The organism is Trinickia acidisoli (assembly GCF_017315725.1).
Lineage (GTDB): Bacteria > Pseudomonadota > Gammaproteobacteria > Burkholderiales > Burkholderiaceae > Trinickia > Trinickia acidisoli.
This window is the reverse complement of sequence record NZ_JAFLRG010000001.1, coordinates 3042133-3269655: the sequence shown is the minus strand read 5'-3', so window position 1 is coordinate 3269655 and position 227523 is coordinate 3042133. Positions and strand designations below refer to the sequence as shown.

Genomic DNA, 227523 nt, shown 5'->3' with positions numbered 1-227523 from the left:
TGTTCTTTTATACGGAAATCGCAGCGAATGTCGAAAAGACGACAAGCTTTTCAGATGCGACCTTAGACAAGAGCACGTATTCGTTCGGCGTCCTGCAGTTTGACGTCGGGAATAATTCTGCAGCTCGTACGTTTCTGGCGAGCATTGGATTCAAGGATGACGAGATCAAATTGCTGTCGAAGCAAGGGAGCATTCCTGCGTCGGTGCTCCAAGGTTACAACGACAAGTTGAAGAGCCACGAGAGCGCATTGCAGGACTTTACGGACGCTCAAATTCGCGGCTACGTTCAGAAGCTCGATTCACTGATCGACTACGTAAAGGCCAGGAATCCCGTCGCCGCGGACGCCGTCCTAAACGATCCGAATCTTCAGCTTTCGCTGGTGGACTACATGAATCAACTCCGCCTCTCGGGCATGAACGACAAGAATCCACCGGCCAATTCGATGCTTGCCTATTTGTGCGGCGAGCAAGTGAGCTTAGCTGGCGGCAAGCTTCAGATCAAAACAGCGCCAACCGTCGACGACATCCAGGCGTTCATCGACGACTCGACATTTGGACGGCGTCACGCGAAAGCCGACGACACGCGCATGAAAGCCTACAACCTGGCGATCTATCAAATCGCGACGTCTCCCACATCGGTTTTCAACACCGCGAATACGGCCGCGACTCCGGCGGTGGTTCTCGCCCAGGCTCAGCAGCAAAGCGCAAATGCGGCGCCAGCGCTGGCGCCAGCCTCGCCGTCGCGCCCGAGAATGTAGCCGTCCTATCGGGCTAGCATCCGGCGCGACGCGTCGGTGCGGCCAGACCGATCAAAGCGTCGTGCGCCGTGCAACATCGGCCAGCGCAACACGATCGGTCAACACGTCGTCGATGAGCCCGTATTCTTTCGCCGCCGCCGCCGACATGAAATTGTCGCGATCGGTATCTTTGGCGATTTGCTCGACCGGTTGGCCCGTCCGCTCGGCGAACACTTGATTGAGCCGTTCGCGCAGGAACAGCACTTCTTTGGCTTGAATTTCGATGTCGGCTGCCGTACCTTGATTGCCACCCGACGGCTGGTGGATCATGATGCGCGCGTTCGGCAGCGCAAAGCGTTTTCCTTTTGCGCCGGCAGCGAGCAAGAACGCCCCCATGCTTGCCGCGAATCCGGTGCAGAGGGTCGAGACTTGCGGTTTGACGAACTGCATCGTGTCGTAGATCGCGAGGCCGTCATACACTGAGCCGCCCGGCGAGTTGATGTAAAAGAAAATATCCTTGTCGGGGTTCTCGGATTCGAGAAACAGCATTTGCGCGACGATGAGGCTCGCCGTTTCGTCGGTGACGGGGCCTACGAGAAATACGATTCGTTCGCGCAGCAAGCGGGAATAAATATCGTAGGCGCGCTCGCCCCGGCCCGATTGTTCGATGACGGTCGGTACGAGCTGGCTGTAAGGGTAAGAAGGCATGACGCTCCTCGCATGGAGATCGACGATGACCGCCGATCGAGCATACTCCTCGCAAGCGGTCCCTGCTTTCATGACGCGCGGGTTGGTGAAGATGTGACGTCGCGACGGCGATATAACCGTGCCCCCATGTGCAGACGAAAACTTTCGGGGTGCGCGTCACATCGGTCAGTGCTCGAACGTCAATATGATGGAGGCGCGAGGCGCGCCGCAAGCTCGACTTTGGGAGCCAATTCAATGACGCAAGAAGAAAAAGACAAAACATCGGGTTTCGAGGCCGCTCGCGCGCGGCTCACGTCGATCGCCTATCGCATGCTCGGCAGCCGGGCCGAAGCCGAGGACGTCGTCCAAGACGCGTGGCTGAAGTGGCATGCCGCGGCCGAAAGTGAATTCAATACGCCGCTCGCATGGCTGACGACGGTCACGACGCGGCTCGCAATCGATCGGATTCGGCGCCTGCAATCCGAACAGGCGGCGCGGGCTAGCGAATGCTTGATTCAGCCGTGGCTCGACGAATTCGCCCCGTCGGCGGAGGACGAGGTGCTGCGTGCATCGTCGGTGTCGGAGGCCGTGGAGATGCTGTTCGATCGCCTGTCGCCCGACGAGCGCGCGGCATTCGTATTGCACGAGGCGTTCGATTTCGACTATGCGCAGATTGCCGAAGTCGTGGGCAAGACGCCGGCGCATTGCCGGCAACTCGCGCATCGCGCGCGGCAGCGTTTGGTCAGCGGGCAAGAAAGCGGGGCAAATGCAAAGCGCCGCGACGTCGCCGCGGCCGAAGCGTCTCGCGCGGGCAGCGTCGAGCACTTGCGCAAAACGCTTCACGGCGCGGATGCCGCGGGCGCGATGCAGTTGTTTGCCGATGGGGAGATGGCCGTTGCCGCCGCGGTGAGTGTCGTCGGCGGGCCTCTGCGTGTTGCTGCGCCGCTCGTTGATGATGCTTCGGCGTTCGCCGAGGGCGCCGCGCTCGATGCTTACGCGCTGCCGCCCGATTGGGGGGCAGCGCTTGCGCTCGCACGTGACTGTGAAATCGTGGGGATCCTACGCTTCGTCCCGACGCGGACATGCGCGGGCGGCCGTATCGGCCACATCGAATTCGCGACGGGCGGCGCCGAGGTGGACGAGCTCAACTGCCGCTTTGGATCGCGTGCGATTGCGCGATTGCTGGCACGGATCGCCAAGCCCCAGTCGACGGCAAGCGCCTGCACAGCCTGAGCGCCGACGTCTTCCCCTCGGATTCTTATCTTCCTTCGTCTCGTCGACGAACGTCTGCCGCCTGACGATCTGATTCGGCCGTTCCTTTTTGTCGAATTCTTCCTGGCGCGAACCGCGACACCGCGCGATGCAGTTTTTCTTCAAGCCTTCGACGCATTGCGCCTGCGCATCACCGCTTCCCGCCAATCCCCTCATCGTCGATGCGACGCAGCTTCCCAATCGATATCGACGCAAAGCACCTGCAGCCCATGCACCGTTTGCGCGGCAATCGATGCCGTCACGCACAAGTGCGCTTCGTTGAGCGAGAGATACGGCGCGGTGACGTGCACGGGCCCCGGAGCGCGAACAGCCTCGATGAAGTAAGGACGATGGGCCCAGTTCGCGCCTTCCGAATGCAGCAGCGGCCGAAAGCGTTTCGCGCGCCGCGAGACGCGCCCGCTCGGCACGACGTTGTCGCCGATCTGCCGTCCCTGCGCGTCGAGCACGAAGCAGCGCGCCGTATCGGGCAGCGCGAGCAACGCGTCGCATGCCGTCTCGACCGGCGTGCCCGCGACGAAACGCGAGCACGCCTCATCGAGCGACTTCACGTACGGCGCGAGGCGTTGAGCCTGAACGCGCTCGCGCGCTGCGATGCGCTTGCGCAAGGCCGCCGACAAAGCATCGATGAGTCCCGCCGCCGCCTGCGGCTCCGCCGGCTCGGCGCTCGGCCCGGCGAAATAGCTGCCTTGCACGAAGTCGACGTTGCACTCGAGCGCGATCAAAGCGTCGCGCTCGGTCGCGAGTCCACCCATCAGCACGAGCTGCCCCGATTCGTGCAGCAGCGAGACGAGCCCCGGTAGGACGCGTTCGAAGTGCGAGTGCTCACTCGCTTGCGCGAGGATGCCGCGATCGAGCGAGACGATGTCCGGATGCAAGTGCCAGACGCGATCGATGTTCGAATGCTTCGCACCGAAGCCGCCGAGCGCGATCAGAAACCCCGATTTGCGCAGGCCGTCGACGATTTCGGCGAAGCGGCCCGTCTCGCCGCCGGCTTGCTCGGGCACTTCGAGCACGACGCGCTGCGGCGACAGGCCCAGCGTCTTGAGGTTCGCGAGCAAGGCGTCGCCGTAGCTCGTGTCCATCAGCGCAGCCGGATGCAAGCTCAGAAAGAGCCATTCGTCGTGACCGTCGATCGCGCTGAAGTTGCCGAGATGGAGCGATTCGGCAAGCCGCCCGAGCTCGAGCAGATCGCCGCGCCGCGCGGCTTGCGCAAAAACATCGCGCGAAGGCACCTGACGCCCTTGCTCTTCATGCGCGCGCAACGAGGCGTGGTAACCGATCGCGCGGCGATGCGAGACCGAGAACACCGGCTGAAACACACTGAACACGGTGTAGCCGCCATAGGCGACGGTGCGGCGGCTGCCCGCATCGTCCGCGACGGAACGAGGCGGTTGAAAGCCGGGAGGATCGAGTTCGATCATGCTCATTGGAATCGGACGGAGATGAAAACAGGCGTCGCGATGCGACAGCACTTACTGTACAGCCGCTAACTGTACAGCATATGACAGCAAGATCCATGCGCAATGCCGAAGCGCTGTGCACCGGCCCGCAGCGCACCTGTAGCCGACTTTGCGAGACACAGGCGCACAGCGTTGGTGCCGCCGCGGCCCCATCTCGGCGCGAATGCGGCTGTCTTCGAGCGTGCCTTTGCACGCGACCATGCGTCAAGCGATCAATGCGCGCTCGCGCACGCCGGGCGTGTCGTCGATCGGTGCAAGTTGCGCCGCGCGCGCGAAGAACGCCTGAGCGCGGCGGTCTTGCGCGTAGGCCGCGTTGATGCGAATCCACGGGCTCGGTTCGCCGTGCGGACGGAAGTAACTGCCCGGCGCGATCGTCACGTCGCACGCGGTCGCGCAGTCGCTCAGCCATCGCGGATCGTCCACGTGCGGTAAGCGTGCCCAGACGAACTTGCCGCCGGCCGGCGGCGCGAACAACTGCCAACCGTGCGCGTCGAGCGTGCGCGTGGTTGCGCCGAGCGCATCGGTCATGCGACGGCGCAGCCGCTCCAAGAACTTGCGGTAGGCGCCGCGCTCGAGCATCGTCAGCGCGACCGCTTCGGCGAACAGCGATCCGCTGATGCTCGTGAGCATTTTGATGTCGCCGAGATCCTTGACGATCTTGCGGCTCGCGGCGATGAAGCCGATGCGCAACGACGAGGACAAGGTCTTCGACAGCCCGCCGATATAAACGACGCGTTCGAGCTGATCGAGCGCGGCCAGGCGATCGGTCGTCTCCGCTTGAAAGTCGGCGTAGATGTCGTCTTCCACGATCGTGAAATCGTACTCGTGTGCGAGTTGCAACAAGCGAAACGCGACGGCCGGCGCCACGACCGTCCCGGTCGGATTGTGAAAAACCGTGTTGACGAAGACGGCGCGTGGGCGATGCCGCTTCAATTCGGCCTGCAAAACCTCGATGTCGGGTCCCGAAGCCGTGCGCGGAATGCCGACGACATTGACGCCGTGCAACTTTAGGAGTCCGAACAAATTGTAGTAGCCGGGGTCTTCGACGAACATGGTGTCGCCTGCTCGCAGCAGGTAGCGCACGATGAGATCGATGGCTTGGCTCGCGCCGAACGTGATCAAGATCTGCGAGAGGTCGGCACGGATTCCGAACGGCGCGATGCGAGCCTGCAAATGTTCGCGTAGCGCGGCGTTGCCGAGCGGCGTCGCGTAGTCGATCAGCGAGCTGTGATCGGTGCGTGCGACATGGCGCACCGCCTGCGCGATGGCGTCCATGTCGCGCCACGCTTCGGGGATGAAGCCGCTGCCGAGCTTGAGCGTATCGCCAGGGTGATTGAACTGCTCCAGGATGTAGTTCGATTCCCCCTCGGCACGACGCGGGTCCGACGCGCCGCAGCGGTCGAGGGCCGCGTGAGCGCGCGCGCTCACGTAGAAGCCGGAGCCATGGCGCGATTCGATCAAGCCGAGCGAGACGAGCCGGTCGTAGGCCTCGATCACGGGAAATCGGCTGATGCAGCAATCTTGCGCAAGCTGTCGGATCGACGGCAACTTAGCGCCCGCATGCGCTTCGCGCGAGCGTATCCAACCGTCCATCGCCGCGACGATCTGTTCGGTCATCGGCACGCCGCTGTCGCGATCGATCTCGATCTTCATTGCCCGCCTCCAACTGTTCGGTATTCCAACTGAACAGTCTTGATAAAACTGTTCAGTACTGTGCATGTGATTGTAGCCGTGACCTCGCAATAATGCATGCACGAAATATTGTTGAAGGAGTAGGGCGATGCGCGAGATCCGGACGTTCGAAATGGGATACGAGGAGCCTGCGACCGCGTGGCGTGTGGACCGTCCGCTCGTCGTCGAAGTGGCGCAAGGTGCGCTCTGGCTGACGATCGAGGGCGATGCCGAAGACTATTGGCTCGATTCCGGGCAGTCGTTCTTTTTGCCCGCGGGGGCGCGTGCTTGGATCGGCTCGGGGCGCGGCGACGTGCGCGTGACGGTGATGGGTGCGACGTGTCGGGCGATGACCAGCCGCCAACCGAAGCTGGCGTATCCGCGGCTGCCGGTACTGGTGCCGCGCTGGCGCCAGATCGCGGCATAAGATGCGCGCCGCTACCTCGGGGGAGAATCAGCGCGTGATTTCGTCGGGGCCGACGTAGCGCGCACGCGGTCGAATCAGTCGGCCATCTTCGAACTGCTCCATCGCATGCGCGATCCAGCCTACCGCGCGGCCGAGCGCGAACAGCGAGAACGCCGCACCCGGTGGTAGTGCGAGTACGCGCTCGAGGGCGGACAGCGAGAAGTCGACGGTGGGCGCGAGCCCCGTGGCATCGCGCGCGGCTCGCACGATCGAGTCGATATCGGCTAGGGCCTGACGCTCGGCACGCGTGGTCGCATACAGCGGCAGCATCTCAAGCAGCAGGGCCGCGCGCGGATCGCCGTTCGGATAGAGCAGGTGGCCGAAGCCGGGCAAGATCGTGCGCTGCCGTGCGTTCGTGCGCGCGAGTCGCGCGGCGACATAGCGATCGATATCGCCGGCTTCCCTCGCTTCGCGAAAGAACGCCGTGACCAGCATGGTTTCGCCGCAGTGGCGTGGCCCGGCCAGCGCCGCGAGGCCGCCCGTGACAGCGCCGACGAGATGCATGCCCGTGGACGCGATACACCGGACCGTGAAGGTCGATGCGTTCAATTCGTGATCGGCGCAGACGACCAGCGCCGCGCGCAGCAATTCCAGATGCCGACGATTGCGGACGTTCCAGGCTCGTGCGAGTTGCCGATGCAGCGGCTCGCGCGATGGAGCCGCTGCGGCGAGCGCCGCGGCGAGTACGCGCATCAGCATGACAGCGGTGTCGAGTTGGCCTTGCTTGTTCGACGCGAACAGGCGTGGTATCTGCCCCGCGGCCACGGGGAGCATCGCCAGCGCGCGCTCGTGCGGTGCGCTCGCGCGCGTCTCTTTGATCCAGGTGCGCCACGATGCCGGGGGGATCGGCGCATCGGGGGTGTCGTCGAAGCAGCCGCTGCCGCATTCCCATAACAGCGAGGCCGCTTCCTCGAGCGTAGCCGTGCGCGCGAACTCGATCGCGTCGTGCCCGCGATAAAGCAGACGGCCATCCGCGATCAACGTGATGCGCGACTCGAGCACGGGCACACCCCAATCGAGAACCTTTTGCGCGACCTTGCCCGCGCGCTTGCCGTCGGCCTTGCGGCGCGCGAGCCGGCGCACTTCGTCGGCCGCATAGAGGCGCCGCTTGCCGATCGCGTCAGGTGCCGAACGCAGCATGCCGCGGCTCACGTACGAGTACAGCGTCGGCACGCTGACGCCGAGGGTGGCGGCCGCTTCGGCCGCAGTCAAGTAAGTGGACATGGTCGCGAGGGTCGTCGAAAAGAAACCAAACAAATCAATATATGTTGATTATCAAAATCAAGATTGATCGACATTGAGCTCGATTTTAGACTCGTCGACATCACCATTTCGTTCTTTTCAGACTATGTCACCTCTGAGCGCGCTCGAACATCTCTGGTCTTTCGCCGGCTGCGATGCCGCGGCGTTGAACGATATTCGCCTCGTCGGCGCGGACCCGGGCTTGCCTTCCGTCTATCGCGTCGGCGCGCTTGCCAGTGCCGCGATCGGCGCTGCCGCGCTCGCCGCGTCCGAATGCCACCGGCTGCGCACAGGGTGTCGTCAGCGGGTCGAGATAGAACAACGACGCGCGCTCGCCGTATTTCGCAGCGAGCGGTATCTGCGTATCGACGACGGTGCCGCTGCGGAGTTGCGCGATCCTCTGATGGGGTTTTACGAAACGCGCGATGGGCGCTGGATTCAACTGCACACGAATTTTCCGCATCATCGGCGCGGCGTCGTCAATCTGCTCGACTGTGCCGACGATCATGCGGCCGTCAGCGAAGCGATCCGCGGCTGGGATGGTGCGGCGCTCGATCAGGCGCTCGCCGACGCCGGGCTATGTGCGGCATTGATTAGGAGTCCTGAAGAGTGGATGGTGCACTCGCAGGCCACGGCCCTCGCGGCGCTGCCGCTGTTCGAGATCGAACGGATCGGCGATGCTGCGCCGATCCCGATCGGTCGAGCGGCGAACGATGCGCTCGGCGCTTGGCCGCTCGGCGGCGTGCGGGTGTTGGACTTGAGCCGCATCATCGCGGGCCCCGTGGCGGGGCGCACGCTCGCGCAACATGGCGCCGACGTATTGGTCGTCAACGGGCCGCATTTACCGAACATTGCACCGCTCGTCATCGACAACGGCCGCGGCAAACGCTCGGCGCTGCTCGATTTGCGTCGCGAAGACGAACGGGCCACCCTGCAGGCACTCGTGCAGCGAGCCGACATCTTCTTGCAGGCCTATCGCCCCGGCGCATTGGCGGCGCGCGGTTTCTCGCCCGAGACGCTGGCGCGGATCAAGCCGGGCATCGTCTACGTGTCGATCTGCGCATACGGACACACCGGCCCATGGGCGCAGCGGCGCGGCTTCGACAGTCTCGTGCAGTCGGCGAGCGGCATCGCTTGGACCGAGCGCGCGGCGGCCGGCACGACGGCGCCCAAGCATCTACCGTGTCAGGCGCTCGATCACGCGACGGGATACCTCGCCGCTTTCGGTGCGATGGTGGCGCTGATGCGCCGATCGGTCGAAGGCGGTAGCTGGCACGTGCGCCTCTCGCTTGCGCAGACGGGCCGCTGGCTGCAGTCGTTCGGCACGCTCGCCGACGGCTGGCGCGCGCCGGACGTTCGGCTGGACGACGTGCGAGACCTGATGCAAACGATGGATTCGCCGTTCGGCAAAGTGTTGGCCGCAGCGCCTGCCGAGCGCATGTCGGCGACGCCGCCGCGATTCGATCGACCGCCCGTGCCGCTCGGCACGCACGCGGCGAGTTGGGAGGCTTAGCGCCTTGACGCGTGCGGTGCGCGACGCGTGACACGCGCCGTGTGCTCGGGCTACTTGCGCAGCTCGGCGACGAAATCGTAGTAGTCGTTGCGGCAGTAGGTGTCGGTCAACTCGATCGCGCGTTGATCGCCCGTATAGCCGATGCGCGTGATGAGCAGCAGGGCGTCGTGTGGCGCAATGCCCATTTGATGCGCGATTTCCTCGCTCGCATTGACCGCCCGAAAATGTTGCAGGGCGCGCACGATCGCAAGGCCGCGTTGCTCGAGATAGGTGTAGAGCGAATCGCCGATTGCGTGCGGATCGGGTATGACCGATGCGGGCAGCGTGGAATTCTCGACGGCCATGACGATGCCGTTGGCCAGCCGCAGGCGTTTCAGACGCGTAACGGCCGCGGCGGGCGACAACCCGAGTTGAATCACTTCGTCGCGGCTCGCGGGTTGAATCTCGCGGGAGATCCATTTCGAACTCGGCGTGAAGCCACGCCGGCGCAGCATCTCGCTGAAGCTCGACAGGCGCGAGAGCGGGTCGTCGTAGCGCGGCGTAATGAAGCTGCCCGCGCCTTGCGTACGGCGGATCAGCCCTTGCTCGACCAGTAGCGCGATCGCCTTGCGGGCCGTGATGCGGGACACGCCGAGCGCATCCGACAGCACGCGTTCCGAGGGCAGCGCTTCGCCGGCGTTCCAGCGATTCTCGTGGATGGCCTGGCCGAGCTTGCGCGCGAGCTGCAGGTAAAGCGGTGTGTCGTTGTCCGGGTCTGGGCGCAAATCGCGCCAACGGTCTTCCGAGGAAGCATTGTTCATGGAATATGCGCGGCGAGGGGCAAGCCGCAATTTTAAGTCATCGCGGCGTCGTCCGGGCCGGTTATCGGTGCGATCGGCCCCGGCGCGTGTGGCCTGATACCCGTCATTCGCGAACGAAAGCGCGGGCAAGGCCGGCCACGTCTAAACTGCATCTGCATCGCATGGTCAATCCTTGAAAGGGAGGCAGAGATGACGCGCGAGGACGCCTTCATCACGTTGCCCGATGGCGAGCGCATCGCTCGCTTAGGGCAAGGCACTTGGGAAATGGGCGAGCGAGCCGAGCGGCGCGCCGCCGAGATCGACGCGCTGCGTGCCGGCATCGAACTCGGCATGACGTTGATCGACACCGCAGAAATGTACGGCGACGGAGCGACGGAAACGCTGCTCGGCCAGGCGCTCGCGGGGCTGCGCGAGCAGGTTTTTCTGGTCAGCAAGGTGTATCCGCACAATGCGAGCCGGCGTGCAATCGTCGCTTCGTGCGAAGCGAGCCTGAAGCGCTTGAAGACCGATCGGCTCGACCTGTATCTACTGCATTGGCGCGGCGGCGTGCCGCTTGCGGAAACGGTCGAAGGATTCGAGGCATTGCGGCGCGATGGAAAGATTCGGCATTGGGGCGTGAGCAATCTCGACGTCGACGATCTGGATGAACTCGTCGAAGCCGGCGGGGACGAGTGCGCCGCCAATCAGATTCTTTACAACGTCGCGCGGCGCGGACCCGAGTTCGACTTGCTGCCTTGGATGAGGGCGCGCCGGATGCCCGCGATGGCCTACAGCCCGATCGATCATATGCGCTTGCCCAAGCGTTCGGTACTCGACGAGATCGCTCGTGAACGGGCGCTGTCCCCGGTACAGATCGCGCTCGCGTGGGTGCTCGCCCAGCCCGATGTCTGCGCGATTCCGAAGGCAGGCAACGTCGAGCACGTGCGCGCGAATCGCCGCGCAGTCGAGGTCGTGCTCAGCGAGCAAGAACTTGCGGCGATCGACGGCGAGTTCAAGCCACCGCGTAGGAAGGTCTCGCTCGAAATGTTGTGAGCGGTCGCGAGTTGATGTGGCGGGCGTGGCAGATATGGAAGTGGCGCAGCGGATGGCGCACGTTGCCGCGAGAAGATCGTGCGTTCACGCGGCATCGGTGCTTCGTCGCGCTCATCTCGACGAAGCGATGCGCGTCGGTGCGTTGGCAGACGCATTGGAGAATGCGGATTCGACAACTTGGGTCGTCGGCGATGATGCATTGTTGAGACGGGGGCTTGCGATGCGGGTGAAATGCGCTGCGCGTCGAGGAAAGCGAGCGCTTGAAACGTCGCGGGAGAGAGCCGCCTAGGCTGGGCGGTCGCTCTCCCGTTGCAATTTACGCTGCGTGCATTGGCAACGCCGCCGTCTTTCGGGCATTAGTGGCCGTTGCCCGAGCCGTGGCCGTTGTTGCCGCCGGAGCTATGGCCATTGCCCGAGCCGTTGCTGTTGTTGCCGGAGCTATGGCCATTGCCCGAGCCGTGGCCGTTGTTGTTGCCGGAGCTGTGGCCGTTGCCCGAGTCGTTGCCGTTGTTGCTGCCGGAGCTGTGGCCGTTGCCCGAGCCGTTGCCGTTGTTGTTGCCCCAGCCGTGGCCGCTGCCGCCATCAGAACCGCTACCGCTTCCACCGCAACCGCAGCCGTTTCCTGTGCCACCAGAGCCAGAGCCAGAGCCACCGGAGCCACCGGAGCCACCGGAGCCACCGGAGCCACCGGAGCCACCGGAGCCACCGGAGCCAGAGCCACCGGAGCCAGAGCCACCGGAGCCAGAGCCACCGGAGCCAGAGCCACCGGAGCCAGAGCCACCGGAGCCGGAGCCACCGGAGCCGGAGCCACCGGAGCCGGAGCCACCGGAGCCGGAGCCACCGGAGCCGGAGCCACCGGAGCCGGAGCCACCGGAGCCAGAGCCACCGGAGCCACCGGAGCCACCGGAGCCACCGGAGCCACCGGAGCCACCGGAGCCACCCGAGCCACCCGAGCCACCCGAGCCACCCGAGCCACCCGAGCCACCCGAGCCACCCGAGCCACCCGAGCCACCCGAGCCACCCGAGCCACCCGAACCCGGCCCGCCAGAAGAGCCCGAGCCACCCGAAGATCCACTGCCACTGCTGCCGCTATGGCCGTTGCCGCTGTTGCCGCTGGTTCCGTTCCCGGGCGCTGTGGACGTTCCGCCATCGTTGCCGCCGCGGCCGCCGCCGAACGAACCGCCGCTCGGCGACGTGCCGTCGCTGTCGCCGCTCGCTGTCGTGCCGTCGGTCGTGCCGCCGAGCCCACTCACCGCGGGATCGGTCTCGGGATTCTGCACACAGGCCGACGAACCGGCTGCATCGCGACAAGCCGAAGAGGGCGCGGTCCCGTCATCGGTCGTTGCCGCGCTGACCTTCAACGACGACGCATCGAACGGCGCCACACTCTGCAGCTTCGTCTTGGCGGGCCCACCCGAATCGCTGGAATTGGCGGTATCCGCTTGGACGGCGGCCCCCGTCTCAGCAAACCATCTGCCCATGCCGTCGAGGAACGAACCGGCATGCGCACCGGTCGCGAGCAAAGCGAGTACCGCACAAGCCGTTGCTTTGAGGGTCCCCGAAAATATATAGGAGTCCTTATTAATCGTTCTGATCTTCATCGTCATCTCCCCGGCATGAACGACGATCGAATGTCGTCGTACTCCTGTCGCCCTAAGGCGACCGTGGCTGCCCGAGCGCGATGGATGCGCATGTCTCATGACGCATGCCGTTCGACTGTGCGAACGCGCACACCTCTGCGGTCGCGACACCGCTCCATCGACTGTCGCTGGGCGCGCGTCGGTCACGCGGCCACGTGTGCCGTCTCGTTGCGATAACCGTGCCATCGGACGCAGCGCCGCGCCGCATATGGGCGTTACATTCATCGCGCGGAGCGGCGTGCGGAAAACAGCGAAAAAACGTTTCAGCGCTGAAACGCGTCGTCATTTGGCTCATGCGCGGTCACGCACACGGGAGCATGCGACGAGAGAAAGAAGGAGACAGAACCTGGGGCGACCGCAAGCCAAATAACGAATGCCGCTCAAGCGATTTGCGTGTCGCGTTGCAGCGTTCGCAATTCGTCCACGGGGATGTGGCAGCGAATGCGGTGCCCGTCGCCCGCATCGGCGAACGGCGGATCGAGGGTTTCGCACACGTCGCCGAGCTTGCGAGGGCAACGCGTGTGAAATACGCATCCGGACGCCGGCGTCGCGGCACTGGGTGGGTCGCCGGCCAATCGTATGCGTCCCTTCGCCGAAAGGTTAGGACTCCAAAACGTCGACATGGCCGACAGCAGCGCCTCGGTATAAGGATGATGCGGTCCGTCGAATACCGCGCGCGCCGGCCCGATCTCGAGCAGCCGCCCGACGTAAAGCACTGCGATGCGATCCGCAACGTACCGCACGACGTGCAGATCGTGCGAAATGAAGATGTAGCTGACGCCACGCTCGCGCTGCAAATCGGCAAGCAGATTCAAAACGGCGGCCTGAACGGAAACATCGAGTGCCGAGGTTGGCTCGTCGCAGACGACCACGCGCGGATCGCCCGCGAACGCGCGTGCGATCGCGACGCGCTGCTTCAGGCCGCCCGACAATTGCCGCGTGCGCGCCTCGAGGTAGCGCGACGGCAAACGCACGGCCTGCGCCAGCGTGGCCAGACGAGCGCCGTGCGCGCGCCCGCGCAGTGCGCCGAGCTTCGACAGGGCGCGTCCAATGAGCCGCTTGACCGAATGCGCGCGATTTAGAGCCGAATCGGGATTCTGGAACACGATCTGCAGCGACTTGACTTGCTCGTCGTCGCGGTGCGCAACCTGCGCCGGCAGGGGCCTGCCGTCGAGTTCCAACGTACCGCCTGGGTCGGGCGCGATCAAGCCGACGAGCAGTTTCGCGAGCGTCGTTTTGCCGCTCCCCGATTCGCCGACAAGCCCGAGCGTCTCGCCCGCGGCGAGTTCGAGCGAAACGTCGTCGACGGCGCGCAGCGGCGCACCCGACGCGGCGAACGTTTTCGATAAATGCGCGGCGTTCAGCGCGAGCGGCGCGTGTACGGCCTCACTGCCGAGCGCGGCGTCATGAGGGGCGGGCTCGGCTGTCGTGCGCGGCAAGTTTGCGGCCTGCTCGTGGTAGTGACAGCGCGCCATTTGCGGTCCATGCTCGGCGTTGAACCGATGCGGCGGTGGGGGGTCGCGCCGGCAACGTTCGTCGGCTAGACGGCAGCGGGCGGCGAAAGTGCAGCCCGTCATGATGGCGCCGGGCTGCGGCAGGCTGCCTGCAATCGTGTCGAGGCGTTCGCTGTCCTTGCTGCGGCCGGGCCGCGGCAGGCAGCGCAGGAGGCCGACGGTGTACGGATGGCGCGGCGCGCCGAACACGTCCTTCACCGTGCCCTCCTCGACGAGCCGGCCCGCGTAGAGCACACCGACACGGCTGCACATTCGGCCGATCACGGCCAAGTTGTGACTGATGAACAGCACCGCGGTGCCCGATTCTTCGCGCAGCTTCGCGACGAGATCGAGTACCTCGGCTTCGACCGTGGCATCGAGGCCCGTCGTCGGTTCGTCGAGGATCAAGAGCGCCGGCTTCGACGCGAGCGCCATCGCGATGACGACGCGTTGCTGCATCCCGCCGGACAACTGGTGCGGGTAGCAATTCATCACGCGCTCGGGCGCTGCGATCCGTACGCGATGCAGCATCTCCTGTGCGTGCGAACGCGCATCGGCGCGTGCCGCGCCGTCGACTTCGAATGCTTCGGACACCTGTCGGCCGACCGTCAAAGACGGATTGAGCGCGCGCGCCGGATCTTGATAGACCATCGAAACCGTGTGCGCGCGCATCGACCGCAGCGCTTCGGGAGCGAGCGAGGCCACGTCGCGCCCCACTGCCGCGATACGTCCCGCCTTGATCCTGCCGTTGCGCGGCAGGTAGGCGAGCGCCGCGAGCGCGACCGTCGTCTTGCCGCAGCCCGACTCTCCGACTAGCCCGTACGCTTCTCCCCGCCGCACGCGAAACGTCACGTCGTGCAGCACTTCGCGATCGCGGCCACGCACGCGATAGGCGACGGTCAAGCCGAGGACCGCGAGCGCATCGTCCTCGCCGGGCGGCGCGGGTTCGAACGCGGGGAAGGCGCGGCGCGCGGCGGTGCTCATCGATCGAATACCCCTTGCACACTGTCGGCGATTAGATTGACGCCGACGACGAGCGTCGCGATGGCGGCCGCGTCGAACACGACGGTCCACCATGCACCGCCTGTCATCAAAGCATACGACTCGGACAGCGCGAGCCCCCAGTCGGCCGAAGGCGGTTGAATGCCGAACCCTAGAAACGACAGCGTGGCGACCGCGAAGATCGCATAGCCGAGCCGCACCGTGGCCTCGACGACGATCGGCGGCAGAACGTTCGGCAGGATTTCGACGAACATGATGTACGGCGCGCGCTCGCCGCGGAGCTGAGCGGCGTCGACATAGTCGAGATGCCGCTCGGCGAACACGGCGGCGCGTACTGTGCGCGCGGTGATCGGCATGAACGTGAGCCCGATGACGAGCACGACGGCAGCGTTCGATGCGCCGAGCGCGGCGAGTGCCGCGAGCGCGAGCACGACGAGCGGCAGCGCGAGCAGCGCATCGATGAGGCGCCCGATCAGATTGTCGAGCCAGCAGCCGAAGTAGCCGACGACGAGGCCGAGCGCCGTGCCGGCGAGCGTGCCCACGAGCGTGGCGAGCGGCGCGATCGTGAGAATGTCGCGCGCGCCCACGATGACGCGCGAGAACACGTCGCGGCCGAGTTGATCGGTACCGAACCAGTGCGCGTGCCCCGGCGGCAGCAGCGAATTGAGCGGATCGGAGGCATAAGGATCGTGCGGCACGATCAGCGGACCAAAAATCGCGCAGACGATCCAGCCTACGAGAATCACGGCGCCGGCGATGAAGCTCGGTGAACGAGCGAGCGCGCGCAATGCCTCGAAGCGCGGCGTCCGCAAGGGACGTTCGCTCGCCGCGCTCGCCTCGTGGGCTTCGATCGTGCCGTTCATTGCCCACCTCCGAGGCGCATGCGCGGGTCGAGCGCGACGATGAGCACGTCCGCAGCGAGATTGGCGAGCATGTAGACGACGCCGACCGTCAGCACGCCGGCTTCGAGCATCGGAAAATCTTTCGCGGTTGCGGCGTTGAAGATCAGCGAGCCGATGCCTTGATAGTGGAACAGGGTCTCGACGACGACGAGGCCGCCGACCATATATCCGAGCTGCGTTGCGGCAACCGTGATCGTCGGCATCAGCGCATTGGGCAGCACGTGACGCGCGATCACGACGCGCCGCGGTAGTCCTTTCAACACGGCCGTGCGCGTGTAGTCCGCGTCGAGCGCCTCGACCGTGCCGGCACGCGCCATCCGCGCGATATAGCCGAAGAACACGAACACGAGCGGCAGCGCGGGCAGGATCAGATGACGCAGTGCCGTCAACGCGCTAGCATCGTCGGGATAGCCGGCCTCGCTGGGCAGCCAGCGCAGCCAGATGCCGAACACGAGGATCAGCGTGATCGACGAGACGAACTCGGGCACGACGGTCGCGGACAAGCCGACGATCATGATCGTGCGATCGAGCCAGCGCCCCGCATGCAGCGCGGCCCAAACGCCGGCCGAGATCGCGAGCGGTACGACGATGAGAAACGCGAGCGCGCCGAGCTTCGCCGAATGGAGCAGCGCCTCGCCGACGAACGGTGCGACGGGCGAGCGATAGGCGTACGAGATGCCCATGTCGCCGCGCACGAAATGACCGATCCACTGCGCGTATTGGACGAGCACGGGCCGATCGACGCCGAGCTGATGATCGAGCGCCGCGACGGCGCGCGCATCGGCGAGCGGGCCGAGAATGGCTCGACCGATGTCGCCCGGCAGCCATTGACCGAGCGCGAAGACGATCATCGACAGCAGCCACAGCGTGAGGAGCGACAGCGCGAGCCTGCCGAGGAGAAAGCGAACGACGCGCGCCGCGCCGCCGCGCGCGGCGCTCAAGCGAAGCGGAAAGGCGGTATCGGACATCGTCGGATAATCATCGATCGATTAGGCGTACTGATTGATTGCCGATTCTGAACGCGCGGGCGCATGGCGGAAGCGATCATGGCGTCAATCGAGCGCGATCGAAATAGAGCTGAGAAATAGCGGTGAATCGTACGCCGGTCAGGTTCTTGCGGGTGGCGATGAGTTGGTCGAAGAAGTACGGAATGATCATCGGCGTTTGGTCGAGCAGCAGCCGCTCGATCGCGCCTGCAATGTTCTTTTGCGAGGCGACGTCGAGCGCACCGACGAATTGCCCGACGAGTTTGTCGTATTGCGCGTCGCTGAAATGGGCGGCATTCCACGGACCTTGGCTGACGAGCGGGGCGTTCAGAAAGAGGTTCGGCACGCCTCGATGGCCGTAATCGGTGATGCCGAGCGGCGCGTCGAGCCAGTCCGAACTGCCGAACGTGCCCTTACCGTAATACTGGCCTTGGCTTTCGACTTTCAACGTGAGGTTGACGCCGATCGCCTTGAGCGCATTCTGCAAGACAACGGCCAGATCGGGGATCTCCATGAATTTCTCGGTGGTCAACGTCGCGCTGAAGCCGTTGGGATGGCCTGCTTGCGCGAGCAATTTCTTCGCTTGCGCAACGTCGAGATGGCGTTGAGGCACCGACGTGTCGGTCGACGGAAAGATCGGCGCGAACGGGCTGTCGTTGCCGACAACGGCGCGGCCTTTGAAGAGCCCGCGCACGAGCACGTCGCGATCGACCGCCAGTGCCAGTGCCTCGCGCACGCGCTTGTCGTTGAAAGGCGCCGTATCGCAGCGCATATGAATCTGACGATGCGCGCTCGACTTCACGCCTTGAACGCTGAACTCGGGATTGTTGAGGATGCCGATGCCGCCTTGTACGGTCAGATCGCCCATGACGTCCGCTTGCCGCCCCTGCAAGGCGAGAATTTGCGCCTGGCTGTCGGCGTAGAAGACGAACTGCACACGTGCCGGCAGCGCTTTGTCGCCCCAATAGTTAGGATTCCGAACGAACGACGCTTTGACTTTGGGCTGGTACTGCTCGAGCTTGAACGGCCCCGTGCCGACGAAGGTTTTCTCGTAGTCGCCGCTGAAATCGGCCGGCAAGATCACGGCGTTGTAATTGTCGGACGATACGTAGTACGGAAAATTGCCGTTCGGCGCATCGAGATGAAACGCGACGGTATGCTCGTCGACGGCGCGCGCGCCGCCCTTCGAGAGCACCCCTTTGAACACCGAAAGCGCGGCCGATCCGCTCGCGGGATCGGCGAGGCGATCGAACGTGGCGGCTACGTCCTTCGCGGCAAACGGCCGGCCGTCGTGGAATTTCACGTTTGGCCGCAACTTGAAGGTCCAGACGTCGCCTTTGTCGTTTGCTGTCCACGACAGTGCCAAGGCCGGCGTGAGCGTCGACTTGTCGCCCTCGTCGTTGACGAGAAACTCGCCGGTTTGGGCGATGAGGCAAAGCCCCGCTGCATCGGCCACCGTCAGTGGATCGACGCGGCCCGCGGGCGTCAAATGCGCGACGCGAATCGTTGCATTCGCTCCGGCTTGGCTACCTTGCGCGTGCGCCTGCCGCGGTGCGACGAGCTCGCCGGCTGCGAGCACGATGCTCGAGCCGCCGAGCACGCTCGCATAGCGCAGAAGATCGCGCCGCGAAAGGCGGTGCGCAAGGTATTCGTCGATGGCGTGATTGCCGAGTTCGCCGGTATCGCGGCGAGCGGCGGCGAGAGCGAGCGCTGCGGGTATCTTCATCGATGAGTTTCCGGTTCGTGTGGAGGGGCGCTCACGCGAAGCGGCGCGGCGGCAACGAGCGGTACTGCGACGACGAATGCGCTTGCAGTTTAACGCGACTCGCGGCCCGCGCGCCTTGGTGGTGCGCACTTCATGCGATTCGGCCGCGGCGCGTTGCAGTGCGGTGTGCGACAGCCGATAAAAAAGCCTGCCGGGCGTGCAGGACTCCCGACAGGCTCGACAATTGCGGCTCCGATGCATTCACCGGAGCCGCGCTCGTGCGCTACTTCGTCTTCGAATTGATGATGCCTTCGGAGACGTTCGCCGGTGTCTCGGCGTAGTGCTTGAACTCCATCGTGTACGTGGCGCGCCCCTGCGTGAGCGAGCGCAGCGAGGTCGAATAGCCGAACATCTCGGCGAGCGGCACCTCGGCGCGAATGACCTTGCCGCCGCCGCCCGCGATGTCCTCCATCCCTTGCACGATGCCGCGCCTGCCGGAAAGATCACCCATGACGTTGCCCATGAAATCCTCAGGCGTTTCGACTTCGACGGCCATCATCGGCTCGAGCAGCACCGGCTTCGCGCGCCGCATGCCTTCCTTGAATGCCATCGAGCCGGCCATGCGGAAGGCGTTTTCGTTCGAGTCGACGTCGTGGTACGAACCGAACGTCAGCGTCACCTTCACGTCGACGACGGGATAGCCCGCAAGCACGCCGCTCTTGAGCGTTTCCACAATGCCCTTGTCGACGGCCGGAATGTACTCGCGCGGCACGACGCCGCCTTTGATCGCATCGACGAACTCGTAGCCTTTGCCCGGCGGTTGCGGCTCCACCTTGATGACGACGTGCCCGTATTGGCCGCGCCCGCCCGACTGCTTGACGAACTTGCCCTCGACGTCTTCGGCGCTCGTGCGGACCGTTTCGCGGTACGCCACTTGCGGCTTGCCGACGGTCGCCTCGACGCCGAACTCGCGCTTCATGCGGTCGACGAGAATTTCGAGGTGCAGCTCGCCCATGCCGGAGATGATCGTCTGCCCGGACTCTTCGTCCGTCTGCACGCGGAACGATGGGTCTTCCTGCGCGAGGCGATTGAGCGCGATGCCCATCTTTTCCTGGTCGGCCTTCGTCTTCGGCTCGACGGCCTGCGAGATCACGGGCTCGGGGAAGATCATCTTTTCGAGGATGATCGGGTTGGCCGGATCGCACAGCGTGTCGCCCGTCGTCGCCTCTTTCAAGCCGACGGCCGCGGCGATGTCGCCCGCGTAGACCTCTTTGATCTCCTTGCGGTCGTTCGCGTGCATCTGCAGGATCCGCCCGACGCGCTCGCGCTTGCCTTTCGTCGAATTGAGCACGGTGTCACCCGAATTGACGATGCCCGAGTACACGCGGAAGAAGATCAACTGGCCGACGAACGGGTCGGTCATGATCTTGAACGCGAGCGCCGAGAACGGTTCTTCATCGCTCGGATGACGTTCGGCTTCGTTGTCGTCCTCGTCGTGGCCCAGGATGGCGGGCACGTCGATAGGCGAGGGCAGGTAGTCGATGACGGCGTCGAGCATCGCCTGCACGCCCTTGTTCTTGAACGCGCTGCCGCACAGCATCGGCACGATCTCGTTGGCGACCGTGCGCTTGCGCAAGCCGGCCTTGATCTCGGCTTCGGTCAGCGAGGTGTGGTCGTTCAAGTACTTCTCGAGCAACGCCTCGCTTGCCTCCGCGGCCGCTTCCACCATCTTTTCGCGCCATTCCTCGGCGGTGGCGAGAAGATTCTCGGGAATGTCTTGATACTCGAACTTCACGCCTTGGCTTTCCTCGTCCCAGATGATCGCTTTCATCTTGACGAGATCGATCACGCCTTGAAAGTGTTCTTCCGCGCCGACGGGAATTTGAATCGGCACAGCTACGCCTTTCAGGCGCTCGCCGATTTGACGCTGAACGCGGAAGAAGTCGGCGCCGACGCGGTCCATCTTGTTGACGAACGCAATGCGCGGCACCTTGTACTTGTTCGCTTGACGCCAAACCGTTTCCGACTGCGGCTGCACGCCGCCGACCGAATCGTAGACCATGCACGCGCCGTCGAGCACGCGCATGGAGCGCTCGACCTCGATCGTGAAGTCGACGTGCCCCGGGGTATCGATGATGTTGATCCGGTGCTCGGGATAGTTGCCGGCCATGCCTTTCCAAAACGCGGTCGTGGCAGCCGACGTGATCGTGATGCCGCGCTCTTGCTCTTGCTCCATCCAATCCATCACGGCCGCGCCCTCGTGAACCTCGCCGATCTTATGGCTCACGCCGGTGTAGAACAGGATGCGTTCGGTAGTCGTGGTTTTGCCGGCATCGATGTGAGCGCTGATGCCGATGTTTCGGTAGCGCTCGATGGGAGTCTTGCGGGGCACGTCAATCTCCTTGGAATGTGGGCGCCGCGAACTGCCCGAGCATGAAGCCGGACCGCGCGCGGCACGTGCGGTGTTGCAGCCATAGAAGCATAGCGCCTGCCAAGGGCTTTTGCAGGGGATGTGCCCCCAGGCGCGCGGGAGTGCGGTTCGCCGCGGGCAAGCGGCTCGGATGGGAGCAGGCGGTGGTTCTGCACCGACGGGCGCCGAACCGTCCGGCGTGGTGTTACTGCGGCTGCGGCAGCCCGCTGATCTTCGTGCCGGGCTGGATGCCCTTCGCGCTGAACCAGCCCTTGCTCATCTCCAGCGCGTAGACGCCATTGTTGCGCGGGCAGTGGTTGTTGGTCGTTTCCGCCTGCATTTCGTCGATGTCGGTGATCGTGCCATCGGCGCGCATGAAGGCGATCGAGAGTGGGATTAGCGTGTTCTTCATCCAAAAGCAATGGACGGCGTTTTCATTGAAGACGAACAGCATCCCTTCGTTCGGCGCGAGCTGCGACCGGTACATCAGGCCTTGCTCGCGATCGGCGTCGTTTGCGGCGACGGCGGCGTCGATCACGAACATGCCGGCCGTGAGCTTCACGCGGGGGAAGGCCTCGGGCGGCTTGGCACCGGCAGGCATTGCCTGCGCGTAGGCCGTTGCGGGCACGAACTGTGCGGCCGCGAGCGCGGCGGGCAAAGCGACGGCGATCGCAAGGCGCGCCATCCACGAGCGAAACGAAAATCGCACGACACCACTCCTTTTCGACGACGGGAACTCGCGCATGTTACGCGAGCGAGCGCGGGCAATGCAAAGCGCCGGCGCGTAAAAAAAGAAAAAGGCAGGCGCCTTGCGGCCACCTGCCTTCCAACGCCGTAAAGAACGGCTGTACTGCTAGTTCTTGACTGCGTCGTTACAACAAACTTACTCCGAAGCGGCCGAAGCGGCTTCAGCCTTGGCAGCCTTCTTCTTAGCAACGTGCTTCTTGGCAACGTGCTTCTTGGCCTTCGTCGTCTTTGCAGCGGGAGCGGCCGAAGCGGCTTCCGGAGCCGAAGCTTGTGCGAAAGCAGCCGTTGCGAACAGGCCAGCGACCAGAGCGGCGATCAGTTTGTTCATTTGTGAATCCTCAGCTTTAGTTAATTAACCAAATGACCCGGTCAATGAGTCATGTCGGTAAACGCGCCATCCACCTTTCGGTTGACAGCCGCATCAAACAAATTTGCCGACGCGTCTGCGAGCGCTCGGGCCGCCATCCCATACTGCGAAAGCAAGACGAGTGGAGGCTTCGAAGGCTAATGCCGGATAGCTTCGGTCGGGCATCTGCGTCGAATAACGCGCGACTCGCGCGGGCGGTTGACGCGGTTTTTCGCGATTCCTCGATTTAGATCGTGCGCGGACGCGCAACGGATCGGTCGGCGATTATTTTGGAAAATAAAATCTGCGATAAATCGCTGTGAGTTCAAAGGGTTACCTATTATTCGGCGTGTTTCTGCCGGCCGCGCTGCGGCAACCCGTCCCAGGGTGCGCGCGGCGGCAGCTCACACCACTTGCCGGGCGGGAGCCCGAGCGAGTTCAGGTCGAGCTGGCCGATTCCGACGCGCACGAGGCGCAGCGTCGGAAAGCCGACGGCGGCCGTCATCCGGCGGACCTGGCGATTTTTTCCTTCGGTGATCGCAAGCTCGACCCAGCTCGTCGGGATGGCGGCCCGGTAGCGGACCGGTGGGACGCGCGGCCAGAGCGCAGCGGGCGCGTCGATGGCGCGCACCCGGCACGGACGCGTCACATAATCGCCGAGATCCACGCCCGCCGATAGCTTCGAGAGCGCGGCCTGGTCGGGTACACCTTCCACTTGCGCCCAATATCGTTTGACGAGCTTGTGCCGCGGTTCGGCGATGCGCGCCTGCAGGGCTCCGTCGTCGGTCAGCAGCAGCAGTCCTTCACTGTCGGCGTCGAGTCGACCGGCCGGATAGACGCCGGGCACCTCGACCCAATCGCCGAGCGAAGCACGCGTCTCGTGCGCCGAGAATTGGCAGATCGTACCGAACGGTTTGTTGAGAGCGATGAGGCGCATGGCGATGAGCGAGGCAGCGTGCGGACGACGAGAGGCGCCGGAGGCGAAGGAAGTCGGCCGTCGAGTGCCGACGCGGCGCGTGCCGCACCGACGCCTCTATGGCAAATGGCGGAATCTTAATGCATAATACGGAACGCTTAAGTCTTTTGTCTTATATAAGACCCAAGACTGACTGCCTCGCTTGCCGAATTTTCGGCGCTGGCCGCGAGAACGGCGTGCTCGCCGCGGCCGAGCCGATTCGCCGGCGCGCATCGCTGCCGCCGCCGATCCGACGTGGGCTAGAATAGCCATCCAGCCGCGTTCGCTCGGCAGCGAAACGAGCGCGCCGAACCGAAGATTGGGCACGTGTTGCGCGTCAGCGCTCGGGAAGAACAAGCGCCCGGCGGCGCCTTACCGCGCATCACTGCTTTCCACCCGCACAGCCAACACTGGAGTCGATCATGCCGTATCAGCACATCAAGGTTCCGACGGGCGGTGACAAGATCACCGTCAACGCGGACTTTTCGCTCAACGTTTCCGACCAGCCGATCATTCCGTACATCGAAGGCGACGGTACCGGCTTCGACATCACGCCCGTGATGATCAAGGTGGTCGACGCGGCGGTCGAGAAGGCGTACGGCGGCAAGCGCAAGATCCACTGGATGGAGATCTACGCGGGCGAGAAAGCGACGAAGGTTTACGGCCCCGACGTCTGGCTGCCCGAAGAAACGCTGCAAGTGCTCAAGGAGTACGTCGTTTCGATCAAGGGCCCGCTCACGACGCCCGTCGGCGGCGGCATCCGCTCGCTGAACGTCGCATTGCGTCAGGAACTGGACCTGTACGTCTGTTTGCGCCCCGTGCAGTACTTCAAGGGTGTGCCCTCGCCGGTGCGCGAGCCGGAGAAGACCAACATGGTGATCTTCCGCGAGAACTCGGAAGACATCTACGCCGGTATCGAATGGGCGGCCGAATCGGAGCAGGCGAAGAAGGTCATCAAGTTCTTGCGCGAGGAAATGGGCGTCAAGAAGATCCGCTTCCCGGAAACGTCGGGCATCGGCGTCAAGCCCGTGTCGCGTGAAGGCACGGAGCGCCTCGTGCGCAAGGCGATCCAGTACGCGATCGACAACGATCGTCGTTCGGTCACGCTCGTGCACAAGGGCAACATCATGAAGTTCACCGAAGGCGCGTTCCGCGACTACGGCTACGCGCTCGCGCAGAAGGAGTTCGGCGCGGAACTCGTCGACGGCGGCCCGTGGATGAAGATCAAGAACCCGAAGACGGGTAACGATATCGTCGTGAAGGACGTGATCGCCGACGCGTTCCTGCAGCAAATTTTGCTGCGTCCGGCCGAATACGACGTCATCGCCACGTTGAACTTGAACGGCGACTACGTTTCGGACGCGCTGGCCGCGCAAGTCGGCGGCATCGGCATCGCGCCGGGTGCGAACTTGTCCGATTCCGTGGCCATGTTCGAAGCCACGCACGGCACGGCGCCGAAGTACGCGGGTAAAGACTACGTGAACCCGGGTTCGGAAATTTTGTCGGCCGAGATGATGCTGCGCCATATGGGCTGGACGGAAGCGGCCGATGCGATTATCTCGTCGATGGAAAAGTCGATCCTGCAAAAGCGCGTCACGTACGACTTCGCGCGCTTGATGGAAGGCGCGACGCAAGTGTCGTGCTCGGGCTTCGGTCAAGTGTTGATCGAGAACATGTAAACACTGCGAATTCGAGCTGTTCCGGAGCAATCCGGCAAACCCCGGCGGGCGCGAGTCTCCGGGGTTTGTTTTTCGGTATCCCAACTTGCGATTTTCGATTTCATCCTGTGCGGGTTTAGCAAAATATTCAAGTCGTTGCTAATCCGTGACGTTATCTGCGTTCGGCGGCGCCGAATGAGACTGACGCGGCCGACGACAAGCGATACTAAAAAGGATAAGAAATTGAAAAAAATTTGTAATATCGGGGTTGTGAGACTGATATTGGCCGCGGCGCTGATTGGCTCGCTCGCAGCCTGCGGAGGTGGAGGCGGTTCGACGTCGGCCGCGTCGGGTTCGACGATCAACGCATCGTCTATGACCGGGACGGTAGCCGTTGGCGATGCCCTCACCGGCGCGAACGTCACGGTGATGGATTCGACCGGGAAGACGGTCACGACGAAGAGCGACAGCAACGGGGCCTACTCCGTTCAGCTCGCTGGGCTTACCTCGCCGCTGCTCATCACGGCGTCCGATAGCAGCGGCGCCAGCTCGACGCTGTACTCGGTGCTCGCGAGCGCGACGACCAGCGGCGCTACATCGATCACGGCCAACGTGACCACGCTTACGACGGCGGTGGCGGCCGAGCTGACCGATAGCGGCAATCCCGGCGACTTGGCCTCAACCTCGGCGTTGAGTTCGATCTCGCCGTCGGCGGTGGCCGCGGCCGTGACGCAACTCAATACGGCGCTCGCGCCGATTCTCGCTGCGAACAATCTTTCCCCCGCGACGTTCGACCCGATCGGCGGCGCATTCACGCCGAATCAGACGGGCGCCGATGCGGTGATCGACTCCGTCGAAATCGCACCGTCGGCAAGCGGCACAGGGCTGCAACTGTCGAGCCTGGCCGATCCCGGCACGGCGATTCAGCTCCGGCCCAACAGCGGCACCATGCCGACGCTGCAGGCGCCGCCGCAACCGGCCAACTATCTGGCCGCACTCGTGCAGTCGCTCGGGCAGTGCATCGCGAAGAACACTGCGTCGTGCGCGACCGCCATCGACGCGAATTACCTGAACGATGGCTACACCACGATGCAGACGCGTCATAGCGGCCTATTTAGCGCCGCGACGCTGATCGGCGCCAAGACGGTCGCATTCCTGCCGGCGGGCACGTTCTCGGCGATCAGCAATCCGGGCGCGCTCGTCTATTTTCTCTACGTGAGCGCGGACGGCACGCCGAATTTCGCGAGCGATTTCGTGCAGAAATTGCCGAACGGTACGTGGGACATCATTGGCGACCAGGAGCAATACGATGTCTATATCGCATCGTTCCTCGGCAAGAAGCAGTTCGCCGATGCGGCTGACGCGAACAACGGCCGCTTCGAATCGGGCATCGATATCCAGATTCCGCAAGCGGTAATGGTGAGCGGGACGTTGACGGCAGTCGGTTCGGCGCTCGTGCAAGGGGCCGGAATCAACGGCGGCAGTCTTTACATGCTCAATACGGCACAGGGTCTAGACAACTCGGCGTTTGACCTGACGATTCCGTCTACCGCGCTGACGGCAGCCTGGACCGGTTGCGGAACCTGCGCTCAGTCCAACGGTACGAGCTCGTCGTACAAGTGGGACTGGGTGTCGCTGTCGGGCGGGACAAGCTCGTTCTCACCGAACGGCGAGGCCGACTACACCCCGCAACCGATCGACGTCGCGTCGGTGCCGCAGTACTCGGTCTACACCGTGACACTGTTCGATACGACCGGCACCCGGATCGGCCAGTCGTTGCAAGTGATGAACATCGCCCCGAACGTCGCGGCCGCCGCTGCGGCCATCGTGCCCTGGCAGACGCTCGGCAGCGACGTCGTCAGCAATTTCCTGACGCTCGGCGGTTCCGAGGCCACGGCGGCGCAAGCCACCGTGCCGCTGGACTGGACGGCGCCGTCGTTGATGACGCACTTGGCCAAGCCGAATTTCGGCGTGACGATCGGCGCGGTGATTGCGGCGATCGGGGGCTCGCCGCAAGAGGCGTACTACCATAACGACTACACCACGCTTCCGATAGCGGCAGGCACCGACGCATTCGCCGAAACCTTCACCGCGGCGGCGCAGGGCGGTGAGGCCACGACGGAAGGATTGAACGCGGAAGTTTCGCGTTTCGTGAAGCTGGGCTGGCAGGCCGACGGCTTGTATTACAGCAACGTTTGGGTTTATCAGAACTGATAATCCTGAGCGCCGACGACTGCAAGCGGTTCGGTCGTCGGCGCAAGCAAACGGACCGAGCACGGTGCCCGAAATGACGCACCGCGATCGAATCGACATTCCATGTATTCGCGCCGCATTCGTATCGGCGGGCCCTTCAAAGGCTTGGAGGCCGCTCGCGCTCGCACAAGAAAAAACCCGGCCGAAGCCGGGTTTTCACAGGCGCTGCTGTCGAAGCAGTTTTAAGCTGCAGACTGAATGTTCGACGCTTGCTTGCCCTTCGGTCCTTGAACGACCTCGAAACTCACCTTCTGACCTTCCTTGAGCGTTTTGAAACCGTTCATTTGGATGGCCGAGAAGTGTGCAAACAGATCCTCACCGCCTTCGTCGGGCGTGATGAATCCGAAGCCTTTCGCGTCATTGAACCATTTGACCGTACCAGTTGCCATACCAACTTCCCCTGTAACTCATGTCCCACCACGAGCACGCTCGAAAAGCTCGACAGCCGCTTCATGCAGCCGCCCCCTCCGCACTAGCTCACCTCGGCATTTTTTTTTCGTACATCCACTTCTTGCGGCTAGCTGAAAAAAAGTGCCAGCTTGATTGTTGGATCTCTTTAAGCAGGTGTCAAGTGAATTTTGAGATGTTTCTTGGAGCGTTGCGTCGAGTGCGGGAATTCAGGGTTTCTCCCGCTTTCCTTTTGTGCGGTGGCGCAAGCGGGAGCTCTTGAAAAGTCGCATAATCGACTCAAATTAAGCTCGGCGCGACTTCTAGCTTCGTCGTGCGAACCGTCAGGCGCGGCGCCGGGAAAGTCGGCACGCTATGTGCGATACTCGAAGCGGCCGCGACGTTCGGCCGCCGCGAGGAAAGCGGCGGCGGGCGCGGCGGAGCGCGAGATGCGCACGATGCGCACGATGCGGGAAGTAGCCGGCGATCGACGCGCGTGAATGCGCGATGGGTCGTCGCTCGGCGGCGGCCCGGTCCACCAACTGGTCGGTCGGGTTTTTGCAGGATTGCGGGCCCGTCCGAGTTGTTTAGAATGGGTGTATGGCGATTATCCCGGACAAGCAGGATGGCACCGTACTGGAGCGGCAGGAAAAAGCGCTGAAACCGCCGTCCATGTATAAGGTTGTCCTACTGAATGACGATTTCACGCCAATGGAATTTGTCGTGATGATCGTGCAGGAATACTTTAATAAAGATAGAGAGACCGCTACGCAGATCATGCTGAAGGTGCATCGCGAAGGGCGGGGGGTATGTGGGGTCTATACGCGGGATATCGCGGCGACCAAGGTCGAGCAAGTTGTTACCCACGCACGGCAGGCAGGGCATCCGCTGCAATGCGTGATGGAGGAAGCATGATTGCCCAGGAACTGGAAGTCAGCTTGCACATGGCGTTCATGGAAGCACGCCAAGCGCGGCATGAGTTCATTACGGTCGAACATCTCTTGCTGGCGTTGCTGGACAATCCGACGGCTGCCGAGGTGTTGCGCGCGTGCGCGGCCAACATCGAGGATCTGCGCCAAAATCTGCGCAACTTCATTCACGACAACACGCCGACGGTGCCCGGCACCGACGACGTCGACACGCAGCCGACACTCGGCTTTCAGCGCGTGATTCAGCGCGCGATCATGCACGTGCAGTCGACCTCGAACGGTAAGAAGGAGGTCACGGGCGCGAACGTGCTCGTGGCGATCTTCGGCGAGAAGGATTCTCACGCTGTCTACTACCTGCAGCAGCAGGGTGTGACGCGTCTGGACGTCGTGAATTTCATTTCGCACGGCATCGCGAAGACGAGCAGCAGCGATGCGGCCAAGACCGGCGATACGAACGCGGAAGCGGAAGACGCCGCGTCGCAAAAGGAAACGCCGCTCGCGCAGTTCACGCAGAATCTGAATCAGATGGCGAAGGACGGCCGCATCGATCCCCTCATCGGGCGCGAGGCGGAAGTCGAGCGTGTCGTGCAAGTGCTCTGCCGCCGTCGCAAGAACAACCCGCTGCTCGTGGGCGAGGCCGGCGTTGGCAAAACCGCCATCGCCGAGGGGCTCGCGTGGCGCATCACGCGCGGCGAAGTGCCCGACATTCTCGCCGATGCCCAGGTCTACTCGCTCGACATGGGCGCGCTGCTCGCCGGCACGAAGTATCGCGGCGATTTCGAGCAGCGTCTGAAGACCGTGCTCAAGGAGCTCAAGGAGCGTCCGCACGCGATTTTGTTCATCGACGAAATTCATACCTTGATCGGCGCGGGTGCGGCATCGGGCGGTACGCTCGACGCCTCGAACCTGCTCAAGCCCGCGTTGTCCTCGGGCACGCTCAAGTGCATCGGCGCGACGACGTTCACCGAGTATCGCGGCATCTTCGAAAAGGACGCGGCGCTGTCGCGGCGCTTCCAGAAGATCGACGTGACGGAGCCGACCGTCGAGCAAACCGTCGCGATCCTGCGCGGGCTCAAGTCGCGCTTCGAAGAACATCATGGCGTCAAATATTCGTCCGGCGCGTTGTCGGCCGCCGCCGAGCTGTCGGCTCGCTTCATCACCGACCGTCATCTGCCCGATAAGGCGATCGACGTGATCGACGAAGCCGGCGCGGCGCAGCGGATTTTGCCGAAGTCGAAGCAAAAGAAGACGATCGGCAAGGGCGAGATCGAGGACATCATCTCCAAGATCGCGCGCGTGCCCGCGCAAAGCGTGTCGCAGGACGACCGCAGCAAGCTGCAGACGCTCGACCGCGATTTGAAGGCTGTCGTGTTCGGCCAAGACCCGGCCATCGACGCGCTGTCCGCGGCGATCAAGATGGCGCGCGCGGGCCTCGGCAAAACGGACAAGCCGATCGGCGCGTTCCTGTTTTCCGGCCCGACCGGTGTCGGCAAGACCGAGGTCGCGCGTCAGCTTGCGTTCACGCTCGGCATCGAGTTGATTCGCTTCGACATGTCGGAATACATGGAACGGCATGCGGTCAGCCGTTTGATCGGCGCGCCGCCGGGATATGTCGGGTTCGATCAAGGCGGGTTGTTGACCGAAGCTGTCACGAAGAAGCCGCACTGCGTGTTGCTGCTCGATGAAATCGAGAAAGCGCATCCGGACATCTTCAACGTGTTGCTGCAGGTGATGGATCACGGCACGCTGACCGACAACAATGGTCGCAAGGCCGATTTCCGCAACGTCATCATCATCATGACGACGAATGCGGGTGCGGAGTCGATGCAGAAGGGCACGATCGGCTTCACGTCGCGCCGCGAAACGGGCGACGAGATGGCCGACATCAAGCGGATGTTCACGCCCGAGTTCCGCAATCGGCTCGATTCGGTCATCAGCTTCCGCTCGCTCGATGAAGAAATCATCATGCGCGTGGTCGACAAGTTCCTCATGCAGCTCGAGGATCAACTGCACGAGAAGAAGGTCGATGCGCTCTTCACCGATGCACTGCGCAAACACCTGGCGAAGCATGGTTTCGATCCGTTGATGGGCGCGCGTCCGATGCAGCGGTTGATTCAGGACACGATCCGCCGCGCGTTGGCCGACGAGCTGCTGTTCGGCAAGCTGATGAACGGTGGCCGCGTGACCGTCGACGTCGACGAAAGCGACAAGGTGCAGTTGACGTTCGACGAGAACGCCGCGCCGCGCAATCCGAATCCGGAGACGGTCGAAGTCGAGTAGGCCAGCAGAACAGGCGGTCCTGGGTTCGCCAACGCAAAAACGGCGCTTCGTGGTTCGAAGCGCCGTTTTTGCGTTTGGTTCGCCGCGAGAGCGGTGAGCGCCATGGGCCGCCTGCTGTTCGGGCGGCTCGTGTGGGTCAGTGCTTGCCGGTACTGCCGAAGCCGCCCGCTCCGCGCTCGCTCGGCGCAAAGTCGTCGACGATGTTGAAGTGCGCTTGCACGACGGGAACGATCACGAGCTGCGCGAGGCGCTCCATCGGGTTCAGCGTGAACGTCGTCTGTCCGCGGTTCCACGTTGAAATCATCAGCTCGCCCTGGTAGTCGGAGTCGATCAAGCCGATCAGATTGCCGAGGACGATGCCGTGCTTATGACCGAGTCCCGAGCGCGGCAGGATCAGCGCAGCGAAGCCGGGATCGCCGACGTGAATCGCCAGGCCTGTCGGCACGAGCACCGTTTGTCCAGGCTCGAGCGTCATCGGCGCTTGTAGGCACGCGCGCAGATCGAGCCCGGCGCTGCCCGGCGTCGCGTAGGCGGGAAGGTAGTCGCGCATGCGCGCATCGAGAATCTTGAGGTCGAGGTTCATAGGTTTCGAGTAGGTTCGGCAGACGTGTCGGGACAGTGCGGCTCAGCCGCCAACATGTCGAGTACATGCCGGCACGTGCTCAGCCGATGATTCGCGGCATCGCGCTTCGTCATCACGAGATGAGGCTCGCATCGGGTAGGCGTCGTGCAATTTCGGCAATCAGCATGCTCGCGAGCGCGTCTTTGCCTGCGCGCGGCAAACGCGTCGTGCCCGTGGCTTCGAACAGCACGACTTCGTTCTCGTCGCGGCCGAACGTGGCTGGGCCGAGATTGCCGATGAGCAAGGGGACGTTCTTCTTGATGCGCTTTTGTGCGCCGTTCTTTTCGAGGTCGCCGCTTTCCGCCGCGAAACCGACGCAGTAGGGCGGGCTCGGCAGCCGTGCGACGGTGGCAAGGATATCGGGATTTTCGACGAACGAGAGGGACGGCACGGACTGCGCTGCCGTCTTCTTGATCTTGTGTTCGCTCGTCTGCGCCACGCGCCAATCGGCCACGGCCGCCACGGAAATGAAGACGTCGGAATCGGCCACGGATTGCATGACGGCGTCGTGCATCTGCTGCGCCGTCTCGACGTCCTCGCGCTCGACGCCCCAGGGCGTAGCGAGTGCGACGGGCCCTGCGATCAGACGGACGTCGGCACCGGCCTGCTGCGCGGCGCGCGCGAGCGCGAAGCCCATTTTGCCGCTCGAGCGGTTCGTGATGCCGCGCACCGGATCGATCGCCTCGAACGTCGGCCCGGCCGTGATGAGCACGCGCCGGCCTGCGAGCACCTTGGGCCGGAAGAACGAGACGATTGCTTCGAAGGCCGCCTCGGGCTCGATCATGCGACCTTCGCCGACTTCGCCGCAGGCTTGCGAGCCCGCGTCGGGGCCGAGGATGACGGCGCCGTCGGCACGTAGCTGCGCGACGTTGCGCTGCGTGGCGGGGTTCGCCCACATCTGCCGATTCATCGCGGGCACGACGAGCAGCGGGCACTCGCGCGCGAGACACAGAATGGAGAGCAACTCATCGGCTCGGCCATGCGCGAGCTTCGCGAGGAAATCGGCCGAAGCCGGCGCGATCACGATCGCGTGGGCCGCGCGCGAGAGGTCGATGTGCGGCATGTTGTTGTCGATGCGCGCGTCCCACTGGCTCGTGAAGACAGGGTGCCCCGACAGCGCCTGCATGGTGACGGGCGTGATGAACTGCGTTGCCGCCTCGGTCATGGCGACCTGCACGGTCGCCCCCGCCTTGGTCATCAGCCGCGTGAGTTCGGCGATCTTGTAGCAAGCGATGCCGCCCGTCATGCCGAGCAGCAGGTGCCTGCCTTCGAGTTCTGCGGTTGCCAACGTTGCCTCCGAATGCACGGGAGTGCCCCCGATGCCGGCACTTCCTTTTTACCCCTTCGACGCGCCGCCTTCCGCGGTGGCCGATTCGCCGCCGGCCCACGACGCTCGCCGTGGGTTAAGGGTAGGGACCTCAGCGCGCGCCGCGCACGCGCCGCAACTCGTCGAGCACGAGCAGCATTGCGCCGATGACGATTGCGCTGTCAGCCAGGTTGAATGCCGGCCAGTGCCAGTGGGCGACGTGAAAATCGAGAAAGTCGATCACGCGGCCGTGCACGAGACGGTCGATGACGTTGCCTAGTGCCCCGCCCATGATGAGCGCAAGCGCCGTGCAAAAGAGCCGCTGATTGCCGTGGCGCTTGAGCAGATAGACGATGAGGCAGGCCGCCGCCACGCCCAGGCCCGTGAATGCCCACCGCTGCCACCCGCTTGCGGTCGACAGGAAGCTGAACGCCGCGCCGCGATTGAAGATCAGCAGGAAATTGAAGAACGACGTCACAGCGTACGGCGTGGCATAGGCGAACACCTTCGTGACGGCGATCTTCGTGAGCTGATCGAACAGGATGACGATCAGCGAGATCCCAAGCCACGGAGCGAGCGACGCGCCGCCGCTCGCCTGTATCGAACGCGATTTCGCCATTATGCAGCGCTCCTTTTTTCGCCGTTGCCGAACAGGTTGCCGAAGCAGCGCCCGCACAGCGTCGGGTGCTCCGCATGCGCGCCGACGTCGGCCCGATAGTGCCAGCAGCGCTCGCATTTGAGGTACTTCGATGCGACGACTTCGACACCTTCCTCGGCATCGGACTCGACCTTGACGAGCGTCGCATCCGACGTGATGAGGACGAATTTGAGATCGTCACCGAGGCTCGCGAGCGCGTCGTAGGTGGCGCCCGTTGCGCGAATGCTCACTTCCGCCTGCAGCGACGAGCCGATCTGATTCGTCGAACGCGCGTCTTCGAGCGCTTTCGTCACGTTGCCGCGCGCCGCGCGCAGCAGCGACCATTTCGACAGCAGCGCCTCGGCGCCGGCGACGTCTGGATAGACGTAGTACGTTTCGGTGAAGATCGTCTCGCTGCCCGGCTGAAACACCTTCCACGCTTCTTCGGCCGTGAACGAGAGGAACGGCGCCATCACGCGCAAGAGACCCTGAGCGATGTGATACAGCGCCGTTTGCGCCGAACGCCGTGCCGGGGAGTTCGGCGCGCTCGTATAGAGGCGATCCTTGAGCACGTCGAGATAGAACCCGCCGAGGTCTTCGGAGCAGAACGTCTGCAGCTTCGCGACGACAGGGTGGAACTCGTACTTCTCGTAGTGCGCGAGGATGTCCTTTTGCAGTTCGTCGGTGAGCGCCACGGCGTATCGGTCGATCTCGAGCCATGCGTCGACGGGCACCGCGTGCTGCGCGTGATCGAAATCCGACAGGTTCGCGAGCAAAAAGCGCAGCGTGTTGCGGATGCGGCGATAGCTTTCCGTCACGCGCTTGAGGATTTCCTCGGAGATCGCGAGCTCGCCCGAGTAGTCGGTCGAGGCGATCCACAGGCGGATGATCTCGGCACCGAGCCGATTCGCGACCTCGTGCGGATCGATGCCGTTGCCGAGCGATTTGCTCATCTTGCGGCCTTCGCCGTCGACGGTGAACCCGTGCGTGAGCAGCGCACGGTACGGCGCGCGGCCATCGAGCATCGAGGCCGTGAGCAGCGACGAGTGGAACCAGCCGCGGTGCTGGTCGGAGCCTTCGAGGTAAAGATCGGCCGGGAACTGCGAGACGGCTTTGTGCGAGCCGCGCAGCACGTGCCAATGCGTCGTGCCCGAATCGAACCAGACGTCGAGCGTGTCGCGGTTCTTTTCGTAGAGGTTCGCGTCGTCGCCGAGCAATTCGCGCGGGTCGAGCGTTTGCCACGCTTCGATGCCGCCTGCTTCGACGCGTTGTGCGACGGCTTCGAGCAACTCGAGCGTGCGCGGATGCAGCGCGCCCGTTTCCTTATGGACGAAGAACGCCATCGGCACGCCCCATTGACGTTGCCGCGAGAGCGTCCAGTCGGGGCGGTTCGCGATCATGCTGTACAGACGCTGCTTGCCCCAGGACGGGTAGAACGCCGTGGCTTCGACGCCGGCGAGCGCCGTTTCGCGCAGCGTCGCGCCGCCGTCCTTCGGCGTGAGGTCCATGCCCGCGAACCATTGCGACGTGGCGCGGTAGATGATCGGCGTTTTGTGGCGCCAGCAATGCATGTAGCTGTGCCGGTATTTTTCGGTGTGCAGCAGCGTACCCGCGCCGGTGAGCGCCTCGACCACCTTCGGATTCGCTTCCCAGATCGTGAGGCCGCCGAACAGCGGCAGCGATTCGATGTAGCGGCCGTCGCCCATCACCGGGTTGATGATGTCGGAGTCGACCATGCCGTGCGATTTGCACGATTGGAAGTCTTCCACGCCGTAGGCCGGCGACGAGTGCACGACGCCCGTGCCCGAATCGATCGTGACGTACTCGCCGAGATAGACGGGCGAGGTGCGCTTGTAACCGAGGTGCGCCGACGCGAGCGGATGGTGGAAGCGCAGATTCGCGAGTTTCGCGCCCGGCGCCGTGGCGATGACGCTGCCCGCGAGGCCGAACTGCGTGAGGCTGGCCTCGACGCGTTCTTGCGCGAGCACGAGCAGGCCGCGCTCGGTATCGACGAGCGCGTAGTCGAGCTCGGGGTGCACGTTCAGCGCTTGGTTGGCGGGAATCGTCCACGGCGTCGTCGTCCAGATGACGATGCCGCCTTCGGCGCGCGGCAGCGCGGGCAGGCCGAATGCGTGCGCCGTCTTTTCAGATTCCGCGAACGGGAACATGACGCTAATCGACGGATCGACGCGGTCTTTGTATTCGACCTCGGCCTCGGCCAGCGCCGAGCCGCAGTCGAAGCACCAGTTGACGGGCTTCAAGCCGCGAAACACGTAGCCGTTCTCGAGGATCTTGGCGAGCGCGCGGATCTCGGCCGCTTCGTTCGAGAAGTTCATCGTCTTGTACGGATTGTCCCAGTCGCCGAGCACGCCGAGCCGTCTGAAGCCCGCCTTTTGCGTTTCGATCTGCTCGCCCGCGTAGGCTCGGGCCCTACGTTGCACTTCGGCCGCCGGCAGCGACTTGCCGAATTGCTTTTCGATCTGGATCTCGATCGGCATGCCGTGGCAATCCCAGCCCGGCACGTACGGTGCGTCGAAGCCGGCCATGTTGCGCGACTTGACGATGACGTCCTTCAGGATCTTGTTGACCGCGTGGCCAAGGTGGATGTCGCCGTTCGCGTACGGCGGGCCGTCGTGCAGGACGAAGCGCGGCCGGCCCGCGCTCGCCGCGCGGATCTTCTCGTAGATCCGGCTTTCCTGCCATGCCTTGACCCATTGAGGTTCGCGCTTGGGCAGATCGCCGCGCATGGGAAACGGCGTCTCGAGCAGGTTGACCGGATACTTGGCCTGGGATTTCGAATCGGCTTTCTTGTCGCTCATGGTGCTATCGCTGAAATCGGTGGGCGCCCGAGCCGTGGGCGCTTCGGTATTGAGTTTGTGGTAGTGCTTCGCACGGCCGAGCGCTCGCCGCGCCGTGGCCGTGTGCCGATACGCGGCTAGCGAATTCGGTCGGTCGCCGACGTGGAGAACCCCGTCGTGCGGCTGCCCGGCGCGGCATCGGCGTCGGATCGGGCGCCGTCGAGCGCCGCAAAGTACGCGCGCCCGTCCGCGACGTCGCGCGCGATGGCCGCCGTCAGCGTTTCGAGATCGGCGAACTTCTCCTCGTCGCGCAGCTTCTTCAGAAATTCGACGCGCACGAGTTTGCCATAGGCGTCGCCGTGCCAATCGACCAAGTGCACTTCGAGCAGGACGCGCCCGGAATCGTCGACGGTCGGACGCAGCCCGAGGCTCGCGACGCCCGGCAGCGGGGCGTCTCCGATGCCGTGGACGCGCACGATGAAAATGCCCGCCAGCGCGGGGCGCTTGTGGGCGATCGGTAGGTTCAGCGTCGGGAAACCGAGGTCGCGGCCCAGCTTGAGCCCGTGTACCACGTGCCCGCTGATCGCGTAAGGCCGCCCGAGTGCGGCGCGCGCGGCGTCCAAATCGCCGGCGACGAGCGAGGTGCGCACGCCCGAGCTCGAAATACGCGCGCCACTCGGATCGGCAACGGTCGACATTTGCTCGACCTCGAACCCGTATTGTTCTCCAGCCGCCTTGAGCGAGGCGAAATCGCCGGCACGTTTGGCACCGTAGCGGAAATCGTCGCCGATGAGCACCCAGCGCGCATGCAGCCCGTCGACGAGGATGCGTTTGACGAACGCATCGGGCGATTGGCTGGCGAACGTGTGGTTGAAATGCTCGACGACGACCCGCTCGACGCCGTTCGTGCGTAGCGCTTCGAGTTTGTCGCGCAGCATCGCAATGCGCGGCGGCGCGCCCGCCGGGTTGAAGAATTCGCGCGGATGCGGCTCGAAGGTCATGACGCACACGGGCAGGCCGCGCGCGTGCGCGGCCTCGTTCACAAGGGCGAGCAACGCCTGGTGGCCGCGGTGGACACCGTCGAAGTTACCGATCGTCAGCGCGCAGGGCGCGCGGCTTTCGGCGTTGGGAAGACCGCGGAAGACTCTCACGATAGCCGTTGGGGTGGGCGGCGCGAAGCCGCGAAGCCGATCATCGATGGGCGCGCGGCAAATGCCGCAAAGCAGAAGATTATAAACGCTCGGGGCCGGGCGCGGCGGCGCGCGGCTTTGGGCGGTCCCCCGGGTGATAAAATCGCCGGATGAAAAATATCGTGATTTTGATTTCCGGGCGCGGCAGCAACATGGAAGCCATCGTACGCGCCTGTGCGGCCGAGCGCTGGCCGGCGCGCATCGCCGCCGTCGTCTCGAACCGGCCCGACGCCGCCGGGCTGGCGTTCGCGGCGGCGCAAGGCATCGCGACGGCCGTCGTCGAACATGGCGGCTTTGCCGAGCGCGAGGCGTTCGATGCCGCACTGGCCAACGTCATCGACGGCTTTTCCCCCGACCTCGTCGTGCTGGCCGGCTTCATGCGCGTGCTAACTTCCGGCTTCGTCGAGCGTTACGCGGGCCGCATGCTGAACGTGCACCCGTCGCTGTTGCCGAGCTTTCCGGGGCTGCGCACGCACGAGCGCGCGCTTGAAGCCGGCGTTGTGCTGCACGGCGCGACCGTGCATTTCGTGACGCCCGAGCTCGATCACGGCCCGATCGTCGTGCAAGGGGCCATGCCGGTCACGGCCGGCGACGATCCGGGCTCGCTCGCCAAGCGCCTGCTCGCGGTCGAACACGTCATTTATCCGCGCGCGGTGCGCTGGTTCGTCGAAGAGCGCTTGGCGGTCGCGGGGCTGCGAGTTGCCGTGACGCCGCCGGAGCCGCAATGGTATTTCTCGGACACACAAGGGGCGGCTGCATGAAGACCATGAAGAAGAAAGACAAGGGCAGCCAGGCCGCCGGCCGCACCGGCGGCAAGCGCGATTCGATTCTGCACGGCTTTTTGGTCGGACAGACCGAAACGCTGCTCGCCGAGGTTCTCAAATTCACCGGCCCGGCCGACGCCACCACGAGCCGCTTTTTCCGCGCCCATCCGAAGCTTGGGCATGCGGAGCGCGGCGTCATCGCCGAAGCCGTTTTCGCCGTGTTGCGCCGGCGCATGGAGTTCGCGCATCTGGCCGAAAGCGGCAGCGGCAGCCCCACGCGACGCCTGGCGTTGCTCGGCCTCATGCAGACGGCCGGCCGCGCGGCGCTCGCGCGGTTCGTTTCCGAGGCGGAGGGCGCTTGGCTCGAGCACGTCTCGAAGATCGATCCGGCAAGCCTGCCGCTGCGTGTGCGGACGAACTTGCCCGGCTGGATCGTCGAGCCGCTCTCCAAGCGGTTCGATGCCGAGGAATTGGCTCAGCTCGCCGCGGCGCTCAACTACCCGGCGCCGCTCGATCTGCGCGTCAATCCTGTGAAGGCGAACCGCGAACAGGTGCTCGACGCGTTGCAGGCGGCCGGCATCGAAGCGGGCGCGACGCCGTTTGCGCCGTTCGGCGTGCGGGTCGTGGGCAAGCCGGCGTTGACCAAGCTCAAGCCGTTCGAGGACGGCTGGATCGAAGTTCAGGACGAAGGCAGCCAATTGCTCTGCGCGCTCGTGGCGCCGCGCCGCGGCGAGATGATCGTCGACTTTTGCGCCGGCGCCGGCGGCAAGACTCTCGCGCTCGGAGCGGCGATGCGCTCGACGGGGCGGCTGTACGCGTTCGACGTCTCCGACCGGCGTCTGGCCAAGCTCAAGCCGCGCCTTGCGCGCAGCGGCTTGTCGAACGTGCATCCGGTGCTGATCGATAGCGAGCACGACGCCAAGATCAAGCGCCTGGCCGGCAAGATCGATCGCGTGCTCGTCGATGCGCCGTGCAGCGGCCTCGGCACGCTGCGCCGCAACCCCGATCTGAAATGGCGCCAGGGCCCGGACGCCGTCGAGGAACTCGCGCCGAAGCAGGCGTCGATCCTGTCCAGCGCCGCGCGTCTCGTGAAGCCGGGCGGCCGCCTCGTTTATGCGACCTGCAGCGTGCTCGAAGCCGAGAACGAGGCGATCGTCGTGCAATTTCTCGCCGATCACCCCGATTTCGCGCTTGTGCCGGCCGGTCAGGTGCTCGCCGAGCAACGCATCGAACTCGAGATGGGTGACTACCTCTCGCTCTGGCCGCACCGGCACGCGACGGACGGTTTCTTCGCGGCGATCCTCGAGCGGCGCGCTTGAGATGAACGGTTCGACGCGCGCAAGGCCGAGGTCGTTCGCCGCGCGCGCGCGGGGCGGCCCCTTATCGACATGATGCAGAACCACATCCTCTCCCATATGCTGGCCGGCATCGTGCGCGATTACGGTCAGCCCGTGATGATCTGGCAGGCCGGTACGCTGCTCGGCACGCTGCTCGTCGCATGGCTGCTCGCGCGGCTCGTGCGCCACAAGCTCGATTCGCACCGTCGCGCCCGGCACGAAGCCGTGCGCTTCGGCGCCGAAAGTCTGCACAAAGCGTTGTTCCCGCTGCTGGGCGGGGTGCTCGTCTGGGTCGCGGAAACGGTGCTCGACGATTACATGTCGACGTCGCTGCTCGAACTCGCGCTCGTGCCGCTGATCGGCATTGCGCTGATCTACATCCTCTTTTTTATCGCGCGTCGCGTATTCGGGCGGACCGGGCAGGCGCACGCGTGGCTTTCGATCGCTGAAAGGATCGTCTCGGTGGCGGTCTGGATCGGCATGGTCGTGACCGTGCTCGGCATTCAGGACGAAGTGCTGCGCTGGATGGCATCGGTCCGGTTCCGTATCGGCACCGCGCACATGACGCTGCTCTCGCTCACGACGGGCTTGATGTGGGTCTGCGCTACGCTGATTTTTGCGCTGTGGCTCGGCTCGGCTTACGAGGACCGGGTAATGCGTGCGCATTCGGTCGACGCGAACCTGCGGGTCGTACTCGCGCGCGTCGGGCGCGCGCTGCTCGTGCTGGCGGCCCTGCTCATCAGCTTCTCGCTCGTCGGCATCGACATCACGGTGCTCGGCGTGTTCGGGGGCGCGCTCGGTGTTGGGCTCGGCTTCGGCCTGCAAAAAATCGCCAGCAACTACGTATCGGGTTTCATCATCTTGATCGATCGTTCCCTGCGGATCGGCGACACGATCAATGTCTCGGGCTTGCAAGGCATGGTGACCGAGATCCGCACGCGCTACACCACGGTACGCGGGCTCGACGGCATCGAGACGCTGATTCCGAACGAAAAGCTCATCACGGACGTCGTCCAGAACCACTCGTCGTATCTCACGCGCGGCTACGCGAAGGCGGCGGTGCAGATCGCCTACACGTCCGATCTCGAGCGCGCGATGGCATTGCTCGTCGAGGCGGCGCGCGGCGTCGAGCGCGTGCTCGAGGAGCCCGCGCCGGCGGCGTATCTGGTCGGCTTCGGCACCGACGGCATCAACCTCGAACTCGGCTTTTGGGTCGAGGAAGCGGCCAAAGGCACGACCGGCACGCGCTCGACCGTCAACCGCAACATTTGGCGGCTCTTCAACGAGCACGGCATCTCGATCCCCTATGCGCGGCGCGACGTCCATCTCGTCGGCAGCCTGCCCGCGATACTCGGCAGCGCCGTCGAAATCGCCCAAGATCCGGCAATCGATGCGGCGCACGGCACCGCCGCCGATTCGAGCAATTCGGGCACGGGGCTGGCTCGGGATGCATCGACGGGCGCGTGATCGTCCCTGCGGCGATAGGTCGCAGCCGGTTGGGTACGCCGTAAATCGGTAAAAAATGGTCGTCGCTGCGCTTGTGCAGCGCAAAAAACTTCATTTGTTACAAATACTTGCAGCGATTGCAGTAGAATGCCGTTCAGCTTTGAAAGACTAGCTTTCCTCTTTTCGGCATCCGCATCCAAGCGGGTCTCGCTGCAACACAGGTAGAACACCTTGCTGAATTCCCTTCTTGATTTTCTCGCGCACGGCTTCCTTCGCTGCTCGTGGTGGCAAATCGTGCTGATCGCGCTTGCCCTCACGCACGTGACGATCATCGGCGTGACCGTGTATTTGCACCGCTGTCAGGCGCATCGTGCGCTTGATCTGCACCCGGCCGCGAGCCACTTCTTCCGGCTATGGCTGTGGATGACGACCGGCATGCTCACGGGCCAGTGGGCGTCGATCCACCGCAAGCATCACGCGAAGTGCGAAACGGAAGAGGATCCGCACAGCCCGCAAACGCGCGGCATCTGGAAGGTGCTGCTCGAGGGAGCGGAGTTGTACCGCACCGAGGCCAAGAACGAAGAAACGTTGCGCCGCTTCGGCCACGGCACGCCGAACGACTGGATCGAGCGCAACGTGTACACGCGCTATCCGATCCTCGGCGTGAGCATCATGATGGTGATCGACGTTGCGCTGTTCGGCATCGTCGGGCTGTCGGTGTGGGCCGTGCAGATGATGTGGATTCCGTTTTGGGCGGCCGGGGTCGTCAACGGGCTCGCGCATTTCTGGGGTTACCGCAACTTCAACTCGGCCGACGCGAGCACGAACATCTTCCCGTGGGGCATCCTGATCGGCGGCGAAGAGCTTCACAACAATCACCATACGTTCGCGACGTCGGCCAAGCTGTCGAACAAGTGGTTCGAGTTCGACATCGGCTGGGGCTACATCCGCTTGATGTCGGTTCTCGGCCTGGCGAAAGTCAAGAAGATCGCGCCCACGCCGCGTCTGACCTCCGACAAGCTCGTGCTCGACCAAGACACGCTGCAGGCGGTGCTGACGAATCGCTACGAGGTCATGGCGCGCTACGCGAAGACGGTCAAGCGAGCCTACCGGCAGGAGCTCGCGCGCCTCAAGGAAATCGGCTCAGGCGAGAAGTACCAACTGATGCGCGGCGCGCGCACGTGGTTCCATAAGGACGAAGCGGGGCTCGACGAGCCGCAGAAGCGCCAACTGCCCGAGATCTTCGCGAATAGCCAAACGCTGAGCACGTTCATCGAATTGCGCAACGACCTGAGCGCGATCTGGGAACGCTCGAACGCCTCGCGCGAACAATTGCTGGTGCAGCTCCAAGATTGGTGTCATCGCGCCGAGCAAAGCGGCATCAAGGCATTGCAGGAGTTCGCGATGCGTTTGCGCCGGTACGCTTAAGCGCGCCGGAACACGCCAAAACGCGAAATCCATTAAAATTTCGTTACGTCACACACACCCCGCGTTGGCGGGGTGTTGCATTTTTGGGCCCTTGTGATGCGCTCGGCTCACCTCGATCGCCAGGCGAGAGGCCAACGCCGCCAGGCCGACTAGAGGAGAACAGGATGGACCCGGCCATCAAAGCCGTCGAATTCGACAAGCCGCTCGCGGGCGCCGTGTGCGGCGTCGGCCACGCGTGGGCGAAGGTGCCGCCGGCGCCGTCGCCCGAGGAGCGCGCGCAGTTGAAGGCACGCGTGCGTACGCTGCTCGAGCGGGAAAAAGCGGTGCTCGTCGCGCATTACTATGTCGACGCCGAGCTGCAGGAGCTCGCCGACGAGACGGGCGGTTGCGTGGCCGATTCGCTCGAAATGGCCCGCTTTGGCCGCGATCACGATGCGCAAACGCTCGTCGTGGCGGGCGTGCGGTTCATGGGTGAGACCGCCAAGATCTTGAGCCCCGGCAAGCGCATTCTGATGCCCGATCTCGACGCAACCTGCTCGCTCGATCTCGGCTGCCCGGCCGACGAGTTTTCGGCATTTTGCGACGCGCACCCCGATCGCACGGTTGTCGTCTATGCCAACACGAGCGCTGCGGTGAAGGCCCGCGCCGATTGGATGGTGACGTCGTCTATCGGTCTCGAGATCGTTGCGCACTTGCACGCGCGCGGCGAAAAGATTCTGTGGGCACCGGACCGCCATCTCGGCGACTACATCGCGCGGCAGACGGGCGCCGACATGCTGCTGTGGCAGGGCTCGTGTCTCGTTCACGACGAGTTCAAAGGCATCGAGCTCGATTTGCTGCGAGCCGAGCATCCGCACGCCAAGGTGCTCGTGCATCCCGAGTCGCCGGCGAGCGTGGTGGTGCAGGCCGACGTCGTCGGCTCGACGACTCAATTGATCGACGCGGCCACGCGTCTCGATGCGACGCATTTCATCGTCGCGACCGATCTCGGCATCTTGCACAAGATGCGCCTTGCGGCGCCCGGCAAAACGTTCATCGCAGCGCCGACGGCCGGCAATAGCGCGACGTGCAAGAGCTGTGCGCACTGTCCGTGGATGGCGATGAACGGGCTCGCGAATTTGGTCGACGTGCTCGAGCGCGGCCACAACGAGATCTTTGTCGATGCCGCCGTCGGCGAGCGTGCGCGCGTGCCGATCGATCGGATGCTCGCGTTCGCGGCCGCACACAAAAAGCGCGTGCAGGCGAGCGGGGATCTGGCTCGCGACACGACGCTCTTCGCCAACGTCGGCGCGGCCTGACACGCGCGCCGCATTGGCGCATTCGTCCTCGATTTGTGCGCCGCGACGGCCTGCGTAGCTGTCGGCGGCACTAACGACAACGGAGTATTGACCGTGCAACAAGCAACGCTGGGCCACGGCGCCGTATCGCCGCTTTTCGCCGAGATTCGCGAGCGGTATGGTGCGGCGTTCGACATGGCGCTCGCGCGCAACGTCGCCGATGCGCTGGCGGAAGACGTTGGCGAGGGCGATCTTACGGGGCGGCTCGTGCCGGCTGATTCGCTACGCGATGCGCGGATTCTCGTGCGCGAAGAAGCAGTGCTTTGCGGGGTGCCGTGGTTCATGGCCGTGATGCAGCGTGTCGATCCGGCGATCGAGATCGACTGGCGCTATCGCGAGGGCGATGTCATGGCGGCCGATACGCCCGTTTGCTTTCTGCGCGGGCCGGCGCGAGCGCTGCTGACGGCCGAGCGCAATGGCTTGAACTTCCTGCAGCTACTCTCGGGCGTGGCGACCGTAACGCGTCGCTACGTGGACGCGGTCGCAGGCACCCGCGCGCGTATTCTCGATACGCGCAAGACGCTGCCGGGGCTGCGCCTGGCGCAAAAGTACGCCGTGCGCGTGGGCGGTGGGGCGAATCACCGCCTCGCACTCTATGACGGCATCCTGATCAAAGAGAATCATATTGCCGCGGCCGGCGGAGTCGGTCCCGCGCTCGATGCGGCCTACGCGCTCGATGCGGGTGTGTCGATTCAGATCGAGGTCGAGACGCTCGAGCAGCTCGAATCGGCGCTCGCGCATCGTGCGGAATCGATTCTGCTCGACAATTTTTCGTTCGAGGCGATGCGAGATGCCGTCAAGCTGACGGCTGGGCGCGCGCTGCTCGAGGTGTCGGGCGGCGTCAACTTCGAGACCGTGCGTGCGATCGCCGAGACGGGTGTGGATCGCATTTCCATCGGCGCGTTGACCAAGGACGTGCGGGCGACCGACTATTCGATGCGCTTGATCTAAGGGTGGCGCCGGCCGGCGCGTGGGCGCGGCCGGCCTGTCCTTTAGAGTTTTCGGTTGCGCACGCGCTCGGGCGAGAGGACGGTCGGCAAGGCTTTGGGCAGCGCTGACGGCCAGTCGCGCGAGAAGTGGAGCCCGCGGCTTTCGCGCCGCGCGCGGGCACTTTCGACGATCAAGGAAGCGACGTCGACGAGATTGCGTAATTCGAGCAGATCGCGGCTCACCTTGAAGTTCGCGTAGTACTCCTGAATTTCATCCCGCAGCAAAGCGATGCGATGCCTCGCGCGCGCCAGGCGTTTGTCGGTGCGAACGATCCCGACGTAGTTCCACATGAGCCGACGCAGCTCGTCCCAATTATGCGCGACGACGACTTCCTCGTCGGGATCGGACACGCGGCTTTCGTCCCAATCGGGCAGCGGCGCATGGGCGGCTGCATCGAAGCCTTCGCGCTCGATCGCTTCGGCGGCCGAGCGGCCGATGACGAGGCATTCGAGCAGCGAATTGCTGGCGAGGCGGTTCGCACCGTGCAAGCCCGTGTAAGACGTTTCGCCGACCGCGTAGAGGCCGGACAAATCGGTACGCCCTGCCAAATCGGTAACGACGCCGCCGCACGTATAGTGCGCGGCCGGCACGACGGGAATCGGGTCTTTCGTGATGTCGATCCCGAATTCGAGGCAGCGCGCCAGGATCGTCGGGAAATGTTCGTGCAGGAACGCGGGACTTTGATGGCTGATGTCGAGGTAGACGCAATCGATGCCGCGTTTCTTGATCTCGAAATCGATTGCGCGCGCAACGATGTCACGCGGCGCAAGCTCGGCGCGCTCGTCGTGAGCCGGCATGAAGCGCGTGCCGTCGGGCAGGACGAGCTTGCCGCCTTCGCCGCGCACCGCCTCGCTGATCAGGAAAGATTTCGCATACGGATGGAACAGGCAGGTTGGGTGGAACTGGATGAATTCCATATTCGACACTCGGCAGCCCGCGCGCCACGCCATCGCGATGCCGTCGCCCGTGGCGGTGTCGGGGTTCGTCGTATACAAATAGACCTTGCCCGCGCCGCCCGTGGCGAGGATCGTGTGCGGTGCCTCGAGCGTGACCGTGCGGCCGCTTGCGAGATCGAGCGCGTATAGGCCGTGGCAGCGACGCCCCGGTAAGCCGAGGCGATCGGAGGTAATGAGGTCGATCGCGTAATGGTCTTCGAACAGCGAGATGTTCGGATGCGTGCGAGCGCGCTCGGACAGCGTCGCGACAACGGCGTGGCCCGTGGCGTCCGCTGCGTGGATGATGCGTCGATGGCTGTGTCCGCCTTCGCGTGTCAGATGAAAGCCGAGTTCGGCTGCATCGTCGCGCGTGAACGGCACACCTTGGGCGATCAACCATTCGATGGCCGAGCGGCCATGTTCAACGATGAAGCGCGTGGCGTCTTCGTCGCAGAGCCCTGCGCCGGCCACGAGCGTGTCCGTGACATGATTTTCGACGCTGTCGGCCGAATCGAGCACGGCGGCGATCCCGCCTTGCGCCCAGTCGCTCGCGCCTTCGGTCATCGACCGCTTCGCGATGACGGCGACCCGCCGTTTCTCGGCAAGATTCAGTGCAACGGTCAGCCCCGCGAGCCCGCTGCCTACGATTACGACATCGAAATTCATCTACGAAAGTCCCTTGTCACCAGTCCCGCTTGCGCCGCCGCGCAAAGATTGCCGCCGGATGAAAAGCGCGCGGGTAAGCCAAGGAGGATACCGCGCCGGGAGGAGCAGCGGGTACACACCAAAGAAAAGCCCCGCGCGCGGCGGGGCTTTTGGTGTCTTCGGGCTCGCAGGGAGCCGATTACTTGATCTTCGTTTCCTTGTACGCCACATGCTTGCGGACGACGGGATCGAACTTCATGATCTCCATCTTTTCCGGCATGTTGCGCTTGTTCTTCGTGGTCGTGTAGAAGTGACCCGTGCCTGCGGTCGATTCCAGCTTGATCTTGTCGCGTGCGCCTTTGGCCATGATGTACTCCTTACGCTTCGCCGCGTGCGCGCAGGTCGGCGAGCACGGAATCGATGCCGTTCTTATCGATCAGGCGCAAGCCGGCGTTCGAAACGCGCAGGCGCACCCAACGGTTTTCGCTTTCCACCCAAAAACGGCGGTATTGCAGATTCGGCAGGAAGCGCCGCTTCGTCTTGTTGTTCGCGTGGGAAACGTTGTTGCCGCTCATCGGCGCTTTCCCAGTTACTTGGCATACGCGTGCCATATGAGAGCACTCCTAAAACGCTTAAATTCGGGGTTCAAGCCTGGGTCGGGCCTAACAGGAAAGGTCGACACCGTCGCTTCTCTCGCCTTTCCTAGCTTGACCTGGACATGCGCTGGACGGCGCGTTGCCCAAAGTGCCAAGCTAAGCCGCGTGAAAGCGATGGAAGGCCGATGGCGGGCCAACGTAACAACGCGGGCACGGTAAGCCGATCAGCAATCGGTCGCGGCGACCTCCCCCAAGCTTCTGAACGGGATTGGAAACAGGCAGACGGCGATTCTAGCAGAAAAAACACCGAAAAATCAAACCGAATTTACACTCTTTCGCGACGGGCGGGGCGGCGGGGCCGTTTAGAGCCAGCCGGCATGGGCGAACGAAAAGACGTCGTGGCGGCCGACCACGAGATGGTCGACGAGCCGTACGTCGATCAGCGCGAGCGTTTCTCGTAGCACGCGCGTGAGCTGACGGTCGCTCGCACTCGGCTTGACCGCGCCCGAGGGGTGATTGTGCGCGACGATCAGGCTCGCGGCGTTCGTGTCGAGCGCGCGGCGCACGATTTCGCGCGGGTAGACGGCAAGGCGCGTGAGCGAGCCGCGCGAGCTTTCCTCTATATCTATTAGGCGATGCCGTGCGTCGAGAAAGAGGCAGACGAATACTTCGTACGGGCGCGTGCCGATCAAGAGCCGCACGTAGTCTTGGACGGCGGCAGTCGAATCGACGAGCGGCTGCTCGCGCACCCGCTCGGCCAGCGCGCGGCGCGCCATCTCGATGACGGCCAGCAGCACGGCCGTCTTTGCCGGCCCGATTCCACGCAAGCCGTGGAAATCGGCGGGCGTGGCGTCGAGCATCGCGCGCAGCGATCCGAAACGCTCGAGCAGGGAGCGCGCGACGTCGAAGACGTTATGGCCGGGCAGTCCCGAGCCGAGAAAGATTGCGACGAGTTCGGTGTCGGACAGCACGGCCGGGCCGGCGCCGAAGAGCCGCTCGCGCGGCATGTCGCGTGCCGCGCCTGCCCCGGGGCGGCGTGCCCCGGCATGGACGCGCCCGGCAAGTGCGGGTATCGAGATGAGGCTGGAACTATCTTGCATGAGCGCATCTCCTAGTAGCGGTTACTCGGGCGGCCCGGGCAGTGCGCTCATAGGGCGCGCGCCGCCCGGCGCGAGGTGGCTTACAATAGCGATTTCGCGCGAGGCGTCCATACGCTGGACGTCGGCACGCTGCGCGCACTTATGCCCGCGCGACGTCGCGCTGCCAGACCACCCTCGCGCAGCGCGCGAGTCGCGTTTGCCCAACGAGTTACTCCATGAGCATCATCGATATTTCAGAAGTGAAAGCCGGCTCGCACGTCACGCTTCACTACCGGCTCTCTCTTGCCGATGGCGCGGACATCGTGAATACGTTCGGCGATAAGCCTGCCACGCTGCTGCTTGGCGCCGGGCAACTCGCCGCGCCGTTGGAAGACATTCTCATGGGTATGAAGGCGGGTGACCATTCGACCTTCCGGCTAGAGGAGGGGAAAGGGTTCGGTCCGCGCAACCCGGAGCTCATCCAGCGCGTGTCGCTTGCTACGTTGCGCGAAAATGGCACGGTGGGCGAGGATTTCGCCCCGGGCGACCTGATCGAGTTCAACGCGCCGAGTGGCGGCCGCTACGCGGGCGTGCTCAAGGAGATCGGCGAAACGTCGGCGTTGTTCGATTTCAATCACCCGCTGGCGGGCCAGGCGCTGACGTTCGAAGTGCACATCATCGGAATTCTGTAGACATGAGCCTCACGGATACCTCTCTCGCGGCCGCCGAGTCGGAAATCCTACTCGCGCAGCCGCGCGGCTTCTGCGCTGGCGTCGATCGCGCCATCGAGATCGTCGAGCGCGCGATCAAGCTGTTCGGCGCACCGATCTACGTGCGCCACGAGATCGTTCACAACGCTTATGTGGTTCAGGATTTGCGCAAGAAGGGCGCCGTTTTCGTCGAGCAGCTCGACGAGGTCCCCTCCGGCAGCACCGTGATCTTTAGCGCGCACGGTGTCTCGAAAGCCGTGCGCGAGGAAGCCGAGATGCGCGGCCTGCGCATTTACGACGCCACCTGTCCGCTCGTCACCAAGGTCCACATCGAAGTGGCGAAGATGCGCCAGGAAGGGCTCGACATCGTCATGATCGGCCACAAGGGGCATCCCGAGGTGGAGGGGACGATGGGGCAGTGCGGCGAGCGCATGTTTCTCGTCGAGAGCATCGAAGACGTCGAGGCGCTCGAGGTGGACGACCCGGCGCAGATTGCATTCGTCACTCAGACCACACTTTCGGTCGACGACGCCGCCGACATCATTGCCGCATTGAAGGGGCGATTCCCGCTGATTCGCGAACCGAAGAAGCAAGACATCTGCTATGCGACGCAGAACCGCCAGGATGCCGTCAAATTCATGGCACCTCAGTGCGACGTCGTGATCGTCGTAGGCAGTCCCAACAGTTCGAATTCGAACCGGTTGCGCGAAGTGGCCGAAAAGCGCGGGGTGCCGGCCTATATGGTCGATTCGCCCGATCAAATCGATCCCGCCTGGGTCGAGGGCAAGCTGCGCATCGGCGTGACCGCCGGCGCTTCGGCGCCCGAGGTGCTCGCGCAAGCGGTCATCGGCCGGCTGCGCGAACTCGGCGTGCGCAACGTTCGCGCGCTCGAAGGCATCGAGGAGAGCATCGCATTCCCGCTGCCGCGCGGGCTCACGCTGCCCGATTGAGCCCGATTGACGGTCGCGACCGCGATTCGAGTATTCGGGTTTTCCTTAGGTCTTTACGCTCAAGAAAAGCGTGCCCCACGGCACGCTTTTTTATTTTCCGTTAGTAAAAGAATACGAAGGTTGCTCCCAATAAACGCACAAATGTTGCAACTAGGTTGCGACGTGCGCCAAATAAGGGTCCCAAAAAAAGGTTGCAATGCAGGAAAACCCTGGCGATTCAGCATATTGGCCGCCCGATAATTAGAGTTACAATGCGCGCGTCCTCAAGGTCCCTGGGCCTTTGGACATCGGTATTCAGTAAGGCGCGGGAGACCTAGTTAATGCAAGTCAAGTTTGCTTACGCCGCATCGAGTATGACGAGGGGCGGCGAGGCGAGCATCGGTGTCGCGGCACGGGCCGTCGCGGTGTCGACGAATGAGACGGCGGCTATCGTCATCCAGGGGCAGACCGTGCGGTTGGCGGTAGGCCCTGCGCCTTTCGGTCAGGACAACGAAAATAAAAAGCAGGCGGCGTCGCGGTCGAGCAGGCACGCGCAGCCGGCTTGCCCGCATCGACTCGTGCCCTCGCGCACGACGGCGCCGGCGGCTCTCCCCACCCGCATCGGACGCGCTCGACCGAACGCGTGCAGGTATGGCGAAACATTTTCGGCGAGTGTGTTGCCTGCAGCGCAGGCCGCGCTCGAAATCGCAGCAACAATCCTTGCGGGCGGCATGCGTGCCGGCAAGGGGATGCCGTCGGCGCTCAGTGTGCAGCGGTGGCATCGCGTCGATGCGCAGGCAGGCTCAACGCCGGCGTGCCGACACCAGGATGCAGACTTCGTGCAGCACGACGAGGCCCGCTCCCGCATGTGGGCGCCGGATGCCGCTTCGGTGGTATTCGACGCAAAGAAGAAGTGCGCCGACTCGATCGAGACGCCCATGACGCCAAAGACGATGTCCACCGCGTGCGCGAGTGCGCGGCCGACCCCCATCGCTCTGTGCGCCGACGGCGGTTCGCGAGCCGGTGCCATTACGCTTCACGACTTCAAGGACAGCGTGCGTGCGGTCCTCGACGTCGTGGAGGTGTAGTGACGGAGCATGGCAGCGCGACGGCACCGAATACCCGACGGTGCCGTTTTTGCATCCGCCTCACCGGTCTGCCGAATCACGGCTTCGAGCGGTACCGTGAGGCGGCCGACCCTTACCGGTTTTTTTATCAGTACCCGCAGTGCCGTTGCGGTTTTCGCCGACCGTCCGCGTTACAACCGGCGCGAAGCGAAGATCCAGTCGCACGGGCTAAGGAGCTTTAAATGGATATCTTCATCCAGCAGATCCTCAACGGTCTGGTGCTTGGTAGCGTCTACGCCATCATCGCGCTGGGCTACACGATGGTGTACGGCATCTTAGGCATCATCAACTTCGCGCACGGCGACGTGCTGATGGTGGGTGCGATGGTTGCCCTATCGACCATCAACATGCTGCACAATCATTTCCCAGGGCTCGGCAACATCCCGACGCTCCTCATCGGGCTCGTCGTCGCCTCCATCGTGTGTGCGATCGTCGGCTATTTGATCGAGGTGGGCGCCTATCGGCCGCTGCGCCGCGCCCCGCGCCTGGCCCCGCTGATCACCGCCATCGGCGTGTCGATCCTGCTGGAAACGCTGGCCATGATGATCTGGTCGCGCAACCCGCTGCCGTTCCCGCAACTCATCTCGACCGACCCGATCAACGTCATCAAGGCGACCGACACGACCGTGGGCGCCGTGATCTCGGCCACTGAAATCACGATCATCGTAGTGGCGTTCCTGGTGATGGCCGGCCTGCTGCTGCTCGTGCACAAGACCAAGCTCGGCCGTGCGATGCGCGCAATCGCCGAGAACCCGAACGTCGCGAGCCTGATGGGCGTGAACCCGAACTTCGTGATCTCGGCGACGTTCATGATCGGCTCGGCCTTGGCTGCCTTGGCCGGCGTGATGATCGCCTCGGAATACGGCAACGTGCACTTCTACATGGGCTTCATCCCCGGCATGAAGGCGTTCACGGCCGCGGTGCTCGGCGGGATCGGCAACCTGGGCGGCGCGATGGTCGGCGGCGTGGTGCTCGGCCTGATCGAACAATTGGGCGCCGGCTACATCGGCAATCTGACGGGCGGCGTGTTCGGCAGTAACTATCAGGACGTGTTCGCATTCATCGTGCTGATCATCGTCTTGGTCTTCCGGCCGTCGGGTCTGCTCGGCGAACGTGTTGCGGACCGCGCGTAAGGGCAAGGAGCTAGCAAAATGACATCAATTCAACCGATCGAGCCGTCCACGACGCTCATCCCCGAGAAAAACGCAGCGAAAACGCTCGTCGTCGGCGTGCTGACAGCGGTGTTCGTCATCGCGGCACCGCTGATCATCGGCGCAGCCGGCGGCAACTACTGGGTGCGCGTGCTCGACTTCGCGATGCTCTACGTGATGCTGGCCCTGGGCCTGAACGTGGTGGTGGGCTTCGCCGGCCTGCTGGACTTGGGCTACATCGCGTTCTACGCGGTGGGCGCTTACACGGCCGCGCTGTTGACGTCCCCGCACCTGTCCAACCAGTTCGGATGGATCCACGATATCTGGCCGAACGGTCCGCACCTCTCGTATTTCATCGTCGTGCCGGTCGCGATGGGGCTTGCCGCGTTGTTCGGCGTGTTGCTGGGCGCACCGACGCTGCGTCTGCGCGGCGACTACCTGGCGATCGTGACGCTCGGGTTCGGGGAAATCGTCCGGATCTTCATGAACAACCTGGACCGTCCGCTGAACATCACGAACGGGCCGCAAGGGATCACCGGTGTCGACCCGGTGCACGTGGGCGGCTTCAGCCTCGCGCAGACGCACACGCTGTTCGGTATCGACTTCCCCTCGGTCTACTCCTATTACTACCTGTTCGTGCTGTGCTCGCTGTTCGTGATCTGGGTGTGCACGCGCTTGCAGCACTCGCGTATCGGCCGCGCTTGGGCCGCGATCCGCGAAGACGAAATCGCCGCGAAGGCGATGGGTATCAACACCCGCAACGTGAAGCTGCTCGCATTTGCGATGGGCGCGTCGTTCGGCGGCCTATCGGGCGCGATGTTCGGTGGCTTCCAAGGGTTCGTCTCGCCCGAGTCGTTCACGTTCTGGGAATCGGTCGTGGTGCTCGCCTGCGTGGTGCTGGGCGGCATGGGCCACATCCCCGGCGTGATTCTGGGCGCTGTGTTGCTCGCGATTTTCCCCGAATTCCTGCGCTCGACGATGGGCCCGCTGCAGCACTGGATGTTTGGCCATCAGATCATCGACACTGAAGTGATCCGTCAGTTGCTGTACGGCCTGGCGATGGTGCTCATCATGCTCTACCGCTCGGAGGGCTTGTGGCCCGCGCCCAAGCATGAGGACAAGATCGCGAAACTGGCCAAGCGTAACGCCAAGAAGCCGGCGCGCGCTTAACGCTCGATGGCTCGGCAGGAGAACATTACATGAGCAACAAAAGCATTCGTTTGTCGGTCAGCGGCGTGAATAAGCGCTTCGGCGGTCTGCAAGCATTGTCGGACGTGGGCCTCCAAATCGAGGAAGGCACGATCTATGGCTTGATCGGCCCTAACGGCGCCGGCAAGACGACGTTCTTCAACGTGATCACGGGGCTGTACACGCCCGATTCGGGCGAGTTCAAGCTCGACGGCCAAGACTACACGCCGACGGCCGTCTACCAAGTGGCCAAGGCCGGTATCGCTCGTACGTTCCAGAACATTCGTCTGTTCGGCGGTATGACCGCGCTCGAGAACGTGATGGTGGGCCGCCACGTGCGCACCAAGCACGGCTTGATCGGCGCCGTGTTGCAAACGCCGTCCGAGCGAAGGGAAGAGCGCGAGATCAAGGAGCGCGCGCTCGAACTGCTCGAATACGTGGGCGTGCTGCAATATGCCGACTACACGGCGCGCAATCTCTCGTACGGCCACCAGCGCCGCTTGGAGATCGCCCGCGCACTCGCGACCGATCCGAAGCTGCTCGCGCTGGATGAACCGGCGGCGGGCATGAACGCGACGGAGAAGGTGGAGCTCACGCGTCTGCTGGACAAGATTCGCGCGGACGGCAAGACGATTTTGTTGATCGAACACGATGTGAAGCTGGTGATGCACCTGTGCAACCGCATGACGGTGCTCGATTACGGCAAGGTGATCGCCGAGGGTCTGCCGCACGACGTGCAGAAGAACCCGAAGGTGATCGAGGCATATCTGGGCGCGGGGGTCCACTGATGGCTACGGCAATGTTGAAAATCAAGGGCCTGCAGGTCAATTACGGCGGCATCCAGGCGGTCAAGGGTGTCGACATGGAAGTGGCGCAGGGCGAGCTGGTCACGTTGATCGGCGCGAACGGCGCGGGCAAGACGACGACGATGAAGGCCATCACGGGCCTGAAGCCGTACTCGGCGGGCGACATCGAGTACGAGGGGCAGTCGATCAAGGGGTTGCAGCCGCACGACCTGCTCAAGCGCGGCTTGGCGATGGTGCCGGAAGGCCGCGGCATTTTTGCGCGCATGTCGATTCTCGAGAACATGCAGATGGGCGCCTACTTGCGCAACGACAACGAAGGCATCCAGAAGGACGTGGATCGCATGTTCGGCTACTTTCCGCGCTTGAAGGAGCGGGCCAAGCAGTTGGCCGGCACGCTCTCGGGCGGCGAGCAGCAGATGCTGGCGATGGCGCGCGCGATCATTAGTCGTCCTAAGTTGTTGCTGCTGGACGAGCCGTCGATGGGTCTGTCGCCGATCATGGTCGAGAAGATCTTCGAAGTGGTGCGCGACATCTCGAAGGAAGGCTTGACCGTGCTGCTGGTGGAGCAGAACGCACGCCTCGCGTTGCAGGCGGCTAACCGTGGCTATGTGATGGATTCTGGTATGGTCACGATGTCGGGCGATGCGAAGCAAATGCTCGACGATCCGAAGGTGCGGGCTGCGTATCTCGGCGAGTAAGTAACACCCTCTCTCGCGCGCCCGTGTCGCCGTGCACGGGCGCCGTCAATGGGCCGAAGCACGGCCCGCATGCAGTGCCATTAAAACCCGATCCAACAAGGGAACTACAACAGTGAATAAGTCGCTTCTCACCGGCTGCGCAGCAGCGGCCGCGCTCTCTTTTGCACTTTGCAATACTGCTCAAGCCGATACGATCGTCAAGATCGGCCACGTCGCCCCGCTCACGGGCGGCTCGGCTCACCAAGGCAAGGACAACGAAAACGGTGCTCGTCTCGCGATCGAAGAGATCAACGCGAAGGGCCTCGTGATCGGCGGCCAGAAGGTGACGCTCCAGCTCGATCCGCAAGACGACGCGGGCGATCCGCGTCAAGCGACGCAAGTCGCGCAGAAGCTCGTCGACGATAAGGTCGTCGCGGTCGTCGGCCACGAAACGTCGGGTACGTCGATTCCTGCGTCGAAGATCTACAGCGATGCCGGCATCGTGCAGATCTCGCCGTCGGCAACGAGCCCGAAGTACACGGAGCAAGGCTTCAAGACGACGTACCGTGTCGTCGCGACCGATGCGCAGCAGGGTCCCGCGCTTGCGAATTATGCGGCGAAGGACATGCATGTGAAGAAGGTGGCGATCGTCGATGATTCGACCGCGTACGGCCAAGGTCTGGCGCAGCAATTCGAAACGGCCGCGAAGGCCGCGGGCCTGACCGTGGTGTCGCACGACGCGACGAATGACAAGGCCGTCGACTTCCGCGCGATTCTGACGAAGATCAAGGGCGAAAAGCCCGATGCGATCATGATCGGCGCGATGGATGCGACGGGCGGCCCGTTCGCGAAGCAAGCCAAGCAACTCGGCGTGAGCGCGAAGATCCTCGCCGGCGACGGCGTGTGCACGTCGAACATCGCCGATCTGGCCGGCAACGCAGCCGACGACATCATTTGCTCGCAAGCCGGTGTCGGCCTCGATCAAATGAAGGGCGGCGCCGCGTTCGCAGCCAAGTACAAGAAGCGTTTCGGCCAGGACGTCGTGCTGTATTCGCCGTACACCTATGATGCCGTCTACATCGTCGTCGATGCGATGAAGCGTGCGAACTCGGTCGATCCGGCAAAGATCCTCGCTGCCATGCCCACGAGCGACTACAAGGGTGTGATCGGCGAGACGACGTTCGATGCGAAGGGTGACCTGAAGCACGGCGTCATCTCGATCTACGGCTACAAGGAAGGCAAGCGGACCTTCATCAACAAGGTTTCGATGTAAGCCTGCTGTGTAAGCGCTCCTCTGCGGCCTAGGCCGCAGCAAAAAGCCGCATGCGTTTGATCGCATGCGGCTTTTTCATAGTGCGCGCGAGACGCCGGCTGGCCGTCCCGCCCATCGATCGCGTCGAACGCGTCGAACCATCAAAGCGAATCGAGCACCGTGCGCAGCATCGCCATCATCTGGTCGATTTCTTCGTTCGTCACGTTCAGCGCCGGCATGAAGCGCAGCAGATTCGGCCGCGCCGCGTTTAGCAGCAGGCCCACCGGTTGCAACTCGCGCGCTTTTTCGACGATCTGCGGCCCGATGTCCTTGCCGAGCAGCAGCGCGCGCAGCAACCCTTCGCCGCGCTCGCCCTCGAAGCCGCGTTCCGCCGACAACTCGAGCAGCTTCGCACGCAAATACTCGCCGCGTGCTCGAACCCCTTCCAGGAAGCCCGGCGCCGTCAGTGCCTCGACGACGGCGCAGCCCACCGCCGTCATCAGCGGATTGCCGTTGTAGGTGCCGCCTTGATCGCCGGCCTCGAACACCGCAACGTCGGCCTTCGAGAGCAGCGCCGCGAGCGGCACGCCGCCACCGATGCCTTTGCCGAGCGTCATGATGTCCGGCTCGATGCCGGCGAGTTCATAGGCGAAGAGGGTGCCGGCTCGGCCGCATCCGCTTTGCACCTCATCGACGATCAGCAGCAAGCCGTGACGCCGCGTCAGCTCACGCAGCTCGCGCATGAATTCGCGCGTGGCCGGGATGACGCCACCCTCGCCTTGAATCGGTTCGAGCATGACGGCGACCGTCTTCTCGCCGATCAGTTTCTCGACCGATGCGATGTCGTTCAGGTCGGCCTTCGGAAAGCCCGGCACTTGCGGCGCGTAGAGCGTATCCCAGCCGGGCTTGCCGCTCGCCGACATCGTCGCGATCGTGCGCCCGTGGAAGCCATGATCGAACGTGATGATCTCGTAGGCGCCGTTCTTGAACTTCTTGCCCCACTTGCGCGCGAGCTTGATCGCGCCTTCGTTGGCTTCGGCGCCGCTGCTGGCGAAGAAGACTTTGTCGAAGACGCTATGCTCGGTCAGCAGCGAGGCGAGGTTGGCCATCTGCTCGTTGTAGAACGCCGGCGACGGGTTCAAGAGCCGGCGCGCCTGCGTCTCGAGCGCTTCGATCATCGCGGGGTGGCAGTGCCCGAGGCTGTTGACGGCCCAGCCTTGGATGAAATCGAGGTAGCGCTTGCCTTCGCTGTCGAAAATCCAAGAGCCCTCGCCGCGCGTGAAGACGATGTCTGGCCGGTTGGTGATGTACATCAGCGACTGCGTCGGGTTCTCTGTCGATTGCATGGCACGGCTCCGCGATAAATGAAGGAAGGTGAAGGGGAAATGAAAAAAGCCACGGAAGTCCGTGGCTTTCGCGGTTTGACCGATTGCACGCCGTCGCTTGCTGCTGATTCCTTGCGAGGCGCGCGTCCGCTATGAGCCGACGGCTTCCCTTGGCGGGAGCGGGCGGCGACGTCGGAGGGCGGACAGGTTGCGGTTCATGGGCGCAAGAATACGACAGCGTGCGGCTCGATGCAACGCTTGCTGCGCATCAGGTGTCGCATTTTTGTCTCGTCAGACGGCGTTGACGAGATCGGCCTCGCTCGTGAACGAATCGGCGTAGAACTCGTCGGCCGGCAACTTGTGATGCGCCGTGAAATCGCGCAAGGCCGATTCGACCATGACGGGCGCACCGCACGCATAGACCTGATGGCTCGACAGATCGGGCAGATCCTCGATCACGGCGCGATGCACGAAACCGATACGGCCGGTCCAGTTCTCGCTCGCATCCGGCTCGGACAACACGGGTATGAACTTGAAGTTCGGATGATCGTTGGCCCAGCCCTCGGCGAGCTCGAGCATATAGAGATCTTTCTTGCGGCGCGCACCCCAGTAGAGCGTGATCGGCCGTTCGATGTTCTTGAAGAACGCATGCTCGGCAATCGCCTTGATCGGGGCGAAACCCGTGCCCGAGGCGAGCAGGACGATCGGCTTGTCGGAGTCCTCGCGCAGGAAGAACGTGCCGAGCGGCCCTTCGAAGCGCAGGATATCGCGCTCCTTCATGGTGTTGAAGACGTGATCGGTGAAGACGCCGCCGGGCATGTGCCGCACGTGCAACTCGATCGGGCCTTCCTCGTTCGGCGCGCTCGCCATCGAATAGCTGCGGCGCTTGCCGTCCTTGAGAATGAATTCGATGTACTGGCCGGCGAGATACTGCAAGCGCTCGTTCGCGGGCAATTGCAACTTCAGGACCACGACGTCGTCGGCTTTGCGCTCCAGTGCGTTGACGCGGCAAGGCAGCTTCTTGACTTGAACGTCACCGACGCCCGCGATTTCACGCACGTTGATGACGAGATCCGATTGGGCCGTTGCGCAGCAAAACAGCGCCATGCCGCGCGTTTTCTCGTCGTTCGAGAGCGCGGACGACGAGTGCGAGCGCTGCTCGATCTCGCCCGACACGACTTCGCCCTTGCATGAACCGCACGCGCCGTTCTTGCAGCCGTACGGGACGCCGACGCCTTGACGCAGCGCAGCGGCGAGCACGGGCTCGTCGGGTTCTACTTGAAACTGCCGGCCGCTTTGCCGGAGGGTCACGTTATATGCCATAGCTCGATCGAAACGAAAAAATCGAAAAACCTTCAGGTCGAAGCGCGCACCGCCCGCTGACCGCTACAATGCGCGCACATGAATGCCACACGAATCTTGCGCCGGCCCCGCGTGCTGATCGTCGGGTGCGGCGACGTCGGACTGCGCTGCGCGCAACGCTTGCTTGCGCGCGCCGCGAAGCCGCGCGTCATCGCTTTGACGACGCGCGCGGAGCGCGCCGCGCAGTTGCGCGCCGACGGCCTGCTGCCGATTGTCGGCGATCTCGATGCACCGCGCAGCCTGCGACGACTGGCAGGACTCGCGCAAACGGTGCTGCATCTCGCGCCGCCGCCGCCGCATGGGCTCGACGACCCGCGCACGCGGGCGTTGATCGCCGCGCTCGGCGCGCGCCGCCGCCGGCACGCAGCCTGCCTTACGGCACCGGCCGAAGGGCGTTTGCGCAAGGGCCGCCGCGCCGCGACATACGGACGCGCGTCGCTCGACGGCCGTATTGTAACCGAGGCCCTTTCGGCGGCTGGGCTCCCCGCGCGCGTGCGCCTCGTCTATGCGAGTACGACGGGCGTCTACGGCGATTGCGCCGGGGCGCTCATCGGCGAAACACAGCCCGTGCGGCCCGCGAACGCACGCGCGAAGCGGCGTGTGGCGGCCGAGCGGCGGTTGAGGCAAGCCGCCGTGCGCGGGGCGATCGCGACGAGCATCGTCCGCATTCCCGGCATCTACGCTCTGGAGCGATTGCCGCTCGCTCGCATCACGCAAGGCAAGCCCGCCCTCGTCGAACAGGACGACGTCTACACGAACCATATTCATGCGGACGATCTGGCCGCGATCATGCTGCGCGTGGCCGTGCGTGGACGCATCGGGCGCGTCGTCCATGCGTCGGACGATACCGTGCTGAAGATGGGAGCGTATTTCGATCGCGTGGCCGATGCGTTCGGGCTGCCGCGCGTGCCGCGCATCGCCCGCGGGACCGCCGAGCAGACGCTCGATCCCGCGGCGCTGTCGTTCATGCGCGAATCGCGGCGTCTGTCGAACGCGCGGCTCAAGCGTGAACTGGGCGCGACGCTGCGCTATCCGACCGTCGACGATTTCTTGCGCAGCATTGGCCGAGGCTAAATGAGCGCCGGCAACGTTTCGAGCAGTAGGAAGCAGAGCAGGGCGCCGATCAATGCGCCGATGAGATTCGGGTGATATTGGCGCTTCACGTGCATCGCCGCGAGCAACGCACCGATGACGATCGCACCGAGCGCGGCGAACGCAAGCGTCACGTACGAAATCTCGAACGTGCTGTTGATGACCACGATGCACCTCCCTCCAAACGCCTCTTCATCGGACCTGCTCGCTCGACGGCGGCGGTCTCGCTTCGTTCGATGAAAGAAGTATAGGTGCGGCGTGGCGCCCGCCCCATAGGGAGCGGACCCGATATCGAGCGATCGTTCGACTCGTGCGTGCGCCGGCGCACGCAGGGAGCATGCAGGGGGCACGCGCGTTGGGGACGCGTTGGGGACGAGTTAGGGACGCGTTACCCCCCGCGCAACGCCTGCAGCGCTTCGTCGTCGAGCCATTGCCATGTGCCGGGGGTAAGCGACGGCGGCAGTGCCAAGCCGCCGATGCGTTCCCTGTGCAATGCTTCGCAGCGGTTGCCCGCGGCAGCGATCATGCGCTTGACTTGATGGTATTTGCCTTCGTTGACGGTGATTTCGAGCAGCTTCTCGTCTCGCATCCGCACGGCCGCCGCGGCGATCGGCGCTTTTTCTCCATGCAGCAGGACGCCGTCGCTCAGTGCGGTGAGCTGACGCTCGTCGAGGGCGTGGCGCGTCGTGGCCCAATACGTCTTCGGTACCTTGCGCTTGGGCGACGTATAGGCGTGAACGAATTGACCATCGTCGGACAGCAGCAAGAGCCCCGTCGTATCTTCGTCGAGACGGCCGACGCACTGAACGCCACGCGCGGCCAACTGCGCCGGCAGTAGCCCGAACACGCTCAGGTGATGCTGCGGCTCACGCGAGCATTCATAGCCTGCGGGCTTGTTGAGCATCACGTAGGCGTGCTCGCGGTAGCGCCAGGCCGTGCCGTCGACGTCGAACGTCAAGTCGTCGAGCGCGAAGGCGGCATCGGCGTTCTTGCACACGCTCCCCGCGACGGCGACTCGCCCTTGCTCGATCAACGCACGACATTGGCGTCGCGAGCCGAAGCCTTGTCTGAAGAGAATGCTTTCGAGGTCCATTGCGTGCTTCGAATCGGAATGGCCGGGATTGTACGCCGCGTATACCCGCCTATCTCGTTGCGCCGAAATCCGACCGATTGTCGCAGCCGCCTTGCGTCGCGCGGGTGGCCTCGACGATAATCGATCGGTTTAGTCCTGCTTTTGCGCGCTATATGCGCCTCGTCATGCTCAATCGTCGCTTGCACAAGCTCGGTACGCTGCTCGGATTGCTCGCAATCTGGCTGACCGCGCTCGCGCCGACGATCTCTCAAACGCTCGCCGCGCACGAGCGCATGGGCGTCGAGATGGCGCTCGGCGTCGAGTGCTCGGCGCAAGATGCGGCTCCCGAGCCCGCAAGCAGCGACGGCGATCAAGCGTCTCATCATCACGATGCGCTCGGCCATTGGGATGCATGCGGATATTGCGGGTTCTTCGCGCACCTTCCCGTGATGCCGGGTTTGACGCCGGCCGTCGTTTCAGCGCTTGCGGCGGCACAGCCGCCCTATGTCGCCGCCGCAGTCGAAGCGCGGCGCGCGACCCGTTTCTTGACTGCGCAACCGCGCGCCCCGCCTGTCGTTTCCTAGTCTCTGATCGAATCGGACATCGTTTCGCGGCGCTCGGGCGCCGCGGCATTGTCGCGCGCGTATGGCGTGCCGCGGCATTCGAACATCATTTGGACTCCTAAAGGAAACACATGCTGACTCATTTCAAGCGGCGCGCTCGGTGGCGCGTGGCGCTGAGCGCGGCCGCCGGCCTCGCGGTCTGTTCACCCGCGGCGATGGCACATGCCGTTGCGGGCGATCGCGTCTTTCCCGCGACGCTCGCGATCGACGACCCAGGCGTTGGCGACGAATTCGATTTTCAGTTCGGCCACATCAAGAGCGCGACCGACGACGGCCAAGCGATGAACGTCAACACGGCCTCGTACGAGTGGGACAAGCTCATCACGTCGAACCTCGGCTTCAGCGTGGGCGGCCAGTACGTGAATCAAAACACGCCGGACGGCGGATCGGCTCGCGGTTGGGACAACACGGAGCTTGGGCTCAAGTACCTCGCCTATGTGAACGGGCCGCACGAATTCATGGCATCGGTGGGGCTCGTGGCCGAACTCGGCGGCACGGGCGCCAAATCGGTCGCGAACTCGTATTCGACCTTCACGCCGAACATTTATTTCGGCAAAGGTTTCGGCGACCTGCCGGCATCGCTCGGGTACTTGCGGCCGTTTGCGGTAACGGGGCAGCTTGGGCCGAACATGACGACTGCGTCGTCCGATGCGGGGCCCAATTCGTTCGACTGGGGCTTCACGGTGCAATACAGCATCCCTTACCTGCAATCGCAGGTGAAAGACTTGCATCTGCCTGAACCGTTCTCGAACTTGATTCCGGTCGTCGAGATACCGATGAGTACTTGTACCGCCGGCGCCTGTGCGGGACAGACGACGGGCACGATCAATCCCGGCCTCCTATGGACGAATCGCTACGGGCAGTTCGGCATTGAAGCGCAGATTCCCGTGAATCGCGCGAGCGGCACACACACGGGGGTGCTGCTCGACGCTCACCTGTATTTCGACGATCTATTTCCCGGTTCGCTCGGCAAACCGTTGTTCTAACTTCGGACTATTGCACCATGAGTTACATGAGCACCATGAAAACATCCCTGATTTCGCTTTCAGCGCGCGCTTGCGTCGCGGCGCTCGCGTTGACGTTCGCGCAATTGGCCAGTGCGCACGCCTACCCGAAGCAGCAGACGCCGGGAGCCGGCGCGACCGTCGGCACCGATACCAAGCAAGTGTCGATCGAGTTCGACGATACGTTGGAGCCCGCTTTCAGTTCGCTGAAGGTGACCGATACGGCCGGCAATGCCGTGACGAACGGCACGTCGAGCGTCGATGCGAACGACAAGAAGCACATGACGGTCGCGCTTGGTTCGCTCAAGCCCGGTGTCTATACGGTGTCGTGGGTGGCGGTGGCCGCCGACGGCCACCGCACGCAAGGCCACTACGCGTTCACCGTGAAGTGAATGCTCAGTTGGACGCCTAAGTTGGACGCCTGAATGAGCGTTGTGAACCGGAAGGCGCCCCGCTCGCGCGAGCCGGGCGCGCCTTTCCGTGGCTTGCCGCGCGATCAGCCCGTCAACGCCGAGTTGTACGTCTGACCGCCGATCGCGACGTTGCTCAGCGTGATCGCGTTCACGTTCCACGCATAGACAGGGCCCGGGTTCGTCGGGCTGGCCGTGCCGCTGCAGATCGGCGTGCCGAGGTTGCAGTTCGAGATCGTCACGCCCGTGATCGGCGAGACGGTCGGCGTCGGCGCGGGGCCGTTGTAGTCCGCGGCGACAGGGCCTTGTGCGACGATCGCTTGGAAGCACGAGCCGGTGCTGCCGCTGACGGTGACGTTGCTCGCGGTCACGTTGCTGATGTTGACGTTGCGCACGACCGGCGGGCTCAAGCGCACGGCATCGCCGCTGGGCGAGTAGTCGCAGTCGAACGTGATCAAGCCGCCCTCGGAAGCGGACGGGTTGGCCGCGCTTGTCGTTGCGACGCCGACCGGCACCGTCGTGTTGATCGGGCTTCCCGCGATCATGTTGCTCGCGCCGTAGCCCTTGCCCGTCAGCGCGATGCCGTTGGGCAGCGTGACGCCGTCGATGTACACGTTCTGTACGAAGCCGCCCCGGTTCATGTTCGTCTTGATCCGGATCGCGATCTGCAATGGATTGCTGGCCCAATTCTCGTTGAGCATGCTGAGGTTGCGCGCATAGATGTTTTCGACGCCGGCGCTCATTTCGCTGCCGAGCGTGAGCCCGCCGTGGCCGCTGTTCATCGTGCAGTTCTGGATCACGTGGTTTTGCGCGGGACCATACTCGATATCGAGCGCCTTGCCGGACTTGATCGCGATGCAGTCGTCGCCCGTATTGAACGTCAGGGTGTCGATGAGTACGTTGTTGCAGGCGTCGGGATCGAAGCCGTCGTTGTTGGGCCCGATGCTGTCGGCGAAGACGCCCTGGGCCACGACGTTGGTGCAGTCCGTCGGATGATGCTGCCAGAACGGGGTGTTCTGCGTGTGATAGTCCTGCAACAGCACGTTCGTGCAGCCGATGAATTCGACCATGCACGGGCGCAGGTAGTGGCCGTTGCCGAAAACGCGTGACGTCACGGCGACGCCCAATTCCGAGAGCGCGGGCAAATAGTTCTGATCCTGCGACCACGACGTCGCCGTCAACAACGGCAGGATCGTCGACGCATTGGATGCGGTGATCGTGGACAGGCCCGTCAACGCCGCATTGTTCGGATTCGAATACGCCTGCGACGGCGTCGACGAACTGGCGCAGCCGTAGGCCCCGTTCGTGCCTTTGAAGGTCCACCAGCACGAGCTCGGCGTCGTGCCGTTCGCCTGGATCGGCGTCATCGCCTGGCCGTTCAGGATTGAACTCGTGCCCTCGCCGGTCAGCGCGATGTTCGTCTGCTTGTAGGCGTAGACCGGCGAGCCGAAGTTCAGGCAGTCGTTGGCCTGCCAGCGCGTCCAATACAAATTGCCGTTGGCCGTCACGTACGGGCCGCTCGCCGCATAGTCGGCGGGGTTGGGGCTGAAGTAGATCGTGCAGGCTTCGCTCAGGTGGAAGTTGACGTTGCTGAGCAGCACGATCGGCCCGCCGCAATACCAGTTCCCCGCCGGCACGACCACCCGGCCGCCACCCGCCGCATTGGCCGCGACGATCGCGTTGTTGAACGCCGTGCAGGCATCGAACGCGGTGCCCGTCAAGCTCGAGGACACCATCAATTCCGCACCGGGACTTTGCGGCGATGTGGCCTGGTTCAACCACGGAATGGCAGGGCTCCACGCCGATGCGGCTACGACCTGAGACGTGATCGGTTGCGCGCCGAAGCTCGTGACGTTGAAGTCGATGGCCGGAAACATCGACTGCGTGATGTTTTTGAGCGAATTGACGATTTGGGTTCCGGCGCCGCTCGCGCCCCAGATCGGATCGGCCGCGGTGGACGTGGCCGTCGATGCGGGCGTGCCGCCGCTGCCACCGCCGCAGCCGGGCAAGCCCGCCAGCACGGTCGCGCCCGCTGTGGCGCCGGCCAACGCCATGAAGGCGCGGCGGCTGGGGGAGGGAACGTGTGAGGTACCGGCTGCGATCGGGTGCGCGCTACGTTTCTTGTCTGCCATCTCAATGTCTCCGTGAGTTGAGCTTGGGCCGCGAACGCCGTCGATGGCGCCGGGACTTGTCTGGCGATTAGCCAGGGCAGGCATTTTCGTTATGCAAATTGAAAGTTGTCAAACCTCGTAAACGATAGGTAAAGGGTGAAATGAGCGCTGAAAGGGGGCTGATTTCCCTGCTTGGCCTGTGTTTAAGCCATTTGAGTGAATCAGTTGCGACGCATGTGCCTGCTCGATCATCGGACTGAAGTCGTTATCCTGTGCGAATGTTGTTTGACAAGATGGGTAGCCCGATGTTAACGTCCGGGCTGCCAGTCATCAAAAATTCGTTTCGAGGCCCCATGAACGTGTCCCCACTTGTCGAGAGCGAATTCGCCTCGTCCGTGATGGCGGTGCCGCCCCTTGCGCGCCGTGCCGACTTGTCGATCGATGTCGACGAAAACCAGAAGCTGATCCGTCACATCGAAGCCGGCGGCGTACGCACGCTGCTGTACGGCGGCAATGCGAACTTCTATCACGTCGCGCCGAGCGAATATCGCGAGTTGCTTGACATGCTTGCCGACAGCGCGGCGCCGACCACCCGCGTGATCCCGTCGATCGGCCCTGACTACGGCAAGATGCTCGACCAGGCTCGCATCCTCGCGCAGACTTCCTACCGGACGGCGATGGTGCTGCCGTTCAATGGGTTCGCGACGCCGCAGGGCGTCGAGGCGGGATTGACGCGGATCGCGGATACCGCGGGCATTGCGCTGACGCTCTACGTGAAGAGCGAGCAGTACGTCGACGTCGATACGTTGGCTCGGCTCGTCGATCGCGGCACGCTCGCCGCGGTGAAGTACGCGATCGTGCGCGACGATCCCTCGAACGACCCGTATCTGCGCCGTTTGCTGGAAAGCGTGAATCCGGCGCGAGTGGTCTCCGGAATGGGCGAGGGCCCGGCCGTGACGCACTTGCGCGACTTCGGCCTTGCCGCATGGACGACGGGCTCCGGCTGTATCGCGCCGTATGCGGTGTGTGAGTTGATGCGCGCGATACGCGAATCGCGCGAGGCCGACACGAAACGGCTTTACGACGCATTCATGCCGCTCGAGACGCTGCGCGAGGACATCTCGTTGATCCGCGTGCTGCACGATGCGGTGACGTTCTCGGGCGTCGCGAACATGGGCACGATCTTGCCGCTGCTCAGCGAAACCCCGAAGGCGCACCATGCGCAAGTGCGCGAGGCGGCACAGGTGCTGCTTGCCTTCGAGCGCAGCCTGAGCGCTGGGCGTGGCGCTTAACGGGGCGCGGGTACCCACGGAGGCATGATGCGGATTGCAGGTGAGATGTTGTTGGGCGCGTCGTCCGTGCGCGGGACGCACGGGACGCTGCATGCGTTCGATCCCGCGCAGAACCAAGAGATCGAGCCGGCGTTCGGCGCGGGCGGTGCGGCCGATGTCGAGCGTGCGTGCGCCTTGGCCGCCGCCGCGTTCGATGCGTTCAGGTCCGCGCCGCACGAGATGCGCGCGCGCCTGCTCGAAACCATTGCCGAGAACATCGCCGCGCTCGGCGACACACTGGTCGATCGCGCGCACCTCGAATCGGCCTTGCCGAAGGCGCGCCTCGAAGGCGAGCGCGCGCGCACGATCGGCCAGCTCAAGCTGTTCGCTTCGCTCGTGCGGGACGGGCGCTGGTGCGGTGCGGTGCTCGACTCGGCCTTGCCGGCGCGCACGCCGGCGCCGCGTTCGGACCTGCGCGCGCAACGGATTGCGCTGGGTCCGGTGGCGGTGTTCGGTGCCAGCAACTTCCCGCTTGCGTTTTCGGTTGCCGGCGGCGATACGGCGTCCGCGCTCGCGGCCGGGTGTCCAGTCGTCGTGAAGGCGCATCCCGCGCATTTGGGCACGTCCGAACTCGTCGGTCGCGCGATCCAGAAGGCCGTTGCCGACCTCGGCTTGCCCGAAGGCGTTTTCTCCCTCCTGATCGGTGCGGGCAACGCAGTCGGCGAGGCGCTCGTCGCGCACCCGGCAATCAAGGCGGTCGGCTTCACGGGCTCACGGCGCGGCGGTCTGGCGTTGATGGCGATCGCGGCGGCACGCCACGAGCCGATTCCCGTTTATGCGGAAATGAGCAGCGTGAACCCCATGTTCGTGCTGCCCGCGGCGCTGGCCGCGCGCACCGAAGCGCTTGCGCGTGGTTTCGTCGATTCGTTGACGCTCGGCGTTGGTCAGTTCTGTACCAATCCGGGCCTCGTCATCGCGCTCGAAGGGCCGGCGCTCGCGCGCTTTGTCGATACCGCCGCCGGCGCGCTCGAAGGCAAGCGCGCCCAGACGATGCTCACCGCGGGGATCGCCGCGGCCTACGAGGACGGCATCGGCGAACGTGCGTGCGCACCCGGCGTGACCCGCGTGGCCGACGGCGCCGCAAGCGACGCGCACTGCGCGGCGCGTGGCGCGCTGTTCAAGACCTGCGCCACCCAATTCTTGGCCGATGCGCAACTTCAGGATGAGATCTTCGGGCCGACCTCGCTGATCGTCGGATGCCGCGACGCGGACGAACTACTGCGCGTGGCCGAGCACTTGGAAGGCCAGTTGACGGCGACGCTCCAAATCGACGAGGACGACTACGCGCTCGCGGCGCGCCTGCTGCCGACGCTCGAACGCAAGGCGGGCCGTATTCTTGCGAACGGCTTTCCGACCGGCGTCGAGGTAACGTATGCGATGGTGCATGGCGGCCCGTTCCCGGCGACGTCCGATGCGCGCACGACGTCGGTGGGCGCCATGGCCATCGAGCGCTTTCTGCGGCCGCTCTGCTACCAGGATCTGCCCGCGGCACTGTTGCCGGCCGCGCTGCGCGACGAGAACCCGCTCGGTCTTTGGCGCCTGCGCGACGGCGAGCTGGTGCGTCGCTGACGCGGCGGCCGCCCCTTTCATTGATTCAGCATTCCGGAGTCGCACGAAGTGAGCACGAACAGAAAGAAACCCGAGGACTTGCGCAGCCATCGCTGGTACGGCGTGAACGACTTGCGCTCGTTCGGCCATCGCTCGCGCAGCTCGCAGATGGGCTATAGCCGCGAGGAATACGCGGGTAAGCCGGTGATCGTGATCCTCAACACGTGGAGCGAGATCAACCCGTGCCATACGCATTTCAAAGTGCGCGTGGAAGAGGTGAAGCGCGGCATTTGGCAGGCGGGCGGCTTTCCGATCGAGTTGCCGGTGCAAACGCTCTCCGAGCCGTTCCAGAAGCCGACGACGATGCTGTACCGAAACTTCCTCGCGATGGAAGCCGAGGAAACGCTGCGTTCCTATCCCGCCGACGGCGTCGTGCTGATGGGCGGCTGCGACAAGACCACGCCTGCTCTGCTAATGGGCGCGATTTCGATGGACCTGCCCGCGATCTTCCTGCCCGCCGGCCCGATGCTCAACGGCAACTGGAACGGCCGCACGCTCGGCTCCGGCTCGGATACGTGGAAGTACTGGGCCGATTTGCGGGCCGGCAAGATCACGGAAGACGACTGGAAGGGCGTCGAGGGCGGCATCGCGCGCTCGCCCGGGCATTGCATGACGATGGGCACGGCTTCGACGATGACGAGCGCGGCCGAAGCGCTCGGCTTCACGCTGCCGGGTTTCGCGTCGATTCCGGCAGCCGATTCGCGCCATGCGCAAATGGCGGCGAAGACGGGCATGCGCATCGTCGAGATGGTGTGGGAAGACCTCAAGCCGTCGGACATCATCACCGAGAAGTCGGTCGATAACGCCGTGACGACGTGCCTTGCGCTGTCCGGCTCGACGAACGCGATCGTGCACATGATCGCGCTCGCACGCCGCGCGGGCATTCCGCTCACGCTCGGCCACTACGACGATCTGTCGCGGCGCACGCCCGTGCTCGCCAACATCCGGCCGACCGGCCAGTATCTGATGGAAGACTTCTACTACGCGGGCGGCCTACGGGCGATGCTCAAGGAGTTGGGCGATTCGATCGACGGCACGCAGCGCACGGTCAACGGCAAGACGCTCGGCGAAAACATCGCCGATGCCGAGATCTTCAACGATGCAGTCATCCGTCGGCGTGCCGTGCCGCTGATGCCCGACACGGGCCTTGCGGTGCTGCGCGGCAACCTCGCGCCTGACGGCGCCGTGATCAAGCCGGGCGCGGCCGATCCGAAGCTGCACGTGCATACGGGGCGCGCGGTCGTGTTCAAGGACTACGCCGACATGGCGGCACGCATCGACGACGACGCGCTCGACGTCGACGAAAACAGCGTGCTCGTGTTGCAACACGCGGGGCCGGTCGGCGCGCCCGGCATGCCCGAATGGGGCCAACTGCCGATCCCGAAGAAGCTGCTGCAAAAAGGCGTGCGCGACATGTTGCGCATTTCCGATGCGCGCATGAGCGGCACGAGCTACGGCGCCTGCGTGCTGCACGTGGCGCCCGAGTCGTTCATCGGCGGTCCGCTCGCGCTCGTCCAGAATGGCGACCTGATCGAGCTCGACGTGCCGCAGCGCAAGCTGAATCTGCTCGTGAGCGACGAAGAGCTCGCACGCCGCAGGGCCGCGTGGGTGGCTCCCGAGCCGCGCTTCACGCGCGGCTACGGCGCGATGCATCAGATCCACGTGATGCAGGCCGACAAGGGCTGCGACTTCGACTTCCTGCAGCGCGAAGGTTCGGGTTGTGCCGGCAGCGGAGGCAGTGGCGGCGAGCCGGAGATTCACTGAATCGAAGCGGTGGGGCGGTTCGACGCTGGAGTACGTCGAACCGCCGCACGGGTTTTTAGACGGTCCGGCGGGCTCGGCTTGAAAGGAGGCGGGCTCGCATACGTCCACGGAAAAGCGCACGGGCGAGTTTAATTAGGAGTCCTAATTAAAGAAGCGGATGAAAAAGTAAACGAATAGACGAACAGACGTGTCGATCGATCCACGGCAAGAGAGAGCAGTGATTGGGCGCCTCGCAGCGGCCATGCAGTTTCAAGCGGCATCGCATGTCGCGACAAATCCAACAAAGACCAGGAGATTTGATGAAGCACTATAAACAAGCCACGATGACGATCGCCGGTGCGGCGGCCATACTCGTGAGCGGCGGCGCATTTGCGCAAAGCAGCGTGACGCTCTATGGCATTGTCGATACCGGCATCGGTTACCTGAGCAACCAGGCCCCGTCGACGGGCGCGACCACAGGCGGCAAGTCGGTCGTGAAAATGCTGGAAGGCGTGTGGGGCGGCGAGCGCTTCGGCCTGATGGGCAGCGAAGATCTGGGTGGCGGCACGAAGGCGATCTTCAAGCTCGAAGAAGGGTTCAACATCGACACCGGCGCGCAAGGCAAGAGCGGTCTCGCATTCAACCGCGCTTCGTGGGTCGGACTCGACAACGCGACGTACGGCACGTTCACGGCGGGCCGTCAGTACACGCCGTACTACACGCTGCTCTCGCCGTACAGCCCGACCACCTGGCTGACCGGTGCCTTCGGCGCGCATCCGGGCGACGTCGATGCCCTCGATACCGACTACCGCGTGAACAACGCGCTCGTCTATACGTCGCCTTCGTTCAACGGCTTGAAGGTCAGCGGCATGTACGCGCTGGGCGGCGTGGCGGGCAGCTTCAACGCCGGCTCGACCTGGAGCGTGGCGGCGCAATACCTCGCGGGCCCTGCGGGCATCGCGGTCGGGTTCGCTCGCTTCAACAATGCGACGAACGGCGGCGGTGCTTGGAGCGCTACGTCGACGGCCTACTCGGGCACGGGCGAGCAGGGCGTGTCGAGCATCACGAACGGTTATCAGAACGCGGCGGCGCAACAGCGTTTTGCCGTGACGGGTGGCTATAAGTTCAACCAGCAATGGGATGTCTCGGCGACGTATTCGAACGTCCAGTACATTCCCGGCGTGAACTCGGGCTTCTCCTCGACCGCGATCTTCAACACCGAAGGCGTGGTGCTGCATTTCCGTCCCGCCAACGTGTGGGATCTCGCAGCCGGCTACAGCTACACGCGCGCGACGACGGCGAACGGCATCCAAAGTGCCGCGAGCTATCAGCAGTTCAACCTGACGCAGCTCTACAACTTGTCCAAGCGCACGCGCATCTACGTGTTGGAAGCGTATCAGCGCGCGAACGGCCAGACCTTGAGCACGAGCGATAAGGTTGTCGACGCGACGGCGAGTATCGGTGAGCAGTCGGCGGCTTCGTCGCGCAACCAATTCGCCGCGACGGTCGGTATCAATCACCAGTTCTGATCCGGCCCGGATACGAGGGCGGTGTGCGAAAGTGCGCCGTCCTCGGGTATCTACTAGGCCGCAAGCAGACGACATGTTAATACAATCACAAACATTGTCAGACAACCTTATGGGTTGCATCGAAGATGTCAGTCGCGAAGCGCCTCCGAGCCATCGGAACCACCGCCAGCGCAGGCAGTACACGATCCATATTCTCGAGGAGATCATAGAATGAAACGGAAATTCGCCCTGTCGACCGTCGCCGTGACGGTGGCCGCTTCCTGCTTCGCGTTGATGGCGGGGACGGCTCAGGCGCACGTGTTCCGGGCCGCTGACGTCCATAGCGACACGTTCCCGACCACGATGGCATTGAAGTTCATGGGCGACGAAATCTCGAAGGAGACCGGCGGGAAGGACTCGCTGAAGGTCTTCAGCAACAGCGCCCTGGGCTCGGAGAACGATACGATCGACCAGGTGCGCATCGGTGCGATCGACATGGTTCGTGCCAATGCGGCCGCGTTCAACGACATCGTGCCGGAATCGATGATCCCGTCGCTGCCGTTCCTGTTCCGCGACATCGATCATTTCCGCAAGGCCATGTACGGCCCGGCGGGCCAGAAGATTCTCGACGCGTTCGCGGCGAAGGGGATGATCGCGCTCACGTTCTACGAGAGCGGCGCGCGTTCGATCTACAGCAAGAAGGCGATTCATTCCCCGGCCGACATGAAGGGCTTGAAGGTGCGCGTGCAGCCGTCGGATCTCATGGTCGACGAAATCAAGGCGATGGGCGGCACGCCGACGCCGATGCCGTTCTCCGAGGTCTATACGGGCCTGAAGACGGGCCTCGTCGACGCCGCTGAAAACAACATCCCCTCGTACGTCGAAACGAAGCACTACGAAGTGGCGCCGATATTCTCGGAAACCGAGCACTCGATGACGCCGGAAGTCGTGGTGTTCTCGAAGAAGATCTGGGACACGCTGACGCCGCAAGAGCAACAGGCGATCCGCAAGGCCGCGGTCGACTCGGTGCCGTACTACCAAAAGCTTTGGGTCGCGAAGGAGAGCGAAGGCGTGCAGACGGTGAAGAAGGCCGGCGTGACGATCATTCCGGCGGCGCAAATCGATCGCGCGGCGTTCGTGAAGGCGATGCAGCCGGTTTGGACCAAGTACGAGAAGACGCCGGCGATGAAGCAGATCGTCGACGAAATCGAAGCGGTCAAGTAAGCCTCGGATGCGCGCGGATCAATTCCCGCGCGCATCCGCATTGTTTTGTACGAGAAACAGATCGATGAACTTCATCAAGCGTCCGAGCGGCGTCATCGCGCTGCTGATTACGGTGTTCGCATCGCTTTGCATGGCCGTGCTGTGCGTGCTCGTCATGTATAGCGTCGTGATGCGCTATGTCTTCGACAACGCCCCCGATTATGTCGAGCCGATCGGCCTGCTCATGGTGCTCGTCATCGCGTTCATGGGTGCCGCGCTGAAAGTGCGCGACGGCGGGCATATCGGCTTGGACTCGCTGGCCAAGGCATTGCCGCCCAGATGGCGGCTCGCGCTCGAAGTGCTGCAACAGCTTTGCCTCGTCGCGTTTTCTGTCGCAGTGTGCATCGGCACGAAGGAAATGGCGATGACCACGCTCGACGACCAGATTCCGATTTTGGGTTTGCCCGAAGCCGTTCGCTACGCGATCCCGTTCGTTGCCAGCGTCTGCACCATTCTCTTTTCAATCGAGCGCTTGCTGGCGCTCTTCGCGGCTAAGCGGACGTGATTCAAATGGAACTCTTGATTCTTGTCGTCAGTTTTCTCGTTCTTCTCGTGCTGGGGGTGCCGGTTTCATTCGCCCTCGGCCTGTCCTGCGTGGTGACTTACCTGCATGAAGGGCTGCCGCTCGCGACGGCGATGCAGTCGATGGTTTCAGGTATCAACGCATTCTCGTTTCTCGCAGTGCCGTTTTTCATTCTCTCGGGCGAGCTGATGCTGCACGGGGGCATCGCGGATCGCATTTTGCGCTTCGCGCAAGCCACGGTCGGGCATTTCCGCGGCGGCCTCGGGATGGCGAACGTCGTCGCCTGCACGATGTTCGGCGGCGTGTCGGGCTCGCCGACCGCGGATACCTCGGCCATGGGCGGCGTCGTCATTCCGCTCATGAAGCGCGAAGGATATAGCGCCGCCTACGCGGTCAACGTCACGACGCACGCCTCGCTTGCGGGCGCGCTGATGCCGACGTCGACCAACATGATCATCTATGCGCTCGCCGCCCAAGGTATCACCGGCGTCGTCGCCGGACATGCGGTCAGCGGCGTGTCGATCGGCGACCTGTTGTTCTCGGGGCTGCTCCCCGTGCTGTGGGTGATGGGCTTCGTGCTGCTGGCCGCCTACTGGCAGGCCGTGCGCTATCGCTTTCCGCGTCGTGCGGACGGTTCGTCCGACCTGCCGGTCTTTCCCGGTTGGATGGCGGTCGGCAAGTCGTTCGTCGGCGCCGTGCCCGGCTTGTTCGTGATCCTCATCATCCTCACCTGCGTCGCGAAAGGCATTGCAACGGCCACCGAGGCGGCCGCGATCGCCGTCGCGTACTCGCTCGTGCTGACCGTGGTCGTCTATCGGACGATGACGCTCAAGAAGCTCTGCGTCGCGCTCGCGCGCGCCACCCGAACGACCGGGGTCGTGCTGCTGCTCATCGGCGTGTCGAACATGCTGCGTTTCCAGATGGCCTATCTGGAGATTCCCGACGCGATCGAACATCTGCTCGAGCATGCGACGACGATGCCTTGGCTGATGCTGCTTTACATCAACGTGATTCAGGTGTTTCTCGGCACGTTCGTCGATATGGCCGCGCACATCCTCATCACGACGCCGCTGTTCCTGCCGATGGCGATGCATTACGGCGTGGGCCCGGTGCAGTTCGGGATCATGATCTTGCTGAACTGCTCGCTCGGCCTCGTTCACCCGCCGATCGGATCGGTGCAGTTCATCGGCTGCGCGATCGGCGAAGTGTCGATCGGCGAGACGACGAAAATCGCGTGGCCGTATTACATGGCCATCTTCAGCGCGATCAACATCGTGACGTATTTCCCGTACTTTTCGACCTGGTTGCCGAGTCTCATCAACGCGCATCCGGTGTTTTGAAGGCGGGCTGAACCCACGCGCCAATGCTTCGCATAGGGCCCGCTCGAGCGGGCCCTTTTTGCAGAAGCGCGCAGCAGCAAGCACGACGAAGTAACAAGAATGAATCAGGAGACCCCCATGCTCGACAACATCAAGATCCGTGCAGGGCTGACGGCAACCCTTTGCGTGTTCGCCGCGTTTTTGATGACCGTGATCGGGGTGGGCTACGACACGCTCAGGCACGCGATGGACGGCTTTCAGGACGCGCAGCTCAGTTCGTCCGCGCTCGCGTCGCTGAACGCCAGTTCCGAGAAGCTGCTGCAAGCGCGGCTCACGCTGTCGAGTTACGAGATCCTGTTCCATGTGGGCAAGCCGACGGACGGTTTGCTCGACGAGGCGAAGGGCCTGCTCGCCGAGTCGAATCGAGATTTCGATGCCTATGCGCGCCGCCCATATTCGAGCGAGAACGAGCGCGCGCTCGCGGCGAGCGTCGGCCAGGCGCGCGCAGCGCTCGTGAATCAGGCGATCGAGCCTGAGTACAAGGCGCTCGTCAACGGCGACTTCATGTCGTTTCGCACGATTCAGGGCGATGTCGCCGATCGCAGCTACCGTGTCTATGCGAAGGCGATCGACGCGCTCGAAACGCTGCAGTCGGATGCGCAGCACCGTAGCGCCGAGGCTTTGACACAACGCTTCCGGACTTCGGTGCTGTTGTTTGCGGGGATCGGGGCCGCCGCGCTCTTGATTTGTTTCGTGGCGCGCGCGCTGCTCACGCGCGCATTGATCGAGCCGATCGATCGCGCTATTGCGCACTTCGGGCGGATCGCGGGCGGGGATCTGACGGGCTCGATCGCGCAGAATTCCAGCAACGAAATGGGCCAACTCCTCGGCGCGCTGAGGCAGATGCGCGACGCGCTCGCGGCCACCGTATCGGCGGTGCGCGGCGGCGCGGGCGAAATTGCCGACGGCGTGAAGGAAATCGCGGCGGGCAATCGCGATCTGTCGGTACGCACGGCACAGCAAGCGGCGTCGCTGCAGCAGACGGCGGCGACGATGGGCACGCTCTCGTCGACGGTGAAGCACAACGCCGATTACGCGAAGGAGGCGAACGAGCTCGCACGCGGCGCGCTGGAAACCGTCACGCGCGGCGGGGATGTCGTCAAGCGTGTGATCGATACCATGAACGGCATCACCGCATCGTCGCGCAAGGTGACCGAGATCACCGGCATGATCGAGGGCATCGCGTTCCAAACCAACATTCTTTCGCTGAACGCCGCGGTTGAAGCCGCGCGCGCGGGCGAGCAAGGGCGCGGGTTCGCCGTCGTTGCCTCGGAAGTGCGTAGTCTCGCGCAGCGCGCGGCGACGGCCGCCAAAGAGATCAAGGAACTGCTCGGTCAGTCGTCGACGCAGATCGAAGAGGGCGCCGCGCTCGTCGCCATGGCGGGCGGGACGATGAGCGAAGCGATGGGCGCTGTCGAACGCGTGACGCACATCGTGATCGAGATTGAAGCGGCCGCGAGCGAGCAGCATGCGGGGATCGAAGAGGTCAACGGTGCGATCGGCCGGATCGACGACGTGACGCAGAACAACGTCGCGCTCGTCGAGCAGGCTGCGGCCGCGGCGAAGTCGCTCGAGGAACAGGCGGCGATGCTGCTCGATGCCGTCGCCGTGTTCCACGTCGAGTAGGGGAGGGTGCGATGACGCGCCGCGATGCGCGGATCGGAGCGACGCCGAGCCGCTCGGACGCGGCGTTGCTCGTCAGACCGGCGGATTGTCCGCCGGCGTGGGTCAGTTGCTCGACCTGAAGCGTGCGGCGAGTTGCTCGGCGCCGCGTCCGAGAATGCCGATGTCGGAGCCTACCGCGGTGAACATACAGCCCAATTCGATGTAGCGGCGCGCGAGCGTCTCGTTCGGCGTGAGGATGCCGGCGGGCTTGCCCGTTGCGACGATGCGGCCAATCGTGTCTTCGATCACCGATTGGACTTCAGGATGGCTGATCTCGCCGACATGGCCGAGCGCGGCGGCGAGATCGCCCGGGCCGATGAACACGCCGTCGATGCCGTCGACGGCCGCGATGCGCTCGAGGTTATCGAGCCCAAGGCGGCTCTCCACCTGCACGAGCACGCATAGCTCGCTCGCGCATTGCTTCGCGTAGTCGGCGACGCGGCCATACCCGGACGCGCGGGACGAAGACGCATAACCGCGCACGCCTTGCGGCGGGTAGCGCGTGAAGGCGACCGCATCGCGGGCCTGTTCTTCGGTTTCGACGTAAGGAATCAACAGCGTTTGCGCGCCCACGTCCAACAAGCGCTTGATCGTCACCATATCGTTCCACGGCGGCCGCACGATCGGATGCGTCTTCGAGGCGGCCATCGCTTGAAGCTGGCTGTTGACCATCGGCAACTCGTTCGGCGCGTGCTCCATGTCGAGCAAGAGCCAATCGAAGCCCGTGCCGGCCAGCAACTCCACCGACACGGGGCTCGCGAGGCTCGACCACAAGCCGATCTGTTGCTGGCGCGCGGCGAGCGCGCGCTTGAAACGATTCTCGGGGAGTTTCATCGCTTTTTCCGGTGACGTGAAACGATGCGTGACATCAGCGCGTGTGAGGCGTGGTGTCTTGTCGCGAGAAGTCGAAGCGCGCGAAGCTACCGCCTTGATACTGCTGCGCCGTGGCGTCGAGCGGGTTCGTCTTGGCGAGAACCTCGGCCGCGTAGTCCTCGGCGTTCTGGGTCGGACGATAGCCGAGGCGCTCGGCGCCGGCGTTGTCCCAATAGCTGCGCGTGTTCGCGGACACGCCCCATACCACCTCGAAGCCGAGATCGGGTACGTTGATCGATCGGTCGATCAGTTGCATCAGATCGTCGAAGCCGAGCCAGGTGCTCAAGTGGCGGAACTCGGTCGGCTTCTCGACGCAACTGCCGATGCGAATGCAGACGGTCTCGATTCCATGTTTGTCCCAATACAGTCGGGCAAGGCCTTCGCCCCACATCTTGCTGAGGCCGTAAAAGCCGTCGGGACGGAACGCGCAGTCGAGTTCGAGCTTGGCTTGAACCGGATACATGCCGATCGCGTGATTCGAACTCGCGAAGACGATGCGGCGCACGCCGTGGCGGCGCGCCCCTTCGTATACTTCGACGAGCGCGCGCAAATTGTTCTCGATGATCTCGGGCAGCGGACGTTCGACGCTCGTGCCGGCCATATGGATCAGCACGTCGACGCCGTCGAGCAGCCGGTCGACGACGGTGGCCTCGCGCAGATCGCCGTGCATGACGTCCTCGCCGTCGACGATCGGCTCGAGCGGCTTCGAGCCGGCTGCCGATCTAAGATCGACGCCGCGCTCGAGCAGCGCTTTGCGCAATACACGGCCGAGCTGGCCAGCCGCACCGGTCAATGCAACTTTCTTCACGATACAAATCCTTGTCGAAGGGGCTTCAAAGAGAAATTCAACCGCCGTGCGTGCCTATGCGTCCGCTTGCGCGGCCGAGTTGTCTGAATTGGCCGACTCGAGCGAGAAATTCGCCGTCAGTTCGAGCGCCCGGACGATCGCCGAATGATCCCAGCCGCGGCCGCCGTTCGCGACGCATGCGCTGAAAAGCTGCTGCGTGCCGGCCGTGTTCGGCAATGCCATTCCGAGGCTGCGTGCGGTGTCGAGCGCGAGATTCAAGTCCTTCTGATGCAGTTCGATCCGAAAGCCGGGCTCGAACGTGCGCTTGATCATTCGTTCGCCGTGCACTTCGAGCACGCGCGACGAGGCAAAGCCGCCCATCAGCGCTTCGCGGACCTTGGCCGGATCGGCGCCGGCCTTCGCGGCGAACAATAGCGCTTCGCCGACGGCCTCGATCGTGAGCGCGACAATGATTTGATTGGCGACCTTGGCGGTTTGGCCGTCACCGTTGCCGCCCACCAGCGTGATGTTGCGGCCCATCAGATCGAACAGCGGTTTGGCGCGGGCGAACGCTGACTGCGGGCCGCCGACCATGATGGTCAGCGTGGCGGCTTTTGCGCCCACCTCGCCGCCCGATACCGGCGCGTCCAGATAGTCGCAGCCGAGTGCATTGATGCGGCGGGCGAACTCGCGCGTGGCGAGCGGCGCGATCGAACTCATGTCGATCACGAGCTTGCCGGGCGTAAGGCCGGCGGCAACGCCGTTTTCGCCGAAGAGCACATGCTCGACGTCGGGTGTGTCGGGCAGCATCGTGACGATGATCTCGGCCGCTTGCGCGACGGCCTTCGCGTGCTCGCACGCGGTTGCGCCCGCGGCCGTCAGCTCGCTGGGCACTTGGCGGCGCGTATGCGCGTAGAGTTCGTGCCCGCCTTTCAGGAGATTCAGGGCCATCGGGGCGCCCATGATGCCCAAGCCGATAAAACCGACCTTGCTCATCTGTCTTTCCTCGGATGAGCGCTCGCGCGCTCGATTAGACGCTTGGTCAAAGATAGTTCGCCGCCCAGCCGAGCCCGGCGGCCGTCGCCGCGGCAGGCTTGTATTCGCAGCCGATCCAGCCGCCGTAACCGATTTTCTCGAGATGGGCGAACAGGAACGGATAGTTGATTTCGCCGGTACCCGGCTCGTGACGGCCGGGGTTGTCCGCGAGCTGCATGTGCGCGATGTTCGGCAAGTGCTTTTCGATCGTCGCGGCGAGCTCGCCTTCCATGCGCTGCATGTGATAGATGTCGTATTGCAGAAATACGTTGTCGCTTCCGCTTGCCGCGATCAGATCCAGCGCCTGCTGCGTGCGATTGACGTAGAAGCCCGGGATGTCATACGTATTGATCGGCTCGATCAAGAGGCGGATGTCCACTGCGGCCAGCGCTTGCGCCGCGAACTTCACGTTGGCGACGAGGGTCTCGCGTATCGTCTCGGGCGCCGCGTCGGCGGGCGCGATACCGGCCAACACGTTGAGCTGTTTGCAGCCGAGCGCGCGCGCATATTCGATGGCCGTGCCGACGCCGTCCTGGAATTCGCCCACGCGATCGGGCAGGCATGCGATACCGCGTTCGCCGCTCGCCCAATCGCCGGCAGGCAGGTTGTGCAGCACCTGCGTCAAGCCGTGCTGCTCGAGCCGTTCGGCAAGCTGCTGCTTATCGTATGCGTAGGGAAACAGATATTCGACGCCTTTGAAGCCGGCGTTTGCCGCGTGTGCGAAGCGGTCCGGAAAATCGACCTCGCTAAATAGCATCGTGAGGTTCGCGCAGAGTTTCGTCATGTCGAGTCTCTTGGGGAGCGGGCGCCCGGCTGGACCGGACGACGATGCCGATCGCTCGAGACGCGGAAGGCCGGTTTGTAGCGCATCGGCCGCAGACCGCTATGTGGGTTGTCGCGCGCGAGTGTCGACCATGTAAGACATCGTCTGCGATACGTCTAAAGTTGTCAAGCAAATCTCAGGCGACTCAGGGGTTTCCCTAATCTGAGCGGGGCAACGGATCGGCCGGGGCGGGGGGAGGACGCGTTGTCGATGCGCTCGACGGGGGATCCCGGTGCGTCGAGCGCTGCGTGCCGCGACGGCGGCCGCGGCGGGGACGGAAGAAGGATACGCGAGCGCGCGTTCGTTATCGGATGCGCTTGCTGTCCCGGTGGTGCGTCGGCTCGTCAGTCAGGAACCGAACATTCGGCTCAGCGCGCGTTCGAGGTGATCGCGCATCGCGCGCGTCGCGCGCGCCGGGTCGCGTTGTTGGATCGCTTCGAGCACTTCGAGGTGCTCTTGCTGGACGACCCTCTGTCGCTCGATCGACTTGACCAGCGACAGGTTGCGCGACAGGTTCATGCTGAACACCATCTGCTCGTGAATCGCCGACAAGGCGGCGACGAAGAATTGATTCCTCGACGCGCGAGCGACGGCAAGGTGAAAAGCGAAGTCGTCTTTCGCGCCGATGCCTGACGTTTCGACGATCGTCTGAAGGTTGTCCCACTCGTGGCGAATCGCGGCGATGTCCTCGTCCTCGGCTTTTTCGGCGGCGAGTGCGGCGGCGCCGGATTCGATCACGACGCGGTACTCATAGCAGCGCCGAATGTCCGACAGCGTCTCGAGCGGCGCGAAGCGGCGCACGTCCGGGTCTGGACGCCGCACGACCGTCGTGCCTGAGCCGTGGCGCGTCGCGATGATGCCGTCGGCGCGCAACTGGGCGAGCGCCTCGCGCACGGTCGGCCGCGAAGTCGCAAAGCGTTCCGCGAGCGCGTGCTCGGTCGGTAGCCGCTCCCCTTCCTTGTATTCGCCGTCGATGATGCGATTGAGGATGTCGCTGTAAATTCGCGCCGGCATGCGCGGCGCTTTCTGCTCGGCCATTTGAGACGATGTGCGGTGAGTTGTCAGGAGTGTGACCGATTGTAAGTCACGGCATGTCGTAAATCATAGCGTTCGTCTCCAACGCGCCTTTCATTCTGCGCCCGGTGCTTCGCTTGAACGTTTGCGTCGGCGTCGGCGCAACGACGGCGACGGCGTTCGGCACGATGAACGAGGAGGCTGCGTGGACTGAAGGCATCCTCCGTTCAGAGCGTACCGGCGAACTCGGGTTCGGGCAGGCCGCGCACGCCCGGATGCATCGCGAACACATAGCCGTCGTGTTCGCTGACGGGATTCGGGCAGATCGTCGTCACGAACAGCGTATCGAAGCCCGGTCCGCCGAATGCGCACATCGACGGCTTGGACGCCGGCAGCGCGAGCTTGCGATCGAGCCGGCCATCGGGCGCAAAGCGCAGCAGCAGACCGGCGTCGTTCGCGCAGATCCAATAGCAGCCCTCGGCGTCGATCGCCGCGCCGTCGGGGCGGCCGGCATAGTCGTGCAAATCGGCGAAGACTCGGCGGTTAGTCGGCACGCCGTCGTCGATGTCGTAGTCGAACGTCCAGATAACCCGGCTCGAGGGGTGTGAATCGGACAGGTACATCGTGCGGCCGTCGGGCGACCAGGCGAGGCCGTTTTGGGTGCATAGGCCCTCGACGATCGGCGCGGACAGGCCGGTATTCGCCTCGTAGCGATAGAGTTTGCCCGCGGGGTGAGGGGGGGGGGCGTCCTGCACCATCGTTCCGGCCCAGAAGCGGCCTTGGCGATCGCAGCGGCCGTCGTTGAAGCGCATGCGCTCGGCGTCGTGCGTGACGGATGCGAGGCGGCGGGTCGTTAGCGTCCCGCAATGCGCGGGCATATCGCCGGAGCGGGCGGTTGCGGGGGCGGGCTCATGCAGCGTGAGCGCGAACAGTCCGGTTTCGAGCGCGGCCAGCACTGTGCCGTTGCGGTCGAATGCAATGCACCCGACGCGTTCGGGTAGCAGCCATTCGGTGCGCCGCTCATTGGAAACCTCGTAGCGCGCGAGCGTCTGCGCCGGGATGTCGACCCAGTAGAGCGCGTTCTGCGAGGCCCGCCAAACCGGGCTCTCACCGACGGCGGAGCGTCGTGCGTTGCGCGGCTCCAAGCGGCGCGGCTTAGCGGGTGTTGTCTCGTTCATCGTTGGTGTTCCGGTGCTGCGCTATTGCGCTAACGGCGAGTGGCGATGGTTCGACGCCGAAGGCGCCGCCGTAATCACGGCCGAGATCGGCGCGTACATGCGGTCAATGTTGTTATACAACATTGATATTGTCAATCATGTCGATGACGGGATGCGGAAGACGCGCCGGGAATATCAGCATGTCCTGATGCCGCTGGTTTACGGGAAGGCGAAGCCGATGTTTGACGAAGCGTTCAGCGTGTTCAAGCCGGCAGCACCAACCATTCCGGGAGCGCTCTGACAGGCTGCCCAGGACCAATCCAGACCGCCGGAAAGCGAAAAGCCCCCGCAAGACCTTGATCTTGCGGGGGCTTTTCTTCGGAATCCTGTGCGGCATTCTGCCGAAACAACTTTTGGTGCCCGGGGTCGGACTCGAACCGACACGCCTTGCGGCGGGGGATTTTGAGTCCCCTGCGTCTACCTGTTTCACCACCCGGGCTTTCGTCGGCGCGCGAACACGCTCAACAGAAGAGCGCGATTATGGCGGAAATTGCCGCGGCTGACAAGTTACGGCGGGCCGCGCCGTTCGGCTATCCAAATGGCGCGGCTCGCCGGCTTTCGTGCATCGAGCGCGTCGTTGCAGAAACAAGCCGAGCAGATGGGGCGGCTCGTCGCCCAGTTTCGGCTTGCATGAGCGCGACAGTTACCGAGCGACGCCTACCGACTCAAGTAGACGAACTTCCCGCCCCTGATCGTCCCCATCACGCTTGCGCGCTGATCGAGCCCGACGTGATCGCTCGCGCTCGTATTGACGACGCCGTTCGGCACGACGAGTTCGTGCGCCTGCTCGAGCGAGGTGCGCAGCGCGGTACGGAACGCTTCCGTGCCCGGTTGCGCTGTTTTCAACGCGCGCGCGACTGCATCGTTCAGACGCGGATACACGCCTGCCGCGTCGCCCGCGAACTGCGTGACGCTGCCGGGGCCGTATTTCGCCTCGTACGCGTTCACGAAATCGAGCGCCGCCTTCTTCGACGGATGATCGGCCGGCAGCGTGCGCGCGACGACGACGGGCTGCGTCGGGAACAGCGTCCCTTCGACGTCCCGGCCGCCGAGCTTGATGAATGCGGGCGTGGCGATGCCGTGCGTTTGATAGATCGGGCCTTTGAAGCCGTGCTCGACGAGTTCGCGCTGCGGCAATACGGCCGGCGTGCCCGCGCCCGCGACGAGCATCGCATCGGGCTTGGCTTCCATCAGCCTGAGTACCTGGCCCGTGACGCTCGAATCGGTGCGGTTGTAGCGCTCGGTCGCGACGATCTCGATGTGGCGCAGCTTCGCGAACGTCGAAAATTCCTTGAGCCAACCCTCGCCGTAGCTGTCGGCAAAGCCGATGAAGCCGACCGTCTTCACCCCATGATTCGCCATGTACCGCGTCATGACGTCGGCCATCGCGCTATCGGTCTGCGCCATCTTGAACGCCCAGACGCGCGGGCCCGCCTGCGGCTCGACGACGCTGCCCGAGCCGACCAGCGTGATCATCGGCGTATGCGATGCGGCTACCGGATCGAGCGCGGCGAGCGCGGCCGGCGTGACGTTCGGGCCGACGATCACGTCGACGTGGTCTTCGTGGATCAGCTTGCTGATATTGCGCACGGCCGCGCCGGGGTCGGAGCCGTCGTCGAGGAAGATGTACTGCGCCTTCTGCCCGGCGATCGTCTTGGGCCACATCAGCATCGCATTCTTGCTCGTGATGCCGATGACGGCCGCCGGGCCTGTCGAGGACAAATCGATGCCTACTTTGATGTCGGCCTGCGCCGGGTCGGTCTGCGCCGCGCAGACGAGCGCGAATGCTGCGAGCGTGAGCGCGCGGCGCAAGGTAGCGGACAACGCCATGCCATGGTCTCCTTGGGTTTGTTGCTTAGTGGAATCTGTAGCGCAACGGCGCCCGCGCCGGACGGCTTCCCGCCCGCCCGCTTACAACTCGTAGCTCTCGTGCTCGCCTTTGAGCGCCTGCTCGATCAGCTTGCGATTGAGCGTCGGCGAAAGCAGTTCGACGAGCGTATACACGTAGCTGCGCAGATAGGCGCCTTGCTTGAGCGCGACGCGCGTCAGGTTGCTGCCGAACAGGTGCCCGACCGGCATCGCGCGCAAATGGCGGTCGCGCTCGGCGTTGAACGCGATGTCGGCCATGATCCCCACGCCCAAGCCGAGCTCGACGTACGTCTTGATGACGTCGGCGTCGATGGCCTCGAGCACGATGTCGGGCGAGAGCCCCCGCAGCGCGAACGCCTGATTGATCTTCGTGCGGCCGGCGAAGGCGTTGTCGTAGGTGATCAGCGGGTACTGCGCGAGATCTTCGAGCGAGAGTTGCTTGCGCTGCAGCAGCGGGTGATCGGCGAGCAGCACGGCCACGTGGTGCCACTGGAAGCAAGGCAGCGAAACGAGGTCTTTGTATGACGAAATCGCTTCGGTCGCGATCGCAACGTCGGCGTGGTCGTGCAGCACCATCTCCGCCACTTGCGTCGGGCTGCCCTGCAGGATCGACAGATGCACCTTCGGAAACCGCTTCTTGAACTCGGCGATCGCGGCGGGCAGCGAGTAGCGCGCCTGCGTGTGCGTCGCAGCGATCACGAGATTGCCCTGATCCTGTGCCGCGAAGTCTTTGCCGACGCGCTTGAGGCTCTCCACCTCCTGCAAGATCCGCTCGACCGACGCGAGGATGATGCGCCCCGGCTCCGTCAGCGACCGGACACGCTTGCCGTGGCGCGTGAAGATTTCGACGCCTAATTCGTCCTCGAGCTCGATGATCGCCTTCGAGACGCCCGGCTGCGAGGTATAGAGCGCCTTGGCCGCCTCGGTCAGGTTGTAGTTCTGTCGGACCGCCTCGCGCACGAACCTAAATTGGTGCAGGTTCATTTATAACCCTATCGACATAAGGAAAGAATTTTTTAGTCGTTTGAAATATAAGGCCAGTTTATTACGATCACCGCACGTTTTTCAATATGTATAGCTGTTTTTGTCATTAGCAAATGAGCGGACGGTCTGAACGATCGCCGGCCGCATGCATCGATAGCGATTCGGGCGCCGCTTAGTGCCGAACAATGCACAGGACGCGGCGCGACACAACCTGGGATCCCGAATGTATCAATACGATCAGTACGACCAGACCATCGTCGACGAGCGCGTCGCGCAGTACCGCGACCAAGTCCGCCGCCGCTTGTCGGGCGAATTGAGCGAGGACGAGTTCCGCCCGCTGCGCCTGCAAAACGGCCTCTACATGCAGCGCCACGCGTACATGCACCGCATCGCGATTCCGTACGGCAACTTGCGCAGCGACCAATTGCGCACGCTGGCACATATCGCGCGCAAGTACGACCGCGGCTACGGCCACTTCTCGACGCGCACGAACATCCAGTACAACTGGATCAAGCTCGAGGAAACGCCGGATCTTCTGGCCGATCTCGCGTCCGTGCAGATGCATGGCATCCAAACTTCGGGCAACGACATCCGCAACATCACGGCCGATCAGTTCGCCGGCGTGGCGCCCGACGAGATCATCGATCCGCGCCCGTGGTCTGAGATTCTGCGCCAATGGTCGACGTTCCACCCCGAATTCAGTTGGCTGCCGCGCAAGTTCAAGATCGCGGTGTCGGGGTCGAAGGAAGATCGCGTCGCCGTGCAGATCCACGATCTGGGCGTCTATCTGTCGAAGAACGAAGCGGGCGAGGTGGTTTGCGCGATTCTCGCGGGCGGTGGCCTGGGCCGTACGCCGATTCTCGGCGCGGTGATTCGCGAAAACTTGCCGTGGCAGCATCTGCTGACCTATTGCGAGGCCGTGCTGCGCGTGTATAACCGCTTCGGCCGCCGCGACAATCTGTTCAAGGCGCGGATCAAGATCCTCGTGAAGGCGCTCGGCCCGGCGAAGTTCGCGCAGCAAGTCGAAGAGGAATGGCAACACCTGAAGGATGGCCCCTCGACGCTCACGCAAGCCGAGTTCGACCGCGTCGCCCGCCATTTCACGCCGCCCGCTTACGAAAAGCTATCGGATACCGACGCCTCGTTCGAAAAGCATCTGCTCGAAAATCGCGCGTTCGCGCGCTGGATCGAACGCAATCTGCGCCCGCACAAGGTGCCCGGTTACGCCGCGGTCACGCTCTCGTTGAAGCCGGCCAAGGGCGCGCCCGGCGATGCCACCGCCGAACAAATGGAAGCCGTCGCCGATTGGGCCGATACGTATTCGTTCGGCGAAATCCGCGTGTCCCACGAGCAGAACCTGATTCTCGCGGACGTGCGCAAACGCGATCTCTTCGCCGTCTGGGAAGAGGCGAAGAAGCAAGGCTTTGCGACTCCGAATCTCGGGTTGCTCACCGACATCATCTCGTGCCCCGGCGGCGATTTTTGCTCGCTCGCGAATGCGAAGTCGCTGCCGATCGCGCAAGCGATCCAGGACCGCTTCGACGACCTGGACTATGTGTACGATCTCGGCGATCTGTCGTTGAACATCTCGGGCTGCATCAATGCATGCGGCCATCATCACGTCGGCAACATCGGCATCCTCGGCGTCGACAAGGACGGCTCCGAGTGGTACCAGTTGACGCTCGGCGGCGAGCAGGGCACGGGTGCGACCGGTGCGCATCTCGGCCGTGTGATCGGGCCGTCGTTCGCCGCGCATGAGATGCCCGATGTCGTGTCCAAGGTAATCGATACGTTCGTCGAGAACCGCGCGGACGGCGAGCGCTTCATCGACACCTATAATCGAATCGGCATTGCGCCGTTCAAAGAGCGTGTCTACGCGTCGCGCCAGCCGGCGCACGCGTAACCGGGCGAAAGGGATATTTGCAGATGACTTCGATTATCAAGAACCGCTCCGTGGTGCGTGACGACTGGACGGTCGTGCGCGCGGCGGAAGACGGCACCCTGCCCACGGTCGGCACACTGCCGGACGGCCGAGTGCTCGTGCCGTTCGCGCTCTGGAAGCAAGAAAGCGCCGCGCTCATCGCTTCGCGTTCGCGCGATACCCTCGGCGTGTGGCTCGCGCCCGACGACGAGCCGGCCGATCTCGTCACCGATTTGGACAAGATTTCGCTGATCGGCGTCGACTTTCCCGTTTTTCGCGACGGGCGCGGCTATAGCACCGCGCGTTTGCTGCGCGAGCGCTATGGCTGGCGCGGAGAACTGCGCGCGATCGGAGACGTGCTGCGCGATCATTTAAACTTCATGGCTCGCTGCGGCTTCGACGCCTTTGCCGTGCGCGCCGACAAGGACATCCACGACGCATTGCGCGCGTTCGACGAATTCACGGTCAAGTACCAAAGCGCGTTCGATACGCCGCTGCCGCTGTTTCGCCGTCGCGCTGCGCTCGAATCGGAGCCGCGCGCATGAGCCAGGATCGGACGCCGGCCGCGGCTCCCGTCGATGCCGCACTCGAGGCGAAAATCGATCGGCTGCACGCATTCGTCGACGAAATCGCGAAGCGTCACCCGAACATCAAGCTCGCGAGCAGCTTGGCGGCGGAGGATATGGTGCTGACGCACGCAATCTTGTCGCGTGCGCTGCCGATCGGCATTTTTTCGCTGAATACGGGGCGCCTGCATGCGGAGACGCTCGGCATGATCGACCGCGTGCGCGAGCGCTACGGTTACGAGATCGCTCAGTTTCATCCGCAAGCCGATGCGGTCGACGAGTACGTGAATACGCAGGGCTTGAACGCGTTTTACGACAGTGTCGAGCTGCGTAAGCGCTGCTGCGAGATCCGCAAGGTCGAGCCGCTCAACCGCGCACTCGCCGGCGTCGACGCCTGGGTGACGGGCCAGCGCCGCGAGCAGTCGGTCACGCGCACCGAGTTGCACGAAGAGGAGCGCGACGCGACGCGAAACGTCGCAAAATACAACCCGCTTGCGGATTGGACCGAAGGCGAGATCTGGGCCTACATCAAGATCTATGATGTGCCTGTCAATCCGCTGCACGCGCGCGGCTATCCGAGCATCGGCTGCGAACCTTGTACGCGCGCGGTTCGCCCCGGCGAGGACAGCCGGGCGGGGCGCTGGTGGTGGGAGTCGCGCGATTCGAAGGAATGCGGCTTGCACGTGACGACCATCCAGTTCGCCGCAGGCAGCGCAAGCGCGACGGCTTCGGCCTGAGCCGCACTGCAACATCGACAGCATACGCAGCATCCGAATGCCGTGACGACCGGCGCGAGCGCATTGCGCGCGGCGCGGCACACGGGCAAACGATAGGAAACCGTTAAACATGAGCACGATTCTGGAACCTTCCGCGACGACCCCGCTCACGATCACTGCCACGCGCATGGACCACCTCGACTGGCTCGAGGCGGAATCGATCCACATTCTGCGCGAGCTGGTGGCCGAGTGCAGCAAGCCGGCGCTGCTGTTCTCGGGGGGCAAGGATTCGGTGGTGGTGCTGCATCTGGCGCTCAAGGCGTTCGGGCTGGGTGCGAACCGCAAGACGTCGCTGCCGTTTCCGCTGGTGCACATCGACACGGGGCACAACTACCCGGAGGTGATCGATTTTCGCGATCGGCGCGCCGAGCAAATCGGCGCGCAACTGGTGGTGGGGCACGTGGAGGATTCGATCAAGCGCGGCACGGTGCGGCTACGGCGCGAGACCGATTCGCGCAACGCGGTGCAAGCGGTGACGCTGCTCGAGACGATCGAGGCGCACGGCTACACGGCGATGATCGGCGGGGCGCGCCGCGACGAGGAGAAGGCGCGTGCGAAGGAGCGCATCTTCTCGTTCCGCGACGAATTCGGCCAATGGGACCCGAAAGCGCAGCGCCCCGAGCTGTGGAGCCTGTACAACGCGCGCCTGCACAAGGGCGAGCACCTGCGCGTGTTTCCGATCTCGAACTGGACCGAGCTGGACATTTGGCAATACATCGCGCGAGAAGGGTTGGAGTTGCCCTCGATCTACTACGCGCACGAGCGCGAGATCGTGCGTCGGGGCGGCTTGCTCGTGCCGGTGACGCCGCTCACGCCGATGCGCGAGGGCGACCGAAGCGAGAAGGTGCTCGTGCGTTTTCGCACGGTGGGCGACATTAGCTGCACGTGCCCGGTGGAGAGCGACGCGGACGACGTGGAGAAGATCATCGCCGAGACGGCGGTGACCGACATCACCGAGCGGGGCGCGACGCGCATGGACGATCAGGCGTCCGAGGCTGCGATGGAGCAGCGCAAGAAGCAAGGCTACTTCTAATAGTCAGCACTCCGAAACATTGAAGACGGGATTGAGATCATGAGTACTCCTCATCAACCGGCAGACCTCGGTGTGCTGCGATTCATCACGGCGGGCAGCGTCGACGACGGCAAGAGCACGCTGATCGGGCGCCTGCTCTATGACAGCCGCGCGGTGCTGTCGGACCAGCTCTCGGCGCTCTCGCGGGCGAAGAACAAGCGCACGGTGGGCGATGAGATCGACCTGTCGCTGCTCACCGACGGCTTGGAGGCCGAGCGCGAGCAGGGCATCACGATCGACGTGGCGTATCGGTATTTCGCCACGGCGCGGCGCAAGTTCATCATCGCCGATACGCCGGGGCACGAGCAGTACACGCGCAACATGGTGACGGGGGCCTCGACGGCGCATGCGGCGATCATCCTGGTCGACGCCACCCGCGTCACAAAGGGCGACGACGGGCGCACAATCTTGCTGCCGCAGACCAAGCGGCACAGTGCGATCGTCAAGCTCTTGGGCTTGCAGCACGTGATCGTGGCGATCAACAAGATGGACTTGATCGAGTACAGCGAGACGCGCTTCAACGAGATCCGCGACGCGTACGTGGAGCTGGCGCGGCAACTGGGTTTGTCGGATGTGCGGTTCGTGCCGGTGTCGGCGCTCAAGGGCGACAACATCGTGCAGGCGAGCGAGCGGATGCCGTGGTATGCGGGCGAGCCGCTCTTGGACGTGCTCGAGCAGTTGCCGGTGGCGCAGGCGATGGGCGAAGCGCTGCGCTTTCCGGTGCAGTGGGTGGCGCGCCAGGACGGGGCGAGCGCGGACGATTTCCGCGGTTACATGGGGCGCGTGGAGGCGGGCGAGGTGCGAGTGGGCGATGCGCTCGTGGTGCTGCCGGCGCAGCGCGAGGCGACGGTGGCCGAGATCATCGCGCCGGTGCCGGGCGGCACGGCGCAAGTGGACCGGGCGTTCGCGGGGCAGACGGTGACGATCCGCCTGACGCAGGACCTGGACGTCTCGCGCGGCGATACGTTCGTGGCGGCGCAAGCTGCGCCGCAGCCGGCCAAGAAGCTGGAGGCCGATTTGTGCTGGTTCGATGAGGAGCCGCTCTCGACGCAGCGCAAATATCTGCTCAAGCAGACCACGACGACGGTATTTGCCCGAATCGGGACCGTCAAGGAAGTGCTGGACGTGCATACGCTGTTGCATTCGAGCGCGGTACACGACTTGAAGATGAACGATATCGGGCGCGTCGCATTGACGCTGCAAAAGCCGATCGTGTGCGATGCGTATGACGCGCATGCGGGCACGGGCGCGTTCGTGCTGATCGACGAGGCCACGCACCATACGGTCGCGGCCGGCATGATTCGTGCATATTCCGCGTGATGGATGAACGAGGCGGCGCGCAAGGCGCCGCCCGCACACGCGAGAGGATGGAAGCGCAATGGGCAAGGTGTATTTGATCGGTGCAGGACCGGGAGCGGCGGATCTCATCACGGTGCGTGGCGCCCGTTTGTTGGGCATGGCCAACGTGGTGCTGCACGACGCGCTCGTCGAGCCCGCGATGCTCGAGTATGCGCCGCACGCCCGCAAGATCGCCGTCGGCAAGCGCTGCGGGCAGCGCTCGACGGCGCAGCAATTCATCAATAAACAGATCGTCGATGCAGCGCGCGCGCACGATGTCGTCGTGCGGCTGAAGGGCGGCGACCCGATGCTGTTCGGCCGGGCCGACGAGGAAATGCGCGCACTCGAGGAAGCCGGCATCGACTATGAAGTCGTGCCCGGGATTACGGCCGCGTTGGCTGCCGCCGCGTCGGTCAAGCGTTCGCTGACGCTGCGTGGGGTTGCGCGCAGCGTGGCGCTGGCCACGAAGAGCCGCGCGCCCGATAGCGAGGCGATCCGCGAGGCGGTGAACGCCGATTCCCTCGTGTTCTACATGGGTCGCGACAGCGCGCCCGACATTGCGCAGCAATTAATCGACGCAGGCCGCTCCGGTGCGACGCCCGTCGCCATCGTCGAGGCGTGCAGCACGCCGCGCGAACGCACGCTCACTTTGACGCTCGATGCGCTCGCCATGGGCGAGGCGCAGACTTGGCTCGATCCGTCCCAGCCGAGCCTGTTGATGATCGGTCAGGCGTTTGCCGAACGCGCATTGGCCACCACGCGCGCCGATGACCAGCAAGGCGACGGTGAACGCCGCGCCGCGCACGATTCCTACGCGCACGCCGCCTGAGCGGATCTAGCCGGCGAGCTGACGTAGGCAATACGCCGTGAGCGCGTCGAGCACGGCATCGTCCTCGCCGACCGGTACCGCACCGCGAATGTCGACTGCCGGATGGGCTGTGCGACAGGCATCGAGTAAGAGCGGTAGATCGCGCCGCACGTGCCCGCCTTGTCCGAAGAAAACGGGCACGACGGTAATCGATCGACAGCCCGCGGCCACCTGCGCCGCCACCGCGGCCGGCAGATCGGGCGTCATCAAGTCGAGGAATGCGAGCGAGACGCGCGTATCGGGCCCCGCGAGCACACGCAGCTTGTGGGCCAGCCGCTCGAACGGCTCGGCCCACCGCGCATCGCGCGCGCCGTGCCCGAACAGGATGATGCCGCGTGAAATGGCGCTTGCGTTCATCGATTTCTCCGCTGCCGCAACCAGCATCAGTGCCGATCGAACCACTTGAGCCCGGCAAGCCCGAGCGCAAGATAGATGAGGCTCGGCGTTGCGGCCGTCACGGGCGCGGGCCACGTGTTGAGCATGCCGACGTGCGAGAACAGCGTGTTGACGAGTTGAAAGCTCATGCCGAGCATGATGCCACCGAATACTTTCACGCCGACCACGCCCGCGCGCGTATGCAGATACGCGAACGGCAGCGACAGCACGAGCATCACGAGCACCGCGAACGGATAGAGCAGTTTCTTCCACAGTGCGATTTCGTAGCGCTGCGTGTCCTGTTGGTTCTCGACCAGATGCTGGATATAGCGGAACAGGTTGAAGATCGACATGCGATCGGGCGACACGAGCAGCACCGACAGAATTTGCGGCGTGAGCTCCGAGCGCAGCGAGTACTCGGGCAGCGTCACTTGCGTCGCCCGATAGACGGGATTGAGCGTGTCAGCAGGGGCTTTCCCAGGCTGAGGCAGGCTCGTGAGCTTGGTGTCGGTCACGCCGGTCAGCAGCCAGTGGCCGTTACCTTGGTAGCGGCCCGTCTGCGCGGTTCGCAGATTCGTCAGCTTGAAGCTCGGATCGAATTCGTAGATACGCACGTTGCTGATCGTGGAATCGGGCATCAATTCGCCGACGTTGACGAAGCGTGTGACTTGCTGGCCGTCCTCGCTGGCCGTCAGCGTGTCCTTGACCCAGACGCCGGAGGCGAAGTTGGTCGAAACGGCCGAGCCGAGCGCCTCGAGGCGCACGCGCTCGGACAACTGATCGGAATAAGGTCCGACGACTTCGCCGATGAAGTAAGTCACGAGCACGAGCGGAATGCCGATCTTGAGCAGCGAGCGCAGCGCCCGGCCCGTGGACAGGCCCGATACGCGAAAGATCGTGTACTCGGAGCTCGCCGCCATCTGCGCGAACACATAGATTGCGCTGATCAAAGCGGCGACGGGAATGATTTCGTAGAAGCGCGACGGCGTTTGCAGCGCCACGCGCAGCACGGCAAGGCCGAACTTGTAATTGCCGTGGCCGACCGTGTTGAGCTCGTTGATCAGATCGAAAAAGAAAAACAGGCCCGAGAACGCGAACAGGACGAAGATGAACGCGAGGTACACCTGCCGGGCGAAATATCGTTCGTAGATGCGCATCGCCTCAAGCTCCCCGCGTAGACGCGAACCACGTGCGCGGAATGAGCGGACGATTGCGCACGCGCATCCAGAACACGGCGACGACGAGCAGTGCCGCGGCGATATGCAAGCCCAGGAGCGCGAGCACGAACGAGATCTTGCCCTGCTCGAGCCACGACTGCACGACGTTGAGCAGGTTCGAATAGGTCAGGAAGATCAGCACGGCCATCACGAGGTTGATCGTGCGCCCTCGCCGCGGGTTTTGATAGGCGAGCGGAATGCCGAGCAGCATCAGGTTCACCGCCATCAGCGGCAGCCCCGTGCGCCAAGCGAACTCGGCGAGATTCTCGCGCGTGGGATGGCGCAGCAAGGCAAGCGTGGACATGCCCGTCGCCGACGGCGTATTGACGATCGGCTGGTGCGTGATCTTCACACCGTAGCGCATGAACTCCATGATGCGGAAATCGGGCTTGCCCGGTTCCCCGTCGTAGCGCCGGCCGTTTTCCAGCACGACGAAGCGCGAGCCGTCCTTCATCGTCTCGACATGGCCGTTCTGCGAAACGATGACGCTGACCTTACCGTTCTCGGTGCTCGTGACGAATACGTTCTGCACGTGCGCTTGATCGGGCGTCATTTTTTCGACGAAGAACACGCGGTGCGTGGCCGGCGATTCGCGAAACTGGCCGGGCGCGAGCATGGAGACTTCGTCGCGTTGCTGAAACCGGGTGCGAATGAGCTTGCTCTGCGCATTCGACCACGGCCAGCCGATGTAGGCGAAAAACACGACGAGCAGGATGATCGGCGCCGAGAACTTCGCGATCGGCTTGATGAACTGCGTGAGGCTCACGCCCGAGGCGAGCCAAACGACCATCTCGGAATCGCGGTACCAGCGCGTGAGCACGAACAGAATGGAGACGAACATCGTGACGACGAGCATCACGGCGATGTAGCCGATGACGGTCAGACCGATCAGGACGACGACGTCCTTCGGGTCGATTTCGCCCGACGCGGCATAGCCGACGATGCGTATCATCATCGTCGTCAGAAAGATGGTCAGCAGCACCATGAATACGGCACCGGCCGTATACGCTAGCTCGCGCTGCAGGGAGCGTTCGAAGATCATCGTCGATGCGAGAGGGCGGGGCGTTCGCGCAGCCGCGCGCGGCATGCCGACGCCGGAGAAAAAATAGCGGATAATTGCGGCTTCGTTTCTAGAGTTAAGCCGATTTTATCCGAGGACAAGCGCGATGGACTTTAGCATAAAAGCCTGTGACTGGACGAAGGGCACGACCGGTGGTTTTCTGACGGGGAAATCCGATTGCATCGTCATCGGCGTGTTCGAGGGGCAGTCCTTGTCCGGTGCGGCGCTCGAGATCGACGCCGCGACGAAGGGGCTCCTCACGCGCATCGTCAAGGCCGGCGACATGCAGGGCAAGAGCGGCTCGACGCTGTTCTTGCACGAGGTGGAAGGCATTGGCGCCTCGCGCGTGCTGCTGGTCGGGCTCGGCAAGCAAGACGCATTCGGGCAGAAGGCATACGGCGAAGCGGTGCGTGCCACATGGCGCGCCCTGCTCGGCACGAAGATCGTCCAAGTCACGTTCACGCTCGCGCAGTTGCCCATCAAGGAACGCACGGCCGACTGGGCGGCGCGCGCCGCGGTTCTCGCGCTGCGCGCCGAAACGTATCAGTTCACGCAACTCAAGAGCAAGCCGGAAGCCGTCAAGCACGCGCTCAAGCGCATCGTCGTGACCGTCGATGCGGCTGACGAAAAGCTCACGAAGGTCGCCGTCAAGCAGGCGCTGGCCGTTGCCAACGGCATGGAACTCGCGCGCGATCTCGGCAATCTGCCCGGCAATGTCTGCACGCCGAGCTATCTCGGCGAAACCGCGAAGAAGCTCGGCAAGGAGTTCAAGCTCAAGGTCGAAGTGCTTGGCGAGAAGCAACTCGAAGCGCTCAAGATGGGCTCGTTCCTGTCGGTCACGCGCGGTTCGGTCGAGCCCGCGCAGTTCATCGTCATGCAATATCAGGGAGGCGCCGCCAAGGCCGCCCCGATCGTGCTCGTCGGCAAGGGCGTCACGTTCGACAGCGGCGGCATTTCGCTCAAGCCGGGCGAGGGCATGGACGAGATGAAGTACGACATGTGCGGCGCGGCCTCGGTGTTCGGCACGCTGCGCGCCGTCGCCGAGCTCGGTTTGAAGCTCAATGTCGTCGGGATCGTTCCCGCCTGCGAGAACATGCCGAGCGGCCAGGCCACGAAGCCGGGCGACATCGTCACCAGCATGTCGGGGCTCACGATCGAAGTGCTGAACACGGATGCGGAAGGGCGCTTGATTCTGTGCGATGCGCTCGCCTACGCCGCGCGCTTCAAGCCGGCCGCGGTGGTCGACATCGCCACGCTCACGGGTGCGTGCATCATCGCGCTCGGCCATCACAATTCGGGGCTGTTCTCGAAGGACGATGCGCTGGCCGGCGAGCTGCTCGACGCGTCGCGCGAGGCATCGGATCCGGCCTGGCGCATGCCGCTCGACGACGAGTATCAGGAGCAGCTCAAGTCGAACTTCGCCGACCTCGCCAACATCGGCGGCCGCCCGGCCGGCAGCGTGACGGCGGCCTGCTTCCTGTCGCGCTTCACGGAAGCCTATCCCTGGGCGCACCTCGACATCGCGGGCACCGCGTGGAAGAGCGGCGCGACCAAAGGGGCGACGGGGCGTCCCGTGCCGCTGCTCACGCAATTCTTGATCGATCGCGCGGGGCAGTGATGGCAGCCGGGGCAGCCGCCGGGCTTGCGCGCGGGGCCACGCTGTGACACGCGTCGACTTTCATTCGAACGTCGGCGATGCGTTGCTGTATGCCTGCCGGCTCGCGCGCAAGGCGTACCAGGCCGGCCAGCCGCTCGTCGTGCTGGCCGATCCCGGGCGGCTGCGCGCCTTCGACGAGCGGCTCTGGACGTTCTCGCCGCTCGATTTCCTGCCGCATTGCATGGCCGACAGCGCGCTTGCCGCGCGTACGCCGATCGTGCTGGCGACGGATCTCGAGCGCGCGCCGCATCATCGGATCTTGCTCAATCTTGCACCGGCGGTGCCGGCGCAGTTCGCGCGCTTCGAGCGCTTGCTCGAAGTCGTCGGCACGAGCGACGACGAGCTCGCGGCGGGGCGCGAGCGGTATCGTTTCTACCGCGATCGCGGCTATCCGCTCAACAATTACAAGCAAGACGCGTGAGCGTCGCCGCCGGTGCGCCGGCTTCGTGTGCGCCGGCGCGTTCGCCGGTATGTCGATTGAAACCAGGGAGGACAAGCATGGCCGATCCCCACGATCCCCACTCGATTCCGATGCTGACCGACGTTATCGTGCCTGGCAGGCCAGCCGTCGGCCGCCCGGCCGAGCCTCAGGTCGATGTCGCGACGGTGCCGGCCGAGCAACCGGGCGCGCGGCCCGCCGTGTTCGATGCGCGCGACGTCGAATTCATCGCCGAGCGTTTGCGGGCGCGTTTCTCGAGCTATCTGCGGCAGGACGCGCGCGGTGTCATCGAAGCGCGTTGCCGCGACGCCGTCGAGGAGCATACGAACTGGCTCGTGCGGCAAGTCACGCGCGAAGTCGTCAGCGCGCTCGAGGCGGAGGTGGCGGGGTGGGTGCGCGATGCCGTCAGCGAGGAGCTCGCGCGGCATACGTCGCAACGATAGGCACCCGCCGCGGGCGCGGCTGCGGTGAGGGTCAACCGGTCACGGCGCCTTGGTCGGCCGGGCGCGCGAGCGCCGCATACTTGGCAAGCACGCCGTGCACGTAGCGCGGAGCCGGCTGCTTCCACGCGGCTTTTCGACGCGCGAGTTCCGCTTCATCCACGTTCAGTTGCAGCAGCAGCGCGTGCGCATCGATCGTGATCGAATCGCCTTCTTGCACGAGCGCGATCGTGCCGCCGACGAACGCTTCCGGTGCGACGTGCCCGACCACCATGCCCCAGGTTCCGCCCGAGAAGCGCCCGTCGGTGATGAGACCGACCGATTCGCCTAATCCTTTGCCGATCAGCGCGGAAGTGGGGGCCAGCATTTCGGGCATGCCCGGTCCGCCTTGCGGGCCGAGATAGCGCAGCACGAGCACGTCGCCGGGACGGATGCGCTCGTCCAGGATCGCCGCGAGTGCGCTTTGCTCGTCGTCGAAGACGCGCGCCGGGCCCGTGATCACCGGGTTCTTCAGGCCGGTGATTTTCGCGACGGCACCGTTCGTGGCGAGGTTGCCCTTGAGGATCGCCAAGTGCCCTTCCTTGTACAGCGCCTTCTCGATCGGGAAGATCACTTGCTGGTCGGCGCGCGGCGCGCTCGGTACGTCCTTCAATTCTTCGGCGATGGTTTTGCCGGTGATCGTGACGCAATCGCCGTGCAGCAGGCCCGCGTCGAGCAGAATCTTCAGCACCTGCGGGATGCCGCCCGCGCGGTGAAGGTCGGTCGCGACATAGTCGCCCGACGGCTTCAAATTGCAGATGACGGGCACGCGTTGGCGAATTCGCTCGAAATCGTCGATCGTCCATTCGACTTCGGCCGCATGCGCGATCGCGAGATAGTGGAGCACCGCATTGGTCGAGCCGCCCGTCGCCATGATGAGCGCCACGGCATTCTCGATCGATTCGCGCGTGATGATGTCGCGCGGCTTCAAATCCTTTTTCACGGCTTCGACGAGCACGCGCGCCGATTGCGCGCTCGATACGACCTTCTCGTCGTCGGGGTTCGCCATCGTCGACGAGTAGAGCAGCGACATACCGAGCGCTTCGAACGACGAGCTCATCGTGTTGGCCGTGTACATGCCGCCGCACGAGCCCGTGGTGGGACAGGCGTTCTGCTCGATGCCGTCGAAGTCTTCCTTCGACATGCGGCCGGCCGTGAACTCGCCGACGGCCTCGAACGACGACACGATCGTCAAGTCCTTGCCCTTCCAGTGGCCGGGGCGGATTGTGCCGCCGTAGACGTAAATGCCCGGCACGTTCATGCGGGCGAGTGCGATCATGCCGCCCGGCATATTCTTGTCGCAGCCGCCGATCACGACGACGCCGTCCATCCACTGGCCCTGCACGCAGGTCTCGACGCAGTCGGCGATGACCTCGCGCGAGACGAGCGAGTACTTCATCCCTTCGGTACCCATCGACATGCCGTCGGAGATTGTCGGCGTGCCGAACGTCTGCGCATTCGCGCCGGCCTCGCTCACCGCGGCGACCGCCGCATCGGCGAGCTTCTGCAAGCCGGCGTTGCACGGCGTGATCGTGGAGTGGCCGTTCGCGATGCCGATCATCGGCTTGTCGAAGTCGTCCTTCTTGTAGCCGAGCGCATAGAACATCGAGCGGTTCGGTGCGCGCGCGACGCCTTGCGTGATGTGCTGGGAGCGACGGTTGTGGGCCATGAGGAGACTCCGGTTCGTTCATCGGGAGCGGCCGGCCGTTGGGCGAGTGAATACTGCCCGGGCGAGGCGAGGGCCGCGCATGAGGCTCGGATCAGAATGCCGCGCCCGGTTGCGCATGTCCAATATATGATTCATGGCGAATTAGGTCGAAACGCATATCAACAGCGATCGCTGGGAGCCGCCGCCATGACACCGGATTTGCGCCAATTGCGCTATTTCGTCGCCGTTGCCGAGGAGCGGCATTTCGGGCGCGCCGCCCGCAAGCTGTCGATGACCCAGCCCCCGCTGTCGCAGGCGATTCGTGCGCTCGAGGAAACGCTCGGCGTCGAGCTGTTCGCACGCACGAAACGTACGGTCGAGCTCACGGCTGTCGGTGCCGATCTGCTGCCCGAAGTGCGCAAGCTGCTCGTGGGTGCCGACGCGCTGCGGCCGCTCGCGCAAAGCCTCGCGCGCGGCGAGGCCGGTGCGCTTTCGCTCTCGTTCGTCTCCACGGCCGATTACGGCCTGCTGCCGCAATTGTTGCGCGAGTTCGCGGCGCACCATCCGCGCGTGCGCCTGAATCTGGCGGAAGCGACGAGCGACGTGCAGATCGAGGAACTCGTCGCGGGCCGGATCGATGCCGGCCTCATCATTCCGCCGCTGCCGCCGCGTCATGCGGCGACGCTGACGTATCTGCCCGTCATGCGCGAACCGCTCGTCGCGGCGCTGCCCGCATCCGGCGTGCGTCATCGCGGCCGCGGTGAGCCGCCCGACTGGCTCGATGAACCCGTGTCGCTGTCGGAAGTGGGGCAATTGCCGCTCGTGATCTTCCCGCGCCGTTTGGCACCGGGCTTTTATGACATCATTACGGGCTGCTACGGTGCGGCGGGCCTCGCGCCCCGCATCGGACAAGAAGCGATTCAGATGCAGACGATCGTCAGTCTCGTCTCGGCGGGCATGGGCGTCGCGCTCGTGCCGCAGTCGTTGCGGAACTTGCGGCGCACCGGTGTCGTCTATCGGCCGCTTGCCGAGCGCACGCCGCTCGTCGAAACGGGGCTCGTCTGGCGGACGGCCGACGTCGGCCCTGTGCTGGCCGGCTTCATCGACATCGTGCGCGCCCATGCAAGCGTGCACGCGCGCGCGCCTCGCGCGCCGGTAGGCGGCCGCCGGGCGAAGCCGAGCAGGGCCGTGCGGGAACAAGGGACTTAAGCAATTCGAGCTACTTAAGCGCGGCGCGCGAGCCGCTCGTTCAACGCCTCATTTTTCAATGCCCAAAGCCTTACGATGCTGATTCATCCCAATTTCGATCCCATTGCGATTCATTTCGGCCCGCTTGCGGTGCGTTGGTACGGCCTCATGTACCTCGTCGGCTTCATGCTGGCGGTTTTCATCGCGCGGCTGCGGCTGAAGCTGCCGCATGTCGCCGAGCAGGGCTGGACCGCGAAGGACATCGACGACATCCTGTTCTACGGCGTGCTCGGCACGATCCTCGGGGGCCGGCTCGGCTATATCTTGTTCTACAAGCCTGATTACTACTTCGCGCATCCGCTCGATGTCTTCAAGGTCTGGCAGGGCGGGATGTCGTTTCACGGCGGCTTTCTCGGCGTGACGCTGGCGATGGTGCTGTTCGCTTATCAGCGCAAGCGCACTTGGCTGCAAGTGACCGATTTCGTTGCGCCGATGGTACCGACGGGCCTCGCGGCCGGCCGCCTCGGCAATTTCATCAACGGCGAACTGTGGGGCCGTGTGACGAGCCCGGATGCGCCTTGGGCGATGATGTTCCAGAGCGCGTCGAACGACGACGCGATCTGGCTCACGCGGCATCCGCTGTTGGCGGCCAAGTGGCATTTGAACGAAGTGTTCGCGCAATATCACATGCTGCCGCGTCATCCGTCGGAGCTCTACGAGATCGCGCTCGAAGGCATCACGCTGTTTCTCGTGTTGTGGTTTTTCACGCGCAAGCCGCGCCCGATGGGCGCCGCGTCGGCCGTGTTTCTCATCGGCTACGGGCTGGCGCGTTTCATCGTCGAATTCGCGCGCGAGCCCGACGACTTCCTCGGGTTGCTCGCGCTGGGGCTGTCGATGGGGCAGTGGCTTTCGCTGCCGATGATCATCGTCGGCGCGGGGCTGCTCGTCTGGTCGTATCGGCGCGCCCGCACGGCGCCGGCGGGTGCCGGCACGCGTTGATCGAGCGATGCGGCGGTCATCGCCGCATCGGCTAGCGGGTCATCTGCACGGAACCCGACACCGTGACCGTCACCGTCGACTTCCCGCCTTCGACCGGCAGCGGGGCCGCTGCCGGCGCGGCGGCGGCCATGGCTCGCATCGCGAACATCGGGCGCGGCGGCGGCGCGTTGCCCCCGCCCACGTCGACTTCGCGAATCGTATAGCCGCCGTATCCGAACGCGCGCGCGGACGATTCGGCCTGATCCCTGAATTTCTTGATCGCCTCGGTCGTGAGCTTTTCCGCGGCCGCGCGCTGCGCGTCGGGCGACAGCGAGAACGCCACGCTGCCGACCTGCATCGTCGAATTGATCTGCCCCGCGAGCTTCGTGGCGGCGGCGAAATCGCGCGATTCGAGAACGACTTCCGTGCGGCCGCGCCACGATGAGATATGGCCGTCGCGGTCGGTCATCGGGTAGATCGTGAACGTGCCCGTATGCGCGGTGACGTTCGCTACGCCCCGGGCTTGCTTGAGCGCCGCGTCGGCATGCTGATTGAGCGAATCGGTCAGCGACGCGGCGTCGTTCGCCTCCTTCTCGTAGAACAGTGTGATGTCGACGACGTCCTGCGGCACGTCGGCGCTCGCTTGCGCCGACAGCGACAGCACGCCCGACGGCACCGGCTGCGTCAGCGTGGTGTCGGCTCTCGAGGGCAGGGCAGCGAACGCGAGCGGCACGACGGCCGCGAAAGTCAGGGCTGCGGTTATTTTTCTCATGCTGGCTCCACTTCGTGACATGGCGTTGGGACCGGGACCATGCGAACCCGGGCGGGCGTTCCCTCATCGCTGTTCTACGCGAGCTGCTCCGTGATGAAGCGCCACTCGTCGTCGGTCACGGGCGTGATCGACAGCCGATTGCCTTTGGCGAGTACGCGCATGCCGGCAAGCTCGGCGTGTGCGCGCAGCTCGGCAAGCGGCACGAGCGGTGTCTTTTTCACGAAGCGCACGTCCACGAGCATCCAACGCGGCGTTTCGCGCGTCGATTTCGCGTCGTAGTACGGGCTCTTCGGGTCGAACTGCGTCGGATCGGGATACGCGCCCGACACGACTTCGGCAATGCCGGCGATGCCGGGTTCCGGGCAGCTCGAATGATAGAACAGCACGCCGTCGCCAATTCCCATCATGTCGCGCATGAAGTTGCGCGCCTGGTAATTGCGCACGCCGGTCCACGGCAGCGTTCGCTTCTGCGCGGCCGCGAGGTCGTCGATGCTTGCTTCGTCCGGTTCGGACTTCATGAGCCAGTAGCGCATAGGCGGATCGAGTCGGTCGAGTGAATCGAGAGGGACGGCTAGTGGCCGGGTGCGGCCAGCCGGGCGCAGGCGCTGCAGCCGCGGAGGTTGCGCGCGCCCCGAAATGAAAACGCAAATGAAAACGGCATCGGGAGTACCGATGCCGTTGAATAAATCCCCGCCTTGGCCGCTAGGCCGGCATCCTGAACCTGGGGTTCAGAATTGGTCGCAGTTAGCAGCACTTCGGGTTCATCAGACAGAGTGACGCGCACGCCCGTGCTACAAATTTCCGCAACCGTGCACATGGCATTGGTTCAAGGAATTTATGACCTTGGCGAACCAGGCAGGGAAGCCGTAAAACTTGTTATTTCAAAACTGCCGCTCGTTATAGCGCTTCGTGTTGATCGAGCACCGCGCCGAGCTTCTCGTTCATTTGGCGCATTGTACGCCGGATTTCCTCCGCGGGAAACGCTTCCCCGTGACGCACGCTCTGTTGCAGCTTCAGTAATTCCGAGGCGAGCGAGAGCGCCGCCATGACAGCGATGCGATCCGTGCCGCGCACGTTGCTCGCGTTGCGGATCTTCGTCATCTCGGCATCGACGCGCGCAACGGCTTCGAGCAGTGCCGCTTCCGTTTCCGGCGAACATGCGAGGCGATAACTCTGGCCGAGTATCGTCGTTTCGATCTGTTTCGTCGTCATGCATCTTCTCCGTGCTGCGCGGCACTCTGTTCCTGCTGAGAGGCGAGCAGATCGAGTTGATTGTCGGAGTCGTATGGGCCCTTGGCGCGCGGCAGCTTTTCGAGAATCGCGTTCAGCCGCACCTGGGCATCGTCGATCTTCGCGAAAAGCGCGTCGCGCTCGGCTTGCAGCGCATTGCGCTCTTCGCGCAACAAGGCGAGTTCGGCATGGGCCGCCTCGCTTTCCTTGCGCAATTGAGCGAGCTGCTCCTCGAGCGCGTGACGTGCCTGCTGCTGACGCTCGTTGATCGCGATCAGCCGGCCGATATTTCGTGAGAGGGTTTCGAGTTCGTTGAGCATCCGCTGCGTCCTCTAAAGACCCCGCATTTTAGCGCTAAATAGCCGCAGTTCCGATCGATCTCTCGTATCGAGACGTAACCGTCGTAGGCTTTTTTCACGGGCTGTGCGTTTTTCGCACGATGTTTGCAGGGGTTTTTGTGATTCCTTGACGCCGCCATGTCCCCACTTCTACACTTGCGGCACTTTGGTGCTCGCGCGCTAGGCTGCCTCGCGCGCGGTTAAACGGGAAACAGGGAGCGAAGTCCGCTCGGACGAGCCAACCTGTGCTGCCCCCGCCAACGGTAAGCGATACGCGCGGCTTTCGAAAAGAGTCGGCCGCGCACGACCCGTCCATCGCCACTGCGTGACCCACGTGGGAAGGCGGATGCGGTCCGTCGCCAGCCCGGATACCGGCCAAAGGGGGAGTGCGACGCCGCGCTCGCGGCGCATCGCGTCGCGCGTGCCGCTCGAGCACTCGATGACAGAGCAGTCTGCGGGGAGCAGCTGCGTGCCGATCCCACAGGAAAACCACACGATGTCCACGTCTACCGTCCGCGCGGCGCTCATTGCGCTCGCGGGTCTGCCGCTCGTCGCGCTCGCACAGGGCGCACCGAGCGATTCCGCTTCTTCACCCGATGCCGCCGCCACCGCTCCTGCGGCTTCATCTCCAGCTTCGTCCGCCGCTTCGTCCGCGCAAGGCGCGAACACAGGCGGTGCCGTTTCCTCGACGAGCGCCGTCGCCAACGGCGGCTCGCTCGACCCTATCGTCGTCACGGCGCAGCGGGGGCCGCAGCCGATTTCGGAGGCCATTCCGCAAACGACGCGTTTCTCTCAACAAGATATCGCCGATTCCACGGCAACCGATCTGCCAGGCTTGCTCGAGCAGGCGCCGGGTGCGCAGATCATCCGCAACGGCCCGCCCGGTTCGAACGTGACGATGTTCTTACGCGGCGGCTCGGCCACGGAGTCGCTCGTGCTGATCGACGGGATGCGCGTCGACTCCGTCAGTCTCGGCCAGGCTCAGATCGGGCAGATTCCGCTGTCCGAGGTCGATCACGTCGAAGTCGTCAATGGCGATGTATCGGCGCTCTACGGTTCGGGGGCGATGGGCGGCGTCGTGCAAGTGTTTACGAAGGACGGCGGCGATTACCCGCCGCGCTTCAATTTCGCGCTCGGCTACGGCAGCTATCACACGCAGACGCAGCAGGCCGGCGTGGACGGCGCGCTCGACAAGGACGGCAAGACGACTTTCAGCTTCAGCGTCGCGCGTTCGAAGGACGACGGTTTCTCCGCGATCAACCCCGCGCTCGCGCCGAGCGTGAACCCGGCGCCCGACGGCTATTTGAACGAGAGCGTCTCGGCCTCGCTGCGTCACAAGTTCGACAATGGCTGGGATGCCGGCGTGCGGTACTTTCAATCGAACGGCCAGGACGCCTTCGACAACGCGTTCGGCCTGCCCACCGACGTCAACTATCTCTACAGCAAAGTGCAGATGGCGTCGTTGTTCGCCAACGGCAAGCTGACCGATTGGTGGACCACGCACTTTACCGCGGGCCTCGGCAACGATCGTGCGATCGACCTGACGAACGGCCTCTACAACGACCGCTTCGATACGGACAATCGCCAATTCACCTGGCAGAACGATTTCAAGCTCGCCGCGCAGCAGAAGCTGCAGGTCGGCTACGAGCGGCTCGATCAAAGCCTCGATTCGGATACGTTCGCCGCCCCCGATCGCCACGTGAACTCGGTGTTCGCCGGCTACACGGCGCGCTTTGGCGCAAGCCAGATTCAAGCGAACGTGCGGCGCGATCAATATTCGGACTTCGGCGGCGCGAACACCTACTATTTGGGCTACGGGTTCGACTTCACCGAGCATTGGAAGGCGACGGCCAGCTATTCGAGCGCGTTTCGCGCGCCGAGCTTCGACGATCTCTACTACCCGGGCAGCGGCAATACGTCGATTCAGCCCGAGCATAGCCATTCGGTCGAGGCGGCTTTGCAATATGCGTCCGATGCGCTTGGCGTGTTGCGGCTGACGGCATTCCAAACGCGTTATACGGACTTGATCAATTACGTGCCGACCGATGGCGGCCTGTTCTATCTGGCCGAGAACGTCGATCGCGCGAAGGTGCAGGGGCTCGAAGGCTCATGGAGCGGCCATGTGGGTAAGACCGACGTGCGCGCGGCGCTCACGGTGCAAAATCCCGTCGACGAGGAGACCGATACCGATCTCGATCGGCGGGCGCGGCACTTTGCGACGTTGTCGGCGAATCGGTCGATCGACGATTGGCGCGTTGGCGGAGAATGGATCGTCAGTGGTCCGCGCAACGATGGCGGGACCAATCTCGGCGGGTTCGGTCTCGTGAATCTGTCCGCACGCTACAACATCACGAAGGCTTGGTATGTGAGTGCCCATATCGACAACCTGCTCGACAAAAACTATGAGCTTGCCTACACCTACAACACGCCGCGCCGCAGCGCGTTCATTACGATTGGCTGGCAGGAGCAGTGACGCGTCTTGGCCGAGCGTTGCGCGCCGCCCGCGCGGTGCCGCGCAGGCCTGCATCGCCGGTTCTCGCCGGCGCGTCGAAGTCGTGACCGCGCCGCGATGAATCTGCCCGCTGCGCGTGCGCACGCATCGATGAACGCGCGCCGCGCGGCCTTCGTCTGGGCCGCGCTCGCGCTCGCCGCGCTCGTCGTTTTCGCTGCCGCGCTCATGCTCGGCAGCGTCACGATCTCGCCGTGGCGGGCCGTGCTCGCGCTCTTGCACTTGCCTGGCCCCGATGTTGCCGGCGCTCAATCTGGCAACCCCGCGGGCGACCTCGCGGGCGAGATCGTGCGAACGCTGAGGTTGCCGCGCGCCGTCGCGGGCTTCTCCTGCGGCGCGCTGCTCGCGCTGGCCGGTGCGCTGCTGCAAGTGCTGCTGCGCAATCCGCTCGCGGAGCCCTACGTACTCGGCGTCTCCGGCGGCGCGGCTGCGTTTGCCGTGGCTGCACTCTTCGCGGGCTGGGCCTGGTGGCTCGTGGACGCCGCGTCGTTCAGCGGCGCGCTGCTCTCGATCGCGCTCGTGCTGGGCCTCGCGCGCCGCGAGTTCTGGCGCGGCGAGCCGCAAGAAGCGTCGCCGCGTTTGTTGCTGACGGGGGTCGTCGTCGCGACCGGGTGGGGCGCCGTCATCACGCTGCTTATCGCGCTCGCGCCCGACGACCGGCTGCGCGGCATCGTGTTTTGGCTGACGGGCGATTTGAATGGCGCGGCGAGCCCGTGGCCGGCACTCGTAGTGCTCGTCGTCGCGCTCGCGGCCAGCGTGCCCGTTGCGCCGCAATTGAACGTGCTGCTGCGCGGCGACGCGCTCGCCGCGTCGCTCGGCGTGCCCGCGGCGCGGCTGCGTCTGCGAATCTACATCGTGGCATCGCTCGCCGCGGCGGCCAGCGTGACGACGGCCGGCACGATCGGCTTCGTCGGCCTCGTCGTGCCGCATGCGCTGCGGCTCGTGCTCGGCAACGATCAGCGCATGCTCGTGCCGGCCAGCGCACTGGCGGGCGGCGTTGCCGTCATGGGGGCCGATCTCGTCGCGCGGACGGTGATCGCGCCCGCGCAATTGCCGGTTGGCGTCGTGACGGCGCTCGTCGGCGTACCGGTGTTTCTTTGGATGCTGCTCGGAGGGCGTCGATGAAGTCACCGATGAAGTCGCTGAGCGGGATGCAAGCCGATGCGCGCTCCGCGTCGTTGTCGGCCCGGCTATCGACTCAGCTATCGGCCCAGCACCTGACGCTGCGCGCCGGTGCGCGTACGCTGCTCGAGGACTTTACGCATACGTTCTATCCCGGCGAGATCTGGTGCGTCGCGGGGCCGAACGGGGCGGGCAAGACGACGCTCGTCACGACGCTCGCCGGCCTTGCGCGGCCGGCCGGCGGACACGTCGAAGTCGACGGCGAGCGTATCGACGCATGGACGGGCGCGGCCCTCGCGCGGCGACGGGCGCTGATGCCGCAGAGCTCGCACGATGCGTTCGGCGCGAGCGTGCTCGACATCGTGCTGCTCAATCGCTTCCCTCATTTGACGGGTTGGGGATGGGAGCGCCCCGGCGACCGTGCGGCCGCCTTCGCTGCGCTGGACATGCTTGGGCTCGAGCCGCTCGCCTCGCGCGACGTGCTCTCGCTCTCGGGCGGCGAGCGCCAGCGCGTCGCGCTGGCCGCGGCGCTGTGCCAAGACGCGCCGCTGCTGCTGCTCGACGAGCCGCTCGCGTTTCTCGACTGGCACCATCAAATCGAGTGCATGGACGCACTCGTGCGATGGACACGCACGAGTGCGCGCACCATCGTTTTTTCGTGTCACGACCTCAATCTCGCCCGTCGCTTCGCGACTCACGCGCTGCTGCTCGAGGGCAACGGCGCCGCCCACACCGGGACTGCGCGCGACGTGCTGACGCCGGCGCTCGCGAGCCGAGCGTTCGGGTATCCGCTGGTGCTGATCGAGCAAAACGGCTATGAGGCGCTCGTGCCGGCCCTGTCGGGTACGCCGTGCTGAAAGTATGCCCATGCCATGCACAGCCGTGTCATGTCTCGGCACTTCGTAGTGCCTCGTCGTGGTACCGCAAGTCCGCAGCACGCCCGTGCTGCGGTTTTACCGAATTGAACGAGGGCAACCGGTGCGAGTATCGTGACGCTTTTGCGATGCGCCATTCGGACCCCAGGACCCCACGGGCGACCCGGCCGAATGCTTGCTCATGCCGATGACGTTCCGGCGAAGCGTCCTCGCGCGCATCGCCGCCCCATCCGATTGAACCGAATATGAACGAATTACTTCCATTGCCTATCGTCGAGCCGCTCGATCACTCGTTGCGCGATGCACTGTCGCACATCATCGACACCAAGACAAAACCGCCCGGCAGTCTCGGCATGCTCGAGGTCGTCGCGCGTCAGATGGGCATGATCCAGCACAGCACGCATCCGACGATCGAGCGGCCGGCGATGATCGTCTTCGCTGCCGATCACGGCATCGTGAAAGAGGGCGTGAGCCCGTATCCGCAAGCGGTCACGGCGCAGATGGTGGCGAATTTTCTGGCCGGCGGCGCGGCGATCAACGCCATCAGCCGCGTGGCCGGCCTCACGCTCGAAGTCGTCAACGCCGGCGTGGCGACGCCGCTGGCGCCGCTGCCGGGTCTCGTCGACGTGCCGATCGGCCCCGGCACGCGCAATTTCGCGCACGAGCCGGCGATGACGCGCGACGAGGCGCACTCGGCGATGCTGGCCGGCGCCGCGCGCGTGCGTCATCACGCGGCGCTCGGCACGAACGTCGTCGGCTTCGGCGAAATGGGCATCGGCAATACGTCGTCGGCCGCTTGTTTGATGAGCCGGCTGTGCGATGTGCCGATCGACGAGTGTGTCGGTCGCGGCACGGGGCTCGACAACGCGGGCCTCGCGCGCAAGTGCAACGTGCTCGCCTCGGCGCTCGCGACGCATCGCGGCGCGACCGAGCCGCTCGACGTGCTGGCGACGTTCGGCGGCTTCGAAATCGCGATGATGGCAGGCGCCTATCTCGCCGCGGCTGAAGCGAAGATGACGATACTCGTCGACGGTTTCATCGCGACGTCGGCGCTCGCCGTGGCCGATGCGATCGCACCGGCCGTGCGCGATTACTGCGTGTTCGCGCACCTGTCGAACGAGGCCGGTCATCGGCGCATGCTCGATTACTTCGGCGCGAAGCCGTTGCTCGCACTCGACATGCGGCTCGGCGAGGGAACGGGCGCCGCGCTGGCGTTGCCGGTGCTGCGCGCGGCCGTTGCGATCATCAACGAGATGGCGAGCTTCGAATCGGCCGGTGTCGCGGGACGAGAGGCGCGATGACGGATGCGCGTGACGCGGCCGAGGAGGAACCCGAACGGGCGGCGGCCGGTCGAGCACAGGCTCACGAGCCGAAAGCCGTGCGCGCGGGCCTGAGCGTGGCTCCGGTCGCTCGCCGTTCGCCGCTATGCACGCATCTGCGCTACATCGTCGCTGCGTTCGGCTACTTCACGCGCGTGCCGATCCCGCGTGCGATCAGCCTCGATCCGCGTGATTTAGCGGGGGCGTCGCGCTACTTTCCACTCATCGGCGTATGCGTCGGCGCTGCCGGCGCGCTCGTCTACCTCGCCGCGCTGCGTGTGTTCCCGCCGGCCGTCGCCGTGCTGTTGTCGATGGCCGTCACGTTGCTGCTGACCGGTGCCCTGCACGAAGACGGTCTCGCCGATTGCTGCGACGGGCTCGGCGGCGGGGCCACGCGCGAGGATGCGCTGCGCATCATGCGCGATCCGCGCCTGGGCGCATTCGGCGCGATCGGGCTCGTGATCTCGCTCGCGCTCAAGTGGCAGACGCTCGCCGCGCTGCCGGCGATGACGGCCGCTTGGGCGATGGTCGGCGCGCATGCCGCGAGCCGCGCGCTAGCCGTGAGCTATCTCGCGACGCACGATTACGCGCGTGAGCAAGGCAAAGCCAAAGCCCTCGCGCAGCGGATGTCGGCGCCCGCACTCGGCGTTGCTTGCGCGCTCGGCCTGCCGTGGCTGGTCATTCCCGACTGGCGCGCCGGGGTATCCGGGCTCGTCGCGGCGTGCGTGCTGCGCTTCGCGCTCGGGCGTTATTTCACGCGCCGGCTCGGCGGCTATACGGGCGACTGCCTCGGCTTCGCCCAACAGATCTTCGAGCTTGCGTTCTATCTGTCCGCGCTCGCGTGGACCTCGTCCTGATCCGCCATCCGGCGCCCGCGATCGATGCGGGTGTCTGCTATGGCAAGACCGACGTGCCGCTGGCCGGCGATGCGGCCGAGTCCGCTCGCGCACTTGCCCGGCGCCTCGCTGCGCTCGATGCGCCGTTGCCGGCGTATCTCGCGACGAGCCCTTTGCAGCGATGCGCCGGCGTGGCCCGCTGGCTCGCGGAGCACTTCGGCTGCGCTTGCGGTGTCGATGCGCGTTTGCGGGAAATCGACTTCGGCGATTGGGAGGGGCAGCGCTGGGATGCGATCGACCGCGCCGCGCTCGACGCCTGGGCGGCCGATTTGCGCCACGCGCGGACGCACGGCGGCGAAAGCGTGGCGCAGTTCGAAGCGCGTGTTGTGGCGTGGTTCGATCTTTGGCGCGCACCGCTCGCTTCGCCATCGCCATCGCCAGCTTCGAGCGTGTTCGCGGTGACGCACGCAGGCGTCATGCGGATGATCGCTTCGCTCGCGCTCGACGAACCGCTCGAGACGACATTGACGTGGCCGCTCGACATGGCCGCCGTCGTCTGGCTGCGGCGCGAGGCGAACGCGGACGCGGATGGCTGGCGCTTGCTGCATTGGAACGCATGAGCCGAACGAGGCGCGTCGGGCAGGCTCAGTGCATCTTCGCCGCACGGGTGGGCGGTCGATGCGCGCGTGCAATGTCCAAATCGCGGCACAATTGTTCGGCGCCTTGCACGAGACGCGGCCCTGGCCGGTTGATGAGATCGCCGTCGATGGCGAACAGATTGCCGCGCGCCACCGCCGTCATTCGCGGCCAAGCACGCCACGACGCGAGGCTCGGCAGCGGCGCGTCGGCATGCGTGGCGCCTTGGCTCGTCGTCACGATCGCTTCGGGATCGGCGGCGACGACGGCCTCCCTCGAGACCGTCGGCACGAGCGGCGCGAGGCGCGCGAAGACATTGCGCCCACCGCACAGCGCGATGATGTCGCTGACGATGTGCGTGCCGTTCAGCGTCATCAGCGGGTCGTCCCATACCTGATAAAAGACGCTGACCGGCGCCCGCTCGGCGTAGTGCGCGCGCAGCGCGGCGATCTTGGCGCGATAGTCGGCCGCGGCCGCTTCGGCTTGCGCGGAGGTGTCGAGCAGCGTACCGAGCGCGAGCAGATCGGTGGCGACGTCGTCGAGCTTGCGCGGCTCGCTGTGATAGAGCGCGATCCCGAGCGCGCGCAGCCGGTCGAGTTGACGCTCGTCGTTGCCGTGGCGCCAGACGATCACGAGATCGGGCTTGAGCGCGACGATGCGCTCGAGATCGAGCGCGTTGTTGTCGCCGACGCGCGGTAGCGCCTTCGCTGCGCTCGGATAGTCGCTGTACGACACCGCGCCGACGAGCTTGGCGCCGCCGCCGGCCGCATAGACGAGCTCGACCGCGTGCGGCGAGAGCGCCACGACGCGACGGGCGGGCGTGGCGAGCGTGACGCGCTGGCCAGCATCGTCGGTGACCGAGACCGACGCGTTGGCGCGTGGCGCAACGCCGAGCGCGAGCGCGCAGGCAAGCGCGGGCGCGAGTCGCAGAGACCTCATCGTGCGCGCTCGCCTTTGACCGTCATCGGCAGCCCGGCCACCATCATCGTCACCTCGCGCGCGAGCGCGGCAACACGCTGATTGAGCCGCCCGAGTTCGTCGACGTAGCGGCGCGTCATGGCGCCCATCGGCACGACGCCCATGCCGATTTCGTTGCTGACGACGATGACAGGGCTTCGCGCCCGCGCCAATGCCGCCTCGAGCGCGTCCATGCGCGCGGCGCAGTCGTCGGGTGCCGGTTCGTTCCGCTCGTTTCGTTCAGTCGGCTCTGCGCCGGCCGGGCAGATCACATTGGCGAGCCAAAGGGTCAGACAGTCGACGAGGATGCAGGTGCGGCCGTCGTCTGCGTCGGCGATCGCCTGCGCGAGCTCGGCGCCGGCTTCGACGATACGCCAGTGCGCGGGCCGCCGCGCCCGATGATGAGCGATGCGGGCAGCGAATTCGTCGTCGCCCGCATCGAGCGCGGTCGCGATATACGTCACGGGCTGCGCCGGGCTCGATGCGCGCGCCAGCGCGAGTTGCTCGGCGTAGCGGCTTTTGCCCGAGCGGGCGCCGCCGAGCACGAAAGTGAGATCGGGCGTGGTCATCGCGCGATTGTAGCGAGGCCGGGCGCCGCGGTGCGTGAAATGGGGCGGCCGCACGAGCGCGTCGGGCCGCCTGCGCACTCGCTTGCTCGTTAGGCGAGAATCATCTGCGTACAACGGAACAGCGCGATCGTATGGCCGTCGGGATCGAACACGGACGCGTCCCACACGTGCGTGCTGCGACCCAGATGGACGGCGGTGGCGACTGCGCGCACGGTTCCCTCGCGGCAAGTGCCGAGGAAGTTGCTCTTCAGTTCGATCGTCGTGAAGCCGCGCGCGTGAGCGGGCAGATGCGCCATGCACGCGTAGCCGCAGCAGGTATCGGCCAGGCCGATCACGGTTGCCGCGTGCAAGAAGCCGTTCGGTGCGAGCAGTTGCGGCCGCACGGCCAGCTTGCCCGTCAGCGTGCCTTGTGCGAGGGCGACCACGCGAACGCCGAGCAGTTCGGGCAGCGTGCCCTGCTGGTGCTCATGGATGGTCTCGATCGTGTAGTCGGAGCGGAGCGTCGACATCGGGTGAGATTCCTTCGAAGGGGACGTTGACCTGATTTGCCGATATTATCGAGCGTTATGACGCAGGTGGGCCTGTCATTCGTGTAAGCGACGGGTTCTAACGGGATAACCGGCCGCGGCAAGCGGTCTTCTATTCGGGAGTGTTCATGACGGTGATCGTGGTAGCGAACCCCAAGGGCGGCGTGGGCAAGAGCACGCTGTCGACGAACTTGGCGGGCGCCTTTGCGGCGACCGGCGAATGGGTGGCGCTAGCCGACCTCGATCGGCAGCAGTCGTCTCATGGGTGGCTCGCCCTGCGCCCAGGCGGGTTGCCCCCCATCGAAACGTGGCGCGTCGACCCGGATGCACCGGTCAAGCCGCCCAAGGGCCTCGAGCGCGCCGTCGTCGACACGCCGGCCGGGCTGCACGGCAATCGGCTTGCGGCGGCGCTGGAATTGGCCGATAAAGTCGTCGTGCCGCTACAGCCGTCGATGTTCGACATCCTCGCCACGCAGCAATTTCTCGAGCGTTTGGCCAAGGAAAAAGCCGTGCGAAAGGGCGCGATCGAAATCGGGGTGGTCGGCATGCGCGTCGATGCGCGCACGCGCTCGGCCGAGCAGCTACACCGCTTCGTCGAAAGCCTCGAGCTGCCCGTGCTCGGATTTTTGCGCGATACGCAGAACTACGTTCAGCTCGCGGCGCACGGACTCACGCTGTGGGACGTGCCGCAAAGCCGGGTCGAAAAAGACCTCGAGCAGTGGGAGCCGATCACGAAGTGGGCCGCGAAGTAAGGCGCGGCCCGCTCGTTCAGGTCCAGCTCTGCACGGGCACGTGGGCGCGGCTACCCTTGATCTTGTTGTGCTCATCGACGAAGACGAGCTTGGGGTCCCAGCCCGCCTTCAACTCGGCATCGTCCACCATCGCGAACGCCGCGATGATGACCAGATCGCCGAGCTGCGCGCGGCGCGCGGCCGAGCCGTTCAGCGAAATCATGCCGCTGCCGCGTTCGCCGCGGATCGCGTAGGTCGAGAAACGCTCGCCGTTATTGACGTTCCAGATATCGATGCGCTCGTTTTCGAGGATGCCCGAGGCATCGAGCAAATCCTCGTCGATCGCGCACGAGCCTTCGTAATGAAGCTCGCAATGCGTCACGACGGCGCGGTGAATCTTCGATTTCAGCATGTGTCGCTGCATGATCGTTCCTTCTGACTTCAAACTTCAAACGATTCCGACGATGGCCCGCGGGCGGCGTCAGATTTCCAGGTTGTCGATGAGGCGCGTGGCGCCGAGCTTGGCGGCCGAGAGCACGACGAGCGGGGCGTCGTCCTCGTGCGCAGCGGGAGCGACGAGGTCCGAGCGCTTGCGCACGGCGACGTAATCGGGTTTCCAGCCGCGCGCAGCAAGGCGTTCCATCGCTTCGCGTTCGATCGCGGCGAAGTCGCGCCGACCCGCTAGCACGGCTTCGCGCACCTGAGCGAGCGTGGCGGCGAGCATCGGCGCTTCGGCGCGCTCGGCTTCGCTCAAGAAGCGGTTGCGCGAACTCAAGGCGAGGCCGTCGGCGTCGCGCACGGTTTCGGCCGCCACGATGTCGGTCGGCAAGGCGAACTGCTGGCACATCGCCCGCACGATCATGAGCTGTTGGTAATCCTTCTTGCCGAACACGGCCACGCGCGGCTGCACGCATGACATCAGCTTCATGACGACGGTACAGACGCCCGTGAAGAAGCCGGGGCGGAATTCGCCTTCGAGGATGTCGCCGAGGTCGTGCGGCGGATGGACGCGGTATTCCTGCGGCTGCGGGTACATGTCGCGCTCGGTCGGCGCGAACAGCACGTAGACGTTTTCCCGCTGCAGCTTCTCGATGTCGGCTTCGAGCGTGCGCGGGTATTTGTCGAAATCCTCGTTCGGCCCAAACTGCAGACGATTGACGAAGATGCTCGCGACGACGGGGTCGCCGTGTTGGCGCGCCAAGCGCATCAACGACAAATGGCCTTCGTGCAGGTTGCCCATCGTCGGGACGAACGCCGTACGGTTCTGGCCGCGCAACTGGTCGCGCAATTCCTGGATCGAGCTGATGACTTTCATGATGGGCAAAACCGAGACGCGCGCGACGCCCCGCAGGTTGAACGCGCGCCGATTGTAGTGGATTTGACGGCGCCTGGCATCGACCGAAGTGACGGCTCGACGAGCAGGCGGGCGAGCGTTTGCCCGTTATGCGGGCAGATACGCGAGACGGACGTAAATCGGTGCGAACGGTTCGGGTTGGGTGATCTCGATCAGCGATTCCCGCGCCAACTCGAGCATGGCGATGAAGTTCACGATGACGACGGGCACGCCGCGCGTCACGTCGAAAAGCTCGGAAAATTCCACGAATCGCACGTTTTGCAAGCGTCGCAGGATCAGGCTCATGTGCTCGCGCACCGAGAGTTCCTCGCGCGAGATCTTATGATGCTGCACGAGCTTGGCGCGTTTGAGCACGTCGGCCCAGGCCGCGCGCAAATCGTCGGCCGCCACGTCGGGAAACCGCGGCGCCATGCTCTGCTCGATATAGACTTCGGCGCGCAAGAAGTCGCGCCCGAGTTGCGGCAATTGATCGAGCCGCTGCGCGGCGAGCTTCATGCGCTCGTATTCGAGCAAGCGCCGCACCAGTTCGGCGCGCGGGTCTTCGGCCTCTTCGCCCGTGTCGGCCTTCTTGACGGGCAGCAGCATGCGCGACTTGATCTCGATCAGCATCGCGGCCATCAACAGATACTCGGATGCGAGTTCGAGATTCGTTTTGCGCAACTGCTCGACATAGCCGAGGTATTGCACCGTCACGTCCGCCATCGGGATGTCGAGCACGTTGAAGTTCTGCTTGCGGATCAGGTACAGCAACAGATCGAGCGGACCTTCGAACGTTTCGAGGAATACCTCGAGCGCGTCGGGCGGAATGTACAGATCCTGCGGCAGCTTGAACAGCGGCTCGCCGTACAGGCGCGCGAAAGCGATGCCGTCGACGGTGTCGGGCGTCGTGTCGGTCGCGGGCGCGGTCAGCGCCGCGTCGGGCCCTCGCCCAGCGCGCCTTTGGTCGGCGGCGTTCACGCTCAGAAGTTCTGGTAGTAGACGTACGGCGTTTGCGTCACGCTCGACTGCTGCTGCGTCGAGCGCTCTTCGAGATCGATCGGCTGCTTGTCCCACAGCAGCGCGCGGCCGCGGCGTTGCTCTTCTTCCAGCGTCGGCTTTTGCTGTTTGAGTTGATTGATGAACTGCGTGACATCCGATTGATACAACATGGTTCGGTCATCCTGAAAATGGGGACATAGCAACACTGGCTGCCGCCTCGAGCAAGCCGAGATTTTAGCGCATGCCGTCGAGCGCGGAACATCGAAGGCGGCCGCGCGTCGAAACCGGGCGTGCGAATCGCTCCAAAGCGGCGCGCCTTGTGGATCGCTTCGTGGTCCGATGAGCCGCCGTTATGGTCAAATGACCGCTTGCGCCGCGAGCAGGAAGGCTGAACCGAGTCGAGCGGCCCCAGCGGGCTGATCGTGGCGGGCGCCGGGCGTCGTTCAATGTTGGGGAGGTCGTGTTTGCGGGGAGCCGTGATCGTTTCGTCTTACGCCGGCGGCAGCCGACGCCGCCGAGCGGCGGCAGCGTTGCGGCCCGCTTGGCGCTCGCTCGCGCTGGGTGTACTGGGCGTGCTCTTCGCGCTCGTGTCGATGCCTGCGGCGGCCAAGTACGACGTCACGATCGACGCGCCGCGCGCCATGCGCAAGCTGCTTCAGAAACATCTCGATCTCGCTCGTTTCGCCTCGCGAGAGGGCGTGACCGACGATCAGTTCGATTTCCTCGTCACCGCCACGCCGCAGCAAGTGCGCGATCTGGCCGCGACCGACGGCTACTTTTCTCCCGTCGTACGCACCGACGTGCGCACGGGCGGCAAGGGCAGGAAAGACGTCACGGTGCACGTCGATCCCGGGCCGCGCACCGCCGTTTCGTCGATCGAGCTCACGTTCGAGGGGCCCGTGCGCAACGAGGCGCCGGCACGCGAAAACGCCGTGCGCTTCGCGTTTTCGCTGCATACGGGCGATCCGTTCACGCAGGCGGCGTGGACCGATGCGAAAGAAGCCGCGCTCAAGACATTGCGCGCACGCCGTTATCTCGGTGCGAAGATCGTCCGCTCGCAAGCGCGCATCGATCCGCACACCCGGCAGGCGGTTTTGACCGTCGCGTTCGACAGCGGGCCGACATTTACGCTCGGCCCGCTCGACGTGTCGGGCGTGCGGCGTTATCCGGGCCGCATCGTCACGAACGTCAATCCGTTGTCGGTCGGCGAGGTCTACGACGCCGAGCGCGTCGCCGAGTTGCAGCGGCAACTGCAGAGCACGCCGTATTACGCGAGCGTCGCGATCGACGTCGACAGCGACGTCGCCAAGCCGAATGACACGCCGATCCACGCGAAGATGAGCGAGTATCCGTACAACAACGTGCGCGGGGGCGTGGGCTATGCGACCGACACGGGCGCGCACGTGCAAGGCTCGTACACGTATCTCGACACGTTCGGCGCCGCGTGGCCGTTCTCGATCCAGGGCCGGCTCGATCAGCTTCAGCAGTACGGCCAGATCCAATTGTCGATGCCGCCGGGCGAGCGCGGCTGGGTCAACAGCGCGCTCGCCTCGTACACGAGCACGGAAGTGTCGGGCACGCGTATCTATAGCGCGCGCGCCGGCTTGCAGCGCACGCGCACGGCGCAGTTCATCGACTACTCGTACTCGATCCAGTACTACGCCGACCGTCTCGATCAGAATGCGACGGGCCCGACGACGAGCCACGCACTCATGCCGCAGTGGGCATGGACGCGCCGCAACGTCGACGATCCGCTGTTCCCGCGCAAGGGTAATCTCGTGCATGTCGAGGCAGGCTTCGCCGTGAAGGGGCTCGCCACGGACCAGACCTTCGCGCGCGCCTACGGGCGCGCCGAGCAATACGTGCCGCTGTTCAAGCGCGATCTGTTCCTCGTGCGCGCCGAACTCGGCGGCGTTTTCACGAGCGGCGGTTCGAGCGGTATTCCGGCGTCGCTGCTGTTCCGCGCGGGCGGTTCCAATTCCGTGCGCGGCTACAGCTACCAAAGCATCGGCAACACTGTCGACGGCTCGGTGTTGCCGACCAAGTATCTGGCCACGGCCGCGGCCGAATATCAACACTGGTTCACGCACGATTGGGGGGCGGCTGTGTTCTACGACGTCGGCACGGCAACGGACGACTGGAAAGCGCGCGTCATCTATCCGGGCGTGGGCTTAGGCGTGCGCTGGCGCAGTCCCGTCGGCCCGATCAACGTCGATCTGGCCTACGGCACCCGCAATCACAGCGTGCGGCCGTACCTGACGCTCGGCATCGCTTTCTGAGATCTTGAATCGCATGGGCCTCGCATGACGCACGATTCGCCGCCGCCGCAGGAAGACGCCTCGGGCGCTACCGGCTCGGGCGCGGGCCGGGCCGGCGCGCCGCAAGCGCCCGAAGCGCCGCGCCGCAGGCATCGCGGCCGTCGCTCGTTCGTATGGATGGCGCTTGCCGCCGTGCTGATCGTTGTCTTCGCCGCCGCCGGGCTCTACGGCGCGATCGCGACCGAGACGGGTACACGGCTCGTTTGGCGGGTGGCGGTCGCCGTGACGGGTACGCGGTTGTCGGGCACGTTCGAAGGCGGCACGCTCGCGCGCGGCGTGCGTTTGGCCGACGTGCGGTGGCACGAGAGCGCGGGCCCGGCGGGCGCGCCGCCGACCGACATCCGTATCGATCGCCTGTCGGGCCGCTGGGTGCTCACGCGCGCGCCTTGGCGCTTGACCGTCGATGCGCTGCGGGCCGGGACGATCGACGCTCGGCTCGGGCCTTCCAAGAGCACGGCGTCGATGCGGGTGCCGACCGATCTGCGCTTGCCGATCGAGGTCGACTTGCGCTCGCTCGCCGTCGACAAGCTGCTCGTGCGCGACGGCACGACAACCACGGAGATCGACGCGTTGCGCGCGCATGGCCGCAGCGACGGCCGGCATCATACGCTGTCCGTCGACGGGCTCGATACGGCTTACGGCGCGCTGGCGGCGCAGCTTTCGCTCGACGGGGTGCGGCCGTTCGCGCTGACCGGCGCGTTGTCGGCCTCGGGCACGCTGGCCGGTGCGCCGGCTGAGCTCCAGGCGCGCGTGTCCGGCACGCTCGAGTCGCTTGTTGCCGATGTAACCGCCAGTGGGATGAAGCTGGCCGGCCGCGCGCATATCGAGGCCACGCCGTTCGCGCCCGTGCCGCTCGAGCGCGCGACGATCGCGTTCGATCACGTCGATCCGCGCACCTTCAGCGCCGGTGCGCCGCAGGCCGACCTGTCGCTGACCGCGACGCTTGCGCCGGTTCCGGGCGCCGGGCCGCTCGTCGTCGCCGGCCCCGTCGTCATCGTCAATGCGACCCCCGGGTTGCTCGACGCGCATCGTTTGCCGCTCGTCGAGGCGCGCGCCGACGTGCGGCTCGATGCGCAAGCGCAGCGGCTCGATCATCTCAGCGTGCGGCTCGTTCGTGGCGCGGCGCTGACGGGCGGCGGCACGTTCGCGCACGGGCGCGGCCGCTTGGATTTGACCGCGAGCGCCCTCGATTTGGCGACGCTTGCGCCCTATGTGCGGCCGACGGCGCTGTCCGGGCCGATCGGTATCGAACTGGACGGGGCGACGCAGTCGCTCTCGCTCGATTTGACCGACGCCAAAGCGCGTCTGCGCGCGCGGGCCCACGTGGCGTTCGAGCGCGAACGCATGGCGTTGCACGACGTGCGCATCGACGCCGGCGACGGCCGTCTCGAGCTCAAGGGCGCCCTCGAGCATGACGCGCGCGCGAGTTACGACATCGGCGCGACGCTGACGAACTTCGACCCGCGGCTCGTCGTCGCGTCTGCGGCGATCAAGCGGCCCGAAGCGCGCGTGACGGGCCGGTTCAGCGCGATAGGCACGCTCGCGCAGCCGCTCTCGACGAAGCTGCGGTTCGAACTCGGCGACAGCATCTACGATGGATTTCCATTGACGGGCGCAGGGACGATTACGCTAGCCGGTGCAAGGCTTTTGCCGAGCGACGCCAAGCTGTCGATCGCCGGCAACGACGTCGAGTTGCACGGTAGCTTCGGCGAGCCCGGCGACCGCTTGCGCTTTCACGTGGATGCGCCGCAGCTCGACCGCCTCGGCTTCGGTGTCGCAGGCACCGTGCTCGCTGACGGCGATCTGACCGGCTCGCTGGTTCATCCCGACGTGACGCTCAGCTACGACGCCCGCGACGTCTCGATGGGCGGGAACCGAATCGGCGCGGCGACGGGCAGCGCGCGCATCCGCGATGGTGCGGCGGGCGCGCTCGAACTCACGACCGACGCGCGCGACGTGCACGCGGGCGTCGTCGACCTGGCGACGTTGACGGCCCGTGTCGCCGGCACGCGGGCGAAACACACGTTCGACGCGCAAGCGAAGGGCACCGTGCGCGCACGCCCCGTCGACATGGTGCTCGCGGGCTCGGGCGCGCTGACCGATACGCGCGACGGTCCGCGCTGGGACGGTGTGCTCGCGCGCCTGGCCAACCGGGGCATGCCGGCGATCGACCTGCAATCGCCGGTGGCCCTATCGGCCGCGGGCCAGCGCGTGACGCTCGGCCCCGTGCGGCTTGGTATCGAAGGCGCGACGCTCGATGTGAAGTCGCTCGTCTACGACCACGGCGCGATCAGCTCGGCCGGCAGTGCGTCGAATCTGTCGATGGCGCGGCTCATCGCGATCCGGCAGATGTTGACGGGGATGCCCTCGCGTCTGTCGAGCGATCTCGTGCTCGGGGCCGACTGGAACTTCACGCTGGGCCGTACGGCGAGCGGCTATGCACGCATCGATCGGCGCAGTGGCGATGCGACGCTCTCGACGGGCTACGGCACGGCGGCGTTCGGCATCACGGCGCTGTCGGCGCGCGCCGATTTCACGCCCGGGCTCGTGGGCGTGACTGCGCACGCGGCGGCCAGTCGGATCGGTACATTCGACGCGAACGTGAGCGCCGGCCTCGCACCCGATCCGGCACGCAACGGTCTGCTCGAGCTTGGCGTCGACGCGCCGCTCGCGGGCAAGCTCGCCTTGGACATCCCGGCCCTGAAGACGACCGGCGGGCTGTTCGGCCCGAGCTACGTGCTCGACGGGCATGTCGCGTTGAACCTCGTGCTCGCCGGCACGCGAGCGAAACCGACGCTATCGGGCGCGCTGGCCGGCGACGGATTGTCGGCGACGCTCGTCGACCAAGGCATTCAATTGAAGGACGGCGTCGTGCGCGTCGCGCTGACCGAGAACCTCGTCGATTTGCAGCGCGTCGAGTTCCACGGCGGCGACGGCACGGTACGTGCGACGGGGCAAATCCGGCTCGATCGCGCCGAGCCGGACCTGACGGCGCGCATCGTGGCCGACAAGCTCGAGCTGTTCGCGGCGCCCGATCGCCAACTATCGCTGTCGGGCAGCGCGACGGTCGCGAACGGCGGCGCGGCCGGCGGCCTCGACATCGACGGCAAGTTCACGGTCGATCACGCACTGTTCGATCTGCCCGAGCAGCCGGCGCCGCGCTTGTCCGACGACGTCGTCATCGTCCGCAACGGCGGCCTCGTGCAAGGCGCGCCGCCGCCGGCGGCGCCGACCAACAAGCCCGTGGGCGCCTTCGCGCCGCGCGCGAGCGTCGCTATCGATCTGGGTAAAAAATTTCGGTTCCGTGGCCAGGGCGCCGACCTCGGCTTGAGCGGCACGGTGACGGCCCTGTCGGCGCCGAACCAGCCGCTGCGCGCGATCGGCAACGTGCGCGTGACGGAAGGGTCGACCTACACTTCGTTCGGTCGCAAACTCGCGATCGAAAACGGCTATTTCACGTTCAACGGCCCCGTGGCGAACCCCGGCATCAACATTCTCGCCATGCGTCGCAACCAGGAGGTGGAAGCCGGCGTGCAAGTGACGGGCACGGTGCATGCGCCCACCGTCAAACTCGTGTCGGAACCGAACGTGCCCGATAACGAGAAGCTCTCGTGGCTGCTGTTCGGCCACGGGACGGACCAAGGCAACAACCTGAGCCAACAAAGCACGATGACGGCGGCGCTTGCGCTGCTCGGCAGCGCGACGGGCAAGCGCGTGGCGCAGACGTTCGGGCTAGACGAGTTTTCGGTCGGCCGCAGCGACGTGGGGCTGACCGATTCGCAGGTCGTCATGGTGTCGAAGGCGATCAACGACCGGCTCGTGCTCGGTTACGAGCAGGGGCTGCAATCGGCGGACAACGCGTTCAAGGCGACGTTGAATCTGTCCCGCTTTTGGTCGGTCCTGCTCTATACGGGAACGTTCCAAGGCGTCGACATCAATTTCACGCGACGCTTCGATCGGTGGCGCGGCCGGCGTTGACGCGTGGCCGAGCAGGGGAGGATTCGGCCGGCCGACAGCGGGCGCACCCCCTGCCGGCCGACACGTAGGCGCGGTGCGTCAGCGCACGCGCATACCGGGTTTCGCGCCGTTGTGCGGCTCGAGGATATAGAGGCCCGGCTCGGCCTTTTCGTCGGCGCTCGAGGCGGCGAGCACCATTCCTTCGGATAGGCCGAACTTCATCTTGCGCGGTGCGAGATTGGCGACCATCACCGTCAGCTTGCCGACCAGATCCTCGGGACGATAGGCCGACTTGATGCCTGAAAAGACGTTGCGCGTTTTCTCTTCGCCGACGTCGAGCGTCAGTTGCAGCAGCTTGTCCGATCCTTCAACGGCTTGGCAATCGACGATGAGGGCCACACGCAGATCGATCTTGGCGAAATCGTCGATCGAGATCGACTCGCTTCGGGTGTCGCTGCCGCCCTCGCTTCGGGGCTCGCTCGAGGTGGCCACAGCCTTTTTCGCGGCTTTGCTCGGCGATGCCGATGCCGATGCTGCGGCGCCCGTATCGGTCGGCTGCAAAGACGTGCGGTTGGCCGCGATCAGCGCTTCGATTTGCTTCGCGTCGATGCGCGTCATCAAGTGCTGATAGGCATCGATCGGCTGCTTCGATGACAGCGGTGTCTCGGCATCGCTCCACGCGAGCGGGGCGATGCCGAGGAACGCCTCGACCTTGGCTGCGAGCGTGGGCAGCACGGGCTTGAGCGCGATCGACAGCAATCGAAACGCCTCGAGGCTGACGCTGACGGTCTCGTGCAGCAGCGTGGCGTTGGCCGGGTCCTTCGCTTGGTCCCACGGCTTGGCCGTATCGACATAGCCGTTGACGGCATCGGCGAGCTCCATTGCCTGACGCACCGCGCGGCTGTACTCGCGCGCTTCGTAGTGGGCCGCGATTTGCGGGATCGCCGCGCGCAGCGTCGCCAGCAGCGGATGGTGCATCGCGCTGTCCTGCACGCGGGCGTCGAAGCGCTTGATGAGGAAGCCGGCAGCGCGGCTCGCGATGTTGACGTACTTGCCGACGACGTCGCTGTTCACGCGTGCTTGGAAATCGTCGAGGTTGAGATCGAGATCCTCCATCGTCGCGTTGAGCTTCGCGGCGAAGTAATAGCGCAGCCACTCGGGGTTCAGCCCGGTCTCGATGTAGCTGTTCGCGGTGATGAAGGTGCCGCGCGATTTGGACATCTTCGCGCCGTCCACGGTCAAAAAGCCGTGCGCGAACACGTTCGTCGGCGTCCGATAGCCCGCGAATTCGAGCATCGCGGGCCAAAACAGCGTGTGGAAATATAGGATGTCCTTACCGATGAAATGGTATTGCTCCGTGTTCGAGCCGGGCTTGATCCACGCTTCGAAATCGAAGCCGAGCTTGGCCGCGAGGTTCTTGAAGCTCGCGTAGTACCCGACCGGCGCATCGAGCCAGACGTAGAAGTATTTGCCGGGCGCGCCGGGGATTTCGAACCCGAAGTAGGGCGCATCGCGCGAGATGTCCCAATCGCCGAGCTTGGCGTCGCCGGCCTCGCCGAGCCATTCGCGCATCTTGTTCGTTGCCTCGGGCTGTGCGAGGCCGCTCACCCATTCGCGCAGAAAGTTCTCGCAGCGCGTATCGGAGAGCCGGAAGAAATAATGCGTCGACTTGCGGCGCACAGGCGTCGCGCCCGAGATGGCCGAATACGGATTGACGAGATCGGTCGGTTGATAGGTCGAACCGCAGACCTCGCAACTATCGCCGTATTGGTCTTTCGCGCCGCATTTCGGGCACTGGCCCTTGATGAAGCGGTCGGGCAGGAACATCTCCTTGACGGGGTCGTATGCCTGCTCGATCTCGCGTGCATCGATGAGGCCCGCTTCCATGAGCCGGCCATAGATCGTCTCGCACAGTTCCTGGTTTTCCTCGGAGTCGGTCGAGTAGTAGTTGTCGAACGAAATCAGGAAGTTGCCGAGATCGCGCGTATGGTCGCGCCAGACGCGCTCGATCAACTGCTTCGGCGTGATGCCTTCCTTTTCGGCGCTCAGCATGATCGGCGTGCCGTGCGTGTCGTCGGCGCCGACGTAGTAGACCTCGTGCCCGTGCATTCGCATCGCGCGCACCCAGACGTCCGTCTGAATGTACTCGACCATGTGGCCGAGGTGGATCTGCCCGTTTGCGTAGGGCAGAGCGGACGTCACGAGAACGCGGCGGCGGGCGGCGCCCGCGCCGGCTTGCGCGGCGGAAGGAGGGGCGGATACGGTCATGAGCGTAGGGGAAGGAGGTGCTGCTTGAGGGAAAACGCTGATTTTAGCAGGCACACGGCGCGACGCCTGGCGCCTGCGCGCCGCTCACCCGCCCCGAGCCTACGGGGCGCGCGCAAACGTGGCTCAGGGGGCTTCATCCCAAGCGGCCGTGGATCTGTCCCGACGCGCCGATTCTTATTCCGGGCGACCGAACACCCGCATGGGTTCGACCGAAGATCGGCCGGCATCCCATTCGACGCGCAGCGCCGCAAGAAACTCGCCGGGCATGCGCTCGCCTTCTTCCGCGAGCGTGGCCGACATCGCCTCGGCGATACGTTCGATCACGGCAGCGGCGTCGTGCATGTGACAGACGTTGCGTCCGAACGCCAGCAGTTCGTCGCGCGTCGGATACGACACAGCCTTGTTCAACTTTAGCGCCATCGTGCGGTCCGCCATCTCGACGCCGGTTTTCTGGTTTTCGTAGCGATAGACGGAGGTCGTCACCACGTCGAAGAGGGGAGACAGGCGGGGGGGCTCGTCGGCATCCGGGTGGTCGTAGATTAGCCCGAAATTTTTCAGATGTGCGTCGCCGTTGCGGACCATCACCGACAGCGCGAAATACTCGAAGAAGCGTGCCAGGCTCTCGTCGACATTGCCGCCGCAGTTCATGCCGATCGCAAGCGCAATCTTCTCGTAGCTGCTGCTGTATTTGAAGTTCGGCTGCCAAGGGTTCTTGCCCATCAGAACGGCCATGTCCTCGAAACCGAACTGCTCGTCGCCGTCCACGTCGAAGCGCTCCATCACGAACAAGCTTTGATCGTCGGATAGCCAGAACCGCGGCACCCGGATATTTGCGCGGCGCGCGGTGCTCATGCACAGATATTCGTTCACCGGCAGGTGCGGGTAATCGTCGCCGGCCGCCTTCAAAATCAGATTCGGCGTCGCCGCCGTCGTCTTCTCGTCGACCTTGCCGCTCTCGATTTTGTCCGCGTCGGGAATCATCACCTTCGGTTGAAAGCCCGAGATGCCGGATTCGAGATAGGTCTCTACGAGATGGTCGAAAAGCCCCGCCTGACTGCCCGTCCGGAGCAGCGTTGCCAGGCCCACTTCGGCTCGTTTTCCGCGCGTCGGCTTGCCCGGTTCGCTGTAGCGGAGTCGTCCGATCTGATTGCCGCCTGTGATGGCCAACAGCGCCATGTCATCGAGCTGAACGTGCTTGAACGCCCGTTGAATTCGTTCAAGCAGAAAGCCCTCGGGTCGATTCATCGAAAACGCGGGCAACATCGGCGTTTCGGCATAGGTTTCGGCGCGCAGCGGCATGGTCAGCGATACTTGCCGCGCTCGGTCGCGCGTGTCGTAGGCAAACACGTGCCGCGACTCTTTCGTGAGCGTGCCCGCGTGGCCTTGCGGCGTGCGTACGCTCAGCGCTCGAACCCTATTCTTCGTCACCGAAGATCTCCTTGATCTGGTCGTAATCGGGCCGCGCCGATACGATGGAGAGGCCTTTTCCGAGTGCGGTAAGCGCAGCTAGGACGTGGTGGAGCCCGACGTTTTGCCCCGACTCCAATTGCGTGATCGTGAAGCGCGCGACGCCGGCTTTCTCGGCCACCCATTGCTGGGTGCGCCCCTGCGCTTTGCGTTCGCGTCGGAATGCCGCCCCGAAGTCGGGCGCAAGGAGAAGCGGTATCGTGCTCGATCTATCGGTGTCCTTGTATGACATATCTTACATTTCTGCGTGAGATAGTTGAAATGTAAGATATGTCTGTCATGATTTCAAGGAGCGTTGCGCGCCAGAATAGTATTTCTGGGCTGTTCGTCCGCGGCTGACGTAGCCATCGAAGTTGCTCGCGAATGCGGCAAAAAAAACCGGGGCGTTTGGCCCCGGAGCAACAACGACAAGAGGAGAATGGTGACGCAGCGGCGTTTGCCAGCCACGTACCGAACATACAGACAGGTGAATTGCCGGCGAGTTCGAAAAATTTTTCGAATTGTTTACCAGCGCCTTCTAGGCACCTTCCGTCGCTGTTTTCATGCCGCTCCCAGGGGGCGCGAGGCGCTTGCCGGGCTGTGGGCGCCGGCAAGCGCCCGGGGGCTTATTGGTAAGCCGGCGCCTGGCCCGGCTGCGCCGTTGCGCGCAGATAGATTTCGACGCGACGGTTTTGCGCGCGGCCAGCTTCGGTGCCGTTATCCGCGATCGGGTTGCTCGGGCCGAACCCCTGGGCCGCCAGGCGGTTGGGCGTTACGCCATGCTGGTTCAGATAGGAGGCGACGCTTTGCGCCCGGTTGACGGACAACGTTTGATTATATGAGGCGCTGCCGGTGCTGTCGGTGTACCCGCGTACCTCGGCGATCAACTCGGGGTGCTGCTGCATTTGCGACGACAATTCGTTGAGCGTCGGGTAGAGCGCCGGGTTGATCTGGTAGCTGTTCGTCGCGAACGTCACGTTGCTTGGAATGTTCAGCTTGAGCGAGCCGTCCGGCTGCTCGGTGACCTGCGTGCCGGTGCCCTTCGATGCGCCCGACAGCTTGTTGCGAATGGCCTGCCAGTTGTAGCCGGTGACACCGCCGGCCACGGCTCCGACGCCGGCGCCGATTGCCGCGCCCTTGCCGCCGCCGAAGATGGCACCGAGCGCGGCGCCGGTGGCGGCGCCCACGCCGGTACCCACGGCCGTGTTGTTTCCTTGCTGCGTTGCGCACCCGGCGAGAAGCGAGCCGGCGATGGCGAAAACGGTGAGGCGGGTGACGATTTTTGCGTTCATGTTCGTGTCCTCTCTCGAAAACGGTCGCTCGCTCGATGCGGCGACGAAACCGGCAAGACAGATAAACCGGATAGACGCATCGGCCGCGCGGCGGCGCGAGCCACCGCTAGCCACTACAATAGTGCCTATGAGCGCCGATGCGGCACTCTCTTTGCTTGCCGCTGCGCGAAGGTGCCCGGCAGCCCATCATTTGACAATGGTACGCAACACTTTCTTTCAATTTTCTGCCGCGCGGCAGCATGTCCGGTGCCTGTCGCGCCGGGCGGCGACCCTCGCTCCGCGCGCATCTACCCCCTCGGAGTCGAATCGATGAGCATTGATCGGGCCTTGGTCGACGCCGCCCTCGCGGCCGTCACCGATCCCAACACGAACCGGCCGTTCGCGGCCGGCAAGGGCGTGAAGAACGTCGGCGTCGACGGCGTCGCCGTCAGCGTCGAGATCGTGCTCGGCTATCCGGCCAAGAGCCAATTCGACACTGCGCGCGCGGTCGTCGAGCGGGCGCTGTTGGCGGTGCCCGGCGTCGAGCGCGCCCAGGTCACGGTGTCGCAGTCGATCGTTGCGCATACGGTGCAGCCGGGCGTGAAATTGCTGCCGAAGGTGAAGAACATCGTGGCCGTGGCGTCGGGCAAGGGCGGCGTCGGCAAGAGCACGACGGCCGTCAATCTCGCGCTTGCGCTCGCGAGCGAGGGTGCGGCCGTCGGCATTCTCGACGCCGACATCTACGGGCCGTCGCTGCCGATGATGCTCGGTATCGAAGGCCGGCCCGAGTCGCCCGACGGGCAAACGATGAATCCGATGAAGGGCCACGGCATCGAAGCCAATTCGATCGGCTTTCTCGTCGAGCAGGACAACCCGATGGTCTGGCGCGGCCCGATGGCCACCTCGGCGCTCGAGCAACTGCTGCGTCAAACGAGTTGGGGCGAACTCGACTACCTGATCGTCGACATGCCGCCCGGCACGGGCGACATCCAGCTCACGCTCGCGCAGCGGGTGCCGGTCACGGGCGCCGTTATCGTCACGACGCCGCAGGACATCGCGCTCATCGACGCCAAGAAGGGGCTCAAGATGTTCGAGAAGGTCGGCGTGCCGATTCTCGGCGTGGTCGAGAACATGAGCATCCACGTCTGCTCGAACTGCGGGCACGCCGAGCACATCTTCGGCGCGGGCGGTGCCGAGCGGATGGCCAAGGACTACGGCGTCGAGATCCTCGGCAGCCTGCCGCTCGACATCGGCATCCGCGAACAGGCCGACAGCGGCCACCCAAGCGTCGTGGCGGACCCGCAGGGCCGGATTGCCGAGACGTACCGCGCCATCGCGCGCAAAGTGGCGATCCGCATCGCCGAGCGCGCGCGCGACATGAGTGCGAAATTCCCCACCATCGTCGTTCAGGACACGTGAGCGATCACGGCTATCCCTGGGCGTTCGTCGCACCGCGCAACCCCCGTAGGCGCGGTGCGCGGCCTCGATTGTGCTTGCGCGGCGCGCGTCGCGGTATCATGTCGCCTTCGCTTGAGTCCGGCTCGGCGGCGCGAAGGTCGCCGCGCGCCGGCATGAGGATCGCATGAGAGACAGAACCGGCGGGCGGCGTGCCCGCCGCCCGAGCATCGTCGTGGCCAGCCTGGTGCTGGCGAGCATGGCGCTCGGCGGCTGCGCCGCCTTCTTCGGACCCCACGAGAAACGTGCGGACGCGCAGATATTGCCGACGGTCGGCAATACGGCGCGTGGCACTGTCACGTTCATCGAGCGCGCGGACGGTGTGCAGGTGACGTACAACCTCATCGGTCTGCCGCCGAACACCGACCACGCGCTGCAAGTGCACGAGCGCGGCGACTGCAACGCGGCCGACGGCTCGAGCGCGGGCGCCGTGTTCGCTCCGGCGGCCGATCGGCTCAAAAGCGGCGTGCGGCGCGCGGGCGATCTCGGCAACATCCATGCGGACGCCACGGGCGTGGCGGCGGGCTTCGTTGTCGCGACCGACGTTTCGCTCGATGGCGTGCGCTCCATCATCGGCCGCTCGGTGCTCGTCGGGCGCGAGCCGAGCGATCCCGAATTTCCCGACCATAGCGTTGGCGCGGCACTCGCGTGCGGCGTGATCCGGCAGTAAATCCGCCTATTCAGCGTCTTTTTATGACCATCAAATCCGACAAGTGGATTCGGCGCATGGCCGCCCAGCACAACATGATCGAGCCGTTCGTGCGCGATCAGGTGCGCACCGCCGAAGACGGCCGCAAGATCGTCAGCTTCGGGACGTCGAGCTACGGCTACGACATTCGCTGCGCCGACGAATTCAAGATCTTCACGAACATCAACTCGACGATCGTCGATCCGAAGAACTTCGACGAGAAGTCGTTCGTCGATTTCAAAGGCGACGTCTGCATCATCCCGCCGAATTCGTTCGCGCTCGCGCGCACGGTCGAATATTTCCGCATTCCGCGCAACGTGCTGACCGTCTGTCTCGGCAAATCGACTTACGCGCGCTGCGGGATCATCGTCAACGTGACGCCGTTCGAGCCCGAATGGGAAGGCTACGTGACGCTCGAGTTCTCGAACACGACGCCGTTGCCGGCGAAGATCTACGCGAACGAAGGCGTCGCGCAGGTGCTGTTCTTCGAGAGCGACGAAGTGTGCGAAGTGTCGTACGCCGATCGCGGCGGGAAGTATCAAGGGCAGCACGGCGTCACGCTGCCGAAGACGTAGCGTTCGCCTCCGTCATACAACGGACGCGTAGCGCGTAGAAACTTGGCAGTTTCGGCGGCCGCTGGCACGAGGGATGCATTCACCCCGTGCCCGCGGTCCTTGTTTTTGGAGAATCGTCCATGAAGTTTCGTTTCCCCGTCGTCATCATCGACGAAGATTTCCGCTCCGAGAACATTTCGGGATCGGGCATTCGCGCGCTCGCGGAAGCGATCGAAGGGGAGGGCGTGGAAGTGCTCGGCCTGACGAGCTACGGCGACCTGACCTCGTTCGCACAGCAATCGAGCCGTGCGTCTTGCTTCATTTTGTCGCTTGACGACGACGAGCTCATGCTCGGCGAAACGGGACCGGACGGCGAGCTGCCCGAACTGGCCACGGCCATTCTCGAGTTGCGTGCGTTCGTCGCGGAAGTACGCCGGCGCAACGCGGACATTCCGATCTTCCTGTACGGGGAGACGCGCACGTCGCGCCACTTGCCGAACGACATCCTGCGCGAACTGCACGGCTTCATTCACATGTTCGAGGACACGCCCGAGTTCGTTGCGCGTCATATCGTGCGCGAAGCGAAAGTCTACCTCGATTCGCTCTCGCCGCCGTTCTTCAAAGAACTCGTCAAATACGCCGACGAAGGCTCGTACTCGTGGCACTGCCCCGGCCATTCGGGCGGCGTCGCGTTCCTGAAAAGCCCGCTCGGGCAGATGTTTCATCAGTTCTTCGGCGAGAACATGCTGCGCGCCGACGTGTGCAACGCCGTCGACGAACTGGGTCAACTGCTCGATCACATCGGCCCCGTGGCTGCATCCGAGCGCAACGCCGCGCGCATCTTCAGCGCCGATCATTTGTTTTTCGTGACGAACGGCACCTCGACTTCGAACAAGATCGTCTGGCATGCGACGGTCGCGCCGGGCGATATCGTCGTCGTCGACCGCAATTGCCACAAGTCGATCCTGCACGCGATTACGATGACGGGTGCGATCCCGGTGTTTCTCACGCCGACGCGCAACAACTTCGGCATCATCGGCCCGATTCCGCGCGACGAGTTCAAGCCCGAGAACATTCGCAAGAAGATTTTAGCGAACCCGTTCGCGCGCGAGGCGCTCGAAAAGAATCCGAACCTGAAGCCGCGCATCCTCACGATCACGCAGAGTACGTACGACGGCGTCGTCTACAACGTGGAGATGATCAAGGAATTGCTCGGCGATTTCCTCGACACGTTGCACTTCGACGAAGCGTGGCTGCCGCACGCCGAGTTTCATCCGTTCTACCAGGACATGCACGCGATCGGCGCGGGGCGTCCGCGCACGGGCGCGCTCGTGTTCGCGACGCATTCGACGCACAAGCTCTTGGCCGGCATTTCGCAGGCGTCGCAAATCGTGGTGCAAGACTCCGAGCACCGCGTGTTCGATCGGCACCGTTTCAACGAAGCGTATTTGATGCATACGTCGACGAGCCCGCAGTACGCGATCATCGCCTCGTGCGACGTCGCGGCCGCGATGATGGAGCCGCCGGGCGGCACGGCGCTCGTCGAGGAATCGATCGCCGAGGCGCTCGATTTTCGCCGCGCGATGCGCAAGGTCGACGCCGAGTACGGCGAGGACTGGTTCTTCCAAGTGTGGGGGCCCGAGGCACTGGCCGACGAAGGCATCGGGTCGCGCGACGACTGGATCTTGCGCGCCGAGGATCAATGGCACGGCTTCGGTTCGCTGGCTGCCGGCTTCAACATGCTCGATCCGATCAAGGCGACGATCGTCACGCCGGGGCTGGACATGGCGGGCGACTTCGGCGAAACGGGCATTCCGGCTGCGATCGTCACGAAGTATCTGTCCGAGCACGGCATCATCGTCGAAAAAACCGGCCTCTATTCGTTCTTCATCATGTTCACCATCGGCATCACGAAGGGCCGTTGGAACTCGATGGTGACCGAACTGCAGCAGTTCAAGGACGATTACGACACGAACCAGCCGCTCTGGCGCGTGCTGCCCGAATTCGTCGCGCAGCATCCGGCCTACGAGCGCATGGGCCTGCGCGATTTGTGCCAGGCGATCCATAGCGTCTATCGCGCGAACGACATCGCGCGGCTGACGACGGAAATGTATTTGTCGAACATGGAGCCTGCGATGAAGCCGTCCGACGCATTCGCGAAGCTCGCGCACCGCGAGATCGACCGCGTGCCGATCGACGAACTCGAGGGGCGCGTCACGAGCATCCTGCTGACGCCGTATCCGCCCGGCATTCCGCTGTTGATTCCGGGTGAGCGCTTCAATAGGACGATCGTCAACTATCTGCGGTTTGCGCGCGAGTTCAACGAGCGCTTCCCGGGTTTCTCGACGGATATTCACGGCCTCGTGGCGGAAACGGTCAACGGGCGCACCGAGTATTTCGTCGATTGCGTGCGCGTTTGACGATGTCGAAGTCGAAGCTTCCTTTCGGCGTGCTCGTGGCTTCGGTCGCGTGGGGCGCCCTATTGGTCGCGCTGTCTACCGCGCCGTTCGCGGCGCATGCTGAAGCCGCGCGGGCCGATCCGATCGACACGGCCATGCAAGACTGTTCGGCGCGAGCGGATCGCTCGTCGACAACCGGACAGGTGCAGTGCATCGATGCCGCGCGCGGGGCGTGGCGAGGCGTGATCGACGGCGCGATGCGCTCGATCGCAGCCAACGCGCCCGACGACGACCGGCGCAAGTGGGCTGAAAGCCAGGAGCGCTGGCTCGCCTGGCGCAAGGAAGAGGTGCCGCTCATGGGCGCTGTGTTCGACACGACGCACGGTGGCACCTATTCGATCACGCAGGCGAACGTGCTGCTGCAATCGGTGCGCGATCGCGCGCTTGCGCTGCGGCGTATCGCAGCGCGATTTGCGCCGCCGGCACCCGCGGCGCCCGTGCCCGCGACGTCGGCCGCGTCCGCTTCGACTTCATCTTCGGGGGCGGGGGCGAGCGTTGTACCGGATGCGCCCGCGGCGTCGAGCCCCGCCGCCCCGCCGCGCGCGCAGCAAAGCGACGATGCGCGAACACACGACGAGCCTATGCGGTCGTGCAACCTCGATGCGGCATGCGAGCACGCGCAGTTCGACCTGCGGCGCTACGAGCGCTCGCTGCGCGACAAACTGTCCTCGCGCGCTCGGCCCGCGCTCGTGCGCGCGCAGCGCGCTTGGTGGGCCTACTTCGACGCCACCTCGCCGCTCGGTACCGAAGCCGAACGCGCGGATCTGATCGGCGAGCGCGTTGCGACGATCAAGCGCTTGTCGGAGACGGTCGGGAGCGATTGACGGCTGACGGCGCGGCGGCGACGGCGCGGCTCGCCGCCGCGCGCTGCGCTCAAAGCGTCTTACGTGCCGCCTGCGCGGCGGCGCGCACTTGGCTCGGCGCCGTGCCGCCCGGGTGATTGCGGCTGGCTACCGAGCCTTCGAGCGTCAGATAGTCGAATACGTCTTCGCCGATCAGGTGCGCCACGTTCGGTAGTTCGCCGCGCATTTCGTCGAGCGTGAGGTCGGCCAGATCGCAGCCGCGGTCGACGCAGATGCGCACCGCGTGTGCGACGGCTTCGTGCGCGTCGCGAAACGGCAGGCCGCGCTTGACGAGATAGTCGGCCAAATCGGTCGCCGTCGAGAATCCTTGCAGCGCCGCGGCGCGCATCGCCTCGGGCTTCACGGTGATGCCGGCCACCAGTTCGGCGAAGATGCGCAGCGTATCGGCAACGGTGTCGACCGTATCGAACAGCGGCTCTTTGTCTTCCTGATTGTCTTTGTTGTAGGCGAGCGGCTGGCCCTTCATCAACGTCAGGAGCGCCACCAGATGGCCGTTCACGCGCCCCGTCTTGCCGCGCGCGAGCTCGGGCACGTCGGGGTTCTTCTTCTGCGGCATGATCGACGAGCCCGTGCAGAAGCGGTCGGCCAAATCGATGAAGCCCACGCGCGGGCTCATCCAGAGCACGAGCTCTTCGGACAGACGCGAGACGTGCGTCATGACGAGCGCCGCCGCCGCCGTGAATTCGATCGCGAAGTCGCGGTCGGAAACGGCGTCGAGCGAATTCGCGCAGATGTCATCGAAGCCGAGTGTCTTCGCCACCGCATGGCGATCGATCGGATAGCTCGTGCCGGCAAGCGCCGCCGCGCCGAGCGGCAGGCGATTGAGGCGGGCGCGGCAATCGCGCATGCGCTCGTCGTCGCGGCCGAACATCTCGACGTAGGCGAGCAGATGATGGCCGAACGTGACGGGCTGCGCGACTTGCAGATGCGTGAAGCCCGGCATGATCGTTTCGGCGTGCTGCTCGGCCAGATCGATCAGGGCCGTGCGCAGATCCTTGATGAGACCTTTGACGCGGTCGATTTCGCCGCGCAGCCACAGGCGGATGTCGGTGGCGACTTGATCGTTGCGCGAGCGGCCCGTGTGCAGACGCTTGCCGGCATCGCCGATCAGCGCGGTCAAGCGCGCCTCGATGTTCAGATGGACGTCTTCGAGATCGAGTTGCCAGACGAACTCGCCGCGCTCGATTTCACCCTTGATCTGCGCCATGCCGCGCTCGATCGCGTCGAGATCGCCGGTGCCGATGATCTTTTGCGCGGCTAGCATCTTGGCGTGCGCGAGCGAGCCTTCGATGTCGACGAGCGCCATGCGCTTGTCGAAGAACACCGACGACGTATAGCGCTTGACGAGCTCCGACATCGGCTCCGAGAAGCGAGCCGACCAGGCTTCGCCTTTTTTGTGCAGTTGAGACGTCATGATGATGGGCGGTGAGAAGGTGCGCCGAAGCGGCGGGAAGCCGTCGATTTTATCACCGCCGCCCGGCCGGCCGCCGCCGGCGGTTCACGCCGTTGCCATCAGCGAGCCTTCGGCGACGACGGGACCGCTCGGGCCGTCCGTGCGCCGCGAGCCGCCCATGGGCTCGACCGAGACGGCCAGCTTCACGTAGGCGTTCATGCCGTGCACTTTCATCGCGACGATTTCGCCGGCGGGCAGCATGCCGAGCGACACCATCTTGCCGTCGCGCATCACGCCCCAGAGCTCTTCGCTCCTGCCGGGCGGCGGCGCGTTGCCGCCGCTCATGCGGTGCACGCTCGCCATGGCGTTCTTGTCGTCCCACATCACGAATGCCATCGTCGGGCTCTTCGGCTGATCGGGCGGCACGAGTGCCGCGACGTACGCCACGCGCTCGATCTTCGCCCCGCTCGGGGGCGCCGTTTGTGCCGTTTGCGCGGCTTGCTCGGCCGGCGCTCCTTCGGGAGCGAACGGCCGCAGCGTCACCGCGAGCGCGATCACCGCGGCGAACGCGAGGCCCGTGGCGCCGATCGACCAGCCACGCCAGAACGCGAGCGACTCGAACCAGCGCGCGCGGGCTCGACCGAATGCGATGCGCGCGGGGGAAGCCTGTGGCGCCACGCGTGCCGGGGCCGCTGCGGCGCGCGCCGCCGCAGCGAGTCCGAGTTGACGCTCGACGCCTTCCCACGTGCTCGCCGGCGGCGCGACGCTGGGCGCGAGTTCGGTCATCGCCCCGATGCGCGCTTGCCAGCCTTCGATGGCTTCGCGCACCCGGCTGTCTTGTCGGGCCAGCGCTTCGAAGCGCTGGCGCGCGCCGCCGCGCAATACGCCGAGCGCGTATTCTCCGGCTAAGCGATCGATGAGATCGGGATTCCGGTGCAAGTTCATCTCACTGGCCCCCCATGCAAATCTTCAGTTTTTCAAGCCCGCGCCGCACCCACGACTTGACCGTGCCGAGCGGCACCGAGAGCTGTTCCGCGATCTCGCTGTGGCTCTGATCGCGCAGATAGGCAAGCGCGACGGCCTGCCGCTGGCTCGCATCGAGCCGCGAGAGGCAGATCTCGAGCTGCTTCGCTTGTTCGGACAAAAGCGCCGAATCGGCCGGATCGCGCTCGTTGCCCGCAAGGACTTCGTCGAGCGAGTCGTTCCATTCGGTCGTGAGCGACGAACCGTCGGACGCGACGGCCTTTTGCCGGCGCAGACAGTCGAGCGCGCGGTTGCGCACGATCGCCGCCATCCACGTGAGCGGAGCCGCGAGCGCCTCGCGGTAATCGCCCGCATAGCGCCAAACATTGACGAACGATTCTTGCAAGGCTTCCTCCGCCCATTCGCGTCTCACCAATATACGTAGCGCGACGCCAAACAGTTTCGCACTGGTGAGTTCGTACAGCGTGCGCAGCGCGGCCGGGTCTTGCGCCGCGACGCGCGCGAGCAGAGCCGCGAGTACCGGCGGTGTGGGTTCGTTGGGTAATGTGGTCATAGGGCGGCGTGGCGGCCGTCGTGGACGTTGGGCGCTATCTTACCGCCTGCGAGGGCGGTTATCGAAGGCGAGCTGCTTTCGTCAGGACAATCGTCCCGGTTCGGGTTCATGCTCACGCTCGCACGAGCACGACGAGCAGCAAATCCTCGCGATGGGCGGGTCGCAGCGTGATTTGGTCGTAGACGACGCGTCCGTGCCGCGGATGGTCGAACGCGCGTGTGCCGCCTTCTCGCTCGCCGACGTCCTGCGATGCCCAAAACCGCCCGAACGCCTCGCTTTCCGAGGCGAGCGCGTCAATGAGCGCGCGCGTGGGGCCGTCGCTCAGATGACGGATCGAATCGGCGCGAAATTCGGCGACGAGGCGGCGCGCGCGCGTTTCCCAATCGACGATGAACGTGCGCGCGGCCGGTTCGATGAACGTGAAGCGCAGCAGATTGCGCTCGTGCGCCGGATCGGGCGGCGCATCGAGCCAGCCTGCGAACAGCTCGGCCGCGTGGGTGTTCCAGGCGAGCGCATTCCATTGCCGATCGAGCACGTAGGCGGGTGCATCGACGAGGCCGACCGTTGCGATCAGCGCGGCGGGTGCATCGTTCGAGGCCGGCGTGGGCTCGGCCGGGTCGCGCTCGCCCGCGAGTTCGAACAGGTACACACGTTCCGCGCGCGAGAGCCGCAGCGCGACGGCAATGCGCGCGAGCGCGTCGGACGAGGCCGATACCGAACGCCCTTGCTCGATCCAGGTGTACCAGGTCGGGCTCACGCCGCACATCTGAGCGACTTCCTCTCTGCGCAGCCCCGGCGTGCGGCGCCGCGGGCCTGGCGGCAATCCCACGGCCTGCGGCGTGAGCCGCTCGCGATGCGCGCGAATGAACTCGCCCAGGGCGCGGGCGGGACTCGCTTCGAGCGGCGCGGCGCTCGCCGGCGAAGCGTCGGACGGGGCCGAGGTGGCGCGATGCGCGATTGCGGATGGGCGGGACGACTCAGCGGTGGTCATGATGGACGGTTCAATAGACGAAACGGGCGAATCGAGCGGATGCAATTCGAAGCCGGGTAAATTCTATACCAGGATATTTGCTTGGCTTGTACCGGTACCCGGCTGGTCATATTGTAGCGGTACGCGTCGCCGAGAGGCCCTTGTCGCCGACCGAACGACGCCGTGCCCGCCGGCTTGCCGGCTTCGCTTCCCGCTTTTCCACTTCCTGCCGCCCAAGGAGCGTACCGATGAAACATCACGACCAGGTTGCCGACGCGTTCGGCTCGACCGCCGCCGCTTATTTGACGAGTCAAGTTCACGCGAGCGGCGCCGATCTGGGGACGCTGGCCGCCGCGATCGCATCGACGCCCGCTGCCGACGTGCTCGACATGGGTTGCGGCGCGGGCCATGCGAGTTTCGCCGCCGCGCCGCACGCGCGCTCGGTGGTCGCGTACGACATTGCCGAGCCGATGCTCGCGACGGTGGCAGCCGCCGCGCGTGAGCGCGGCTTGGCCAATATCCGCACGGAGCAGGGCGCGGCCGAACGGTTGCCGTTCGCCGGCGCATCGTTCGATTGGGTCATAAGCCGCATGAGCGCACACCACTGGCACGACGTGCCGCATGCGCTCGCCGAAGTGCGCCGCGTGCTGAAACCAGGCGGCCGCGTGCTGTTCATCGACGTGGCCGGCATCGACCATCCGTTGCTCGATACGCATTTGCAGGCCGTTGAAGTGCTGCGCGACGGCTCGCACGTGCGCAACTATCGCGCGGACGAATGGCTTGGGTTTTTTACGGCGGCGGGGTTTGCGGCAGACGTGCGCGAACGTTGGCGTTTGCCGATCGAGTTCGCGTCGTGGGTTGCGCGCATGCGTACGCCGGATGAGCGCGTGCAAGCGATCCGCTCGCTGTGGGAGCGCGCGCCCGACGAAGTGCGGGCGTACTTCGACGTGAAGCCCGACGGATCGTTCATGCTCGATGCCCTGATGATCGAGGCGCGCTGAGTGGCCTGTCGTGTGCGACGAAGGGGCCCCTTCGCGTCGCCCTCATCGCGCGAGCGCCGCATAGCGCGCCGCCCACGTCCGTGCCCATTGCGGCAAGGCCTCCGCGCTCATCGGCGCGCCGACGAACTTGCCTTGCGCGACTTCGCACGAGAGCTCGCGCAGCACGTTCCAGTCTTCGAGATCGTCGATGCCTTGTGCGATCGTGCGCATGTTCAATTGGCGCGCAAGCAGCAGGCTGGCCTTGACGATGGCATTGAGCGACGCATCGCGGCTTGCGCCGTGCACGAAGCTGCCGTCGAGCTTGAGTTCGTCGAACGGCACGTCGCGCAAATGTGCGAGCGACGATTGCCCGGTGCCGAAATCGTCGATGAGCAGGCTGATGCGCTTCAAGCGCAGCCGCGTGAGCACGTCGAGCGAGACGAGCCGGTCGCGCGTCATGCGCGTTTCGTTGATTTCGAGCACGAGGCGCGACAGCGGAAATTGGGCCCGCGCGGCCGCTTCGACGATGAAATCGGGAAAGTCGAGCGCGGCCAGATCGTCCATCGACAAATTGATGCCGACGCGAAAGTCGTCGCCCAGGTGCTGCCATTGTCGTGCTTGCTCCAGCGTGGACGGCAGCATCGAGCGCGTCAGATCGTTTAGGACGCCGTAATACTGCAAGCCGTTCAAAAGACGATCGGCCGGCACGAGCCCGTCGCGCGGATGCTGCCAGCCGATCAGCGCCTCCACGCCCGTCACCTCGCCGGTTGCGAATGCCACCTGCGGCTGATAGCAGGTAACGAGCTGACCGGCCGCGATTGCGTTGCGCAGCGCCTCGGGCGGATACGCGTCTTGCGGCACGCTTGCGCACATGGCCGGCGCCGCGCCATGCAAGCGCTGCTGCAACTGCTCGCGCGTGGCCGGCTTCGCGAGCGATCCAAGCACTCGCAAGCCGCGCGAGTAAGCGAGTTTTTCGGCGCTGTTCAGCACGCGTGCGTCTTCGCCGCTGACGAGCACGACCTGTCCGTCATAGCCGCGCTGCACGAGCTGACGCAGGAACTCGACGCCGTCCATGCCCGGCATCTGCAGATCGGTGAAGACGACGTCGACGTCATGATCTTCGCGCTCGAGCACCGCGAGCGCGTCTTGCGCGTGCTCGTACGAGAGCACGTCCTCATAGCCGAGCGCGGTGAGCTGGCGCACGAGCACTTTGAGGACGAACGGCTCGTCGTCGACGACGAGGATCTTGCGGGGGCGTGCGCTTGGCTCCATGTTCTATCCCCCTTGCCGCTGGTTGCACGCGTTGACTGACATTGATCGTCCTTGGCTCGCGGGCTGCGGGTCTACGAGTTCGCCAAGGCCGGCAGAAACAGGCGCAGCTTTTCATGCAGCGTGTTCTTGTCGAACGGCTTGACGAGAAAGTCGGCGGCGCCGGCCTTCAGGCTGTCGACCACGACGTTGCGCTCGCTGTGGCCCGTCACCATGAGGATCGGCACGTGCCCGAATTGTCCGATCGACTTGATCTTGCGCGTCGCCTCGACGCCGCTCGTATCGGGCAGCCCAATGTCCATCAGCACGAGGTCGGGCTTGTGCTCCCACATCTGTTCGAGCGCTTGCGCGCCGCTACCGGCAAAGAGCACGTCGATGTCGAGCCCGTTCATCAAGCGGCCGATCAGCTTTTGTTGAAACTCGTCGTCTTCGACGATGAGCACGGCCAAGCGTTGCGCAGCGCTTGCCGCCGCCTTCGCCGCCGAGAGATGAGTGTTCCCGCCGGCGTATTCGGCCTGCGCGGCGCCGGCCGCGGCGCCGACGAACACGGTGTCCGTCTCGGCCTCGACGCGCGCGGCGCGCGGCGGGCGCGGTGCGTGCACGCCCTCGGGTGCCGCGCGCGGTGCGACGTCGCCCGCTTGCGCGTTGGCCGTCATGATCCGCAGCGCCTGATGCACCGACATGCGCAGGCGCGGCGCGTCGTTGGTCGCGGGCCAAAACAAGACGTAATCGTCGAAGTGCCCTTTGCTGCAGAGGTCATAGACGGTCCACACGTCATTCTTGTTGCACAGGACGACGACGCGGTGCCGCGTCTCGTGCACGACCGTGCTGAGCCGGTAGAGGCCGATGTAGTAGCGCTGCGCCGCCTCGAGCGTATCGAACGCGAGTACGAGCACGGTAGGGCGGTGCGCCTCGAAGTCCTCCACGGCGAACTCGGGCTTCGTCGATAGCCGCACGTTGTGGAATTCGTCCTGCAGCAGTTTGCCGACGAGTTCGGCATCGGCCACCGATTGGCTCGCGACGAGCACCGCCGCGCGCTTGGGAGTCAGATCGGTTAGTTCCATCATGATGGATCCCTGGGTTGATCTCGGGTTCGATCCCTAGTCATTTCGATTCCACGGCCAGTAGCTGTTCGAGCGATTGCTCGACGCAGGCCAGCGCCGAGTCGAACTGCTTGGCCCAATTGGCCAGCAGGGCGAGGTCGCCGGCCTTGCCGGCGTTTTCGAGTTCGGCGCACAAATCGCCGAGCGTGAGCGCGCCGACCGAGCGCGATGAAGACTTGAGTTTGTGCGCGATCGCGCCGGCTTCCCGGCCACGGCCCGCCTCGCAATGTGCGCGCAGTTCGGCGGCAAGCCGTCCAACCGATTGCCGATAGTCGGAGAGCAGCTCGCGCACGGTGTCAGGGTCGTCGCCGACGATGCCTTTGAGCACGTCGATGTCGACCGCGTCCGCACGCGGCGGCGGCGGCGCGGCGGGAGCCGGTTCGGATGCGGCGCGGCTCTCGTGCAGGGGGAAATGCGAATCGAGCACGGCCTGCAGGCGGGCGAGCTGCAGCGGTTTGGTCAGATAGCCGTCCATACCGACCGCCTTGGCGCGCGCCGCTTCACCTTGCACGGCGTTCGCCGTCAGCGCGACGATCGGCAGGCGCGTGCCCGGCGCTTCCTCGCGACGGATCGTTTCGACGAGCTCATAGCCGTCCATCTCGGGCATGTGCAGGTCGGTCAGCAGCAAGGCGTACCGGTTGGCGCGCCAGAGGGCGAGTGCTTCACGGCCGTCGCCGGCGATTTCGGCAACGTGGCCGAGCAGCCCGAGCTGACGCAGAATCACCTTCTGATTGATCGCATCGTCTTCGGCGACGAGAATCAGGCGGCCCCGTTCGCGGGCTTGTGCGATCGAAGGCGCCGGGCCGGCCGAGCCTAGCGCAGTCCCTCCGATCCGTTGCATATCGCGTGCCCCGGCGTTCGCATGGGCGTGTGCGCGGCCGACATCGCCGGCCGGCTCGCCGATGTCGAACGGCAGGCTCACGGTGAACGTCGAGCCCACGTCCGGCTCGCTTTGCGCCGATACGTCGCCGCCCATCAGCTCGCACAGCCGCCGGCAGATCGCGAGGCCCAGCCCGGTTCCGCCGAAGCGGCGCGTCGTCGACGCCTCGGCTTGCGTAAACGGTTTGAACAGCTTCGGCAACGTCTCGGCCGACATGCCGATGCCGTTGTCGGTCACGTTGAAGCGGATCTGCACGCGGCCCGGTCCCGACGGATGCGGTGTCGCCTCGACGCCGACGTCGACGAGCCCCGGCTTGCCGGGGCGTCCGCCCGAGAACTTGATCGCGTTGCCCACGAGGTTGTAGAGCACTTGCCGCAGCCGCGTGTCGTCGGACAGGACCGCCTGCGGCAGGTCCGGCGAAATCGACTTCGCGAGCTTGACGCCGGCGCGCTCGGCCACGGGCGTCAGCGATTGACAGAGCCCGTCGACGAGATGCGAGATCGAAAGCGGGACGCGTTCGATATGGAGCCGGCCCGCCTCGATCTTGGAGAAATCGAGAATGTCGTCGATCAGCGTGAGCAGCGCGTTGGCCGATTCGCGGATCGTCGCGACCATGTCGCCTTGATCGTACGACAGCGGCGTTTGCGACAGCACCTCGATCATGCCGATGACGCCGTTCATCGGCGTGCGGATCTCGTGGCTCATCGTGGCGAGGAACGCGCTCTTCGTGCGCGAGGCCGCTTCGGCGTCGGCGCGGGCCTGCTCGAGCTGTTGCGTGGCGCGGCGGCTTTCGGTCACGTCGCGCGCAGTCGCATAGACGAGCCCTTCGAGCTGGATCGCCTTCCACGACAGCCAACGTGTGCTGCCGTCCTTGCACACGTAGCGGTTCTCGAATTGATCGATCGGCTCGCCGGGGCGGCGGCTTTCGATGACGTCCATCGTCCGCGCGCGGTCGCTCGGATGGACGAATTCGATGAACGGGCGCGAGAGCAGCTCGTCGGCCGACCAACCGAGCACCTTGGTGAATGCCGGGTTCACGCGCTTGAACCGGCCGGTCGGATCGGCCAGACACGTCAGATCGAGCGACAGGTCGAACAGGCGGTCGCGCTGCGTTTCGGCTTCTTTTCTGTTCGTGATGTCCTGCAACATGACGAGCGCGCCGCGCACGCCGTCGAGTTCGTAGGGCACGGCCGTCATTTCGCCGATGAAGGCACTGCCGTCGAGCCGCAACCACTTGGCCTCGCGCGCCGGGGTAGCCGTGTAGCGGCGCAGCAGGCGGCCGATGCGCTCCTCGAGCACTTCGCGATGCTCCGCGTGCACGAACTCGACGATCGACAGCCCGCGAATCTGGGCGGCCGAATACGCTCCGAGCATCTCCAACGCCTTCGGATTGGCGAACGCGATCGTGAATTCCTGAATGAGAAAGACCGCGTACGGCGAGAGTTCGATCAGTTGGCGATAGCGCGCCTCGCTTTGCATCAGCGCCTGCTCGTTCGCATGCTCGTGGCTCACGTCGCGAATGAGAGCGACGACGCCGCGCGAATCGGCGCCGCGCCGCTCCACGCGCATTTCGTAGACATTGTCGAACGGCGTGTCGAGATGAAATACGGCGCTCGCCGAATGCTCGAGTGCGGTGCCTGCGAGCATCGCCGCGAAGCGGGCCGCTTTGTCGTCGCGATCCGCGCCGCGGTCGTTGCGGAAGAACGCTTGCGCCACCCGCTCGGGCGCGGCGGTCGCGATTTCGTCGCCGCGCCAGCCGAGCAGCTCGATCAGGCGCGGATTGTGGCCGTCGATCCGGCCGTCGGCCGAAAAGCCCAGCGCGGCATCGGGGATCGCCTTGAACAGCGCATCGGCGCGCGTGGCTTCGACGATCTTGCGGGCATGCGCTTCGCGTTCGCGCTCCGATGCGGCCTGCAGGCGGCGGAACAGTCGCCCGTGGTGCGCCTCGGCCACGAGAATCAGCCCCGTGAGGACGACGCCCGCGATGAAGAGCGCGAGCGCGCGCAGGCGAAACGCCGATAGGAAGTCCGGGTTGGAGATGCCCACCAGCACGACGAGCCGATCGTCGGGGAGCGTTTCGTAGCTAATGGTGCGCCGGATGCCGTCGACCCAGTTCACCGCGTCGAAGTGTCCGCGCGGGCCTTGCGCCAGGGCGATGCGAAGCGGTGCGCTGGCGGGCAAGGTGCGGCCGTCGACGTCGTCGCGACTGCCGCTGCGGCGGGCGCGCACAACGAAGTCGTCTGCGCCGACCACCGATACGAGGCCGTCGTGGCCGGCATGCAGCGCATCGTAAAGTTCGGTCAAGCGCGAAGACGGCATCGAGATGACGATGACGCCGAGGAAGCGGCCCTGCGCGTCATCGATGCGCCGCGAGAGTTCGATCGACGCGCTCCCGTTCGCACTTTCCCTCGCGCGTCCGGTCGCCGGGCTGCCGATGAACAGCCGCGTGCTCGGATCGTCGATATGGACGCGAAACGACTTGCGATCGGAGAGGTTGGTCGGCTGGAAATTCGGGATCGTCGAGGCGCGCAAGATCCCGTGCTGATCGATGACGGCAACGAAGGTGAAGATGCCGAGGTCGAGCAGCCCCGAATGAACGTCATCGCCGAGCGGCAGCGCGACGCCCTCGCGACGCACTTGCCACGCGACGACCGCGGCGAGCTGGTCCGCTTCGCGCATGACGCGCGACGTATGCGCGGCGAGCGCTTCGGTGAGCGTGTCGGCTTGCAAACGCGCGTTCGTCAATTCCGTCTTCGCATCCCAAGTCGAAAACCCGACGAGCGCGATCCAAAGCGCCAAGATCAATCCGAACGCCGCCGCGTGATTGGCACGCAACGGGCGCGGGATGGAGACCGGCGATCGAAAGAGACGCGAAACGTTGACCATGTTTCAGCAGGTATTCCTTACCGGTCTACCTCATTACGCATGCTCCGCGCGCAAAAAAACGGCGTCGCGGGCAAGGGCGGCTGTCGCGCTCGCACACCTCGGATCGACCGCGTGGCGAATAAGCGACATATTAGGAACGAGAAACCGGGTCGTTCTAATTTTTTTTATCGACCGAAGCGCGGGGAAACTTAAATCATTCGAATGGGTGTAAACGCTTAAGGGTCGATGAATTCGCGGCTTACTGAGCAATAAAAAAGGCTGCCGCTTTCGCGAACAGCCTTTGTTGCCAAGCCGCGACAGTACCTCGTGCCGCGCGTTAGCCGGTATTGCGCAAGCCGGCGGCGATGCCGTTGATCGTCAAATGGATGCCGCGCCGCAAACGCGCGTTCGTATCGCCCGCGCGGTGCCGCTTGAGCAGCTCGACCTGCAAGTGATTGAGCGGATCGAGATACGGGAAGCGGTTCTTGATCGAGCGCGCGAGCAGCGGGTTGTCGGCGAGCCGCTCGTCCTTGCCGGTGATTTCGGACAGTGCGTGCGACGTGCGCTCCCATTCGGCGACGATGCGTTCGAACACGTGTTTGCGCAGCTTTTTGTCTTGGACGAGCTGCGCATAGCGCGACGCGACGGCGAGGTCCGTCTTCGCGAGCACCATGTCCATGTTCGAGAGCAGCGTCGAGAAGAACGGCCAGCTCTTGTACATCTTGCGCAGCGTCGAGAGCCGCCGCGTGCGCTCGGCTTCGCTCGCCGCGCCTTCGAGATGCGCTGCCACGGCGCTGCCGAAACCGTACCAGCCGGTCAGCAGCAGACGGCATTGCCCCCACGAGAAGCCCCAGGGAATCGCGCGCAGGTCTTCGATGCGGCGATTCTTCGGGTCCTGCTGCTTGCGCGAGGCCGGCCGGCTGCCGATGTTGAGCTCGGCGATCTCCGAGATCGGCGTCGACGAGAAGAAGTAATCGGTGAAGCCGGGTGTTTCGTAGACGAGCGCGCGATAGGCGGCGATCGCGGTGTCCGACAGCGCCTGCATCGTCTCTTCGAAAGCCGACAGGTTCGCCGGCGCGTTGCCGTGCGGCAGCAGCGAGGCTTCGAGCGTCGCCGCGACGACCGTCTCGAGGTTGCGCCGGCCGATCTCGGCGTTGCTGAACTTGCTCGCAATGATTTCGCCTTGCTCGGTCAGGCGGATCTGGCCGTTCACGGTGCCGGGCGGCTGCGACAGGATCGCCTGATAGGTCGGGCCGCCGCCGCGGCCGACCGTGCCGCCGCGGCCATGGAACAGGCGCAGCGTGATGCCACGCTCGCGAAACAGCGCGACGAGCGCGAGTTCGGCGCGATACAGCTCCCAGTTCGACGTGAGAAAGCCACCGTCCTTGTTGCTGTCCGAATAGCCGAGCATGACCTCCTGCTCGCTGCCCTGGTGCGCGAGCAGAACATCGACGCCCGGCAGCGCGAAGAACTCGCGCATGATGACGGGTGCGTTGCGCAAGTCGGGGATCGTCTCGAATAGCGGGATCACCATCAACGCGTTCTTCGCGCCGGCGCCGCGCTCGCCGCCGAGCGTGCCTTCGAGCATGCCTGCTTCCTTTTGCAGCAGCAGGACTTCGACGAGGTCGCTGACGGTTTCCGTGTGCGAAATGATGTAGTTGCGCACGGAGCGCGCGCCGAAGCGCTCGCGCGTGCGGCGTGCCGTCTCGAGCACGGCGAGTTCGCTCTGCACGAGCGGCGAATACTCGAGATACGGCGAGCGCAGGAGCCGCGGCTGCTCGAGTTCGGCGAGCAGCACGCGCAGCTTCTCGGCCTCGGAGAGCTGCGCGTAGTCGCGCTCGACACCGGCGCGCGCGAGCAGCTCGGCGATGACGGCTTCATGCACGTCGGAACTCTGGCGCAGATCGATCGAAGCGAGATGGAAGCCGAACACCTGCGCGGCGCGCGCGAGCGGGGCCAGGCGCAGCGTGGCGAGCGAGGCGCCGTGGTGGGCCGCCAGCGAATCGACGAGCACGTCCAAATCGTGCGCGAAGGCCTCGGCATTGGCGTAGGGCGCGGCATCGCGATGCACGCCGCTGCGTGTGTGCACGGTGCCTTCGCCGAGCAGCGTGCGCGCCGTCGCGGCGAGCCGCGCATAGACGCCGATCAGCGCGCGGCGATACGGTTCGTCGACCCGATGCGGCGATTGGTCGGGCGAGGCCGCGGTGAGCGCTTTCAATGCCTCGCTGGAACCGGCCAGCAGATTCGAGACCGACAGCTCGGCGCCGAGCGCGTGCACTTCTTCGAGGTAGTGTTCGAAGATGACCGTGGCTTGGCGCGTGATCGCATGCTCGAGCGTGGCCGCGGTGACGTTCGGATTGCCGTCGCGGTCGCCGCCGATCCAGCTACCCATTTGAAAGAAGGCGGCGACGTGAGCGGGCGCGCCGGTATGCTCGGCAAGCGCCGTTTCGATGTCGTCGTAGAGCGCGGGAATTTCATTCAGGAACGTGGCGCGGTAGTACGACAGCGCGTTCTCGATTTCGTCGGCGACGCTCAGGCGCGAATCGCGCAGCATCCGCGTTTGCCAGAGCGTCGTGACGCGTGCGCGCAGCATCGCTTCGTTGTACGCGCGTTCGCGCTCGGTCAGCGGTTGATCGCGCTCGGCCAAGAGGCGCGCGATGTCGTGCTGTGCGTCGAGAATGCTCTTGCGTTGGACTTCGGTCGGGTGCGCCGTCAGCACGGGCACGATCAGTGCGTCGTCGAAAAAGCGCTTGAGCGAGTCGGCGTCGAGGGCGCCCGCGAGCGCGAGGCGGCCGAGCGCATAGGCGATCGTGCCCGCCTGCGGCGCGGATCCCGCGAGCGCGTGGATGCGGCGGCGGCGATTGTGATGGCGGTCCTCGGCGATGTTGGCCAGGTGCGAGAAAAAGCTGAACGCACGCACGACGCTAACCGTTTGATCGGGCTTGAGCGCGCGCAGTTGTTTCTCGAGCGATTGCGCCGCGCTCGTGTCGTCCTCGCGCCGGAATTTAACGGCGTTCTGGCGAATCGTCTCGACGACGTCGAAGACGGCATCGCCTTCCTGTTCGCGCACCACGTCGCCGAGCAGGCGGCCGAGGTAGCGGATGTCCTGGAACAGCGGCTGGTCTTTGTCCTCGCGGCCGCGGCCGGCGGCTTTTTGCGGCGCGGCGCCGTCGGCGCGTGAAGCGGGGGGGTGGGACGCAGCGGCTAGCGCGGCGGATTTTGCGGGCGCGCGAGGCGATGCATCGTTGCGGCGGGCGGTGCGCGCCGATCCGGAAGACGTCACGGTGGGTTTCCTCAGTGAAGCCAGAATGAAAGGGGGCTGACTGTTGACAGCGACAAAAAACTGATCAAACGACTGCAAACATGCTGGCGTACGCTCTGTTTCCGTGGGCGATGCGCTCGTGGCGGCCTCCCCCGGATGCCGACGGCGCGCGATGGGGCGCGCCCTACCGCCGGCAAGCGCGAAAAATGGGGCAAGGCGTGCGTGCTACCATTTCTCGATGTTCGATCCCGTCCTTCGAAGTGTTGACTTATGAATTCCGAGACGCTTTCAGCCGCACCGCCCACCGAACTCGTGATTGCTTCGCGAGAGAGCCGTCTCGCGATGTGGCAGGCCGAGTTCGTGCGCGATGCGCTGCGGAAATTATATCCATCTTGCGACGTCCGAATTCTCGGAATGACGACGCGCGGCGATCAAATCCTCGATCGTACGCTGTCAAAGGTCGGCGGTAAGGGGCTTTTCGTCAAAGAACTCGAAAGCGCGCTTGCCGATGGCAGGGCCGATTTGGCCGTGCATTCGCTCAAAGACGTGCCGATGGCGCTACCCGAGGGGTTCGAGCTCGCCGCCGTGATGGAGCGCGAAGATCCGCGCGATGCGTTCGTGTCGAACGATTTCGATTCGCTCGATGCGCTGCCCGACGGCAGCGTCGTCGGCACGTCGAGCTTGCGGCGCGAGGCGACTTTGCGAGCCCGCTATCCGCATCTCGTCGTTCAGCCGCTGCGCGGCAATCTCGACACGCGCCTCGCCAAGCTCGATCGCGGTGACTATGCGGCGATCATTCTCGCCGCCGCCGGCTTGAAGCGTCTCGGGCTGGCCGCCCGTATTCGCGCTTGGCTCGACGTCGGCGACAGCCTGCCGGCCGCCGGGCAAGGCGCGCTCGGCATCGAAATCCGCGCGCAGCGGCCCGAGCTCGAGGCTTGGCTCGCACCGCTCGCGCACGAGCCGACGCGGCTGGCCGTGGAAGCCGAGCGAGCCGTCTCGCGCGCGCTCGGCGGCAGTTGCGACGTGCCGCTCGCCGCGCACGCGAGCTGGCAGGACGAGCGCATGCACCTCGCGAGCCGTGTGTCGATGCCGGACGGCAGCCGCCCCGCATTCGCCGAAGCGTCGGCGAGCGTGGCAAGCGTGGCCGACGCGATGGCGCTTGGCGACACCGTGGCGCGCTCGCTCGTGGCGCAGGGCGCGCGCGACGTCGTGGCCGAGCTCGCGGCCGCGCGCGGCGCCGAGCCGGCGGCCTGAGCTGCCGCGCGGACCGATGACGAACGCCGACGCCGGCAGTCCACGAGCAAGCCAACGTGACGGCGCGGCGCGCTTCACGGCGGTGCTCACGCGCCCGGCCGGGCAGTCGGCCGCGCTCGCCGCGGCGCTTGAACGTGAAGGCATCGCCGCGCTCGACTTCCCGCTGATCGAAATCGCCGCCGCCGCGGACGACGGCCCGCTCCGTGCCGCATTGGCCTCGCTCGAGCGCTATGCGCTCGTCGTCTTCGTCTCGCCGAATGCGATCGAACGCGCATTGGGAGCGGTCCCTGGCTTCGCTTGGCCCGCGGCCGTGCCGATCGGCGTCGTCGGGCCCGGCAGCGTCGCCGAGCTGGCGCGGCATGGCATCGTCGCGCCGACCCACCAGGTGATCGCACCGGCGGGGGCCGAGATGGGGGAGGGCGCGCCCGCAAGCGACGCATTCGGCGCAGCCGGTACGCCTGCATGCTCCGTTTCGACGAGCGAAAACGGCAACGGCAACGGTAACGGCGCAAATGGCGAGTCGGGCACGCGCTTCGACTCCGAAGCGCTGTTCGCCGCGCTGTCGGCTCGGCTCGGCCTAGCCGCCTTGACCGGCCGCCCTGTGCTGATCGTGCGCGGGGACGGCGGCCGCGAGTGGTTGGCCGATCGCCTGCGCGAGTCGGGCGCGCAGGTCGAAGCCGTCTGCGCTTACCGCCGCGTCGTGCCCACACCGTCTGCCGATACGTGGGAGCGCGTGCGCGCGCTGCTTGGAGGCGCGCCGCATGCTTGGCTCATCACGAGTTCGGAGGCGGCGCGCAACCTCGACGCGCTCGCTCGCGCCGCGCTGACCGATGCAGAGCTGGCGTCGCTGCTGCATGCGCCGCTCGTCGCGCCACACCCGCGCATCGCCGAGACGGCGCGGGCAGTGGGTTTTGATACGATTACGGCATCGGGCCCTGGCGATGCGCGCATCCTAGGGGCCTTGCGTGCCTTATCCGCATCGTCTCGCGCCTCATTCGATCAACCGGCTCAGGCCGCCGTGGCCCAGGCCGCTATGGCCCAGGCCTTTTCCTCGACCCATCCGCGCATGACTGATACGAACCAAGAATCGTCTCCCGCCTCGTTCCAGCCGGCCGCGACGCCGCCGTTCACGCCGCCGATGCCGCCCGTCTACGACGCGCCGCGCCGCGGCGGCGGCGGCCTCGTCTGGATCTTCGTCATCCTGCTTGCGATCGCAACGGGCGTCGCCGCGTTCGCATTCAACCGCAAGCTCGACCGGCTCGATACCCAGCTCGCGGCGCGGCAGCAGGCGCTCGATGCGCAAACGGCCGAGCTGCGCGTGAAGACCGAGCAGGCGGTCGCCACCGCGCACGAGACCGATGCGGCGCTCTCGCAAATGCAAGGCAAGCTTGCCGATGCGCAGACGGCGCAGCAGGCCTTGCAGCAGCAGTACCAGGATCTCGCGCAAAATCGTGACGACTGGACGTTTGCCGAAGTCGAGCAAATGCTCTCGAGCGCGAGCGAGCAGTTGCAACTGACGGGCAACACGCAGCTCGCGCTGTTCGCGCTGCAGAGCGCCGACTCGCGTCTGGCCGCCTCGGCAAGCCCGCAGGCGCTCGTCGTGCGGCGCGCGATCGCGCAGGACATCGACACACTCAAAGCGGCGCCGTCGACCGATCTGACCGGGCTGGCGATCAAGCTCGACGACGCCATTGCGCAGATCGACACGCTGCCGCTGCTCGGCGAGGCACCGACTGTGCATGCGGCCGCGCCGGCCGGCGCGTCGGCGGCGGGCGCGGCCAGCGCCGCGGGCCCCGGCCAATCGCGCGTGGCCTACTGGTGGCATGTGTTTTCGCGCGCGGCGAGCGACGAGCTCAAGGGTCTCGTGCAGGTGCGCCGGCTCGACAATGCCGACGCGATGCTGAACTCGCCGCAGCAGGCCGAGTTCATCCGCGACAACGTGAAGCTGCGGCTGCTGTCGGCCCGCCTGGGATTGCTCTCGCGCAACCAGGCCACGCTCGAATCGGATTTGAACGCCGCCGACGCCGCGCTCGCGCGCTATTTCGATGGCGCGTCCAAGCGGACTCAAACGGTGCGTGCGCTGATCAAGGACGTGGGGCAAGGTGCGGCGACGGTCGAAGTGCCGAACCTGAACACGAGCCTGCAAGCCATTCACAACGCCAAGAGCCGAGGCTGACGATGGCGCTCAGAGGACTCCTGTGGCTCGCCTTGCTCTTCGTGCTCGCGGTCGTGCTGGCAACGGTCGGCCATTTCGATGCGGGGCAGGTGCTCATCGTTTATCCGCCGTATCGCGTGGACGTCTCGCTCAATCTCGTCGTCGTCGGCGTGATCGCGCTGTTCATCGTGCTCTATGCGTTGATCCGCATCCTGCGCAACGTCTGGACGATGCCGCGGCGCGTTGCCGCTTATCGCGTGCGCACGAAAGAGGCGAAGGCGCACGCGGCGCTGCGCGAGGCGATCGGCAATCTGTATGCGGGCCGGTTCTCGCGTGCGGAAAAGGCGGCACGCGAAGCGCTGTCGCTCGACTCGAACAAGGGCGCGGCGGGGCTCGTCGCCGCGGTGGCCGCGCACCGGATGCGCGAGTACGTGCGCCGCGACGAGTGGCTGGCTGCGATCGACGCATCGGATTGGCAGGATGCGCGTTTGATGGCCGGTGCCGACATGCGCGCCGACGGCCGCGATCCGGAAGGGGCATTGACGGCCCTCACCGAGATGCAGGCGCAAGGCACGCGGCGCATCCATGCGCAGCAAATCGCGCTGCGCGCGCAGCAGCAACTGAAGAATTGGGCCGAAGTGCTCAAGCTCGTGAAGACGCTCGAAAAGCGCGAGGCGCTGCATCCGGCCGTCGCGGTGCGGTTGCGCCAGCAAGCGGCCGAAAATCTGCTGCGCGATCGTCGCCACGACCCCGATGCGTTGCTCGCGCTGTGGCATTCGCTCGCGCCGGCCGAGCGGCAATCGCCGCGGCTGGCCGACCTCGCCGCCGAGCTCTTGCTCGCGCTGAATCGTCATCAAGAGGCACGCAAGATCGTCGAGGACGCGCTGGCGCACAACTGGGATGCGCGGCTGTTGCGCCGCTATCCCGAGACGGCGCAGGCCGACGCGCTGCCGCTGATTCAAAAGGCCGAAGCGTGGCGCAAGGAGCGCCCCGACGACCCCGATCTGATGTTCGCGCTGGGTCGCCTGTGCCTGCATCAGCAGCTATGGGGCAAAGCGCAGTCGTTCCTGGAGTCGGCGCTCAAGCACGCCGACGACAACGATGCGCTCGTCATCCGCACGCACCGCGCGCTCGCGCGGTTGTTCGAGCAACTCGGCGATACGGTGCACGCGGCTGAGCACTATCGCGCCAGCGCGCTCGCGATGAAGATCGTTTGAGCCGCTGGTCGGTCGGCCGGGCAGCCGACCGACCAGCGGGCCCGGATGAGCGGCCCGGGCGCGACCGTGGCGCCGCGCTCTCGGACGGCGGCGCCTTTTCCCGCTTCCCCGCTATTTATCGACGAGTCGCGCCGGCACGCTGAGCGCAAGCACGGCACCGAGCACCATGAAGCCGGCGAGCATGTACATGCCCGAATCGTTCGCGCCCGTCGCCTGCTTGAGCCAGCCTACCGCGTAAGGGCTCAGGAAGCCGGCGAGATTGCCGATCGAGTTGACCATGGCGATGCCGGCCGCCGCGCCTGCGCCTGCGAGGAACGCGGTCGGCAGGCTCCAAAAGAGCGGCAGCGACGTGATGATGCCGGCCGTGGCGAGCGTGAGCGAGGCCATTGCGAGCGTCGTGTCGTGCGCCCACGTCACCGAGAGCACGAGCCCGACTGCTCCGGCGAGCCCCGGCAGCGCAACGTGCCAGCGCCGCTCGCGACGCTTGTCCGCGCTGCGCGCGACCACCAGCATCGCGACGACGGCCACGGCGAACGGAATGGCCGACAGCAAGCCGATCGTGAACGGATCGGTCACGCCCGTGGCTTTGATGATCGTCGGCAGCCAGAAGCTCACGCCATACAGGCCCATTACGAACGACAGATAAATCGCACTCATGAGCCACACGCGCCCGCTCGCGAGCACGGTGCGAAGCGGCATATCTTCTTTGCCGGCCTCTTCGGCTCCAATGTTGCGTTCGAGCAGTTGCTTTTCTTCCGAGCTGAGCCATTGCGCGTTCGCAATGCGATCGTCGAGCAGGAAAAAGACGAGCACGCCTGCGAGCACCGAGGGCAGCCCCTCGAGCAGGAACAGCCACTGCCAGCCTTGCCAGCCGTTCGCGCCGTTGAACGTCTTGAGGATATAGCCCGAGACGGGGCCGCCGATGACGCCCGAGAGCGCGACCGCCGTCATGAACCACGTCGTCATGCGCCCGCGCCGATGCGCCGGATACCAATAGGTCAGATAAAGAATGATGCCGGGAAAGAAGCCGGCTTCCGCGAGCCCCAGCAAGAAGCGCATGGCGTAGAACATCGCGGGCGTCGAGACGAACATCGTCAGTATCGAGATCACGCCCCACGAAACCATGATGCGCGCGACCCATAGCCGCGCGCCGACGCGGTGCAGGATCAGGTTGCTCGGAATCTCGAACAGAAAGTAGCCGAGAAAGAAGATGCCGGCGCCGAGGCCGTAGACCGCATCGCTCAGGTGCAGCGCGGAGGCCATCTGCAGCTTGGCGAAGCCGACGTTGACGCGATCGAGGTAGGCGACGAGATAGCAGAGCAGCAGCAGCGGCAGGAGCCGCCACGACACCTTGCGATAAGTGGCTTCCTCGAAGCTCGACGACGACGCGCCCGCGCGGGGTATCGCGAGCGGATCGACGGGATTGGGACTGGCCATGGTTGATGTCTCCTCTTCGTTTTGTGGTAGTGGGGTGAAGCGTTGGGGGTAAGCGATCAGACGCAGCGTCCGCCGTCGACTTCGAGACTGACGCCGGTGATGAACGACGCGTCGTCGGAGGCGAGATAGAGCGCGGCGTTCGCCACGTCCTGCGGGGTCGAGAAGCGGCCGAGCGGAATGCCGGCGACGAAGCGCTGGCGGTTTTCGGGGGTGTCCTCGCAGCCCATGAACTCGGTGAGCAGGCCCGTTTCGCCGATGACGGGATTGACGCAGTTCACGCGGATGCGGTCGGGGCCGAGTTCGGCGGCGAGCGCGCGGCTCGCAACGATGACGGCGCCTTTGCTGCCGTTGTACCAGACGAGGCCCGGGCGCGGACGCACGGCGGCCGTCGAGGCGATGTTGACGAACACACCGCCGCCTTGCTCGCGAAAGTACGGCACGAACGCTTGCACGCTCCAGTAGATGCCTTTGACGTTGACGGCGTAGACGCGGTCGAACTCGGCTTCGGTCACTTCCATGACGGGTTTGTTGCGATGCGTCGTGCCGGCGTTGTTGACGACGATGTGCACGCTGCCGAAATCCTCGATCGCGGCGTTGCGCAGCGCATGCCAGTCGTCGATTTTCGTGACGTCGCCGGTGACCGCGATCGCGCGCCCGCCCGCAAGTGCGATCTCGCTCGCCACGCGCTCGGCGGCGGCCCCGTTCAAATCGTTCACGACGACGTTTGCCCCTTCGCTTGCGAACGTTTTGGCGATACCTTCGCCGAAGCCCGAGCCGGCGCCCGTGACGACCGCCGTTTTGCCCTTCAACCGCATGATGTCTTCCTCCTGACTGACGGCCAACTTACGACCAACTCACGACCAACGGAAACGAACGTCCTAACCGTGGCGAATTGCGATCGTCTTGAGCGTGGTGAAGCCGTAGAGCGCTTCGAACCCTTTCTCGCGCCCGTGCCCCGATCGCCCCGTGCCGCCGAACGGCAGTTCCACGCCGCCGCCGGCGCCGTAGTTGTTGATGAAGACTTGGCCTGCGCGCAGGCGCCGCGCGAGGCGCAACTGGCGCGCGCCGTCGCGCGTCCAGACGCCCGCGACGAGCCCATAGCGCGTGCCGTTGGCGAGCGCCAAGGCGTGCGGCTCATCGTCGAAAGCCAGTGCCGCGAGCACGGGCCCGAAAATTTCTTCCTGGGCGATCCGATGCTCGGGCGGGACGTCGGCAAACAGGGTCGGCGCTTGATAGAACCCCCTGTGCGGGGCGTCTGCGGCGATCTCGCCTTGCGCGGCGAGGCGCACGCCGTCGCGCTTGGCGTCGTCGACGAATTGCGCCACGCGTTGCCGCTGCTTCGCGTTGATGAGCGGACCGCAGTCGAGATCGCGCGCGCTCGGCCCGGCGCGCAGCGCACCGAACGCGGCCGCTAGGCGCTCGACGAGCGGCGCGTAGACGGCGCGCTCGATCAGCACGCGGCTGCCGGCCGAGCAGGTCTGACCGGCGTTTTGCACGATCGCCGAAACGAGCGTCGGCAACGCCGCATCGAGGTCCGCATCGGCGAAAACGATTTGCGGCGATTTGCCGCCGAGTTCGAGCGTGACCGGCGCGTGATGCTCGGCGGCCATCTGGGAGACGAGCGCGCCCACGCTCGGCGAGCCCGTGAACGAAATGTGATCGACGCCCGGATGGCGCGCGAGCGCCGCGCCCGCTTCGGCGCCGTAGCCCGTGACGACGTTGAGCGCGCCCGCCGGCAAGCCGGCCTCGGCTGCCAGCGCGGCGACGCGCAGCAGCGACAGGCAGGCGTCTTCGGAGGGCTTGACGACACAGGCGTTGCCCGCGGCGAGGGCGGCGCCGACGCTGCGCCCGAAGATTTGCATCGGATAGTTCCACGGGACGATATGACCGGTGACGCCGTGCGGCTCGCGCACGGTCATGACCGTATAGCCCGCTTGATAGGGCAGGGTCTCGCCATGCAATTTGTCGCACGCACCAGCGTAGAACTCGAAGTAGCGGGCGAGCGCGGCGGCATCGGCGCGCGCCTCGCGCAGCGGCTTGCCCGTGTCGCGTGCTTCGAGGCCGGCGAGTTCCTCGCCGCAGGCGGCGATCAGCATCGAGAGCCGGTACAGAACGCGGCCGCGCTCGGCGGCGCTCATGTGTCCCCACGCGCCCTCGTAGGCGGCGCGCGCCGCGGTCACGGCCGTTTCGACGTCGGCGGCATGGCCGCGCGCGATGCGCGCGAACGGCTGGCCGTCGGACGGATCGATCACGTCGATCGACTCGTTGGCGGCGCAGGCCATCCAGCCGCCGCCGATGAAGTGCTTCGCTTCTTCCATCCAAGGCTCCTCATTTTTGAGTCAGAACCGTCTGTCGAAACGCCACCAGGCCCGATTATGGCGCGATCCGTGCGCAAAGTGGCATGCGCCGCTCGGCTATAATGGCGCGCAACGTTCGCCGCCAGCAGCGGCGCGCTTCCCGATCGGGCATGCACCGGAACCGAATCCGGCCGCGCGAGCCTCACGTTTTCCCCGTTTCCATTTCGTCAAGAGAACGCCATGAGCTTCAATCACGTCCCCGCGGGCAAGGACCTTCCGCAAGACTTCAACGTCGTCATCGAAATCCCGGCGCAAAGCGATCCGGTCAAGTACGAAGCGGACAAGGAGTTGGGCCTGCTCGTCGTCGACCGCTTCATCGGCACGGGCATGCGCTACCCGGTCAACTACGGCTACATCCCGCAAACGCTGTCGGGCGACGGCGATCCCGTCGACGTCCTCGTCATCACGCCGTTCCCGCTGATCCCGGGCTGCGTCGTGCGCTCGCGCGCGCTCGGCATGCTGCAAATGACCGACGAATCGGGCGTCGATGCGAAGCTCGTCGCCGTGCCGCACGACAAACTGTGCCCGATGACGGCGCACATGAAGTCGATCGACGACGTTCCCGGATACCTCAAGGATCAAATCAAGCACTTCTTCGAGCAATACAAGTCGCTCGAAAAGGGCAAGTGGGTGAAGGTCGAAGGATGGGCCGGCGTCGACGCAGCGCACAAGGAAATTAGCGAAGGCGTCGCCAACTTCAAGAAGTAACGGCCGGTTCGGGCAGCACGGACGCCAACGTGCGCGTGCCGGCCGCGAGTGCGCGCTTCTCGGCGGCCGGGAGTTGCTTGACGCGATATTCGGCGCGCAACGCGCTCGAACGATCGGCGAGTTCGAACGAGGCGAGCAGCGCCACAGGCTTGCGCGCGCGCGTGTAGCGCGCGCCTTTGCCTGTCGCATGCTTGGCAAAGCGCGCCTGAACGTCGGTGGCGATGCCCGTGTAGACGCTGCCGTCGGCGCATTCGATCAGGTAGAGAAACCAAGTCATCGTCGAATCGATTCGTTTTTCTCGTGTTGAGCGCTATGCGCGCTTCTTGAACGGATCGTGCTCGCGCAACTCGTCGGCATGCGCGTGAATGAGGTTCGCCTCGTTCGCGAGAAACCGCGCGACGGCATCCGAGAATGCCGGGTGCGCGAGCCAATGCGCCGAATGCGTGACGGTCGGCATGAAGCCGCGCGCCATCTTGTGCTCACCTTGCGCGCCGCCCTCGAAGACGGCAAGCTTTTCGTCGATGCAAAACTCGAGCGGCTGATAGTAGGCCGTTTCGAAGTGTAGGCACGGCACGTGTTCGATGGCGCCCCAGTAGCGCCCGTAGAGCGTACCGCCTGTCTTGTCGTCGCGCTGATAGACGAGCAGCGAACTTGCGATCGGCCGGCGTTCGCGCTCGGCGATGACGAGCAGCAGGTTCTCCGGCATCGTTTGGCCGATCGTGCGGAAAAAGTCGAGATTCAGATACGGCGACGAAAAGTGCTCGCGGTACGTTTGCCGATAGCAGCGATTGAAGAAGCGCCAATCGGCATCGGTCGCGTCCTCGCCGCGCACGCGTCGAAACGCGATGCCGGCCTCGCGCACTTTGCGCCGCTCCGCGCGGATGTTCTTCCGCTTCTTCTGTTCGAGTGTCGACAAAAAATCGTCGAAATCGCGATAGCCGTCGTTGAGCCAGTGGAACTGGATGCTTTCGCGCCGCATCATGCCGAGCCCGGCCAGCGCGTCGGCTTCGAGCTCGGTGGGAAACAGCACGTGCAGCGACGAGACGTCCGACTGCTCCGCGAGCGCGACGAGCGTAGCGGCAAGCTGGCGCCGCGCGGCCTCGCTAACGGCGATCAGACGTGTGCCTTGCACGGGCGTAAACGGCACGGCGCAGACGAGCTTCGGATAGTACGACAGGCCGTTGCGCTGATAGGCATCGGCCCAAGCCCAGTCGAAGACGTACTCGCCGTAGGAGTGGTTCTTCACGTAAAGCGGCGCGGCGGCCGCGAGCGCGCCCGTTTGCGCATCGACGAGCGTGACGAAGCGCGGGCCCCATCCGGTCTCCTCGGTCGCGCATTGCGTGCTGGCCAGCGCGCTCAAGAACTCGTGACGCAAGAACGGCGTCGGTTGAGCCTGGCGTGCGACGAGCGCGTTCCACTCGCGCGCGTCGACTTCGAGCGGCGAGGCGAGAAGCCCCATGCGATAATCGATGCGTTCCTGTTTCAACTTTCTGACCGTGTTCTTCGGGACGGTTCGATGCATGTGCGTCGCCGCGCGCCCGTCGTTCTGCCCGTCGTTCATTTCGCCGAGTCATCCGGCCATATTGGCCGCTTGCAGCTCACTGCCCATGAAGACCCGTATCGCTTTAGCTCAAATCAACGTTACCGTCGGCGATTTCGCCGGCAACATCGCGAAAATCGTCGATGCAGCGCGCGCGGCGTACCGCGACGGCGCCAAGCTTGTCATCACCCCCGAGCTTTCGCTCTCGGGCTATCCGCCCGAAGACTTGCTGCTGCGCCCGGCCTTCTACGCGGCAAGCGCCGCGGCGTTGGACGAACTGGCGAAGCAGCTCGAGCCGCTCGCCGGCCTGCACGTCATCGTCGGCCATCCGCACCGCGCCGCCAATGCGAGCGATGCCGGCACGGCGCGCAATGCCGACACGGCGAGCGGTCATGGTAATGCAAACCGGCCGATCGAGCGCGGCGTGCCGCCTGTCGACACATACAACGCCGCGTCGTTGGTTGCAGACGGCCGGATCGTCGGCACCTACATGAAGCAGGACTTGCCCAACGCCGAAGTGTTCGATGAAAAGCGCTACTTCGCTTCGGCCACGACACCGTTCGTCTTCGCGCTCGACGGCGTGAAGTACGGGCTCATCATCTGCGAAGACGCTTGGCATGCGTCGGCGGCTCAACTCGCGAAAGCGGCGGGTGCGCAGGTGCTGCTGATCCCGAACGGCTCGCCGTTTCACATGAACAAGGAAGCGACGCGCGTCGACATCGCGCGTGCGCGCATCGCTGAGACGTGCCTACCCGTCGTTTACGTGAATCTCGTGGGCGGGCAGGACGAACTCATTTTCGACGGCGGCTCGTTCGTGCTCAACGCGCAAGGCGAGATGGTCGCGCGTATGCCGCAGTTCGTCGAGGGCCATGCGATCGTCGAATTCGAGGACGGCCGGCCGCTCGCGAGCGAAGTCGCGCCGGCCGATTCGCTCGAAGCGCAGGTCTACGCGGCGCTCGTTCTCGGCGTGCGCGACTACATCGGCAAGAACGGCTTCCCGGGCGCGATCATTGGGTTGTCGGGCGGCGTCGATTCGGCGCTGGTGCTCGCGGTGGCCTGCGACGCACTGGGCGCCGAGCGTGTGCGTGCCGTGATGATGCCCTCGCGCTACACCGCCGACATCTCGATATCCGACGCGGCGGAGATGGCCCAGCGCGTCGGCGTGCGATACGACGAAATCGCGATCGCGCCGATGATGGACGCGTTTCGCGGCGCGCTTGCGGGCGAATTCGACGGCTTGCCCGAAGATGCGACCGAGGAAAACATCCAAGCGCGAATTCGCGGCACGCTCTTGATGGCGCTTTCGAACAAGTTCGGCTCGCTCGTGCTGACGACGGGCAACAAGAGCGAGATGGCAGTCGGCTACTGCACGCTGTACGGCGACATGGCAGGCGGCTTCGCCGTCATCAAGGACATCGCCAAAACGCTCGTCTATCGCCTGTGCCGCTATCGCAACGGCGCGCCCCTGTTCGCCAAGCACGACGTCATTCCCGAGCGCATCCTCACGCGAGCGCCGTCGGCGGAGCTGCGCGAGAACCAGACCGACCAGGACAGCCTGCCGCCGTACGAGGTGCTCGACGCGATCATGCGTATGTACATGGAAGAGGACAAAGCGCTCTGCGAAATCGTCGCGGCCGGCTATGCGCGCGAGGACGTCGCGCGCGTCACGCGGCTGATCAAGCTGAACGAATACAAGCGGCGTCAGGCGCCGATCGGCATCCGCGTCACGCATCGCGCGTTCGGGCGCGACTGGCGCTATCCGATCACCTCGCGCTACACCGAACCGATCCAATGAAATCCGCAGCATCGCGGTGCCGTCGGCGCCGCGGCGTAGAATCGACCCATCCGTTTGTCCGATTTCCACGAGGCACACCATGAAACGCATCACCGCCATCATCAAACCGTTCAAGCTCGACGAAGTGCGCGAAGCGCTGGCCGATGTCGGCCTCACCGGGCTGACCGTCACCGAAGTCAAGGGTTTCGGCCGTCAGAAAGGGCACACCGAGCTGTACCGCGGCGCCGAGTATGTGGTCGATTTTCTGCCGAAGGTGAAGATCGAAGTGGTGGTCGCGGCAGGGCAATGCGACCAAGTCATCGACGCGATCATCGGCGCGGCGCGCACGGGCAAGATCGGCGACGGCAAGATCTTCGTGACCGAAGTCGAGCGCGTGATTCGGATTCGCACGGGTGAAGAGAACGAAGCGGCGGTTTGATGAGCGGTAGTGCTCGTTTGATGACGCGATGAGCAGGGGCGGGCGCCGCATGCGCAGACGGTGATCGCCCTGGCTTGTGCGGGTATGCGCGTGATCGCACCGATGGCGCGGGCATAAGCCGATATACGTCGATACAAGAACGTAGAAACAAAAAAAAGGTGCGACGCCCTAACGGGACATCGCACCGATACGCGCCTCTCGCAGCAGCGTGAAACTTGAAACTGAGTTAAGTCTGTTCTTTTCGACTACGCCGTTCGCTTAGAACGAGTGTTGAATACCGGCGTAGACACCCGATTGGCTGTGGCCGGGCAGCGGGTTGTCGGCGTTGTCGACACCGTTCGCTTCCAGGCTGAAGTCTGCGCTCTTGCTGTTGCGGACCGTGGCGATCTGGATGTCGAGCAGCGTGCGCTTGGACAGGTTGTACGTGCCGCCGATCGAATAGATCGTCGCATTGCCCGAGCCGTTGTTGCCGTTCACGTGATACACAGCGGCGATGGCAGCCGCGGCCGGCGTGGCTTGCCACGTGACGCCGCCCCATTCGTGGTTGAGGCTCGTTGCGAGGCCAGTAGCCGCGCCGAGCTCACCCGACGTGCGGATCGCTTGGTAAGCGCCCGAAAGCTTGAACTGGCCGAGGAACACGTTCAAACCAGCCGTGTATTCGCGCGAGTAGTTGAATGCGCCGCTCGGCACCGGGTTGCCGCTCGAAATCGCTTGACCGTTGAGCGAGCCGTCCGCCGGGTTGCGGATTTCGTCGTACATGCCACGCACTTGGAACAGCGCGTTCGTGTACGTCAGTTGCAGACCGTCTTCACGCCCTTGCGTCGTCGAGTTGTTGCCGTTCCAGTTCGACGCGTTCGACAGCGAGTACTGGCCGTAGATGTCGAAGCCGTTCCACGTCGGCGATTGCCACGAAATGTTGTTGCTCGATTGCGGCCAGTTGCGACCGCGCACCAGCGATGCCGACGACCAGCTCGATTGGCCGAACGGATCGAAGTCCCACACGCCGTTCGAGATGAACAGCTCACGACCCAACAGGAACGTACCGTAGGTCTGGTTCGACAAGCCGACCGTCGCAAAGCGATTCCAGAGCTCGCCGGGGCCAGGGCCCGCGCCGGTCATCGTATTGAACGAGCCTTCCAACCGGAACAGGGCCTTGTTGCCGCCGCCCAGATCTTCCGTGCCCTTCAAGCCCCACAGGCTCGTGCCCCAGTCGCCGCTTTCTGCGCGGATACGCGAGGTGGAGCCGCCGGTGCCGTTTTGCAGGCCCGTCATATACTCGACACCCGCATCGAGGCGACCGTACAGCGTCACGCTACTTTGTGCGTGCGCGATGACGCCGGCAGACATGAGCGCCGCGGCGAGCATTACTTTCTTCATCTTCTCCTCCATTACCCTGTCAAAAGTGAAGCCACTACTGCGAATAGCGCTCGGGCGAGAACGTCGCCCGAGCGGGAATCCGTCCGTCGTCAGGGGAGATTCATCGGAACGCTCGAGGGCTAGCCGCGGGCTTGGTGGGCCATTCGCGCTATGCTCGGGTTCGAGACCGCTCGTGGGGCGGTGTCTCCTCGTTTGAAGTAAAACTACATTTGCCGGACTTTGTTTTGCTACTTTGGTTACTAATTTAGCAAAAATACATGCTTGTGGCCAAGCAAATCGTAGTCTTGCTAGCAGGTGTCTCTAAATTGCCATATTCAGATGCTGGGACCTGTAGCCGCGGCGGCCCGCAACGCCTTGCGGGCCCGTACTGGGACAACGGACGCACATGTTGCGTAAAGTTGTCGTTCAGGAATTTGAGGATTGACGCCAAATATTGGAGAGGGTAGTTCGCCACGACAATTGACTGGGCACGGGTCGTAAATGGTGCAGAGCGCGAGGCAGGCTTTAGTGCAGACGCTCGATACCGCTGCGTATCTGGCGGCCCTCCTGCATGCGCGGGCGTCCGCGTGCCGAGATCGTTCCGATTTAGCCGCAATTGCCGAGATCGAGCACTCGCGATGTCGCATTTCTTGCGATGATTCGATTGAAATCGGCCCCCTATAAAAACGCAAAATTGTCTGAGAGGGCCGATCTCAAAGGGATCTCACGCATTGTTCGAACCGCGTATGCGGAAGGCGGACAAAACGGCCGTTTGATTCGACTCGATACGCCGCTGGGTGCTGATTGGTTGCTGCCGCTGTATGCGAAAGGCACGCCCCGCTTGGGAAGCGACTACGAATTCGTTGTAGAAGCTGCCTCGATCAACGGCAAGGAAATCGATCTACAGGCTTTGATCGCACAGCCGGTTACGTTGTGGTTGCAGCAAACGGATGGAAGTTATTTGCCGCATCACGGCTACGTGACGGCGTTCTCGCGTTTGGGCAGCGACGGGTTCTTGTCGTTCTATCAATTGCGGTTTTCGTCGTCGATGTGCTTCTTGTCGCTGCGCCGCGATATGCGCGATTGGCGGGAACAAACGGGCGAGCAAATCGTCACCGACGTCTTCGATCAGCATCCGCAGGCGCAGGGTGCCTATCGGCATGTCGTTATACGGACGTGTCGGCATCGCGTCCAGGTCAGGACCCGTCCGCAAGCCTAATCTTCGATGCCGATGAGACTTGCCCCGCATGAGTGGAGGCAATCTACTTCAAACTCCCCGCCAAAAACTGCCGTAGCCGTTCGCTCTTCGTATTGCCGAACACGTCCTGCGGCGCGCCTTCCTCTTCCACGCGGCCTTGATGCAAGAACATGACGTGGTTCGACACGTTGCGTGCAAACCCCATCTCGTGCGTGACAACGATCATCGTCCGCCCTTCTTCAGCCAGCTTCTGCATCACCTTGAGCACTTCGCCGACGAGCTCAGGATCGAGCGCCGAAGTCGGCTCATCGAACAGCATCACGTCGGGATTCATTGCCAACGCGCGCGCAATCGCCACGCGCTGCTGCTGTCCGCCCGACAAATGCGACGGATACTGCTTCTCGAGCCGCGGCGCGAGCCCCACCTTCTCGAGATACATCCGCGCGCGCTCCTCGGCTTCTCTCCGCGCGAGCCCCAACACATGCATCGGCGCCGCGACCACGTTCTCGAGCACGTTCATGTGCGCCCACAGATTGAAGTGCTGAAACACCATCGACAGCTTCGTGCGAATCCGCTGCAACTGCTTCTGATCGGACACGCGCAGCTCGCCCGTCTTGTCCTTGGCCGTGCGCACTTCTTCGCCGTCGACATGGATGCGCCCGGCACTCGGCTGTTCGAGAAAGTTGATGCAGCGGAGCATCGTGCTCTTACCCGAGCCCGATGAACCGATGACGCTGATCACGTCACCGGCCTTCGCCTTGAGAGAAACGCCTTTGAGTACTTCGTTGCTGCCGTAATGCTTGTGGAGATCGTCGATGAAAAGCTTATGCATGGGTTACTTGCCTTGCGGGCGCAGGTAGGCGAGCCAGCGCTTCTCGGCGCGGCGAAACAGGGCGACAAGCGCGAATGAGATGCAAAGATAGAGCAGAGCCGCGATGCCGAACGCCTGGAACGACAGGTAGGTGGCCGAGTTGGCGTCGCGCGCGATCTTGAGGATGTCGGGCACGGTGGCCGTAAAGGCAACCGTCGTCGCATGCAGCATCAAAATCACTTCGTTGCTGTACAAAGGCAGCGCGCGCCGCAGCGCCGAGGGCAGAATCACGCGCCGATAGAGCGTGAACGTCGACATGCCGTAAGCGCGCGCCGCTTCGATCTCGCCGTACGCCGTCGCCTTGATCGAGCCGGCGAAGATCTCGGTCGTGTACGCACAGGTGTTGAGCGTGAACGCGAGCAGCGTACAGTTCATCCCCTGGCGGAAGAACGCGTTCAGCAATTCGTGATTGCGCACGACGTCGAGGCTGTAGAGGCCCGTATAGCACAACAGCAACTGCACGTAGAGCGGCGTGCCGCGGAAGATGTACGTATAGAGCCAAACGGCGCTCGAGAGCACCTTGTTGTGCGATACCCGCGCAACGGCCAGCGGTACCGACAAGCAAAAGCCGATGCCGATCGATACGACGAGCAGCCACATCGTGATGGCCAGGCCCGTCGTCTGATAGCCGTCGGTGAAAAGGTAGTTGCGCCAGTAGTCGTGAATCAGCTCGATCATGGTGGATAGGGAAGACCTTATAGCTCGGCTTTACGCACGCCGATCGAGTACCGTTTTTCGAGCCACAGCAGCACGAGATTCGAAACCGTCGTGATCGCGAGATAAATCGCCCCCGCGATCAACGTGAAAAAGAAAAAGCGCAGCGTGCCTTTGCCGGCGTCCTGCGAGGCTTTGACGACGTCGGCCAGCCCGATGATCGATACGAGCGCCGTGGCCTTCACCATCACTTGCCAGTTGTTGCCGATGCCGGGCAACGCGAAACGCATCATCTGCGGGAACATGATTCGCGAGAACGTTTGCCAACTCGTCATGCCGTAAGCCGCACCGGCTTCGAGCTGGCCTCGCGGCACGGACAGGAACGCGCCGCGAAACGTCTCGGTGAAATAGGCGCCATAGATGAAGCCGAGCACGATGACGCCGGCCACGAACGGATCGATATCGATTTCGTCCCAGCCGACGAGATCGGTCAGGTTGTTCAGCCAAATCTGGATGCTGTAGAACAGCAGCAGCATCAGTACGAGATCGGGCACGCCGCGCACGAGCGTGGTGTAGACGGTGCCGATGCCGTGCGACAGTCGGTTTTTCGAAAGCTTCGCGGCCGCGCCGATAAGGCCCAGCACGAAGGCCAGCGCGAGCGACAGCAGTGAGAGCTTGACGGTCTGCCAAGTGCCGGCGAGGATCAGCGGGCCGTAGCCTTGTAAAAGCATGGTAGGTAGTGCAGTCCTTGACGGCGCGCGAATCGGCGCGCGACGTGAAACGAAATACTAAGCGGCCAAAAATGGCGCGCTCTGAATATTGGGGCCGGCGCTGCGTGACCGAAGCGAGCGACGAAAGCCAGATCCGGTCCTATCTCGCAGCCGGTGCCGCTCGATCACGGTGCGCCGCGGCGCTCATAAGCCCCTCATATGCTCCTCATATGCTCTTGAGGCAAACCCCAATAACATAAACCGGACGGTCGGCTGGAAAAGCGCGATATTTTACCTGAAGCCGGTTGCCGCGCCATTGCGGCGCCGCTGCCGGGAAGCATGCCCGATGTAGCGAACGCTTGGACGTAGCGAAACCCGAGCGCGACGAGCAAGGCAAAAAAACGCCGCAGCCCTGGAGCAGGGCGCGGCGAAGGGTTGTGTGCGAAGGGGCGCACACTAGGGGTAAAGCGTAACCGGCGCGCGAGACTTATCGCGCGTATCACCGACTCACTGGTTTTGGGATGGCGTCGCCGGCTGCGCGCCGCCCTGCTGATGCTGCTTCATCCATTCGTGACGGTGCATCATGCGGGCGAAGCGTTGCTTGATGTCATCGCTGACGACCTTCTTTTGTTGGTCGTTCAGGCTGTTGTACACCTTCAGCCAAGCCGCCGTCACTTGCTCGTGCCGTTGCCGTTCCTGGCTCGCGAGCTTTTCATGGGCGTCGTGCATGGCGTTCAGGTCGAGCACCGGTTGCTGGCTCAACGCCTCGAACTGCTTGCGTGCCGCCTCGTGATCGGCGCGAGCGGCCTCGTGCTCCTGCTTCATCGTCTGCAGCGCGTTCTGCCAGGCCTGTTCCTGAGCGGGCGTGAGCGTGAGCTTGAGCTCGTTGTGCAGCTTGCCGAGCTCCTTCATGATCATCATGCCGTCGCTGTGCTGATGGCCATGCCATCCGTGATGCCAGCCGCCGGCCCCGCCCGCGCCCATACCGCCTTCGGCGGCGTAAGCCGTGCCGAAACCCAGCGTGAGTGCCGCGGCGATCACCGCAATCCAGCGCGACGGCGCGAGCGAAATCGGACTTTTCTTCTGCGCGCGCCGGGCCAGGGGCAGCGAGCTTAGGGTTTGTTTCATTTCATGCTCCTGAAAGATAAAGTAGCGAGCCGTACGGCACGCATGGGCTCGGTAACATCAGGCTAGACTTTCCGTGCGGGGCGCGTGTTACGCGGCGCCCGCGGCCTGTTACGCGCGATTACGGGCGGCTTTCGGCGTAATGTCCCGTAACCCTTTGTCCCGCCCACCCCGCGAGCGCGTGCGACGCTCGCGGTTAAACTTCACGCCATGGCTACACAAATTCTTGTCGTCGACGACGACGCCGAACTGCGCGACCTCCTGCGCGACTATCTCGTTCGTCAGGGCATCGAGGTTTCGGTGCTGCACGACGCCGCCTCGCTCGAGCGCAGGCTCGAACGCGAGCGGCCCGACCTGATCGTGCTCGACCTCATGATGCCGGGCGTGGATGGGCTCACCGCGCTGCGCAAACTGCGGGCGACGGGCGACGACATCCCCGTCATCATGCTGACGGCGCGCGCCGACGACGTCGATCGCATCGTCGGGCTCGAACTCGGCGCCGACGATTACCTCGGCAAGCCCTTCAATCCGCGCGAGCTGCTCGCGCGCGTGCAGGCCGTATTGCGCCGCCGCCGCACGATTCCCTCGGCCGCGCCCGAGCAGCGCGAGCCGTTCGGGTTCGGCCGCTTCCAACTCGATTTTCAGGCGCGCACGCTCAATCTCGAGGGCCGGCCGCTCACGCTGTCGGGCAGCGAGTTCGCCCTCTTGAAGATCTTCGTGAATCACCCGATGCGCACGCTCACACGCGAGCGGCTGCTCGAACTGCTGCACGGGCCCGAGTACGACGGCACCGACCGCGGGATCGACGTGCAGGTCTGGCGGCTGCGGCGCATCCTCGAAGCGGATCCGTCGACGCCTCGTTTCATCCAAACCGTGCGTGGCCGCGGATATGTCTTCGTTCCCAATGGCGAACCGAATGCGGCGCCCAATTGATTCGCTGTTCGGCCGGCTCGCGCTGCTCGTCGTTGCCGTCCTGCTGATCTCGCATTTCGCCTGGTTCGTGCTGATCCGCGTCGAGCGCAGCGAGACGCAGACGCGCTACGCCGTCGAGGAGGCGGCCTTTCTGATCGACGCGGTGCGCCAGCACGTCGTCCGCACGCCGACGGTGCCGCTGCCTTCGCGCGTGCAGCTCGTCGATCCCGCCAGCCCGGAAGTGCCGCCGCCCAACCCGGATCTACCCCCGCCGCTCAAGCGCTTCGTCGAAGACGTGCGCGACCGCCTGCCGCCGGGCTCGCTCGTGCGCGTCGGGCCGCCACGGCATCCGCCGACCCTTTGGGTGCACGAGGCAGCCGATCAGGACTGGATCGTCGTGCCCATGCTCTCGTTGCATCCGCCGCGCCCGCGCGATCAGATGCTCGAATGGCTCGCCATCATCTTCTCGATCGCCGTCATGTGCGCGCTCTTCGTCGCTTGGCGCCTGCAGCAGCCGCTGAGGGCCCTTGCGCAAGCTGTCGTCCGGTTCGGCCGCGGGCAGAGCGTGCCGCCGCTCGTCGAGCGCGGCCCCCGGGAACTGCGCGATCTTACGCGCGGCTTCAACCAGATGGTGCGCGAGGTGTCGCGCACCGAGCAGGATCGCGCCGTCATGCTCGCCGGCGTCGCGCATGATTTGAAGACGCCGCTCGCCCGCCTGCGCCTGCGCGCCGAGATGATGGAAGAGGTGAAGTTACGGGACGGGGTCGTGCGCGACGTCGATTCGCTCGCTCATATCGTCGACCAATTTCTCGCCTTCGCGCACGACGGCAACGACCGCAGCGAGCCCGTCGAAGTCGACGCACAATGCGTGCGCATTGCGCGGACCTATCGCGCCGTCGCTCCGGGCGGCCCCGCCGTGCGCACCGAACTCGCCGCCGGACCGGGCTTTCGCCTGCCGGCCGCGACGCTCGAGCGGATTCTCTCGAATCTGCTCGACAACGCGCATGCCTACGGGGCACCACCCGTGGTGATCTCGACAACACGTACGCCGGCAGGCTGGGAGCTGTCGGTCAGCGACCACGGCCGCGGCATCGCGCCGCAGGATCTCGTCAATGCCAGCCGGCCGTTCGTGCGGCTCGATCCGGCGCGCGGGGGCAACGGCCACAGCGGTCTCGGCCTCGCGATCGTCGAACGGCTTGCGCGCCGCCAGGGCGGCGTATGCGAGATCGGCAACGCGCAAGAGGGTGGGTTGCGCGTCGCGATGACGTTCCCGCATGCGGCCGCCGCTCGCGCGACGCCGCAATCGGAGAGCGCCTGGTAAGCGCGGCCGCATGCGGCCGTCGAGCGGCGCTTATGCGGCCGTCATTCGGCGAACAATGCGTCGAGCGCCGCGGCGGCTTCGTTGTCCACGGTGTTGTAGGTGACGCTGTTCGCTTCGAAGATGTAGTGGGTGGTGTACTTGCCGAGCCGCGCGAGGATTTCGTCCTGGATTTCCTCCGGCTCGGTATCGAGCTTCAGATACCATGCGGTGGACGACAGCCTGGTCTGGAACGCGCCGTATTCGGCCATGAGTTCGTCGAAGGCGCCAGCGTCTTGGTCGCGACAGACGATGACCAGATTTCCTTTCATACGCATCTCCCGGTAGATCGGTAGGTTCATTCGCCACGAGAAACGATCATACGCTCTCGCCGAAGTACCGTTCGTTCGCCGATTTCGCCTCGAGCGCGGTCTGCGGCCGCCCCGCCCGTGGGTTCCCCGCGCCGTCGCTTCGCGGCATAATTTCGCGTTTGCCGATCGTTGCCGTGCACTTTTTACGCTCCGGTGCCTCGTCCGGGCGTGCCAAGTACGCCGGCCGGCCGCCGGCGCGCGAATTTTATGGCCGGCGCGGTTGTGCCTGAAACATAGGTTGTAGTAGTGTCGTGCCGTCGCAAAGGCGGCATAGGCCGGCAGCCAGGACGGAAGGCTCGGTCGACAGCAGTCAACGATTCGCGCTCAAAAATCGCATCACCGCAACCATACGCTCGCCATGCTTGTATTCCGTGTCCCGGATCGTTCCGTCGCCCCGCGCGCGCATGCTCGCGTGAGCTCACCGGCCGCGCGCGGCCTTGCAGTCGGCGCCCCCTGCGCCACCCACCGTTCGCCGCGCGGCGTGAAGGGGACGTAATGGATTTCGGCTTCAATCTGAACCGCACCGCGAACGCATCGGCGTGGCGACTGGCTCCGAACCGCTGGGATTTCGTCGCATTCCCGCTCATTATCTGCGTGATCGCGATGACCGCGATCGGCTTTCACCAGACGATGGCGCCGATTTCGACGCTCAAGACGCAGGTCATCTCGCTCAATCCCGCGATGCTGCCCGAATACGCACTGCGCACGACGCTGCGCATGCTGGCGGCGATGGTCGCGTCGCTCGTGTTCACGCTCGTGTACGGCACCCTCGCCGCCAAGAGCCGCCGCGCGGGAATGGTGCTCGTGCCGATTCTCGACATCCTGCAGTCGGTGCCGGTGCTCGGCTACATCTCGTTTACGGTGACGTTCTTCCTCGCACTGTTCCCGGCACGCGTGCTCGGCGCCGAGCTCGCGGCGATCTTCGCGATCTTCACGAGCCAAGCCTGGAACATGACGTTCAGCTTCTACCAGTCGCTGCGCACGGTGCCGCGCGATCTCGACGAAGTCTCACGGGGCTTTCACCTGACGGCTTGGCAGCGCTTTTGGAAGCTCGAGGTGCCGTTCTCGATGCCGGGCCTCATCTGGAACATGATGATGTCGATGTCGGGCGGCTGGTTCTTCGTCGTGGCGTCGGAGGCGATCACCGTCGGCAACAACACGATCACGCTGCCCGGAATCGGCGCCTATCTCGCGCAGGCGATCACCGACAAGAACCTCGGCGCAATCGGCTGGGTGATCCTCGCGATGACCGTCGTCATTCTCGCCTACGATCAGCTCATGTTCCGTCCGCTCGTTGCCTGGGCCGACAAGTTCCGCATGGAGACGACGAGCTCGGGCGACGCGCCCGAATCGTGGCTGCTCGATCTCGTGCGCCGCACACGTCTGATCCATCTGCTGCTCGTGCCGGCCGGTTGGATCTTTGCGAAGCTCGCCCGTTTGCCGCTGCGTTTGCCGCGTATCGATACCGCGCCGCTCGCGCGCTTGGCGCGGCTCGAAAAGCGCTCGCTGGCCGGCGATATCGCCTGGGGCTTGCTGGTGCTGGCGGGCACCGTCTATGTCGTATGGCGTGTCGTTGCCTACGTGCGGACGGGCGTGACGGGCGCCGAAGTCGGTCACGTGTTCGTCCTCGGTTTCATCACGCTCGCGCGGGTCGTGGTGCTCATCGCGCTGTCCACGCTGATCTGGGTGCCGATCGGCGTCAAGATCGGCCTGAAGCCCGCCATCGCCGAAAAAGTGCAGCCGATCGCGCAGTTCCTCGCGGCATTTCCGGCGAACCTGCTCTTTCCCGTGTTCGTGATCGTCATCGTGCGGTTCCATCTGAACGCCGATATCTGGCTGTCGCCGCTCATCGTGCTCGGGACACAGTGGTATATCCTGTTCAACGTCATTGCGGGCACGACGGCTTATCCGAACGACTATCGTGAAGCGGCGGCGAACTTTCGCATTCGCGGCTGGCAATGGTGGCGTCAGGCGATGTTGCCCGGCATTTTCCCGTATTACGTGACGGGCGCGATTACCGCCTCGGGCGGCGCATGGAACGCGAGCATCGTGTCGGAACTGGTGCAGTGGGGCGACACGAAAGTGGCCGCGCACGGGCTCGGCGCGTACATCGCGCAATACACGGCCGCGGGCGATTTTCCGAAAATCATTCTCGGCATTGCCGTGATGTCGTTGTTCGTGACGTTGTTCAACCGGTTGCTTTGGCGTCCGCTGTATGCCTATGCGGAAGCGAAGCTGCGGCTCGACTGATCGTTTAGTTTGGCCGTCAAGGCGCGCCGTCGCGGCGCGCCGACCGAGTGCTCAATCCAAGAGTGAAGCGCAATGCAAAATCCCAAAGCTGACCTAAGCGCCGCGCCGTTCACCAGCGCGATCGCCGCCGCCGCGCCGCGTCTGGGCGAGGAAGTTCTCAACGTCAAGGACGTGCGCCGCGGCTTCGCGAAGGCGCAGGGCGAGCTGCTCGTGCTCGACGACGTCAACCTCTCGCTGCGCGAAGGCGAGATCGTCGGGCTGCTCGGGCGTTCGGGCTCGGGCAAGTCGACGCTCCTGCGCATCATCGCGGGCCTCATCGAGCCGACCGCGGGCGATGTCACCTATCTCGGCGCGCCGCTGTCCGGCCCCGCCGCGGGCGTGGCGATGGTGTTCCAGACGTTTGCACTGTTTCCTTGGCTGACCGTGCTGCAGAACGTGGAAGCGGGGCTCGAGGCGCTAGGCGTGGCCGCGCGCGAGCGCCGCGAGCGTGCGCTGGCCGCGATCGACCTCATCGGCCTCGACGGCTTCGAAAACGCTTATCCGCGCGAGCTCTCGGGCGGCATGCGCCAGCGCGTGGGCTTCGCGCGCGCGCTCGTGGTCGACCCCACGCTGCTGCTCATGGACGAGCCGTTCTCCGCGCTCGACGTGCTGACCGCCGAGACGCTGCGAACCGACTTGCTCGATCTGTGGACGCAGCGGCGCATGCCGATCAAATCGGTGCTGATCGTCACGCACAACATCGAGGAAGCGGTGTTCATGTGCGATCGCATCCTCGTGCTCTCGTCCAATCCGGGGCGCGTGATTGCCGAGATCAAGGTCCCGTTCGCGCATCCGCGCAACCGGCTCGATCCGGCTTTCCGAAGGCTCGTCGACGAGATCTACGCGAAGATGACGGCGCGCCGGACCGACGAAGCGACGAAGAAGGGTCTCGAGCTCGGCAGTTGGCTGCCGAGCGTGTCGACGAACCTGATGGCCGGTCTCATCGAAACGCTGGCGGCGCCGCCCTACCACGGCCGCGCCGACATGCCGGAAATTGCGCGTTCGCTGCACCTCGAGGTCGACGATCTGTTCCCGATCGCGGAAGTGTTGCAGCACCTCGGCTTTGCCGACGTGCGCGAAGGCGATATTTTCCTCACGCCGCCTGCGCGCGTGTTCGCCGAGTTCGGTACGCAAGAGCGCAAGATGATGTTTGCCGAGCACCTGCTGCGTCACGTGCCGCTGGCGGCGCGGATCAAGAAGGTGCTCAACGAGCGGCCCGGCCATCGCGCGCCGCGCGTGCGCTTCGAGCAGGAGCTCGAAGATTTCCTATCGGACAGTGCGGCCGAAGAGACGCTCGACGCCGTCATCAACTGGGGTCGTTACGGCGAGATCTTCTCGTACAACGACCAGACGGAAATCTTCAGCCTCGAGGACGTGGAGTCCTAAGCGCGCAGACGCCGATTCCCTGGTGCATCGGGCGCATCCGCGCGCCGCACTCGGCCCGCCTACGCGGGCACGCGTGCGGCGCGTTCGTCTTTACGCGTCCGGTGCGGGATTGTCGTCTTCGTCTTCGTATGTGCCGAGGCGGTTGTAGAGCGTCTTCAGGCTCACGCCCAGTGCCTTCGCTGCCCGCCGCTTGTCGCCGCCGCAGTGCTTGAGCGTGCCGAGGATGATCTGCCGCTGCGCCTCGGCGAGCGGTGTGCCGACCCAAATGCTCATCGCATCGCCCTGCGTCACCGCCTTCTTCGAACGCGCGGCAAGACGTGGATGCTCGATCTCGACCGTCTTCTCCGCGAGGATGAATGCCCGATAGACGCTGTTCTTGAGTTCGCGGACGTTGCCGGGCCACGAGTAGGTGCGCAGCGTTTCCTTGGCGCGTTTGCTGAAGACTTTGTTCGTGCCTTCTTGCGCATTGAGCCCGGTCAGAAAATGCTGTGCGAGCAGCTCGCGGTCGCCTTCGCGTTCGCGCAGCGGCGGCGCTCGCAGCGGGAATACCGCGAGCCGGTACATCAAGTCTTCGCGCAGGCCGTTTTCCTTCACGGCCAACATCGGGTCACGATTGGTCGCGGCAATGACGCGCACGTCGCTGCGCAGCAGCTCGGTGCCGCCGACGCGATAGAAGGTACCGGTTTCGAGCGCGCGCAGCAGCTTGACCTGGCGCACCGGCATCATCTCGGTGACTTCGTCGAGGAACAGCGTGCCGCCGTTCGCGTGTTCGAAATAGCCGGCGCGCCCCTGCACGGCGCCCGTGAAGCTGCCGCGCTCATGGCCGAATAGTTCGGCTTCGATGAGGCTGTCGGGAATCGCGCCGCAGTTGACGGCTACGAACGGGCCGTTTTTGCGCGAACTGCGGTCGTGGACCGTGCGAGCGATGAGTTCCTTGCCGGTGCCGGATTCGCCGACGACCAGCACGGTCGCATCGGTGGACGCGACACGCTCGATTTGTTCGTACAGTTCGAGCATCGACGGCGACGAGCCGTAGAGCACGCCGTACGATTCGAGCCCCGCGGCATCGCGCACGAGGCTCTTGGCGAACCGCGTCGCTGCGTCTTGCTCCGGCGCCGCAGGCGGCGTTTCAAGATCGGTAGACTCGGGCATGTGATGACAGTCCAGGTGGCGTGGCCGCCGTGAGAAAGATTGTGCGCCCCTTCCTTCGGCGGCAACGCGCGTGGCTAGTTCAAAATCCAAAGGAGTATTTAACCACGCAAAGCGGTCGCGACGCATCCTTGCGGCCGCTTGCCGTCTGGCACGAAAACTGCGTCTGACAGAATTCCACGGTAAGCGGAACTCGGCACGCTCGGATCGATCGGAAAGACATCCGGCGGCATGGATGTTGAAGTACGCAAAGGGCCGCTTTACCTTGCATTCGTCAATGAACCGAGCAAATGCTAAGGGGGATCACATGGCTCGTCCCAAAATCGGCGTTTTCGGCGCGCTCGTCGCGGTCGGCGGCGTGATCGCGTGGCGCTGGGCGCAAAAGCATCGTGCTTCGCAGGCGCGGCTCGCAGGAGAGTTGAGCCGGTGGGAGGGCGAAGGCGGCACCGTGACGACGTCGGCGGTCACGGCGCCGTCGATGTCGGACAGCAGCGTCGGGCGCGGCGTCGCGACCAACGGCTCAGGCCAAGGCGCTTTCGGGCGTGTCGGCGGTACGCGCGACGCATGGATTTTCCCCCACGGGCATAGCTGACGTCGTTTTTTGCGCTTTTCCGTACCTTCTCGCGCGCTGCGGTGCCACGGTGCCGTCGCCCGGCGGTGCCGGTTTCCACCCGGTGTGCCGAATAGCTCGCCTGCGTCGCCGCATCTAGGCACAATGATGCGATGAGCCGCGCGGGCCGTCGGCGTTCGTGCCGAACGTCGAATCTCGTCCTTTTCCAACCTTTGTTCATCAACGGAACAGCGAACCCAGATGCCACATGTGCTGATAGTCGACGACGACCCCGAAACGCGCGAAGCCCTCGTAGCGATCATCGCCGCCGACGGCTTGACGACGGCAACGGCCGGCGATTTGCGCGAGGCCCGCATTCAGCTCGTGAGACAAACGCCCGATGTCGTGTTCACGGATTTGCAACTGCCGGACGGCAGCGGCGTCGACCTATTCGAGGATCTCGACCCGCGCTCGGGCGTCGAGATCGTCGTCATCACCGGCCATGCAACGGTCGAGTCGGCCGTGACGGCGCTGAAGATGGGTGCCTCCGACTACCTCGTCAAGCCGATCAACATGCAGCGCGTCAAAGCGGTACTCGACCGGTTGCCGCGCGCGGGCGATTTGAAGGCGCAGATCGGCACGCTGCGCGGCGAGCTACGCCGCATGGGCCGCTTCGGTTTGATGCTCGGCAATTCGCAGGCGATGCAATCGGTCTACGACCAAATCGGCCGCGTGGCGCCGACCGCGGCATCCGTGCTGCTGGTCGGCGAGTCCGGCACGGGCAAAGAAGTAGCGGCGCAAACCATTCATGAGTTGAGCTTGCGTCGCAAGCATGCGTTCCTGGCCGTCAATTGCGGCGCCATTTCGCCGAACCTGATCGAATCGGAGATGTTCGGGCATGAGCGCGGGTCGTTCACGGGCGCGGACCGTCAACACAAGGGCTATTTCGAACGCGCGAGCGGCGGCACGATCTTTCTCGATGAAATCACCGAGATGCCCGCCGAATTGCAGGTCAAGTTTCTGCGGGTGCTGGAAACGGGCATGTTCATGCGCGTGGGCACGACCAAGGAAATCGAGACCGATGTGCGCGTCATCGCGGCCACGAACCGCGATCCCGAGGAGGCCGTGCTCGAAGGCAAGCTGCGGCTCGATCTCTATCACCGGCTCAACGTCTTTCCGATCAGCCTGCCGCCGCTGCGCGAGCGCGGCAACGACGTATGGCTGCTCGCGCAAGCGTTTCTCGACGAGCTCAACGAGCGTCACGGTTCACCCAAGCAATTCCCGCCGGCGGTGAAAGACATGATGTTGTCCTATCCGTGGCCGGGCAACGTGCGCGAATTGAAGAACTATGTGCAGCGCGCCTTCATCATGGCCGCGCCCGATGCCGACACCACCGCGGCCGTGCCGCTGCAGATCTCGTTGTCCAAGCCCTCGACGGGCACGGCTGTGACGATTCCGTTCGGCACCTCGCTCGCGTCGGCCGATCGTCAGCTCATTCTCGCGACACTGGAGCAGTGCGGCGGCGTCAAGACGCGCGCCGCGGAGATTCTCGGCATTAGCCTGAAGACGTTGTATAACCGGCTCGTCGAATATGGCGACGAGGCAAGCAAAGCGGCTGCGAGCGAGAGCGATACGGCCGGCGAAGCGGGCGAAGCGACCGCCGGCAATTGAGGCGAGGGGGCCGCGCGCCATGCGCGACCGATCGCGGCGACGGCTTCGTCGCCGCGCAATATCCGCGACGTGGCAGAGGACTTGCTCGTGAGTACACCTAACTTTCATGGTTGCTCAACGAGGTAGTCTCGATGTCCGTATCCCGCAGCGCACCGATTCGTCTGCATACTCCCGAACCCGATCCGCCCGTGCCGCCGCCGAAGGAGCCGCCGATCCCGGGGCCCCTCCCGGAGCGCGATCCGCCGGAGCCTCAGCACCCGCCGATCGGCGATCCGCCGGTCGTGCCGCCGGAGGCGCCGCCGCTGCACCGGCCGCTGCATTGCTGACAAGGCGGCCGCGTCACTGTACCGGTTACAAATCTGACGCAATTGTTACCGCGCGTTCGCTCGATCGGCATCCTAGACTTAAGTCGATATTGCCTTACCTGTCCGGGCATTCGTCTGCTCTTGGAGATCGTTCCATGAGACATCCTGCGTTGCGGCGCTCTGCGCGCCATTCGCTCAAGCGCGAAGCGAAGAACGGTGGCGGTTTTCCCGTTCAATCGCCGTCTTCTCACGATCCGTCGGGACAGAACCGCGCGGCACCCAACACCCCGCCCGACGGCGAGCACAACCAAGGCGGCGCTCGCGCAGAAGGGCTGGATTATCAGCGCGACCTAGGCTCCGAGCAGGACGCCTAAGCGCGGTTTCGGTGAGAAGTGAGCCCAGAGTACGCGAGCGCATGCGCGCGCGGCGAGGGCATACGCATTCGTTTCTTGCATCCCGCATCGCGCGATAGGTTCGCGCGATGCGTTCGCGCGCGCTGTGCCCGTGGATACAACGCGCTACACCCTCGATTGCGCGCTTCCCATCCGTGATACGAATGGCAAACCGAATGGCGAACGCATTCGTTAGATGTTTGAGGCGGCACGCACCTTGCGTGCAGAACGTCTAGCGGCGGCGAGCGTGTTCGTCGCACGAGAATGCCAACCGAAGAGGTGGAGCCGCAATGAGCAGACTTATCGTGGTATCGAACCGCGTCGCGCCGACGCAGGAGGGCCGTCCCGCAGCGGGGGGGCTCGCGATTGGCGTGCTGGACGCCCTGAAGGAAACGGGTGGCGTCTGGTTTGGATGGAGCGGAGAGATCGTCGGCGAGTCGCACGCGCCGTCGATCGAGAAGCAGGGCAAGGTCACGTATGCGACCGTCGGCCTCACGCGACGCGATTATGATCAGTACTACAGAGGATTTTCGAACGCGACCTTATGGCCGACGTTCCACTACCGCACCGATTTATCCCGCTACGACCGGCAAGAGTACGCCGGCTACCTGCGCGTCAATGCGACGTTGGCCAAGCAGTTGAAGGCCATGCTCGAGCCCGACGACATCATCTGGGTTCACGACTATCACCTTTTGCCGTTTGCGCGCGCATTGCGCGACATCGGCGTGGCCAATCCGATCGGCTTCTTCTTGCATATTCCGTTTCCGGTTCCGGAGATGCTGCGTACCGTGCCGCCGCACGAGGAGCTCGTCAAGGCGATGTGCAGCTACGACGTGCTCGGTTTCCAAACGAGCGCCGATCGTCAGTCGTTCGTCGACTACATCGAGCGCGGCGGCTTCGGCACGGCGAGCGACGACGGCATGATCCAAGCATTTGGACGGGTGCTGAAGGTCGGGGCCTATCCGATCGGCATTTATCCCGACGCGATCGCCAACGCGGCCCGGCAGTTCTCCGATCGCAAGCCCGTGGGGACGCTGCGCGATGCGATGCGAGGACGCAAAATCATCATGAGCGTCGACCGGCTCGATTATTCGAAGGGGCTCGTCGAACGCTTCCAGGCATTCGAGCGTTTGTTGCTCGGCGCGCCGCATTGGCACGGGCGCGTCTCACTCGTGCAGATTGCGCCGCCGACACGCTCCGACGTGCAGACGTATCAGCGCATTCGACAGACGCTGGAGGGAGAAGCCGGTCGCATCAATGGGCGCTTTGCGCAACTCGACTGGACGCCGATTCAATACCTGAATCGGAAGTACGAGCGCAATCTGTTGATGGCGCTGTTTCGCCTGTCGCAGGTAGGTTACGTCACCCCTTTGCGCGACGGGATGAATCTCGTTGCCAAGGAGTACGTAGCCTCGCAGGACCCCGAAGATCCCGGCGTGCTCGTGCTGTCGCAGTTCGCCGGCGCGGCCGAGCAGCTGCCCGGCGCGCTAGTCGTCAACCCCTTCGATCTGACGCAAATGGCCGATGCGCTCGAGCGGGCGCTGTCGATGCCGCTCGAGGACCGCAAGGCGAGACACGCCGACATGATGACGCAGTTGCGCGCGGGCGATCTCTCGACGTGGCGCGATGCTTTCCTGGCCGATCTACGCAGTGTCACCACGGCGGCATCGGTGACGCGCACGGCCGTCAAATTGGCCGATATCGCGGCGTGATCGAATAGCTGTCGCCGTCACGTCAGATGAATAGGGCCGGCTCCTGCGCCGGCCTTATTCATTGTGTCGATTTCGATCATCGGGTGGAATTGATTAGGACTGCGGACGATTCGCAGACCTAATCAATTCCAGAAGACTCGGCGCGCGCGCCTACGCTTGACGTCGCAACTGCGCGGGCGGCACCTTGAGCAGATTGCGATACTTGGCAACGGTGCGGCGCGCGACGAGCATGCCCTCCTGCGCGAGCATCTTCGCGAGTGCGACATCCGAGAGCGGATTGCGCACGTCTTCCTGCTCGATCATCTCCTTGATCAGCGCGCGCACAGCGGCGGCCGAGCAGCGCCCGCCCGTTTCGGTGGCAAGCTCGCGCGGGAAGAAGTGACGAAATTCGAAGATGCCGCGGGGCGTCGCCATGTACTTGTTGCTCGAGGCGCGCGAGACGGTCGATTCGTGTAGGCCGAGTTCTTCCGCGAGCTTGCTGAGCACGAGCGGCTTCAGCGCGATTTCGCCGTAGTCGAAGAACGCTTTTTGGTACGAGACGATGCACTGCGCCACGCGTTGGATCGTCGTGAAGCGCTGTTCGGCATTGCGCAGCAGCCAGCGGGCCTCTTGCAACTGTTGCCCGAGCGGCGAGCCGGCGCCGCCCGATTGTGCGAATAGTTCCGCGTAGACGCGGTGAATCCGCGCACGCGGCAGCACGGCAGGATTGATCGAGGCGGCCCAGCGCCCCTTCACGCGGCGCACGATGACATCGGGGATGACGTAGTTGTCGTCGGCCCTTGCGTAGAACTGACCCGGCTTCGGGTCGAGCCGCCGCACGAGCGCGCAAGCCGTGCGCAATTCCTCGGCCGAGCAGCCCAACTGCTTTTGCAGCTCGGCGTGCTCGCGTCGAGCGAGCCGTTCGAGATGGTGCTCGGCGACCGCGTGCGCGGCCGCGCGACCCGGCGTGTCGTCCGGCATCGCTTCGAGCTGCAAGCACAGGCATTCGGACAGCGAGCGAGCGCCGACGCCGGGACGATCGAGCGTTTGCACGAGCCGCAATCCCACGCGCAGTTCTTCTTCGCCGAGCGGCGGATCGGCTTCGAATGCGCTCGCGAGTTCGTCGAGCGATTCGCGCAGATAGCCGTCGTCGTCGAGCGCTTCGATGACGATCTGCGCGGCGGCGCGATCGCGCTCGTTGAGCGGATAAAGATGCAGCAGATTGTGCAGATGCTCATGCATCGTCAGGTGCGCATGCGCCCAGGCGCCGGGGTCGACGTCGTCGGAATCGCCGTTGTTGCGCGAGGCGCCGCGCGCCGTCCAGTCTCCGCCGAAATCGCCGATGGGGTCATCCGCGGGCGCGATGCTGGCCGTGTCGGGACCCGAGATGTTGTCGTACGAATCGACCGGCTCCGAGGTTTGCGGCGCGTCGGCCACGGCGTTGGGCTGCAGCGTCGTGGCATCGCCGTCGTGGGCGGCGTTGGCGGGGGACTCGGCCTCTTCCGCGACGGGGTCGTCGTACTCGAGAAATGGATTGTTATCGAGTGCTTGACGCAGTTCGTGCTGAAACTCGAGCGACGATAACTGCAACAGCCGCACCGATTGTTGCAGGCGAGGCGTGAGCGCCACGTGTTGTTTGCTGCGCAGTTCGAGAATGGGCGGCATAACGAAAGTCCAGTGGAATAGTCCTGGCTTTAAAGCAACGGTCATACCAAGCGTTGCCGCACGGGGCGCAAGACGATTCGGGTGTCGCAGGAAGCGTGCCGCGAGGGGCGGAGTGCGGCAGCTTTTACAGGCGCAGTGCAAAAGCGCGGCGCAGCTTTGCTGCGACTGCGAAGAGCGGGCGCCACGAGGTCGCCATGCGCGATCCGGCCAGGGCGGCACGCGGCTTGCACATCCCGCCATGCGAGTGAAACGCGGGTCGGTATCGCTTCCCGGTTTTGCAAGTCCTGATTCGGCAATTCCTTCCATCTTTGAGCAGGAGAAACGATGAAAGCACTCCCATCACTCAAAATCGCCGCCTTGGTTGCTTCCCTGACGCTTGCCGTGGGCGTAGGCGCCCAAACAATGGGTGCGTCAGACGCCACGACGACGGCTAGCCCCTCCGCACCGTCGGCGAGCTCGGAGTCGCTCGGCCAACACGTTAGCGACGGGACGGTCACGACGAAGGTCAAAGCCGCGCTTCTGGCGGCGAAGGACGTCAAGTCCACCCATGTCCACGTCAAGACCCGCCGCGGCATCGTCTGGCTGACCGGCACCGTGCCGACGAGCGACGAGAAGACGCGCGCAGAGGAAGTCGCCGCCGGCGTCACCGGCGTGCACAAAGTGAAGAACCGCTTGAAGATAAGCGGCTCGGAGTGACGAACGACGCGACGCGCTTCGGCATGACGCCGCGGCGTCGTGCCGCGCGCTACGCCTGCCGCTGCGTGAACTCCGCGAGCGGCACGGGCGGCACGGTCGGATCGAAGTCGGCCCAGCGGCCTTGCTGCCAGCGGCCCGTCGCCCGTTCGACCGCGAGCGCGCCCGCGCCGTCGAGCACTTGGGCGGCCTGCACTCGATTGTCGGGTGAGACGTGCACGGCAACGAGCACACCCGAATCGCGCGTCTCGTGATGGACCGCGTGACGAACGGCTTCGCTCGTCTGCTGTGCATCGTTCAGGCGGCCCTGCACGAGCGCACCGAGCATGGCGCCGGCGTAAGCGCCCACTCCGGCTGCCGTCACCGCCGCGATGACCGATGCCGTGAGCGGCGCGCAAATGGCGACGGCGACGACGGCACCCGCGACGGCGCCGATGCTCGCGCCGCGGCCTGGATGGGCCGGCGGACGCACTGCATGGGCGATGACGTGGAGGCTGTCGGCGGCGGCGTGCGCGTGTTGTCCGCGCGGATTGACGAAGAACAGACTCACGTCTTCCTCGAGAAAGCCTTGCGTGAACAACTGCTGGGCGGCGGACTCGGCCGCGGCGAACGTGGTGAAACGTCCAGCGACGATGAGCGACATGGCGGCTCCTTGACGGCGTTGCGTAGCGCATGCCGTATGAGAGAAGCGAACGAACCGGGCGCGGACGGCCACGACGCGCGCCGCGGGCCACTTCATTGGACACCGGTTCGCAGCGCAAGTGCGGCCGTTGCGGGTTTGTCCTGGGGAGCCGATGCGAGTTGGATCATGCCGGATCGCGCCGGCGCGTGACACGCCGCTTGCGTTAGGCGGAGACGGTGGAATGCGACGTGCGCAGGCGCATCAGGCTGACGAGCGACGCGAGCCCGGCCACGGCCGCCGCGACGGCGAGCGCGATCGACGGTCCGCGCTCCGGCGCCACGCCGAAGATCAGCGCGACGAGCGCCGCGCCCACCGTCTGACCGGTGAGCCGCGCGGTGCCGAGCATGCCGCTGGCGCCGCCGCTGCGATCGCGCGGGGCGGACGACAACATTTGCCGGTTGTTGGGCGACTGAAAAATACCGAAGCCGGCGCCGCACAGCGCCATGCGCCAAGTAATGGCGAGCGGGCTCGGATGGGCGCCGATCGTCGCGAGCAGCACGAGCCCGATCGTTAGCGCGAGGAGCCCGAGGCCGCCGAGCATTCCGGCCGAATACCGATCCGACAGCACGCCCGCGAGCGGCGCGGCGAAGATGATCGCGAACGGCCACGGCGTAATCAACAGTCCCGTCTGCACTTGGTTGAAGCCGAACACGTTTTGAAACAGGAACGGCAGCGACACGTAGGCCAGCATCTGCGCGCAAAACGAGCAGACCGACGTCGCGATCGACAGCGCGAAAACGGGAATCTTCAGCAAATCGATCGGCAGGAGCGGCGCGGGGCGCGTCAATTGCCGACGCACGAACAAGTAACCGACGACCACGAAGCCGAGCGCTTGAGCGATCAGCCAGAGCGCATCCTCGCTGTGGCCGAGCCCGTCGATCGTAAAAATCAGCAGCCCGAACACGATCGCGTTCATGATCGCGCTCAGGTAATCGTACGGCGTCTCGTGCCCGGGATTGATCGGCAGCGCGCGCAGGGCGGCGGCGACGGCGATGACGCCGATCGGTACGTTGATCGCGAACAGCCAGGGCCATGAGGCGACCGACAGCACGGCCGAGGCGACGGTCGGCCCGACGGCGGAGGAGATTGCCACGACCATCGCATTGATCGCGACGCCCCGGCCGAGCATATTGGCCGGATAGATCGTGCGTACCAGCGCCGTGTTGACGCTCATGATGCCGGCCGCGCCGAACCCTTGCACCACCCGCACGAGCGCAAGCTCGGGCAGCGAGTTGGCGAGCGCGCAGCCGAGCGAGGCAACGGTGAACAAGGCGAGGCCGGGAATATAGACGCGCCGATAGCCGATGCGATCGCCGAGCGAGGCCAGCGGCAATAGCGAAATCGTGACGGACAGTTGGTAGGCGTTGACGACCCAGATCGAGGAGGCGGCGCTGGCGTGCAGATCGCGCGCGATCGTGGGAAGGGCGACGTTGGCGATGGCGCCGTCGAGCACGGCGAGCGTGATGCCCAGCGCGATGACGACGATCGCCCAGTAACGCTGGGGAACGGGAATGCCTGAATCTGCTTCCATGGGGCGAGAAACTCGGGTAGCGGGCGGCGGGGGACGTACCCTCGCATTCTAAGCGCGCAACCCGTCGATGCGCTTGCTCGCGCATCATCGCGGCGGCGGGCGGCTTCGGTTGCGTCCGCAACCATCATGCCCGCGCGTCGCGCCGGCGCGGAGTCACTTCAGCTCGTAAAGGCCTGTGTAAGTGGTCGAGTCGAGCTCGTTCAGGTGCGTCATGAAGCGGGCGACCGCGTTCGTCGTTTCGGACATGATCGGAAGATGATCGACCGTCAACGCATGCAGCCGGAAGATGTACCGATGGGGTTTGTCGCCGCGCGGCGGCGCCGCACCGCCGAAGCCCTGCGTGCCGTAGTCGTTGCGCACTTGGATCGCGCCGGCGGGCAGCAGGCTGCCGTCGGCCTTGCCGGCGCCGAGCGGCAACGAACGGGTGTCGACGGGAATGTTGACGACGACCCAGTGCCAAAAACCGCTGCCGGTCGGGGCATCGGGATCGTAGACGGTCAGCGCGAGGCTCTTGGTCTCTTCGGGCGGCGCTTCCCATTGAAGCGCGGGCGACAGATTACCGCCTTCGCCGTCGACGCCGAACGCCTTGTCGTTGCACTCCTGAGCCTTCGGCATGAAGCCGTTGCTCGGAAAGTCGTCTGACCAGATTCTGAACTCAGCCATCGGATGCCTCCTTTTTCTTAACGGGGTGGGCGGTGCAGCGCGATGTGCCACCGGGCGGCTGCGGCTTGCGTGCCGAGTGTATCACCGCGCTCGCGCGCCCATCGGCTCGATCGAGGCGCGCCGCCGCGCAAGGCAGTTACCGGCGATACCGGTATGCGCGCGCAACTGTTTGTGCCGGCGCCGGGCCGCTACGATGGCGCTCTCATCGATCAAGTAAAACCGAACGGGGGTGTCATGAAGCGTTTTCATATTGCGCTGGCCGTCGCCGATCTCGAGGCGTCCATCGTCGATTACAGCGAGCGGCTCGGCCAGCCGCCGACGGCCGTCGTTGCAGGCAAGTATGCGATGTGGCGGACCGACTTGCTCAATTTTTCGATCAACGAAGCGCCCGAATGCTCCGGGCAATTGCGCCACGTGGGGTTCGAGGACGATAGCGCGACCGGCTACAGCAGCACGTGCGACGTCAACGGCATCGAGTGGGAACTGTTCTCGACGAAGGAGCAGGACGAGCGGATCGTTGCGGCGTACGGTGCGGCTGTCTATGGCGGCACGGTGGGGCCGCGGGCCTGAATCGACGGGCGAGTGCCGTCGCCGCTGCGTTTTGCAGTTGCAATGACGCCCGCCACGCCCGGCTCGGTGCGCGGCGGGTGAATTCCGGCGAGCCTCAGCCGCGATCGTTCAGCTTGCGCAGCCGCCAGATCAAGCTCGACGTATCGAGGCGATTGCCGCCGAGCGTCTGCACGTCGCCGTAGAACTGATCGACGAGCGCCGTGACCGGCAGCGATGCGCCGTTGCGCTTCGCTTCATCGAAGCAGAAGCCAAGATCCTTGCGCATCAAATCGACGGCAAAGCCGAAGTCGAACTTGCCCGCGATCATCGTTTTGCCGCGATTGTCCATCTGCCAGCTCGCGGCGGCGCCTTTGCCGATCACCTCGAGCACGCGCGTCATGTCGAGCCCGGCGCGCTCGCCGAAGCAGATCGCTTCCGATAGGCCCTGTATGAGGCCCGCGATGCAGATCTGATTGACCATCTTCGTCAACTGGCCGGCGCCGGCCGGTCCCAAGTGCGTGACGGCGACCGCGTAGTGCGCAAGGACGGTGGCCGCGCGCGCGAACGCTTGCGCATCGTCGCTGCCGCACATGATCGTCAGCTTGCCATTTTGCGCGCCGGCCTGGCCGCCCGAGACCGGAGCGTCGATGAACGCGATGCCGTGTGCACCGGCTGCTTGCGAAAGCTCGCGCGCGACGTCGGCCGACGCGGTCGTGTGATCGGCGAACAGCGCACCGCTCGCCATGCCGGCGAAGGCGCCATGCTCGCCGAGCGTCACGCTGCGCAGATCGTCATCGTTGCCGACACAGGCGAGCACGAGCTCGGCGCCTTGGGCGGCTTCGCGCGGTGTGCGCGCGGCGTGGCCGCCGTATTCGGCAACCCACTGCTCGGCTTTCTGATACGTGCGGTTGTAGACGGTGACGTCGTATCCGGCTTTGGCCAGGTGGCCGGCCATCGGATAGCCCATGACGCCGAGGCCGATGAAGGCGACGCGACGAATGGGGCTTGGGCTGGTGACAGAGGAAGTCGAGAAAGTCGGCTCGCTCACGGCGGCTCCTTTTCGGGGGTTTCAGTGGGGGTGGGCGCCCCAATTATCGCAGCGATGCGGATTGGCGGCTCGCACGTCGACGGCGTGCGTTTTGGCGACGCGCCGTGCGGCGGCGCACAGTGGGGGACGTGTGTGGTACGCCTAGAATGGAGCTATCTGTGAACGATCACGGAGGCCATCGTGTTCGATTCGTCGACCGGATTCGTGTTGTGGCTGGTGTTATTCGCGTGCGCCGCACTCGCGGTATCGACGCGCTACCGCACCGACCATCCCCTCGCCGATCTGATGCACTGGGTGCAAGCCCGTCATTGGCTCGATCGGCTTCATCATCGGCATTAGTCGGCCGATTTCCTATCGCGTGGCGTCCGGCAACTGCCGTGCGCTCGCCTCTTTGTGTCGACGCGCCTGGCGTTAGCCTTCTAGATCGAGATTGCCGAGCAAAACGAAGGGCTCGGCCTGCGAGCGTGTGGACAAATCGAAATTGCGCGCGGCTTGCCACGCGCCGAGCTTACGCGGCAACGCTTCGAGGTAATGAGCAAATCGCTGCGGGCCGCCGTGCTCCATCAGCGAGGCGATTTCATACTCGTCCCACGTCATATGTAGATTGAGCGGATGCCGGGCGCCGCGCATGCGCTCGGTAATGGGTGCGGAGACCCTGAGCGTCGTCGGGCGACCGGGGCCGCCGTACGGATCGAGTCGCACGTTGGCCTGAGGGCCGAGGACGTCTCGGATCGCTTGCGCTATGCGAGGCGCGAACTCTGCATCGAATCGGTGAGCTATCGTCGGGTTCATGAGGCGCTTTCGTGATCAGGCGATGCTAGCACGGCGGACGGCTCTGTCCGGTTTTTCGGGCTAGACGTGTTGTGGGTGCGGTCGTCGGTCACAAAGCGTATCAAAGTTGGTACGATCGGATGACTCTCAAGCACGAGAATGCGGCGAGTTCACGATTTGGCGGTTGGAGCGCAAAGAAGGAGTCGCACCATGGCGAACAAGCATGTCGGAGGCAGCTTCGACCCATTCCTCGCCGAGGAAGGTCGGCTCGAGGAAACCACGGCCCTGGCCATGAAGCGGATCATCGCATGGCAGATCGAACAGGAAATGAAGGCGCAAAAGCTGTCGAAGACAGCCATGGCCGAACGCATGCATACGAGCCGTGCTGCCCTTAATCGGCTGCTCGATACGGAAGACACGAGCCTCACGCTGACGACCTTGGCGAGCGCGCTAGCCGCTCTGGACAAGCGGATGGAGTTCAAGATCGCGGCTTGACGACACCGTGCTTGCTGTATTTCGGTTTTCGGAGCATGAACGCCAATGCCCGAGACCTGTGCCCGACATTTGCTGGCGGAGGCTGCTGCGGTAAATATTCGGAGCCCGCTTATGATCGATGGCAAGAACGCGCAGGTGCCAAAAGCGAAAGCCATCCGACACGAAGCGCGGATGCAGGCGGCCGACACGCTGATTGCGCTCGTGAAGAGCCTGCCATTCTGGGATCGCCTTGTCGAGGGCGGGCTGATGGCGCTGCAAGCCGTCAGCAGTGCGTGCCTCGCTTATGGCATTGCCAGCGCGTTACGCACGAAGCAACCCTTTTGGGCGGCAATTACTGCGATCGCTGTCACGCAGCATAGCTATTCGGATACGCGCAACCTCTCGCGCGACCAATTCATCGGAGCGATGGCCGGTGGGCTGTTCGGCTTTGTCGGTGCCTCACTCGGCGCCGGGGCGCATGAGATCTTGGGTTATGCGACGACGATCGCCGCCGTCATCATCGTCTGCTGGTGTCTGAACGCGGGCAGCGCCGCGCGCCTCGGTGCGATCACTGCGACGATCGTGCTGCTGGTGCCGATGCAAGGGCCGCTGTGGGATGTGCCGTTGTTTCGGCTCTTGCAAGTGGTGCTCGGTACGACGTCTACGCTCGTGGTGAGCTGGGTTTTTGCGGAGGTTGGTCGGAGGGTGGGGCGGCGATAGAGGCGAGCGGGCTGCCGTTTGCGATGCGGCATGACGGTTTTATTGGTAGTTTCCAAAGGCGAAGTAGGCCTCAGTGCGCAGGCACCGACACGGCAGAAGCCCCGGCATCAAGCGCTATTTGAGTCTGGCGTCGCCCTATTTTCGCCGTTGATGCAACTGTTCCTGATGCATCATGCCGAACTCTTCGATTTCTCGTCGCCTCAGCGTACGACATACGGGATGGACGTTCGAGCGGGTGCGGGGTTGAAGTGATGAAAGCATGGCTATCGATCGTGGTCTGTTGCTGCTTTGCGCGCTTGAGTTTGTCGGCGGCGGCAGGGCTATTCGGGCTGAATGTGGCACGACTTGACCAACGACATGTCCCAACGAATGACAGCAACGTGATAAAATTGACGTCATTGCAGTCGTGTGTGGAGATTTGATGATGGCGGTTCTGACTGTACGCAATGTGCCGGACGAGGTTCATCGTGCGCTGAGGCTCCGTGCTGCGCAGCACGGGCATAGCACCGAGGCCGAGATCCGGGACATTCTCTCAAGCGCGGTGAAGCCGGAAAAACGTATCCGTTTGGGGGACGCTTTGGCGGCGCTAGGGCGCAAGGTTGGCCTAACGAATGAGGACTTGGCGGTCTTCGACCACCCACAGGACAAGACATCGGCTGAGCCGATGAGGTTTGAATGATCGTTCTGGATACCAACGTGGTTTCCGAAGCGATGAAGCCGGCGCCGGACGCAGCGGTTCGGGCGTGGCTCAATGAGCAAACCGCTGAAACCCTGTACTTGTCGAGCGTGACGTTGGCCGAGTTGCTGTTTGGTATCGCGGCGCTGCCGACCGGTAAGCGTAAGAGCCTCCTGCCCCATGCACTCGATGGCTTACTCGGACTATTCGAGGGACGCGTGCTGCCGTTTGATGTCGACGCCGCACGGCACTATGCCGAACTGGCTGCAACGGCAAGAAACGGCGGTCGCGGCTTTCCGACGCCGGACGGCTATATCGCGGCCATTGCGGCTTCGCGGGGATTCATAGTCGCGTCCCGCGATACCTCGCCCTACGAAGCGGGCGGGATCCAGGTTCTCAACCCGTGGATTTCAAGAACGTGAAGCCGATGTGGTCGCTTCAGGGCTGAGTGGCTGACGTCGCCTGGGCCTGTCGCTACTGCTGGAACGGACGATTTGACACAATTCTGTCACGGCGGTCGCTCAAATCACCGCACCATTGATTCCTGGCAGAATTTATACCAATACCGATGACAGGGCGAGAATTGGCGTGGGAAAAATAGCCTCAAAACAACCTAAGCTTCAACAGAGTCCGTTAGGGAACCTCTGAACAGGTTCTGCTGATGCGTTGCCGATCGGCCGGAAGGGCCGATTTTTTTGGGGTGGGTCTGAAATACGCCCGATTTCCCGCTGATCCCGTGGCTTTTCGCCCCGGTGTGCGCCCGCTGGGCGTGCAGCGGACGCATCTTCCCCGCTTACGTCAGCATCGCTCGCCTCGCCAGATAGAGATTGGTCAGCCCGATCAAGGTGAACACTTGGGCCGCGTTCTTCGCCAGTCCCTTGTAGCGCACCTTGCTATAGCCGAATTGCCGCTTGATAACGCGAAACACATGCTCGACTCGGCTGCGAATCGACGACATCTTCCGGTTGAACCGCTTGTTCGCCCCGGACAGCTTGTGCTGCGCGCTCGCTTTGAGCGACACGCCCCAGAACACGCCTGCCTGACGCGCCGCGCGCTTGATGCGATTATCGACGTAGCCTTTGTCGCCGAATACGGCCCGGTCGTCTTCGCGCAGCAGTTTGGGCAACTGGCTCACATCCGGCGCGTTGGCCGGCGTCACCGAGACCGTATGGACCAGTCCGCTGTCCACGTCTGCTCCCACATGAATCTTCATGCCGAAGAACCAGTTGTTGCCCTTTTTCGTCTGGTGCATCTGGGGATCGCGTTGCTTGCTCTCGTTCTTGGTCGACGGCGGTGCATGAATGATCGTCGCATCGACCATCGTGCCGCCCTTGAGCAGCAGGCCCTTGCCCTCCAGCACCTCGTTGATCGTGTTCATGATCGCTGCCATCAACCGGTGCTGCTCCAGCAGGCGCCGAAACTTCAGGATCGTCGTTTCGTCCGGCATCGACTCGTCGAACAGGTCCAGCTTCGCGAACGCCCGCATGCACGGCACGTCATAGAGCGTGTCTTCCATGCCCGGATCGGACAAGTTGAACCATTGCTGCATGAAGTAAATGCGCAGCATCGTTTCCAAGCCGCGCGGCCGGCGACCTCGGCCCGCTTTCGGGTAGTGCGGTTCGATCAATGCAATCAGCTTCGCCCACGGCACCACCTGCTCCATCTCTTCGAGGAACCGCTCGCGCTTGGTCCTGCGTTTCTTGCCCGTCTCGGCCAGCGTTGCAAAGCTGATCTGCTTCATCGTCCTTCTTGTTCTTGGTTCGTTCGTGTCGGCGAGCATCTTACCCACAAGCCCCCGGGTCGTCACTTGATCAGAGGTTCCTTAGCTTCGATGCTTCCTTCGATCATCTGCGGTATCGCGCATAGGTGGCTGACCAGGCAGAGGTCGGGTCGCGCTGACGAATGCTCGTCAAATTTTATAGCCTCCGCGAGCTTCGGTGATTATTTGCGCAGATTAAAATAATTTGAGGTAGACCGCGCGCTAATAAGCTCTGCTGCATAGGATCAAGAAGATCTACAACCCTGGATCAAAAACATCATGAACTTGCAGGCGCATATCCCAACATCGCTTTGGGAAGCAATTGCCAGCGCATACGGAGCAAAGAATTTTTCGCACGCCATTCCTGATGCTACATTCCATCTGAGTTCAATACTTCGAGAGCGGGCGGGTGTAGATGGAGATGGGGCAACGCTTGTCGGTCAGGCCTTGGGCGGCGAGACGCCGAAGTTGAGAGTCAACGCTTTAGAAACAGAAAATGAGAGAAATACTCAACGTGGTATTGAGCAAATTCTCAGAGGAATATACCTTGGTATACGCAATCCAAGAAGTCACGACTCGATGGTAGATACGCAGGAGGTGGCTGATTCAATAATTATTTCATAGGTTACCTTGCTACGGTGCTCAACGCGTCCAAATTGGCCTTTACTGTTGAATCGTTCTTTAATGGAATTTCGGACGAGCACTTTGTCAGTTCAGGGAGATACGCGGAACTCTTTACTGCGGAAATCCCTGCCTTGCGGAAGGGGGAGATGCTGGTCGCCCTGTACCGGCGCCGCAAAGAGTTTGACCTAAGAAAGCTTCGAAATGTTGTCATTGCTTTGCTGAACGGGCTAACGCCCAACCAACTGGCTGGCTACCTCTCAGTGGTATCAGAGGATTTGAAAACTGTTACGAAGGAGGCGGAGATTCGCAGTGCCTTGCAGATGATTAAGCCTACTCTTTGGAATTCGCTTTATGAATTGCCAAGACCAAGAATCGAAAATAAATTGATAGACAGCATCAAAGAAGGGGCGATTACAGGGGTAGATGGCATTTCTGGGGCATTGGGGACTTGGGTAAATTCATTTCTCGAGTATTTTGTGCTGCGACGCGAAGCTGCTGCAGCTCTGATGTCGTTGTTTTGATCATCTGCGGAAAAATCTCATTACGCTGCGAAGTATTTTGTGGCGTATTTGCCGAAAATTATTGTTGATGCTGATCAAATCGATGACTGTGTGTTGGCAATTTGTGCCTGTGTCGATTCTGATGAATATAACGTGCGAGCGGCGTTGATTGAGAGAATTTCCGGATTCCCCGAAAATTGGCAAAAGAAATTGGCCGAAGAATTGGTGGAAAAAGCAGATCCGGACAACCCCGCTGTCGTACTTTATGATGGAACCCCGTTTCTGTCAGCACCGCCAAAAGATGAATGGACTGATGATATTCCATTTTAAATTTCGAAGTGAGGCTCGCGAGTGGTATCTTTGGAAAGAAAGGTCGTTTTCATCGAAACACGATCCGTATAATATTGGTATTTAATATATGTTCGTGATCTCAAGAGTCAAGTGCGGCGGTTAGTTAATCGATTTTTTCAATTCCTTGGCCATCGCTTTTTCAGGGGTGTCCCAGTCCAGCGCCCGACGAGGCTGACCATTGAGCAGTTTGGCGATGTCGTTGAACTGGATCTGCGTGACGGTGGGAATCCCCATATCGTTATACACATCTCTTGCCCCCTATAAGAATCAATGGGTTACGACGATGGGCTGGCGCTGCCTGTGCACTGCTCCGAGCGGGCGTCAAATCCTCGAAGTCCTTGTATCAAGGGCTTCCGGGCAGTATGCTCAAAAACTAGGCAAAAGATGTGTATAACGCAATGGGAAGTCCCCCGCGAGGCCAAGCCCGGCGGGGGTTCTTTTGAAACCTGGCGCAACTTTGACGTGTCTCTGGTCCCCGACAGAATTCACATTATCGTCGGCTAGCCTTATCAGTAATTGCTCTGGTGCTCAGGCACGCTTCCTGATACCCCCAAAAATACCCCCGCACTCGCCTTGCTGCCACCTTTTCAGGGCAAAAGAATCGGCGGCCGTCACGGGCCGCGCCATCATAGAGACAGGCGTGTATTCTTTTGGCGAACAACAACCCGAAAGGTGGCAAGCAATGATCCTGAATGGCTGGCGGCGACTTTTCCTGCTTGTGTGCTTTCTCTGGCTCTTCCCGGCTTCGATAGTCGTCTGGCTGATGAAGCCCGGCGCATCGGTACCGGTCGAAAACGTCCAGTTCGATACATTGCGACCCTATTACAAGGGCGTTATGCCAAAGCCGCCGGCATCGCAGCAGTCTCCCTCAACTTCTGCGAGCGCAGGGACCTCTAATGTCGTTCCAGACGATGACTTGCCGACACGCAAAGTCGGAGGCAACAATCCGTTCGATCAATTTGATTCGGTTGCTTCTGGTCCGTCGTCCGTCAAGCTAGCGACGGACTCGACTAAGCAACCGTGGATCAACGATCCGATTGTGCTGAATATGCCTGACGGAAAGGAGATTGATATGCCGCCCGGCTATTCCGAAGCCGCCACCGTAGAGGCCTACAAGGCGTTTCGGAAGACTGAGGCAGAAACGATCAGCCGGGCTGAGACAGAGAGCACGGTTCACGCGGGCGAAGTGTTTGCGGGCCTCTACACGGCTCCTCTGGCCTTTCTGTACGTCCTCGGCTCGATGGTTGCCTGGGTCATACGCGGGTTCAGAAGCCGAAATGGATGAAGGGGTGAGCACCCTTACCGAATTCCTGATCATCCTCACCCTCATTTTGTGTTCGGTGATCTTCGTTCCGTGGCCGTGGGGACTTTTCCTCGCGGCCATCATCGGCCTCAACGCTTGGTTTGGACGTTGAGAACCGAAGGCTCAAGCGCATAGGGGGCATTTGACAAATGAAACGCGACGACCACTCACTCTGGGACGACATCAAGTTCGGTCTCGGCTTCCCGCTGGCGATTCTTGCCATGCTCAGTTGCTTCATCCTCTTCTTCGTTTCAATCGGCAAGTCAATCACGTCGGGAGATAAAAGCATTTTCTGGGTGTTCGTCTCCGGTGTTGCTGGTGGCGTCATTGGCCACCTCATTGACCGGATCCGACGCCTAGAAAAGCGCGTAGACCAACTCCAGAAGAGACTGGATTCGGCTGAATGATCGAAATGAATTTGGCCCGACAGCCTGAAACTTTCCCGGCGACTTGTTTTTTTGTGCCGCAGGGGCGCCGCCTGCTACTGCTACTTTCCGCCTTTTTTGGCCGGAAAATATTGTCGTTGTCGTTGACTTTCTGCACTAAGGAACCTCTGATCAAGTGACGACCCGGGGGCTTGTGGGTAAGATGCTCGCCGACACGAACGAACCAAGAACAAGAAGGACGATGAAGCAGATCAGCTTTGCAACGCTGGCCGAGACGGGCAAGAAACGCAGGACCAAGCGCGAGCGGTTCCTCGAAGAGATGGAGCAGGTGGTGCCGTGGGCGAAGCTGATTGCATTGATCGAACCGCACTACCCGAAAGCGGGCCGAGGTCGCCGGCCGCGCGGCTTGGAAACGATGCTGCGCATTTACTTCATGCAGCAATGGTTCAACTTGTCCGATCCGGGCATGGAAGACACGCTCTATGACGTGCCGTGCATGCGGGCGTTCGCGAAGCTGGACCTGTTCGACGAGTCGATGCCGGACGAAACGACGATCCTGAAGTTTCGGCGCCTGCTGGAGCAGCACCGGTTGATGGCAGCGATCATGAACACGATCAACGAGGTGCTGGAGGGCAAGGGCCTGCTGCTCAAGGGCGGCACGATGGTCGATGCGACGATCATTCATGCACCGCCGTCGACCAAGAACGAGAGCAAGCAACGCGATCCCCAGATGCACCAGACGAAAAAGGGCAACAACTGGTTCTTCGGCATGAAGATTCATGTGGGAGCAGACGTGGACAGCGGACTGGTCCATACGGTCTCGGTGACGCCGGCCAACGCGCCGGATGTGAGCCAGTTGCCCAAACTGCTGCGCGAAGACGACCGGGCCGTATTCGGCGACAAAGGCTACGTCGATAATCGCATCAAGCGCGCGGCGCGTCAGGCAGGCGTGTTCTGGGGCGTGTCGCTCAAAGCGAGCGCGCAGCACAAGCTGTCCGGGGCGAACAAGCGGTTCAACCGGAAGATGTCGTCGATTCGCAGCCGAGTCGAGCATGTGTTTCGCGTTATCAAGCGGCAATTCGGCTATAGCAAGGTGCGCTACAAGGGACTGGCGAAGAACGCGGCCCAAGTGTTCACCTTGATCGGGCTGACCAATCTCTATCTGGCGAGGCGAGCGATGCTGACGTAAGCGGGGAAGATGCGTCCGCTGCACGCCCAGCGGGCGCACACCGGGGCGAAAAGCCACGGGATCAGCGGGAAATCGGGCGTATTTCAGACCCACCCCAAAAAAATCGGCCCTTCCGGCCGATCGGCAACGCATCAGCAGAACCTGTTCAGAGGTTCCCTAACCGCCGCGCTAACCGGTTTCCAAAACCCCCGAAACCCTGGCAACCATCGCGGTAACCATACCGTATCGCCGTTACCGATTCCGCAACAATTCGATATTGGGCCGATTTCGCCGTTCGGACTTATCTGCGAGGAAATCCGTTCCGAAACTCGCGGCAGGTCGGACCCGCAATCCTTGCGCCACAAGGCTCGCAGGCAATGCGACCATTTTGAAATGTGCGAAGAAATTGCGGAATTATTTCGGCTTTATGCTGGCGTGTGCGCTTGCTCCTGAAATTCTACGCGCCGGCCTTAACATTTCTGAATAAAACCTAGCATTTCTCAACAGTGCGTCGCGACACCTTTCCTTTTTTTGGATTGCCGTCCGTAACTTTTACCGAACAGCACGCGCCGCCGTAAGCCGCCCGGTGAAGTGGTGCAGGTCAGGCATCAGGGCCGACAGCGGCCCGCGCACAGCAGCGGTAAGCACCTCGTCACGATACGCCCAAGGCCAGCACTCCAAATCCGCTAATGCTTCGATCATGCCGACCAGTTCCGCACGCATCCGCCGCGCGTCATCTGGAGACAGGTATGGCCCCCACGGCAGATACAGGCCGCCGTCCGCAGATTGCAAGGCTCCGATGCAATCGGCGGGGATGCTCGCCGGGTCGTTCGCGGCTTCGCGATTTTTGGACTTTGCGACAGCGACAGTTGTGACACTTGCGACAGTTAGCTTGTTTCTCGCCTCATGTGTCGCAGGTGTCGCAGTCGCAACCTTCCGTTTCCGGTTTCGATAGATCAGATCCTCAAGGCTCATTTCGTGCCTCCGGTTGCAAGCAATGCAGGGTTGACGTGAATCACGATTTGCTTACCGATCCGCTCAACACGCAGGCGGTCCATATCCTCCAGCGTTCGCAATGCCGCGCTCAAAGGGTCCGGTCTGCGCAATGGTCCGAGCCGTTGAGCGTTGCGTTTGCTAACCGTCTGCGTGTGCTCTGTCCGGCAATGGTCGATCAGCCATGCATCGAGCCGTGCGGCGTCTGCCAGGTCGTCGGGTAGCGCAAGCTCGCTAAAGAACCGCTTCGACTCGCTCAAGTGCCATGCAACGATGCTCGCTGCACTTTCGAACGACTCCACAGCGACCGGCCCGGTAGCGCCGCTGAATACGTGGAACAGCGCCGCCAGCCGCGCCGCGTTGTCTGCGGACTTGCTCGCCACGTCGCGAACGTCATGTAGGTCTCCACCGGCCCGTAGCTGGGCTTCTACGGCATCGTGAAACCCGATCCATGCGGCTTTTGCTTCAGGAGATAGCGTGAGCATCAGCGGCGCGAGATTGCCGCTGTCATCCATCGGCACAGGCTGGCTCAGAATCTCCGCGATGCGCTGATTGAACGTTGCCATGTGCGGCCAGTGCTCCGGCGCTTCGCGGAACGGTCGATAGCCTTGCGTCGATTCGGGCCACGCCATAAGGAACCGGGCAAGAAAGCCCGTCCCGCGCGCCAGCGTCCCGGACTTGTCAAAGAAGCTGCGGATGGTGGCCTCCTGCACCTGCAATGCGACCGTCAGGCGTGCCCCGCGAACCGCGAATGATTCGGACGTGCGCCGGTCAATCTGTAGCATGTTGCCGTCCCAAAGCTGATTGAGCGTCGCCAGATTGCGCATCACGCTATCGGAACCCATGCCGTGCGATCCGAACACGATCCCGGCCTCGGCGGAAACCACGCCACCCGACGGCCATTGCTTGCCAAGCGAGAAAGCGAGCGCTTCCGGCGTCACGTCCGCATAGATCAGGCGTGGAACCTTCGGCGGCTCCGGTTTATCATGCTCCAGATCGCGTAGCTCGGATTCCAGCCCTGTCGTTGGCTTGCGCGCCTTCGCTTCGCCCTTGATTTTCTCCTTCAGGCCGTTGTACTTCGCCTCCCATGCGGCCATGTCTGCCTGGTGGTCTTTCTGGACTGGCTTGTATGCCTCCGCCTGCTCGGCTTCGTAATCGCGAATCGCCCGCGTAAAGAATCCGTCGCACGTCGATTTGCGCTCGCCGCTGTCCGCGATGGTCAGCATGAAAAGCCCGACAGGCCCGGTCAGGCGTTCGGCACGCTTCACGTCGGCGTGCGCCTGAATCGCCAGAGACAGCGCCGCAATTGCCGACGACGCCACCAGAGGCAAGGGAGCCTGCACAAACCCGCATACCTCATCCACGGCGGCGCGGATGCAGGGTGGCAGGCTTTCTACTGGGTATTCCAGCGGCTCGGTCGTCTCGGTCAGCGGTTGGGGATCAGGCCACCCATCAGACGGCCCGTTATCCGCTTGCCCGACCTTCGGCAATGCCAGCACATCATCAGCGGTCGGCATCCGGTCGTGCGTGGCTTTGAACTGCTCCAGCCAGTCCATAACGTCGCCTTTTTCGGGCAAGGCCATAGCAGCCACGTCCAGCCGCTCCAGCGTGCATCCGATCGCCTCCAGCTTAGCCGTCGCCTCGTCGGCATACTTCGCGCCGGGTGCGTCATGATCCGGCCAAACCAGCACGCGACGGCCCGCCAGCGGTTGCCAGTCAGCAGCGCCAGCGCTCGATGCCGCGCCCGACGTGACGCCAACGAAACGGCCGGCCCCGATCTTCGTGAGCGCCTCTGCCTTCTGCTCGCCCTCCGTGAGGACTACGGAAGCCTCAGAAAACGCCGAAACATCGCGCAGGCCATACAGCAGCTTTCCGCCCGGTTGCGACGGCTCGCCGTGCGTCCAGCGGGTGCCGTCATGCCAGAATGGGCGAATCAGCTTGTCCCGGCCCTTGTCTTTCGTCGCGTCAGTCTTGTGCATCCGTACCCGGGCGTAGATCACAGCGCCATCAGCGGAGCGGTACAGGTGCAGCCCGACCGGCGCAAAGCCTTCCTTGATCTTGAACGCGAACAGTTCGCGCGCCGCCTTCCGGTAATCGTCATCCGTCAAAGTGCGTTCCTCGATTGCCGTATTCATCGGCCCTCCCATGCGCCAAAATCGCGCGCCGCCTGGGTGAAGGTCAGGCCACGTGCACGGCGGTAGAGCTCGAGTGCATCGCCGCCGGCCTCGCCGCAAGCGAAGCAACGCCAGTTTCCGCGCTCAAGGTGAATGCTCAGGCTCGGATTGGTCTCGCCGTGGATCGGGCAACGCACCTGTGCATAGCCCGATCCGTTCGGCTTGCCGGCCTTAATGGACAGCAGCGCCAACACCTCAAAGACGGGCGGCAAGCGGTCACGCCGAAAACGGGATTCACTCATACCGACTCCGCGCGATAGCCTGCCGGATCGGCGAACCATCGATGCAGCTCGCGATTGGGCCAAGCAGAACAGCGCTGCGAGAGACGAACTCGTTTCGGAAAGCGGCCCTCCTTCTCACGCAGGCGCACCCATTCGCGGCTGCCCGGCACTAGATTGCGCAGGTCGTTCCAGCGCGTGTAGCCGTCCAGCGGGAGGGACTTAGGAGAGGAATGAGCGCCGCCGCTCGGTTGCGCGGTTGTTGTTTGCTTCGCCATGGATAACCTTTCGAAGGGTTGTGGAACATGGCGACAAATCTAGTTGCGGTCGCGTGCCAAAAAATCCGGAAAATTGAGATCGCGATTTCAGTTGTTTTTTGGATCGCGCATCTGAGCGCGGTAACGTGCGAGGTCTTTGTAAAGGAGGGGAGAAAGACTTTTCGTAGTCTGAATTACAGACAGGTTTTTACTCTTTGCATATTCAGTCACGATAGCGTCGCAGGCATCCCTCCACGTAGCATTTGGATGCTCTCGCCTGTACGTCTCCGCCTGTGAATGAACACGCGCGAGAAATCCAAGCAATCGTTGAGAACGGCGCGGCCTGCCTCGCTTCCTTTGGGGGGAGCGCTCGGCTAGTTTCTTTCTGCCGGGCGGTAATGGCTGAAGTAATCTTGCGCGAACGAGTAGTTTTCTTAGCTCGATTGGACTAACCCCGCTTTGCACCAGCGTCCAAGCTGCGTCCCTGATCTCTGGCGCGAGCTCCGTAATCCACCCCTGCGCTAGCAGAGCGAGAAGGTTTTTCATCGTCCCTCTTGCTCAAGCAGCCGCGCCAAACTTGCCAGCAACGACCTTCGCCCCTGACCGAGCGGCGTCAACGAAGTCCGACCAATGCTGCATCATCTGGCGACGCTCTGGCAGATATTCCGCATGGACGTATGCTGCTGTCACCTGGTTGCGCTCGACGTGTGCGAGTTGAACCTCAACAATGTCACGCGAGTAGCCCATCTCGCGCAAAGCCGTAGCGGCCAGTCCCCGGAACCCGTGCCCGGTCATCCGTGACTTGTAGCCCATCCGGTAAAGAGCGTAGAGCATCGTGTTATTCGAGATTGGCCCCCGACCTTGCGGACTGCGGAAAACGAATTCCCGGCTGCCGTTGATTGTGTGTAGCTGCTCCAGAATGGCGAGTGCCTGGCGGCTCAATGGGACGATGTGTGGGGTTTTCATCTTCATGCGCTCGGCGGGGATGCGCCACTCGGCGGCCTCGGCGTTGATCTCGTCCCACTTCGCGCCGATCAGTTCGGCGGTACGCACGAACGTGACAGCCATGAATTCAAGCGCCAGACGGGTTACGAGGTCGCCGCCATATCCGGCAATGTCGCGCATCAGTTGTGGTAACTCCAGCGCCTTCACGCGGGCCATATGCTGTACTCCCGGCCCTTTTTTCAGGATGACAGCCGCATCAACATCGCTTGCCGGGTTGCGCGCGCATCGTCCGGTCATAATCCCGTACTGAAACACCGCACGGCTGCGCTGTAGGATGCGCTTCGCCGTTTCACGAACACCCCGCGCCTCGACCGTCCGCAGAATGTCCACCAGGTGGTGCGCCTCGATCTCAGCGATAGGGCGCGCTCCAAGGGTAGGGAACACGTCACCCTCTAGCGACGCAATAACCTTGTCGGCGTAGCCCGCCGTCCATCCGCCGCGCTGCCCCTCAAACCATTCTCGCGCCACGGCCTCGAAAGAGTTTGCCGCGCTCAGTGCGCGTTGCCGCTTCGCCTCCTTCTTCGCCTCGCCGGGGTCTGTGCCAGCCGCCAGTAGCTCGCGGGCTTCGTCGCGTCTCTTACGTGCCGCCGCTAGACCCGTCTCAGGATACACACCTATCGCGAGCAACTTCTCCTTGCCGTCAAACCGGTATTTCAGCCGCCAGTATCTCTGACCAGCCGGATTGACGAGGAGGAACAGCCCGCCGCCGTCGAACATCTTGATTGGCTTGTCGGCGGCCTTCGCGTTCTTGATTGCGGTATCGGTCAGCGGCATTTGGGGGGTATCTCCAAGAGGGGTATGTCTCGGTACCCCTAGAAATACCCCCGGGATACCCCCGCTGTCAATGGCGAAACCTTGGCAAACTTGGCAATAAAAAACCCCGCGAGCTAGGCTGGGCGGGGATTGTCTGGTAAAACGTTGTGGCCGTTTGAGTCTTCTGTGGTCCCCCCGACAGGAATCGAACCTGTATCTAGCGCTTAGGAGGCACTTGTTCTATCCATTGAACTACGGGGAGATTCCGTTTCCGGGGCGGTGAGCCCGGATGCGCCGACGCGCGCAGAGTATATCAAAGGCCGCGCCCCTGCCGATGCGATCGCGAGACCGACGGCCCGCGCGGCCGTTTCCGAGGTTCAGAACTCGACGATGGCGAACTCGTCCTTCGTCACGTCGCACAGCGGGCAGCGCCAATCATCGGGGATGTCGGCGAAACGCGTACCCGCCGCGATGCCCTCATCCGGCAGCCCTTCCTCTTCGTTGTAAATCCAACCGCAAATTACGCAAACCCAACTTTTGTACTCGATAACGTCGCTCACGGCGTCCTACCCTAATTCGTCCCAAAAAATAACTACGCTAGCGCCGCGTGCCGCGGGCGCTCAGGCGGCGGGCGAATCGTCGCACTCTCGATGACATTTGTTCGGTCGGCGCCGCGCAGGGCGCGATTGTACCGAATATACCGAACGGCCAACACACGCCGGCTCTTGCGTCGCGCCCGGTACAATGAGCGCTTCGATTTTTTCGCAGGCCCCCTCCTTCATGTCGCTTTATTCCATCGTCGACGCGCAGCTCGCATTCGGCCACGTCGCGCTGCTCGATCACGCCGACTTCTCGCTCGAAGCCGGTGAACGCGTTGGGCTCATCGGGCGCAACGGCGCGGGCAAATCGTCGCTGCTCAAGATCGTCGCCGGGCTCATGCATCCCGACGACGGCCTCGTTACCGGGCAGCAGGCGCTGTCGACCGTCTACGTGCCGCAGGAGCCCGAGTTCGATGCGCAAGCGTCGGTCTTCGATACGGTTGCGGGCGGTCTTGCGCCGATGCGCGCGTCGCTCGACGAGTACGACGCCGTCGCCCACGCGCTCGCGGCAACACCCGAAGGCGCCGAGCACGACGCGTTGCTCGCGCGCATGAACACGCTGCAATCGGCGCTCGATACCGCGGGCGCATGGAATTGGCGCACGCGCGTCGCCACCACGATCGCGCAACTGAATCTCGATGGGGACGCGCGCGTCGGCGCGCTCTCGGGCGGCATGCAAAAGCGCGTCGCGCTCGCGCAAGCGCTCGTGGTCGATCCCGACGTGCTGCTGCTCGACGAGCCGACGAACCACCTCGATTTCGACGGCATCCGCTGGCTCGAGGAGTTGCTCGTCGGCTCGCGCGCCGGCTTGTTCTTCATCACGCACGATCGCGCGTTTCTCGATCGTGTCGCCACACGCATCGTCGAGCTCGATCGCGGCCGTTTGCTGTCGTACCCGGGCAATTTCTCGGCGTATCAGACACGCAAGGCCCAGCAGCTCGAGGTCGAGCGCGTCGAGAACGACAAGTTCGACAAGCTGCTCGCGCAAGAGGAAGTGTGGATACGCAAGGGCGTCGAGGCGCGTCGCACGCGCAGCGTCGGGCGCATCGCGCGGCTCGTCGAGATGCGCAACCAGAGGGCCGAGCGCCGCAACGTGCAAGGCAACGTGAAGCTCGACGTCGGGCAGGGCGAGCGCTCGGGCAAGATCGTGGCCGAACTGACCGACGTCACCAAGCGCTTCGGCGAACGGACGGTCATCGACCATTTCTCGACGACGGTCATGCGCGGCGACAAGATCGGCTTCATCGGTCCGAACGGCGCGGGCAAGACCACGCTGCTCAAGCTCATTCTCGGCGAAATCGCACCCGACGAAGGCACCGTGCGCGTCGGCACGAATCCGCAGGTGGCCTACTTCGATCAGATGCGCGCGCAGCTCGATCCCGAGAAGAGCCTTGCCGATACGATCAGCCCCGGCAGCGATTGGATCGAGGTCAACGGCACACGTAAGCACGTCATGAGCTACCTCGGCGATTTTCTGTTTGCACCGGAGCGTGCGCGCTCGCCTGTGAAGTCGCTCTCGGGCGGCGAGCGCAACCGGCTCTTGCTCGCGCGGCTTTTCGCCCGGCCCGCGAACGTGCTCGTGCTCGACGAGCCGACGAACGATCTCGACATTCCCACGCTGGAGCTGCTCGAGGAGTTGCTGTCCGACTACGACGGCACCGTGCTGCTCGTCAGCCATGATCGCGCGTTCCTAGACAACGTCGTTACGTCGGTGATCGCGTCGGAAGGGGGCGGCGAGTGGCGCGAGTACGTCGGCGGTTTCACAGACTGGCAAACGCAAAGCGAGCGTGCCGCGCGTCTCGCACAGGAGGCCGCCGCCAAGAACGCACCGAAGGTTGTGGCGCGCGAGGCTGTGCCCAAGGAGAGCGCCGCGGGGCGCAACGCGCAGCGCACCGTGAAGCTCTCGTTCAAGGAGCAGCGCGAACTCGAAGCGCTGCCCGAGACGATTGCTGCGCTCGAGGCCGAGCAAAAGGCGATCGGCGCTCAGCTCGAGGACGGTTCGATCTTTGCGCGCGATGCAAAGGAAGGCGCGCGGCTGACCGAGCGCTATGCGGCGATCGACGACGAGCTGTTCGCCGCGTTGGAGCGCTGGGAGGCGCTCGAAGCGAAACGCAAATAAGCTGGCCATCCCGCCAATTGCCCCGGGAAACGAAACCAGTAAAATACGCCGCGACTATGGCGGGCCCCCATCGAGCGCCGCCGGCCGCGCTCGCTTTGCGGGCACGCTGGCCGCTCTCGTTGTTTCGATTCGCTTTTTTTGAATTTTCAACGCTTTGTCCACGCGGATATCCACACGCGCTGTGGACAACGACCTACACGAGACCATGTCCACGAAAAAGCCAAGCGCCGCATACAGCGAGGCGTCGATCAAGGTGCTCAAAGGGCTCGAGCCGGTCAAGCAGCGGCCGGGCATGTACACGCGCACCGAAAATCCGCTGCACGTCATCCAAGAAGTCATCGACAACGCGTCCGACGAAGCGCTCGGCGGCCATGGCCGGCAGATCACGGTCACGCTGCATGCCGATCAATCGGTCTCCGTCGACGACGACGGGCGCGGCATTCCGTTCGGCCTGCATCCCGACGAAGGCGTGCCCGTCATCGAAATCGTCTATACGCGCCTGCACGCGGGCGGCAAGTTCGATAAGGCCGCCGGCGGGGCGTACACGTTCTCGGGCGGTCTGCACGGGGTGGGCGTGTCGGTCACGAACGCGTTGTCGTCGCGGCTCGATGTCACGGTCTGGCGCGAGGGCAAGGTGGCCCAAATCGGCTTCGCGCACGGCGACGTCGTGCGTCCGCTGGTGGTGCGGGCCGTCGAGCGGGGCGAGAAGCGCACGGGCACGCGAGTAACGGCGCAGCCCGACCCGAAGTACTTCGACTCGGCGAACCTGCCGCTCGGCGAACTGCAGCGGCTCTTGCGCTCGAAGGCCGTGCTGCTGCCCGGCGTGGAGGTCGTGCTAGTCAACGAAAAGACGGGCGAGCGCCAAAGCTGGAAATACGAAGACGGCTTGCGCGGTTATTTGCTCGAGGGCATGGCGGGCAGCGAGCTGTTGATTCCGCTATTCGAGGGCGAACGCTACGCGGACAGCGCGCGCACGAACGAGGACGCGTTCGCCGAAGGCGAGGGCGCCGCGTGGGTCGTCGCGTGGAGCGAGGAAGGGCCGCTTCAGCGCGAATCCTACGTGAACCTCATTCCGACGCCGGCAGGGGGCACGCACGAGTCGGGCTTGCGCGACGGGCTCTTTCAAGCGGTCAAGAGTTTCGTCGAGTTGCACAATCTGCAGCCCAAGGGCGTGAAGCTGCTTGCCGAAGATGTCTTCGCACGCGTGTCGTTCGTGCTGTCGGCGAAGGTCCTCGATCCGCAATTCCAAGGGCAGATCAAGGAGCGGCTGAACAGCCGCGACGCCGTCAAGCTCATCTCGTCGTTCACGCGTCCCGCGCTCGAGCTTTGGCTCAATCAGCACGTCGAGCACGGCAAGAAACTCGCCGAGCTCGTCATCAAACAGGCTCAGGCGCGCACGCGGGCGGGCCAGAAAGTCGAAAAGCGCAAGAGTTCGGGCGTCGCCGTGTTGCCGGGCAAGCTGACCGATTGCGAATCGACCGACATCTCGCGCAACGAGCTGTTTCTCGTCGAAGGCGATTCGGCGGGCGGCTCGGCCAAGATGGGCCGTGACAAAGAATTCCAGGCGATCCTGCCGCTGCGCGGCAAGGTGCTCAATACGTGGGAGACGGAGCGTGACCGGCTGTTCGCGAACAACGAGGTGCACGACATCTCGGTGGCGATCGGCGTCGATCCGCATAATCCCGACGACAGCGTCGATCTGTCGAATTTGCGCTACGGCAAGATTTGCATCTTGTCGGATGCGGACGTCGACGGCGCGCACATTCAAGTGCTCTTGCTGACGCTGTTCTTCAAGCATTTTCCGCAATTGATCGAACGCAAGCATGTGTATGTCGCGCGGCCGCCGCTGTTTCGCGTCGATGCGCCCGCGCGCGGCAAGAAGCCCGCGCAAAAACTCTACGCGCTCGATGAAGGCGAACTCGAGGCGATACTCGACAAGCTGCGCAAGGACGGTGTGCGCGAAACGCAGTGGTCGATCAGCCGTTTCAAAGGGCTCGGCGAGATGAGCGCCGAGCAGCTATGGGATACGACGATGAACCCCGACACGCGTCGGCTCATGCCGGTCGAGCTCGGCGAACTCGAATACGAGGGCACGGTTTCGCGCATGACGATGCTGATGGGCAAGGGCGAAGCGGCGGCGCGCCGCAGTTGGCTCGAAGAGAAAGGCAACGAAGTCGAAGCCGATATTTGAGGCAAGTGCGCTGAAGCCAATGCGCTGAGGCGCATGCTACGTCTCCAGTCTTCTGAACACGGACATTATTCTCGATGGATCAACAAGACGACTTGTTCGCACCGCCTGCCGCGCCCGACGGCGAGTCGCTGACGCTCGGCCATTACGCGGAGCGCGCCTACCTCGACTATGCCGTCAGCGTCGTCAAGGGCCGCGCACTGCCCGACGTCAGCGACGGACAAAAGCCCGTGCAGCGCCGCATTCTGTTCGCCATGAACGAGATGGGCCTTTCCGCCGATGCGAAGCCCGTGAAGTCGGCCCGCGTCGTCGGCGACGTCCTCGGCAAATACCATCCGCACGGCGATCAGTCGGCCTATGACGCGCTCGTGCGCCTAGCGCAAGACTTCGCGATGCGTTATCCGCTCATCGACGGCCAGGGTAATTTCGGCTCGCGCGATGGCGACGGTGCGGCGGCGATGCGATACACCGAAGCGCGTCTGACGCCGATCGCGAAGCTGTTGCTCGACGAGATCAACGAGGGCACCGTCGATTTCGCGCCGAATTACGACGGCTCGTTCCAAGAGCCGAAGTTGCTGCCCGCGCGCTTGCCGTTCCTGTTGCTCAACGGGGCGTCGGGGATCGCGGTTGGTTTGGCGACGGAAATCCCTTCGCACAATCTGCGTGAAGTCGCAGCGGCGGCCGTCGCGATGATCCGGCATCCGAAGATCACGCACGCGGAGTTGATGGAGATTATCCCTGGCCCCGACTTCCCCGGGGGCGGCCAGATCATCTCGAGTTCGGCCGAGATCGCCGCTGCCTACGAGACGGGGCGCGGCAGCCTGAAGGTGCGGGCGCGCTGGAAGATCGAAGATCTCGCGCGCGGCCAGTGGCAACTCGTCGTGAACGAGCTGCCGCCGGGCACGTCGGCCCAGAAGGTGCTCGAGGAAATCGAGGAGCTCACGAATCCGAAGATCAAGCTCGGCAAGAAGTCGCTGACGCCGGAGCAGCTACAGACCAAGCAAACGCTGCTGGGGCTGCTCGATGCCGTGCGCGACGAGTCGGGCAAGGACGCGCCCGTGCGCATCGTATTCGAGCCCAAGTCGAGCCGCATCGATCAGACCGAGTTCGTCCACTCGCTGCTCGCTCATACGAGTCTCGAATCGAACGCGGCGCTCAATCTGGTGATGATCGGCGCTGACGGACGGCCGCGGCAAAAGGGCATCGTCGAGATCCTGGGCGAGTGGATCGGCTTTCGCTTCGCCACGGTCACGCGGCGCACGCGCCACCGGCTGACGAAGGTCGACGATCGGATCCACATCCTCGAAGGCCGGATGATCGTCTTCCTCAATATCGACGAGGTCATTCGCATCATCCGCGAATCGGACGAGCCGAAGGCCGCGCTGATGAGTGCGTTCGGCTTGAGCGAACGGCAAGCCGACGACATTCTCGACATCCGGCTGCGCCAGCTTGCTCGGCTCGAGAAGATCAAGATCGAGAAGGAGCTCGAAGCGTTGCGCGACGAGAAGTCCAAGCTCGAAGAGCTGCTCGCGAACGAATCGACGATGAAGCGCCAGATCGTCAAGGAAATTGAAGGCGATGCGAAGCAGTACGGCGACGAACGTCGCACGTTGATCCAGCAGGAGAAGCGCGCGACGTTCGAGGCGCGCGTCGTGGACGAGCCGGTGACGGTCGTTGTTTCGCAGCGCGGCTGGGTGCGTGCGCTCAAGGGCCACGGGCTCGACGTCGGCAGTTTCACGTTCAAGGACGGCGATGGCCTCTACGCCGCGTTCCAGTGTCGTACGCCCGACATGCTCATCGCTTGGGGCAGCAAAGGCCGCGTCTATTCGGTCCTCGTGTCGATGCTGCCGGGCGGCCGGGGCGACGGCGCTCCGGTCACTTCGCTCGTCGACCTCGAAGCGGGAACGCATCTGATGCATTACTATGCCGCGAACGTCGAGCAGCCGTTGCTGCTCGGGTCGAGCAACGGCTATGGATTCGTCGCGCGCGTCGGCGACATGGTGAGCCGCGTCAAGGCCGGCAAATCGTTCATGACGATCGACGACGGCGCGCAGCCGCTGGCCCCGATGCCGGTGCTGCCGCAAGCGACGCAAGTGGCCTGTTTGTCGAGCACGGGGCGGCTTGCCGTGTTCGGCCTCGACGAGATGAAGACGCTCGCGGCCGGCGGGCGCGGCATCATCCTGATGGGGCTCGATGAGGGTGAAAAGCTCACGCAGGCGCTGGCGATCGGGCCGGCCGGCGTCGTGCTGCTCGGCGTGGGCCGCGCGGGCAAGCCGCAAGAGGCGCTGCTTGCCGGCGCCGCACTCGCGCCGCACGTCGGCAAGCGTGCCCGTCGCGGGCGTGCGCCCGACGCGCGTTTGAAGATAACGGCATTGCGGCCCGCGCTCGATTGACGCGCGGGCTTGACCGGCGCGGGTGCGCCGGACGTTGAAACGACCGCTCTTGGAGAGTCTTATGTCCCTGTCGATTGCGATCGACGTTGCATTGTTCGCGCACTTGGCCTCGGTTGCAGTTTGGATCGGCGGCATGGTGTTTGCGCATTTTTGTTTGCGTCCCGCGCTGGCCGACGTGTCGCCGCAGCTCCGGTTGCCGCTGATCGAGTCTGTGTTCGGGCGGTTTTTCAATTGGATCGGCGCGGCCGTGATCGCGATCCTGATCTCGGGTGGCTTCCTGATGACGCGCTTCGGCGGCGGGCACGCGCCGTGGCAGGTCAACCTGATGGCGGCGCTCGGCGTCGTCATGATGCTGATCTTCGGCCATGTGCGATTCGCGGTGTTTCCTCGCATCCGCCGCGCCGTGCAGGCGCAGCGCTGGCCGGACGGCGCGCGCGCCGTCGATACGATGCGCCGGCTCGTGCTCGGCATCGCCGCCATCGTCGCCGCCGTGCTCGCTCGCGGGTTCTGATCGGCGTTCGAGCTGAACGGTAGTCGTTGCGTGCGCAACGATTACCGTTTGTTGCCGGCAAGCCGTTTGCAAGCTCGTTGAGCGATACTGCAAGCTTTACGGGTGATCCGCCGATGACCCCCTCCGATCCTCCCTCCGGCACGCTCGACGACACACATCGTCCCCGGCGTATCGCGCCCTCGGAGCTCTTTCGCACCTTTGCCGAAATGAGCCTTTACGGCTTCGGCGGTGTCATGCCGTGGGCGCGACGCATGCTCGTCGATCGGCGCCGCTGGGTGGACGATCGCGAATTCGCCGAGTTGCTCGCGATCGGCCAGATTCTCCCCGGCCCGAATATCTGCAATATCGCCGTGATCGTCGGCTACCGCTACTGCGGCTGGCGCGGGTCCGTCGCGGCCGTGGCCGGACTGATGTCGGCGCCGTTCGTCATCGTGCTCGTGCTCGGCGCGCTCTATCATCGGTTCGGTGGGCTGGCGACCGTGCAAGGCGCGCTGCGCGGCATGGCGGCCGTGGCCGCGGGGCTCGTGCTGATGACAGGCATCAAGCTCGCGCAGAGCCAGCCGCGAACGATGCGAGGGCTCATTTTCGGCCTACTGTCGCTGACCGCCGTCGGCATCTTTCATCTGCCGCTCGGCTGGGTGATGCTCGTCTTGATTCCGTCCGCGCTCTTCGTCGAGTGGAGGGCCCAGCGATGATCCTGTTCGAGCTCGCTTGGCGCTTCGCGCTCGTCTCCGCGATGGCGTTTGGCGGCGCGACGGCCGTCATCCCCGAAATGCACCGCTTTCTCGTCGATCAGTACCATTGGATCGACGATAGTACGTTCTCCGCGCTGTTCGCGATCTCGCAGGCGTCCCCAGGGCCGAACGTGCTGTTCGTCGCGCTATTCGGTTGGCAGGTCGCAGGGCTCGCGGGTGCGATCGTGTCGACGCTCGCGATGTGCGGCCCCTCATCGGTGCTTGCGCTCGCATTCGAGCATTACACGGGGGTGCATCGCGATACGCGCTGGATGACCACGATTCGGCGCGCCCTCGCGCCGGTAACGATCGGCCTGATGATGGCGACGGGTGCCATTCTCGCGCAAGGTGCCGACCATTCGGTCGCCGGCATTGCATTGACGATCGCGACCATTGCGGTCGGACTTCGCACGAAATTCAATCCGCTTTGGTTGATCGCGGCCGGCGCGCTGATCGGCGTGTTCGGCTACGCGTAGCCGAGCAGGTGCGCGAGCCCGTACACCGCGGCGACGATTGCGTAGACGGTGTACACGGGCGTCTTGAACCGTGCGAGGCAGACGAGCGCGAACGCGGCGGTCACGAGGTGAACGGGCGCGCGCGATACGTGCGCGCCGATGTGCACCACGGCTACCAGCAGAAAGGCCGTCGTCGATGCGCGCAGCACGCGCATGCCGTGCTCGAAGCGCGCGTTCGCTTCGAGACGATGCAGGTGGCGACGCGCGAACACGATCAACATCCCCGACGGCACGAACAGGGAGCAGGTGGCCGTCACGGCGCCGGCCCAGCCTTGCACGAGATAGCCTAGAAACGGTACAACGTTCAAGAGGGGGCCGGGCGAAACGGGGGACAGTGCGAACGCGAGCGTGAACTCGCGCGCGGTGATGCCGACCTCAGGCGTCTGGAACAGCGCCTTGAGCACGGGCAGCGCGGAAAATCCGCCCCCGAACAGGGTCATGCCGGCGCCCGCGAGGCGCGGCCAGATCAGGCGTCCGGCATCGTGGGGCGGTAGCGGCGTCGCAAATAGCGCGATCAATGCGATCACGGCCAGCACGATCAGTTTGTCGAGCAGGCCGAGTGAAACCTCCAGCTTTCCGCCGCGTGCCGGGCTCACGAGCCAGCCGGCCGCGAACGAGCCGGCCAGCAGCAGCACGAACGAGGCCGTGCCGTGCATCGTCAGCAGCACGATCGTGGCGATCGTGGCCGCCGCCCATTCGAGCGGTTCGTGCACGAGCACGCGCGTTTGCCGATACCAGGTGATGCCGATGAGGACCGCGAGCACGACGGCGAAATGATCGATGAGGCCGGGTGACGCGAGCGAATGAATGAACGACGCGTGATAGAACGTGGCAAGGGCCGTCATCGTGCAGAAGAACGGCAGCACGGAGGCGATGCCGGCGACGCAGGCGCCGATGCGGCCGCGCAGTGCGTAGCCGACCTGCACGGCGACATTGCAGCCGACCGCTCCCGGCGTCATCCAGGCGAGCGCGACGAAATCGGAGTATTGGACTTGCGTGAAGCGCCGCTCGCGTTCGACGTAATAGAGTTCGAGCTGGGCCATCAGCGCAAGGCCGCCCCATGACAGCGCCGATAGCGAAAAGACGACGCGAAACAAGGTCCATAGCGGCTCGGGCCCGGTGGCGTGCACCGGTGCGGCATGCGCGCCTTCCTCGGCGGCCGCGGTGGTACGCAAGCCGCGCGAAGCGCGTCTGCGTTGCGTGCTCGCGTCGCCCATCGGTCGGTCCTTCTCGTTTCTCCTGCACCGAGCGCACGCGCGCCGATGCGCTTATGCCGACTGCTTACTCGTGCTCTTCTGGCTTGCGCCGAACGTGCCGAATGGCTCATGCGCATCGCACACGCCGAAGCGTTCGAGTAGAGCGGGGATGCCATCGGCGGGTACGGGGCGCGAGAACAGGAAACCCTGTGCCTGGATATTGCCGAGCGCCGACAGCCACGCGATCTGCTCTTCGGTTTCCGTGCCCTCGACGACGACGGTCAACCCGAGCGAGCGCGCCAGGTTGACGATCGCCGACACCATCACGCACACGCTGCGGTCGGCCGGGATCGCCTGCACGAACGAGCGGTCGACCTTCAGCGTGTCCACGGAGAAGCGGTTCAGGTACGACAGCGACGAATATCCGGTGCCGAAATCGTCGAGCGCGATGCCGACGCCGAGCCGCTTGAGCGCGACGATTTTCTCGGAGACGAGTTCGGGGTACTCCATCATCGCCGTCTCGGTGATCTCGAGTTCGAGCCGATGCGCGGCGATACCGGTTTCCTCGATGGCGTGCGAAATCGTTTCGTAGAGATCGCCGCGCCAAAATTGCACGGCCGAAATATTGACGGCGAGCGATAGCGTGTCGTAGCCGTCACGCTGCCATGCCGCGAGTTGCCGGCAAGCCGTTTGGATGACGAAGTCGCCGATCGGCACGATGAGGCCCGTCGATTCGGCCACGGGGATGAACTCGCTCGCGGAGATGACCCCCTGCTGCGGATGGTTCCAGCGCGCGAGCGCTTCGAAGCCCGTGATACAGCGGCGCGCGAGATCGACCTTCGGCTGGTAGACGAGAAAGAGCTGGTTTTCGGTGAGCGCGACGCGTAGCTGCTGCTCCCACTGCATCAGGTGATCGGCACGGTGCGACAAGTGCGGCGAGTAGAACTGGTAGCAGTTCTTGCCGGCGTCCTTCGCGCTGTACATCGCGAGGTCGGCCTTCTTGAGCAGATCGATTTCGCTTTCGCTGCCGACCGAGTACAGGGCGATGCCGATGCTCGCATGCAGGACGAACGACGTGCCGCGCACATCGAACGCATGCTCGAAAATCTCGCGAACGTTTTCGGCGAGCTGCACGGCTTGACGCTCGACGTCGCCGCCTTTGAGCACGACGACGAACTCGTCGCCGCCGATGCGCGAGAGTACGCCCGCGGCGCCGACGGCGTCGGCCAGGCGCGAGGCCGTCATCTGCAGGACGATGTCGCCGGCGTTGTGCCCGAGCGTGTCGTTGACGGTCTTGAAGTTATCGAGATCGATGAACAGGATCGCGAGCCGCCCGACGTTGCCGGGATCGCCTACGTCCTGTCGCAGGCTTTGCATCGTAGCGTAACGATTGCGCAGGCCCGTGAGCAAATCGTACTCGACGAGGTGCGTCATCTCGCGCTCGCGTCCGAGCAGCTTGCCGATGAGCCCCGTGGCAACGCCGAAGAAGCCGAGCATCGCGAGCGAGATGAAGCCGGCCATCAACAGGTAGACGTTGCGCGTGTGGTTGTAGTCGGCGAATTCCTCCGCCTCCGACAGCCCGACGAGCACGCCCATCGGATAGCCGTCGATGTGCCGGTACGAGACGATGCGTTTGACGTGGTCGATCGGATCGACCATCGTGCCCGATACATGCTCGGAAATTGGATAGGTTCCGCTGGCCGAGAACTCGCCGGCTGCATTGCGGGCCACACCAGTGCGGCGCGCGAGCACGGCGCCGTTGTCGGCGATGACCGCGATTACGCCGTCTTTGCCGATCGCCGCATTGTTGTAGAAGTCGCTCGTGAAATAGCTCGGGTCTTCGGAGACGACCACGACGCCCGCGAACGAGCCGTCCGGATGATTCAAGCGGCGCGTCATCTGCAGCGTCCACTGATGCGAGACGCGTCCGAGCACCGGTTTGCTGATGTAGAGCTGGTCGTCGTTTTCGTGCTCGTGCACTTTGAAATGCTCGCGATCGGACAGATCGATCGGCGCCGGATTGGGCTCGGCCGTGCTGGAGATCAGAATGCCGCGCTCGTCGATGATCGATACCTGCACGAGCGTATCGCTTTGCACGACGCCTTTTTCGACGGTACTGGCCAGATCGAAGTGATCGGGGCTTTTTTCGTATTCGTACTTGACGAAACGCGTGATTTGGTCGACTTGGTGAATGGCTTTGACGGTGTGCTGCTCCAGCGCGGCCGAAAGGATCGCAGCCGAAGCTGTCGCCTCACGGTAAGTCGAGTCGCGCTCGACCGACAGGCGTGCCGAGATCACCGTCCACAGCAGCGCAAGCACGAGCACGCCCAGCGCCGGGATCGCGATCAGCGCGCGACGGCGTGAGCCCGCGGCGTTCGATCGCGTGCGGGTGTCTCTCGTGGAATGAAGCCGGGCGAAATTCATCGGGGCAGTGGGTTATGGAAGGCTTCGAATACCGCAGACGTTCCTCATCGAGGATATTACTGAATGGATAAAAATTAAGATAGCGTCCATTTATCGGGTAAACGTCCGTCGCGCCGGGCACGATTTCGGCAATGACGTTCGCGTTTTGTGTTTGTGGACGCAGTCTTAGCCCCGCGCAGCGGCGTTCAACGGGGCACGAGCCGCATGTGGAAGCCCTGTCTGCTCGCGCCGCAAGCATCGATCCCGCATAGCCCGCTGAGGCAAGTGGGTATTTCAAGTCGTGGGAAAGAGGACGAGAGCAACTGGAAAGGCAGCGCGCTTGGGCCGCGGCAGCGGCGTCCAAGCGCGCTCAGGGAGAGGCGGTCGCTTATGCGAGGCGGAAGGTGCCGTCGACGATCGTCGTCGACCGGCCGCCGATCCAGATCTTGCCGTCGGCCTCGTAGTCGATCGTCACGCGGCCGTTCCGGCCGATGGCGGTGCCTTGGCGCACGGTATAGCGATTGCCCGGCCGGCGCTCGTGCGCAGCGAACAAGCAAGCGAGCCCCGCGTTGGCGCTGCCGGTGACCGGGTCTTCGTATATGGCGAGGTCGCCGTCGACGACGATGCAACGAACTTCGAGCGTCGCCGGACCGTCCGGTGCATGCGGCGCATAGAAAGCAAGACCCGTCATGCTCGTTTTCTGCACTATGTGCGAAATCGCGGCAGGGTCGAAGGTCAGCGAGATGCAAGCTTGTGGGGAAGCGACACCGATTGTCAGCCAGGGGACGCCGTTATCGACTTTGCATGGCGGAAGCGCGGCGAAATCGATCTCATCGCTGCGCAGCGCGTCCTTGAGCACCCGCAACTCGTCGGCCTCGAGCGGCTCGATGCGTGCGGGCGGAGCCACGAACGCGAGCGATGCGTCCTCGCGCACGGCGACCTCGACGAGCCCTACGCCGCATTGCTGGATGAGCCGGCCGGGCTGCCGCGGCCGGTATCCGCCATCGAGCAACGCATGCGCGGTGCCGAGCGTCGGATGGCCGGCGAACGGCAACTCGTAGGCCGGCGTGAAGATGCGCACGAGGTAGTCGGCCGAAGGATCGGTCGGACGGCAGACGAACGTCGTTTCGGACAGATTCGTCCAACGGGCGATCGCTCGCATTTGCCCGTCGGTCAAGCCGTCCGCATCGAACACGACAGCCAGCGCATTACCCTTGAACGGCGCCTCCGAGAATACGTCGACCTGCTTGAAGCGGACCTCGCGTGCGCTCATCGAGACGCTCCGCTCACGCGACTTCGACGATCAACTCGATCTCGACGCACGAGCCGGTCGGGATCTGCGCGACGCCGAAAGCCGAACGCGCATGCTTGCCGGCATCGCCGAAGATCTCGCCGAACAGCTCGGACGCGCCGTTCGTCACGATATGCTGCTCGGTGTACTCGAGCGTCGAGTTCACGAGGCTCATCACCTTGACGATGCGCTTGATGCGATTCAGATCGCCCGTCTGCGCGTGCAGCGTGGCGAGCAGATCGATCGCGATCGAGCGCGCCGCGACCTTGCCTTCGTCGGTCGTCATGTTCTGGCCGAGCTTGCCGACCCACGGCTTGCCGTCCTTCTTGGCGATATGGCCCGACACGAAGACGGTGTTGCCCGTCTGCACGGCCATGACGTAGGCGGCGGCCGGCGTGGCCGCGACGGGCAGTTCGATGCCCAGTTGCTTGAGCGTGTCGTAGACGTTTTGGTTTGCCATGTCGGTTCCTTGAAGGTTGAGGATGGGTTCGGTTGGAAGAATCGTAGGTCGGCGCCGCCGCGCCCCGCGCCTGCCGTGACGGCAGACGCGGGGCGCGACGATTACAGCCGCTCGCGGATCAGCTTGGCCAAGCGCGCGACGCCTTCGTCGATGCGTGCCGGCGGCACGGTGACGAACGACAGGCGCAGCGCGCTGTGATCGGCATCGTGCGCGTAGAACGGGGCGCCCGGCACGAACGCGACGTTGTCCGCGACGGCCGCCTCGAGCAGTTTCATCGTATCGATATTCTTGGGCAAGCTCGCCCAGACGAACATGCCGCCCTCGGGGCGGTTCCACTTCACGCCCTCGGGCATGTGGCGCTCGAGGGCCGAGTGCATCGCATCGCACTGATCGCGGTAGAGCGCGCGGATCGTCGGTACGTGCTCGTCGAGGAAGCCGTCCTTGATCACCTCGTAGACGATACGCTGCGTGAAGCTCGGCGTGTGCAGATCGGTGGCTTGTTTCGCCTGCACGAGTTTGAAGTGCAGTTCTTCGGGCGCGATGATGTAACCCAGGCGCAGGCCTGGCGCAAGCACCTTCGAGAACGAGCCGCAGTGAACGACGTGATCGGGCGCCATCGAAAGCAGCGTCGGCAACGGAGCGCCGGCGTAGTCGAGCGCGCCGTACGGATCGTCTTCGATCACGGGGAACGGGCTCGTGCGCGCGAACTCGGCCAGCGCCCGGCGGCGCTCGAGCGGCAGGCGGCGTCCCGTCGGGTTCTGGAAGTTCGGCTGCGCGTAGAGTAGCCGCGCACCTTCCGTCAGCGCCGGCGTCAGGCCTTCGGTGATGAGGCCGTTCTCGTCGGTTGGCACCTGCACATAGCGGGCCTCGTACATCGAGAACGATTGCAGCGCGCCGAGGTACGTCGGCGTTTCGACGAGCACGGGGCTGCCCGGATCGATCAGCGCCTTGCCGATCAGATCGAGCGCCTGCTGCGAGCCCGTGACGATGAGTACCTGGCTCGGACGGATCGTGACGCCGTCCTTCGAATAGCGCGCGGCTACCCATTCGCGCAGCGGCAGGTAGCCTTCCGTCGCGCTGTACTGGAACGCGGCGGCCGGCGCGTCGCTGATCACGCGATCGCACGCCGCGCGCAGGCGCTCGATCGGGAACGTGGCGGGCGAGGGCAGGCCGCCTGCGAACGAGATGACTTCGGGCCGTTCGGTGACTTTCAGGATCTCGCGGATGGCGGAGCTCGTGAGTTTGCGTGCGCGCTCGGAAATGCGCCAGTTCGTGTGCGGCAAGTCGCTGTGATCCATGAAACGTCTCCTTAGTCCTCGATGGTGGTTGAGTGGGTCCCGTCGTCGATAGCCAAACACGGGTAATGTTTATTTCGAGACGAGAAGCGCGATTATCGCGCAAGTCTCGTCGTTCGCGGTGGTGTGGTGGTCGTGCGGACGGCGGCTTTGCGGCCGAGCACGACCGTGGCGATGACGGCGGCGGCAAACAGCCATGTCGATGGCGCGACGGTTTCGCCGAAAAAAAGCGAGGCGAACGCGATCGTGAAGAATATCTGCAATAGCTGCACTTGTCCCACCCGCGCGGTGCCGCCCATCGCGAGTCCCGCATACCATGCGAAAAATCCTATGAACTGCGAGAACAGCGACACGTAGCCGAACGCGAGCCACGTGCGTAGCGCGACGGGCCCCGGATGGCTGAGATGCTGCTGCCAGCCGAGCCAGGCCACGGGGATGGCAAGGAACGGCGCGGCGAGCACGAGCGCCCAGCAGATCACCTGCCAGCCGCCGAGTTCGCGCGCGATACGGGCGCCTTCGGCATAGCCGAGCGCGCCGACGGCGACGGCGCCCAGCATCAGGAGGTCGCCCGCTTGCAGCGCGCCGCCGCCCGCGTGCAGCGCGTAGGCGATGACGAGCGCGCTGCCCACGGCCGCGCTCACCCAGAACGCGAGGGACGGGCGCTCGCGCGAGAGCCAGGCCGCATAGATGGCGACGAACATCGGCTGCAGACCGTTGACGAGCGCGCCGTGCGAGGCTGGTACCGATTTCATGGCCCACGCCGAAAACACCGGGAACGCGATGATGACGCCGAGCGCTGTCACGGCGAGCCCTTTCAACTGAGCGCGATTGGGCCTGCGCTCGCGGCGCCAGGCGAGCAGCGCCGCGGCGGGGACGGAGGCGGCGAGCGCTCGGCCGAGACCGTTCAAGAACGGGTTGAATTCCTGCACGACGATGCGCGTCATCGGCAGCGTCAAGCTGAAGATGATCACGCCGACGAGACCGAGCAGCATGCCTTGCGTTTCACGCGACTTCGTCACGGATAGGACTCCCAACGTTGAGTAGGGCGGCGCGAGCGCCGGTTTGGTTGTGTTCGATACGGTGCGATTACGCGAGCGTGCGTACGCCCGACGGCGTTTCGATTTCGGCTACGAGGGCCGCGGGGCCGTCCGCGATGTCTTCCAGTGCAATCAAGTGGGCCGCGCCGAGCCATTCAAGCTGCTCGCGGATCGCGCCCGCGCGCGGGTGGCGCGCCTTCAGCGCTTTGAGCGCCAGGCCGGTTTCGGGCAACCGCGCGCTCGGGTGGGCGGCGGTATCCCATTGAATCAACGTGGGCACGATGCCGTCGCCGGCCCCTTGCCAGCACGGGAACGCGCCGTCCTCCGGCACCGTCAGGCGCCAGGTCAGGTCGCCGCGCGCCATCGGCACGACGCTCGCGATGCGCTCGGGGTACTGGGTTTGCCAGCGGCCGAGATCCTTGGGACGCGGCACGCGCGCGACCCAATGGGCGAGGTAGGGGCCGCATTCGAGCCGCTCGCGCATCGCCGCATCGTCGAGCGCGAACCAGCGCGGGCGCGACTGTGCTGCGACGTCGTCGTGGCCGGCACGGTCGCGTTCGGCTTGCGGATCGATCGCAATGATTTCGAGATAGGCGCCGCCCCATAGGGCGAGCAGCCGGTTGTGCGTGCCCATGGCGGCGTGCGTGCCGCCCGTGACGGGTTCGACCCCGAGCGTGTCGGCGACGTAGCGCGCGCCTTCATCGAGGGTGCGGGCGACAACGACGAGGTGATCGAGTTCGAGCGCGAAGGCGTGTGTCATCGGAAATAGGCGAATGGCGCGAAGGGGGCGCGTTTGGCCGTTGACGCCAAAGACGGTGCCGCTTTCGACGGAATCAGTGTCAGCAATCACTTTAATCGCCGCGGCCGGCACAGTAACGGTACAATCGGCGCGATACTTTTCGGTACAGTTCACCGCCGTCATGTCAGCCGCCCTCGACCAGATTCCCGCCCCGCACGGCGCCTCCTCGCTGACGCTCGTCGAACAGCTCGTGCAGTGGGCCCGGCGCCGCATCGAGGAGCGCGTATTCCGCCCCGGCATGCGCATGCCGTCGATCCGCAAGCTTGCGCAGGACAAGGGCGTTTCCCGTTTCACCGTCGTCGAGGCCTACGAGCGGCTCGTGGCCCAGGGGTATCTCGATTCGCGTCGCGGCTCGGGGTTCTATGTTCGCGAGCGCGTCTTGGGGGCGCCGGGCGAGCGCCGCCCGGGCGACGAGGCGCAGGAGAGCGCGGCAGCGGCGTCGCAACGGCCGATCGACGTCGTCTGGCTGTTGCGCAACACCTTGCATACGGGCGCGCCGGAGAAGGGCCCGGGCCTTGGTTACCTGCCGAACCGCTGGCTGGACGGCGAGCTCGTGGCGGCCGGCCTGCGCACGCTCGGACGGCAAAGCGGCGGGCAATGGCTCGGCGCCGGGACGGCGCAAGGTTTCCTACCGCTGCGCCAGCAGTTGCAGACACGGCTCGAAGAGTTCGAGATCGGCGCCGCGCCCGAGCAGATCGTGCTCACGTCGGGCGTTACACAGGCGATCGATCTGATCGCGCGCCTCTATGTGCAGCCTGGCGACGCCGTGATCGTCGGCGATCCGGCCTGGTTCCAGATGTTCGGCCGCTTCGCCGCGCAGGGCGCGCGGCTCGTCGGTATGCCGTATACGCCGGCCGGCCCCGACCTCGATGCACTCGAAGCGCTGGTTCAGACGTGGCGTCCGAAGATGCTCGTCATCAACTCGGTCTTGCACAACCCGACGGGCACATCGTTGTCGCCGGCGCAGGCGTTTCGCATTCTGCGTTTGGCCGAGGAATACGATTTCGTCGTAGTCGAAGACGACATCTACTGCGACCTCTGTCCGCCGAGCTACCCGGTCACGCGGCTCGCGAGTCTCGACCAGCTCGGGCGGGTGATTTATCTCGGCAGCTTTTCGAAGACGCTGACGGCGAACCTGCGCGTGGGTTTCGTCGCGTGCGCGCCCGAGCTTGCGCAGGCGATCGCCGATCAGAAGGTGCTGATCGGCATGACCACGCCCGAATTGAACGAGCGCCTGGTCTATAAGATTTTGACCCAGGGGCATTACCGGCGGCATATCGAGCGGCTGCGCGCGCGGCTCGATGGCGTGCGCGACAAGTGTGCGCGCCTGCTCGAGCAGGTCGGTTTCTCGTTGTTCACGATGCCGGCGGCGGGGATGTTCCTGTGGGCCGACGCGGGCGTGGACGCCGACGCACTCGCCGCCGCGGGGCAGGAGGCCGGATTCTTGCTTGCTCCCGGCAGCTTGTTTTCCCCGCATCAGTCGCCGACCACCTGGATGCGTTTTAACGTCGCAAACTGTGGCGATCCGGCGCTGCCCGGCTTTCTGGCCGGCTACCTCGAAGCGCAGCACCGCTTCGCGCGGCCCTTGAAAACGCCGGCGGGCATCCCCATTTGAGGGGCCGCTGCGCGCCGCGCCGCTCGCTTGGGCCACGGGCCGCGGGCGGTGCGCAAATCGGCGCTTTCCCGTCATCCACGAACCGTACGCAAAGGAACCCGAGACCATGGCACAGGAAACCATGAGCTTTCAGGCAGAGGTCAAACAGCTTCTGCAACTGATGATTCATTCGCTCTACAGCAACAAGGAAATTTTCCTGCGCGAGCTGATTTCGAATGCATCGGATGCCGCGGACAAGCTGCGCTTCGAAGCGATCGCCAAGAGCGAACTGTACGAGAACGATCCGAACCTGCGCATTCGGGTTGCATTCGATAAGGCCGCGCGCACGATCACGATCGACGACAACGGCATCGGGATGAGCCGCGAAGAGGCCGTCTCGCATCTCGGCACGATCGCCCGCTCCGGCACGAAGGAGTTCTTCGCGCAATTGTCGGGCGACCAACAAAAGGATGCGGCGCTGATCGGCCAGTTCGGCGTGGGTTTCTACTCGGGCTTCATCGTCGCCGACAAGATTACCGTCGAGACGCGCCGGGCCGGGCTGCCGGCCGCGGAAGGCGTGCGCTGGATCAGCGCGGGCGAGGGCGACTTCTCCGTCGAGACGATCGAGCGCGCGCAGCGCGGCACGACGATCACGCTGCATCTGCGCGCCGATGAAGACGAGCTGCTGTCGTCATACCGTCTCCAGTCGATCATCCGCAAGTACTCCGATCACGTTGCGCTGCCGATCCTCATGAAGAAAGAGGAGTGGGATGCGGAGAAGGGCGAGATGGTCGAGCAGGGCGAGGACGAAACCGTCAATCAGGCGAGCGCGCTCTGGACCCGGTCCAAGAACGAGATCGACGAGGAGCAGTACAAGCAGTTCTATCACCACCTCGCCCATGACGAGCAAGACCCGCTCGCCTGGACGCACAACCGCGTCGAGGGCCGCAGCGAGTACACGCAACTGCTCTATGTGCCCGCGCACGCACCGTTCGATCTGTGGAATCGCGATCATCGCAGCGGGCTGAAGCTCTACGTGAAGCGCGTCTTCATCATGGACGACGCCGAGCAGTTGCTGCCGACCTATCTGCGCTTCGTGAAGGGCGTCGTCGATTCGGCGGACCTGCCGCTCAACGTCTCGCGCGAAATCCTGCAGGAAAGCCGCGACGTCAAGGCCATCCGCGAAGGCGTGACCAAACGCGTGTTGTCGATGCTCGAAGAGATGGCCGGTGCCGAGGCGGAAGAGGGCAAGGTCAAGTACGCGACGTTCTGGAAAGAGTTCGGCCAGGTCTTCAAGGAAGGGCTCGGCGAAGACTTCACGAATCGCGACCGCATCGGCAAGCTCGTGCGCTTCGCCTCGACGCATACCGATTCGGCCGAGCAGACGGTATCGCTTGCCGATTATGTCGCGCGCATGAAGCCCGAGCAGACGAAGATCTATTACGTCACGGCCGATACATGGCTGGCGGCGAAGCACAGCCCGCATCTCGAAGTGTTCCGCAAGAAGGGGATCGAGGTGCTGCTCTTGGCCGATCGCGTCGACGAGTGGGCGTTGGCGTACTTCACCGAATTCGACGGCAAGCCGCTCGCGAGCGTGGCGCGCGGCGATCTCGATTTGAACGCCTTCGACGACGAAGAGAAGAAGGCGCAGGAGGCCATCGGCGAGACGATGAAGCCGCTCGTCGAGAAGATGAAGGAAGTCCTCAAGGACAAGGCGAAGGACGTGCGCTTGACGTTCCGGCTCACCGATTCCCCCTCGTGCCTCGTTGCCGACGACGGCGAGATGACCGGTTATCTGCAGCGGATGCTGAAGGCGGCCGGCCAGAAGGCGCCCGACGTCCATCCGATCCTCGAGATCAATCCCGAGCATGCGCTCGTGAAGGCGCTTGCACCCGAGCACGGCGATTTCGCCGACTGGTGCTACCTGTTGTTCGACCAGGCCGTGCTGGCCGAGGGCGGTACGCTCGAGGATGCGGCCACCTTCGTCAAGCGCACCAACGCGCTGCTGCTCGCGCGGTGATGCGCGCTGCGCGCCTGCGTTACGACGCTGTCGGTCGCGCTTGGCGTGCGGCGCAGCGTCCCGTATCGACGTTCGACCAGAAAGATTGGCTCACGCGCGGCGGTTCGCTGACTGCTCATTTACGCACGCTCGGCGATGTGCGTGTGCGGGTGACGCGCGAGGCTGTCGACTGCGCGTGGCCCGACGAATGCGCTGCGTTGCGCGTTGGGTTGCGCACGCGCGTGTGGGTGCGTGAAGTCGTGCTCGAGGTGGACGGCGTGCCGTTCGTCGCCGCGCACAGCATCGCGCCGCTGGGTGCGAGCCGGGGCGTGTGGCAGGCGATGCGGCGGCTCAAGACGCGCCCTCTGGCCGAGTTGCTCTATGCCGACAGCACTGTTGCGCGCTCGGTGCTCGTCAGTACTCGGCTTGCTCCGCGCCATCCGCTTGCGGTGCTGGCGCGACGTCAGATCGCAGGGCGCGCGCCGCACGCGTTGCTCGCGCGCCGCTCCGTATTCGTGCGGCACGGCGCGCCGCTGATGGTGACCGAGTGCATGTTGCCCGCGTTATGGGCGCATCTCGACGCACGGCGCTCCGATGCGCGTGGCGGTGCGCACGCCCTTCATCTTCCGCACGATCGCGGCGGGCGTCCGGCGCGGCCTTCGCACGCGGGGCATACGCCGGGCCGTACGCCGGAGTGCTCGCTGTCTGCGCGGCGCTTCGCGCGCCCGGCATCGTCGTCGTGACATTCAAGCATTCGTTCGCGCCCGTCGTGAACGAGCGCACGCGCGTGCTCGTGCTCGGCAGCTTGCCCGGCGAAGCGTCGCTCGCGCAGAGCCGGTATTACGCGCATCCGCAGAATCGGTTTTGGCATTTGATCGGGGATGTGATTGGCGTCGCGCTGCCCGGCATGGATTACGAGGCACGGCTTCAAGCGTTGCTCGATCATCGTGTCGGGTTGTGGGACGTCATTGCAAAGGCACGGCGAGAAGGAAGCCTCGATAGCCGGATTCGCGAGCATGCGACGAATGATCTGGCTGCGCTCGTGGCTGCGCTGCCCGAGTTGCGCGCTGTCGCGTTCAACGGTGGCACGGCGGCGAAGATCGGCATGCAGACATTGGCGGAAAGCCGGGTGTCACCCGATCTCATCAGGTTGCCGTCAAGCAGCCCCGCTTATGCCGCCGCGCCATATGCTGCGAAGCTGCGGGCATGGGAGGCGTTGCGCAAGTGGCTGGTGGTGTAGCTTTGCACAAATCGAATTGTCTCCGCGAGGCGCCGCAACGCGGCCCTACGAGGGTTCCCGCAGAGTGGCATCAGGTAGGAGGCAGCAGGTGTTCGAGCCCAGAAACCGCGTCTATGAGTTCCGCAGTGAGCTGGACTAGCTCCGCGGTCAGACTCGCCGGCAGATCGATGTTCCCTTCGTATTCAGCCGCATTGCGCCTGCGATGACAGGTATCGAGCACGCGCCATTTTTCGGTTGGCCAACCGATTGTGTGTTCGAGACATTGAAAGACGAGGTACCGATCGTCGCTTCGATATCCGTGAGCGCGCAAGGCAGCGCGTGATGCAGCGTGAGCGGCGTCGTAGGCGAGAATGAACTGGCTCTCCGTGGCCATCGTGCCGCTGCTTGTTACTGTGCCGAGCAAGGTTCGAGCGAGGCCAAGCAAATGCTCAAATTCGCTGCGGTTCACCGGGAAAGGTTTTAGCTTTCCAATGCGTACTAGGTTATCCAATATTGTCGATGTCATCCTCAGTTCCTATGACCATCAGCTTCGGCTGGCGCAACACTTCCGCAATGAAGGGATGGTTTTTGCGCTTCCTCTCAAGGAATTCCTCGAGAGTGTACTGGGTAATCTGCACGATTCGGCCTAGCCGCTTTTCGGCGGACTCGAGTGCCGCCATGATTTGCCCGTAGCTGAGCGTTTCACTGATCAGCATGATGTCGATATCGCTGCTGCCGCGGTCACTGCCCTGCGCAACTGAGCCGTACACACATGCGAGCTTGATCTCTGAAGCAAGCGGCGACAGTGCTTCGCGGAGAACCTCTACGACTCCAAAGGTCTTCAGGACAATGAGGTGTAGCTCATCGAAAATGGGGCTGCCTACGTAGGCGCGCACTTGTTTGAGGTTGGCAATGCGTCGCGTTTCAATGAGGCCGCCTTTTTCGAGACGATTCAACTCGCGCTGGACGGTGGCGCTGCCGAGATCAGTCAGCCGGATCAACTCTTTGACGTGAAACCATTGTTCAGGCCGCCCAAATAAGCATGCCAAGAGGGGTTGCTGCGCACTAGAGAAGAGTGCATCGCCGAGTTTGGTCATGTGCTAGATTCTAGCACGAACGAGCTAGAATCTAGCACGATCTGCGCGCTTGGCTCGTCGCTAGGAATGTGCTGACGATTTCGCCGACGATGAGTCTCTCGAAGTCGTGGAGCAAAAGCAGGTCGCGGTAGTCGGGCTGTAGCAACCGCGATGCGTCGATCGGTTTTCGGTTATGGATCTAAAAAAGGCGCGGAGTGAACTACGGTTGGCCCAACAGGTGATCGCCGAACGTATAGGCTATCGCAGCAAACGATCGCCCGTTGGGAGTCGGGCGAGAGTGAAATCCCAGCCAAATATCTCAAAGACCTGGCGATCTTGTTCGGGTGTTCCGTGAGTGACTTGCTCGACAGGGAACCGCAAGACGCTCCGGTCACAAAACGATTCCGACCTGCCGTTCGGTACACTGCATATCCGATTTCAACGATCAATCGCTCAGTCTGCTTGGCTTCATGTCGCCAACTCAGTTCATGCAAGACTGGCTTGCGGCTCAGCGGACAAAGGATACGGCTGCATAACTCGGGGCCTCTGGAAGGCGAAAAACCGAGGGAAGCTCACGTGAAACATCCCTCAATTCCTCGCGTGTTCGTCACCGGACATGCCGCCGCCGGTGGTAGGCTGCCGTAATTGTTCCATTCGGAATGGAAGGCGCGAGATGAAACGCAACGTAAATGCAATCCGGCATGCGCTTGGCGCGAGCCTGTGCGTGCTGTTGCTGCACGGCGCAATGGCGTACGCCGCAGACGCGTTCGAACTGACTTCGCCAGGTCTGCCCGACGGCGGCACGCTCTCTTTGAGTCATGCGGGGAGCCAGAACAATTGCGGTGGCAGCAATGTGTCGCCGGCATTGCAGTGGCGCAATGCACCCGCGGGCACGCGCAGCTTCGCGATTACGATCTTCGATCCGGACGGTGCGAAAGGCTTGGGTGTTGTGCATTGGGTGATGTACGGCATTCCCGCTTCGACGACGTTGCTTGCAGCGGGTGGCGAGCCGCCAGCCGGCGCGCACGTGGGCCTCAATGTCAGCGGGCAGGCGGCTTACCGCGGGCCGTGCCCGCCGGTTGGCGAGATTGCCCATCACTATCTCGTGCAGATCTATGCGCTCGACCTCGCGCCTGACGCGCTCGCGGCTGGGTTGACGCGCGATGCGCTACATGTGGCGATAAAGGGTCATGTGCTGGCCAATACCAGCACCGTGATGCGTTTTGGGCGCTAGCGCATACCACGGAGTCGCCCTTCTCTTGAGAGCCGCTTCGACTTCGGCCCAGAAGTCCGACAGCAATTTCGCGGGCGTTGTCGGCGCCTTATCCGTTCGTCACAGCGGCGCGTCCGCCGCTTGTCGGGCAGGTAGAATCCATGCATTGTGCTCAATGCTTTGCACGACATCAGTGAACCCGCAATGACCGATACGTCCTTTCCATCACCCGATTCCGCCACCGATCTCATCGCCGATTCCACAACCGAAAGCGATGTCGCGGAAATCTCCGAAACGCTGCACGAGGACGGCCTGTGGCGCGACGACGGCTGGACCGCGCGCGTCATCAAGAACGAGGACGACGATGGATGGGCCGTCGAAATGATCAAGGACGGTGAGCCGGAGCCCGCGCTTGTCGGTCCATGGACGATGGGTCGCAACAAGAAGGATCCGAAGCCGCTCGATGCCTCGGCATTTAATACGCTGGTGAAAACGGCGTCGGAGGTATTGCGCCGGCACGAGCAGCAGCTCCGCGCGCAATTGCATAAGAGCCTGACGGTGGCGGCGGCAACGGGCGATGGCGAATTGGAGATCACGCTGGACATCGTTCCCGACGAGGACGAGCCTTACGCGCTATTGACTGCGCTTGACGCCTTCGGGGAGCAGCTTGCTCAAGTGCAGGTGGCTGCGAACTTCAAGCTCAGTAAGGCAAGCGCCGTAAGCTGGGTGGAAAACGAGTTCCGCCGGCCAAGCTGATAGTGAATCTTGAGTGAATCTTGGCTGAAGCGGCGACATTCTTCGAAGCCCCCCTCCTGGGCTAACTTCGAGGAATATCGAGAGCAGTTACCGGCCTGCGCTCAGTTCCTGCTGTCGCCGCGCTCGCGCGTCTTCCTCAAGGCGTATCTCTTCAATTGCCTGCAGCACTTCATCGAGATCCACGGGTTGCGTGTCGTCTTCGACGCGGCCGGTCAATTCCGCATCGACGTGCAGCCGTCCTGCTTCGAACAGCGCCCAGATTTCCGTGCCATAACTCGCGGTGAGTATTTGCGGAGCAAACCGTCCGAAGTACGCTGCTAGGTTGTCGACGTCTCGCTTGAGCATCGAGGCGGCGTCGTTGTTGCCGGCTGCGTCGACGGCCTGCGGCAGATCAATGATCACCGGCCCATCCGCTGCCAGCAGGATGTTGTATTCCGAGAGGTCGCCGTGAATCACGCCCGCGCAGAGCATTCGTACAACCTGATTGAGCAGCAGCGCGTGGAGTTCGAGCGCGCGAGCTTCGCTCAGTTCGACATCGTTGAGCCGAGGCGCGACGTTACCCATTGCGTCGATCACCAGCTCCATCAGCAACACGCCATCGGTACAAATGTAGGGTTGCGGCACGCGTACACCTGCGTCGGCGAGCCGGAACAGTGCGTCCACTTCGGCGTTCTGCCATGACGCTTCCTGCATTTGACGACCGTAGCGCGTCCCTTTTTCCATTGCCCGCGCCTGCCGGCTGTTCTTGACCTTGCGGCCGTCCCGATATGACGCGGCTTGCCGAAAGCTGCGCTGCTTCGCGTCCTTGTAGACCTTGGCACAACGCGTGGATTCGCCGCTGCGTACGACGTAGACGGTTGCTTCCTTGCCGCTCATCAACTGGCCAATGACTTCGTCGATGAGTCCTTCTTCGAGAAGCGGTACAAGCCGTTTGGGTATCTTCATAGGACCGCCACGCGCCGCATGCGGGACGTGTATTCCACATTCGTCAATGGTGAAGGGCTCGCCGAGGCATGCGCGATCGGCAAATCGATGAATCGCGTGACGGGTGATGCCGGCCGTGGGATTGTTGCGTGGGAAACGGAGGTGGTCATGCCGGATTATAAGGGAGGGCGCGTATCGCGGTCTCGATTTGCGTGAGCAATTGATCCGTCAGCTCCACGCCGTTACCGGGGGGGGGCAAAATCACATTCTGCATTCGCTAAGTGTTCAGCGAATTTGACCGAACAGTAGAGTCAAGCTTTTTATAACTGTGCATGTCATCGGCCTCATTTTGTCGAAACAATCCGGTTATCCGGCCGGTATTTTGTTCGGCCACGCCATGCTCCGGGAGTCAGTCATGTGCGAAATCCATCCCTTCGGACTCGACCTTCCGGCCTAGTCACCGGCATTTTCATTTCCCGCGACCTATCGCATGGGAGACCTTGACAGGTGGACACATCACAATCGCCATCCAGAGCGGAACGGATCGACGGGCCATCCGTCCGGATCGGTGCGCTTGTTCCGTTGAGCCGACCCGGCTGGATCGAGGCCGGTCGACACTTACTGGCTGGCCTCGATCTGGCCGCTCGGGAAGTGAACGTCACCGGCGGCATTCTTGGAAAGCCACTCGAACTGATCGTTCGAGACACCGCGGCTGATCCACAGCGGGCCACAGCGGCCGTGGATGAGTTGGCTCGCCTAGGCGCGGCCGCGTTGGCGGGGGAGTATCACAGCGTCGTCGCTCGCGCCGTAGCAGCCCGGGCCGATGCCCTCGGCCTGCCGTTCCTGTGCTCGTCAGCGGTTCTCGACGCACTCACCGAACAGCCGACGGATTGGGTCGCGCGCCTTGCTCCGGCACAGTCTCACGGTTGGCAGATCTACGCAGACTTCCTCCTCAGCGCGGGCCACCGTCGAATCGCCGTGGCAACTCAATCGAGTGTCTACTGGGCATCCGGGACCCGCATTCTGCGGGACTACCTTGCTCCGCGCGGGGGCACCGTCCTCGAACTCGACACGGGCGCGCGTGCGCCCAAGGTCGTGTGCGACGAACTGGTCGACCATCGCGTGACCGCTCTCCTTCTGCTGGTCGGCTACCCGGAGCCGGCGGTGCCGATCGTCAGGTCCGTTCGCCGCGATCCGCGTCTGGCCGGGATACTGATTGGCGCTCCGGCGGGGCAACCGGAGTTCGCCGAGTGGGCGACGTTGCTGGGGCGCGAGGGCACTTCGATTCCGTTCTTGCGCTACTTGCCCGAGCGCCTCAGCTCACTCGGTGTACGAGTCGATGCGGCCCTCCGAGAGCGATTGGCCGAAGCGCCCTCATTCGTCGCCTTCGAGGGCTACGACACGCTCACTGTCCTCGCCGATGTGTTGCGGTCCCAGGGCGTGGATCGGCCGCTCGGTACCGAGTCTTGGTCGCGCGTTGTCGTCGAAGGCACTCGAGGAAAGATCCAGTTCTCGCGAGCGCCAGGCATCAGCGTATGGCAATGGACTTGGCCACCCGTCCAAGTCGCTGATCGCGATCCCGATGAACCCACGCGCTTTCGGACCCTCTACGTCGCCTGAGCGCACGAAGAGGTCGTCGCTGGGGCCGCGGTTGAGGGTGCAACGGCACAGAGCGTTTGCGTTGGGCGCACGCGAGGTCTTACTGCCGCTTGGCCCGATAAGCCGCGAGACTGCTACTCGCTTGCGCTCGGATCGCGCGTTGCACGAAAGGTGTCCAGCCGAGCAAGGCCCCTTTCGGGCCGAGCGCTTGGCGCGCCCAGCGCCATAGATCGAAGTTGTCGCGATGCTCGACAATGCGCCCGTCACGAAACACAAAGCGCGCCTCGATCCGATTCACCACCGTGTGGCCGGTCTGACTGAACAGATAGCGCGCGACCCACTGCGCCCGCCCGGTCTGTTCGTTCGCGTCGACGTCGGCAAACGTCAAGGAAAACGCCTGCGCACGCTGCACCAGCATGCGCCACATATCGCGTGCGGACTCGCCGTGCAGCTCACCGAACACCGGATCGCTGAAGACGACGTCGTCGGCATAGCAGGCAACCATCGCCGTGGCGTCGCGCCGCTGAAAGGCCTCGTAGAAGCGTTGAATCAACTCGGTGTTGGGATGAGTCATCGTTAGTGTCGTTGTCGTTGTGAACGAGCCCGTGGCTCCACGCGATGGCGAGGCGCCGAGTAAGCGCAACGATATCGCAAAAATAGATGGCAGAAGCGCTGCCGCAACACAGGGGCGCAACGTATGGAGCGAGTCGACCTGTTATGTCGCGCCCGAGAAAGCGATGGCTCGCTCGCTTATTGGAGCTTGCCGAGAAGACCAGCGAATTCGTCTTTCGTGAATGCGCGGAGCGTTTGCGTGCGGACATTCCCCGCAGAGCCGAGTGCGAGACCAAATGACATGAAGCTTTGTTCGTCCGAAGCCTCCACGATCGTGACGATGTCATAGGCCCCCAATGTCCAGTAGATTTCCTTCATTTCGCAGCCAAAGGACTTGGCCATCTCCGCCGCCTGGGTGGCGCGCTGTGCGCTGTTTTTTACCGTACGAATACCCTGGTCGGTGAATTGTGCAAGAACCACGTAAGTCGCCATGACGATTCCCCTTACCAATACCTCGAATCGTGCTTCACGCATGCAGGCTCGACGGCCGTACCGTCGCTCGCGTCGAGCGCAAGCGCCCGCATGTAAGCTGATTCTAGGCAATGGAGCGTAAAGCGAGCGGCATGCGCGACGCGGCCTTCCACGTCTGGCGCGTGCGGCGGAGGCGGGCGTCTCGAGGCGCGCACACGCTAATTCGTCATCCACTCCGCTCGCTTCCCAAGGCTGTCGAACAGTTCGAGTAGGGTCGCCTTGACCTTTTGCACGGCGTTGCTCAGCAAGGCCGTATCGTGCCAGCAGAGCGATAGATCGCGCGAGAACAGCCGGTGATCGACCTTGGCCAGCTTGAGCTTGCGCTCATCGAGTTCGACATGCGCCGCCGTCCACGGCAGGATCGTCACGCCTAGCTTCGCCATCACCGCGGCGAACAGCAACGCGGTTGAACTCGCTTCGAAGAGAATCTCGCACGGCAGCCCGGCTTCGCGCAGCGCCCACTCGACGCGGCTGCGTATCGTATTCGGCGCGCTCGGCAGGATCAGCGGCATGCGGGCCAGTTCCGCAATCGCCACCGGCTCGCTCGGCATCGGAAATTCCGGCCACGCAATCAGGTACAGCGCTTCGGTGAGCAGACGCTGCGCGGCGACGCCGCGCGTTTCGACCGCGTCGACCACCACGGCAAGTTCCACGCGTCCGCTGCCGATCAGATTGCCGAGTTCGGCGCTCGGCGCCTCGACCAATTCCAGCGCGATGCCGGGGTAGCGGTCG

General features: G+C 64.3%; 207 protein-coding genes, 2 tRNA genes, 1 other RNA gene, 2 pseudogenes and 1 riboswitch (2 of these 213 cut by a window edge). Of the genes and pseudogenes, 106 read left to right on the top strand and 106 right to left on the bottom strand.

The annotated features are described in order from the left end of the window. Positions 1-758, top strand: the 3' portion of a protein-coding gene (locus J3485_RS14920) for a hypothetical protein (RefSeq protein WP_206953767.1). The gene continues 58 nt to the left of window position 1, outside the view; the window shows 758 of its 816 coding nt (coding positions 59-816); the start codon falls outside the window, past its left edge; it ends in the stop codon at positions 756-758. Positions 759-809: 51 nt separating this feature from the next. Here the strand turns inward: J3485_RS14920 and clpP are convergent, their stop codons facing one another. Next, positions 810-1445: an ATP-dependent Clp endopeptidase proteolytic subunit ClpP gene (gene clpP / locus J3485_RS14915; RefSeq protein ID WP_206953765.1), complete on the bottom strand. Its 636-nt coding sequence runs from the start codon at positions 1443-1445 to the stop codon at positions 810-812. Between the two features lie 234 nt (positions 1446-1679). Here clpP and J3485_RS14910 point away from each other — a divergent pair, with 234 nt between their 5' ends. Further along, complete coding sequence (locus J3485_RS14910) at positions 1680-2657, top strand: sigma-70 family RNA polymerase sigma factor (protein WP_206953763.1); 978 nt, start codon at positions 1680-1682, stop codon at positions 2655-2657. 191 nt (positions 2658-2848) lie between these two features. Here J3485_RS14910 and J3485_RS14905 read toward each other — a convergent pair whose 3' ends face one another. Together J3485_RS14905 and J3485_RS14900 are read right to left on the bottom strand one after the other, a co-directional pair. Next, positions 2849-4123, bottom strand: coding sequence for a sensor domain-containing phosphodiesterase (locus J3485_RS14905; RefSeq protein WP_206953760.1), 1275 nt, complete (start codon positions 4121-4123; stop codon positions 2849-2851). Positions 4124-4360: 237 nt separating this feature from the next. Beyond that, on the bottom strand, positions 4361-5809 hold the full coding sequence (locus J3485_RS14900; RefSeq protein WP_206953758.1) for an aminotransferase-like domain-containing protein: 1449 nt from the start codon (positions 5807-5809) through the stop codon (positions 4361-4363). Between the two features lie 127 nt (positions 5810-5936). Between J3485_RS14900 and J3485_RS14895 the strand changes: the two genes are divergently transcribed. Beyond that, positions 5937-6254: a DUF2917 domain-containing protein gene (locus J3485_RS14895; protein ID WP_206953757.1), complete on the top strand. Its 318-nt coding sequence runs from the start codon at positions 5937-5939 to the stop codon at positions 6252-6254. Between the two features lie 27 nt (positions 6255-6281). On the opposite strand, the gene J3485_RS14890 is transcribed toward J3485_RS14895, so the two are convergent. Then, positions 6282-7517, bottom strand: coding sequence for a citrate synthase (locus J3485_RS14890; RefSeq protein ID WP_206953755.1), 1236 nt, complete (start codon positions 7515-7517; stop codon positions 6282-6284). A gap of 124 nt (positions 7518-7641) precedes the next feature. Here J3485_RS14890 and J3485_RS14885 point away from each other — a divergent pair, with 124 nt between their 5' ends. Next, positions 7642-9048 carry a CoA transferase gene (locus tag J3485_RS14885; protein WP_206953753.1) on the top strand — a complete coding sequence of 469 codons (1407 nt, stop codon included), beginning with the start codon at positions 7642-7644 and terminating at the stop codon, positions 9046-9048. Positions 9049-9098: 50 nt separating this feature from the next. On the opposite strand, the gene J3485_RS14880 is transcribed toward J3485_RS14885, so the two are convergent. Then, positions 9099-9848 carry a GntR family transcriptional regulator gene (locus tag J3485_RS14880; protein WP_206953751.1) on the bottom strand — a complete coding sequence of 250 codons (750 nt, stop codon included), beginning with the start codon at positions 9846-9848 and terminating at the stop codon, positions 9099-9101. A gap of 189 nt (positions 9849-10037) precedes the next feature. Between J3485_RS14880 and J3485_RS14875 the strand changes: the two genes are divergently transcribed. Then, positions 10038-10880 carry an aldo/keto reductase gene (locus J3485_RS14875; RefSeq protein ID WP_206953748.1) on the top strand — a complete coding sequence of 281 codons (843 nt, stop codon included), beginning with the start codon at positions 10038-10040 and terminating at the stop codon, positions 10878-10880. Positions 10881-11236: 356 nt separating this feature from the next. Here J3485_RS14875 and J3485_RS14870 read toward each other — a convergent pair whose 3' ends face one another. The 9 genes from J3485_RS14870 to J3485_RS14830 form a co-directional block, all read right to left on the bottom strand. After that, positions 11237-12580, bottom strand: coding sequence for a hypothetical protein (locus J3485_RS14870; RefSeq protein WP_206953747.1), 1344 nt, complete (start codon positions 12578-12580; stop codon positions 11237-11239). Between the two features lie 320 nt (positions 12581-12900). Continuing rightward, positions 12901-14997, bottom strand: coding sequence for an ABC transporter ATP-binding protein (locus tag J3485_RS14865; protein ID WP_206953746.1), 2097 nt, complete (start codon positions 14995-14997; stop codon positions 12901-12903). Beyond that, a complete protein-coding gene (locus J3485_RS14860) occupies positions 14994-15878 on the bottom strand; it encodes an ABC transporter permease (protein WP_206953745.1) in 885 nt (294 codons plus the stop codon). The genes J3485_RS14865 and J3485_RS14860 overlap by 4 nt, the downstream gene beginning before the upstream one ends. Further along, entirely contained in the window at positions 15875-16885 is a 1011-nt protein-coding gene (locus tag J3485_RS14855) for an ABC transporter permease (RefSeq protein WP_206953744.1), read from the bottom strand. The genes J3485_RS14860 and J3485_RS14855 overlap by 4 nt, the downstream gene beginning before the upstream one ends. Positions 16886-16961: 76 nt before the next feature. Next, positions 16962-18629, bottom strand: a complete 1668-nt coding sequence (locus J3485_RS14850; RefSeq protein WP_206953743.1) for an ABC transporter substrate-binding protein — start codon at positions 18627-18629, stop codon at positions 16962-16964. A gap of 262 nt (positions 18630-18891) precedes the next feature. Beyond that, positions 18892-21000, bottom strand: a complete 2109-nt coding sequence (gene fusA, locus J3485_RS14845; RefSeq protein WP_206953742.1) for an elongation factor G — start codon at positions 20998-21000, stop codon at positions 18892-18894. A gap of 223 nt (positions 21001-21223) precedes the next feature. After that, positions 21224-21727 carry a DUF192 domain-containing protein gene (locus tag J3485_RS14840; RefSeq protein WP_206953734.1) on the bottom strand — a complete coding sequence of 168 codons (504 nt, stop codon included), beginning with the start codon at positions 21725-21727 and terminating at the stop codon, positions 21224-21226. 174 nt (positions 21728-21901) lie between these two features. Continuing rightward, a complete protein-coding gene (locus J3485_RS14835) occupies positions 21902-22093 on the bottom strand; it encodes a hypothetical protein (protein WP_206953732.1) in 192 nt (63 codons plus the stop codon). 358 nt (positions 22094-22451) lie between these two features. Next, positions 22452-23048: a pseudouridine synthase gene (locus tag J3485_RS14830; protein ID WP_206953729.1), complete on the bottom strand. Its 597-nt coding sequence runs from the start codon at positions 23046-23048 to the stop codon at positions 22452-22454. 440 nt (positions 23049-23488) lie between these two features. Between J3485_RS14830 and icd the strand changes: the two genes are divergently transcribed. Continuing rightward, entirely contained in the window at positions 23489-24745 is a 1257-nt protein-coding gene (gene icd / locus J3485_RS14825) for an NADP-dependent isocitrate dehydrogenase (protein ID WP_206953727.1), read from the top strand. A gap of 354 nt (positions 24746-25099) precedes the next feature. Continuing rightward, entirely contained in the window at positions 25100-26938 is a 1839-nt protein-coding gene (locus J3485_RS14820; protein WP_206953725.1) for a cell wall anchor protein, read from the top strand. 221 nt (positions 26939-27159) lie between these two features. Here the strand turns inward: J3485_RS14820 and cspD are convergent, their stop codons facing one another. Next, positions 27160-27366: a cold shock domain-containing protein CspD gene (gene cspD, locus J3485_RS14815; RefSeq protein ID WP_007586257.1), complete on the bottom strand. Its 207-nt coding sequence runs from the start codon at positions 27364-27366 to the stop codon at positions 27160-27162. 598 nt (positions 27367-27964) lie between these two features. Between cspD and clpS the strand changes: the two genes are divergently transcribed. After that, positions 27965-28279, top strand: coding sequence for an ATP-dependent Clp protease adapter ClpS (gene clpS, locus J3485_RS14810; protein WP_102648748.1), 315 nt, complete (start codon positions 27965-27967; stop codon positions 28277-28279). After that, complete coding sequence (gene clpA, locus J3485_RS14805; protein WP_206953723.1) at positions 28276-30573, top strand: ATP-dependent Clp protease ATP-binding subunit ClpA; 2298 nt, start codon at positions 28276-28278, stop codon at positions 30571-30573. Before clpS ends, clpA begins: the two co-directional genes overlap by 4 nt. Positions 30574-30709: 136 nt before the next feature. Here clpA and dut read toward each other — a convergent pair whose 3' ends face one another. The 5 genes from dut to J3485_RS14780 all read right to left on the bottom strand — a co-directional run bounded on the left by dut (position 30710) and on the right by J3485_RS14780 (position 37087). Then, positions 30710-31156: a dUTP diphosphatase gene (gene dut / locus J3485_RS14800; protein ID WP_206953720.1), complete on the bottom strand. Its 447-nt coding sequence runs from the start codon at positions 31154-31156 to the stop codon at positions 30710-30712. A gap of 112 nt (positions 31157-31268) precedes the next feature. Next, positions 31269-32483: a bifunctional phosphopantothenoylcysteine decarboxylase/phosphopantothenate--cysteine ligase CoaBC gene (gene coaBC / locus J3485_RS14795; RefSeq protein ID WP_206953718.1), complete on the bottom strand. Its 1215-nt coding sequence runs from the start codon at positions 32481-32483 to the stop codon at positions 31269-31271. 130 nt (positions 32484-32613) lie between these two features. Next, a complete protein-coding gene (lspA, locus tag J3485_RS14790) occupies positions 32614-33120 on the bottom strand; it encodes a signal peptidase II (protein ID WP_206953715.1) in 507 nt (168 codons plus the stop codon). After that, a complete protein-coding gene (gene ileS / locus J3485_RS14785) occupies positions 33120-35957 on the bottom strand; it encodes an isoleucine--tRNA ligase (protein WP_206953713.1) in 2838 nt (945 codons plus the stop codon). Before ileS ends, lspA begins: the two co-directional genes overlap by 1 nt. Before the next feature lie 116 nt (positions 35958-36073). Beyond that, positions 36074-37087 (bottom strand): bifunctional riboflavin kinase/FAD synthetase, encoded by a 1014-nt coding sequence (locus J3485_RS14780; RefSeq protein ID WP_206953705.1) that lies wholly within the window; start codon positions 37085-37087, stop codon positions 36074-36076. A 149-nt stretch (positions 37088-37236) separates the two neighbouring features. Between J3485_RS14780 and purN the strand changes: the two genes are divergently transcribed. From purN to nadC, 6 genes are all read left to right on the top strand, one after another. Beyond that, complete coding sequence (purN, locus tag J3485_RS14775) at positions 37237-37887, top strand: phosphoribosylglycinamide formyltransferase (RefSeq protein ID WP_206953703.1); 651 nt, start codon at positions 37237-37239, stop codon at positions 37885-37887. Continuing rightward, the gene (locus tag J3485_RS14770) at positions 37884-39209 is read left to right on the top strand and encodes an RsmB/NOP family class I SAM-dependent RNA methyltransferase (RefSeq protein ID WP_445267849.1); all 1326 of its coding nucleotides are present in this window, start codon (positions 37884-37886) and stop codon (positions 39207-39209) included. The genes purN and J3485_RS14770 overlap by 4 nt, the downstream gene beginning before the upstream one ends. Before the next feature lie 72 nt (positions 39210-39281). Then, the gene (locus tag J3485_RS14765) at positions 39282-40694 is read left to right on the top strand and encodes a mechanosensitive ion channel family protein (protein ID WP_206955824.1); all 1413 of its coding nucleotides are present in this window, start codon (positions 39282-39284) and stop codon (positions 40692-40694) included. 210 nt (positions 40695-40904) lie between these two features. Beyond that, positions 40905-42101 (top strand): DesA family fatty acid desaturase, encoded by a 1197-nt coding sequence (locus tag J3485_RS14760; protein ID WP_206953700.1) that lies wholly within the window; start codon positions 40905-40907, stop codon positions 42099-42101. A 164-nt stretch (positions 42102-42265) separates the two neighbouring features. After that, complete coding sequence (gene nadA, locus J3485_RS14755; protein WP_206953698.1) at positions 42266-43399, top strand: quinolinate synthase NadA; 1134 nt, start codon at positions 42266-42268, stop codon at positions 43397-43399. A gap of 93 nt (positions 43400-43492) precedes the next feature. Further along, positions 43493-44389 carry a carboxylating nicotinate-nucleotide diphosphorylase gene (gene nadC / locus J3485_RS14750; protein ID WP_309477018.1) on the top strand — a complete coding sequence of 299 codons (897 nt, stop codon included), beginning with the start codon at positions 43493-43495 and terminating at the stop codon, positions 44387-44389. Between the two features lie 41 nt (positions 44390-44430). Here the strand turns inward: nadC and nadB are convergent, their stop codons facing one another. The 4 genes from nadB to radC all read right to left on the bottom strand — a co-directional run bounded on the left by nadB (position 44431) and on the right by radC (position 47704). After that, positions 44431-46029 carry an L-aspartate oxidase gene (gene nadB, locus J3485_RS14745; protein ID WP_206953695.1) on the bottom strand — a complete coding sequence of 533 codons (1599 nt, stop codon included), beginning with the start codon at positions 46027-46029 and terminating at the stop codon, positions 44431-44433. A gap of 178 nt (positions 46030-46207) precedes the next feature. After that, positions 46208-46375: a 50S ribosomal protein L33 gene (gene rpmG, locus J3485_RS14740; RefSeq protein ID WP_007586229.1), complete on the bottom strand. Its 168-nt coding sequence runs from the start codon at positions 46373-46375 to the stop codon at positions 46208-46210. Between the two features lie 10 nt (positions 46376-46385). Next, positions 46386-46619 carry a 50S ribosomal protein L28 gene (gene rpmB, locus J3485_RS14735; RefSeq protein ID WP_206953693.1) on the bottom strand — a complete coding sequence of 78 codons (234 nt, stop codon included), beginning with the start codon at positions 46617-46619 and terminating at the stop codon, positions 46386-46388. A 347-nt stretch (positions 46620-46966) separates the two neighbouring features. Then, on the bottom strand, positions 46967-47704 hold the full coding sequence (radC, locus tag J3485_RS14730) for a RadC family protein (RefSeq protein WP_206953691.1): 738 nt from the start codon (positions 47702-47704) through the stop codon (positions 46967-46969). A 215-nt stretch (positions 47705-47919) separates the two neighbouring features. Between radC and J3485_RS14725 the strand changes: the two genes are divergently transcribed. The 8 genes from J3485_RS14725 to J3485_RS14690 all read left to right on the top strand — a co-directional run bounded on the left by J3485_RS14725 (position 47920) and on the right by J3485_RS14690 (position 55544). Next, positions 47920-48375, top strand: coding sequence for an FKBP-type peptidyl-prolyl cis-trans isomerase (locus J3485_RS14725; protein WP_206953689.1), 456 nt, complete (start codon positions 47920-47922; stop codon positions 48373-48375). Between the two features lie 2 nt (positions 48376-48377). Next, positions 48378-49343, top strand: a complete 966-nt coding sequence (gene ispH, locus J3485_RS14720) for a 4-hydroxy-3-methylbut-2-enyl diphosphate reductase (RefSeq protein ID WP_206953688.1) — start codon at positions 48378-48380, stop codon at positions 49341-49343. A 653-nt stretch (positions 49344-49996) separates the two neighbouring features. Further along, on the top strand, positions 49997-50410 hold the full coding sequence (locus J3485_RS14715; protein ID WP_206953687.1) for a hypothetical protein: 414 nt from the start codon (positions 49997-49999) through the stop codon (positions 50408-50410). 221 nt (positions 50411-50631) lie between these two features. After that, positions 50632-51582: a branched-chain amino acid ABC transporter permease gene (locus tag J3485_RS14710; protein WP_206953686.1), complete on the top strand. Its 951-nt coding sequence runs from the start codon at positions 50632-50634 to the stop codon at positions 51580-51582. 18 nt (positions 51583-51600) lie between these two features. Then, the gene (locus J3485_RS14705) at positions 51601-52770 is read left to right on the top strand and encodes an ABC transporter permease subunit (RefSeq protein ID WP_206953685.1); all 1170 of its coding nucleotides are present in this window, start codon (positions 51601-51603) and stop codon (positions 52768-52770) included. A 29-nt stretch (positions 52771-52799) separates the two neighbouring features. Then, positions 52800-53576, top strand: coding sequence for an ABC transporter ATP-binding protein (locus tag J3485_RS14700; RefSeq protein ID WP_206953684.1), 777 nt, complete (start codon positions 52800-52802; stop codon positions 53574-53576). After that, positions 53576-54292: an ABC transporter ATP-binding protein gene (locus J3485_RS14695; RefSeq protein WP_206953683.1), complete on the top strand. Its 717-nt coding sequence runs from the start codon at positions 53576-53578 to the stop codon at positions 54290-54292. The genes J3485_RS14700 and J3485_RS14695 overlap by 1 nt, the downstream gene beginning before the upstream one ends. A 112-nt stretch (positions 54293-54404) precedes the next feature. Then, a complete protein-coding gene (locus tag J3485_RS14690) occupies positions 54405-55544 on the top strand; it encodes a branched-chain amino acid ABC transporter substrate-binding protein (protein WP_206953681.1) in 1140 nt (379 codons plus the stop codon). A 140-nt stretch (positions 55545-55684) separates the two neighbouring features. Here the strand turns inward: J3485_RS14690 and J3485_RS14685 are convergent, their stop codons facing one another. Further along, positions 55685-56869 (bottom strand): acetylornithine transaminase, encoded by a 1185-nt coding sequence (locus J3485_RS14685; RefSeq protein ID WP_206953679.1) that lies wholly within the window; start codon positions 56867-56869, stop codon positions 55685-55687. A 270-nt stretch (positions 56870-57139) separates the two neighbouring features. Beyond that, a complete protein-coding gene (locus tag J3485_RS14680) occupies positions 57140-58171 on the bottom strand; it encodes a CDP-6-deoxy-delta-3,4-glucoseen reductase (RefSeq protein WP_206953678.1) in 1032 nt (343 codons plus the stop codon). Between the two features lie 78 nt (positions 58172-58249). Here J3485_RS14680 and J3485_RS14675 point away from each other — a divergent pair, with 78 nt between their 5' ends. Continuing rightward, the gene (locus J3485_RS14675; protein ID WP_206953677.1) at positions 58250-59284 is read left to right on the top strand and encodes an NAD-dependent epimerase/dehydratase family protein; all 1035 of its coding nucleotides are present in this window, start codon (positions 58250-58252) and stop codon (positions 59282-59284) included. Here the strand turns inward: J3485_RS14675 and J3485_RS14670 are convergent. Together J3485_RS14670 and J3485_RS14665 are read right to left on the bottom strand one after the other, a co-directional pair. Then, complete coding sequence (locus J3485_RS14670) at positions 59281-59469, bottom strand: hypothetical protein (protein WP_309477017.1); 189 nt, start codon at positions 59467-59469, stop codon at positions 59281-59283. The genes J3485_RS14675 and J3485_RS14670 overlap by 4 nt on opposite strands. Positions 59470-59690: 221 nt before the next feature. Next, positions 59691-60395, bottom strand: a complete 705-nt coding sequence (locus tag J3485_RS14665; RefSeq protein ID WP_206953675.1) for a pseudouridine synthase — start codon at positions 60393-60395, stop codon at positions 59691-59693. Positions 60396-60559: 164 nt separating this feature from the next. On the opposite strand from J3485_RS14665, the gene J3485_RS14660 reads away from it, so the two are divergent. The 3 genes from J3485_RS14660 (at position 60560) to J3485_RS14650 (ending at position 62393) form a co-directional block, all read left to right on the top strand. Then, complete coding sequence (locus J3485_RS14660) at positions 60560-60958, top strand: DUF2946 domain-containing protein (RefSeq protein WP_206953666.1); 399 nt, start codon at positions 60560-60562, stop codon at positions 60956-60958. Positions 60959-61068: 110 nt separating this feature from the next. After that, a complete protein-coding gene (locus tag J3485_RS14655) occupies positions 61069-61983 on the top strand; it encodes a hypothetical protein (protein WP_206953664.1) in 915 nt (304 codons plus the stop codon). 35 nt (positions 61984-62018) lie between these two features. Further along, positions 62019-62393 (top strand): copper resistance CopC family protein, encoded by a 375-nt coding sequence (locus tag J3485_RS14650; protein WP_206953662.1) that lies wholly within the window; start codon positions 62019-62021, stop codon positions 62391-62393. Positions 62394-62497: 104 nt separating this feature from the next. On the opposite strand, the gene J3485_RS14645 is transcribed toward J3485_RS14650, so the two are convergent. Then, positions 62498-64543 carry a glycoside hydrolase family 28 protein gene (locus J3485_RS14645; RefSeq protein WP_242538574.1) on the bottom strand — a complete coding sequence of 682 codons (2046 nt, stop codon included), beginning with the start codon at positions 64541-64543 and terminating at the stop codon, positions 62498-62500. Between the two features lie 332 nt (positions 64544-64875). Here J3485_RS14645 and J3485_RS14640 point away from each other — a divergent pair, with 332 nt between their 5' ends. The 8 genes from J3485_RS14640 to J3485_RS14605 all read left to right on the top strand — a co-directional run bounded on the left by J3485_RS14640 (position 64876) and on the right by J3485_RS14605 (position 75503). Next, positions 64876-65814 carry a dihydrodipicolinate synthase family protein gene (locus J3485_RS14640; protein WP_206953660.1) on the top strand — a complete coding sequence of 313 codons (939 nt, stop codon included), beginning with the start codon at positions 64876-64878 and terminating at the stop codon, positions 65812-65814. 27 nt (positions 65815-65841) lie between these two features. Then, the gene (locus tag J3485_RS14635) at positions 65842-67422 is read left to right on the top strand and encodes an aldehyde dehydrogenase (NADP(+)) (RefSeq protein WP_206953658.1); all 1581 of its coding nucleotides are present in this window, start codon (positions 65842-65844) and stop codon (positions 67420-67422) included. 48 nt (positions 67423-67470) lie between these two features. Continuing rightward, positions 67471-69225 carry an L-arabinonate dehydratase gene (araD, locus tag J3485_RS14630; protein ID WP_206953655.1) on the top strand — a complete coding sequence of 585 codons (1755 nt, stop codon included), beginning with the start codon at positions 67471-67473 and terminating at the stop codon, positions 69223-69225. Positions 69226-69524: 299 nt separating this feature from the next. Continuing rightward, positions 69525-70733: a porin gene (locus J3485_RS14625; RefSeq protein ID WP_242538573.1), complete on the top strand. Its 1209-nt coding sequence runs from the start codon at positions 69525-69527 to the stop codon at positions 70731-70733. A 210-nt stretch (positions 70734-70943) separates the two neighbouring features. Beyond that, positions 70944-71936, top strand: coding sequence for a TRAP transporter substrate-binding protein (locus J3485_RS14620; RefSeq protein ID WP_206953654.1), 993 nt, complete (start codon positions 70944-70946; stop codon positions 71934-71936). 64 nt (positions 71937-72000) lie between these two features. After that, the gene (locus tag J3485_RS14615) at positions 72001-72480 is read left to right on the top strand and encodes a TRAP transporter small permease (protein WP_206953652.1); all 480 of its coding nucleotides are present in this window, start codon (positions 72001-72003) and stop codon (positions 72478-72480) included. Between the two features lie 5 nt (positions 72481-72485). After that, positions 72486-73838 carry a TRAP transporter large permease gene (locus tag J3485_RS14610; protein ID WP_206953650.1) on the top strand — a complete coding sequence of 451 codons (1353 nt, stop codon included), beginning with the start codon at positions 72486-72488 and terminating at the stop codon, positions 73836-73838. 117 nt (positions 73839-73955) lie between these two features. Continuing rightward, positions 73956-75503: a methyl-accepting chemotaxis protein gene (locus tag J3485_RS14605; protein WP_206955820.1), complete on the top strand. Its 1548-nt coding sequence runs from the start codon at positions 73956-73958 to the stop codon at positions 75501-75503. A 102-nt stretch (positions 75504-75605) separates the two neighbouring features. On the opposite strand, the gene J3485_RS14600 is transcribed toward J3485_RS14605, so the two are convergent. From J3485_RS14600 to J3485_RS14575, 6 genes are all read right to left on the bottom strand, one after another. After that, positions 75606-76376 carry an HpcH/HpaI aldolase family protein gene (locus J3485_RS14600; RefSeq protein ID WP_206953647.1) on the bottom strand — a complete coding sequence of 257 codons (771 nt, stop codon included), beginning with the start codon at positions 76374-76376 and terminating at the stop codon, positions 75606-75608. A 34-nt stretch (positions 76377-76410) separates the two neighbouring features. Continuing rightward, positions 76411-77223 carry an NAD-dependent epimerase/dehydratase family protein gene (locus J3485_RS14595; RefSeq protein ID WP_206953645.1) on the bottom strand — a complete coding sequence of 271 codons (813 nt, stop codon included), beginning with the start codon at positions 77221-77223 and terminating at the stop codon, positions 76411-76413. 54 nt (positions 77224-77277) lie between these two features. Continuing rightward, entirely contained in the window at positions 77278-78252 is a 975-nt protein-coding gene (locus tag J3485_RS14590) for a 2-hydroxy-3-oxopropionate reductase (protein WP_374192441.1), read from the bottom strand. Next, positions 78245-79021: a hydroxypyruvate isomerase gene (gene hyi, locus J3485_RS14585; RefSeq protein WP_206953640.1), complete on the bottom strand. Its 777-nt coding sequence runs from the start codon at positions 79019-79021 to the stop codon at positions 78245-78247. The genes J3485_RS14590 and hyi overlap by 8 nt, the downstream gene beginning before the upstream one ends. Before the next feature lie 387 nt (positions 79022-79408). Further along, positions 79409-80074, bottom strand: a complete 666-nt coding sequence (locus J3485_RS14580) for a FadR/GntR family transcriptional regulator (protein ID WP_374192425.1) — start codon at positions 80072-80074, stop codon at positions 79409-79411. A gap of 227 nt (positions 80075-80301) precedes the next feature. Beyond that, entirely contained in the window at positions 80302-81252 is a 951-nt protein-coding gene (locus J3485_RS14575) for an SMP-30/gluconolactonase/LRE family protein (RefSeq protein ID WP_206953636.1), read from the bottom strand. 13 nt (positions 81253-81265) lie between these two features. Between J3485_RS14575 and J3485_RS14570 the strand changes: the two genes are divergently transcribed. Continuing rightward, positions 81266-81532: a hypothetical protein gene (locus J3485_RS14570; RefSeq protein WP_206953634.1), complete on the top strand. Its 267-nt coding sequence runs from the start codon at positions 81266-81268 to the stop codon at positions 81530-81532. 113 nt (positions 81533-81645) lie between these two features. Here J3485_RS14570 and J3485_RS14565 read toward each other — a convergent pair. From J3485_RS14565 to J3485_RS14555, 3 genes are all read right to left on the bottom strand, one after another. After that, positions 81646-81730: transfer RNA gene (locus J3485_RS14565), tRNA-Leu, on the bottom strand. Between the two features lie 218 nt (positions 81731-81948). Then, on the bottom strand, positions 81949-83121 hold the full coding sequence (locus J3485_RS14560) for an ABC transporter substrate-binding protein (protein WP_206953632.1): 1173 nt from the start codon (positions 83119-83121) through the stop codon (positions 81949-81951). Positions 83122-83202: 81 nt separating this feature from the next. Beyond that, the gene (locus J3485_RS14555; RefSeq protein ID WP_206953630.1) at positions 83203-84144 is read right to left on the bottom strand and encodes a CysB family HTH-type transcriptional regulator; all 942 of its coding nucleotides are present in this window, start codon (positions 84142-84144) and stop codon (positions 83203-83205) included. A 223-nt stretch (positions 84145-84367) separates the two neighbouring features. Between J3485_RS14555 and J3485_RS14550 the strand changes: the two genes are divergently transcribed. From J3485_RS14550 to cobA, 6 genes are all read left to right on the top strand, one after another. Further along, positions 84368-86047, top strand: coding sequence for a nitrite/sulfite reductase (locus tag J3485_RS14550; RefSeq protein ID WP_206953628.1), 1680 nt, complete (start codon positions 84368-84370; stop codon positions 86045-86047). A 23-nt stretch (positions 86048-86070) separates the two neighbouring features. Beyond that, positions 86071-86610 (top strand): DUF934 domain-containing protein, encoded by a 540-nt coding sequence (locus J3485_RS14545; protein WP_206953626.1) that lies wholly within the window; start codon positions 86071-86073, stop codon positions 86608-86610. Further along, positions 86607-87368: a phosphoadenylyl-sulfate reductase gene (locus tag J3485_RS14540; RefSeq protein WP_206953624.1), complete on the top strand. Its 762-nt coding sequence runs from the start codon at positions 86607-86609 to the stop codon at positions 87366-87368. The genes J3485_RS14545 and J3485_RS14540 overlap by 4 nt, the downstream gene beginning before the upstream one ends. Before the next feature lie 109 nt (positions 87369-87477). Beyond that, complete coding sequence (gene cysD, locus J3485_RS14535) at positions 87478-88440, top strand: sulfate adenylyltransferase subunit CysD (protein ID WP_206953622.1); 963 nt, start codon at positions 87478-87480, stop codon at positions 88438-88440. A gap of 39 nt (positions 88441-88479) precedes the next feature. Further along, positions 88480-89799 carry a sulfate adenylyltransferase subunit 1 gene (locus J3485_RS14530; protein WP_206953620.1) on the top strand — a complete coding sequence of 440 codons (1320 nt, stop codon included), beginning with the start codon at positions 88480-88482 and terminating at the stop codon, positions 89797-89799. Between the two features lie 58 nt (positions 89800-89857). Beyond that, positions 89858-90646 carry a uroporphyrinogen-III C-methyltransferase gene (cobA, locus tag J3485_RS14525; RefSeq protein WP_206953618.1) on the top strand — a complete coding sequence of 263 codons (789 nt, stop codon included), beginning with the start codon at positions 89858-89860 and terminating at the stop codon, positions 90644-90646. A 6-nt stretch (positions 90647-90652) separates the two neighbouring features. Here cobA and J3485_RS14520 read toward each other — a convergent pair whose 3' ends face one another. Genes J3485_RS14520 through lptF form a run of 3 tightly spaced genes read right to left on the bottom strand, consistent with a single transcriptional unit; the run spans position 90653 to position 93319 of the window. Further along, positions 90653-91042, bottom strand: a complete 390-nt coding sequence (locus J3485_RS14520) for a sirohydrochlorin chelatase (RefSeq protein ID WP_206953616.1) — start codon at positions 91040-91042, stop codon at positions 90653-90655. 26 nt (positions 91043-91068) lie between these two features. Then, complete coding sequence (gene lptG / locus J3485_RS14515; protein ID WP_206953614.1) at positions 91069-92217, bottom strand: LPS export ABC transporter permease LptG; 1149 nt, start codon at positions 92215-92217, stop codon at positions 91069-91071. 4 nt (positions 92218-92221) lie between these two features. Beyond that, positions 92222-93319: an LPS export ABC transporter permease LptF gene (gene lptF, locus J3485_RS14510; protein ID WP_206953612.1), complete on the bottom strand. Its 1098-nt coding sequence runs from the start codon at positions 93317-93319 to the stop codon at positions 92222-92224. 124 nt (positions 93320-93443) lie between these two features. Here lptF and J3485_RS14505 point away from each other — a divergent pair, with 124 nt between their 5' ends. The 3 genes from J3485_RS14505 to J3485_RS14495 all read left to right on the top strand — a co-directional run bounded on the left by J3485_RS14505 (position 93444) and on the right by J3485_RS14495 (position 95876). Then, positions 93444-94955, top strand: a complete 1512-nt coding sequence (locus J3485_RS14505; RefSeq protein ID WP_206953610.1) for a leucyl aminopeptidase — start codon at positions 93444-93446, stop codon at positions 94953-94955. 43 nt (positions 94956-94998) lie between these two features. Further along, positions 94999-95415, top strand: a complete 417-nt coding sequence (locus tag J3485_RS14500; RefSeq protein WP_206953609.1) for a DNA polymerase III subunit chi — start codon at positions 94999-95001, stop codon at positions 95413-95415. A 77-nt stretch (positions 95416-95492) separates the two neighbouring features. Continuing rightward, positions 95493-95876, top strand: a complete 384-nt coding sequence (locus J3485_RS14495; RefSeq protein WP_206953607.1) for a DUF2486 family protein — start codon at positions 95493-95495, stop codon at positions 95874-95876. Positions 95877-95907: 31 nt separating this feature from the next. Here J3485_RS14495 and ilvD read toward each other — a convergent pair whose 3' ends face one another. Then, positions 95908-97581, bottom strand: a complete 1674-nt coding sequence (ilvD, locus tag J3485_RS14490) for a dihydroxy-acid dehydratase (RefSeq protein WP_206953598.1) — start codon at positions 97579-97581, stop codon at positions 95908-95910. 186 nt (positions 97582-97767) lie between these two features. Here ilvD and J3485_RS14485 point away from each other — a divergent pair, with 186 nt between their 5' ends. Both J3485_RS14485 and lgt read left to right on the top strand, forming a co-directional pair. Continuing rightward, entirely contained in the window at positions 97768-98769 is a 1002-nt protein-coding gene (locus J3485_RS14485) for a LysR family transcriptional regulator (protein WP_206953596.1), read from the top strand. 75 nt (positions 98770-98844) lie between these two features. Continuing rightward, positions 98845-99747: a prolipoprotein diacylglyceryl transferase gene (gene lgt / locus J3485_RS14480; RefSeq protein ID WP_206953594.1), complete on the top strand. Its 903-nt coding sequence runs from the start codon at positions 98845-98847 to the stop codon at positions 99745-99747. 31 nt (positions 99748-99778) lie between these two features. Here the strand turns inward: lgt and J3485_RS14475 are convergent, their stop codons facing one another. The 5 genes from J3485_RS14475 to J3485_RS14455 form a co-directional block, all read right to left on the bottom strand. After that, entirely contained in the window at positions 99779-100498 is a 720-nt protein-coding gene (locus J3485_RS14475; protein WP_206953592.1) for an SIMPL domain-containing protein, read from the bottom strand. Between the two features lie 74 nt (positions 100499-100572). After that, the gene (locus J3485_RS14470) at positions 100573-101031 is read right to left on the bottom strand and encodes an EVE domain-containing protein (RefSeq protein WP_206953589.1); all 459 of its coding nucleotides are present in this window, start codon (positions 101029-101031) and stop codon (positions 100573-100575) included. Between the two features lie 150 nt (positions 101032-101181). After that, positions 101182-101363, bottom strand: a non-coding RNA gene (gene ssrS, locus J3485_RS14465) — 6S RNA. 32 nt (positions 101364-101395) lie between these two features. Continuing rightward, positions 101396-101710, bottom strand: a complete 315-nt coding sequence (locus J3485_RS14460) for a cell division protein ZapA (RefSeq protein WP_206953578.1) — start codon at positions 101708-101710, stop codon at positions 101396-101398. Then, positions 101707-102048: an ATPase gene (locus J3485_RS14455; protein WP_206953575.1), complete on the bottom strand. Its 342-nt coding sequence runs from the start codon at positions 102046-102048 to the stop codon at positions 101707-101709. The genes J3485_RS14460 and J3485_RS14455 overlap by 4 nt, the downstream gene beginning before the upstream one ends. A gap of 169 nt (positions 102049-102217) precedes the next feature. After that, positions 102218-102460, top strand: a riboswitch (cobalamin riboswitch). Positions 102461-102562: 102 nt separating this feature from the next. Here J3485_RS14455 and J3485_RS14450 point away from each other — a divergent pair. The 6 genes from J3485_RS14450 to J3485_RS14425 all read left to right on the top strand — a co-directional run bounded on the left by J3485_RS14450 (position 102563) and on the right by J3485_RS14425 (position 109347). Continuing rightward, positions 102563-104539 carry a TonB-dependent receptor plug domain-containing protein gene (locus tag J3485_RS14450; protein WP_206953573.1) on the top strand — a complete coding sequence of 659 codons (1977 nt, stop codon included), beginning with the start codon at positions 102563-102565 and terminating at the stop codon, positions 104537-104539. 96 nt (positions 104540-104635) lie between these two features. Next, a complete protein-coding gene (locus J3485_RS14445) occupies positions 104636-105700 on the top strand; it encodes a FecCD family ABC transporter permease (protein ID WP_242538572.1) in 1065 nt (354 codons plus the stop codon). A gap of 26 nt (positions 105701-105726) precedes the next feature. After that, a complete protein-coding gene (locus J3485_RS14440) occupies positions 105727-106554 on the top strand; it encodes an ABC transporter ATP-binding protein (RefSeq protein WP_206955818.1) in 828 nt (275 codons plus the stop codon). Between the two features lie 263 nt (positions 106555-106817). Continuing rightward, positions 106818-107873 (top strand): nicotinate-nucleotide--dimethylbenzimidazole phosphoribosyltransferase, encoded by a 1056-nt coding sequence (gene cobT / locus J3485_RS14435; RefSeq protein ID WP_206953572.1) that lies wholly within the window; start codon positions 106818-106820, stop codon positions 107871-107873. Next, the gene (locus tag J3485_RS14430) at positions 107870-108748 is read left to right on the top strand and encodes an adenosylcobinamide-GDP ribazoletransferase (RefSeq protein WP_206953570.1); all 879 of its coding nucleotides are present in this window, start codon (positions 107870-107872) and stop codon (positions 108746-108748) included. The genes cobT and J3485_RS14430 overlap by 4 nt, the downstream gene beginning before the upstream one ends. Continuing rightward, positions 108733-109347: a histidine phosphatase family protein gene (locus J3485_RS14425; protein WP_206953569.1), complete on the top strand. Its 615-nt coding sequence runs from the start codon at positions 108733-108735 to the stop codon at positions 109345-109347. The genes J3485_RS14430 and J3485_RS14425 overlap by 16 nt, the downstream gene beginning before the upstream one ends. Positions 109348-109372: 25 nt before the next feature. Here the strand turns inward: J3485_RS14425 and J3485_RS14420 are convergent, their stop codons facing one another. From J3485_RS14420 to J3485_RS14410, 3 genes are all read right to left on the bottom strand, one after another. After that, positions 109373-110302 (bottom strand): cobalamin-binding protein, encoded by a 930-nt coding sequence (locus tag J3485_RS14420; protein WP_206953567.1) that lies wholly within the window; start codon positions 110300-110302, stop codon positions 109373-109375. Next, positions 110299-110889 carry a bifunctional adenosylcobinamide kinase/adenosylcobinamide-phosphate guanylyltransferase gene (gene cobU, locus J3485_RS14415; protein WP_206953565.1) on the bottom strand — a complete coding sequence of 197 codons (591 nt, stop codon included), beginning with the start codon at positions 110887-110889 and terminating at the stop codon, positions 110299-110301. The genes J3485_RS14420 and cobU overlap by 4 nt, the downstream gene beginning before the upstream one ends. Before the next feature lie 89 nt (positions 110890-110978). Beyond that, the gene (locus J3485_RS14410) at positions 110979-111398 is read right to left on the bottom strand and encodes a PaaI family thioesterase (RefSeq protein ID WP_206953564.1); all 420 of its coding nucleotides are present in this window, start codon (positions 111396-111398) and stop codon (positions 110979-110981) included. 146 nt (positions 111399-111544) lie between these two features. On the opposite strand from J3485_RS14410, the gene J3485_RS14405 reads away from it, so the two are divergent. Continuing rightward, positions 111545-112168 carry a ParA family protein gene (locus J3485_RS14405; protein ID WP_206953563.1) on the top strand — a complete coding sequence of 208 codons (624 nt, stop codon included), beginning with the start codon at positions 111545-111547 and terminating at the stop codon, positions 112166-112168. Positions 112169-112184: 16 nt separating this feature from the next. On the opposite strand, the gene panD is transcribed toward J3485_RS14405, so the two are convergent. From panD to J3485_RS14385, 4 genes are all read right to left on the bottom strand, one after another. Further along, positions 112185-112571, bottom strand: coding sequence for an aspartate 1-decarboxylase (gene panD, locus J3485_RS14400; RefSeq protein ID WP_206953562.1), 387 nt, complete (start codon positions 112569-112571; stop codon positions 112185-112187). 57 nt (positions 112572-112628) lie between these two features. Continuing rightward, positions 112629-113462: a pantoate--beta-alanine ligase gene (gene panC, locus J3485_RS14395; RefSeq protein WP_206953556.1), complete on the bottom strand. Its 834-nt coding sequence runs from the start codon at positions 113460-113462 to the stop codon at positions 112629-112631. A gap of 126 nt (positions 113463-113588) precedes the next feature. Next, the gene (locus tag J3485_RS14390; RefSeq protein WP_206953554.1) at positions 113589-114458 is read right to left on the bottom strand and encodes a segregation and condensation protein A; all 870 of its coding nucleotides are present in this window, start codon (positions 114456-114458) and stop codon (positions 113589-113591) included. Between the two features lie 2 nt (positions 114459-114460). Beyond that, positions 114461-114649 carry a DUF3460 family protein gene (locus J3485_RS14385; RefSeq protein WP_206953552.1) on the bottom strand — a complete coding sequence of 63 codons (189 nt, stop codon included), beginning with the start codon at positions 114647-114649 and terminating at the stop codon, positions 114461-114463. A gap of 306 nt (positions 114650-114955) precedes the next feature. On the opposite strand from J3485_RS14385, the gene J3485_RS14380 reads away from it, so the two are divergent. Continuing rightward, entirely contained in the window at positions 114956-116758 is a 1803-nt protein-coding gene (locus J3485_RS14380) for an autotransporter assembly complex protein TamA (protein ID WP_374192424.1), read from the top strand. Between the two features lie 24 nt (positions 116759-116782). Then, a complete protein-coding gene (locus tag J3485_RS14375) occupies positions 116783-120775 on the top strand; it encodes a translocation/assembly module TamB domain-containing protein (RefSeq protein WP_206953547.1) in 3993 nt (1330 codons plus the stop codon). Between the two features lie 78 nt (positions 120776-120853). Here the strand turns inward: J3485_RS14375 and metG are convergent, their stop codons facing one another. From metG to J3485_RS14355, 4 genes are all read right to left on the bottom strand, one after another. After that, positions 120854-123022 carry a methionine--tRNA ligase gene (metG, locus tag J3485_RS14370; RefSeq protein ID WP_206953538.1) on the bottom strand — a complete coding sequence of 723 codons (2169 nt, stop codon included), beginning with the start codon at positions 123020-123022 and terminating at the stop codon, positions 120854-120856. Positions 123023-123196: 174 nt separating this feature from the next. Beyond that, positions 123197-124450 (bottom strand): type II toxin-antitoxin system HipA family toxin, encoded by a 1254-nt coding sequence (locus tag J3485_RS14365; RefSeq protein WP_206953529.1) that lies wholly within the window; start codon positions 124448-124450, stop codon positions 123197-123199. Continuing rightward, a complete protein-coding gene (locus J3485_RS14360) occupies positions 124437-124721 on the bottom strand; it encodes a helix-turn-helix domain-containing protein (RefSeq protein ID WP_206953527.1) in 285 nt (94 codons plus the stop codon). Before J3485_RS14360 ends, J3485_RS14365 begins: the two co-directional genes overlap by 14 nt. 373 nt (positions 124722-125094) lie before the next feature. Further along, positions 125095-125760, bottom strand: a complete 666-nt coding sequence (locus J3485_RS14355; protein ID WP_206953525.1) for a YiaD family glycine zipper/OmpA-like lipoprotein — start codon at positions 125758-125760, stop codon at positions 125095-125097. A 309-nt stretch (positions 125761-126069) separates the two neighbouring features. Between J3485_RS14355 and apbC the strand changes: the two genes are divergently transcribed. The 5 genes from apbC (at position 126070) to J3485_RS14330 (ending at position 131719) form a co-directional block, all read left to right on the top strand. Continuing rightward, complete coding sequence (apbC, locus tag J3485_RS14350) at positions 126070-127158, top strand: iron-sulfur cluster carrier protein ApbC (protein ID WP_206953523.1); 1089 nt, start codon at positions 126070-126072, stop codon at positions 127156-127158. Between the two features lie 163 nt (positions 127159-127321). Then, positions 127322-127864 carry a superoxide dismutase family protein gene (locus J3485_RS14345; RefSeq protein ID WP_206953522.1) on the top strand — a complete coding sequence of 181 codons (543 nt, stop codon included), beginning with the start codon at positions 127322-127324 and terminating at the stop codon, positions 127862-127864. Between the two features lie 23 nt (positions 127865-127887). Next, positions 127888-128457 (top strand): dCTP deaminase, encoded by a 570-nt coding sequence (gene dcd, locus J3485_RS14340; RefSeq protein ID WP_206953520.1) that lies wholly within the window; start codon positions 127888-127890, stop codon positions 128455-128457. Between the two features lie 119 nt (positions 128458-128576). Then, entirely contained in the window at positions 128577-130856 is a 2280-nt protein-coding gene (locus tag J3485_RS14335; protein WP_206953518.1) for an arginine/lysine/ornithine decarboxylase, read from the top strand. A 2-nt stretch (positions 130857-130858) separates the two neighbouring features. Continuing rightward, positions 130859-131719, top strand: coding sequence for a lysozyme inhibitor LprI family protein (locus J3485_RS14330; RefSeq protein WP_206953516.1), 861 nt, complete (start codon positions 130859-130861; stop codon positions 131717-131719). Between the two features lie 49 nt (positions 131720-131768). Here J3485_RS14330 and argH read toward each other — a convergent pair whose 3' ends face one another. From argH to J3485_RS14310, 4 genes are all read right to left on the bottom strand, one after another. Beyond that, positions 131769-133172: an argininosuccinate lyase gene (argH, locus tag J3485_RS14325; protein ID WP_206953514.1), complete on the bottom strand. Its 1404-nt coding sequence runs from the start codon at positions 133170-133172 to the stop codon at positions 131769-131771. An 84-nt stretch (positions 133173-133256) separates the two neighbouring features. Then, a complete protein-coding gene (locus J3485_RS14320) occupies positions 133257-134096 on the bottom strand; it encodes an anti-sigma factor (RefSeq protein ID WP_206953512.1) in 840 nt (279 codons plus the stop codon). 1 nt (position 134097) lies between these two features. Continuing rightward, positions 134098-134688, bottom strand: coding sequence for an RNA polymerase sigma factor (locus tag J3485_RS14315; protein ID WP_206953510.1), 591 nt, complete (start codon positions 134686-134688; stop codon positions 134098-134100). A gap of 112 nt (positions 134689-134800) precedes the next feature. Further along, positions 134801-135679 carry a helix-turn-helix transcriptional regulator gene (locus J3485_RS14310; RefSeq protein WP_206953508.1) on the bottom strand — a complete coding sequence of 293 codons (879 nt, stop codon included), beginning with the start codon at positions 135677-135679 and terminating at the stop codon, positions 134801-134803. A gap of 227 nt (positions 135680-135906) precedes the next feature. On the opposite strand from J3485_RS14310, the gene J3485_RS14305 reads away from it, so the two are divergent. Then, the gene (locus tag J3485_RS14305) at positions 135907-136659 is read left to right on the top strand and encodes a class I SAM-dependent methyltransferase (RefSeq protein ID WP_206953506.1); all 753 of its coding nucleotides are present in this window, start codon (positions 135907-135909) and stop codon (positions 136657-136659) included. A gap of 42 nt (positions 136660-136701) precedes the next feature. Here J3485_RS14305 and J3485_RS14300 read toward each other — a convergent pair whose 3' ends face one another. The 4 genes from J3485_RS14300 to ppc form a co-directional block, all read right to left on the bottom strand. Beyond that, complete coding sequence (locus J3485_RS14300) at positions 136702-137910, bottom strand: EAL domain-containing response regulator (RefSeq protein WP_206953504.1); 1209 nt, start codon at positions 137908-137910, stop codon at positions 136702-136704. Positions 137911-137981: 71 nt separating this feature from the next. Further along, positions 137982-138974: a response regulator gene (locus tag J3485_RS14295; protein ID WP_206953502.1), complete on the bottom strand. Its 993-nt coding sequence runs from the start codon at positions 138972-138974 to the stop codon at positions 137982-137984. A gap of 37 nt (positions 138975-139011) precedes the next feature. Beyond that, positions 139012-142776 carry a PAS domain S-box protein gene (locus J3485_RS14290; RefSeq protein ID WP_206953500.1) on the bottom strand — a complete coding sequence of 1255 codons (3765 nt, stop codon included), beginning with the start codon at positions 142774-142776 and terminating at the stop codon, positions 139012-139014. A 316-nt stretch (positions 142777-143092) separates the two neighbouring features. Next, positions 143093-146038 carry a phosphoenolpyruvate carboxylase gene (gene ppc, locus J3485_RS14285; RefSeq protein WP_206953497.1) on the bottom strand — a complete coding sequence of 982 codons (2946 nt, stop codon included), beginning with the start codon at positions 146036-146038 and terminating at the stop codon, positions 143093-143095. Between the two features lie 249 nt (positions 146039-146287). Between ppc and hemC the strand changes: the two genes are divergently transcribed. Genes hemC through J3485_RS14270 form a run of 3 tightly spaced genes read left to right on the top strand, consistent with a single transcriptional unit; the run spans position 146288 to position 150643 of the window. Continuing rightward, entirely contained in the window at positions 146288-147271 is a 984-nt protein-coding gene (gene hemC, locus J3485_RS14280; protein ID WP_206953495.1) for a hydroxymethylbilane synthase, read from the top strand. A 16-nt stretch (positions 147272-147287) separates the two neighbouring features. Next, a complete protein-coding gene (gene hemDX, locus J3485_RS14275) occupies positions 147288-149447 on the top strand; it encodes a fused uroporphyrinogen-III synthase HemD/membrane protein HemX (protein ID WP_206953485.1) in 2160 nt (719 codons plus the stop codon). 2 nt (positions 149448-149449) lie between these two features. After that, the gene (locus J3485_RS14270) at positions 149450-150643 is read left to right on the top strand and encodes a heme biosynthesis protein HemY (RefSeq protein ID WP_206953483.1); all 1194 of its coding nucleotides are present in this window, start codon (positions 149450-149452) and stop codon (positions 150641-150643) included. 111 nt (positions 150644-150754) lie between these two features. On the opposite strand, the gene J3485_RS14265 is transcribed toward J3485_RS14270, so the two are convergent. The 3 genes from J3485_RS14265 to J3485_RS14255 all read right to left on the bottom strand — a co-directional run bounded on the left by J3485_RS14265 (position 150755) and on the right by J3485_RS14255 (position 154398). Then, positions 150755-152080 (bottom strand): MFS transporter, encoded by a 1326-nt coding sequence (locus J3485_RS14265; protein ID WP_206953481.1) that lies wholly within the window; start codon positions 152078-152080, stop codon positions 150755-150757. A 56-nt stretch (positions 152081-152136) separates the two neighbouring features. After that, complete coding sequence (locus J3485_RS14260) at positions 152137-152895, bottom strand: SDR family oxidoreductase (protein ID WP_206953479.1); 759 nt, start codon at positions 152893-152895, stop codon at positions 152137-152139. 63 nt (positions 152896-152958) lie between these two features. After that, positions 152959-154398 carry an aldehyde dehydrogenase family protein gene (locus J3485_RS14255; protein WP_206953477.1) on the bottom strand — a complete coding sequence of 480 codons (1440 nt, stop codon included), beginning with the start codon at positions 154396-154398 and terminating at the stop codon, positions 152959-152961. A 219-nt stretch (positions 154399-154617) separates the two neighbouring features. On the opposite strand from J3485_RS14255, the gene ppa reads away from it, so the two are divergent. Beyond that, positions 154618-155145, top strand: a complete 528-nt coding sequence (gene ppa / locus J3485_RS14250) for an inorganic diphosphatase (protein ID WP_206953476.1) — start codon at positions 154618-154620, stop codon at positions 155143-155145. On the opposite strand, the gene J3485_RS14245 is transcribed toward ppa, so the two are convergent. Then, on the bottom strand, positions 155135-155422 hold the full coding sequence (locus tag J3485_RS14245) for a GIY-YIG nuclease family protein (RefSeq protein WP_206953474.1): 288 nt from the start codon (positions 155420-155422) through the stop codon (positions 155135-155137). The two genes, ppa and J3485_RS14245, sit on opposite strands and share 11 nt — an antisense overlap. 33 nt (positions 155423-155455) lie before the next feature. Further along, complete coding sequence (locus J3485_RS14240; RefSeq protein ID WP_206955817.1) at positions 155456-156631, bottom strand: GNAT family N-acetyltransferase; 1176 nt, start codon at positions 156629-156631, stop codon at positions 155456-155458. Positions 156632-156752: 121 nt separating this feature from the next. Between J3485_RS14240 and J3485_RS14235 the strand changes: the two genes are divergently transcribed. Both J3485_RS14235 and J3485_RS14230 read left to right on the top strand, forming a co-directional pair. Continuing rightward, the gene (locus J3485_RS14235; protein WP_206953472.1) at positions 156753-158480 is read left to right on the top strand and encodes an NAD+ synthase; all 1728 of its coding nucleotides are present in this window, start codon (positions 156753-156755) and stop codon (positions 158478-158480) included. Between the two features lie 79 nt (positions 158481-158559). Next, positions 158560-158898, top strand: a complete 339-nt coding sequence (locus J3485_RS14230; RefSeq protein WP_206953470.1) for a P-II family nitrogen regulator — start codon at positions 158560-158562, stop codon at positions 158896-158898. Between the two features lie 258 nt (positions 158899-159156). Here the strand turns inward: J3485_RS14230 and J3485_RS14225 are convergent, their stop codons facing one another. Then, entirely contained in the window at positions 159157-160275 is a 1119-nt protein-coding gene (locus tag J3485_RS14225; RefSeq protein WP_206953468.1) for a porin, read from the bottom strand. A 751-nt stretch (positions 160276-161026) separates the two neighbouring features. Here J3485_RS14225 and J3485_RS14220 point away from each other — a divergent pair. Beyond that, the gene (locus J3485_RS14220) at positions 161027-161473 is read left to right on the top strand and encodes a phage late control D family protein (RefSeq protein ID WP_242538571.1); all 447 of its coding nucleotides are present in this window, start codon (positions 161027-161029) and stop codon (positions 161471-161473) included. Positions 161474-161516: 43 nt separating this feature from the next. On the opposite strand, the gene J3485_RS14215 is transcribed toward J3485_RS14220, so the two are convergent. The 4 genes from J3485_RS14215 to J3485_RS14200 all read right to left on the bottom strand — a co-directional run bounded on the left by J3485_RS14215 (position 161517) and on the right by J3485_RS14200 (position 164815). Next, positions 161517-162284 (bottom strand): ABC transporter ATP-binding protein, encoded by a 768-nt coding sequence (locus tag J3485_RS14215; RefSeq protein ID WP_206953464.1) that lies wholly within the window; start codon positions 162282-162284, stop codon positions 161517-161519. Between the two features lie 3 nt (positions 162285-162287). After that, positions 162288-163001, bottom strand: coding sequence for an ABC transporter permease (locus J3485_RS14210; RefSeq protein WP_206953456.1), 714 nt, complete (start codon positions 162999-163001; stop codon positions 162288-162290). Positions 163002-163018: 17 nt separating this feature from the next. Further along, on the bottom strand, positions 163019-163708 hold the full coding sequence (locus J3485_RS14205; RefSeq protein ID WP_206953454.1) for an ABC transporter permease: 690 nt from the start codon (positions 163706-163708) through the stop codon (positions 163019-163021). A gap of 486 nt (positions 163709-164194) precedes the next feature. Beyond that, positions 164195-164815, bottom strand: a complete 621-nt coding sequence (locus J3485_RS14200) for a Spy/CpxP family protein refolding chaperone (protein ID WP_206953452.1) — start codon at positions 164813-164815, stop codon at positions 164195-164197. Positions 164816-165022: 207 nt separating this feature from the next. Between J3485_RS14200 and J3485_RS14195 the strand changes: the two genes are divergently transcribed. Continuing rightward, on the top strand, positions 165023-165745 hold the full coding sequence (locus tag J3485_RS14195; protein ID WP_206953441.1) for a response regulator: 723 nt from the start codon (positions 165023-165025) through the stop codon (positions 165743-165745). Then, entirely contained in the window at positions 165729-167045 is a 1317-nt protein-coding gene (locus tag J3485_RS14190; protein ID WP_206953439.1) for an ATP-binding protein, read from the top strand. The genes J3485_RS14195 and J3485_RS14190 overlap by 17 nt, the downstream gene beginning before the upstream one ends. Positions 167046-167086: 41 nt before the next feature. On the opposite strand, the gene J3485_RS14185 is transcribed toward J3485_RS14190, so the two are convergent. After that, complete coding sequence (locus J3485_RS14185; protein ID WP_206953437.1) at positions 167087-167353, bottom strand: double-stranded DNA-specific endonuclease; 267 nt, start codon at positions 167351-167353, stop codon at positions 167087-167089. Between the two features lie 534 nt (positions 167354-167887). Here J3485_RS14185 and J3485_RS14180 point away from each other — a divergent pair. Together J3485_RS14180 and J3485_RS14175 are read left to right on the top strand one after the other, a co-directional pair. Then, the gene (locus tag J3485_RS14180; RefSeq protein WP_206953435.1) at positions 167888-169642 is read left to right on the top strand and encodes an ABC transporter permease; all 1755 of its coding nucleotides are present in this window, start codon (positions 167888-167890) and stop codon (positions 169640-169642) included. Between the two features lie 72 nt (positions 169643-169714). Next, positions 169715-171067 (top strand): ABC transporter ATP-binding protein, encoded by a 1353-nt coding sequence (locus tag J3485_RS14175; protein ID WP_206953432.1) that lies wholly within the window; start codon positions 169715-169717, stop codon positions 171065-171067. 90 nt (positions 171068-171157) lie between these two features. Here J3485_RS14175 and J3485_RS14170 read toward each other — a convergent pair whose 3' ends face one another. Further along, on the bottom strand, positions 171158-172219 hold the full coding sequence (locus J3485_RS14170; RefSeq protein WP_206953418.1) for a sigma-54 interaction domain-containing protein: 1062 nt from the start codon (positions 172217-172219) through the stop codon (positions 171158-171160). A 304-nt stretch (positions 172220-172523) separates the two neighbouring features. Here J3485_RS14170 and J3485_RS14165 point away from each other — a divergent pair, with 304 nt between their 5' ends. The 5 genes from J3485_RS14165 (at position 172524) to otsA (ending at position 176846) form a co-directional block, all read left to right on the top strand. After that, positions 172524-172808: a hypothetical protein gene (locus J3485_RS14165; RefSeq protein WP_206953416.1), complete on the top strand. Its 285-nt coding sequence runs from the start codon at positions 172524-172526 to the stop codon at positions 172806-172808. 219 nt (positions 172809-173027) lie between these two features. Then, positions 173028-174437 carry a sigma-54-dependent transcriptional regulator gene (locus tag J3485_RS14160; RefSeq protein WP_206953414.1) on the top strand — a complete coding sequence of 470 codons (1410 nt, stop codon included), beginning with the start codon at positions 173028-173030 and terminating at the stop codon, positions 174435-174437. Between the two features lie 131 nt (positions 174438-174568). Continuing rightward, positions 174569-174763, top strand: a complete 195-nt coding sequence (locus J3485_RS14155; protein WP_206953412.1) for a hypothetical protein — start codon at positions 174569-174571, stop codon at positions 174761-174763. Positions 174764-174897: 134 nt separating this feature from the next. Further along, positions 174898-175116 (top strand): hypothetical protein, encoded by a 219-nt coding sequence (locus J3485_RS14150; protein ID WP_206953410.1) that lies wholly within the window; start codon positions 174898-174900, stop codon positions 175114-175116. 308 nt (positions 175117-175424) lie between these two features. Continuing rightward, complete coding sequence (gene otsA, locus J3485_RS14145; RefSeq protein ID WP_206953408.1) at positions 175425-176846, top strand: alpha,alpha-trehalose-phosphate synthase (UDP-forming); 1422 nt, start codon at positions 175425-175427, stop codon at positions 176844-176846. A gap of 150 nt (positions 176847-176996) precedes the next feature. On the opposite strand, the gene J3485_RS14140 is transcribed toward otsA, so the two are convergent. Beyond that, on the bottom strand, positions 176997-178490 hold the full coding sequence (locus J3485_RS14140) for an RNA polymerase factor sigma-54 (protein WP_206953406.1): 1494 nt from the start codon (positions 178488-178490) through the stop codon (positions 176997-176999). A 324-nt stretch (positions 178491-178814) separates the two neighbouring features. Between J3485_RS14140 and J3485_RS14135 the strand changes: the two genes are divergently transcribed. Next, entirely contained in the window at positions 178815-179186 is a 372-nt protein-coding gene (locus J3485_RS14135; protein WP_206953404.1) for a BON domain-containing protein, read from the top strand. Between the two features lie 49 nt (positions 179187-179235). On the opposite strand, the gene J3485_RS14130 is transcribed toward J3485_RS14135, so the two are convergent. The 3 genes from J3485_RS14130 to J3485_RS14120 all read right to left on the bottom strand — a co-directional run bounded on the left by J3485_RS14130 (position 179236) and on the right by J3485_RS14120 (position 182059). Further along, positions 179236-179826 carry a hypothetical protein gene (locus J3485_RS14130; protein ID WP_206953402.1) on the bottom strand — a complete coding sequence of 197 codons (591 nt, stop codon included), beginning with the start codon at positions 179824-179826 and terminating at the stop codon, positions 179236-179238. Positions 179827-180028: 202 nt separating this feature from the next. Then, positions 180029-181396 (bottom strand): MFS transporter, encoded by a 1368-nt coding sequence (locus J3485_RS14125; protein ID WP_206953400.1) that lies wholly within the window; start codon positions 181394-181396, stop codon positions 180029-180031. 153 nt (positions 181397-181549) lie between these two features. Then, a complete protein-coding gene (locus J3485_RS14120) occupies positions 181550-182059 on the bottom strand; it encodes a YbhB/YbcL family Raf kinase inhibitor-like protein (RefSeq protein ID WP_206953398.1) in 510 nt (169 codons plus the stop codon). 234 nt (positions 182060-182293) lie between these two features. On the opposite strand from J3485_RS14120, the gene J3485_RS14115 reads away from it, so the two are divergent. Continuing rightward, complete coding sequence (locus tag J3485_RS14115; RefSeq protein WP_206953389.1) at positions 182294-182629, top strand: VOC family protein; 336 nt, start codon at positions 182294-182296, stop codon at positions 182627-182629. 94 nt (positions 182630-182723) lie between these two features. Here the strand turns inward: J3485_RS14115 and J3485_RS14110 are convergent, their stop codons facing one another. Next, entirely contained in the window at positions 182724-183656 is a 933-nt protein-coding gene (locus J3485_RS14110; RefSeq protein ID WP_206953387.1) for an NAD(P)-dependent oxidoreductase, read from the bottom strand. 180 nt (positions 183657-183836) lie between these two features. On the opposite strand from J3485_RS14110, the gene J3485_RS14105 reads away from it, so the two are divergent. Continuing rightward, complete coding sequence (locus tag J3485_RS14105; RefSeq protein WP_206953383.1) at positions 183837-183995, top strand: hypothetical protein; 159 nt, start codon at positions 183837-183839, stop codon at positions 183993-183995. A 72-nt stretch (positions 183996-184067) separates the two neighbouring features. On the opposite strand, the gene J3485_RS14100 is transcribed toward J3485_RS14105, so the two are convergent. Then, positions 184068-184448 carry a DUF5594 family protein gene (locus J3485_RS14100; RefSeq protein WP_206953381.1) on the bottom strand — a complete coding sequence of 127 codons (381 nt, stop codon included), beginning with the start codon at positions 184446-184448 and terminating at the stop codon, positions 184068-184070. 189 nt (positions 184449-184637) lie between these two features. Between J3485_RS14100 and J3485_RS14095 the strand changes: the two genes are divergently transcribed. The 4 genes from J3485_RS14095 (at position 184638) to J3485_RS14080 (ending at position 186719) form a co-directional block, all read left to right on the top strand. Next, the gene (locus J3485_RS14095) at positions 184638-184922 is read left to right on the top strand and encodes an XRE family transcriptional regulator (protein WP_206953373.1); all 285 of its coding nucleotides are present in this window, start codon (positions 184638-184640) and stop codon (positions 184920-184922) included. 111 nt (positions 184923-185033) lie between these two features. Beyond that, a complete protein-coding gene (locus J3485_RS14090) occupies positions 185034-185621 on the top strand; it encodes an FUSC family protein (RefSeq protein ID WP_206953369.1) in 588 nt (195 codons plus the stop codon). A gap of 424 nt (positions 185622-186045) precedes the next feature. Beyond that, the gene (locus J3485_RS14085; RefSeq protein WP_206955816.1) at positions 186046-186300 is read left to right on the top strand and encodes a FitA-like ribbon-helix-helix domain-containing protein; all 255 of its coding nucleotides are present in this window, start codon (positions 186046-186048) and stop codon (positions 186298-186300) included. Continuing rightward, entirely contained in the window at positions 186297-186719 is a 423-nt protein-coding gene (locus tag J3485_RS14080; RefSeq protein WP_206953367.1) for a type II toxin-antitoxin system VapC family toxin, read from the top strand. The genes J3485_RS14085 and J3485_RS14080 overlap by 4 nt, the downstream gene beginning before the upstream one ends. Positions 186720-187090: 371 nt before the next feature. On the opposite strand, the gene J3485_RS14075 is transcribed toward J3485_RS14080, so the two are convergent. Then, complete coding sequence (locus J3485_RS14075; protein ID WP_206952392.1) at positions 187091-188038, bottom strand: IS5 family transposase; 948 nt, start codon at positions 188036-188038, stop codon at positions 187091-187093. A 297-nt stretch (positions 188039-188335) separates the two neighbouring features. Here J3485_RS14075 and J3485_RS14070 point away from each other — a divergent pair, with 297 nt between their 5' ends. The 3 genes from J3485_RS14070 to J3485_RS14060 are packed head-to-tail and all read left to right on the top strand — an operon-like array spanning position 188336 to position 189510. Next, positions 188336-188680, top strand: a complete 345-nt coding sequence (locus J3485_RS14070) for a TIGR02391 family protein (protein ID WP_206953363.1) — start codon at positions 188336-188338, stop codon at positions 188678-188680. A 32-nt stretch (positions 188681-188712) separates the two neighbouring features. Next, the gene (locus J3485_RS14065) at positions 188713-189201 is read left to right on the top strand and encodes a hypothetical protein (protein ID WP_206953361.1); all 489 of its coding nucleotides are present in this window, start codon (positions 188713-188715) and stop codon (positions 189199-189201) included. Positions 189202-189240: 39 nt separating this feature from the next. Beyond that, positions 189241-189510 carry a hypothetical protein gene (locus J3485_RS14060; RefSeq protein ID WP_206953359.1) on the top strand — a complete coding sequence of 90 codons (270 nt, stop codon included), beginning with the start codon at positions 189241-189243 and terminating at the stop codon, positions 189508-189510. Between the two features lie 120 nt (positions 189511-189630). Here the strand turns inward: J3485_RS14060 and J3485_RS14055 are convergent. Continuing rightward, positions 189631-189750, bottom strand: a pseudogene (locus tag J3485_RS14055) (IS30 family transposase); the annotation flags it as partial. A gap of 463 nt (positions 189751-190213) precedes the next feature. Between J3485_RS14055 and J3485_RS14050 the strand changes: the two are divergent. The 4 genes from J3485_RS14050 (at position 190214) to J3485_RS14040 (ending at position 192409) form a co-directional block, all read left to right on the top strand. Continuing rightward, the gene (locus tag J3485_RS14050) at positions 190214-190816 is read left to right on the top strand and encodes a hypothetical protein (RefSeq protein WP_206953358.1); all 603 of its coding nucleotides are present in this window, start codon (positions 190214-190216) and stop codon (positions 190814-190816) included. A gap of 4 nt (positions 190817-190820) precedes the next feature. Next, positions 190821-190946, top strand: a complete 126-nt coding sequence (locus J3485_RS29280) for a hypothetical protein (RefSeq protein WP_277991608.1) — start codon at positions 190821-190823, stop codon at positions 190944-190946. Between the two features lie 37 nt (positions 190947-190983). Next, the gene (locus tag J3485_RS14045) at positions 190984-191241 is read left to right on the top strand and encodes a hypothetical protein (protein ID WP_206953356.1); all 258 of its coding nucleotides are present in this window, start codon (positions 190984-190986) and stop codon (positions 191239-191241) included. A 220-nt stretch (positions 191242-191461) separates the two neighbouring features. Next, on the top strand, positions 191462-192409 hold the full coding sequence (locus J3485_RS14040; protein WP_206952392.1) for an IS5 family transposase: 948 nt from the start codon (positions 191462-191464) through the stop codon (positions 192407-192409). 531 nt (positions 192410-192940) lie between these two features. Here J3485_RS14040 and J3485_RS14035 read toward each other — a convergent pair. The 7 genes from J3485_RS14035 to J3485_RS14005 all read right to left on the bottom strand — a co-directional run bounded on the left by J3485_RS14035 (position 192941) and on the right by J3485_RS14005 (position 198348). Further along, on the bottom strand, positions 192941-193363 hold the full coding sequence (locus J3485_RS14035) for a hypothetical protein (RefSeq protein ID WP_206953354.1): 423 nt from the start codon (positions 193361-193363) through the stop codon (positions 192941-192943). After that, positions 193360-195516, bottom strand: a complete 2157-nt coding sequence (locus J3485_RS14030; protein ID WP_206953352.1) for a YfjI family protein — start codon at positions 195514-195516, stop codon at positions 193360-193362. The genes J3485_RS14035 and J3485_RS14030 overlap by 4 nt, the downstream gene beginning before the upstream one ends. After that, positions 195513-195797, bottom strand: a complete 285-nt coding sequence (locus J3485_RS14025; RefSeq protein ID WP_206953338.1) for a CHC2 zinc finger domain-containing protein — start codon at positions 195795-195797, stop codon at positions 195513-195515. Before J3485_RS14025 ends, J3485_RS14030 begins: the two co-directional genes overlap by 4 nt. After that, positions 195794-196051 carry a helix-turn-helix transcriptional regulator gene (locus J3485_RS14020; RefSeq protein WP_206953335.1) on the bottom strand — a complete coding sequence of 86 codons (258 nt, stop codon included), beginning with the start codon at positions 196049-196051 and terminating at the stop codon, positions 195794-195796. Before J3485_RS14020 ends, J3485_RS14025 begins: the two co-directional genes overlap by 4 nt. Before the next feature lie 537 nt (positions 196052-196588). Next, positions 196589-197809 (bottom strand): tyrosine-type recombinase/integrase, encoded by a 1221-nt coding sequence (locus J3485_RS14015; protein WP_206953333.1) that lies wholly within the window; start codon positions 197807-197809, stop codon positions 196589-196591. A gap of 166 nt (positions 197810-197975) precedes the next feature. Continuing rightward, positions 197976-198050 (bottom strand) — tRNA-Arg (locus J3485_RS14010). A gap of 115 nt (positions 198051-198165) precedes the next feature. Next, positions 198166-198348, bottom strand: a complete 183-nt coding sequence (locus J3485_RS14005) for a rubredoxin (protein ID WP_206953332.1) — start codon at positions 198346-198348, stop codon at positions 198166-198168. A 220-nt stretch (positions 198349-198568) separates the two neighbouring features. On the opposite strand from J3485_RS14005, the gene J3485_RS14000 reads away from it, so the two are divergent. The 6 genes from J3485_RS14000 (at position 198569) to J3485_RS13975 (ending at position 206808) form a co-directional block, all read left to right on the top strand. Beyond that, positions 198569-200506 (top strand): ATP-binding cassette domain-containing protein, encoded by a 1938-nt coding sequence (locus J3485_RS14000; RefSeq protein WP_206953330.1) that lies wholly within the window; start codon positions 198569-198571, stop codon positions 200504-200506. Positions 200507-200711: 205 nt separating this feature from the next. Then, positions 200712-202697: a DNA topoisomerase IV subunit B gene (locus J3485_RS13995; protein ID WP_206953322.1), complete on the top strand. Its 1986-nt coding sequence runs from the start codon at positions 200712-200714 to the stop codon at positions 202695-202697. Positions 202698-202771: 74 nt separating this feature from the next. Next, entirely contained in the window at positions 202772-205087 is a 2316-nt protein-coding gene (parC, locus tag J3485_RS13990; RefSeq protein WP_206953321.1) for a DNA topoisomerase IV subunit A, read from the top strand. 67 nt (positions 205088-205154) lie between these two features. Beyond that, the gene (locus tag J3485_RS13985) at positions 205155-205598 is read left to right on the top strand and encodes a CopD family protein (protein WP_206955815.1); all 444 of its coding nucleotides are present in this window, start codon (positions 205155-205157) and stop codon (positions 205596-205598) included. 113 nt (positions 205599-205711) lie between these two features. Then, a complete protein-coding gene (locus J3485_RS13980; protein ID WP_206953317.1) occupies positions 205712-206293 on the top strand; it encodes a chromate transporter in 582 nt (193 codons plus the stop codon). Beyond that, on the top strand, positions 206290-206808 hold the full coding sequence (locus tag J3485_RS13975; RefSeq protein WP_206953314.1) for a chromate transporter: 519 nt from the start codon (positions 206290-206292) through the stop codon (positions 206806-206808). Before J3485_RS13980 ends, J3485_RS13975 begins: the two co-directional genes overlap by 4 nt. Here the strand turns inward: J3485_RS13975 and J3485_RS13970 are convergent. From J3485_RS13970 to J3485_RS13940, 7 genes are all read right to left on the bottom strand, one after another. Continuing rightward, entirely contained in the window at positions 206799-208064 is a 1266-nt protein-coding gene (locus tag J3485_RS13970; protein ID WP_206953312.1) for a chromate transporter, read from the bottom strand. The two genes, J3485_RS13975 and J3485_RS13970, sit on opposite strands and share 10 nt — an antisense overlap. A gap of 51 nt (positions 208065-208115) precedes the next feature. Next, complete coding sequence (locus tag J3485_RS13965; protein WP_206953304.1) at positions 208116-210467, bottom strand: bifunctional diguanylate cyclase/phosphodiesterase; 2352 nt, start codon at positions 210465-210467, stop codon at positions 208116-208118. A gap of 367 nt (positions 210468-210834) precedes the next feature. Then, positions 210835-211719, bottom strand: coding sequence for a PhzF family phenazine biosynthesis protein (locus J3485_RS13960; protein ID WP_206953295.1), 885 nt, complete (start codon positions 211717-211719; stop codon positions 210835-210837). A 13-nt stretch (positions 211720-211732) separates the two neighbouring features. Beyond that, entirely contained in the window at positions 211733-212197 is a 465-nt protein-coding gene (locus J3485_RS13955) for a RidA family protein (protein WP_206953293.1), read from the bottom strand. Positions 212198-212298: 101 nt separating this feature from the next. Then, positions 212299-213495, bottom strand: a complete 1197-nt coding sequence (locus tag J3485_RS13950) for an aminotransferase-like domain-containing protein (RefSeq protein ID WP_206953291.1) — start codon at positions 213493-213495, stop codon at positions 212299-212301. 92 nt (positions 213496-213587) lie between these two features. Continuing rightward, a complete protein-coding gene (locus J3485_RS13945) occupies positions 213588-214484 on the bottom strand; it encodes a DMT family transporter (protein ID WP_206955814.1) in 897 nt (298 codons plus the stop codon). A 94-nt stretch (positions 214485-214578) separates the two neighbouring features. After that, the gene (locus J3485_RS13940) at positions 214579-215289 is read right to left on the bottom strand and encodes a VOC family protein (protein ID WP_206955813.1); all 711 of its coding nucleotides are present in this window, start codon (positions 215287-215289) and stop codon (positions 214579-214581) included. A gap of 160 nt (positions 215290-215449) precedes the next feature. Here J3485_RS13940 and J3485_RS13935 point away from each other — a divergent pair, with 160 nt between their 5' ends. The 4 genes from J3485_RS13935 to J3485_RS13920 all read left to right on the top strand — a co-directional run bounded on the left by J3485_RS13935 (position 215450) and on the right by J3485_RS13920 (position 220161). Next, positions 215450-216943 (top strand): aminotransferase-like domain-containing protein, encoded by a 1494-nt coding sequence (locus tag J3485_RS13935; protein ID WP_206953289.1) that lies wholly within the window; start codon positions 215450-215452, stop codon positions 216941-216943. Between the two features lie 106 nt (positions 216944-217049). Next, on the top strand, positions 217050-218942 hold the full coding sequence (gene htpG / locus J3485_RS13930; RefSeq protein WP_206953287.1) for a molecular chaperone HtpG: 1893 nt from the start codon (positions 217050-217052) through the stop codon (positions 218940-218942). Beyond that, positions 218942-219664, top strand: coding sequence for a chorismate--pyruvate lyase family protein (locus J3485_RS13925; protein ID WP_206953285.1), 723 nt, complete (start codon positions 218942-218944; stop codon positions 219662-219664). The genes htpG and J3485_RS13925 overlap by 1 nt, the downstream gene beginning before the upstream one ends. Beyond that, positions 219661-220161, top strand: coding sequence for a DNA-deoxyinosine glycosylase (locus tag J3485_RS13920; protein WP_206953283.1), 501 nt, complete (start codon positions 219661-219663; stop codon positions 220159-220161). The genes J3485_RS13925 and J3485_RS13920 overlap by 4 nt, the downstream gene beginning before the upstream one ends. A 70-nt stretch (positions 220162-220231) precedes the next feature. Here J3485_RS13920 and J3485_RS13915 read toward each other — a convergent pair whose 3' ends face one another. Beyond that, positions 220232-220666 (bottom strand): hypothetical protein, encoded by a 435-nt coding sequence (locus J3485_RS13915; protein WP_206953281.1) that lies wholly within the window; start codon positions 220664-220666, stop codon positions 220232-220234. Then, positions 220644-221237: a nucleotidyltransferase domain-containing protein gene (locus tag J3485_RS13910; protein ID WP_206953279.1), complete on the bottom strand. Its 594-nt coding sequence runs from the start codon at positions 221235-221237 to the stop codon at positions 220644-220646. The genes J3485_RS13915 and J3485_RS13910 overlap by 23 nt, the downstream gene beginning before the upstream one ends. Positions 221238-221486: 249 nt before the next feature. Between J3485_RS13910 and J3485_RS29545 the strand changes: the two are divergent. The 3 genes and pseudogenes from J3485_RS29545 to J3485_RS13895 all read left to right on the top strand — a co-directional run. Next, positions 221487-221567 (top strand): annotated as a pseudogene (locus J3485_RS29545) (helix-turn-helix domain-containing protein); the annotation flags it as partial. Positions 221568-221889: 322 nt separating this feature from the next. Continuing rightward, positions 221890-222450, top strand: coding sequence for a YbhB/YbcL family Raf kinase inhibitor-like protein (locus J3485_RS13900; RefSeq protein ID WP_206953278.1), 561 nt, complete (start codon positions 221890-221892; stop codon positions 222448-222450). Positions 222451-222633: 183 nt separating this feature from the next. After that, the gene (locus J3485_RS13895; RefSeq protein WP_206955812.1) at positions 222634-223185 is read left to right on the top strand and encodes a hypothetical protein; all 552 of its coding nucleotides are present in this window, start codon (positions 222634-222636) and stop codon (positions 223183-223185) included. Between the two features lie 87 nt (positions 223186-223272). Here J3485_RS13895 and J3485_RS13890 read toward each other — a convergent pair whose 3' ends face one another. Then, a complete protein-coding gene (locus J3485_RS13890; protein ID WP_206953271.1) occupies positions 223273-224130 on the bottom strand; it encodes a PA4780 family RIO1-like protein kinase in 858 nt (285 codons plus the stop codon). 486 nt (positions 224131-224616) lie between these two features. Between J3485_RS13890 and J3485_RS13885 the strand changes: the two genes are divergently transcribed. Beyond that, entirely contained in the window at positions 224617-225729 is a 1113-nt protein-coding gene (locus J3485_RS13885) for an ABC transporter substrate-binding protein (RefSeq protein ID WP_206953270.1), read from the top strand. A 79-nt stretch (positions 225730-225808) separates the two neighbouring features. Here the strand turns inward: J3485_RS13885 and J3485_RS13880 are convergent, their stop codons facing one another. The 3 genes from J3485_RS13880 to J3485_RS13870 all read right to left on the bottom strand — a co-directional run. Further along, positions 225809-226282, bottom strand: a complete 474-nt coding sequence (locus tag J3485_RS13880; RefSeq protein WP_206953267.1) for a nuclear transport factor 2 family protein — start codon at positions 226280-226282, stop codon at positions 225809-225811. Between the two features lie 176 nt (positions 226283-226458). Further along, a complete protein-coding gene (locus J3485_RS13875) occupies positions 226459-226752 on the bottom strand; it encodes a GYD domain-containing protein (RefSeq protein ID WP_206955811.1) in 294 nt (97 codons plus the stop codon). 197 nt (positions 226753-226949) lie between these two features. Continuing rightward, positions 226950-227523, bottom strand: the 3' portion of a protein-coding gene (locus J3485_RS13870) for a LysR substrate-binding domain-containing protein (RefSeq protein ID WP_206953265.1). Its footprint extends 341 nt past the window's final position; 574 of the gene's 915 nt are visible here — the last part of the coding sequence; the start codon falls outside the window, past its right edge; the stop codon is at positions 226950-226952.

Coding starts and splice junctions, on each gene's coding strand:
- clpP (WP_206953765.1), bottom strand. CDS start 1,445: ATGCCTTCTTACCCTTACAGCCAGCTCGTACCGACCGTCATCGAACAA.
- J3485_RS14910 (WP_206953763.1), top strand. CDS start 1,680: ATGACGCAAGAAGAAAAAGACAAAACATCGGGTTTCGAGGCCGCTCGC.
- J3485_RS14905 (WP_206953760.1), bottom strand. CDS start 4,123: ATGAGCATGATCGAACTCGATCCTCCCGGCTTTCAACCGCCTCGTTCC.
- J3485_RS14900 (WP_206953758.1), bottom strand. CDS start 5,809: ATGAAGATCGAGATCGATCGCGACAGCGGCGTGCCGATGACCGAACAG.
- J3485_RS14895 (WP_206953757.1), top strand. CDS start 5,937: ATGCGCGAGATCCGGACGTTCGAAATGGGATACGAGGAGCCTGCGACC.
- J3485_RS14890 (WP_206953755.1), bottom strand. CDS start 7,517: ATGTCCACTTACTTGACTGCGGCCGAAGCGGCCGCCACCCTCGGCGTC.
- J3485_RS14885 (WP_206953753.1), top strand. CDS start 7,642: ATGTCACCTCTGAGCGCGCTCGAACATCTCTGGTCTTTCGCCGGCTGC.
- J3485_RS14880 (WP_206953751.1), bottom strand. CDS start 9,848: ATGAACAATGCTTCCTCGGAAGACCGTTGGCGCGATTTGCGCCCAGAC.
- J3485_RS14875 (WP_206953748.1), top strand. CDS start 10,038: ATGACGCGCGAGGACGCCTTCATCACGTTGCCCGATGGCGAGCGCATC.
- J3485_RS14870 (WP_206953747.1), bottom strand. CDS start 12,580: ATGAGACATGCGCATCCATCGCGCTCGGGCAGCCACGGTCGCCTTAGG.
- J3485_RS14865 (WP_206953746.1), bottom strand. CDS start 14,997: ATGAGCACCGCCGCGCGCCGCGCCTTCCCCGCGTTCGAACCCGCGCCG.
- J3485_RS14860 (WP_206953745.1), bottom strand. CDS start 15,878: ATGAACGGCACGATCGAAGCCCACGAGGCGAGCGCGGCGAGCGAACGT.
- J3485_RS14855 (WP_206953744.1), bottom strand. CDS start 16,885: ATGTCCGATACCGCCTTTCCGCTTCGCTTGAGCGCCGCGCGCGGCGGC.
- J3485_RS14850 (WP_206953743.1), bottom strand. CDS start 18,629: ATGAAGATACCCGCAGCGCTCGCTCTCGCCGCCGCTCGCCGCGATACC.
- J3485_RS14835 (WP_206953732.1), bottom strand. CDS start 22,093: ATGAACAAACTGATCGCCGCTCTGGTCGCTGGCCTGTTCGCAACGGCT.
- J3485_RS14830 (WP_206953729.1), bottom strand. CDS start 23,048: ATGCGCCTCATCGCTCTCAACAAACCGTTCGGTACGATCTGCCAATTC.
- icd (WP_206953727.1), top strand. CDS start 23,489: ATGCCGTATCAGCACATCAAGGTTCCGACGGGCGGTGACAAGATCACC.
- J3485_RS14820 (WP_206953725.1), top strand. CDS start 25,100: ATGACCGGGACGGTAGCCGTTGGCGATGCCCTCACCGGCGCGAACGTC.
- cspD (WP_007586257.1), bottom strand. CDS start 27,366: ATGGCAACTGGTACGGTCAAATGGTTCAATGACGCGAAAGGCTTCGGA.
- clpS (WP_102648748.1), top strand. CDS start 27,965: ATGGCGATTATCCCGGACAAGCAGGATGGCACCGTACTGGAGCGGCAG.
- clpA (WP_206953723.1), top strand. CDS start 28,276: ATGATTGCCCAGGAACTGGAAGTCAGCTTGCACATGGCGTTCATGGAA.
- dut (WP_206953720.1), bottom strand. CDS start 31,156: ATGAACCTCGACCTCAAGATTCTCGATGCGCGCATGCGCGACTACCTT.
- lspA (WP_206953715.1), bottom strand. CDS start 33,120: ATGGCGAAATCGCGTTCGATACAGGCGAGCGGCGGCGCGTCGCTCGCT.
- ileS (WP_206953713.1), bottom strand. CDS start 35,957: ATGAGCGACAAGAAAGCCGATTCGAAATCCCAGGCCAAGTATCCGGTC.
- purN (WP_206953703.1), top strand. CDS start 37,237: ATGAAAAATATCGTGATTTTGATTTCCGGGCGCGGCAGCAACATGGAA.
- J3485_RS14770 (WP_445267849.1), top strand. CDS start 37,884: ATGAAGACCATGAAGAAGAAAGACAAGGGCAGCCAGGCCGCCGGCCGC.
- J3485_RS14765 (WP_206955824.1), top strand. CDS start 39,282: ATGCAGAACCACATCCTCTCCCATATGCTGGCCGGCATCGTGCGCGAT.
- nadA (WP_206953698.1), top strand. CDS start 42,266: ATGGACCCGGCCATCAAAGCCGTCGAATTCGACAAGCCGCTCGCGGGC.
- nadB (WP_206953695.1), bottom strand. CDS start 46,029: ATGAATTTCGATGTCGTAATCGTAGGCAGCGGGCTCGCGGGGCTGACC.
- rpmG (WP_007586229.1), bottom strand. CDS start 46,375: ATGGCCAAAGGCGCACGCGACAAGATCAAGCTGGAATCGACCGCAGGC.
- rpmB (WP_206953693.1), bottom strand. CDS start 46,619: ATGGCACGCGTATGCCAAGTAACTGGGAAAGCGCCGATGAGCGGCAAC.
- radC (WP_206953691.1), bottom strand. CDS start 47,704: ATGCAAGATAGTTCCAGCCTCATCTCGATACCCGCACTTGCCGGGCGC.
- J3485_RS14725 (WP_206953689.1), top strand. CDS start 47,920: ATGAGCATCATCGATATTTCAGAAGTGAAAGCCGGCTCGCACGTCACG.
- ispH (WP_206953688.1), top strand. CDS start 48,378: ATGAGCCTCACGGATACCTCTCTCGCGGCCGCCGAGTCGGAAATCCTA.
- J3485_RS14710 (WP_206953686.1), top strand. CDS start 50,632: ATGGATATCTTCATCCAGCAGATCCTCAACGGTCTGGTGCTTGGTAGC.
- J3485_RS14705 (WP_206953685.1), top strand. CDS start 51,601: ATGACATCAATTCAACCGATCGAGCCGTCCACGACGCTCATCCCCGAG.
- J3485_RS14700 (WP_206953684.1), top strand. CDS start 52,800: ATGAGCAACAAAAGCATTCGTTTGTCGGTCAGCGGCGTGAATAAGCGC.
- J3485_RS14695 (WP_206953683.1), top strand. CDS start 53,576: ATGGCTACGGCAATGTTGAAAATCAAGGGCCTGCAGGTCAATTACGGC.
- J3485_RS14685 (WP_206953679.1), bottom strand. CDS start 56,869: ATGCAATCGACAGAGAACCCGACGCAGTCGCTGATGTACATCACCAAC.
- J3485_RS14680 (WP_206953678.1), bottom strand. CDS start 58,171: ATGGCATATAACGTGACCCTCCGGCAAAGCGGCCGGCAGTTTCAAGTA.
- J3485_RS14675 (WP_206953677.1), top strand. CDS start 58,250: ATGAATGCCACACGAATCTTGCGCCGGCCCCGCGTGCTGATCGTCGGG.
- J3485_RS14665 (WP_206953675.1), bottom strand. CDS start 60,395: ATGGACCTCGAAAGCATTCTCTTCAGACAAGGCTTCGGCTCGCGACGC.
- J3485_RS14660 (WP_206953666.1), top strand. CDS start 60,560: ATGCTCAATCGTCGCTTGCACAAGCTCGGTACGCTGCTCGGATTGCTC.
- J3485_RS14655 (WP_206953664.1), top strand. CDS start 61,069: ATGCTGACTCATTTCAAGCGGCGCGCTCGGTGGCGCGTGGCGCTGAGC.
- J3485_RS14650 (WP_206953662.1), top strand. CDS start 62,019: ATGAAAACATCCCTGATTTCGCTTTCAGCGCGCGCTTGCGTCGCGGCG.
- J3485_RS14645 (WP_242538574.1), bottom strand. CDS start 64,543: ATGGCAGACAAGAAACGTAGCGCGCACCCGATCGCAGCCGGTACCTCA.
- J3485_RS14640 (WP_206953660.1), top strand. CDS start 64,876: ATGAACGTGTCCCCACTTGTCGAGAGCGAATTCGCCTCGTCCGTGATG.
- J3485_RS14635 (WP_206953658.1), top strand. CDS start 65,842: ATGCGGATTGCAGGTGAGATGTTGTTGGGCGCGTCGTCCGTGCGCGGG.
- J3485_RS14625 (WP_242538573.1), top strand. CDS start 69,525: ATGAAGCACTATAAACAAGCCACGATGACGATCGCCGGTGCGGCGGCC.
- J3485_RS14620 (WP_206953654.1), top strand. CDS start 70,944: ATGAAACGGAAATTCGCCCTGTCGACCGTCGCCGTGACGGTGGCCGCT.
- J3485_RS14615 (WP_206953652.1), top strand. CDS start 72,001: ATGAACTTCATCAAGCGTCCGAGCGGCGTCATCGCGCTGCTGATTACG.
- J3485_RS14610 (WP_206953650.1), top strand. CDS start 72,486: ATGGAACTCTTGATTCTTGTCGTCAGTTTTCTCGTTCTTCTCGTGCTG.
- J3485_RS14605 (WP_206955820.1), top strand. CDS start 73,956: ATGCTCGACAACATCAAGATCCGTGCAGGGCTGACGGCAACCCTTTGC.
- J3485_RS14600 (WP_206953647.1), bottom strand. CDS start 76,376: ATGAAACTCCCCGAGAATCGTTTCAAGCGCGCGCTCGCCGCGCGCCAG.
- hyi (WP_206953640.1), bottom strand. CDS start 79,021: ATGACGAAACTCTGCGCGAACCTCACGATGCTATTTAGCGAGGTCGAT.
- J3485_RS14580 (WP_374192425.1), bottom strand. CDS start 80,074: ATGCCGGCGCGAATTTACAGCGACATCCTCAATCGCATCATCGACGGC.
- J3485_RS14575 (WP_206953636.1), bottom strand. CDS start 81,252: ATGAACGAGACAACACCCGCTAAGCCGCGCCGCTTGGAGCCGCGCAAC.
- J3485_RS14560 (WP_206953632.1), bottom strand. CDS start 83,121: ATGGCGTTGTCCGCTACCTTGCGCCGCGCGCTCACGCTCGCAGCATTC.
- J3485_RS14555 (WP_206953630.1), bottom strand. CDS start 84,144: ATGAACCTGCACCAATTTAGGTTCGTGCGCGAGGCGGTCCGACAGAAC.
- J3485_RS14550 (WP_206953628.1), top strand. CDS start 84,368: ATGTATCAATACGATCAGTACGACCAGACCATCGTCGACGAGCGCGTC.
- J3485_RS14545 (WP_206953626.1), top strand. CDS start 86,071: ATGACTTCGATTATCAAGAACCGCTCCGTGGTGCGTGACGACTGGACG.
- J3485_RS14540 (WP_206953624.1), top strand. CDS start 86,607: ATGAGCCAGGATCGGACGCCGGCCGCGGCTCCCGTCGATGCCGCACTC.
- cysD (WP_206953622.1), top strand. CDS start 87,478: ATGAGCACGATTCTGGAACCTTCCGCGACGACCCCGCTCACGATCACT.
- J3485_RS14530 (WP_206953620.1), top strand. CDS start 88,480: ATGAGTACTCCTCATCAACCGGCAGACCTCGGTGTGCTGCGATTCATC.
- cobA (WP_206953618.1), top strand. CDS start 89,858: ATGGGCAAGGTGTATTTGATCGGTGCAGGACCGGGAGCGGCGGATCTC.
- J3485_RS14520 (WP_206953616.1), bottom strand. CDS start 91,042: ATGAACGCAAGCGCCATTTCACGCGGCATCATCCTGTTCGGGCACGGC.
- lptG (WP_206953614.1), bottom strand. CDS start 92,217: ATGCGCATCTACGAACGATATTTCGCCCGGCAGGTGTACCTCGCGTTC.
- lptF (WP_206953612.1), bottom strand. CDS start 93,319: ATGATCTTCGAACGCTCCCTGCAGCGCGAGCTAGCGTATACGGCCGGT.
- J3485_RS14505 (WP_206953610.1), top strand. CDS start 93,444: ATGGACTTTAGCATAAAAGCCTGTGACTGGACGAAGGGCACGACCGGT.
- J3485_RS14495 (WP_206953607.1), top strand. CDS start 95,493: ATGGCCGATCCCCACGATCCCCACTCGATTCCGATGCTGACCGACGTT.
- ilvD (WP_206953598.1), bottom strand. CDS start 97,581: ATGGCCCACAACCGTCGCTCCCAGCACATCACGCAAGGCGTCGCGCGC.
- J3485_RS14485 (WP_206953596.1), top strand. CDS start 97,768: ATGACACCGGATTTGCGCCAATTGCGCTATTTCGTCGCCGTTGCCGAG.
- lgt (WP_206953594.1), top strand. CDS start 98,845: ATGCTGATTCATCCCAATTTCGATCCCATTGCGATTCATTTCGGCCCG.
- J3485_RS14475 (WP_206953592.1), bottom strand. CDS start 100,498: ATGAGAAAAATAACCGCAGCCCTGACTTTCGCGGCCGTCGTGCCGCTC.
- J3485_RS14470 (WP_206953589.1), bottom strand. CDS start 101,031: ATGCGCTACTGGCTCATGAAGTCCGAACCGGACGAAGCAAGCATCGAC.
- J3485_RS14460 (WP_206953578.1), bottom strand. CDS start 101,710: ATGACGACGAAACAGATCGAAACGACGATACTCGGCCAGAGTTATCGC.
- J3485_RS14455 (WP_206953575.1), bottom strand. CDS start 102,048: ATGCTCAACGAACTCGAAACCCTCTCACGAAATATCGGCCGGCTGATC.
- J3485_RS14450 (WP_206953573.1), top strand. CDS start 102,563: ATGTCCACGTCTACCGTCCGCGCGGCGCTCATTGCGCTCGCGGGTCTG.
- J3485_RS14445 (WP_242538572.1), top strand. CDS start 104,636: ATGAATCTGCCCGCTGCGCGTGCGCACGCATCGATGAACGCGCGCCGC.
- J3485_RS14440 (WP_206955818.1), top strand. CDS start 105,727: ATGCAAGCCGATGCGCGCTCCGCGTCGTTGTCGGCCCGGCTATCGACT.
- cobT (WP_206953572.1), top strand. CDS start 106,818: ATGAACGAATTACTTCCATTGCCTATCGTCGAGCCGCTCGATCACTCG.
- J3485_RS14430 (WP_206953570.1), top strand. CDS start 107,870: ATGACGGATGCGCGTGACGCGGCCGAGGAGGAACCCGAACGGGCGGCG.
- J3485_RS14420 (WP_206953567.1), bottom strand. CDS start 110,302: ATGAGGTCTCTGCGACTCGCGCCCGCGCTTGCCTGCGCGCTCGCGCTC.
- cobU (WP_206953565.1), bottom strand. CDS start 110,889: ATGACCACGCCCGATCTCACTTTCGTGCTCGGCGGCGCCCGCTCGGGC.
- J3485_RS14410 (WP_206953564.1), bottom strand. CDS start 111,398: ATGTCGACGCTCCGCTCCGACTACACGATCGAGACCATCCATGAGCAC.
- J3485_RS14405 (WP_206953563.1), top strand. CDS start 111,545: ATGACGGTGATCGTGGTAGCGAACCCCAAGGGCGGCGTGGGCAAGAGC.
- panD (WP_206953562.1), bottom strand. CDS start 112,571: ATGCAGCGACACATGCTGAAATCGAAGATTCACCGCGCCGTCGTGACG.
- panC (WP_206953556.1), bottom strand. CDS start 113,462: ATGAAAGTCATCAGCTCGATCCAGGAATTGCGCGACCAGTTGCGCGGC.
- J3485_RS14385 (WP_206953552.1), bottom strand. CDS start 114,649: ATGTTGTATCAATCGGATGTCACGCAGTTCATCAATCAACTCAAACAG.
- J3485_RS14375 (WP_206953547.1), top strand. CDS start 116,783: ATGACGCACGATTCGCCGCCGCCGCAGGAAGACGCCTCGGGCGCTACC.
- metG (WP_206953538.1), bottom strand. CDS start 123,022: ATGACCGTATCCGCCCCTCCTTCCGCCGCGCAAGCCGGCGCGGGCGCC.
- J3485_RS14360 (WP_206953527.1), bottom strand. CDS start 124,721: ATGTCATACAAGGACACCGATAGATCGAGCACGATACCGCTTCTCCTT.
- J3485_RS14355 (WP_206953525.1), bottom strand. CDS start 125,760: ATGAACGCAAAAATCGTCACCCGCCTCACCGTTTTCGCCATCGCCGGC.
- apbC (WP_206953523.1), top strand. CDS start 126,070: ATGAGCATTGATCGGGCCTTGGTCGACGCCGCCCTCGCGGCCGTCACC.
- J3485_RS14345 (WP_206953522.1), top strand. CDS start 127,322: ATGAGAGACAGAACCGGCGGGCGGCGTGCCCGCCGCCCGAGCATCGTC.
- dcd (WP_206953520.1), top strand. CDS start 127,888: ATGACCATCAAATCCGACAAGTGGATTCGGCGCATGGCCGCCCAGCAC.
- J3485_RS14335 (WP_206953518.1), top strand. CDS start 128,577: ATGAAGTTTCGTTTCCCCGTCGTCATCATCGACGAAGATTTCCGCTCC.
- J3485_RS14330 (WP_206953516.1), top strand. CDS start 130,859: ATGTCGAAGTCGAAGCTTCCTTTCGGCGTGCTCGTGGCTTCGGTCGCG.
- argH (WP_206953514.1), bottom strand. CDS start 133,172: ATGACGTCTCAACTGCACAAAAAAGGCGAAGCCTGGTCGGCTCGCTTC.
- J3485_RS14320 (WP_206953512.1), bottom strand. CDS start 134,096: ATGAACTTGCACCGGAATCCCGATCTCATCGATCGCTTAGCCGGAGAA.
- J3485_RS14315 (WP_206953510.1), bottom strand. CDS start 134,688: ATGACCACATTACCCAACGAACCCACACCGCCGGTACTCGCGGCTCTG.
- J3485_RS14310 (WP_206953508.1), bottom strand. CDS start 135,679: ATGACCACCGCTGAGTCGTCCCGCCCATCCGCAATCGCGCATCGCGCC.
- J3485_RS14305 (WP_206953506.1), top strand. CDS start 135,907: ATGAAACATCACGACCAGGTTGCCGACGCGTTCGGCTCGACCGCCGCC.
- J3485_RS14300 (WP_206953504.1), bottom strand. CDS start 137,910: ATGGAGCCAAGCGCACGCCCCCGCAAGATCCTCGTCGTCGACGACGAG.
- J3485_RS14295 (WP_206953502.1), bottom strand. CDS start 138,974: ATGATGGAACTAACCGATCTGACTCCCAAGCGCGCGGCGGTGCTCGTC.
- J3485_RS14290 (WP_206953500.1), bottom strand. CDS start 142,776: ATGGTCAACGTTTCGCGTCTCTTTCGATCGCCGGTCTCCATCCCGCGC.
- hemC (WP_206953495.1), top strand. CDS start 146,288: ATGAATTCCGAGACGCTTTCAGCCGCACCGCCCACCGAACTCGTGATT.
- hemDX (WP_206953485.1), top strand. CDS start 147,288: ATGACGAACGCCGACGCCGGCAGTCCACGAGCAAGCCAACGTGACGGC.
- J3485_RS14270 (WP_206953483.1), top strand. CDS start 149,450: ATGGCGCTCAGAGGACTCCTGTGGCTCGCCTTGCTCTTCGTGCTCGCG.
- J3485_RS14265 (WP_206953481.1), bottom strand. CDS start 152,080: ATGGCCAGTCCCAATCCCGTCGATCCGCTCGCGATACCCCGCGCGGGC.
- J3485_RS14260 (WP_206953479.1), bottom strand. CDS start 152,895: ATGCGGTTGAAGGGCAAAACGGCGGTCGTCACGGGCGCCGGCTCGGGC.
- J3485_RS14255 (WP_206953477.1), bottom strand. CDS start 154,398: ATGGAAGAAGCGAAGCACTTCATCGGCGGCGGCTGGATGGCCTGCGCC.
- ppa (WP_206953476.1), top strand. CDS start 154,618: ATGAGCTTCAATCACGTCCCCGCGGGCAAGGACCTTCCGCAAGACTTC.
- J3485_RS14245 (WP_206953474.1), bottom strand. CDS start 155,422: ATGACTTGGTTTCTCTACCTGATCGAATGCGCCGACGGCAGCGTCTAC.
- J3485_RS14235 (WP_206953472.1), top strand. CDS start 156,753: ATGAAGACCCGTATCGCTTTAGCTCAAATCAACGTTACCGTCGGCGAT.
- J3485_RS14230 (WP_206953470.1), top strand. CDS start 158,560: ATGAAACGCATCACCGCCATCATCAAACCGTTCAAGCTCGACGAAGTG.
- J3485_RS14225 (WP_206953468.1), bottom strand. CDS start 160,275: ATGAAGAAAGTAATGCTCGCCGCGGCGCTCATGTCTGCCGGCGTCATC.
- J3485_RS14215 (WP_206953464.1), bottom strand. CDS start 162,284: ATGCATAAGCTTTTCATCGACGATCTCCACAAGCATTACGGCAGCAAC.
- J3485_RS14210 (WP_206953456.1), bottom strand. CDS start 163,001: ATGATCGAGCTGATTCACGACTACTGGCGCAACTACCTTTTCACCGAC.
- J3485_RS14205 (WP_206953454.1), bottom strand. CDS start 163,708: ATGCTTTTACAAGGCTACGGCCCGCTGATCCTCGCCGGCACTTGGCAG.
- J3485_RS14200 (WP_206953452.1), bottom strand. CDS start 164,815: ATGAAACAAACCCTAAGCTCGCTGCCCCTGGCCCGGCGCGCGCAGAAG.
- J3485_RS14195 (WP_206953441.1), top strand. CDS start 165,023: ATGGCTACACAAATTCTTGTCGTCGACGACGACGCCGAACTGCGCGAC.
- J3485_RS14190 (WP_206953439.1), top strand. CDS start 165,729: ATGCGGCGCCCAATTGATTCGCTGTTCGGCCGGCTCGCGCTGCTCGTC.
- J3485_RS14185 (WP_206953437.1), bottom strand. CDS start 167,353: ATGAAAGGAAATCTGGTCATCGTCTGTCGCGACCAAGACGCTGGCGCC.
- J3485_RS14180 (WP_206953435.1), top strand. CDS start 167,888: ATGGATTTCGGCTTCAATCTGAACCGCACCGCGAACGCATCGGCGTGG.
- J3485_RS14175 (WP_206953432.1), top strand. CDS start 169,715: ATGCAAAATCCCAAAGCTGACCTAAGCGCCGCGCCGTTCACCAGCGCG.
- J3485_RS14170 (WP_206953418.1), bottom strand. CDS start 172,219: ATGCCCGAGTCTACCGATCTTGAAACGCCGCCTGCGGCGCCGGAGCAA.
- J3485_RS14165 (WP_206953416.1), top strand. CDS start 172,524: ATGGCTCGTCCCAAAATCGGCGTTTTCGGCGCGCTCGTCGCGGTCGGC.
- J3485_RS14160 (WP_206953414.1), top strand. CDS start 173,028: ATGCCACATGTGCTGATAGTCGACGACGACCCCGAAACGCGCGAAGCC.
- J3485_RS14155 (WP_206953412.1), top strand. CDS start 174,569: ATGTCCGTATCCCGCAGCGCACCGATTCGTCTGCATACTCCCGAACCC.
- J3485_RS14150 (WP_206953410.1), top strand. CDS start 174,898: ATGAGACATCCTGCGTTGCGGCGCTCTGCGCGCCATTCGCTCAAGCGC.
- otsA (WP_206953408.1), top strand. CDS start 175,425: ATGAGCAGACTTATCGTGGTATCGAACCGCGTCGCGCCGACGCAGGAG.
- J3485_RS14140 (WP_206953406.1), bottom strand. CDS start 178,490: ATGCCGCCCATTCTCGAACTGCGCAGCAAACAACACGTGGCGCTCACG.
- J3485_RS14135 (WP_206953404.1), top strand. CDS start 178,815: ATGAAAGCACTCCCATCACTCAAAATCGCCGCCTTGGTTGCTTCCCTG.
- J3485_RS14130 (WP_206953402.1), bottom strand. CDS start 179,826: ATGTCGCTCATCGTCGCTGGACGTTTCACCACGTTCGCCGCGGCCGAG.
- J3485_RS14125 (WP_206953400.1), bottom strand. CDS start 181,396: ATGGAAGCAGATTCAGGCATTCCCGTTCCCCAGCGTTACTGGGCGATC.
- J3485_RS14120 (WP_206953398.1), bottom strand. CDS start 182,059: ATGGCTGAGTTCAGAATCTGGTCAGACGACTTTCCGAGCAACGGCTTC.
- J3485_RS14115 (WP_206953389.1), top strand. CDS start 182,294: ATGAAGCGTTTTCATATTGCGCTGGCCGTCGCCGATCTCGAGGCGTCC.
- J3485_RS14100 (WP_206953381.1), bottom strand. CDS start 184,448: ATGAACCCGACGATAGCTCACCGATTCGATGCAGAGTTCGCGCCTCGC.
- J3485_RS14095 (WP_206953373.1), top strand. CDS start 184,638: ATGGCGAACAAGCATGTCGGAGGCAGCTTCGACCCATTCCTCGCCGAG.
- J3485_RS14090 (WP_206953369.1), top strand. CDS start 185,034: ATGATCGATGGCAAGAACGCGCAGGTGCCAAAAGCGAAAGCCATCCGA.
- J3485_RS14085 (WP_206955816.1), top strand. CDS start 186,046: ATGGCGGTTCTGACTGTACGCAATGTGCCGGACGAGGTTCATCGTGCG.
- J3485_RS14080 (WP_206953367.1), top strand. CDS start 186,297: ATGATCGTTCTGGATACCAACGTGGTTTCCGAAGCGATGAAGCCGGCG.
- J3485_RS14075 (WP_206952392.1), bottom strand. CDS start 188,038: ATGAAGCAGATCAGCTTTGCAACGCTGGCCGAGACGGGCAAGAAACGC.
- J3485_RS14070 (WP_206953363.1), top strand. CDS start 188,336: ATGAACTTGCAGGCGCATATCCCAACATCGCTTTGGGAAGCAATTGCC.
- J3485_RS14050 (WP_206953358.1), top strand. CDS start 190,214: ATGATCCTGAATGGCTGGCGGCGACTTTTCCTGCTTGTGTGCTTTCTC.
- J3485_RS14045 (WP_206953356.1), top strand. CDS start 190,984: ATGAAACGCGACGACCACTCACTCTGGGACGACATCAAGTTCGGTCTC.
- J3485_RS14040 (WP_206952392.1), top strand. CDS start 191,462: ATGAAGCAGATCAGCTTTGCAACGCTGGCCGAGACGGGCAAGAAACGC.
- J3485_RS14035 (WP_206953354.1), bottom strand. CDS start 193,363: ATGAGCCTTGAGGATCTGATCTATCGAAACCGGAAACGGAAGGTTGCG.
- J3485_RS14030 (WP_206953352.1), bottom strand. CDS start 195,516: ATGAATACGGCAATCGAGGAACGCACTTTGACGGATGACGATTACCGG.
- J3485_RS14025 (WP_206953338.1), bottom strand. CDS start 195,797: ATGAGTGAATCCCGTTTTCGGCGTGACCGCTTGCCGCCCGTCTTTGAG.
- J3485_RS14020 (WP_206953335.1), bottom strand. CDS start 196,051: ATGGCGAAGCAAACAACAACCGCGCAACCGAGCGGCGGCGCTCATTCC.
- J3485_RS14015 (WP_206953333.1), bottom strand. CDS start 197,809: ATGCCGCTGACCGATACCGCAATCAAGAACGCGAAGGCCGCCGACAAG.
- J3485_RS14000 (WP_206953330.1), top strand. CDS start 198,569: ATGTCGCTTTATTCCATCGTCGACGCGCAGCTCGCATTCGGCCACGTC.
- J3485_RS13995 (WP_206953322.1), top strand. CDS start 200,712: ATGTCCACGAAAAAGCCAAGCGCCGCATACAGCGAGGCGTCGATCAAG.
- parC (WP_206953321.1), top strand. CDS start 202,772: ATGGATCAACAAGACGACTTGTTCGCACCGCCTGCCGCGCCCGACGGC.
- J3485_RS13980 (WP_206953317.1), top strand. CDS start 205,712: ATGACCCCCTCCGATCCTCCCTCCGGCACGCTCGACGACACACATCGT.
- J3485_RS13975 (WP_206953314.1), top strand. CDS start 206,290: ATGATCCTGTTCGAGCTCGCTTGGCGCTTCGCGCTCGTCTCCGCGATG.
- J3485_RS13970 (WP_206953312.1), bottom strand. CDS start 208,064: ATGGGCGACGCGAGCACGCAACGCAGACGCGCTTCGCGCGGCTTGCGT.
- J3485_RS13965 (WP_206953304.1), bottom strand. CDS start 210,467: ATGAATTTCGCCCGGCTTCATTCCACGAGAGACACCCGCACGCGATCG.
- J3485_RS13960 (WP_206953295.1), bottom strand. CDS start 211,719: ATGAGCGCACGCGAGGTCCGCTTCAAGCAGGTCGACGTATTCTCGGAG.
- J3485_RS13955 (WP_206953293.1), bottom strand. CDS start 212,197: ATGGCAAACCAAAACGTCTACGACACGCTCAAGCAACTGGGCATCGAA.
- J3485_RS13950 (WP_206953291.1), bottom strand. CDS start 213,495: ATGGATCACAGCGACTTGCCGCACACGAACTGGCGCATTTCCGAGCGC.
- J3485_RS13945 (WP_206955814.1), bottom strand. CDS start 214,484: ATGCTGCTCGGTCTCGTCGGCGTGATCATCTTCAGCTTGACGCTGCCG.
- J3485_RS13940 (WP_206955813.1), bottom strand. CDS start 215,289: ATGACACACGCCTTCGCGCTCGAACTCGATCACCTCGTCGTTGTCGCC.
- J3485_RS13935 (WP_206953289.1), top strand. CDS start 215,450: ATGTCAGCCGCCCTCGACCAGATTCCCGCCCCGCACGGCGCCTCCTCG.
- htpG (WP_206953287.1), top strand. CDS start 217,050: ATGGCACAGGAAACCATGAGCTTTCAGGCAGAGGTCAAACAGCTTCTG.
- J3485_RS13925 (WP_206953285.1), top strand. CDS start 218,942: ATGCGCGCTGCGCGCCTGCGTTACGACGCTGTCGGTCGCGCTTGGCGT.
- J3485_RS13915 (WP_206953281.1), bottom strand. CDS start 220,666: ATGACATCGACAATATTGGATAACCTAGTACGCATTGGAAAGCTAAAA.
- J3485_RS13910 (WP_206953279.1), bottom strand. CDS start 221,237: ATGACCAAACTCGGCGATGCACTCTTCTCTAGTGCGCAGCAACCCCTC.
- J3485_RS13900 (WP_206953278.1), top strand. CDS start 221,890: ATGAAACGCAACGTAAATGCAATCCGGCATGCGCTTGGCGCGAGCCTG.
- J3485_RS13895 (WP_206955812.1), top strand. CDS start 222,634: ATGACCGATACGTCCTTTCCATCACCCGATTCCGCCACCGATCTCATC.
- J3485_RS13890 (WP_206953271.1), bottom strand. CDS start 224,130: ATGAAGATACCCAAACGGCTTGTACCGCTTCTCGAAGAAGGACTCATC.
- J3485_RS13880 (WP_206953267.1), bottom strand. CDS start 226,282: ATGACTCATCCCAACACCGAGTTGATTCAACGCTTCTACGAGGCCTTT.
- J3485_RS13875 (WP_206955811.1), bottom strand. CDS start 226,752: ATGGCGACTTACGTGGTTCTTGCACAATTCACCGACCAGGGTATTCGT.